This is a genomic window from Brevundimonas sp. Marseille-Q4549 (assembly GCF_976940555.1).
In genome coordinates this window covers 2,890,287-3,112,851 of sequence record NZ_CDRHXG010000001.1, presented here as the reverse complement: position 1 = coordinate 3,112,851, position 222,565 = coordinate 2,890,287, and the positions used below count along the sequence as shown (strand labels likewise).

General features: G+C 67.3%; 218 protein-coding genes, 1 tRNA gene, 1 other RNA gene and 2 pseudogenes (2 of these 222 only partly in view). 127 read left to right on the top strand and 95 right to left on the bottom strand.

The window, feature by feature from the left end; genetic code table 11:
• The 11 genes from ACWPV3_RS15595 to ACWPV3_RS15545 form a co-directional block, all read left to right on the top strand.
• Positions 1-722 carry the 3' portion of an alpha-E domain-containing protein gene (locus ACWPV3_RS15595; RefSeq protein WP_292086916.1) on the top strand. The gene continues 217 nt to the left of window position 1, outside the view, so 722 of the gene's 939 nt are visible here — the last part of the coding sequence; its start codon lies beyond the left edge, outside the window; the stop codon is at positions 720-722.
• A gap of 2 nt (positions 723-724) precedes the next feature.
• Positions 725-1,567, top strand: a complete 843-nt coding sequence (locus ACWPV3_RS15590) for a transglutaminase family protein (RefSeq protein WP_292086917.1) — start codon at positions 725-727, stop codon at positions 1,565-1,567.
• A 61-nt stretch (positions 1,568-1,628) separates the two neighbouring features.
• A complete protein-coding gene (locus ACWPV3_RS15585; RefSeq protein WP_312734251.1) occupies positions 1,629-2,414 on the top strand; it encodes a peptidase in 786 nt (261 codons plus the stop codon).
• 93 nt (positions 2,415-2,507) lie between these two features.
• Complete coding sequence (locus tag ACWPV3_RS15580) at positions 2,508-4,868, top strand: TonB-dependent receptor (RefSeq protein WP_453978424.1); 2,361 nt, start codon at positions 2,508-2,510, stop codon at positions 4,866-4,868.
• A gap of 76 nt (positions 4,869-4,944) precedes the next feature.
• Entirely contained in the window at positions 4,945-5,631 is a 687-nt protein-coding gene (locus ACWPV3_RS15575) for a Fe2+-dependent dioxygenase (RefSeq protein WP_312734249.1), read from the top strand.
• A 73-nt stretch (positions 5,632-5,704) separates the two neighbouring features.
• The gene (locus ACWPV3_RS15570; RefSeq protein ID WP_313452385.1) at positions 5,705-7,711 is read left to right on the top strand and encodes a TonB-dependent receptor; all 2,007 of its coding nucleotides are present in this window, start codon (positions 5,705-5,707) and stop codon (positions 7,709-7,711) included.
• A 52-nt stretch (positions 7,712-7,763) separates the two neighbouring features.
• Entirely contained in the window at positions 7,764-8,468 is a 705-nt protein-coding gene (locus ACWPV3_RS15565; protein ID WP_409516198.1) for a PepSY-associated TM helix domain-containing protein, read from the top strand.
• Positions 8,469-8,479: 11 nt separating this feature from the next.
• Positions 8,480-8,992, top strand: coding sequence for a DUF2271 domain-containing protein (locus tag ACWPV3_RS15560; RefSeq protein WP_313452383.1), 513 nt, complete (start codon positions 8,480-8,482; stop codon positions 8,990-8,992).
• A gap of 11 nt (positions 8,993-9,003) precedes the next feature.
• A complete protein-coding gene (locus ACWPV3_RS15555) occupies positions 9,004-9,804 on the top strand; it encodes a DUF4198 domain-containing protein (protein WP_313452380.1) in 801 nt (266 codons plus the stop codon).
• Positions 9,805-9,813: 9 nt separating this feature from the next.
• Positions 9,814-10,920 (top strand): FAD:protein FMN transferase, encoded by a 1,107-nt coding sequence (locus ACWPV3_RS15550; protein WP_453978423.1) that lies wholly within the window; start codon positions 9,814-9,816, stop codon positions 10,918-10,920.
• Positions 10,917-12,290: a sulfite reductase subunit alpha gene (locus tag ACWPV3_RS15545; RefSeq protein ID WP_453978422.1), complete on the top strand. Its 1,374-nt coding sequence runs from the start codon at positions 10,917-10,919 to the stop codon at positions 12,288-12,290. Before ACWPV3_RS15550 ends, ACWPV3_RS15545 begins: the two co-directional genes overlap by 4 nt.
• A gap of 3 nt (positions 12,291-12,293) precedes the next feature.
• On the opposite strand, the gene ACWPV3_RS15540 is transcribed toward ACWPV3_RS15545, so the two are convergent.
• Complete coding sequence (locus ACWPV3_RS15540) at positions 12,294-12,821, bottom strand: STM3941 family protein (RefSeq protein ID WP_453978421.1); 528 nt, start codon at positions 12,819-12,821, stop codon at positions 12,294-12,296.
• Entirely contained in the window at positions 12,818-14,230 is a 1,413-nt protein-coding gene (locus ACWPV3_RS15535) for a UDP-N-acetylmuramate--L-alanine ligase (protein ID WP_453978420.1), read from the bottom strand. The genes ACWPV3_RS15540 and ACWPV3_RS15535 overlap by 4 nt, the downstream gene beginning before the upstream one ends.
• A 68-nt stretch (positions 14,231-14,298) precedes the next feature.
• Between ACWPV3_RS15535 and ACWPV3_RS15530 the strand changes: the two genes are divergently transcribed.
• The 3 genes from ACWPV3_RS15530 to rpoD all read left to right on the top strand — a co-directional run bounded on the left by ACWPV3_RS15530 (position 14,299) and on the right by rpoD (position 19,278).
• Entirely contained in the window at positions 14,299-15,135 is an 837-nt protein-coding gene (locus ACWPV3_RS15530; protein ID WP_453978419.1) for an LD-carboxypeptidase, read from the top strand.
• A gap of 265 nt (positions 15,136-15,400) precedes the next feature.
• Complete coding sequence (dnaG, locus tag ACWPV3_RS15525; RefSeq protein ID WP_453978418.1) at positions 15,401-17,260, top strand: DNA primase; 1,860 nt, start codon at positions 15,401-15,403, stop codon at positions 17,258-17,260.
• Positions 17,261-17,334: 74 nt separating this feature from the next.
• Positions 17,335-19,278 (top strand): RNA polymerase sigma factor RpoD, encoded by a 1,944-nt coding sequence (gene rpoD / locus ACWPV3_RS15520; RefSeq protein WP_313452372.1) that lies wholly within the window; start codon positions 17,335-17,337, stop codon positions 19,276-19,278.
• A 41-nt stretch (positions 19,279-19,319) separates the two neighbouring features.
• Here rpoD and ACWPV3_RS15515 read toward each other — a convergent pair whose 3' ends face one another.
• Positions 19,320-19,583, bottom strand: a complete 264-nt coding sequence (locus tag ACWPV3_RS15515; RefSeq protein ID WP_453978417.1) for a DUF2798 domain-containing protein — start codon at positions 19,581-19,583, stop codon at positions 19,320-19,322.
• Positions 19,584-19,807: 224 nt separating this feature from the next.
• Here ACWPV3_RS15515 and ACWPV3_RS15510 point away from each other — a divergent pair, with 224 nt between their 5' ends.
• Complete coding sequence (locus ACWPV3_RS15510) at positions 19,808-20,548, top strand: extensin-like domain-containing protein (protein ID WP_453978416.1); 741 nt, start codon at positions 19,808-19,810, stop codon at positions 20,546-20,548.
• Between the two features lie 3 nt (positions 20,549-20,551).
• On the opposite strand, the gene ACWPV3_RS15505 is transcribed toward ACWPV3_RS15510, so the two are convergent.
• Genes ACWPV3_RS15505 through ACWPV3_RS15490 form a run of 4 tightly spaced genes read right to left on the bottom strand, consistent with a single transcriptional unit; the run spans position 20,552 to position 22,311 of the window.
• On the bottom strand, positions 20,552-20,905 hold the full coding sequence (locus ACWPV3_RS15505; protein WP_453978415.1) for a DUF1428 domain-containing protein: 354 nt from the start codon (positions 20,903-20,905) through the stop codon (positions 20,552-20,554).
• 22 nt (positions 20,906-20,927) lie between these two features.
• Positions 20,928-21,410 carry a VOC family protein gene (locus ACWPV3_RS15500; RefSeq protein WP_453978414.1) on the bottom strand — a complete coding sequence of 161 codons (483 nt, stop codon included), beginning with the start codon at positions 21,408-21,410 and terminating at the stop codon, positions 20,928-20,930.
• Positions 21,407-21,868, bottom strand: coding sequence for an SRPBCC family protein (locus tag ACWPV3_RS15495; protein ID WP_453978413.1), 462 nt, complete (start codon positions 21,866-21,868; stop codon positions 21,407-21,409). The genes ACWPV3_RS15500 and ACWPV3_RS15495 overlap by 4 nt, the downstream gene beginning before the upstream one ends.
• A complete protein-coding gene (locus ACWPV3_RS15490; RefSeq protein WP_312734228.1) occupies positions 21,868-22,311 on the bottom strand; it encodes a VOC family protein in 444 nt (147 codons plus the stop codon). Before ACWPV3_RS15490 ends, ACWPV3_RS15495 begins: the two co-directional genes overlap by 1 nt.
• 58 nt (positions 22,312-22,369) lie before the next feature.
• Here ACWPV3_RS15490 and ACWPV3_RS15485 point away from each other — a divergent pair, with 58 nt between their 5' ends.
• The gene (locus tag ACWPV3_RS15485; protein WP_453978412.1) at positions 22,370-23,053 is read left to right on the top strand and encodes a winged helix-turn-helix transcriptional regulator; all 684 of its coding nucleotides are present in this window, start codon (positions 22,370-22,372) and stop codon (positions 23,051-23,053) included.
• A 4-nt stretch (positions 23,054-23,057) separates the two neighbouring features.
• Here the strand turns inward: ACWPV3_RS15485 and ACWPV3_RS15480 are convergent, their stop codons facing one another.
• Positions 23,058-23,267, bottom strand: coding sequence for a flagellar basal body rod C-terminal domain-containing protein (locus ACWPV3_RS15480; protein WP_453978411.1), 210 nt, complete (start codon positions 23,265-23,267; stop codon positions 23,058-23,060).
• A gap of 206 nt (positions 23,268-23,473) precedes the next feature.
• Here ACWPV3_RS15480 and ACWPV3_RS15475 point away from each other — a divergent pair, with 206 nt between their 5' ends.
• The 3 genes from ACWPV3_RS15475 (at position 23,474) to ACWPV3_RS15465 (ending at position 26,707) form a co-directional block, all read left to right on the top strand.
• Complete coding sequence (locus ACWPV3_RS15475) at positions 23,474-25,357, top strand: DEAD/DEAH box helicase (protein WP_453978410.1); 1,884 nt, start codon at positions 23,474-23,476, stop codon at positions 25,355-25,357.
• Between the two features lie 38 nt (positions 25,358-25,395).
• Positions 25,396-25,719: an Mpo1-like protein gene (locus ACWPV3_RS15470; protein WP_453978409.1), complete on the top strand. Its 324-nt coding sequence runs from the start codon at positions 25,396-25,398 to the stop codon at positions 25,717-25,719.
• 88 nt (positions 25,720-25,807) lie between these two features.
• On the top strand, positions 25,808-26,707 hold the full coding sequence (locus ACWPV3_RS15465) for a hypothetical protein (protein ID WP_292088940.1): 900 nt from the start codon (positions 25,808-25,810) through the stop codon (positions 26,705-26,707).
• An 83-nt stretch (positions 26,708-26,790) separates the two neighbouring features.
• On the opposite strand, the gene ACWPV3_RS15460 is transcribed toward ACWPV3_RS15465, so the two are convergent.
• Positions 26,791-27,372 carry a 3D domain-containing protein gene (locus ACWPV3_RS15460; protein WP_292088941.1) on the bottom strand — a complete coding sequence of 194 codons (582 nt, stop codon included), beginning with the start codon at positions 27,370-27,372 and terminating at the stop codon, positions 26,791-26,793.
• Between the two features lie 208 nt (positions 27,373-27,580).
• Positions 27,581-28,597, bottom strand: coding sequence for a tRNA dihydrouridine(20/20a) synthase DusA (gene dusA / locus ACWPV3_RS15455; RefSeq protein WP_453978407.1), 1,017 nt, complete (start codon positions 28,595-28,597; stop codon positions 27,581-27,583).
• Between the two features lie 426 nt (positions 28,598-29,023).
• On the opposite strand from dusA, the gene ACWPV3_RS15450 reads away from it, so the two are divergent.
• The 3 genes from ACWPV3_RS15450 to ACWPV3_RS15440 are packed head-to-tail and all read left to right on the top strand — an operon-like array spanning position 29,024 to position 30,014.
• Complete coding sequence (locus ACWPV3_RS15450; protein ID WP_453978406.1) at positions 29,024-29,566, top strand: hypothetical protein; 543 nt, start codon at positions 29,024-29,026, stop codon at positions 29,564-29,566.
• On the top strand, positions 29,547-29,786 hold the full coding sequence (locus ACWPV3_RS15445) for a hypothetical protein (protein WP_453978405.1): 240 nt from the start codon (positions 29,547-29,549) through the stop codon (positions 29,784-29,786). The genes ACWPV3_RS15450 and ACWPV3_RS15445 overlap by 20 nt, the downstream gene beginning before the upstream one ends.
• A gap of 9 nt (positions 29,787-29,795) precedes the next feature.
• Entirely contained in the window at positions 29,796-30,014 is a 219-nt protein-coding gene (locus ACWPV3_RS15440) for a hypothetical protein (protein WP_453978404.1), read from the top strand.
• A gap of 133 nt (positions 30,015-30,147) precedes the next feature.
• Here ACWPV3_RS15440 and ACWPV3_RS15435 read toward each other — a convergent pair whose 3' ends face one another.
• Positions 30,148-30,519 (bottom strand): MerC domain-containing protein, encoded by a 372-nt coding sequence (locus tag ACWPV3_RS15435; RefSeq protein WP_453978403.1) that lies wholly within the window; start codon positions 30,517-30,519, stop codon positions 30,148-30,150.
• A gap of 354 nt (positions 30,520-30,873) precedes the next feature.
• Between ACWPV3_RS15435 and ACWPV3_RS15430 the strand changes: the two genes are divergently transcribed.
• From ACWPV3_RS15430 to ACWPV3_RS15420, 3 genes are read left to right on the top strand one after another with little or no spacing between them, the layout of a single operon-like run.
• Positions 30,874-32,841 carry a M1 family metallopeptidase gene (locus ACWPV3_RS15430; protein WP_453978402.1) on the top strand — a complete coding sequence of 656 codons (1,968 nt, stop codon included), beginning with the start codon at positions 30,874-30,876 and terminating at the stop codon, positions 32,839-32,841.
• Between the two features lie 16 nt (positions 32,842-32,857).
• Positions 32,858-34,519 (top strand): acid phosphatase, encoded by a 1,662-nt coding sequence (gene acpA, locus ACWPV3_RS15425; protein WP_453978401.1) that lies wholly within the window; start codon positions 32,858-32,860, stop codon positions 34,517-34,519.
• A gap of 15 nt (positions 34,520-34,534) precedes the next feature.
• The gene (locus tag ACWPV3_RS15420; protein WP_453978400.1) at positions 34,535-34,921 is read left to right on the top strand and encodes a hypothetical protein; all 387 of its coding nucleotides are present in this window, start codon (positions 34,535-34,537) and stop codon (positions 34,919-34,921) included.
• On the opposite strand, the gene ACWPV3_RS15415 is transcribed toward ACWPV3_RS15420, so the two are convergent.
• A complete protein-coding gene (locus ACWPV3_RS15415) occupies positions 34,918-35,094 on the bottom strand; it encodes a hypothetical protein (RefSeq protein ID WP_453978399.1) in 177 nt (58 codons plus the stop codon). The genes ACWPV3_RS15420 and ACWPV3_RS15415 overlap by 4 nt on opposite strands.
• Before the next feature lie 97 nt (positions 35,095-35,191).
• On the opposite strand from ACWPV3_RS15415, the gene ACWPV3_RS15410 reads away from it, so the two are divergent.
• Positions 35,192-36,520 carry a S9 family peptidase gene (locus ACWPV3_RS15410; protein WP_453978398.1) on the top strand — a complete coding sequence of 443 codons (1,329 nt, stop codon included), beginning with the start codon at positions 35,192-35,194 and terminating at the stop codon, positions 36,518-36,520.
• A 17-nt stretch (positions 36,521-36,537) separates the two neighbouring features.
• Here the strand turns inward: ACWPV3_RS15410 and ACWPV3_RS15405 are convergent, their stop codons facing one another.
• The 7 genes from ACWPV3_RS15405 to modA form a co-directional block, all read right to left on the bottom strand.
• The gene (locus ACWPV3_RS15405) at positions 36,538-36,840 is read right to left on the bottom strand and encodes a DUF2149 domain-containing protein (RefSeq protein ID WP_453978397.1); all 303 of its coding nucleotides are present in this window, start codon (positions 36,838-36,840) and stop codon (positions 36,538-36,540) included.
• Positions 36,840-37,316: a hypothetical protein gene (locus tag ACWPV3_RS15400; RefSeq protein ID WP_453978396.1), complete on the bottom strand. Its 477-nt coding sequence runs from the start codon at positions 37,314-37,316 to the stop codon at positions 36,840-36,842. The genes ACWPV3_RS15405 and ACWPV3_RS15400 overlap by 1 nt, the downstream gene beginning before the upstream one ends.
• Positions 37,303-41,154, bottom strand: a complete 3,852-nt coding sequence (gene cobN, locus ACWPV3_RS15395; RefSeq protein ID WP_453978395.1) for a cobaltochelatase subunit CobN — start codon at positions 41,152-41,154, stop codon at positions 37,303-37,305. Before cobN ends, ACWPV3_RS15400 begins: the two co-directional genes overlap by 14 nt.
• 4 nt (positions 41,155-41,158) lie before the next feature.
• Complete coding sequence (locus tag ACWPV3_RS15390) at positions 41,159-43,102, bottom strand: TonB-dependent receptor domain-containing protein (RefSeq protein ID WP_453978394.1); 1,944 nt, start codon at positions 43,100-43,102, stop codon at positions 41,159-41,161.
• Between the two features lie 713 nt (positions 43,103-43,815).
• Positions 43,816-44,484 (bottom strand): ATP-binding cassette domain-containing protein, encoded by a 669-nt coding sequence (locus ACWPV3_RS15385; protein WP_453978393.1) that lies wholly within the window; start codon positions 44,482-44,484, stop codon positions 43,816-43,818.
• Positions 44,485-44,508: 24 nt separating this feature from the next.
• Positions 44,509-45,207, bottom strand: a complete 699-nt coding sequence (gene modB / locus ACWPV3_RS15380) for a molybdate ABC transporter permease subunit (protein ID WP_453978392.1) — start codon at positions 45,205-45,207, stop codon at positions 44,509-44,511.
• A gap of 1 nt (position 45,208) precedes the next feature.
• Positions 45,209-45,967, bottom strand: coding sequence for a molybdate ABC transporter substrate-binding protein (modA, locus tag ACWPV3_RS15375; RefSeq protein ID WP_453978391.1), 759 nt, complete (start codon positions 45,965-45,967; stop codon positions 45,209-45,211).
• A gap of 48 nt (positions 45,968-46,015) precedes the next feature.
• Here modA and moaA point away from each other — a divergent pair, with 48 nt between their 5' ends.
• The 9 genes from moaA (at position 46,016) to ACWPV3_RS15330 (ending at position 53,838) form a co-directional block, all read left to right on the top strand.
• A complete protein-coding gene (moaA, locus tag ACWPV3_RS15370) occupies positions 46,016-47,068 on the top strand; it encodes a GTP 3',8-cyclase MoaA (RefSeq protein WP_453978390.1) in 1,053 nt (350 codons plus the stop codon).
• Between the two features lie 3 nt (positions 47,069-47,071).
• A complete protein-coding gene (locus tag ACWPV3_RS15365) occupies positions 47,072-47,326 on the top strand; it encodes a MoaD/ThiS family protein (protein ID WP_453978389.1) in 255 nt (84 codons plus the stop codon).
• Positions 47,327-47,330: 4 nt separating this feature from the next.
• A complete protein-coding gene (locus ACWPV3_RS15360; protein ID WP_453978388.1) occupies positions 47,331-47,789 on the top strand; it encodes a molybdenum cofactor biosynthesis protein MoaE in 459 nt (152 codons plus the stop codon).
• Position 47,790: 1 nt separating this feature from the next.
• Positions 47,791-48,357, top strand: a complete 567-nt coding sequence (moaB, locus tag ACWPV3_RS15355; RefSeq protein WP_453978387.1) for a molybdenum cofactor biosynthesis protein B — start codon at positions 47,791-47,793, stop codon at positions 48,355-48,357.
• Positions 48,357-48,833, top strand: coding sequence for a cyclic pyranopterin monophosphate synthase MoaC (gene moaC / locus ACWPV3_RS15350; protein ID WP_453978386.1), 477 nt, complete (start codon positions 48,357-48,359; stop codon positions 48,831-48,833). The genes moaB and moaC overlap by 1 nt, the downstream gene beginning before the upstream one ends.
• Positions 48,830-50,029, top strand: a complete 1,200-nt coding sequence (locus ACWPV3_RS15345; RefSeq protein WP_453978385.1) for a molybdopterin molybdotransferase MoeA — start codon at positions 48,830-48,832, stop codon at positions 50,027-50,029. Before moaC ends, ACWPV3_RS15345 begins: the two co-directional genes overlap by 4 nt.
• A 19-nt stretch (positions 50,030-50,048) precedes the next feature.
• Positions 50,049-50,846 (top strand): formate dehydrogenase accessory sulfurtransferase FdhD, encoded by a 798-nt coding sequence (fdhD, locus tag ACWPV3_RS15340; protein WP_453978384.1) that lies wholly within the window; start codon positions 50,049-50,051, stop codon positions 50,844-50,846.
• On the top strand, positions 50,843-51,424 hold the full coding sequence (locus ACWPV3_RS15335) for a molybdenum cofactor guanylyltransferase (protein WP_453978383.1): 582 nt from the start codon (positions 50,843-50,845) through the stop codon (positions 51,422-51,424). Before fdhD ends, ACWPV3_RS15335 begins: the two co-directional genes overlap by 4 nt.
• A 104-nt stretch (positions 51,425-51,528) precedes the next feature.
• Positions 51,529-53,838 (top strand): FdhF/YdeP family oxidoreductase, encoded by a 2,310-nt coding sequence (locus ACWPV3_RS15330; RefSeq protein ID WP_453978382.1) that lies wholly within the window; start codon positions 51,529-51,531, stop codon positions 53,836-53,838.
• A 36-nt stretch (positions 53,839-53,874) separates the two neighbouring features.
• Here the strand turns inward: ACWPV3_RS15330 and ACWPV3_RS15325 are convergent, their stop codons facing one another.
• The 21 genes and pseudogenes from ACWPV3_RS15325 to ACWPV3_RS15225 form a co-directional block, all read right to left on the bottom strand.
• Positions 53,875-54,771, bottom strand: coding sequence for a bestrophin family protein (locus tag ACWPV3_RS15325; RefSeq protein ID WP_453978381.1), 897 nt, complete (start codon positions 54,769-54,771; stop codon positions 53,875-53,877).
• Positions 54,772-54,798: 27 nt separating this feature from the next.
• On the bottom strand, positions 54,799-56,106 hold the full coding sequence (locus ACWPV3_RS15320) for an NAD(P)/FAD-dependent oxidoreductase (protein ID WP_453978380.1): 1,308 nt from the start codon (positions 56,104-56,106) through the stop codon (positions 54,799-54,801).
• A complete protein-coding gene (locus ACWPV3_RS15315) occupies positions 56,103-56,651 on the bottom strand; it encodes a DUF488 domain-containing protein (protein ID WP_453978379.1) in 549 nt (182 codons plus the stop codon). The genes ACWPV3_RS15320 and ACWPV3_RS15315 overlap by 4 nt, the downstream gene beginning before the upstream one ends.
• A 3-nt stretch (positions 56,652-56,654) precedes the next feature.
• The gene (locus tag ACWPV3_RS15310; RefSeq protein ID WP_453978378.1) at positions 56,655-56,930 is read right to left on the bottom strand and encodes a DUF2945 domain-containing protein; all 276 of its coding nucleotides are present in this window, start codon (positions 56,928-56,930) and stop codon (positions 56,655-56,657) included.
• Positions 56,931-57,018: 88 nt separating this feature from the next.
• Positions 57,019-57,270, bottom strand: a complete 252-nt coding sequence (locus tag ACWPV3_RS15305) for a DUF2171 domain-containing protein (protein WP_453978377.1) — start codon at positions 57,268-57,270, stop codon at positions 57,019-57,021.
• A gap of 179 nt (positions 57,271-57,449) precedes the next feature.
• Positions 57,450-59,459, bottom strand: a complete 2,010-nt coding sequence (locus ACWPV3_RS15300; RefSeq protein WP_453978376.1) for a sensor histidine kinase — start codon at positions 59,457-59,459, stop codon at positions 57,450-57,452.
• A 1-nt stretch (position 59,460) separates the two neighbouring features.
• Entirely contained in the window at positions 59,461-60,840 is a 1,380-nt protein-coding gene (locus tag ACWPV3_RS15295) for a sigma-54-dependent transcriptional regulator (protein WP_453978375.1), read from the bottom strand.
• Positions 60,841-60,943: 103 nt separating this feature from the next.
• The gene (locus ACWPV3_RS15290; protein WP_453978374.1) at positions 60,944-62,578 is read right to left on the bottom strand and encodes an L-lactate MFS transporter; all 1,635 of its coding nucleotides are present in this window, start codon (positions 62,576-62,578) and stop codon (positions 60,944-60,946) included.
• A 32-nt stretch (positions 62,579-62,610) separates the two neighbouring features.
• Positions 62,611-62,904 (bottom strand): chaperone modulator CbpM, encoded by a 294-nt coding sequence (locus tag ACWPV3_RS15285; RefSeq protein ID WP_453978373.1) that lies wholly within the window; start codon positions 62,902-62,904, stop codon positions 62,611-62,613.
• Positions 62,901-63,302 (bottom strand): DnaJ C-terminal domain-containing protein, encoded by a 402-nt coding sequence (locus tag ACWPV3_RS15280; RefSeq protein ID WP_453978372.1) that lies wholly within the window; start codon positions 63,300-63,302, stop codon positions 62,901-62,903. The genes ACWPV3_RS15285 and ACWPV3_RS15280 overlap by 4 nt, the downstream gene beginning before the upstream one ends.
• Positions 63,303-63,812, bottom strand: a complete 510-nt coding sequence (locus tag ACWPV3_RS15275; protein ID WP_453978371.1) for a DnaJ domain-containing protein — start codon at positions 63,810-63,812, stop codon at positions 63,303-63,305.
• A gap of 51 nt (positions 63,813-63,863) precedes the next feature.
• Entirely contained in the window at positions 63,864-65,753 is a 1,890-nt protein-coding gene (gene dnaK, locus ACWPV3_RS15270) for a molecular chaperone DnaK (RefSeq protein ID WP_453978370.1), read from the bottom strand.
• Positions 65,754-65,953: 200 nt separating this feature from the next.
• On the bottom strand, positions 65,954-66,499 hold the full coding sequence (grpE, locus tag ACWPV3_RS15265; RefSeq protein WP_453978369.1) for a nucleotide exchange factor GrpE: 546 nt from the start codon (positions 66,497-66,499) through the stop codon (positions 65,954-65,956).
• The gene (locus tag ACWPV3_RS15260; protein WP_453978368.1) at positions 66,486-67,589 is read right to left on the bottom strand and encodes a cation diffusion facilitator family transporter; all 1,104 of its coding nucleotides are present in this window, start codon (positions 67,587-67,589) and stop codon (positions 66,486-66,488) included. Before ACWPV3_RS15260 ends, grpE begins: the two co-directional genes overlap by 14 nt.
• A 167-nt stretch (positions 67,590-67,756) precedes the next feature.
• Positions 67,757-68,308, bottom strand: coding sequence for a homogentisate 1,2-dioxygenase (locus tag ACWPV3_RS15255; protein WP_453978367.1), 552 nt, complete (start codon positions 68,306-68,308; stop codon positions 67,757-67,759).
• A 572-nt stretch (positions 68,309-68,880) separates the two neighbouring features.
• A complete protein-coding gene (locus ACWPV3_RS15250) occupies positions 68,881-69,621 on the bottom strand; it encodes a Dyp-type peroxidase (RefSeq protein WP_453978366.1) in 741 nt (246 codons plus the stop codon).
• Positions 69,618-69,734: pseudogene (locus ACWPV3_RS15245) on the bottom strand (hypothetical protein); the annotation flags it as partial. The pseudogene ACWPV3_RS15245 and the gene ACWPV3_RS15250, both read right to left, overlap by 4 nt.
• A 156-nt stretch (positions 69,735-69,890) precedes the next feature.
• The gene (locus ACWPV3_RS15240; protein WP_453978365.1) at positions 69,891-70,514 is read right to left on the bottom strand and encodes a mechanosensitive ion channel domain-containing protein; all 624 of its coding nucleotides are present in this window, start codon (positions 70,512-70,514) and stop codon (positions 69,891-69,893) included.
• 64 nt (positions 70,515-70,578) lie between these two features.
• A pseudogene (locus ACWPV3_RS15235) lies at positions 70,579-70,764 on the bottom strand (IS5/IS1182 family transposase); the annotation flags it as partial.
• 281 nt (positions 70,765-71,045) lie between these two features.
• Positions 71,046-72,371 carry a HipA domain-containing protein gene (locus ACWPV3_RS15230; RefSeq protein WP_453978364.1) on the bottom strand — a complete coding sequence of 442 codons (1,326 nt, stop codon included), beginning with the start codon at positions 72,369-72,371 and terminating at the stop codon, positions 71,046-71,048.
• On the bottom strand, positions 72,368-72,655 hold the full coding sequence (locus ACWPV3_RS15225) for a helix-turn-helix domain-containing protein (RefSeq protein ID WP_453978363.1): 288 nt from the start codon (positions 72,653-72,655) through the stop codon (positions 72,368-72,370). The genes ACWPV3_RS15230 and ACWPV3_RS15225 overlap by 4 nt, the downstream gene beginning before the upstream one ends.
• 648 nt (positions 72,656-73,303) lie before the next feature.
• On the opposite strand from ACWPV3_RS15225, the gene ACWPV3_RS15220 reads away from it, so the two are divergent.
• The 5 genes from ACWPV3_RS15220 to ACWPV3_RS15200 all read left to right on the top strand — a co-directional run bounded on the left by ACWPV3_RS15220 (position 73,304) and on the right by ACWPV3_RS15200 (position 80,001).
• Positions 73,304-73,879, top strand: a complete 576-nt coding sequence (locus ACWPV3_RS15220) for an RNA polymerase sigma factor (RefSeq protein ID WP_292088945.1) — start codon at positions 73,304-73,306, stop codon at positions 73,877-73,879.
• Complete coding sequence (locus ACWPV3_RS15215; RefSeq protein ID WP_453978362.1) at positions 73,876-74,838, top strand: FecR family protein; 963 nt, start codon at positions 73,876-73,878, stop codon at positions 74,836-74,838. Before ACWPV3_RS15220 ends, ACWPV3_RS15215 begins: the two co-directional genes overlap by 4 nt.
• A 144-nt stretch (positions 74,839-74,982) precedes the next feature.
• Positions 74,983-77,976 (top strand): TonB-dependent receptor domain-containing protein, encoded by a 2,994-nt coding sequence (locus tag ACWPV3_RS15210; RefSeq protein ID WP_453978361.1) that lies wholly within the window; start codon positions 74,983-74,985, stop codon positions 77,974-77,976.
• Between the two features lie 104 nt (positions 77,977-78,080).
• Positions 78,081-79,730 (top strand): alkaline phosphatase family protein, encoded by a 1,650-nt coding sequence (locus tag ACWPV3_RS15205; protein WP_453978360.1) that lies wholly within the window; start codon positions 78,081-78,083, stop codon positions 79,728-79,730.
• Positions 79,731-79,821: 91 nt separating this feature from the next.
• Positions 79,822-80,001: a hypothetical protein gene (locus ACWPV3_RS15200; protein WP_453978359.1), complete on the top strand. Its 180-nt coding sequence runs from the start codon at positions 79,822-79,824 to the stop codon at positions 79,999-80,001.
• 4 nt (positions 80,002-80,005) lie between these two features.
• Here the strand turns inward: ACWPV3_RS15200 and ACWPV3_RS15195 are convergent, their stop codons facing one another.
• Positions 80,006-81,283: a dipeptidase gene (locus ACWPV3_RS15195; protein WP_453978358.1), complete on the bottom strand. Its 1,278-nt coding sequence runs from the start codon at positions 81,281-81,283 to the stop codon at positions 80,006-80,008.
• Positions 81,284-81,381: 98 nt separating this feature from the next.
• A complete protein-coding gene (locus ACWPV3_RS15190; protein ID WP_453978543.1) occupies positions 81,382-82,176 on the bottom strand; it encodes a PhoH family protein in 795 nt (264 codons plus the stop codon).
• A 309-nt stretch (positions 82,177-82,485) separates the two neighbouring features.
• On the opposite strand from ACWPV3_RS15190, the gene ACWPV3_RS15185 reads away from it, so the two are divergent.
• The gene (locus tag ACWPV3_RS15185) at positions 82,486-83,013 is read left to right on the top strand and encodes a gamma carbonic anhydrase family protein (protein ID WP_292088952.1); all 528 of its coding nucleotides are present in this window, start codon (positions 82,486-82,488) and stop codon (positions 83,011-83,013) included.
• On the opposite strand, the gene ACWPV3_RS15180 is transcribed toward ACWPV3_RS15185, so the two are convergent.
• The 4 genes from ACWPV3_RS15180 to tipF all read right to left on the bottom strand — a co-directional run bounded on the left by ACWPV3_RS15180 (position 83,008) and on the right by tipF (position 86,961).
• Complete coding sequence (locus ACWPV3_RS15180; RefSeq protein ID WP_453978357.1) at positions 83,008-83,940, bottom strand: bifunctional riboflavin kinase/FAD synthetase; 933 nt, start codon at positions 83,938-83,940, stop codon at positions 83,008-83,010. The two genes, ACWPV3_RS15185 and ACWPV3_RS15180, sit on opposite strands and share 6 nt — an antisense overlap.
• 1 nt (position 83,941) lies before the next feature.
• Positions 83,942-84,403, bottom strand: coding sequence for a MaoC family dehydratase (locus ACWPV3_RS15175; RefSeq protein WP_453978356.1), 462 nt, complete (start codon positions 84,401-84,403; stop codon positions 83,942-83,944).
• Positions 84,404-84,442: 39 nt separating this feature from the next.
• Positions 84,443-85,312 (bottom strand): TIGR01459 family HAD-type hydrolase, encoded by an 870-nt coding sequence (locus tag ACWPV3_RS15170; RefSeq protein WP_453978355.1) that lies wholly within the window; start codon positions 85,310-85,312, stop codon positions 84,443-84,445.
• 374 nt (positions 85,313-85,686) lie between these two features.
• Positions 85,687-86,961: a flagella assembly cyclic-di-GMP phosphodiesterase TipF gene (gene tipF / locus ACWPV3_RS15165; RefSeq protein WP_453978354.1), complete on the bottom strand. Its 1,275-nt coding sequence runs from the start codon at positions 86,959-86,961 to the stop codon at positions 85,687-85,689.
• A gap of 109 nt (positions 86,962-87,070) precedes the next feature.
• On the opposite strand from tipF, the gene ACWPV3_RS15160 reads away from it, so the two are divergent.
• Positions 87,071-87,841, top strand: a complete 771-nt coding sequence (locus tag ACWPV3_RS15160) for an SDR family NAD(P)-dependent oxidoreductase (protein WP_453978352.1) — start codon at positions 87,071-87,073, stop codon at positions 87,839-87,841.
• A complete protein-coding gene (locus ACWPV3_RS15155; RefSeq protein WP_453978351.1) occupies positions 87,831-88,814 on the top strand; it encodes a lysophospholipid acyltransferase family protein in 984 nt (327 codons plus the stop codon). The genes ACWPV3_RS15160 and ACWPV3_RS15155 overlap by 11 nt, the downstream gene beginning before the upstream one ends.
• Here ACWPV3_RS15155 and ACWPV3_RS15150 read toward each other — a convergent pair.
• The 7 genes from ACWPV3_RS15150 to ACWPV3_RS15120 all read right to left on the bottom strand — a co-directional run bounded on the left by ACWPV3_RS15150 (position 88,757) and on the right by ACWPV3_RS15120 (position 93,884).
• The gene (locus tag ACWPV3_RS15150) at positions 88,757-89,266 is read right to left on the bottom strand and encodes a response regulator (RefSeq protein ID WP_292088958.1); all 510 of its coding nucleotides are present in this window, start codon (positions 89,264-89,266) and stop codon (positions 88,757-88,759) included. The genes ACWPV3_RS15155 and ACWPV3_RS15150 overlap by 58 nt on opposite strands.
• A 68-nt stretch (positions 89,267-89,334) precedes the next feature.
• Complete coding sequence (locus ACWPV3_RS15145; RefSeq protein ID WP_453978350.1) at positions 89,335-90,198, bottom strand: M23 family metallopeptidase; 864 nt, start codon at positions 90,196-90,198, stop codon at positions 89,335-89,337.
• Positions 90,195-90,392: a DUF2093 domain-containing protein gene (locus ACWPV3_RS15140; protein ID WP_453978349.1), complete on the bottom strand. Its 198-nt coding sequence runs from the start codon at positions 90,390-90,392 to the stop codon at positions 90,195-90,197. Before ACWPV3_RS15140 ends, ACWPV3_RS15145 begins: the two co-directional genes overlap by 4 nt.
• Positions 90,393-90,459: 67 nt before the next feature.
• A complete protein-coding gene (locus ACWPV3_RS15135; protein WP_453978348.1) occupies positions 90,460-91,716 on the bottom strand; it encodes a cation:proton antiporter domain-containing protein in 1,257 nt (418 codons plus the stop codon).
• Positions 91,717-91,827: 111 nt separating this feature from the next.
• Positions 91,828-92,664 (bottom strand): HpcH/HpaI aldolase/citrate lyase family protein, encoded by an 837-nt coding sequence (locus ACWPV3_RS15130; protein ID WP_453978347.1) that lies wholly within the window; start codon positions 92,662-92,664, stop codon positions 91,828-91,830.
• Positions 92,664-93,341, bottom strand: coding sequence for an SDR family NAD(P)-dependent oxidoreductase (locus ACWPV3_RS15125; RefSeq protein WP_453978346.1), 678 nt, complete (start codon positions 93,339-93,341; stop codon positions 92,664-92,666). The genes ACWPV3_RS15130 and ACWPV3_RS15125 overlap by 1 nt, the downstream gene beginning before the upstream one ends.
• Before the next feature lie 45 nt (positions 93,342-93,386).
• Positions 93,387-93,884 carry a GAF domain-containing protein gene (locus ACWPV3_RS15120; protein WP_453978345.1) on the bottom strand — a complete coding sequence of 166 codons (498 nt, stop codon included), beginning with the start codon at positions 93,882-93,884 and terminating at the stop codon, positions 93,387-93,389.
• 109 nt (positions 93,885-93,993) lie between these two features.
• Between ACWPV3_RS15120 and ACWPV3_RS15115 the strand changes: the two genes are divergently transcribed.
• Positions 93,994-94,167, top strand: coding sequence for a DUF1328 domain-containing protein (locus ACWPV3_RS15115; RefSeq protein ID WP_312734177.1), 174 nt, complete (start codon positions 93,994-93,996; stop codon positions 94,165-94,167).
• Between the two features lie 41 nt (positions 94,168-94,208).
• Here the strand turns inward: ACWPV3_RS15115 and ACWPV3_RS15110 are convergent, their stop codons facing one another.
• Together ACWPV3_RS15110 and ACWPV3_RS15105 are read right to left on the bottom strand one after the other, a co-directional pair.
• Entirely contained in the window at positions 94,209-94,361 is a 153-nt protein-coding gene (locus tag ACWPV3_RS15110; RefSeq protein WP_312734175.1) for a hypothetical protein, read from the bottom strand.
• A gap of 85 nt (positions 94,362-94,446) precedes the next feature.
• Positions 94,447-94,522: transfer RNA gene (locus ACWPV3_RS15105), tRNA-Ile, on the bottom strand.
• Positions 94,523-94,758: 236 nt separating this feature from the next.
• Between ACWPV3_RS15105 and ACWPV3_RS15100 the strand changes: the two genes are divergently transcribed.
• From ACWPV3_RS15100 to ACWPV3_RS15025, 16 genes are all read left to right on the top strand, one after another.
• A complete protein-coding gene (locus ACWPV3_RS15100; protein ID WP_453978344.1) occupies positions 94,759-95,520 on the top strand; it encodes an SIMPL domain-containing protein in 762 nt (253 codons plus the stop codon).
• A gap of 136 nt (positions 95,521-95,656) precedes the next feature.
• Positions 95,657-97,435, top strand: coding sequence for a signal peptide peptidase SppA (gene sppA / locus ACWPV3_RS15095; protein ID WP_313452683.1), 1,779 nt, complete (start codon positions 95,657-95,659; stop codon positions 97,433-97,435).
• A 119-nt stretch (positions 97,436-97,554) separates the two neighbouring features.
• Positions 97,555-97,878, top strand: a complete 324-nt coding sequence (locus ACWPV3_RS15090) for a hypothetical protein (protein ID WP_292088969.1) — start codon at positions 97,555-97,557, stop codon at positions 97,876-97,878.
• A gap of 11 nt (positions 97,879-97,889) precedes the next feature.
• Positions 97,890-98,651: an N-acetylmuramoyl-L-alanine amidase gene (locus ACWPV3_RS15085; RefSeq protein WP_453978343.1), complete on the top strand. Its 762-nt coding sequence runs from the start codon at positions 97,890-97,892 to the stop codon at positions 98,649-98,651.
• A gap of 33 nt (positions 98,652-98,684) precedes the next feature.
• Positions 98,685-99,063: RNase P RNA component class A (gene rnpB, locus ACWPV3_RS15080), an RNA gene on the top strand.
• A gap of 414 nt (positions 99,064-99,477) precedes the next feature.
• Complete coding sequence (locus ACWPV3_RS15075; protein WP_453978342.1) at positions 99,478-99,954, top strand: division/cell wall cluster transcriptional repressor MraZ; 477 nt, start codon at positions 99,478-99,480, stop codon at positions 99,952-99,954.
• On the top strand, positions 99,951-100,919 hold the full coding sequence (rsmH, locus tag ACWPV3_RS15070; protein WP_453978341.1) for a 16S rRNA (cytosine(1402)-N(4))-methyltransferase RsmH: 969 nt from the start codon (positions 99,951-99,953) through the stop codon (positions 100,917-100,919). The genes ACWPV3_RS15075 and rsmH overlap by 4 nt, the downstream gene beginning before the upstream one ends.
• Entirely contained in the window at positions 100,916-101,362 is a 447-nt protein-coding gene (ftsL, locus tag ACWPV3_RS15065; RefSeq protein WP_292088974.1) for a cell division protein FtsL, read from the top strand. Before rsmH ends, ftsL begins: the two co-directional genes overlap by 4 nt.
• The gene (locus tag ACWPV3_RS15060; protein ID WP_453978340.1) at positions 101,359-103,131 is read left to right on the top strand and encodes a peptidoglycan D,D-transpeptidase FtsI family protein; all 1,773 of its coding nucleotides are present in this window, start codon (positions 101,359-101,361) and stop codon (positions 103,129-103,131) included. The genes ftsL and ACWPV3_RS15060 overlap by 4 nt, the downstream gene beginning before the upstream one ends.
• The gene (locus ACWPV3_RS15055) at positions 103,128-104,597 is read left to right on the top strand and encodes a UDP-N-acetylmuramoyl-L-alanyl-D-glutamate--2,6-diaminopimelate ligase (RefSeq protein WP_453978339.1); all 1,470 of its coding nucleotides are present in this window, start codon (positions 103,128-103,130) and stop codon (positions 104,595-104,597) included. Before ACWPV3_RS15060 ends, ACWPV3_RS15055 begins: the two co-directional genes overlap by 4 nt.
• Positions 104,590-106,020 (top strand): UDP-N-acetylmuramoyl-tripeptide--D-alanyl-D-alanine ligase, encoded by a 1,431-nt coding sequence (locus tag ACWPV3_RS15050; RefSeq protein ID WP_453978338.1) that lies wholly within the window; start codon positions 104,590-104,592, stop codon positions 106,018-106,020. Before ACWPV3_RS15055 ends, ACWPV3_RS15050 begins: the two co-directional genes overlap by 8 nt.
• Positions 106,021-106,029: 9 nt before the next feature.
• A complete protein-coding gene (gene mraY, locus ACWPV3_RS15045) occupies positions 106,030-107,139 on the top strand; it encodes a phospho-N-acetylmuramoyl-pentapeptide-transferase (RefSeq protein WP_292088981.1) in 1,110 nt (369 codons plus the stop codon).
• 4 nt (positions 107,140-107,143) lie between these two features.
• Complete coding sequence (murD, locus tag ACWPV3_RS15040) at positions 107,144-108,637, top strand: UDP-N-acetylmuramoyl-L-alanine--D-glutamate ligase (protein ID WP_453978337.1); 1,494 nt, start codon at positions 107,144-107,146, stop codon at positions 108,635-108,637.
• Positions 108,634-109,809, top strand: a complete 1,176-nt coding sequence (gene ftsW, locus ACWPV3_RS15035; protein WP_312734151.1) for a putative lipid II flippase FtsW — start codon at positions 108,634-108,636, stop codon at positions 109,807-109,809. Before murD ends, ftsW begins: the two co-directional genes overlap by 4 nt.
• Before the next feature lie 210 nt (positions 109,810-110,019).
• On the top strand, positions 110,020-111,126 hold the full coding sequence (murG, locus tag ACWPV3_RS15030) for an undecaprenyldiphospho-muramoylpentapeptide beta-N-acetylglucosaminyltransferase (protein ID WP_453978336.1): 1,107 nt from the start codon (positions 110,020-110,022) through the stop codon (positions 111,124-111,126).
• Between the two features lie 15 nt (positions 111,127-111,141).
• Complete coding sequence (locus tag ACWPV3_RS15025) at positions 111,142-112,317, top strand: mechanosensitive ion channel family protein (RefSeq protein WP_453978335.1); 1,176 nt, start codon at positions 111,142-111,144, stop codon at positions 112,315-112,317.
• Here the strand turns inward: ACWPV3_RS15025 and ACWPV3_RS15020 are convergent.
• From ACWPV3_RS15020 to ACWPV3_RS14995, 6 genes are all read right to left on the bottom strand, one after another.
• Positions 112,238-112,561, bottom strand: coding sequence for an endonuclease domain-containing protein (locus ACWPV3_RS15020; protein ID WP_313452666.1), 324 nt, complete (start codon positions 112,559-112,561; stop codon positions 112,238-112,240). The two genes, ACWPV3_RS15025 and ACWPV3_RS15020, sit on opposite strands and share 80 nt — an antisense overlap.
• Positions 112,562-112,694: 133 nt before the next feature.
• Positions 112,695-113,108, bottom strand: coding sequence for a surface-adhesin E family protein (locus ACWPV3_RS15015; RefSeq protein ID WP_313452665.1), 414 nt, complete (start codon positions 113,106-113,108; stop codon positions 112,695-112,697).
• A complete protein-coding gene (smc, locus tag ACWPV3_RS15010) occupies positions 113,105-116,542 on the bottom strand; it encodes a chromosome segregation protein SMC (RefSeq protein ID WP_453978334.1) in 3,438 nt (1,145 codons plus the stop codon). Before smc ends, ACWPV3_RS15015 begins: the two co-directional genes overlap by 4 nt.
• 11 nt (positions 116,543-116,553) lie before the next feature.
• Positions 116,554-117,165, bottom strand: coding sequence for a thioredoxin domain-containing protein (locus ACWPV3_RS15005; RefSeq protein WP_292088991.1), 612 nt, complete (start codon positions 117,163-117,165; stop codon positions 116,554-116,556).
• Between the two features lies 1 nt (position 117,166).
• Positions 117,167-117,808 (bottom strand): DsbA family protein, encoded by a 642-nt coding sequence (locus tag ACWPV3_RS15000; protein WP_453978333.1) that lies wholly within the window; start codon positions 117,806-117,808, stop codon positions 117,167-117,169.
• A 97-nt stretch (positions 117,809-117,905) separates the two neighbouring features.
• Positions 117,906-118,469 (bottom strand): DUF721 domain-containing protein, encoded by a 564-nt coding sequence (locus ACWPV3_RS14995; RefSeq protein ID WP_453978332.1) that lies wholly within the window; start codon positions 118,467-118,469, stop codon positions 117,906-117,908.
• 21 nt (positions 118,470-118,490) lie between these two features.
• Here ACWPV3_RS14995 and mutY point away from each other — a divergent pair, with 21 nt between their 5' ends.
• Positions 118,491-119,540 carry an A/G-specific adenine glycosylase gene (mutY, locus tag ACWPV3_RS14990; RefSeq protein ID WP_453978331.1) on the top strand — a complete coding sequence of 350 codons (1,050 nt, stop codon included), beginning with the start codon at positions 118,491-118,493 and terminating at the stop codon, positions 119,538-119,540.
• Positions 119,541-119,561: 21 nt separating this feature from the next.
• On the opposite strand, the gene ACWPV3_RS14985 is transcribed toward mutY, so the two are convergent.
• The 3 genes from ACWPV3_RS14985 to ACWPV3_RS14975 all read right to left on the bottom strand — a co-directional run bounded on the left by ACWPV3_RS14985 (position 119,562) and on the right by ACWPV3_RS14975 (position 124,183).
• The gene (locus ACWPV3_RS14985; protein WP_453978330.1) at positions 119,562-121,709 is read right to left on the bottom strand and encodes an amylo-alpha-1,6-glucosidase; all 2,148 of its coding nucleotides are present in this window, start codon (positions 121,707-121,709) and stop codon (positions 119,562-119,564) included.
• A gap of 141 nt (positions 121,710-121,850) precedes the next feature.
• Positions 121,851-122,966 carry a glycosyltransferase family 4 protein gene (locus ACWPV3_RS14980; protein ID WP_453978329.1) on the bottom strand — a complete coding sequence of 372 codons (1,116 nt, stop codon included), beginning with the start codon at positions 122,964-122,966 and terminating at the stop codon, positions 121,851-121,853.
• Positions 122,967-123,103: 137 nt separating this feature from the next.
• The gene (locus ACWPV3_RS14975) at positions 123,104-124,183 is read right to left on the bottom strand and encodes a DNA methyltransferase (RefSeq protein WP_453978328.1); all 1,080 of its coding nucleotides are present in this window, start codon (positions 124,181-124,183) and stop codon (positions 123,104-123,106) included.
• Between the two features lie 112 nt (positions 124,184-124,295).
• On the opposite strand from ACWPV3_RS14975, the gene murC reads away from it, so the two are divergent.
• Together murC and ACWPV3_RS14965 are read left to right on the top strand one after the other, a co-directional pair.
• Positions 124,296-125,708: a UDP-N-acetylmuramate--L-alanine ligase gene (gene murC / locus ACWPV3_RS14970; RefSeq protein ID WP_292089000.1), complete on the top strand. Its 1,413-nt coding sequence runs from the start codon at positions 124,296-124,298 to the stop codon at positions 125,706-125,708.
• A complete protein-coding gene (locus ACWPV3_RS14965; RefSeq protein ID WP_292089001.1) occupies positions 125,705-126,139 on the top strand; it encodes a hypothetical protein in 435 nt (144 codons plus the stop codon). The genes murC and ACWPV3_RS14965 overlap by 4 nt, the downstream gene beginning before the upstream one ends.
• Before the next feature lie 18 nt (positions 126,140-126,157).
• Here the strand turns inward: ACWPV3_RS14965 and ACWPV3_RS14960 are convergent, their stop codons facing one another.
• Positions 126,158-126,835: a hypothetical protein gene (locus ACWPV3_RS14960; RefSeq protein WP_453978327.1), complete on the bottom strand. Its 678-nt coding sequence runs from the start codon at positions 126,833-126,835 to the stop codon at positions 126,158-126,160.
• A gap of 89 nt (positions 126,836-126,924) precedes the next feature.
• Between ACWPV3_RS14960 and murB the strand changes: the two genes are divergently transcribed.
• The 6 genes from murB (at position 126,925) to ACWPV3_RS14930 (ending at position 135,691) form a co-directional block, all read left to right on the top strand.
• A complete protein-coding gene (gene murB / locus ACWPV3_RS14955) occupies positions 126,925-127,842 on the top strand; it encodes a UDP-N-acetylmuramate dehydrogenase (RefSeq protein WP_453978326.1) in 918 nt (305 codons plus the stop codon).
• Between the two features lie 60 nt (positions 127,843-127,902).
• A complete protein-coding gene (locus tag ACWPV3_RS14950) occupies positions 127,903-129,174 on the top strand; it encodes a hypothetical protein (RefSeq protein ID WP_453978325.1) in 1,272 nt (423 codons plus the stop codon).
• A gap of 68 nt (positions 129,175-129,242) precedes the next feature.
• Positions 129,243-130,184, top strand: a complete 942-nt coding sequence (locus ACWPV3_RS14945; RefSeq protein ID WP_453978324.1) for a D-alanine--D-alanine ligase — start codon at positions 129,243-129,245, stop codon at positions 130,182-130,184.
• Positions 130,172-131,059, top strand: a complete 888-nt coding sequence (locus ACWPV3_RS14940) for a cell division protein FtsQ/DivIB (RefSeq protein ID WP_292089010.1) — start codon at positions 130,172-130,174, stop codon at positions 131,057-131,059. The genes ACWPV3_RS14945 and ACWPV3_RS14940 overlap by 13 nt, the downstream gene beginning before the upstream one ends.
• Positions 131,060-131,118: 59 nt before the next feature.
• Positions 131,119-132,411 (top strand): cell division protein FtsA, encoded by a 1,293-nt coding sequence (gene ftsA, locus ACWPV3_RS14935; RefSeq protein ID WP_292089016.1) that lies wholly within the window; start codon positions 131,119-131,121, stop codon positions 132,409-132,411.
• A gap of 163 nt (positions 132,412-132,574) precedes the next feature.
• Positions 132,575-135,691 (top strand): TonB-dependent receptor domain-containing protein, encoded by a 3,117-nt coding sequence (locus tag ACWPV3_RS14930; protein ID WP_453978323.1) that lies wholly within the window; start codon positions 132,575-132,577, stop codon positions 135,689-135,691.
• A gap of 411 nt (positions 135,692-136,102) precedes the next feature.
• Here ACWPV3_RS14930 and ACWPV3_RS14925 read toward each other — a convergent pair whose 3' ends face one another.
• Positions 136,103-138,148 (bottom strand): alpha/beta hydrolase family protein, encoded by a 2,046-nt coding sequence (locus tag ACWPV3_RS14925; RefSeq protein ID WP_453978322.1) that lies wholly within the window; start codon positions 138,146-138,148, stop codon positions 136,103-136,105.
• A gap of 296 nt (positions 138,149-138,444) precedes the next feature.
• Between ACWPV3_RS14925 and ftsZ the strand changes: the two genes are divergently transcribed.
• Both ftsZ and lpxC read left to right on the top strand, forming a co-directional pair.
• Positions 138,445-140,028, top strand: coding sequence for a cell division protein FtsZ (ftsZ, locus tag ACWPV3_RS14920; RefSeq protein WP_453978321.1), 1,584 nt, complete (start codon positions 138,445-138,447; stop codon positions 140,026-140,028).
• A 194-nt stretch (positions 140,029-140,222) separates the two neighbouring features.
• Positions 140,223-141,122 (top strand): UDP-3-O-acyl-N-acetylglucosamine deacetylase, encoded by a 900-nt coding sequence (gene lpxC / locus ACWPV3_RS14915; protein ID WP_453978320.1) that lies wholly within the window; start codon positions 140,223-140,225, stop codon positions 141,120-141,122.
• A gap of 23 nt (positions 141,123-141,145) precedes the next feature.
• Here the strand turns inward: lpxC and pgeF are convergent, their stop codons facing one another.
• From pgeF to lgt, 3 genes are read right to left on the bottom strand one after another with little or no spacing between them, the layout of a single operon-like run.
• Complete coding sequence (gene pgeF / locus ACWPV3_RS14910; RefSeq protein WP_453978319.1) at positions 141,146-141,916, bottom strand: peptidoglycan editing factor PgeF; 771 nt, start codon at positions 141,914-141,916, stop codon at positions 141,146-141,148.
• Positions 141,913-143,013 carry a class I SAM-dependent methyltransferase gene (locus ACWPV3_RS14905; protein ID WP_453978318.1) on the bottom strand — a complete coding sequence of 367 codons (1,101 nt, stop codon included), beginning with the start codon at positions 143,011-143,013 and terminating at the stop codon, positions 141,913-141,915. The genes pgeF and ACWPV3_RS14905 overlap by 4 nt, the downstream gene beginning before the upstream one ends.
• The gene (gene lgt / locus ACWPV3_RS14900) at positions 143,010-143,894 is read right to left on the bottom strand and encodes a prolipoprotein diacylglyceryl transferase (RefSeq protein WP_313454323.1); all 885 of its coding nucleotides are present in this window, start codon (positions 143,892-143,894) and stop codon (positions 143,010-143,012) included. The genes ACWPV3_RS14905 and lgt overlap by 4 nt, the downstream gene beginning before the upstream one ends.
• A 174-nt stretch (positions 143,895-144,068) precedes the next feature.
• Between lgt and ACWPV3_RS14895 the strand changes: the two genes are divergently transcribed.
• The 3 genes from ACWPV3_RS14895 (at position 144,069) to ACWPV3_RS14885 (ending at position 145,745) form a co-directional block, all read left to right on the top strand.
• Entirely contained in the window at positions 144,069-144,368 is a 300-nt protein-coding gene (locus ACWPV3_RS14895; protein ID WP_453978317.1) for an accessory factor UbiK family protein, read from the top strand.
• A gap of 76 nt (positions 144,369-144,444) precedes the next feature.
• Positions 144,445-144,948: a type III secretion system chaperone family protein gene (locus ACWPV3_RS14890; protein ID WP_292087411.1), complete on the top strand. Its 504-nt coding sequence runs from the start codon at positions 144,445-144,447 to the stop codon at positions 144,946-144,948.
• Positions 144,948-145,745, top strand: a complete 798-nt coding sequence (locus ACWPV3_RS14885; protein WP_453978316.1) for a pyrroline-5-carboxylate reductase family protein — start codon at positions 144,948-144,950, stop codon at positions 145,743-145,745. Before ACWPV3_RS14890 ends, ACWPV3_RS14885 begins: the two co-directional genes overlap by 1 nt.
• A 7-nt stretch (positions 145,746-145,752) precedes the next feature.
• Here ACWPV3_RS14885 and ACWPV3_RS14880 read toward each other — a convergent pair whose 3' ends face one another.
• From ACWPV3_RS14880 to ACWPV3_RS14870, 3 genes are all read right to left on the bottom strand, one after another.
• On the bottom strand, positions 145,753-146,226 hold the full coding sequence (locus ACWPV3_RS14880) for a hypothetical protein (protein ID WP_453978314.1): 474 nt from the start codon (positions 146,224-146,226) through the stop codon (positions 145,753-145,755).
• A gap of 77 nt (positions 146,227-146,303) precedes the next feature.
• Positions 146,304-147,686 (bottom strand): ATP-binding protein, encoded by a 1,383-nt coding sequence (locus ACWPV3_RS14875; protein ID WP_453978313.1) that lies wholly within the window; start codon positions 147,684-147,686, stop codon positions 146,304-146,306.
• Between the two features lie 16 nt (positions 147,687-147,702).
• Complete coding sequence (locus ACWPV3_RS14870; RefSeq protein ID WP_292087634.1) at positions 147,703-148,434, bottom strand: response regulator; 732 nt, start codon at positions 148,432-148,434, stop codon at positions 147,703-147,705.
• A gap of 88 nt (positions 148,435-148,522) precedes the next feature.
• Here ACWPV3_RS14870 and ACWPV3_RS14865 point away from each other — a divergent pair, with 88 nt between their 5' ends.
• The 3 genes from ACWPV3_RS14865 to ACWPV3_RS14855 all read left to right on the top strand — a co-directional run bounded on the left by ACWPV3_RS14865 (position 148,523) and on the right by ACWPV3_RS14855 (position 151,464).
• Positions 148,523-149,401 carry a branched-chain amino acid aminotransferase gene (locus ACWPV3_RS14865; RefSeq protein WP_453978312.1) on the top strand — a complete coding sequence of 293 codons (879 nt, stop codon included), beginning with the start codon at positions 148,523-148,525 and terminating at the stop codon, positions 149,399-149,401.
• A gap of 130 nt (positions 149,402-149,531) precedes the next feature.
• Entirely contained in the window at positions 149,532-150,806 is a 1,275-nt protein-coding gene (locus ACWPV3_RS14860; RefSeq protein WP_453978311.1) for a NupC/NupG family nucleoside CNT transporter, read from the top strand.
• A 49-nt stretch (positions 150,807-150,855) separates the two neighbouring features.
• Entirely contained in the window at positions 150,856-151,464 is a 609-nt protein-coding gene (locus ACWPV3_RS14855; RefSeq protein ID WP_453978310.1) for a YoaK family protein, read from the top strand.
• Here ACWPV3_RS14855 and ACWPV3_RS14850 read toward each other — a convergent pair.
• The gene (locus ACWPV3_RS14850) at positions 151,448-151,882 is read right to left on the bottom strand and encodes a PaaI family thioesterase (protein ID WP_087119729.1); all 435 of its coding nucleotides are present in this window, start codon (positions 151,880-151,882) and stop codon (positions 151,448-151,450) included. The genes ACWPV3_RS14855 and ACWPV3_RS14850 overlap by 17 nt on opposite strands.
• 47 nt (positions 151,883-151,929) lie before the next feature.
• On the opposite strand from ACWPV3_RS14850, the gene ACWPV3_RS14845 reads away from it, so the two are divergent.
• The 16 genes from ACWPV3_RS14845 to ACWPV3_RS14770 all read left to right on the top strand — a co-directional run bounded on the left by ACWPV3_RS14845 (position 151,930) and on the right by ACWPV3_RS14770 (position 167,133).
• The gene (locus ACWPV3_RS14845; RefSeq protein WP_292181198.1) at positions 151,930-152,235 is read left to right on the top strand and encodes a DUF3253 domain-containing protein; all 306 of its coding nucleotides are present in this window, start codon (positions 151,930-151,932) and stop codon (positions 152,233-152,235) included.
• A complete protein-coding gene (locus ACWPV3_RS14840; RefSeq protein ID WP_453978309.1) occupies positions 152,225-152,863 on the top strand; it encodes a uracil-DNA glycosylase family protein in 639 nt (212 codons plus the stop codon). The genes ACWPV3_RS14845 and ACWPV3_RS14840 overlap by 11 nt, the downstream gene beginning before the upstream one ends.
• Positions 152,864-152,871: 8 nt before the next feature.
• Positions 152,872-153,885, top strand: a complete 1,014-nt coding sequence (locus ACWPV3_RS14835; protein ID WP_453978308.1) for an alpha/beta fold hydrolase — start codon at positions 152,872-152,874, stop codon at positions 153,883-153,885.
• Positions 153,886-153,982: 97 nt separating this feature from the next.
• Positions 153,983-155,074: a Glu/Leu/Phe/Val family dehydrogenase gene (locus tag ACWPV3_RS14830; RefSeq protein ID WP_453978307.1), complete on the top strand. Its 1,092-nt coding sequence runs from the start codon at positions 153,983-153,985 to the stop codon at positions 155,072-155,074.
• A 108-nt stretch (positions 155,075-155,182) separates the two neighbouring features.
• A complete protein-coding gene (fliF, locus tag ACWPV3_RS14825) occupies positions 155,183-156,832 on the top strand; it encodes a flagellar basal-body MS-ring/collar protein FliF (RefSeq protein ID WP_292087430.1) in 1,650 nt (549 codons plus the stop codon).
• On the top strand, positions 156,832-157,866 hold the full coding sequence (gene fliG, locus ACWPV3_RS14820) for a flagellar motor switch protein FliG (protein WP_292087431.1): 1,035 nt from the start codon (positions 156,832-156,834) through the stop codon (positions 157,864-157,866). Before fliF ends, fliG begins: the two co-directional genes overlap by 1 nt.
• Position 157,867: 1 nt before the next feature.
• Complete coding sequence (locus ACWPV3_RS14815; RefSeq protein ID WP_453978305.1) at positions 157,868-158,530, top strand: flagellar assembly protein FlbE; 663 nt, start codon at positions 157,868-157,870, stop codon at positions 158,528-158,530.
• Positions 158,530-158,862 (top strand): flagellar motor switch protein FliN, encoded by a 333-nt coding sequence (gene fliN / locus ACWPV3_RS14810; RefSeq protein WP_292087434.1) that lies wholly within the window; start codon positions 158,530-158,532, stop codon positions 158,860-158,862. Before ACWPV3_RS14815 ends, fliN begins: the two co-directional genes overlap by 1 nt.
• A gap of 74 nt (positions 158,863-158,936) precedes the next feature.
• Entirely contained in the window at positions 158,937-160,355 is a 1,419-nt protein-coding gene (gene flbD, locus ACWPV3_RS14805; protein WP_453978304.1) for a sigma-54-dependent transcriptional regulator FlbD, read from the top strand.
• Between the two features lie 3 nt (positions 160,356-160,358).
• Positions 160,359-161,255: a class A beta-lactamase gene (bla, locus tag ACWPV3_RS14800; RefSeq protein ID WP_453978303.1), complete on the top strand. Its 897-nt coding sequence runs from the start codon at positions 160,359-160,361 to the stop codon at positions 161,253-161,255.
• Positions 161,256-161,265: 10 nt separating this feature from the next.
• Positions 161,266-163,359: a flagellar biosynthesis protein FlhA gene (flhA, locus tag ACWPV3_RS14795; RefSeq protein WP_453978542.1), complete on the top strand. Its 2,094-nt coding sequence runs from the start codon at positions 161,266-161,268 to the stop codon at positions 163,357-163,359.
• A 55-nt stretch (positions 163,360-163,414) separates the two neighbouring features.
• Positions 163,415-164,944: a sensor histidine kinase gene (locus ACWPV3_RS14790; RefSeq protein ID WP_453978302.1), complete on the top strand. Its 1,530-nt coding sequence runs from the start codon at positions 163,415-163,417 to the stop codon at positions 164,942-164,944.
• Positions 164,941-165,366, top strand: a complete 426-nt coding sequence (locus ACWPV3_RS14785) for a response regulator (protein ID WP_292087440.1) — start codon at positions 164,941-164,943, stop codon at positions 165,364-165,366. The genes ACWPV3_RS14790 and ACWPV3_RS14785 overlap by 4 nt, the downstream gene beginning before the upstream one ends.
• Positions 165,363-166,406 carry a sensor histidine kinase gene (locus tag ACWPV3_RS14780; protein WP_453978301.1) on the top strand — a complete coding sequence of 348 codons (1,044 nt, stop codon included), beginning with the start codon at positions 165,363-165,365 and terminating at the stop codon, positions 166,404-166,406. Before ACWPV3_RS14785 ends, ACWPV3_RS14780 begins: the two co-directional genes overlap by 4 nt.
• A gap of 9 nt (positions 166,407-166,415) precedes the next feature.
• Complete coding sequence (locus tag ACWPV3_RS14775; RefSeq protein WP_453978300.1) at positions 166,416-166,859, top strand: NUDIX domain-containing protein; 444 nt, start codon at positions 166,416-166,418, stop codon at positions 166,857-166,859.
• Between the two features lie 94 nt (positions 166,860-166,953).
• Positions 166,954-167,133, top strand: coding sequence for a CsbD family protein (locus ACWPV3_RS14770; RefSeq protein ID WP_292087446.1), 180 nt, complete (start codon positions 166,954-166,956; stop codon positions 167,131-167,133).
• A 56-nt stretch (positions 167,134-167,189) separates the two neighbouring features.
• On the opposite strand, the gene ACWPV3_RS14765 is transcribed toward ACWPV3_RS14770, so the two are convergent.
• Positions 167,190-168,368, bottom strand: a complete 1,179-nt coding sequence (locus tag ACWPV3_RS14765; protein WP_292087448.1) for a vWA domain-containing protein — start codon at positions 168,366-168,368, stop codon at positions 167,190-167,192.
• Entirely contained in the window at positions 168,368-168,922 is a 555-nt protein-coding gene (locus tag ACWPV3_RS14760) for an N-acetyltransferase family protein (RefSeq protein ID WP_453978299.1), read from the bottom strand. Before ACWPV3_RS14760 ends, ACWPV3_RS14765 begins: the two co-directional genes overlap by 1 nt.
• A 206-nt stretch (positions 168,923-169,128) precedes the next feature.
• Between ACWPV3_RS14760 and ACWPV3_RS14755 the strand changes: the two genes are divergently transcribed.
• The 4 genes from ACWPV3_RS14755 to dxs all read left to right on the top strand — a co-directional run bounded on the left by ACWPV3_RS14755 (position 169,129) and on the right by dxs (position 173,027).
• Positions 169,129-169,803, top strand: coding sequence for a histidine phosphatase family protein (locus tag ACWPV3_RS14755; protein WP_453978298.1), 675 nt, complete (start codon positions 169,129-169,131; stop codon positions 169,801-169,803).
• Between the two features lie 48 nt (positions 169,804-169,851).
• Entirely contained in the window at positions 169,852-170,103 is a 252-nt protein-coding gene (locus tag ACWPV3_RS14750) for an exodeoxyribonuclease VII small subunit (protein WP_292087452.1), read from the top strand.
• A gap of 79 nt (positions 170,104-170,182) precedes the next feature.
• The gene (locus tag ACWPV3_RS14745; protein WP_453978541.1) at positions 170,183-171,058 is read left to right on the top strand and encodes a polyprenyl synthetase family protein; all 876 of its coding nucleotides are present in this window, start codon (positions 170,183-170,185) and stop codon (positions 171,056-171,058) included.
• A 55-nt stretch (positions 171,059-171,113) separates the two neighbouring features.
• On the top strand, positions 171,114-173,027 hold the full coding sequence (gene dxs, locus ACWPV3_RS14740; RefSeq protein ID WP_453978540.1) for a 1-deoxy-D-xylulose-5-phosphate synthase: 1,914 nt from the start codon (positions 171,114-171,116) through the stop codon (positions 173,025-173,027).
• Positions 173,028-173,036: 9 nt separating this feature from the next.
• On the opposite strand, the gene ACWPV3_RS14735 is transcribed toward dxs, so the two are convergent.
• Positions 173,037-173,771 carry an NYN domain-containing protein gene (locus ACWPV3_RS14735; RefSeq protein WP_292087453.1) on the bottom strand — a complete coding sequence of 245 codons (735 nt, stop codon included), beginning with the start codon at positions 173,769-173,771 and terminating at the stop codon, positions 173,037-173,039.
• A 39-nt stretch (positions 173,772-173,810) separates the two neighbouring features.
• Positions 173,811-174,740, bottom strand: a complete 930-nt coding sequence (gene gcvA / locus ACWPV3_RS14730) for a transcriptional regulator GcvA (protein WP_292181245.1) — start codon at positions 174,738-174,740, stop codon at positions 173,811-173,813.
• 116 nt (positions 174,741-174,856) lie between these two features.
• Between gcvA and ACWPV3_RS14725 the strand changes: the two genes are divergently transcribed.
• The gene (locus ACWPV3_RS14725) at positions 174,857-175,855 is read left to right on the top strand and encodes a cysteine synthase A (protein WP_292087456.1); all 999 of its coding nucleotides are present in this window, start codon (positions 174,857-174,859) and stop codon (positions 175,853-175,855) included.
• A 3-nt stretch (positions 175,856-175,858) separates the two neighbouring features.
• Here the strand turns inward: ACWPV3_RS14725 and ACWPV3_RS14720 are convergent, their stop codons facing one another.
• The 7 genes from ACWPV3_RS14720 to flgF all read right to left on the bottom strand — a co-directional run bounded on the left by ACWPV3_RS14720 (position 175,859) and on the right by flgF (position 181,726).
• Complete coding sequence (locus ACWPV3_RS14720) at positions 175,859-177,655, bottom strand: DUF885 domain-containing protein (RefSeq protein WP_453978296.1); 1,797 nt, start codon at positions 177,653-177,655, stop codon at positions 175,859-175,861.
• 56 nt (positions 177,656-177,711) lie between these two features.
• Positions 177,712-178,239: a hypothetical protein gene (locus ACWPV3_RS14715; protein WP_453978295.1), complete on the bottom strand. Its 528-nt coding sequence runs from the start codon at positions 178,237-178,239 to the stop codon at positions 177,712-177,714.
• 10 nt (positions 178,240-178,249) lie between these two features.
• Complete coding sequence (locus ACWPV3_RS14710; RefSeq protein ID WP_292087459.1) at positions 178,250-178,696, bottom strand: hypothetical protein; 447 nt, start codon at positions 178,694-178,696, stop codon at positions 178,250-178,252.
• Between the two features lie 103 nt (positions 178,697-178,799).
• The gene (flgH, locus tag ACWPV3_RS14705; protein WP_292181256.1) at positions 178,800-179,531 is read right to left on the bottom strand and encodes a flagellar basal body L-ring protein FlgH; all 732 of its coding nucleotides are present in this window, start codon (positions 179,529-179,531) and stop codon (positions 178,800-178,802) included.
• Between the two features lie 12 nt (positions 179,532-179,543).
• Positions 179,544-180,179, bottom strand: coding sequence for a flagella basal body P-ring formation protein FlgA (locus tag ACWPV3_RS14700; protein WP_453978294.1), 636 nt, complete (start codon positions 180,177-180,179; stop codon positions 179,544-179,546).
• Between the two features lie 3 nt (positions 180,180-180,182).
• A complete protein-coding gene (flgG, locus tag ACWPV3_RS14695) occupies positions 180,183-180,971 on the bottom strand; it encodes a flagellar basal-body rod protein FlgG (RefSeq protein WP_453978293.1) in 789 nt (262 codons plus the stop codon).
• Between the two features lie 14 nt (positions 180,972-180,985).
• Positions 180,986-181,726, bottom strand: coding sequence for a flagellar basal-body rod protein FlgF (flgF, locus tag ACWPV3_RS14690; RefSeq protein WP_292087463.1), 741 nt, complete (start codon positions 181,724-181,726; stop codon positions 180,986-180,988).
• 177 nt (positions 181,727-181,903) lie between these two features.
• Here flgF and ACWPV3_RS14685 point away from each other — a divergent pair, with 177 nt between their 5' ends.
• The 9 genes from ACWPV3_RS14685 to ACWPV3_RS14645 all read left to right on the top strand — a co-directional run bounded on the left by ACWPV3_RS14685 (position 181,904) and on the right by ACWPV3_RS14645 (position 190,448).
• Positions 181,904-182,554 (top strand): flagellar basal body-associated FliL family protein, encoded by a 651-nt coding sequence (locus tag ACWPV3_RS14685; RefSeq protein ID WP_312736644.1) that lies wholly within the window; start codon positions 181,904-181,906, stop codon positions 182,552-182,554.
• Positions 182,555-182,557: 3 nt separating this feature from the next.
• On the top strand, positions 182,558-183,601 hold the full coding sequence (gene fliM, locus ACWPV3_RS14680; protein WP_292181269.1) for a flagellar motor switch protein FliM: 1,044 nt from the start codon (positions 182,558-182,560) through the stop codon (positions 183,599-183,601).
• Positions 183,601-184,197 carry a DUF6468 domain-containing protein gene (locus ACWPV3_RS14675; protein ID WP_312736647.1) on the top strand — a complete coding sequence of 199 codons (597 nt, stop codon included), beginning with the start codon at positions 183,601-183,603 and terminating at the stop codon, positions 184,195-184,197. Before fliM ends, ACWPV3_RS14675 begins: the two co-directional genes overlap by 1 nt.
• A gap of 18 nt (positions 184,198-184,215) precedes the next feature.
• Positions 184,216-185,145: a MotE family protein gene (locus tag ACWPV3_RS14670; RefSeq protein ID WP_292087468.1), complete on the top strand. Its 930-nt coding sequence runs from the start codon at positions 184,216-184,218 to the stop codon at positions 185,143-185,145.
• Between the two features lie 80 nt (positions 185,146-185,225).
• Entirely contained in the window at positions 185,226-185,465 is a 240-nt protein-coding gene (locus ACWPV3_RS14665) for a DUF3297 family protein (protein ID WP_312736650.1), read from the top strand.
• Positions 185,466-185,504: 39 nt separating this feature from the next.
• Positions 185,505-186,983, top strand: a complete 1,479-nt coding sequence (locus ACWPV3_RS14660) for a M20/M25/M40 family metallo-hydrolase (RefSeq protein WP_453978292.1) — start codon at positions 185,505-185,507, stop codon at positions 186,981-186,983.
• A gap of 205 nt (positions 186,984-187,188) precedes the next feature.
• Complete coding sequence (locus ACWPV3_RS14655; RefSeq protein WP_287105629.1) at positions 187,189-188,463, top strand: site-specific integrase; 1,275 nt, start codon at positions 187,189-187,191, stop codon at positions 188,461-188,463.
• 39 nt (positions 188,464-188,502) lie between these two features.
• The gene (locus ACWPV3_RS14650) at positions 188,503-189,597 is read left to right on the top strand and encodes a type IV toxin-antitoxin system AbiEi family antitoxin (RefSeq protein ID WP_287105631.1); all 1,095 of its coding nucleotides are present in this window, start codon (positions 188,503-188,505) and stop codon (positions 189,595-189,597) included.
• A complete protein-coding gene (locus ACWPV3_RS14645; protein WP_287105633.1) occupies positions 189,591-190,448 on the top strand; it encodes a nucleotidyl transferase AbiEii/AbiGii toxin family protein in 858 nt (285 codons plus the stop codon). Before ACWPV3_RS14650 ends, ACWPV3_RS14645 begins: the two co-directional genes overlap by 7 nt.
• Here the strand turns inward: ACWPV3_RS14645 and ACWPV3_RS14640 are convergent.
• From ACWPV3_RS14640 to ACWPV3_RS14630, 3 genes are all read right to left on the bottom strand, one after another.
• On the bottom strand, positions 190,445-190,981 hold the full coding sequence (locus ACWPV3_RS14640) for an SLATT domain-containing protein (RefSeq protein WP_287105635.1): 537 nt from the start codon (positions 190,979-190,981) through the stop codon (positions 190,445-190,447). The genes ACWPV3_RS14645 and ACWPV3_RS14640 overlap by 4 nt on opposite strands.
• Positions 190,978-191,904, bottom strand: coding sequence for an SMODS domain-containing nucleotidyltransferase (locus tag ACWPV3_RS14635; protein WP_453978291.1), 927 nt, complete (start codon positions 191,902-191,904; stop codon positions 190,978-190,980). Before ACWPV3_RS14635 ends, ACWPV3_RS14640 begins: the two co-directional genes overlap by 4 nt.
• A gap of 517 nt (positions 191,905-192,421) precedes the next feature.
• Positions 192,422-193,204 (bottom strand): hypothetical protein, encoded by a 783-nt coding sequence (locus ACWPV3_RS14630; RefSeq protein ID WP_453978290.1) that lies wholly within the window; start codon positions 193,202-193,204, stop codon positions 192,422-192,424.
• 104 nt (positions 193,205-193,308) lie between these two features.
• Between ACWPV3_RS14630 and ACWPV3_RS14625 the strand changes: the two genes are divergently transcribed.
• Positions 193,309-193,602, top strand: a complete 294-nt coding sequence (locus ACWPV3_RS14625; RefSeq protein WP_453978289.1) for a hypothetical protein — start codon at positions 193,309-193,311, stop codon at positions 193,600-193,602.
• Here ACWPV3_RS14625 and ACWPV3_RS14620 read toward each other — a convergent pair.
• A complete protein-coding gene (locus ACWPV3_RS14620; protein ID WP_453978287.1) occupies positions 193,599-193,883 on the bottom strand; it encodes a hypothetical protein in 285 nt (94 codons plus the stop codon). The genes ACWPV3_RS14625 and ACWPV3_RS14620 overlap by 4 nt on opposite strands.
• A 320-nt stretch (positions 193,884-194,203) precedes the next feature.
• On the opposite strand from ACWPV3_RS14620, the gene ACWPV3_RS14615 reads away from it, so the two are divergent.
• From ACWPV3_RS14615 to ACWPV3_RS14605, 3 genes are all read left to right on the top strand, one after another.
• On the top strand, positions 194,204-195,103 hold the full coding sequence (locus ACWPV3_RS14615) for an endonuclease/exonuclease/phosphatase family protein (protein ID WP_453978285.1): 900 nt from the start codon (positions 194,204-194,206) through the stop codon (positions 195,101-195,103).
• Between the two features lie 123 nt (positions 195,104-195,226).
• Complete coding sequence (locus ACWPV3_RS14610) at positions 195,227-198,208, top strand: TrlF family AAA-like ATPase (protein WP_287105642.1); 2,982 nt, start codon at positions 195,227-195,229, stop codon at positions 198,206-198,208.
• Between the two features lie 273 nt (positions 198,209-198,481).
• Positions 198,482-200,545, top strand: a complete 2,064-nt coding sequence (locus ACWPV3_RS14605) for a ParB/RepB/Spo0J family partition protein (RefSeq protein ID WP_453978284.1) — start codon at positions 198,482-198,484, stop codon at positions 200,543-200,545.
• A 240-nt stretch (positions 200,546-200,785) separates the two neighbouring features.
• On the opposite strand, the gene ACWPV3_RS14600 is transcribed toward ACWPV3_RS14605, so the two are convergent.
• Positions 200,786-201,586, bottom strand: coding sequence for a hypothetical protein (locus tag ACWPV3_RS14600; protein ID WP_287105671.1), 801 nt, complete (start codon positions 201,584-201,586; stop codon positions 200,786-200,788).
• A 255-nt stretch (positions 201,587-201,841) separates the two neighbouring features.
• Between ACWPV3_RS14600 and ACWPV3_RS14595 the strand changes: the two genes are divergently transcribed.
• The 6 genes from ACWPV3_RS14595 to ACWPV3_RS14570 all read left to right on the top strand — a co-directional run bounded on the left by ACWPV3_RS14595 (position 201,842) and on the right by ACWPV3_RS14570 (position 206,956).
• Entirely contained in the window at positions 201,842-202,762 is a 921-nt protein-coding gene (locus tag ACWPV3_RS14595) for a hypothetical protein (protein WP_287105670.1), read from the top strand.
• Between the two features lie 40 nt (positions 202,763-202,802).
• Positions 202,803-203,492, top strand: coding sequence for a Shedu anti-phage system protein SduA domain-containing protein (locus ACWPV3_RS14590; RefSeq protein WP_287105669.1), 690 nt, complete (start codon positions 202,803-202,805; stop codon positions 203,490-203,492).
• 93 nt (positions 203,493-203,585) lie between these two features.
• On the top strand, positions 203,586-204,413 hold the full coding sequence (locus tag ACWPV3_RS14585) for a hypothetical protein (protein WP_453978283.1): 828 nt from the start codon (positions 203,586-203,588) through the stop codon (positions 204,411-204,413).
• A gap of 71 nt (positions 204,414-204,484) precedes the next feature.
• Positions 204,485-205,054: a hypothetical protein gene (locus ACWPV3_RS14580; RefSeq protein ID WP_453978282.1), complete on the top strand. Its 570-nt coding sequence runs from the start codon at positions 204,485-204,487 to the stop codon at positions 205,052-205,054.
• A gap of 89 nt (positions 205,055-205,143) precedes the next feature.
• Positions 205,144-206,058: a nucleotidyltransferase domain-containing protein gene (locus ACWPV3_RS14575; RefSeq protein WP_453978281.1), complete on the top strand. Its 915-nt coding sequence runs from the start codon at positions 205,144-205,146 to the stop codon at positions 206,056-206,058.
• A gap of 31 nt (positions 206,059-206,089) precedes the next feature.
• The gene (locus ACWPV3_RS14570; RefSeq protein ID WP_453978280.1) at positions 206,090-206,956 is read left to right on the top strand and encodes a DUF2726 domain-containing protein; all 867 of its coding nucleotides are present in this window, start codon (positions 206,090-206,092) and stop codon (positions 206,954-206,956) included.
• Between the two features lie 15 nt (positions 206,957-206,971).
• Here the strand turns inward: ACWPV3_RS14570 and ACWPV3_RS14565 are convergent, their stop codons facing one another.
• Positions 206,972-208,063 (bottom strand): S1 family peptidase, encoded by a 1,092-nt coding sequence (locus tag ACWPV3_RS14565; RefSeq protein ID WP_453978279.1) that lies wholly within the window; start codon positions 208,061-208,063, stop codon positions 206,972-206,974.
• A gap of 24 nt (positions 208,064-208,087) precedes the next feature.
• Positions 208,088-208,864: an OB-fold nucleic acid binding domain-containing protein gene (locus tag ACWPV3_RS14560; RefSeq protein WP_453978278.1), complete on the bottom strand. Its 777-nt coding sequence runs from the start codon at positions 208,862-208,864 to the stop codon at positions 208,088-208,090.
• A 51-nt stretch (positions 208,865-208,915) separates the two neighbouring features.
• Here ACWPV3_RS14560 and istA point away from each other — a divergent pair, with 51 nt between their 5' ends.
• Both istA and istB read left to right on the top strand, forming a co-directional pair.
• Complete coding sequence (istA, locus tag ACWPV3_RS14555) at positions 208,916-210,427, top strand: IS21 family transposase (protein ID WP_374036561.1); 1,512 nt, start codon at positions 208,916-208,918, stop codon at positions 210,425-210,427.
• Positions 210,414-211,142 carry an IS21-like element helper ATPase IstB gene (gene istB / locus ACWPV3_RS14550; RefSeq protein ID WP_128115569.1) on the top strand — a complete coding sequence of 243 codons (729 nt, stop codon included), beginning with the start codon at positions 210,414-210,416 and terminating at the stop codon, positions 211,140-211,142. Before istA ends, istB begins: the two co-directional genes overlap by 14 nt.
• A gap of 55 nt (positions 211,143-211,197) precedes the next feature.
• On the opposite strand, the gene ACWPV3_RS14545 is transcribed toward istB, so the two are convergent.
• The 3 genes from ACWPV3_RS14545 to ACWPV3_RS14535 all read right to left on the bottom strand — a co-directional run bounded on the left by ACWPV3_RS14545 (position 211,198) and on the right by ACWPV3_RS14535 (position 213,420).
• Complete coding sequence (locus tag ACWPV3_RS14545; protein ID WP_453978277.1) at positions 211,198-211,821, bottom strand: secretin and TonB N-terminal domain-containing protein; 624 nt, start codon at positions 211,819-211,821, stop codon at positions 211,198-211,200.
• Between the two features lie 129 nt (positions 211,822-211,950).
• Positions 211,951-212,922 carry a FecR family protein gene (locus ACWPV3_RS14540; RefSeq protein ID WP_298701039.1) on the bottom strand — a complete coding sequence of 324 codons (972 nt, stop codon included), beginning with the start codon at positions 212,920-212,922 and terminating at the stop codon, positions 211,951-211,953.
• A 9-nt stretch (positions 212,923-212,931) separates the two neighbouring features.
• Positions 212,932-213,420, bottom strand: a complete 489-nt coding sequence (locus ACWPV3_RS14535) for an RNA polymerase sigma factor (protein WP_287106598.1) — start codon at positions 213,418-213,420, stop codon at positions 212,932-212,934.
• A gap of 343 nt (positions 213,421-213,763) precedes the next feature.
• Here ACWPV3_RS14535 and ACWPV3_RS14530 point away from each other — a divergent pair, with 343 nt between their 5' ends.
• Both ACWPV3_RS14530 and ACWPV3_RS14525 read left to right on the top strand, forming a co-directional pair.
• Complete coding sequence (locus tag ACWPV3_RS14530; RefSeq protein WP_293826822.1) at positions 213,764-214,006, top strand: helix-turn-helix domain-containing protein; 243 nt, start codon at positions 213,764-213,766, stop codon at positions 214,004-214,006.
• Positions 214,007-214,252: 246 nt separating this feature from the next.
• A complete protein-coding gene (locus ACWPV3_RS14525) occupies positions 214,253-215,170 on the top strand; it encodes a hypothetical protein (RefSeq protein WP_314430732.1) in 918 nt (305 codons plus the stop codon).
• Between the two features lie 47 nt (positions 215,171-215,217).
• Here ACWPV3_RS14525 and ACWPV3_RS14520 read toward each other — a convergent pair whose 3' ends face one another.
• The gene (locus ACWPV3_RS14520; RefSeq protein WP_298701036.1) at positions 215,218-215,664 is read right to left on the bottom strand and encodes a MerR family transcriptional regulator; all 447 of its coding nucleotides are present in this window, start codon (positions 215,662-215,664) and stop codon (positions 215,218-215,220) included.
• A gap of 53 nt (positions 215,665-215,717) precedes the next feature.
• Here ACWPV3_RS14520 and ACWPV3_RS14515 point away from each other — a divergent pair, with 53 nt between their 5' ends.
• The 6 genes in view from ACWPV3_RS14515 to ACWPV3_RS14490 are tightly spaced (at most 56 nt apart) and all read left to right on the top strand, a layout consistent with a single transcriptional unit that may run on beyond the window.
• Positions 215,718-216,386, top strand: a complete 669-nt coding sequence (locus ACWPV3_RS14515; protein WP_242078205.1) for a cation transporter — start codon at positions 215,718-215,720, stop codon at positions 216,384-216,386.
• A gap of 28 nt (positions 216,387-216,414) precedes the next feature.
• A complete protein-coding gene (locus ACWPV3_RS14510) occupies positions 216,415-216,771 on the top strand; it encodes a hypothetical protein (RefSeq protein ID WP_197019742.1) in 357 nt (118 codons plus the stop codon).
• Positions 216,772-216,827: 56 nt separating this feature from the next.
• Positions 216,828-218,081 carry a TolC family protein gene (locus ACWPV3_RS14505; protein ID WP_035307836.1) on the top strand — a complete coding sequence of 418 codons (1,254 nt, stop codon included), beginning with the start codon at positions 216,828-216,830 and terminating at the stop codon, positions 218,079-218,081.
• Positions 218,081-219,283, top strand: a complete 1,203-nt coding sequence (locus tag ACWPV3_RS14500) for an efflux RND transporter periplasmic adaptor subunit (RefSeq protein WP_035307835.1) — start codon at positions 218,081-218,083, stop codon at positions 219,281-219,283. Before ACWPV3_RS14505 ends, ACWPV3_RS14500 begins: the two co-directional genes overlap by 1 nt.
• Before the next feature lie 8 nt (positions 219,284-219,291).
• Positions 219,292-222,516 carry an efflux RND transporter permease subunit gene (locus ACWPV3_RS14495; protein WP_035307833.1) on the top strand — a complete coding sequence of 1,075 codons (3,225 nt, stop codon included), beginning with the start codon at positions 219,292-219,294 and terminating at the stop codon, positions 222,514-222,516.
• Positions 222,513-222,565: the 5' portion of a cation transporter gene (locus ACWPV3_RS14490; protein ID WP_035307831.1), read on the top strand. Its footprint extends 553 nt past the window's final position; 53 of the gene's 606 nt are visible here — the first part of the coding sequence; the start codon lies at positions 222,513-222,515; its stop codon lies beyond the right edge, outside the window. Before ACWPV3_RS14495 ends, ACWPV3_RS14490 begins: the two co-directional genes overlap by 4 nt.

The window sequence follows — 222,565 nt, the reverse complement described above, 5'->3', positions numbered from 1 at the left end:
AATATCTGGCCTTCGGCTCCGACAATTCGACCTCCATCAAGGCTTGCATTACCAAGGCGCGGACCAACGCCCGCTCGGTCCGCACCGCCCTGACCATCGAACTGTGGGAGGCGATCAACGGCGCCTGGAACGGTCTGAACGAACTGGGCGAGCCGACGCGCCGAGACGACTTCACGGGCTTTCTGGACTTCGTGAAGTCGACGTCCCTGGCGGTCGAGGGCGCCTCGTCCCGGACCATGCTGAGGAACGACGCCTACTGGTTCCTGCGTCTGGGTATGGCGATCGAGCGGGCGGACAACACCGCCCGCCTGCTGGACGTGAAATATCATCTGCTGCTCCCGCCCGGCGAACGGGTCGGAGGTCAACTGGACTATTTCCAGTGGACGACCTTGTTGCGCGAGGTTTCGGCCCTGACCGCCTATCGCTGGGTCTACCGCGAGAGCGTGCGGCCCTGGCTGGTGGCGGACCTGCTGGTGCTGAACCGGCAGATGCCGCGCTCGCTGGCGTCGTGCCAGGGCATGATCGTCAGCTATCTGGAGCGGCTGGCGACCGATTACGGCCGGCGCGGTCCGGCCCAGCGCCTGGCCTCCAACCGCCTGAGCCAGTTCAACGAGGCCAAGATCGAGGACATTTTCCAGTCCGGCCTGCACGAATATATCCAGGCGTTCCTGAGCGAGAACAACGCCTTGGCCGGTGCGATCCACGAACAGTATCTGGTCTGACCATGCGGATAAGGATCGACCATTCCACCCGCTACGCCTACGCCCGACCGGCGCGGTTCATCATCCAGACCCTGCGGCTGACGCCGAAGTCCAGCGAGGGCCAGCAGGTGCGCGAATGGCGCATCGAGACGGACGTGGACGCGCGCCTGCGTCGCAGCGAGGACGCCTTCGGCAACATCGTCCACAGCCTCTATACCGAACGCCCCACCGACGCCCTGACCATCCGCGTGATGGGCGAGGTGACGACCGCTGACACCGGCGGCGTGCTGGGCGGCGCATCCGAACGGCTGTCGCCTCTGGTCTTCCTGCGCGAGACGCCTTTGACCCGGCCCGACGCCGCCATCGCCGACTTCGCCCGCTCGATCGCGGGGGGGCCGCCTCTCAGCCGGATGCACGCGCTGATGGCCGCCCTGAAGGCCGAGGTCGCCTTCGAGGTCGGCGCCACCTCGGCGGCCCACACCGCCGCCGAATCCTTCGCCCAGCGGCGGGGCGTCTGTCAGGATCACGCCCAGATCTTCATCGCGGCCGCCCGTCAACTGGGCGTTCCGGCGCGCTATGTCTCGGGCCACCTCAGCCGCCAGGACGGCCAGCATGACCAGGAGGCCGCCCATGCCTGGGCCGAAGCTTGGGTCGAGGACCTGGGCTGGGTCGGTTTCGATCCCGCCAACGGAATCTGTCCGACCGAACACTATGTCCGCGTCGCCGTGGGCCTGGACGCCCTGGGCGCCACCCCCATCCGGGGAACCAGCTATGGCGGCGGGCAGGAGAGCCTGACGGTCGCGCTTCATGTGCGGCCTGTGCAACAGACGCAGCAGCAACTGCAGTCGCGGGGCTGGTCCGCATAGGCATGACACGCGAATCTGTTAGCGTCGGGCGGTTCGCATCGCGGGGAGCGGATAGAACGAAGTGACCTATTGCGTAGGCATGTTGGTGGACGAAGGGTTGGCGATGATCGCCGACACGCGCACCAATGCGGGCGTGGACAACATCTCGTCCTATCGAAAGCTGCACATCTACAAGTCGCCGGGCGAACGCATCCTGGCCGTGGCGACGGCGGGCAATCTGTCCGTCACCCAGACCGCCCTGACCATGACGGCGGCGGGGGTCAAACTGCCGGATTCGACTGCGCCGGAAACCCTGTACACAGCGCCCACCCTGTTTCGCGCCGCGCAGATCCTGGGCCACGCCATGGCGACGGTGCGAGCCACCATCAACACCCCCGCCTCGCCGACGGCCGACGCCCTGAACGTCAACGCCTCCATGCTGCTGGGCGGTCAGATCGCCGGCGGCAAGATGGGGCTGTATCTGATCTACGGCCAGGGCAACTTCATCGAGTGCGGCCCCGACACCCCATATCTCCAGATCGGGGAGCTGAAGTACGGCAAGCCGATCCTGGACCGCGCCCTGCACAGTTCTACGCCTTTGTCCGAGGCGGTGAAACTGGGTCTGATCTCGTTCGATTCCACCATCCGCTCGAACATCGCGGTCGGCCCGCCGCTGGACCTGATCGTCATGCCGCGCGACCGGATCAGCGGAACGGCGCGGCGGATCGAGGCGGACGATCCCTATTTCCGCGATCTGGGGCGGCGGTGGTCCGAAGCCCTGGCGGCGGCGCACCGCGCCATGCCCGACCCCACCTGGCTGGACGCCGAGGAAACCCAGCCAAGACCGCTGACGGTAGTCGCAAGCTAGGATTGCGATTTATTATCAATTTTGCTTGTGCGACATATTGAAGCTGGTTATTGCGACCGCATCGCAAAATCAGACCAAAAGGTCGCAAAAACTATGTCCGACTCTCGCGCCGCCTCCCTCCGCGCGCTTCTGTTCGCCTCCAGCGCCGCTGGAATGTTGGTCGCGGCCCCCGCCATGGCCGCCGACGCCGCCGACTTGACGGTCGCTGCGGATCAGCAGCAACCCGCCAACCTGGGCACGATCGACGTCAACGGCCACGTCAAGAAGCCAGCGCCGGTCAGCCCCGAATTCGTCGCGCCCCTGGTCGACACGCCGCGCGCCGTGACCGTCATCCCCCAGGCGATCATCGAGCAGACCGCCGCTTCCTCGCTTCAGGACCTTCTGTCCAACTCGCCGGGCATCACCTTCGGCGCGGGGGAGGGCGGCCAGCCGCTGGCCGACCGTCCGTTCATTCGGGGCCAGTCGTCGGGCAACAACGTCTTTCTGGACGGTGTGCGCGACACCGGCGGTCAGCAGCGGGAGGTCTTCAACCTGGAGCAGGTCGAGGTCATCAAGGGGCCGGACGCCGTCTATTCCGGTCGTGGTTCGGGCGGGGGCAGCATCAACCTGGCCTCCAAGTCGCCCAAGCTGAACAGCTTCACCAATGTCGGCGCGGGCGTCGGTACGGACGGCTATCTGCGCGGCACGATCGACAGCAATCTTCCGCTGGGCGAAACCGCCGCCCTGCGCATCAACCTGATGGGCGCCCAGGGCGACGTGCCGGGCCGCGACGCCGTCGACTACGACAAATGGGGCCTGGGCCTCAGCCTGGGCGCCGGCCTGGGCACGCCTTCGTCCATGATCTTCAGCTACTACCATCTGACCAGCGACCAGATGCCGGACTATGGCATCCCGCTGTTCACCAAGATCCAGTCGCGCACGACCGACAGCGGCGTTCTGGACGTGCCCTACAGCAGCTTCTACGGCCTGAAGGCGCGCGACTATCTGACCAATACGGTGGACGCCTTCACCTTCAAGGCCGAGCATCGCCTGAGCGACTTCGCCACGATCCGCAACGTCAGCCGCTATGCCGAGACGCTGAACGACTACATCGTCACGAACCCCGGCGACGGCGGCTATGTCGGTCGGGCGGCCGATGGAACCTATTGGATGAAGCGGGGGACCAAGACCCGTTGGAATCCGGTTTCGACCCTGGCCAATGTCACCGACGTGTACGGCCGGTTCGCCACAGGCTCGGTCAAGCACAGCTACGACGTCGGCCTCGAGCTGACGCGCGAGCGGAATCGCAACGCGACCTATTCCACCTATACGACCTCGGGGGCCGCCTGTCCGACGGGGCTGACGACGGTGGTCGGTTCGCCGCCGACCGCGAACGGCGCCGCAGGCGCAGGCGATTGCACCCCGGTCTACAACCCCAATCCCGACGACGCCTGGACGGGCGTGATCAATCGCGGCCCGGTCAGCTCCAACACGACCGAGACCATCGGTGTCTACGCCAACGACAGCATCAGCCTGACCGAGCGCCTGATCCTGAACCTGGGCGTGCGCTGGGATCAGTATTCCGTCGAAGGCGTGAACGCCGTGCTGGGATCGCCGTCTTCCACCGCCGGCGTCTGGAATGTCGCGGGCTATACGGCCGTGCCGAAACGGACTTGGGAGTTCACCAACTATCAGGTCGGCCTAGTGTACAAGCCGACGGAGAACAGCAGCGTCTATGCCTCCTGGGCGACCTCGTCGACGCCGCCGACCATCGCTGCCGGTGATCAGAACGCCTCGGGCGGGACGGGCACGGTCGATGGAGTCGCCAATGTCGTGCTGGATCCGGAAGACACCGAGAGCTTCGAGATCGGGGCCAAGGCCAATGTGTTCCACGACCGTCTGGCCCTGTCGGCGGCCGCCTTCCAACTGACGCGAAAAAACGCGCTCATCTTGGTGGAGCCGGATCGCTATCGTCAGGAGGGCGAGGTCGAAGTTAAGGGCTTCGAGTTAGGCGTGTCGGGCAATATCACGCCCAACTGGACCGTGTTCGGCGGCTACACCTACATGGACTCCGAACTAACCAAAGCGGCCAAGATTTTCTCGGGAACGCCGCCCGTGGAGGTCGCCAATCCTCTGCAAGGCCTGCCCCTGGCCAATACGCCCAAGAACAGCGCCAGCCTGTTCACCACCTATCGCCTGTTGCCCAAGCTGACGGTCGGAGGCGGCGTCTATTACACCTCCAAGTCCTTCGGCGGGAACCAGGGCGGAGCCGGCGGCGGGAACAACCGCATCTACGCGCCGTCCTGGACGCGCCTGGACCTGTTCGCCGCCTACGACCTGACCGATCGGGCCAGTCTTCAGTTGAACGTGAAGAATGCGACGGACGAGGACTACATCATCCGCACCAACGGCGTTCACCACGCCGACGTGGCGGCCGGGCGTCAGGCCATTCTGGCCCTGAACATGCGCTTCTAAAGGCCCTTATCCCGGCCTACTATTTGGCGGCTCCGTCCTCCCGGCGGGGCCGCCTTTCCTTTCCAGCGAGACCGACGTGCTGCTGCAGATTCCCGAAGTCTTCTCCAAGGCGGAAGTGAAGGCGTTGCGCGAACGGCTGGACGCCGGCCCGTGGGCCGATGGCAACATGACCTCGGGCCACCAGTCCGCGACCGCCAAGCGGAACCAGCAGCTGCCCGAGGACTGCGCCGTCGCGCGCGAGGTTTCGGCCCTGATCGTCCAGGCGCTGAACGCCAATCCCATGTTCGTCGCCGCCGCCCTGCCGCACACGATCTTTCCGCCCCTGTTCAACCGCTATCAGGGCGGGGGCGAGTTCGGCCTGCACGTCGACAACGCCATTCGCCAGTCGCGCGACGGTGGCGGGGTCCGAATCCGCAGCGACCTGTCGGCGACCCTGTTCCTGTCCGAACCCGAGGAGTACGACGGCGGCGAACTGCTGATCGAGGAGATGTATGGGCCGCAGGCGATCAAACTGCCGGCGGGGGACCTGGTTCTTTATCCGTCCAAGAGCCTGCACCGGGTCACGCCCGTGACGCGCGGCGCGCGCGTGTCGTCCTTCATGTGGATGCAGAGCCTGGTGCGCGACGACGCCGACCGTGAAACCCTGTTCCGCCTGGACGTGGCCACCCAGCGTGTCGCCACGGAAAAAGGGCCGAAGGATCAGGCGGTGATCGAACTGACCGGCGTCTATCACAATCTGCTGCGGCGCTGGACCGAGGTGTGACGATAGGGACGCGGGACGGACTTATCGCGACGCGGCTTGAACCTTCGCCGTGCGGGGGGTGATTGAACCATAGATGCCGCAGGATATTCCGCCCCCGACGCCGCCCCAGATCCTGTCCGAAATCGTGGTGACGGCCGCGCGGCTGCCGCCAGCGGCGGCCGACGCCGCCTTCTCCGTCGTGCGCCTCGACCCGCAGGTGCTGGAACGCTCCATGCGGCTGGACGAGGCGTTGCGCACCGTGCCGGCCGTGTCCCTGTTCCGGCGAACCTCCAGTTCGGCGGCCAATCCGACGACGCAGGGGTTGTCGCTCAGGGCCATCGCGCCGTCGGGCGCGGGCCGAGCGCTGGTCACGTTGGACGGCGTGCCCCTGAACGATCCCTTCGGAGGTTGGGTGATCTGGTCCCAGGCGGCGCCGGAAAGCCTGGCGCGGGTCGATATCGTGCGCGGGGCCGGCGCCGGTCCATATGGCGCGGGGGCCTTGACCGGAACTGTCGCCCTCACCGAGCGGGACCGGGGCGGCGTGCTGGACGGTTCGGTGGCCCAGGACGGCGGCGCGCGGCTGGCCGGCTCGGCCTCGGCGCGGCTGGAATCGGTCGGCGTCACCGTCTCGGGCCTTCGTGAGGTCAGCGACGGCTATATCCCGGTGCGCGGGTCTTCCGCCGGGGCGGCCGATACGCGTCTGGACCAGGACAGCCGGGCCGCCGCGTTGCGCGTCGATGCGCCGCTGGGCGGGATCGAAGACGCACGCCTGTCGCTGCGCGCCTCCGCCTGGGAAGAGGAGCGCGGATCGGGTCTGGCCGGCGCTCGCGCCAACGCCAGCGGCCACAGTCTCAGCGCCACGGCCGCGCGGGCGCCTGAAGCCGAAGGCTACGGCTGGCGGCTTCAGGCCTGGCGGATCGACAGCGATCTGGCCAACCGTTCGGTGTCGGTCGCAGCGGATCGATCGACCACCACCCCGGCCAACGATCAGTTCAAGACGCCCGCGACCGGATCGGGGGTGAATCTGGCCCTGCGTCGCCGGGTCGCCGACTGGGCTGGTGGGCGGCTGGAATGGGAGATCGGCGCCGACGCGCGCCTCAATCGCGGCCAGACGCACGAACGTTATTCCTACCTCGGCGGCGCCTTCACCCGCGAACGGCGCGCGGGCGGAGAAACCTCCGTAGTCGGGGCCTATGTCGACGGCTCTTGGAATTCGGGCGGCTGGTTGGTGGCGGGCGGCGCTCGGCTGGATCGCTGGGCCAACGCCGACGGCTTTCGGGTGGAGCGGCTGCTCGCGGGCGGCGCGCCGACGGCCGATGTGGCGTTCCAGGATCGGTCGGGTCGGGTTTTCAGCGGCCGTCTCGCCGCCCGGCGGAGACTGGGCGAGACGCTGTCGGCGCGCGCGGCCGCCTATTCCGGTTTCCGGCCCGCGACCCTGAACGAACTCTATCGCCCGTTTCGCGTCGGCAATGATCAGACCACCGCCAATGCCGAACTGAAGCCCGAGCGACTGTCCGGCGTCGAAGTCGGTCTGGCGTCGGACCGGGAGAACGCCGCCTGGGGCGTCACCGTCTTCGGGAACCGCATCGACGACGCCATCGTCAATGTGACCCTGAGCGAAGGCGCATCGGGCGTCGTCCGCCAGCGCCAGAACGCCGGCGTGATCTCGGCCTGGGGCGTCGAACTGAACGGAACGGCGCGCTTGACGCCCGCTCTGTCGCTGAACGGCGCGCTGGCCTGGACCGAGGCGCAAATCGACGGCGGGAACGCCGCGCCGCAGCTGACGGGCCTGCGTCCGGCCCAGGCGCCGCGATGGGGCGCGACGGCGGGTCTGGATTGGCGCGCGAGCCAGCGACTGACTCTGATCGCGGCCGCCCGCTATGAGTCCGTCCGATTCGACGACGATCTGAACAGCCGCGTGCTGGAGGCCGCCCTTACCCTGGATGGGCGGGCGGAATGGGCCCTGAACGGTCGCACGGTCCTGTGGGCGGCGGTGGAAAACCTCTTCGACGCCGAGGTCCAGACCGCGCGCACCGCCGACGATGTCGTCGGCTATGGCCCGCCACGCCGGTTCGCCCTGGGTCTGCGTCTGAGCTATTAGGCGCGACGTCCCCGCTATTGAAAACCGTTCGCAATGGTGGCACAGCCACCGCGTGACCGAACTCGCCGCACAACGCCAGCCCGATCCGGCGACGCCGCCCACCGGCGCCGAAGCGCCTGCGGTCGTTCGCAAGCCCAAGGCGAACCTGAACGGCGCGCGGTCCTTCTGGCTGAAGCAACTGCACAGCTGGCACTGGATTTCGGCGGCGGTCAGTCTGGTCGGCATGATCCTGTTCGCCGTCACCGGCATCACCCTGAACCACGCGGCCTCCATCCCCGGCAAACCGGTCACGGTCGAACAGACCCGGACCTTGCCAGCCTCGCTGCTGCAGCGGCTGAAGACCTTTCCCGAGGAGACGACCCAGCCGGTTCCCGACGCCGTGGCGCGCTGGGCGTCCGAGGCGTTCAAGGTCGAGATCGCGGGCAAGCCGACCGAGACCACGCCGGAAGAGGTCTATGTCGCCCTGGCCATGCCCGGCGGCGACGGCTGGATCACCATCGACCGTTCGACGGGCGAGACGCTGCATGAAAAGACCACGCGCGGCTGGATCGCCTACCTCAACGATCTGCACAAGGGCCGCAACGCGGGTGTAGTCTGGTTCTGGTTCATCGACGTGTTCGCGGCGGCCTGCGTCATCTTCGCCGTCACGGGTCTGGGTCTGATGGTCCTGCACGCCAAGGGCCGGCCATCGACCTGGCCGCTGGCGGCGCTGGGCCTGCTGATCCCCGTCGTCATCGCCCTGATCTTCATCCATTGACGAGTTTTCCGATGCGCCTTCTCCCCGTCGTCATCACCACGGTCGGTCTCGCTGCGGCGGCCGCGCCCGCCATGGCCGCCGATCTGACCGTGTCGGTCGAGATTCCCCGGCTGAACACCGCCTCCTATCACCGCCCCTATGTCGCCGTGTGGATCGAGAAGCCGGATCAGTCGACCGAGCGGACCCTGGCCGTCTGGTATCAGCAGACCCGCAACAACGAGGGCGACGGCAAGGACTGGCTGAAGGACCTGCGCACCTGGTGGCGCAAGGGCGGCCGGGCCATGGCCCTGCCGGCCGACGGGGTGTCGGGCGCCACACGCGCGCCGGGCCGCCAGACCATCACCGTGCCCGCCGCACGTTTAGCCGGCCTGCAGCCGGGCCAGTACAACATCGTCGTCGAGGCGGCGCGCGAACTGGGCGGCCGCGAGGTCGTGCGCGTGCCCTTCCGCTGGGGTGCGGCCAACACCGGCGCCGGAACCGGCGCATCTGAACTGGGCGCCGTGCGCGTCGCCGTCTCTCGCTGAGGATCAAGACCATGAAGAAGACGATCGCCCTTCTGACGCTCGCCGCCGCCCTGGCGGCGCCGATGGCCGCCCAGGCGCACCGCGCCTGGCTGGCGCCGACCGCCACCACCCTGTCGGGAAACGACGCCTGGGTCGGTTTCGACGCAGGTATGTCGAACCAGGTCTTCAATCCCGATCACGCAGCCATGCGGATGACGGGTCTGACCATCACCGCGCCAGACGGCTCGACCATCCAGCCCGAACACATGATGCAGGGCCAGTACCGCACGACCTTCGACGCCCATCTGACCCAGAACGGCACCTACAAGATCGCCAACGTCATGACCGGCGTCATGGCCAGCTACAAGCTGAACGGCGAGCAGAAGCGCTGGCGAGGCACGGCGGCGGAATACCCCTCGGGCCTGCCGCAGGGCGCGACGGATGTTCAGGCCACCCGCACCGCCACCCGCATCGAGACCTTCGTCACCCTGAACAACCCTACCGACGCGGTGTTCAAGCCGACGGGCGAGGGGCTGGAACTGGTCCCGACCACCCATCCGAACGATCTGGTCGCGGGCGAGGCGGCTACGTTCAAACTGCTGAACAACGGCCAGCCTGCCGCCAACCTGGATGTCACCGTTGCGCGGGGCGGCATCCGCTATCGCGACAATCCCGAGGAGATGACGGTCAAGACCGACGCCCAGGGCGCCTTCACCGTCACCTGGCCCGAGCCCGGCATGTACTGGCTGAATGCGGCGGTCCGCACCGAGGGCCAGGGCGAAACCCCGGGATCCAGCGCCAGCTATGTGGCGGCGGTCGAGGTCCTGCCCTAAGCCGGGGACATGACCGACACGCCTTCCTCGCGCGGTTCGCGCGCCGCCCCGCCCGTCGTCAATCTGGGCGATCCCCTGCCTCTGGCGGATCGCGCCGACAATCGGGTGCTGATCCCTGCCCTTGAGGGCGCGCCGCCGCGCCCGCCCAGCGACGTGATCCGTGCGCTGGGCGGCCAGACCATGGGCACGAGCTGGAACGCGCGCGTCATCGCCCCGCCCGGCGTCGGCGAAGACGACATCCGCGCGGCGATCCAGGCCGAACTGGATGCGGTCGTCGCCCTGTTCAGCCCGTGGGAGCCGACCAGCGAGGTCAGTCGCTTCAACACGGCCCCCGAGGGCGTCTGGGCCGTGTCCCAACCCTTCTGGGATCTCCTGGACGCGACGATGGACCTGGGAGACGAGACGAACGGCGCGGTGGATCCGACCCTGGGCGCACTGGTCGATCTGTGGGGCTTCGGCCCGCCCGGACCGCGCTCGCCCCTTCTGCCCGTGCCGTCGGAACAAGAGATCGAGGCGGCGCTGGCCGTGTCGGGCTGGCGTCGCCTGCGCCTGAACCGCGAGGCGCGCGCCGCCATGCAGATGGGCGGGATGAAGTTGGACTTCTCCGGCATCGCCAAGGGCCATGCGGTGGACCGCGTGTCCGACCGGCTGACGGCGCTGGGCGCGACCTCGCACCTGATCGAGATCGGCGGGGAGTTGAAGGGGCGCGGCGTCAAGCCGGACGCCCAACCCTGGTGGGTGGAGATCGAGCGAGTCGAAGGGGCGGCCTTCCCCCGCACGGTGGCGGCCCTGTTCGACCTGGCCGTGGCGACCAGCGGCGACTATCGCCGCAGCTTCGAGCACGCCGGGCGTCGCTACGCCCACACGATCGACGGATCGACAGGCCGGCCGGTCGCAAACGCCTTGGCCTCGGTGACGGTGCTGCACTTGTCGGCCATGAAGGCCGACGCCTACGCCACCGCCCTGATGGTCATGGGCGGGTTCGAAGGTCCCGACTACGCCGAGGCCCTGGGCTTGGCCGCCCACTTCGTCGAGCGGACGGATCGGGGCCTGGTCGAGCGGGTGACGCCGGCTTTCGCCGCCATGATGGACGATTCAGAGAGCGCCGCCGGTTGAGCACGAGCCCCGAACGCTGGCTCTGGGCCCTCGTCGCGGTCGGGTTGTGGCTGGCCCTGATCGCGCTGGTGGTCTGGCGCGAACGCCGCGCGCGCTCGGCGGCGAAAGCGCGGTCTCAGGCTCTGGCCGGATCGGACGCCGCGCCGGTTCTGGTCGCGTTCGCCAGCCAGACGGGCTTCGCCGAGGAACTGGCCTGGATGACGGCGCGCGCGCTCGCCGCTGATGGGGGCGTCGGCGGCGTCGGCGCGCGGGTTCTGTCCTTCGCCGACCTGGACCTGGCGGCGCTGAAGTCTGCGGATCGGGCCCTGCTGATCGTCTCCACGACGGGGGAGGGCGATCCGCCTGACGCGGCCGCCCGTTTCGTGCGCCGAACCCTGGCGCAGTCCGCCGACCTGACGGGCCTGCGGTTCGGCCTTCTGGCGTTGGGCGACCGCAGCTACGACTATTTCTGCGGTTTCGGCCATGCGGTCGACGGCTGGTTGAGGCGCTCGGGCGCGGAACCGCTGTTCGATCTGGTCGAGGTGGACGACGGCGAGGCCGGCGCCATTCGCCACTGGCAGCATCAGTTGAACCAGATCACCGGCCAGGCCGCAGCCCCAGACTGGACGCCTCCGGCCTATGAGCCCTGGCGGCTGGTGGAACGCACCCTGATCAATCCGGGCAGCCCCGGCGGCGCGGCGTATCATCTGGCGTTCGAAGCCGTGGGCGCGTCGCCCGACTGGTCTGCCGGCGACATCGCCGAGATCGGTCTGCCCGAACGCGACGGACAGCGGCCCGGCGCGCGGGAATATTCGATCGCCTCCCTGCCGGCGGACGGTCGCGCCGAGTTTCTGATCCGGCTGATGCAGGCGCCGGATGGGACGCCGGGCCTGGCCTCGGGCTGGTTGACGCAGGATCTGGCGGTCGGGGATGTGATCGACATGCGGCTGCGCGCCAACCGCAGCTTCCATGGTCCCGATGACGTCGTGCCGATGATCCTGATCGGCAACGGTACGGGGATCGCCGGTCTGCGCGCCCATCTGAAGGCGCGGACGGGAGCGGGGGGCGCCTGGCTGCTGTTCGGCGAACGGACGCAGGCGCACGACGCCTTCTTCGACGCCGAGCTTCAGGGCTGGCTGACGTCAGGGATGCTGAGCCGGCTGGATCGGTGTTTCTCGCGTGATGAAGGCGACGGCCGTTATGTGCAGGACCTAGTTGCGTCGGCGGTGGACGAGTTGCGCGACTGGGTCGGGCGCGGGGCTGCGATCTATGTCTGCGGCAGCCTTGAAGGCATGTCCCAGGGCGTCCACGCCGCTCTGGAAGACGCCTTGGGCGCCGAGACGGTGTTGGCGATGCTTGAGGACGGCCGCTATCGGCGCGACGTCTATTGAACGTTACGACGGTGGGGATGATGAACGGTTTGGCCTGAATTTCTCGATGGCGGCCAATGCGTCTTCTGGCCGGTGGGTCGTGGCGGAGAGGGAGACTGTAAGGTCGAAACCGGTCAAAAGTCTGTCCCCTCCGGACAGAAGACGCGCAAGGCCACGCGGCGGATGACGTCGTCTATCCCTTAGCTTCATGGCGATGTATTTGACGCCGTTGATTTTCCTTGGCGCGATCTCTGTGATTTCGTTCCAGGGTATCGTGTTGTCGGACCACAGACGGACCATCACTCCGGCTGGACCGATGCGAACAAGTTCACGGCGATCGAACAGTTGGCGAATCCAGCGCACTGTCGCCGTTCCAAAAAGCAGCAACCCTCCCCAAGCGACAAAGGGCGTGAGGATGTCGGGGTATCGTCTGGAGGCGGGGGGCGCACCGAACGCACCCGCCAACCAAAGACCCAGGGCGACAAACGCCAGCCCCATCAAGATCAGACAGATGATCCGCCATCGTGACGGATAAGCGACGAAGTCGTTCATGGCTGCGGTGGGCCTTGGTCCAACCGCGACAACAGCTCCGCCGCGAAGGTCGACAGGGTGTCGTCGCGGGCGCCCATGACGACGATCCGGTCGCCAGGGCGGGCGATTTGCAGAAGGCGTTCGCCGCAGTCGGTGCGAGTCGGCAGGGCCTCGGCGTGACGGCCGGCGGCGCGGACGCCCGAGGCGATGTCCTCGGACCCCACGCTGCGGTCGGTGGTGCCGCCGAAATAGACCGGCTCGGGCATCAGCAGGACGTCGTCCTCGCGCATCAGGCCGGCGAAGCCGTCGATGAACTCCGACTTCATCAGCTTCAGCGGGCCGAACCCGTGCGGCTGGAACAGGATCAGCAGCCGACCGTCGAAGGCGTGCAGCGTCTTCAGGGTGGCGGCGATCTTGTCGGGGTTATGGGCGAAGTCGTCGATGACGGTGATGTCGTTCTTCGTCCCGACCGCCTCCAGACGGCGGCGGATTCCGGCGAATCCGGCCAGGGCCTTGATCGCCTCGGCGGTCGGCACGCCCAGGGCCCGCGTCGCGCCCATCGCCGCCAGGGCGTTGGCGACGTTGTGAGCGCCGGGCACGGCCAGGGTCACGTCATGCTCGCTCCAGCCCTCGATCAGGCGAAACCGCATGCCGGCGGGCAGGGGTTGAAGGTCATGGGCGGACAGGTCGGCCTTTTCCTCGCCCAGGCCGAAGGTGATGGCCTTTCCGGCCGGCAAGGTCTGGGCCAGAGCCGCCGTCTCGGGGTTGTCCAGGTTCAGCACCGCCGTCATCGCACGGTTCGTGAAGCCGCCGAACAGGTCACGCAGTTCCTCCATGGATTTGTGATCCAGCGAGATGTTGGACACCACGGCGACAGTGGGATTGTAGCGGGCGATGGAGCCGTCGCTCTCGTCCACCTCGGCCACGAACAGGGCTGGACCGCCGACCACGGCGCTGGCGAAGGGATGGTCGGCGTCGGCGAAATTCTTCATCACTGCCCCGTTCACCACCGTCGGATCGCGGCCGGTCTGGCTCAGGATCCAGGCGATCATGCCGGTGATGGTGGACTTGCCGCTGGTGCCCGCCACGCCGACCGAGGTCGGGGCGGCGTTGAACAGTTCACTCAGCAGTTCGGGCCGGGTCTTGATCGTTGCGCCCACGCGCCGGGCCGCGCCGATGTCCGGCACGGTGTCCTCCACGGCGCCCGTCGCCACCACGATCTGGTCGGCGCGGACGACGCCCGATCCATCCTGCGGATAGAGGGTCACGCCATGGGCGCGCAGCCAGTCGAACTTCTCGGGCGTGCGGCCCTGATCCAGCGCACGGTCGGAGCCTTCGATGGCGTAGCCCTGCGCCTGGACGATCAGGGCCAGGGGCAGCATGCCCGATCCGCCGATGCCGCAGAAGAAATAGGAGGCGTCTTGGTTCATGCCCCCTTAGAACAGGGGATCGGGGCGATCCGCCAGTGGGGATCGCAAAATCGGCGAAGAAGGCGGTCGTGGACGGCAACAGAGTGAAGATCGGCGTCGTCTGCGCCAGTTCGCGCTTCTCCAGGGAGCGCGCAGACGCCATCGAGGCCTGGATGGCCCAGCACCACCCCGACCGCGACGTGGCGGTGGTCTTTCATCCCGCCTGCTTTCTGAAGCACGGCCATTTCGCCGGCGACGACCGCGCCCGCGCCGAAGCCTTCGTGGAGTTCGCCAACGACCCGCGCATCGACGCCGTCTGGTTCGGGCGCGGCGGCTATGGCTCCTGCCGCATCGCCGAAGCGGTCCTGCCCCGACTGAACGCCGTGGCGCGCAAGAAACGGTATCTGGGCTATTCCGACGCCGGCAGCCTGCTGGCGGGAATGTACAGGGCCGGGTTCAAGCATCTGGCCCATGGGCCCATGGCGTCCGACGCGGTGCGTCACGACGCGATGGCCGAGGGGGCGATCGCCTGGCTGGCCACGGGACGCAGCGACTGGCTGGAGCCCTCGCTGGCGACCGATCCGCGGCCCGCCGTCGCCTTCAACCTGACCATATTGAACGAACTGACTGGCACAGTTCTGGAACCCGACCTGTCCGGCCATGTCCTGATGCTGGAAGAGGTTTCGGAGGCCGCCTATCGGATCGACCGGATGATGTTTCACTTGACGGGTCAGGCTTCGATTCGGCGCGTGGCCGGAATTCGCCTTGGGCGTGTGTCGGACGTGACGCCAAACGATCCCGACTTTGGTCAGACGCCGGAGGAAATCGTTCGATACTGGTGCTTGAGATCGGGCATAGAATTCCTGGGCCAGGCCGACATCGGGCACGACGCCGCCAACAAGATCGTTCCCTTCGGTCGCCCCTGACGCGAACTCGGCGCGGCGTAAAAGACACAGTCTCGCCTTGTTCTGGAAATCGCCGGTCGGCGCCCTCTCGACAGAAGGCCGCACCTCCCGCCAGATGCAGGTCCGCGAGGCGTTAGGACTTCGTTAGCCAAGGCGTTGGGGGACGCGGCGGCTTACGCCTTTTGCGATGCGGCGGTTCGTTCGGATATCGGGGGATGCCCGGACGAACCGCCTGATCGTCCCCGAAACATCGACGGAACCGGCCACAGGGCCTAAGGATCCCCGGGTGCGTTTCGACGAGAGATTCATCGATGAACTGAAGGCCCGCCTTCGGCCGTCCGACGTGATCGGGCGGACGGTGAAGCTGAAACGTCAGGGGCGCGAATACGTCGGCCTATCGCCCTTCTCCAAGGAGAAGTCGCCGTCCTTCTTCGTCAACGATGACAAGGGCTTCTTCCACGACTTCTCGTCCGGCAAGCACGGCGACATCATCAGCTTCCTGCAAGAGACGGAGCGGCTGAGCTTTGTCGAGGCCGTGCAGCGGCTGGCGGCCGAGGCGGGGATGCAGCTTCCCGCCGAAGACCCCAGGGAGGCCGAGCGCGAGCAGAAGCGGGCGGGTCTGTCGGACTGGATGGACCTGGCCCAGAAATGGTTCGCCGCCAATCTGCGTCGCACGCCGGGCAAGGCGGCGCGCGAATACCTGGACAAGCGCGGCCTGCCCGAGGATCAGTGGGAGCGGTTCGGCCTGGGCTATGCGCCCAACGACCGCGAGGGGCTGAAACAGGCGCTGGTCCAGCGCGGCGCCCGGCCCGCCGATCTGGTCGAGGCCGGGCTGCTGATCTCGCCCGAAAGCGGCGGTCAGCCCTATGACCGGTTCCGCGACCGGCTGATGTTCCCGATTCTGGACGCGCGCGGCCGGATCGTCAGCTTCGGCGGCCGGGCCATGAACCCCGACGACCGGGCCAAATATCTGAACGGCCCGGAAAGCCCGCTGTTTCACAAGGGCGCGACCCTGTATGGCCTGCCTGAGGCGCGGCGGATTCTGGGCGCGGAATCCAAGAACGACCAGGCCATCATCGTGGTCGAAGGCTATATGGACGTCATCGCCTGTCAGCGTGCGGGCCTGCCGGCCGTGGCGCCGATGGGCACGGCCCTGACCGAGGAGCAGATGGAGCGGCTGTGGCGGATCAGCCATGAGCCGGTGCTGTGTTTCGATGGGGATGCAGCGGGCCTGCGCGCCGCCTATCGGGCCATCGAGCGGGCGCTGCCGCTTTTGAAGGCGGGGCGGTCGTTCCGGTTCTCGCTGCTGGGCGGCGGTCAGGACCCGGACGACATCCTGCGCGACAAGGGGGCGCCGGCCTTGCGGCAAGCCCTGTCCGAAACCCATGGCTTCGCTGAGGTGCTGTTCCGTCGCGAACAGGATGTCGAGCCGCTGGACACGCCCGAGCGGAAGGCGGGTTTCAAGGCGCGTCTGCGGGCGGCGGCCGGTGCCATTCAGGACAAGGATCTGGCCGAACAATATCGGCGCGACCTCTATGAGCGTTTCGACGCCCTGTTTCCCCGCAGCCCGCAACGCGCGCCCTGGACGCCGGGGCAGGGCAGGGGGCGGTTCGGCCCGCCGCCCAAGATGGGCCAGACGGTCGAAGGGGCGCAGGCAATGCAGTCGCTGTTCCGCGCCATAGAGCCGGTGCCCGCCGCCTTGGCCCATGGCGCCATCGACGACCCCGAACGGATGGACGACCATCTGGAGGCGATCAGCAGCCATGGTTTCGGCGACAAGGCCCTGGACGGCCTGGCCCAGGAATTGGTTCGCCTGCGTCTGTCGGGCCAAAGCCTTGACTCCGCCGCCCTGCGACGCCATCTGGCGCAATCGGGTCATGATGCCTTAGTGCGCGAGGTCGAGAAGGCGGCGGCGAAGTCCGGCGCGCCATTCCTGGCCGCAAATGCGCCCCTCGCCGAGGCAAGGGTCCGATGGTCGCAGGCGTTCGACGCTTCAACCCGCGTGGCGGCGTTGGAGGACGCCTTGTCCCAGGCGCGTGGCGTGCCTGGGCAGGATGAGGCTTTCCGCCGGCTGAAGGCCGAGCGGGATGCGCTTCGCCGTGCGATCAAAGCCGGAACGATTTGGGAAGACAGCGCGGGCGCGTAACCTTACGGCTCGCCGGGCATTGTATTTTTCGTCGGGGCGGACTGATCACCCCCTCGGCCGGAGACAGACTGACTATGAACGCACAGACCGAGACGCAGGACGCCGAGGTTTCGACCGACGGGCCCCTGCTCGATCTGACCGACGCCGGCGTCAAGAAATTCATCAAACAGGCCAAGGCGCGCGGCTATGTGACGATGGAGGAGCTGAACAAGGTCCTGCCGTCCGAAGAAGTCACCCCCGACGCCATCGAAGACACCCTGGCCATGTTGTCGGAAATGGGCGTCAACGTCGTCGAGGCCGAGGAGGACGCGCAGGAGCAGCAGTCCACCGACGTCGCCGCCGCCGCCGGGACCGCCGTCGCCGAAACGCCCGCCAAGTCGGCCTATGACCGCACCGACGACCCTGTGCGGATGTATCTGCGCGAAATGGGTTCGGTCGAACTCTTGAGCCGTGAGGGCGAAATCGCCATCGCCAAGCGGATCGAGGCCGGCCGCGACGCCATGATCTCGGGCCTGTGCGAAAGCGCCCTGACGTTCGAGGCCATCATGGTCTGGCGCGACGAACTGGAAAACAATCGCATCCTGCTGCGCGAGGTCATTGACCTTGACGCCACCTATGGCGTGCTGAACCCCTCGTCCCTGCCGGGCGCCGCCCAGCCGGAGGGCGAGGAAGAGGAAGCCGAGGACAAGCCGGCGGCCGAGGACAAGCCTGAATCCGACGACGAGGACGACGACGACTTCGACGACGGCGGCGGCATGTCGATCTCGGCGCTGGAAGCCGAGTTGCGCGACGGCGTGATGGAGGTCCTGAACCTGATCGCCGCCGACTTCGGCGCCTTCCGTCAGTTGCAGGACAAGCTGGTCCAGGCGCGTTTGAAGGGCGAGGCGCTGACCGCCAAGGACGAGAAGGCCTATCAGGCGCTGACGACGGCGATTTCCGACCGTCTGAAGACGATGAAGCTGAACAACAACCGCATCGAGGCGCTGGTCGAGCAACTCTATGCGATTAACAAACGCCTGATCGGTCTGGAAGGCCGCCTGCTGCGTCTGGCCGACAGCTACGGCATCTCGCGTCCCGAGTTCCTCAAGGCCTATTTCGGCGCCGAACTGGACCCGACCTGGACGGATCGGATCAAGGAACAGGGCGTGCGCTGGACCAAGTTCAGCGAGAATGAAGCCAGCCAGATCGCCACCATCCGTTCGGATGTCGCCGCCGTGGCGCTGGAAGCTGGCCTGCCGATCGACGATTATCGCCGCATCGTCCAGACGGTGCAGAAGGGCGAGCGTGAAGCCCGTCAGGCCAAGAAGGAGATGGTCGAGGCCAATCTGCGCCTGGTGATCTCCATCGCCAAGAAATACACCAACCGCGGCCTGCAGTTCCTGGACCTGATCCAGGAGGGCAACATCGGCCTGATGAAGGCGGTCGACAAGTTCGAGTATCGTCGCGGCTACAAGTTCTCGACCTACGCCACCTGGTGGATCAGGCAGGCGATCACGCGCTCCATCGCCGACCAGGCGCGCACCATCCGCATCCCGGTCCACATGATCGAGACGATCAACAAGATCGTTCGCACCTCGCGCCAGATGCTGCACGAAATCGGCCGCGAGCCGACCCCGGAGGAACTGGCTGAAAAGCTGGCCATGCCGCTGGAGAAGGTGCGCAAGGTCCTGAAGATCGCCAAGGAGCCGATCAGCCTCGAGACCCCCATCGGGGACGAGGAAGACAGCCACCTGGGCGACTTTATCGAGGACAAGAACGCCGTCCTGCCGATCGACGCGGCCATTCAGTCGAACCTGCGTGAGACCACGACGCGGGTTCTGGCCTCGCTGACGCCGCGTGAAGAACGCGTCCTGCGGATGCGCTTCGGCATCGGCATGAACACCGACCACACGCTGGAAGAGGTCGGCCAGCAGTTCTCGGTGACGCGCGAACGCATCCGCCAGATCGAGGCCAAGGCGCTGCGCAAGCTGAAACACCCCAGCCGGTCGCGCAAACTACGGTCCTTCCTGGACAGCTAGGACGATAAGGGGCGGCGCCGAAAGGGCCGCCCCTTATTCGTTCAACGGACCGGTTCGACCAGGGCGCCGACGATGCGCCGGACCAGCGGCAGGATCAGCAGCAGGACCGGAAAGGCGATCAGCCAGGACAGCCCCCAGGCCTGCATCCAGGCCGCCGGGAAGGCCGGGACGAAGCCCAGATTGCGCGCGGTGGCGATGGCCGAGACCACGAAGGTCATGAACAGCGACAGGATCAGCGGCATGACCAGCCCGGCGTAACGTGCAGGCAGGCGTCGAAACCGGATGACGGCGGGATGAGGGTGCATTTTGCGTCTCTCTTTAAAATCAGGTCTTCGGCACGGGCATCCACCGGGCGAGCCGGTCCCGGCCGAAGGCCGGGATGGATGCGTTGCCTGACGTGAGACGCTTACGGCCGCCGAGGCGACGCCGATCCTCTAACAAGATTGAGAGTGTTTCGCAACAACCCGCCGCGCGTATCCTCGCTGTCTCGTGATGTGGTCGTGGCGCGAATTCGACTAGCGTCCGGACGATGCTCGTCCCCTTTCGTCGTCTGTTCGTCGCCGCTGCGACCGTTCTGATCCTTAGCGGCTGCGTGCGTCGACCGCCTGAGCCGCTGCGGCCGACGCCCAGCCCCTATCCGTCGCGCAGCGCCGCCCCCCTGGTCGGGGGGCTGGTGGACCGGCCCATCGACGGCGGCACGCAAGGCGCCGTGGTCCGCGAAGGGGCGGACCTGGGGCGGTGTCTGGCGCAGTTGAACGCGGCGCGCGTGACCTTCAACCCCGTACCGGATCGCCACGCCACGTCGGTCTGCGGCCTGAGCGCCGGCGGGGTTCTGGGGCCGGACCTGGGAACGGTGGCGCGGATGGCGCCGGGCGATGTCGAAATGACCTGCCAGACGGCCCTGGCCCTGAGCATCTGGCGGCGTCAGTCGCTGGAGCCGGCGGCGCGCGAGATCCTGGGCTCGGACGTTGTCCAGATCGACCATATGGGCGCGTACGCCTGTCGCAATGTGAACAACGGCGCGGGCTCCAACCGCATCAGCGCCCACGCCCAGGCGGCGGCCCTGGATTTCGCCGGGGTGCGGCTGCGCGACGGGCGACGCATCACCGTGACCAAGGACTGGAACGGCGGCACGGCCGAGGCCCGCTTCCTGCGCCGCATCCGCGACGACGCCTGCCGCATCTTCGGCACGACGCTGAGCCCCGACTACAACGCCGTCCACTACGACCACCTGCATCTGGAGGCGACCGACACGCGCTTCTGTCGGTAGAGGTCAGGCCCTGCCCTCGAACACGGCTTCGAACCCGCCCCACATCATTCGTTTGCCGTCGAAGGGCATGTCCATGTCGGCGAAGGCGGGATCGTTCTCCATCTGGGCCCAGCAGGCGTCGGCGGTCGCGCGGTCGGGCCAGGTGATCCAGGAGAAGACCACCACCTCGCCCGGTTCCAGCTTCACCGCCATGGGGAAGCTGGTCAGCTTGCCGTCGGGCACATCCTGGCCCCAGGTCTCGACCTGGGCCAGGGCGCCGTATTTCTTGAACAGCGGCCAAGCGGCTTCGGCGGACTTGACGTAGCGCGCCTTGTCCTCGGTTTTCACGGGGGTCAAAAAGCCGGTCACATAGGTCATTGGTCGTCTCCTCTTTCAGGGTTCAAAGGTCGGCCACGGCGCGGTCCAGCGCCGCGATATCGATCTTGATCATGCCCATCATGGCCTGCATGGCGGCCTTGGCGCGCGCGGGGTTCGGATCGGTGGTCAGCTCCATCAGGCGACGCGGCGTGATCTGCCACGACAGGCCCCAGCGGTCCTTCAGCCAGCCGCAGGCGTTTTCTCTGCCGCCGTCGGCGAGCAGGGCGTCCCACAGCCGATCCGTCTCGGCCTGATCCTCGGTCATCACCATGAAGGAGACAGCCTCGGTGAAGCGAAAGTTCGGTCCGCCGTTCAGCGCCAGATACTCACGACCCGCCAGCACGAACTGCACCGTCAGCACCGATCCTTCAGGGCCGGAGGGCGTGTCGACCGGCGAGCGGTTGACGGCGGTGATGCGGCTGTCGGGCAGAAGGCTGACATAGAGGGCGGTCGCGGCCTCGGCGTCGCCGTCGAACCACAGGCAGGGTATGATCTTGTCGGTCATGCCGCGTCACCTTCCGCCAACGCCGCCAGTTGATCGGCGACCGCGCCCCAGCCCTGTTCGAAGCCCATGGCCTTGTGGGTTTCGGCGGCTTTTTCGTCCCAGTGCCGGGCGGTGGCGGTGTAGCGGGTTCCGCCGGCCTCGGGTTCGAAGGTGTCGATGCGCACGAAGTTCATTTCGCCGGCCTGCGGAACCCAGCCCTCGGTGAAGGCGCCGGTCGAGACCAGTTTGCGGCCAGGAACCACCTCCAGAAACACGCCGGAATAGGGATGCCGCTCGCCCTCGGGCGAAGCCATTTCGACATTGGCCCGCCCGCCGACGCGCAGGTCCCAGTCCACAACCGGCGTGGTCCAGGGGCGGGGGCAGAACCATTCGCCGGTGCGCTCCGTATAGATCTCCCACACCGTTTCCGGCGAGGCCTTGATCAGGCGGCGGATGCTCAGTTCGCGAATGTCAGCCATCACGACACCATGGCGTCGGCGGCGAAGGCTTCGGGACCGGCGGCGACGGCGGCCGGGTCCATCCACATCGGTTCCCAGATATGGCCGTCCGGGTCGGCATAGCCGCGCCCATACATGAAGCCGTGATCCTGAATCGGGTTTGGGTCCATCAGACCGCCCGCCGCACCCGCGCGTTCGACCACCGAGTCCACAGCCTCTCGGCTGTCGAACGAGATGCACAGCGACATCTGCGCCGAGGCGTGGGCGTCCGGGATCTGGCGGTCGGTGAAGGTGCGCCACTTGTCGTGCGTCAGCAGCATGACGTGGATTACGTCCGACACCACCATGCACGCGGCCGTGTCGTCGCTGAACATCGGGTTTCTGGTCGCGCCGACCGCTTCGTAGAAGGCGATCGATCGGGGCAGATCGACGACCGGCAGGTTGATGAAAATCAGCTGGGCCACGGCGTTTCCTCTCCTTGTTGTTTGCGAAACCTGACTCCGATGATTACGATAGTCAACCATGAAGTTAGAAAAGATAACCGATAGGGCTGGTCGCCGATATCACGACGCCTGTGGCGCCGCGCACGGGCTGGACCTGATCGGCGAGCGCTGGGCCCTGCTGGTGATCCGTGAACTGATGATGGGGCCGCGCCGGTTCGGGGATCTGCGAAAGGATCTGCACGGCATTTCCGCCAACGTGCTGACCCAGCGGCTGGAGGGGCTGGAGGCTTCGGGCATCGTGACCCGCCGCAAGCTCCCGCCGCCCGCCTCGGTCCAGGTCTATGAGCTGACGCCGTGGGGATATGAGATCAAGCCGGTCTTCATGGTGCTGGGCGGCTGGGCGGCGCGCTCGCCTCGCCACGACCCGACCCTGCCGATCAGCGCGGTGTCGATCATGCAGTCGTTCGAGACGATGTTCGATCCGGCCCTGGCCGGGGACGCGGCGATGAGCGTCGGCTTCGTCTTCGGCGACGAACCTTTCGTCGTTCAGATCGAGAAGGGGACGATCACGACCCGCCGCGGCGCCGCGGACGCTGCAGACGTCGTCCTGACGACCCAACCGCCGCTGGTCGCGGCCTGCGTTTACGGCAAGGTTCCGCCCGGCGCCTTCGAGGCCGACGGCCTGATGACACTGACCGGCGACCGGGCCGTATTCGATCGCTTCGTCGGCTTCTTCAACCTGCCGGAGAAGGCGTCGGTCTGAGGCTTCAGGACAGAATGTCCAGCAGCGTGCCGGTCATGTCGTCGGCGGTGCGCAGAACGGCGGCGTTGGCGCTGAAGGCGGTCTTGGCCTGGATCCGTTCCACGGCTTCTTCGGCCAGGTTGTCCAGCGGTGCCGTCGCGGTGCGACGTGCGCTGTTGTCGAACCGGTTCTGCGCGGTCGTCATTCCGGCGGCGGCGATAGAAAGCGCTTGCATGGCGAAGCTCCGGGCGTGGTGGGTTCGATCGCCAGACTGCGTCTTTCGGGTCAACATCGCCTGAAGGAACAGGGTGAACGGCGTTTTCCGCCCCGCTTCAGCCTTTATCCATGTATAGAGCGTCGCCATTCGCCCGGCCTGAGGTCTGTCCTCGGCCGGGCGCGGTCGTTTCGGCGTCCGCCCTTGTCCGTTGTCCCAGGTTTCCCATGCCCTTTCCCGCCGTCCACCCTGCGCTTGATCGCGCCCTGATCAACAAGGGCTATGCCGAACCCACTCCGGTTCAGGCCGCCGTGCTGGAAAGCGAACACGCGGACCGCGACCTGCTGGTCTCGGCCCAGACCGGATCGGGCAAGACGGTGGCGTTCGGTCTGGCCGCCGCCCCGACCCTTTTGGGCGACAAACCGATCTTCGGCCCCGGCGGCGCGCCCCTGTGCCTGGCCATCGCCCCGACCCGCGAACTGGCCATGCAGGTGGCTGCCGAACTGCAATGGCTGTACGCCGACTCGGGCGCCAAGATCGCCACCTGCGTCGGCGGCATGGATGCGCGCCGTGAAGCGCGCGCGCTGGGCTTCGGCGTCCATATCGTCGTCGGCACGCCGGGCCGCCTGAAGGACCACATCGACCGGGGCAATCTGGACCTGTCCGAACTGAAGGTCGCCGTCCTGGACGAGGCGGACGAGATGCTGGACATGGGCTTCCGCGAGGATCTGGAGTTCATTCTGGACCAGGCCCCGGCCGAACGCCGCACCCTGCTGTTCTCGGCGACCATCGCGCGCGACATCGCCACCCTGGCCAAACGCTACCAGAAGGACGCGGTCCGCATCGACGCGACGGACAAGACTCGCCAGCACGCCGACATCGAGTACCGCGCCTATCGTATTGCGCCCAACGAGATCGAACACGCGGTGGTCAACACCCTGCGCTGGTTCGAGGCGCCGCGCGCCATGGTGTTCTGCTCGACACGCGACAGCGTGCGTCACCTGCAGTCGTCGCTGCTGGAACGCGGCTTCTCGACCGTCAGCCTGTCGGGCGAAATGGGCCAGCGCGAGCGGACCGATGCGCTGCAGTCGCTGCGTGACGGCCGCGCCCGCGTCTGCGTCGCCACCGACGTCGCCGCGCGCGGGCTGGATCTGCCGGACCTGGGCCTGGTCATCCATGCCGAACTGCCGATGAACCGTGCGGGCCTGCTGCACCGTTCGGGCCGCACGGGCCGGGCGGGCAAGAAGGGCGTCTCGGTGATGCTCGTTCCGCACTCTCGCCGTCGCAAGGCCGAGCGGCTGATGGACGATGCGGGCGTCGAGGCCATCTGGTCGGGCGCCCCGACCTTTGACGAAATCCGCAAGGCCGACGAAGGTCGCCTGCTGTCGCCCGAATTCTTCGAGGCCGAGGTGTCCGACGAGGACATGATCGTCGCCAAGCGCATGATCGCCGAGCGCACGCCCGACGAGATCGCCGCCGCCCTGGTTCGCCTGCTCCGCAAGGAACAGCCGGCGCCGGAAGAACTGTCTGATCCCGGTTCCGATCGCGGCCCGGCCAAACGCGAACGCACGACGCGCGGCGACGACGGCGTGACGGCGACCCCCTGGCCGGGCGAGCGCCTGGGCGCCGACGAGGTGGTCTGGTTCCGCCTGGACGTGGGCCGTACCAAGAACGCCGACCCCAAATGGCTGATCCCGCTGATCTGCCGCATTGGAGGCATCTCCAAACCCCAGATCGGCGCGATCCGCACCTTCCCCGACGAGACCCGGTTCGAGATCGCCAAGACCCACGAAAAGGCGTTCCGCGAAGCCATCGCCGCCTCCAAGGACGAGGTCCGCATCACTCCGTCCGAAGCCCCCACGCCGGGCTCGATGAAGGCCAGCCGTTTCGCCGGCAAGCCGCGTGAAGACGGCGACCGCCCCTTCAAGAAAACCCCCTTTAAGCGCGCCGAGGGGGGCGAGGGCGACGCTCGCCCGCCGTTCAAGAAGAAGCCCTGGGCGCCGAAGGCCGACGGCGCGAAACCGGCTGGCGACAAGCCTTTCGCCAAGAAGCCCTTCAAGCCCAAGGCGGGCTTCAAGAAGACCGGCTTCAAGAGCAAGCCCAAGGGCTGAGACTTGCCTGATCGCGGCCGGAGGCGCACCCTCCGGCCATGAGCACGCCGTCCGAGCCCCAGGGTCGATACGCCTCGTTCCAGGCCTTCTATCCCTATTACATCCACGAACACTCCAACCGGACCTGCCGGCGCATCCATGTGGTCGGGACCGGATTGGTGATCCTGGCCTTCACCGTCTTTCTGGCGACGCGGAACCCGTGGTGGCTCTTGGCCATGCCGCTGGTCGGCTATGGTTTCGCCTGGGTCGGACATTTCTTTTTCGAGAAGAACCGGCCGGCGACCTTCAAATATCCGTTGTGGAGCCTGATGGGCGATTTTCGACTGTTCTTCGAGACCGTATCGGGCCGCCGCCGGTTCTGACCCCACGGCACGGGAGCGAAAGCTTCACCTTGCGTGGAAATGGCGTATGGTTCGGGGCGCGGCAGGACGCCGCAGCGGGAGGGAGCCCATGAGATCAATCGCCATCGTAACGGCTGCGGCGTTGCTGCTGACGCCGAGTGTCAGTTTCGCGCAGAAGTCGGCGGTCCGGAACGGGCCGGACTTCACCCTGGACCCCAACTATGGCTCGACGCGCCTGTCCAGCGGCTTCACGCCCGATCCCTTCACCAAGTCGATCCGTGCGGGCGGCAGCACCCAGGCGTCGCGCGTCCGTTCGGACTGCGAGGGCGCGGTCAGTTCGGCGCCGGATTTCCAGCTGTTCTACGAGGCCGGCTCGCTGGACCTGACCTTCTCGGTGGCGGCGGCCCAGGACACCACCCTGCTGATCAACACCCCCAGCGGCCGGTGGCTGTGCGACGACGACAGCGGCGGCGATCTGGATCCGAAGATCACGGTCAATTCGCCGGAAAGCGGCCGCTACGACGTGTGGGTCGGCACCTATAACAACAGCATGGTCCAATCGACGCTGTCGATCAGCGAACTGGGCGGCTCCGGCAGTTCGAGCGGAAGCGGCTCGCCGGACATCAATCTGAATGCGAACTACGGCAGCACCAACCTGCGTGCGGGCTTCACGCCCGACCCCTTCACCAAGTCGATCCTGGCCGGCGGTTCCATCCCCGCCGAACGAGCCAAGTCGGGTTGCGAAGGCAATGTCAGCGCCGCGCCGGACTTCCAAGTCTTCTACGACGCCGGAGACGCGGACCTGACCTTCACGGTAGAGGCCGACAGCGACACCACCCTGCTGATCAACACGCCGAACGGCCGCTGGTATTGCGACGACGACAGCGCCGGCAGCCTGAACCCGAAGGTGACGATCACCAATCCGCAGAACGGTCGCTATGACGTCTGGGTCGGCACCTACGGCTCCGACATGGTGCAATCGACGCTGAAGGTCACGGAGATCGACTGATCGGCCGGCCCGCAATGCGGAATTGAAGACGCCGGCGACGGGCCCCGTCGCCGGCGTTCTGCATTTTCGTAAAGACAGGCGGCTCAGCGCGAGGCGTTTTCCCAGGCCGGCGGGCAGCCGTCGAACCGGCCGGCGTCGGCGATAGTCAGGGTGCGCATGTTCAGGCGACGGGCCTGAGCCATCGAACCGCTGCCGTGGCCGGTGTAGAGATCGATCTTCTGGCCCTTGATCGCGCCGCCGGTATCCGAGGCGTACCAGTAGCCGTCGTGGATCGAGCCGTCGGCCAGGCGCATTCCAACCGTTTCGCGGATGAACAGTTTGGTGCGGCGCGGAATGACGCGCGGATCGACCGCGACCGTGCGCATCGCGACAGGACGGCAACCCAGGGAATCGTTGCCCGTCGCGCCGCCGCCGCCAGCATGATAGAGGCGCGCCGACGCGCGCCAATCCGGATCTCCGGCCATCAACTCCTGCTGTTCGGCGCTGAGCGCCGTCTGCAGTTCGTCGGCCGCGTCCGCTGCATCCTCCGAGGAACCGACCGTGGCTGCGGGCGTTTCCACCCTGCCGGCATCCGCCGCGACAGCGACATTGTAAGGGACGGGCCCGCTCGTGATCGAGGACAGGGCGGCCCAGAACATGGCGATGGCAGCGGAAGCGCCGATCATGGATTTGGCTCAGGAGGCGCCGGCTCCCAACGCCGCCGGCGCGCGTCTTTTCGCGTTAACTTATGGCCAGAAAGGGGCGAAACGGCTCCGAACGCGGCGCGTTACCGATTATTTCTTGGTTAATCCATTGAAATAAAGTCATATTTTTTGGTTCGTTGGCAGGCCCCGTTCGGCGAGGTTCCGCCTGGGATCGCGCGTCGAATCGGCCTCAGGCGGCGTCGGCGCGGCGCGCTTCGGCCTCGCGGACGGCCTCGATCGCGCGGTCGACGACTTCCAGCCCCGCGCCGGGGGGCAAGGCCTCGACCGTCAGGATACGGCGGAAGGCTCGCGCGCCTGGCCGGCCATGCATCAGGCCCAGCATGTGCCGCGTCATCGCGGGCAGGGCGATCCCCTCGTCCAGACGGGCCGCCATATAGGGGCGATAGCGGGCGAGGGCGGCGAAGGCGTCCGTATCCGCCGTCGCCTGGCCGAAGATGCGTCGGTCGGCCTGACCCAGCAGCGCCGGTTCGTGATAGGCCGCGCGACCCAGCATGACCCCGTCCAGGCGCACGCCGTCGTGGTCGTCCAGATGGGCCTCGGCCTCGTCCAGCGAGGCGATCCCGCCATTGATCGAGATGTTCAGATGGGGCCGTTCCCGTTTCAGGCGTCGCACAAGGGCGTAGTCCAGTGGGGGCACGTCGCGGTTCTCCTTGGGCGACAGGCCCTTCAGCCAGGCCTTGCGGGCGTGGACGATGAAGACCTCGATCCCCACCGCCGCGCTGGCGTCCACAGTGGCGAACAGGCTGGTTTCCGGGTCCTGGTCGTCCACGCCGATGCGGCATTTTACGGTGGCGGGCACATCCACCGCTTCTCGGATCGCCGCCATGCAGTCGGCCACCAGTTCCGGCTCTCGCATCAGACAGGCGCCGAACCGGCCGGACTGCACCCGGTCGGAGGGGCAGCCCACGTTCAGATTGATCTCGTCATAGCCGAAGGCCGCGCCGATCCGAGCCGCCTCGGCCAGTTGCGCCGGATCCGACCCGCCCAGCTGCAGCGCCACCGGATGCTCGACCGCGTCGAAGCCCAGCAGCCGTTCCCGGTCGCCGTGGATCACCGCCGGCGCCGTCACCATCTCGGTATAGAGCAGCGCCTGGGACGACAGCGCGCGATGGAACGCCCGGCAGTGCCGGTCGGTCCAGTCCATCATCGGGGCCACGGACAGCCTACGATCTTGATTTTTCAACATTATTTCAGTAAGATCAAAAAGTTGGAAGGCGGCGTGTGCACTCGATTTTACGTCGTGTTGCGACATTTTTTCCGGCTTTTCGACATCTCAGTGCACACAGAGCGCACACGAAAATGGCGACGTATTCGAAACTCCGTCAGGATCGTGGCGGGTCCAGGTGCGAAGGAAGGGGCGCTATATAAGCGAGACCTTCATCAAACGCGATGATGCGAGGCGTTGGGCGACCGAAGCCGAGGGGCGGATCGATAGGGGCGAGACCCCGACGCCTTCTCGGGCGGCCAAACTCAAGACGTTCGCCGAACTGATCGACCTGCACATTGCGGACATGAAGTCTGTCGAAAGGCTCCCAGGCGGTCGAAGGCTGCGACCCTGAAAATGCTACGGACCAGACTCGGCAAAAAGAAGATCGCCCAGTTGGATCGGCAGGTGTTCATCGACTTCGGTCGCGAACGTGCGTCCGAGGGCGCCGGGCCGATGACGCTGAGCATCGACATCGGCGCCATCAAGCTGGTCCTATCTCATGCTGTGGCCGTCCATGGCCTGTCGGTTTCGCTGGAGCCGGTCAACATGGCCCGGCTCGCGCTGAAAAGGCTTGGGTTGGTTGGCAGGGGCGTGGAGCGTGACCGTCGCCCGACCGAAGACGAGATCGAGCGCCTCATCACACACTTCGAGGCGAACCCACGGCAGATCATTCCCATGGGATGCATCATCCGCTTCGCGATCGCGACGGCGATGCGCCAGGAAGAGATATTCCGGGTGATCTGGGAGGACTACGTGGCCCGGACGAAAATGCTCACGATCCGCGACCGGAAGGATCCCCGCGAGAAAAGCGGCAACGATCAGCGCATCCCGCTCCTGTCGGTTTCGGGCTTCGACGCCGTCGCCTTGATAGATGGCGACCGCGACCTGGAGACGGGCCGCCTGAGAAGTTCGTTTCGCCGTGAACCATTTGAGCGGCTATCGAGATAACCTGGGAACCGGCATCGACGCTTGGACCACGGGAGACCTCACGGTCGCCTGGCGACCCGAGACGTCCTGGGGTCAGGGGCTGGCTCTCACCGCAGGCATTCTCAATCTGACAGACGAGACGCCGCCCTTCTATGACGCCGTCACCGGGATCGGTTTTGACGCCGGCCAGGCTGATGCGTTCGGTCGCCGGGTTTCGCTCCAGATCACCAAGCGCTGGTGAGGTCGAGCTATGCGTGGTTCTGGCCTTGCCGCTGTCGCGGCGATGCTGGCGTTCGTCACGACGTCGGCCTTCGCCCACCCCTTCACCCTGGACGACTATTTCCGGCTTGAGGCCGTAGGACAGGTCGCCGTCGCGCCCGATGATCGTCGTTTGGTCTTCGAACGTCAGGGCGCCATCGGATCACCGCCTGCGCCGAAGGTCGACCGGGCGAAGCGCGCGCCTTTCTGATCTGCACCGTTTGCGGGTGCGCGGCGGAGACGAGTCTGCCGAGCTACGATCTTGTGTCGGAAGTCGGCTTCAGGATCGAGCGAGTCACGATCGAGATCGGCGGCAGGTGTCGATTCTGCGAGACTGCAGCCGATTAGTGGACATGACTCCGTTTGCGCCAGTTCACGATATGGGCGCCGGCCAGTATCAGGCCGCCCGCGACCGTCATCGGCGTCTCTGCCTCATGTGTCGGAAACTCGGCGGCGGCGAGAAAGAGAGACGCCACACCCAGCGCCCCTGCGGCGATCAGCGACCAATTGCGCCGACCGGCCGCGCCGGGCCGAGTCAGCACATAGGCGGCCAAAGGCCCGGCGAGGATCGCGAAAAGCCAATGCACCCAAGGCGCCTCGGCCCAGGCCCCAGCGAGGGGAAACAGGCTGACCAACAACGGCAACGCCAGGCAATGGATCATGCAAAGTCCCGACAGGCTGACCCCCATCGCATCGCCCGCTCTGTGTATCGCCATCGTCGTACCTCTCTGCTACGCTATGAAATGTTATATAGTAACATGAAATCTCGAAGCTAGCCGCAGATGCAGGAAAATCGATGAGCCGCGCGTTACGGCGTACAGCTGGGTCTGCCTCCACCGCGGCGGCCCATGGCTCCTCAGGGCATCGGCGGTATCGTCGATGTGCGCCTGCGCCGTCCCATCGCCGTCAGCTATCATCGGGTCGCAATGTCGGGCGTGCTCCAGCTTGCGGATAAGGGCGGAAAGGGGTTGTTCTTCGTCATGGATGCGGCTGAAGGTCGCATGCATCCAGCGCATCGAATGAACCGGTCGTCGGACGTTTCGTGCCCCTTTCCATCCTGGAGACAACCCATGCGTCTGATGACCCTTGGCCTTAGCCTTGTTCTTGTCCTGGGCGTCAGTGTCCCCGGCGCTGTCCTGGCCCAGGCGCCGACAGGTTTCCATCCGCTGGAGACCTTCGCGCCGCTGATGCTGCCGGCGCCGGCCAACGCCTATCGTTCGGGTTCGGGGGCGCCGGGGCCCGCCTATTGGCAGAACCGGGCCGACTATTCGATCGAGGCTCGGCTGGATCCCGACAACCGCATCCTGACGGGGCAGGCGGTCATCGACTACACCAACAACAGCCCCGATGTGCTGGACGTCCTTTGGCTGCAACTGGACCAGAACCTGTACCAGACGGATGGGCGGGCGGCGGCGTTCTCAAGCCGACCGCGACGGGGATCGACCGATGGCTACCGAATCGAGCGGGTCGAGGTGCGCCAAGGCGGCGGGGTCTGGACGCCGGTCCGGCCGCTGATCGACGACACGCGGATGCGCGTGACCCTGCCCACGCCCCTGTCGCCCAAGGGCGGCAAGGTCGAGGTGCGGATCGGCTACGCTTATAAGGTTCCGTCCGACGACTTCGGCGGCCGCACCGGCTGGCTGCCCAGCGCCAACGGCGACATCTTCAGCATCGCCCAGTGGTATCCGCGCCTGGCGGTCTATGACGATGTGCGCGGCTGGGACGCGCTGCCGTACCTGGCTAACGAATTCTATCTGGAATACGGCGATTTCGACTATGCCGTGACGGTTCCGGCCGACATGATCGTGGCGGGGTCGGGCGACCTGACCAATGCGCGCGAAGTGCTGAGCGCAGAACAACGGCGTCGGCTGGACGAGGCCCGCAACAGCGACCACACGGTGCTGGTCCGTTCGCCGCAGGACGTCACGGCGGCGCCTGCCGCGAACCGTGGAACCAAGACCTGGCGCTTCCACATGGACCACACGCGCGACGTGGCGTTCAGCGCGTCTCGCGCCTTCGTCTGGGACGCCGCGCGGATCAACCTGCCGAACGGCAAGACCGCCCTGGCGCAGTCGCTCTATCCGGTCGAAAGCGTCGGCCAGGATCGCTGGAGCCGGTCGACCGAATATCTCAAGCATGCGGTCGAGACCTTCTCGGGCTGGTATCCTTATCCTTGGCCGAACGCGATCAATGTCGCTGGCCCGGCGGCGGGCATGGAATACCCGGGCATCGTGTTCGACGGCGTGGAGGACCAGGGCAAGACCCTGTTCTGGATCACCGCTCACGAGATCGGCCACACCTGGTTCCCGATGATCGTCGGCTTCGACGAGCGGCGCGACGCCTGGATGGACGAGGGCTTCAACACCTTCATCGACGTCTATGAATCCGACGCCTTCGAGGGCGGCGTCTATGGTCCCAAGCGCGACGGCGAATATGCGCCGGGGCAGGGGACGCCGGCCGAGCAGATCGCCGCCATCCTGGAAGACGCCGAGGCGCCGGCGATCCTTACACGTGCCGACGCCATCCAGGAAAAGTACCGGCATCCCATCACCTACTTCAAATCCGCCTTCGGGCTGACTCTGCTGCGCGAGGACATCCTGGGGCCGGAGCGGTTTGACCCGGCCTTCCGCAAATTCATTGCCGACTGGGCCTTCCGGCACCCCAAGCCCAGCGACTTCTTCCGCGCGATGGAGAGCGCTGGCGGCGAGGATATGTCCTGGTTCTGGCGCGGCTGGTACCTGAACAACTGGAAGCACGACCTGGCGGTGACGGCGATCACGCCCATCGACGGCGATGCGGCGCGAGGTGCGGACGTGGTGGTCGAGAACCGCGACAAGCTGGTGCTGCCGGCGACGCTGCGGGTCGTCTTCGCCGACGGTTCGCAGGTCGACCGGAGAATTCCGGTCGAGACCTGGCTCCAGCGTGCAAGCCACGCCTTCCGCTTCGAGAGCCGCGGGGCGGTGGTTTCCGCCACGGTCGATCCGGACCGCCGCCTGCCCGACAGCCATCGCGACGACAACAACCGGACCGCCGACTGAGACGGACGAGAGAGACATGAGCCGCAAACCCAACGCCGACGATCCCAGAAGTCCCGACCGCCGTCGTGTGCTCGGCGGCATGGCAGCCGTCGCCGGGGCGGCGGCGGTAAAGGGGGAAAAGGCCGCCGCAGCCTCGCCCACCACCGGCCCCAGGCCCGGCTCAGAAGCGGTCGTCGATGCGCGCCTGCGCGAGGCGATCGACACCGTGGTGGTGATCTATGCGGAGAACCGCAGCTTCAACAATCTGTTCGCCGACTTTCCGGGCCTGGAGCGGCCGCTGTCGTCCGAGCCGCCCGAGCGGCTGCTGCAACGGGACCGGGACGGCCGCATCCTGCCGCGCCTGCCGAAGATCTGGGAGGGCCTGGTTCCCGAGAGCCAGGTGGTCGAGCACCGCACCTGGAAGATCGGCCCCGACGATCTGCCGGAGATGGCCAACGGCCCCTTCGCCCTGGCGACGCCCGAGGGCGATCCGCTGCCCCACGGCGTCGTCACCCGCGATCTGGTACATGCCTTCTATCAGAACCAGTTGCAGATCAACGGCGGGCGCAACGACGGGTTTGTCGCCTGGGGCGATTCCGGCGCCCTGGTCATGGGCCGCTACGCCGACGGGGCGGCGAACCTGCGTCTGTGGTCGATCGCGCGCGAGTTCACCCTGTGCGACAACTTCTTCATGGGGGCCTTCGGCGGTTCCTTCCTGAACCACCAGTATCTCGTGGCGGCGCGACCGCCCTTCTATCCCGATGCGGACCGCGGCCCGGCGAAGGGGCGGATTGCCCAGGTCGAGGGCGACGACCCCGCCGGAATCCGCCTGCGCCAGAGAGCGGATTCGCGCGCCAGCGCCCTCGGTGGGCCGCCGAGGTTCGTGCCGAGTTCGCTCACCCCCGACTTCTGGGCGGTCAACACCCTGATGCCGCCCTATGCCCCGACCTATGAGCTGGACGAGGCGCGGCCAGGCTATTCCGACTGGACCAGCGCCCACACCCTGCCGCCCCAGACCCACGCCACCATCGGCGACCGGCTGTCGGACAAAGGGATCGCCTGGGCCTGGTACGCGGGCGGCTGGGCCGAGGCCCTGGCCGGGCGCGGAACCAACGGCGACTTTCCGACCCGGCCCAACTTTCAGCCGCACCACCAGCCGCTGAACTATTTCGCGCGTTTCGCGCCCGATAAGGCGGATCGAGGCCGGCATCTGAAGGACGGCGGCGTCGGAGACACCGCGCGCACCAACCGATTCCTGGCGGACGCCGAGGCAGGGCGGCTTCCGGTCGTCAGTTTCTACAAGCCCCAGGGCGACCTCAACATGCACGCGGGGTATTCCGACGTGGACGCCGGTGACCGGCATATCGCTCGGGTGCTCGACACCCTGCGCAACAGTCCGCAGTGGGCGCGAATGCTGGTCGTCGTCACTTTCGACGAGAACGGCGGCTGGTGGGACCATGTCGCGCCGCCCAAGGGCGACCGTTGGGGCCCCGGCAGCCGCATCCCGGCGCTGATCGTCTCCCCCCATGCGCGCAGGGGCGCGGTCGATCACACTATCTACGACACGGGCTCCATCGCCCGTTTCCTGATCCGCCGGTTCGGGCTGGAGACCCTGCCGGGCCTTGTCCAGCGAGAACAGGTGATGGTCGCCGCGGGCGGCCCTGCGCCGGGAGACCTGACCGCCGCCCTGGCGATTTAGCCGCTGGGTCCAGCCATGAGCCCAGGCCTGGGCCGCGCCATCGCGTTCCCGCCCAAGATCATCCTTTTCGGCTTCCCGATGTTCCTACCCCTTATCGCCGCCGGTCTCATGGCTACGATTTCCGCCGCGGCCCCGGCGCCCCAGGCGCTTCACCAGTATGGGGGAGTGGCGCTCGACCCGGCGGGTCGGCGCATCGTCTCGGTGGACACCGTTCAGGGAGGGGCGGGCGTCGCCGATGGTCCGGTGGTCGTGGTTCGCGACACGCAGGGCCGGCTGGTGAACCGCATCGATCCCTGCGACTGCCGCTACTTCGGACCGGTCTGGTCGCCGGACGGATCGACGCTCGCCTTTCTGGCCACGGACGGAGACGGTCCGGCCCTCTATGCCGCGCAGGGCGATTAGGCGCGCCTGATCGCCCGGATTTCCGGTCTCGCCTCGACGCCGCGCTGGTCGCCGGACGGGAACCGACTGGCCCTGCTGGTCACGGAAAACCCGACCAAAGCGACCGGCGCCACCCAGGCCGGGGCGCGCCAGGTCGGCGAGATCGCCGGCCTGTCCCAGGACAGCCAGCGCATCGTCGTCGTATCCGTCTCCGGGGGCGACCTGCATAGGGTCTCGCCGGACGGTACCTTCGTCTACGAATACGACTGGACGCCGGACGGGCAGGGGTTCGTGGCGACGGCGGCGGAAGGCAATGGCGACAACAATTGGTGGGTCGCCAAGCTGAGGACCTACGACCTGGAGGGTGGCGAGCGCGTCCTGCTTGCGCCGTCCTATCAGATGAGCTTCCCCCGCGTGTCACCCGACGGAAGGACGGTGGCCTTCATCGGCGGGGTGATGAGCGATTTCGGCTCGGTCGGCGGCGACGTCTATACAGTTCCGATCGATGGCGGGACGCCCGTGAACGTCACACCCGGCTACGTCGGCAGCGTCACCTCGATCGCCTGGCGCGGCGACCGACTGATCGCGGGGATCATTGTGGCAGGCGACACGGGGACGGCGACGATCGACCCCGCCGCGCGCCGTGTGTCGAACGTCCGTGTCGCGCCCCAGTCAATCAACGCCGGCGACGGGGCCGTCGCCCTGGACGCGCGGGGCCGCACCGCAGCCTATGTCAGCCAGACCTTCGAGCGCGCGCCGAGGATCGAGTTCGGCCCCCTCGGCGCTGGCCGAGCCGTCACCCACGACAATGACGCTCTGATCCCCGTCACGACGGCGCGGGACGTGCGTTGGACCAATGAAGGCTACGCGGTGCAGGGTTGGCTGCTGGCGCCGCGCGACGCTGCGGTCGGCGCGCGGCGCCCCATGATCGTCAGCATCCACGGCGGCCCGGCGGCGGCGGTGACGCCGCGTTTTGTCTGGTCGGGCACGATCCGCGACCTGCTGGAGGCCGGCTACTATGTGTTCCAGCCCAATCCGCGCGGCAGCTATGGTCAGGGCGCGGCGTTCGCCCAGGCCAATCACAAGGATTTCGGCGGCGGCGACCTTCGCGATATCCTGGCGGGTGTCGATGCAGTCGAGCAGGTTGCGCCGATCGACGACGAAAGGCTGGGCGTCTATGGGCACAGCTACGGCGGATTCATGACGATGTGGACCGTCACCCATTCCCAGCGCTTCAAGGCCGCAGTCGCCGGCGCCGGGATCGCCAACTGGTCCAGCTATTACGGCCAGAACGGCATCGACAAGTGGATGGTCCCCTTCTTCGGCGCGACCTTCTACGACGACCCGGAAGTCTATGATCGCCAGTCGCCCATCCGCAGCATCAAGGCCGCGCGCACTCCGACCTTCATCTATGTGGGGGAGCGCGACCTGGAGACGCCTGCGCCGCAGTCGATCGAATTCTGGCACGGCCTCGTCGCCCAGGGCGTGCCCACATCACTGGTGATCTACCAGGATGAGGGCCACAGCATCCGTCAGCCCGAGCATGCCTCGGACCTGACACGCCGCATCGTCGACTGGTTCGGTCGGTACCTGAAGGCTCCAACCGGCGACGGTGTTTGACCGTGTTGGAATGACGCCTATTCAGGCACGTAGATCAGATTGCCGTTGGGCAAACGGTAGGCGGATCCGGCTTTCTCACCCTGGCCTTCTCCGATCTGGCCCTGGGATTCGTAGCGGGTCAGATCCTGGCCGTCCTTCACCGTGATCCGCATATTTGCGTCGCCCGGGTTCTCGATCACGACCACGTTGCGGGCGTTGAAGGGGTTCAACGGATTCTGAACCAGCACCACCAGCAGCACGGCGATGATGACCACGAACAGGTCCACCAGATTGACGACCGAGGTGATGGGATCGTCGTCATCGTCTTCGAGGAAACGCATCAGCGATCCTCCCGAGCGCGTTCGATGGCCCGCAGATCCTGCAGCAGCCAGCGCCGACGCACCGTCAGCACGTAGTGGGCGATGCTGGCCGCGATCAGCGCCAGGGTGACGCCGGAGAACGCCACCACCATGTTCTGCCCCACGCCGGAAGCGTCGCCCCGGCCTAGCGAGAGCAGGGCCGGACCCATCGGAATCATGGTGGCGACCAGGCCCAGCATGGGCGCGCTGCGCGACACGATGCGCATCCCCTCCAGGTCCTTCAGGATCATCAACTCCAGGTCGTCGCTGGTCGCCGCCGTCTGGGCCTGGCGGCGCGACAGCGACGAGCGCCAGCCGGGACGGCGGCGCTGCACGCCCTCGATCAGGAAGGCCCCCAGGGCGAATACGGCATAAAGCAGCGCGGCAAGGATCAGGACCAGGGCCGGGATCAGAAACAGGCTGGAGACCTGATAGAGGCCGGCTTCAAACTGGGGCATGGGCGAACTTTCGGCGGGTGATGAGGCGGCTGGCGCCGCCTGCGAGGAATGCAAGGAGAAGGATCAGGGCGCCCCAGGGGGCCGGCGACGGCGAGGCGGCTTGCGGCGAAATCCTCTCCAGAACCTGACCGCGAATTGGGCTGGACGCTGGGTCGGCTGTCGCTTTCGGGTCAACCGCGTCGGATGCCTGTCTGGATGCGGCCTGGGTCGGCTGCGGTCTCGACGCGCCCTGGCCGAAACCAACGGCGGCGGTGCGCGGAGCCGTGGCGTCGATCTGGGCCAGACGGGCATCCAGTTCACGGCGCGTCTGGTCGTCAGGCGCCCAGAAGCCCTTGCGGACGGCGTCCTTCAGCCGGTTCAACACCTGACGCTCCGCCGACGGATTGCTCGCTTCGAACCATTCCCGCACGCCCAGGCCGCGTTCGTCGCGGACATAGACGTCGTGCAGGGCCTGCCATTGATCCGCCCGAACCATGCCAGGCGCCGTCGCCTGCCAGCCGAACAGATTGTCGGCAAGGTCGACCACGGCCAAGGTTCCGGCGTAGCCTTCGGCCTGCATCGCCTGGATCCAACTGCGGTTCAGATAGCGGCTGCGCATTTCGGCGGCCAGGAAGTCGCGGGCGGCGACGGTCTTGGGCGCACCCGCCCGCGCGTCGGTGATGTAAAGCGACGGCGTTGCGCCGCCTGCCCGGCGGATCGCAAGCGACAGGCCGCCCAGATATTCGAAAGGATGGTCGGTCGACAGAACGCCGTGCAGGTTGCTGGAGCGTGACAGGGCGGCGGCCTGAACCCCCGCCAGTTGGGCGGCGAAGACGTCGGCCCCCTCGACCTTTGCGCCCCACCGGCCTGCGCCATAGACATAGCCGAGCCGATCCAGGAAGGGGTCGGCCAGGGCGGCCGGGTCGTCCCAGCCCGCCGTATCGCGCACCGCATCGGGCAGGCCGCTGCCATAATCACCGGGGGCGTTGCTGAAGATGCGGGCCCGGCCGAGCGCGGTCGCCTCCTCGGCCCTGACCCCCTCGGCCATCAGACGCCGGGCGGCGGCGCGACTGTTCTCCGCGACCGGATCGTTCGGCTCGTCCAGGGCGACGATGCGATCGACCGCATCGGCCAGAAGCCGCAGGAAGCCGTCGAATTGATCGCGATAGACGCCGGTCGCATGGACCACGACGTCGATGCGCCGCCGTCCCAGTTCCGCCGCCGGGACGATGTCCAGAGCGACGACCCGCCCACCGTCGTCCCAGCGTGGTCGAAGGCCCAGCGCCTGAAGGATTTCGCCTTCGGGCAGGCCCAGGGTGCGGATGGTTTCGGACGACCACAGGGTGATCGCCAGCTTGGTCAGGGGCCGCCCGTCGTGTTCGGCGGCATAGGCGGCGGCGAGACTTTTCAAGGCCCCGGCGGCGGCGGCATGGGCGGCCGGTGCGGGCATCTTGTCCGGCTCGAAGGCGTAGAGGTTGCGCCCGCCGACGGCGTCGGGATTGCGGATGGGATCGCCGCCTTCGCCCGGCCGAACGAACCGACCCGCCAAAGCCTGAAGCAGCCCCTCCGTCTCGCCGGTCTCGGCCAGACGGTGATCCAGCAGGCGCGCGCGCGTCAGTTGCTCGCGCAGCGTAGGTTCGGCCATCTCGATCGGCATGTCATCACGCAGATACGATTTCAGGACGGTGAAGGCGCGGCTGGACCGCAGACCGGCCTCGTCCTCGGCCATTGTCTCGGTCTCGTCCTCGCCCAGGGCGTCGAAGAAGGGGCGTCCCAACTGCTGCAGCACCGTCGTCAGACGATGGTCCGGCGAGGCTGGACGGCCGAAAGTATGCAGTCCCATCGGCGTCGGCGCTCCGCCCACCTGATGCAGATAGTCGTGAAGCTCGCCGAGGAAGACCGGCAGGTCCGCGCGCGCCCTGGCCGGGGTCCACCCCATGTCCGCATCAATGTGCCGTCGGGCCGCAAGGCTCAGAATCTGATCGCCGACAGCGTCGCGCACAGGCCCCTCGTCGACCTGAAGATACTGGTGGATCAGGTCGTGCAGGGTCTTCAACTCGTCATTCAGTCCGGCAGGCGAAAAGGGCGGCGTCTGGTGGCTGACGGTCACCGCGCGTCCCCGGCGCTTGGCCTGGGTGGCCTCGCCGACATTGTCCTGGATGTAGGGATAGATCACCGGCAGGTCGCCCAAGGCCAGGAAGGCGTCGTCCGTGACCGACAGACCGCGATCTTTGCCCGGCAGGAACTCCTGCGTGCCGTGGGTTCCCAGATGGATCAGGGCGTTCGCCTGGCTGAACTCGCGCACCCATAGATAGGCCGCAAGATAGAGGTGGTCCGGCGGTACGGCGGTGTCGTGATAGGCTTCGCCGACCCGCGCTGCGCGCGGCGGCTGCGGCAGGATCGTCAGGGCTCCGTCACAAAAGGCTGGGATCAGGAAAGCGGGAGCGCCGTCCACGTCACGCACAGCCCAATGCCGCGCCGGGTCGCCCCAGCGCGCCAGGATCGGGTCGCGGCTGGCCGCCGGCAGGGCGTCTAGCCAGGCACGGTAGCGGGCGACCGGCAGAGTCACGGTCAGGCCCTGTGACGGCAGGTCGTCCAGGGCCTCATGTCTGTAGAAGACGCCCAGCATGGCGCGCGCCGCCGCTATCCAGCGCGTTTCGGGCAAGGGCGGAACGGCATAGCCGACGGCGTTCAGATCCGTGCTTAGCGCCTCCAGGCTGCGCGGCACATTGAGGTTCGATGCCGAGATGTTGGCCTCTCCGCCAGGATGGTTCCAGAACATCAGAGCCAGCCGCTTGTCGGCGTTCGGGGTGCGGCGCAGGGCGACCTGGCGTGCAGCGCGGGCGGCGACGGCCTCGATCTGTTCGGGGATCGGAAGCAGGGCTCCGTGATCGACGGCCGAGATGATCATCGGGTCGCTCATGCCCCAGGTTTCGGCGGGCGCCAGAAGGGCGGCGGCTGAACGGCTGTTCAGGCCCGCCGAAGCCGCACGCCAGGCATCCGCGTCGCCTTCGCGATAGGAGAAGGTCATGACGGCGGGCACGTCCAGTTCGATCAGTTGATCGCGGATGACGCCGCCTGCGACGATATGCTGGGTGTTGATCACCAGGTCCGGCTTCAGAGGCTGAACGGCGTCGATCAGGCTACGGGCCTGACGCTGGTCGAACCACACGGCCACGCCCTCGATGCCGCGCGCATCCAGAGCGGCGATCAGGGCGTCGACCACGTCCGTATCATCGTCCGCTATTGTCGAACTGCTGATCAGGATGGCGGCGCGGGGCCGGTCAGGCCGGGTCGCCAGCCAGGCTTTGAAAGCGTCGGGCGCATAGGCCTGCGCGGCCGGATGATAATAGCCCACCGTGCCCAACGGGGCAGGCGGCGGAGCATCAGTCAGGTCGCTGCCGGTCTTCCATTGCTTCAGATAGGCGAACAGGGCGGTGAAATTCCGCCGCCCGCCGGATGCGTAATAGGCCGCGATCCGGCGACCGGTCTCGGGTGACAGGCCGCCAAACGCCGGCGGGCCTCCCCCGATCCGCACCCAAGGCCGGTCCTGAGCGCGCAACGCCTCGCCGACGCGCGCCTCCACCGCCTCCACGTCCGCAGGGCGCGGCGTATCCAGGAGGATCAGATCCGCATCGCCCCAGATCGCGACCTCCGGGAGCGTCGATAGAGTCGAGCCGCGAACCGTCACACCCTCGGGCGCGGCGAACGCGGCCAGCCGCTCATATTTTGAGGGCAGGACAAAGTCGCTGCCGATCACCTGAATCCGCACAGTCGGCGCGGGTTGCGCGGTCGCGACCTCGGCGACGGCCAACACCCAGAAGGCCGCCAGCAGCAACGTCTGAAGAACCCGTTTCAATGGCTTAGAAGCCTGCCGTGAAGCTGAGGTAATAGAAGCGTCCTGGCTCCGCGAATGAGAAATAAGACGATTCATCAGCCAACCGCACGTCCCCCAGGTTCTGCACCCCGGCCCGGACCCAGAGGTTCTGCTCCAGCCGCAGCCCGGCCTCCAGCGACACAAGGGTGTAATCTGGCACAGCGTACTGCACCGAATTCGACAGCATCAGCTGTTCACCCACATATTCGCCGCGCAATTGCACGAAGCGGCGGTCGTCGGGCTCCCAGCGCAAGGTCGCATGGCCGCTGTGGCGGGGACGTTCGGACAGCGGCTGGTTGGTGGTGCGGTTCTCGCTGTCCAGATAGGTGTAGTCGCCGCGCAGGCTGAACCCGGCGGGAAGGCGGGTCTCGCCTCCCAGTTCCAGACCGGTGATCCGGGCCTCATTGATGTTCTGATACAGGCGCACTTCGCGTCCGCGAACGCCGCAGAAGGCGGTGCAGCGCGTCTCGATCAGGTTCTCGATGTCGTTGGCGAATCCGCCCAGACGCACCGCCCAGCCATCGCGGCGATATTCGGCCGACGCCTCGTAGGAGGTGCCGATCTCGGGCTTCAAATCGGGATTGCCATAGACGGTGAACCGGCCGCCGGCGGCCACCGTCACGAACTCGGGCGACAGCTGCTTCAGGCTGGGCGACTTGAAGCCCCGACCGCCGCCACCCTTGAGGGTCAGCCCCTCGACCGGCGTCCAGACGGCGTAGAGACGCGGACTGGTCTGCCAGCCGTACTGGTCGTGATGATCGACGCGCGCTCCCCCGGTCAGAGACAGGCTCGGCGTCAACGTCCACTCATCTTGGACGAAGACGGCGTAGCGTTCGCTGGTCAGGACGCCGGACACAGCCGCCGCCGCATCCTGCAACTCCTCGCGCCGCCATTCGCCGCCAAGACTGAAACGATGGCCCGCGACAGGGTCCACCGTGACACGTCCGTCGATGATGTCTTCCTGCATGCCGACCGGACGTGACGCCGTCTGGCCGTTGGTGACGGTGTTGGTCCGGTCGAGGGTAGAGCGATAGGCGCGCACTGCGGTTTCGCCCCAGTTCCACTGGCCCGTGTGGGAAATAGCGTACTGACGCCGGTCCACCGCATCGGCGTAACGGTAATAGACCGGCCTGGCCGCCGTGGTCGCCGTATTGCGATAACGTTCGTCGCGCCCCCCCAGAACGGTGAAGTCGATCCGCTGCGCCACATCTGGGGTCCAACTGAGCGTGGCCGATCCGGATAGGGCTTCGCGGGCCTCCAGGTCTGACAGACGCGCATTGTCGGCCTGAGGCGTGTCGCCTCGCGCCTTGGATTCCGCGTACAGGCTCAGGCCCAGACGATCTTTGACCAACGGCCCCCCGGCGTAGGCGCCAAGCTGATACGTCTCGCCTCCGCGTCCATCCTCGCGCAATCCCCCCATGGCGCGGACGCTGCCACGCCAGGCATCGGTCGCGCTGCGTGTAATGACATTGACGACGCCACCCAGCGCTTCGGATCCATAAAGCGACGACATCGGGCCGCGCACGATTTCAACCCGATCCATCGCCTCGACCGGGACCCAGTTCAGCTCGAAATCGGCGTGGGCAATGGCGCTGGCTGAACCGTTCACGCGGCGTCCGTCGACCAGAAACAGCGTATGCTCGCTTGGCATGCCGCGAATGGAAACCCCGCGCCGCGTCAAGCCGGCGCCGTTGATCGTCACGCCTGGCACGTCACGCAATACGTCGGTCAGATCCTGAACGGGCCGACGCGACAGCGCTTGCTGATCGACGACGGTGATGCTGGCGGGCGCCGTCTGCAACGGGCGCGAGGTCGCCGTCGCCGTCACCACCACTTCCGGCAGGGATTGGGGCAGATCATCTGCGCCCCAAGCAAGAGCGGCGGGGGAAGCGAGAGCGATGGCGAGCACCGCCCGTGAAGCGGAACGCATTAAAAGCGACATGACGATGAATCCCCGAAAGAGACAAACGTAATGTTATCATGTATCGTTTTGGTCAAGCCGCTTTTTGGCTCAGAATCCATTTGGGGCCATAGGCAACAAGTCGCCGATCACGTTGATGAATCCCGGTGACGCAGCCAGCCCGTCACCCTGACTCGGGCCGGAAAACTCCAGCTCCGAGTGCTCCAGAGAATGGGAGCGGATCATCGGGCATCCCGCATGTCCTCATGATGAGATATCACTAGCGGGACGCACCGTCCGAATACGACCTGCGTGCCACCCTCTACAACCGATGGGCCCCGTGTGGCGTCCGGCGCAGAATATCGAGAAAGCCGCTGTCCAAAGGACGATCTCTGAGGAACTCAGTCTGGACAGCACCCATGCGAAGGCCCATCGCTCGGCCTAGACCTCGAAGCGGGTGTGCAGGACCAGGCGATCGGCACGTCACGCGGCGGGACCGACCTCGAAAATCCATTTCCTGTCAGATAGTTGTGATCGACCTGTCGCCCTCAACCTGATGCTGAGAACATCTCCACCATCTACATAGAGATTTTCTTGCTCGCCGCCGCCGCACCCACCCAGCGCCGCGTATACCGTCTCCTGAGCCTAACCAGGCGCTGGGCCGCCGGTCACACGCTAGTGGGGGTCTTGCTGCTCGTTCGCCATGTCGCGGAGAGGACATCTTCGCCCACGCCAGTTTTCACTTACCTGGCCGCAGGAACGTCGGATTCGGAGCCTTGCCCATCTTGCATCAAACCATAATCCATCTCAACCACAGTTTGGGCGATCTCGCCGACATCGCGCGGGTCATGGGATACCAAAATCATGGGCAAGCCCGCCTCGTCGCGCAACCTCAGCAGATAGGGGATGAGAGCGCCGCGGCGGCGCGCATCCAGCCCCGCGAACGGTTCGTCCAGGAGGAGAAGCGCTGGTCTTGCGGACAGAGCGCGAGCGATGCTGACCCGCCGCATCTCCCCGCCCGATAGTGTGGCGGGCCGACGCTCGGCCAGGTTCTGGAGGTCCAAGAGGGCCAGGATCGGCTCGACCGGGACTGGGGCGGCGGCGTAGCGGCGGCCGAAGGCGATGTTCTGGGCCACCGACAGGTGCGGGAACAGCCGACCGTCCTGGAAGACATAGCCGATGCGGCGCCGATAGGCCGGCGGGTTCAGTCCCGTATCGGTCTCGACGATGCGGCGGCCGCCGACGGTCAGGTCCAGCCGCTCCGCCGCGATCAGGCCGGCGATTACGTTCAGAACCGTGGTCTTGCCCGCGCCGGACGGGCCGGTCAGGGCCAAGACCTGGCGGTCGGTGGCGAAGTCGGCCTCGACGACGAAGTCGCCGTGCCGCGCCTTGAGACGACAGGCCAGGCTCACGGGACGCGACTCACAGAGGGCGGCTCACAGAACATGGGCCCGGTGGTTCAGGCTGCGGTTGAACCGCTCGACCACGAACAGGGCGATCACGGCGACGACGACGGACAGCAGGGCCAGGCGCACGGCGGCGACGTCGCCCTGAGCGCGCTGCAGCGCCAGATAGATGGCCATCGGCAGGGTCTGGGTCTCGCCGGGGATGGAGCCGGCGAAGGTGACGGTGGCCCCGAACTCGCCGAACGCGCGGGCGAAGCCCAGAAAGCCGCCGGCCAGCAGGCCCGGCGCGGCCAGCGGCAGGGTCACGCGCCGGAAGACCTCGATCGGCGAGGCGCCCAGGGTCGCCGCCGCCTGCTCCAGGCCCCGGTCGATGGCTTCGATCGACAGGCGGATGGAGCGCACCACCAGCGGCAGGGCCATGACGGCGGCGGCCAGGGCCGCGCCGGTCCAGTGGAAGGCCAGGGTGACGCCGAACGTCTGCTGCAAGGCGCGGCCGACGACGCCTTGGGCGCCGAAGATCAGCAACAGCGCCAGGCCCGTCACCACCGGCGGCAGGATCAGGGGCAGGTTCACCGCCGCCTCGACCAGCCACAACCCGCGCCACCGGCCGCGCGCCAGCAGATAGGCCAGAGCCGCCCCGGCCGGCAGGGTCAGGACCAGCGAGGCGGCGGCGACGCGCAGCGACAGCCACAGGGCTTCGGCTTCAAAGGCGGTGAGCGGCGCGAACACTTCAGGACAGCGCCGTGAAACCCCAGGTCCGGAACACGGCCTGCGCCTTCGCCCCGGACAGATAGGCCAGAAACTGGGCCGCGCCGGCCTGGGCGCCGGTGACGACCGCGGCGGGATAGCGGATCGACGGCTGCTGGTCGGCGGGCGGTTCGACGACGACGCGGACCTGGTCCGCCTTGACCGCGTCGCTCCGATAGACGACGCCCAGGTCGGCCTCGCCCCGGGCGACGAAGGTGCGCACCGCCCGCACGTCGGCGGCGGTCGCCAGATGGGATTGCAGCCCGTCCCAGGCCCCGCGCGCCCGAAGCCAGTCACGGGCGTAGGCCCCGGCGGGCACGCTGTCGGGATCGCCGATGACCAGCTTGCGGCCGCCCTGGGCGACCCAGGCGATCGGATCGCCCGTGATCGTCGTGTCCGGGCGGCCGATCACGACCAGGGCGTTGCCCACCAGGTCGCGCCGCGTGCTCGGCTGGATACGGCCCGCCTGAGCCAGCCGAGCCATCCATTTCTGATCGGCCAGCAGCACGACATCGGCGGGGGCGCCCGCCTCGATCTGGCGCGCCAGGGCGCCGCTGGCGGCGAAGGACGGCCGGATCTCGCGGCCGGTCTCGGCTCTGTAGTCGGTGGCGATCTCGGTCAGGGCATCGGTCAGGGAGGCGGCCGCGAACAGGGTCAGAGGCGCGTCGGAACGCGGGGCGCGGGGCGCGCAGGCCGCCAGCGCCCCGCCGAGCGCGCCGAAAAGAAGAAGGCGCCGGTCCATTGAAGAAATGTCTAGGCTCCCCGCCCGTGATTGAAGTATTCGACGACCATGACCGTTGTATTCTCCGCTGACAAGTCGGTCGGCCTGTCCAGGGTCGGTTCGGCGGCTGGCCTGGTCGATCCGTTCGGGCGCAGGATCGACTATCTGCGCGTGTCCGTCACGGATCGGTGCGACCTGCGCTGCGTCTATTGCATGAGCGAGCGGCAGACCTTCCTGCCGCGCTCCGAGCTGCTGACGATCGAGGAACTGGACCGGCTGTGCTCGACCTTCGTGCGCCTGGGGACGCGGCGGCTGCGCCTGTCGGGCGGCGAGCCCCTGCTGCGGCGCGGCTTCATGGACCTGGTGCAGAGCCTGTCGCGGCACCTGAAGTCCGGCGCGCTGGACGAGATCACCCTGACGACCAACGGCACCCAGCTGGCGCGTTTCGCCCCGGCGCTGGCGAACTACGGCGTGCGGCGGATCAACGTCTCGATCGACAGCCTGGACCCCGCCGCCTATCGGCGCATCACGCGCGGCGGCGACCTGGGGCAGGTGCTGGACGGCCTGAAGGCCGCGCGCGAGGCGGGCCTGCGGGTCAAGATCAACATCGTCGCCCTGAAGGACGACAACGCCGACGACCTGGCCGACATGATCGAATGGATCCACGGTCAGGACATGGACGCGGTCCTGATCGAGACCATGCCGCTGGGCGAGATCGAGGCCGACCGCACCGACCAGTTCCTGTCGCTGGAGACCATGCGCCGGCGACTGGCCGAACGCTGGACCCTGACCCCGACGCCCCACCGCACCGGCGGTCCGGCCCGCTATGTCCGGGTGGAGGAGACGGGCGGCCTGTTGGGCTTCATCACGCCGCTGAGCCACAATTTCTGTGAGGCCTGCAATCGGGTGCGCGTCACCTGCGCGGGGACCCTGTTCCTGTGTCTGGGCCAGGAGGATCAGGCGGACCTGCGCGCCGCGCTGCGCGCCTCGCCCGACGACGCAGGGCTGGAGGCGGCGATCCGCGAAGCCCTGCTGCGCAAGCCCAAGGGCCACGATTTCGACATTGCGCGGCGCGGCGCCGCCCCGGCCGTGGCCCGGCCCATGTCCGTGACGGGGGGCTGAGCCATGGCGCGCGTGACCCTGTTCGGCGCTTTTCAGGACCTGGCCGGCTGGCGCGAAGTCGAGACGCCGGCCGCGACGCTGGAGGCGCTCATCCAGGCGCTGGAGGCCGACAATCCGCGTCTCGAAGGGCGGTTGGCGCACCCCAGCACCCTGGTCATCGTCGACGAGGCCCTGGTTCCGGCGGGACGCAGGAACGGCGCCCAGCCGCTGGCCGCGGACGCCGCCGTCGCCTTCGGCCCTCCGGTCAGCGGCGGCTAGGCCCATGGCGCGCCTGGACCTTCAACCGCTGGACGCCGCCGCGCTGCTGGCCGAGTTCAGCCGGGGACGCACGACGACCGGCGCCGTGGTCAGCTTCAGCGGCCTGGCGCGCGACCGCACGGACGGGCTGGACGTGCGGCGTCTGACCCTGGACGCCTTTCCCGGCTTCACCGAAAAGGTCATGGCCGAGATGGAGGCCGAGACCCGCGCGCGCTTCGACGTGCAGGATGTTCTGGCGATCCATCGCTGGGGGCCGATCGAGACCGGCGAGGTCATTGTCTTCGTCGCCGTGGCGGCCGAGCACCGCCGCGCGGCCTTCCTGGCCGCCGACTATCTGATGGACCAGCTGAAGACCCGAGCCCCGCTCTGGAAGAAGGAAGACGGGCCGGACGGCTCGCGCTGGATCGCGCCGCGACCCCAGGATTATCAAGACGCTGAGCGCTGGACCGCTCCGAAAGGCTGACATGACCGAAACCCTCGCCGAGACCCCCTTGCCCGCACCCGGCGGTCGGCTGATCGACGCGCCGTTGAAGCCGGTGCGCATCGCTGTCTTGACCGTGTCCGACACGCGCGACGCCGAATCCGACACCTCGGGCCAGATCCTTGAGGAACGCATTGTGGAGGCGGGTCACGCCTGCGCCGGCCGCGCCCTGGTGCGCGACGACGTGGAGGCCATCCGCGGCCAGGTGCGCGCATGGATCGCCTCGGGCCAGGTGGACGCGGTCATCACCACCGGCGGCACCGGCCTGACCGGCCGGGACGTGACGCCCGAGGCGCTGGAGCCCCTGTTCGACAAGCGGATCGACGGCTTTTCGGTCATCTTCCACACCGTCAGTTACCAGACCATCGGCCTGTCCACCCTGCAGTCGCGGGCGACGGCGGGCCTGATCGACGGGGTCTTCGTCTTCTGCCTGCCCGGTTCCAACGGCGCGGTGCGGGACGGCTGGGACAAGGTGATCCGCTGGCAGTTGGACAGCCGCCATCGCCCCTGCAACATGGTCGAGCTGATGCCCCGCCTGAAGGAGGTGTGATGAGCGCCCTGACGCACGTGGACGCCGACGGCCGGGCGCGGATGGTCGACGTCTCGGCCAAACCCGCGACCGTGCGCGAGGCGCGCGCCGCCGGCCGCATCCTGATGGCGCCCGAGACCCTGGCGCTGGCCCTGTCGGGCGGGGCGGCCAAGGGCGACGTGCGCGCCGTCGCCGAGATCGCCGGGGTGATGGGCGCGAAAAACACCGCCAGCCTGATCCCCATGTGCCATCCGTTGATGCTGTCCAGCGTCAAGGTGGCGGTGACGGCGGCGGACGACGGCGCGGGGCTGGAGGCGACGGCGACGGTCCGCACCTCGGGCCAGACGGGCGTGGAGATGGAGGCCCTGACGGCCGTGACCACCGCCCTGCTGACCCTCTACGACATGCTGAAGGCCGTGGATCGCGGCATGACCATCGAGAACGTGCGCCTGCTGGCCAAGTCCGGCGGCGCCTCGGGCGATTGGAGCCGCGCATGAGCCTGCCGACCGTCGAGGAGGCGCTGGCGACGATGCTGGGGGCCGTGTCGCCCCTGGGCGGCGAGGCCGTCTCCGTGTGGGAGGCCGACGGCCGCTGGCTGGCCCAGGCGGTCCTGGCCCTGCGCGACCAACCGCCCTTTTCCGCCTCGGCCATGGACGGGTGGGCGGTGCGCCAGGCCGACGCCGTGACCGGCGCCGAACTGCGGATCGTGGGCGAGAGCGCGGCGGGCCGGGGCCTGACCGAAGCCGTCGGTCCCGGCCAAGCCGCCCGCATCTTCACCGGCGCGCCCCTGCCGCCAGGTGCTGAGCGGGTGGTGGTGCAGGAGGACGCCGAACGGCGCGGCGACATCGTGGTCGTCACCGGATCGCCCAGCGCCTCGCGCCACGTCCGGGCGCGAGCTTGCGACTTCGCCGACGGCCAGCGCCTGTTGGAGAACCACGTCCGGCTGAACCCCTGGCGCGTGGCCCTGGCGGCGGCGGCCGGATGCGATCGACTGCTGTGCGGCGCGCGGCCGCGCGTGGCCCTGCTGGCCACCGGCGACGAACTGGTCGAGCCGGGCCAGCCGGTCGGGGATCATCAGATCTACAACTCCGGAACCCCGGCGCTGGCGGCCTTCGTCGGCCGTCACGGCGGCCTGCCCGTCGTCCTGCCCGCGACTGAGGACAGTATCGAGGCCATCGCGGCGCGCATGGGCGGCGACGGCTTCGACATTCTGGTGACGGTGGGCGGCGCGTCCGTGGGCGACCACGACCTGGTCAAGCCCGCCGCCCTGACCCTGGGCGCGGAAATCCTGGTGGACAAGGTCGCCATGCGGCCGGGCAAGCCCGTCTGGTTCGCGCGCCTGCCCGACGGTCGGCCGATCTTGGGCCTGCCGGGCAATCCCGCCTCGGGTCTGGTGTGCGCCGAACTGTTCCTGGGACCGCTGCTCGCCGTGCTTCAGGGCGGAAAGGCCGACAGCCGGTTCGAGACCGCGATCCTGGCCCAGCCCCTGGCCGCCAACGGTCCGCGCGACCACTACATCCGCGCCGCCGTGGAGGCGGGGGACGACGGTGCGCGCCGGGTGCGGCCCTTCGCCGATCAGGACTCCTCGCTGGTGACGGTCATGGCGGCGGCCAACGCCCTGATCCGACGCCCGCCCTTCGCCCCCGCCGTCGAGGCCGGAGCGGTCGTGGCGGTGTTCGGCCCCACCCTCTGACCGCAAGGAAAGGGCCGACATGACCGACTGGGCCGCAGCCTTTCCTCGCATCCGCTGGCGCCGCGACGGCGTCGAGGACGGCATGCGGGTCCTGGCCGAGGAGAGCGCGGTCGCCATCGTCCACGACGCCTCGACCACCGCTGTCCTGATGGCGACGCCGCGCGACCTGGAAGATCTGGCGGTGGGCTTCAGCCTGACCGAAGGCATCGTTGACGACCTGGATCAGATCCGCGCGACCGAGGTGGTCGAGACGACGCTGGGGTTCGAGGCGCGGGTCTGGCTGGCGCCTGACCGGTCGGTCCAGTTGACGGCGCGGCGGCGGCGCATGGCGGGGCCGACCGGCTGCGGGCTGTGCGGCGTCGACAGCCTGACCGAGGCCCTGCACGCGCCACGTCGGGTGGACGCCACCCTGTCCGTCGCGCCCGAAGCCCTGCTGGAAGCCATGACCCGCCTGCCTCAGGCGCAAGCCCTGGGGCGCGAGACGCGGGCCGCCCACGCCGCCGCCTTCTGGACCCCCGAAGCGGGCTTGGTCGCCGCGCGCGAGGACGTGGGGCGGCACAATGCGCTGGACAAGCTGGTCGGGACGCTGGCGCGACAGAACCAGGCCGGAAGCGCGGGCGTGGTGCTGCTGACCAGCCGGGTGTCGGTCGAAATGGTGCAGAAGACGGCGGCCCTGGGCGCGTCGATCCTGTGCGCGGTGTCCGCGCCCACGGCCCTGGCCGTCCGCACGGCCCAGGCGGCGGGCCTCACCCTGGTCGCCGTGGCGCGCGAGGACGGGTTCGAGGTCTTCACTCATCCGCATCGGGTGTCGGGATGATCGTCGCGGGCCTGCTGCTGGCGGGGGGCCGTTCGACGCGGTTCGGGACCGACAAGTCGGTGTTCCCGCTGGCCGACGGCCTGATGATGGACCGACCGCTGCGGGCGTTGCGCGCCGTCTGCGCCATGACGGCGGTGTCGGCGCGGCCGGACGGAGGAGCGGCGGCCCACGCGGCCGACCTGGGGCTGACCTGTCTGCATGATCGACCCGGCGATCCAGAAGGACCGCTGGCCGGGCTGAGAGCCGGGATGGACTGGGCGCAGACGCAAGGCGCCGCCTGGCTGGCGACCGCGCCTTGCGACGGTCCGACCATCGACGCGGCGCGCATCCGGGGCCTGGTCGCGGCGGTCGCGGCCGGCGCCCCCGCCGCCGTCGCCCGGTCGTCCTTCGGCCTGGAGCCCCTGCTCGCCGTCTGGCCCGTGGACGAGGGGTTGCGGCGCGTGGCGGCGGCCCTGGACGCGGGCGCGCATCCGCCCGTGCGGCGCCTGCTGGACCACCTGGGCGCGCGGGCCGTCGACGGCTACGACGGCGTCAATGTGAATTCGCGAGCCGATCTTCCAGACAATTTGTCCGGCTGATCAGACAAATTGTCTAACGCTCAGAAACGACTTCTTGTGGAGGCGCGGCGGCGAACGTGTTTTACTTCGATCCTTGAAACGAAGATTTTCGGAGACGCCCCGGTATGGCCGACGACATCCCCCGGTATCGCCCCTATCATCACCCCGCCGGCGGCTGGGGGGCGGCGGCGGCGACCGCCAAGGTGCTGATGGAGCAGAGCGTCATCACCAAGGGTTCGCGCGCCCTGCTGTCGATGAACCAGCCGGGCGGCTTCAAATGCCCCAGCTGCGCCTTCCCCGACGCCGACTGCAAGAAGACGCTGGAGTTCTGCGAGAACGGGGCCAAGGCCCTGGCGCACGAGGCGACCAAGTTCCGCGTCATGCGCGACTTCTTCGCCGAGCACACCGTGACCGAGCTGATGGAGCAGTCGGACTACTGGCTGGAGATGCGGGGCCGCCTGACCGAGCCCATGCGCTACGACGCCGCGACCGACCACTACGTCCCCATCAGCTGGGACGACGCCTTCCGCATGATCGGCGATCATCTCCAGGGGCTGGACGACCCCAACCAGGCCGAGTTCTACACCTCGGGCCGAACGCCCAACGAGGCCGCCTTTCTCTATTCCGTCTTCGTGCGCCAGTTCGGGACCAACAATTTTCCCGACTGTTCCAACATGTGTCACGAGCCGACCAGCCGAGGCCTGCAGCCCGCCATCGGCGTGGGCAAGGGCACGGTGGTGCTGGAGGATTTCGAACACGCCGAGGCGATCTTCGTCATCGGTCAGAACACGGGCACCAACTCGCCCCGGATGATGACCAACCTGGTCGAGGCGCGAAAGCGCGGCGTGCCTATCGTCGCCGTCAATCCAATGCCCGAACGCGCCCTGATTAAGTTCGCCGAGCCGCAGGACGTGGTGCAGATGGCGACCTTCGGCTCGACCGACATCACCAGCGAGTTCGTCCACATCAAGATCGGCGGCGACCTGGCCTTCCTGAAGGGGATCATGAAGGTGATCTTCGAACGCGAGGCGGCGGGCGAAAAGATCATCGACCGCGCCTTCATCGAAACGCACACCGTCGGCCTGGAGCCGATGCAGGCCGAGGTCGAAAGCCTGACCTGGGCCGACATCGTCGAAGCCTCGGGTCTGGAAGAGCGCCAGATCCGTCGATGCGCGGAAATCTACATCCGCTCGAACGCCACCATGATCTGCTACGGCATGGGCATCACCCAGCACCAGCAGGGCTCGCGTCTGGTGCAACAGATCGCCAATCTGCTGTTCCTGAAAGGCAATTTCGGAAAGCCGGGCGCCGGCATCTCGCCCATCCGCGGCCACTCCAACGTCCAGGGCGACCGGACCGTCGGCATCGACGAGAAACCGACCCAGGCCTATCTGGACCAGTTGCGCGACGTCTTCGGCTTCGAGCCGCCGCGCGAGCACGGCCACCATGCGGTCGAGACCGTCGAGGCGATGCTGCGCGGCGAGGTCAAGGTCTTCATCGGCATGGGCGGCAACTTCATCCGTGCCATGTCCGACACGCCCCGCGCCTACGAGGCCATGCGCACCGTCGGGCTGTCGGTCGGCATCGCCACCAAGCTGAACCGGGGCCATCTGGTGCACGGCAAGGAGGCGCTGATCCTGCCGGTCGTGGCGCGTTCGGAATGGATCAAGACGGCGGCGGGCGAGCAGTTCGTGACGATCGAGGACTCCATGTCCAACGTCACCGCCTCGCGCGGCGTGCTGGAGCCCGCCACCCCCGCCCTGATGCCGGAGGTCGAGATCGTCTGCCGCATGGCGCGAGCGACCCTGCCCGACAGCCAGATCCCGTGGGAGAGCTATATCGAGGACTACAACCTGATCCGCGACAAGATCGGCGAGGTCTATCCGGCCATCTACGCCGACTTCCGCAACCGGATCACCGTGGACAAGGGCTTCCACCTGGACGTCCCACCGCGTCGGCTGGTGTGGAACACGCCGAACGGCAAGGCCAACTTCCTGATGCTGCCGGGGCTGGCGGCCAACGATCCAGTGACCGATCCCGACATGCTGCGTCTGGCGACGGTGCGGTCGCACGACCAGTTCAACACCACCATCTACAGCTATAACGACCGTTATCGCGGGGTCTACAATGACCGGATGGTGGTGTTCATGAACGCCGAGGACCTGGCCGCGCGGGGCCTGACGTCGGGCGATTCGATCGGGTTGGAGACGATCTCGCCAGACGGCGTGCCGCGCCGGATCGACGGCCTGACCGTGCTAGACTATCCGATGTCGCGCGGGTCCATCGCCGGCTATTATCCGGAGCTGAATCCCTTGCTGCCGCTGGACTACTACGACCGCATAAGCGGCACGCCGGCGGCCAAGTCGATCCCCGTGCGCGTCGTACCCAGCGCCGTGCCGGCCAGGCCGATGGAGATCGCGGCCGAGGCCCGTTAGAACGCGATCCATCCCGTGGGCGCGCGCCGTGCGCCCTTAAAGGATCACCGTATTGACCGGCACCAGGGCGGGCGGCAGCTCCGTTTCGCCCAGCGCGGCCAAGGCCTCGCGCTCGACCGTGCGGGTCAGGGCGTTCAGCGGCAGGGCGTTGGGCTGGACGCCGAACGGATCCTCCAACTGGTGGCCCAGCGCGTCCAGGCCGAAGAAGGTGTAGGCCACCAGCAGCACCGGCAGCAGGGTCCACCAGTCCAGCGACCCAGCCAGGGCGAACGGCAGGGTCAGGCAAAAGATCAAAGCCGTCCGGTGCAACAGCAGAGAATAGGTGAAGGGCACGGGCGTCGCGGCGATCCGTTCGCATCCGCCCTGGACGTGGGCCAGGGCGACCAGCTGCTGCTCGACGACCGAATAGTGCAACGGCGCCAGCCGTCCGTCCCGCATCAGCGCCAGGCAGCGGCGACCGATCCCGTCCAGCACGGCGTTGGTCGGATTGGGGCCGTCCGCCGCCGGCCCGATGTCGGCCCAGCGCCGGATCGCCGCCGCCTCGTCCTCGCCTCTCAGCCGCGCGGCCAGGCCGGCGGTGAAGCCGCACAGGCCGTGCAGCAGGAAGCGGCGGTCCGCGATGTCCAGGTCCGACGTCTGTCGGATCAGCGACCGACCGCTGATAACCAGTTCGCCCCACAGCTTGCGCCCGTCCCACCACCGCTCGTAGCAGGCGCTGTTGCGAAAGCTCATGAAGACCGACAGGGCGATGCCGATCAGGGTGAAGGGTATGGCGCTGATCCGCGCGAAGACGCCCGGCTGGTGTTCCGCCGCCAGGATGGCGACGACGCTGACTACGAAGATGGCCGCCAGCCGGCCGGCGATGCGCGGCAGGATCGAGCCGTTCACCGTCAGCAGGATGTCCTTGAGGCGGGGCTGAGACCTGACGATCAACGGACAAATCTCCTGATCCGGGACGGGTTAGGGACGCGGCTCATCTAACGCTCCTTCGCCCCTTTCGGCGAGGGGCGGCGGCGGAACCGTGATCAGGCGTGCGCCGCGCTGGCCCGTGAAGTAGGTCCACAGCCAGCTAAGGGCCACGAACAGGCGGTGGCGCAGGCCGATCAGGAAATAGATGTGAACGATGCTCCACAGCCACCAGGCCAGCCGGCCCGTCAGCCGTATCCAGCCGAAATCCACGATGGCCGCCCGCTTTCCGATCGTCGCCAAGCTGCCGACATCCTTGTAGACGAAGGGTGGCGGCGGCCGTCGTCCCCTGATCCGCGCCAGGATCGCTTCGGCGACGTAGGTTCCCTCCTGTTTGGCGGCCGGAGCGACACCGGGAACCGGCCTGTCGCCGGGGCCGACGACATGGGCCGTGTCGCCGACGACGAAGACCTCCGGATGGCCCGGCGCGGTCAGGTCGGGCTGAACCTTGACGCGGCCCGCCCGATCCCTTGGCACCTTCAGCCAGTCGGCGGCGGGCGAGGCCGCGACGCCGGCGGCCCACAGGATGGTCGCGGTCGGCAGGAAATCCTCGCCGATCTCGACACCCCCCGCCCCGCATCCGGTCACGGCGCGGTCCAGCCAAACCTCCACGCCCAGCCGCTCCAGCGCCTTGCGGGCGTAGGCGGACAGATCGTCCTTGAACCCGGGCAGGATGCGCGACCCCGCCTCGATCAGCACGACCCGCGCCCGGCGCGTATCGATCCGCCTGAAATCGCCCGGCAGGGTCTGATGCGCCAGCTCCGCTATGGTGCCGGCCAGTTCGACCCCGGTCGGTCCGCCGCCGATCACGACGAAGGTTAGACAGGCGGCCCGCTCGGCCATGTCGGACGTGCGTTCGGCGCGCTCGAAGGCGGACAGGATGCGTCGACGAATGGCGGAACCGTCCTCGACCGTCTTCAGACCGGGGGCGAACGCCTCCCAGTCGTCATGGCCGAAATAGGCGTGCCGCGCGCCGGTGGCCAGAACGAGAAAGTCGTAGCCGATCGTTTCGCCGTCCTTTAGCCGAACCGTGCGGGCGTCCGTCTCCACGCCCACGACCTCGCCCAGCAGGGTGACGACGGTCTTGTACTTGCTGACCAGCGACCGGATCGCCCAGGCCACCTCCGACGGCGACAGCGACGCCGTGGCCACCTGATAGAGCAGGGGCTGGAACAGGTGATGGTTGCGCCGGTCGATCAGGGTGATCCGGACGTTCGCCTCGGCCAGCCGCTTGGCGGTCTCCAGACCGCCGAAACCGCCGCCGACGATGACGACATGAGGGACGGTCGGGCCTGCGGTCATGTCTGCGTTTCCGGCTGGGGATAGAGGATGCGTCCGTCCGGCTGCACCTGGGCGTCGGGGGTCAGCCGCGCCTCGACCGTCTGACCCGGACCCATGATGTGGAAGACCTCGCGTCCCGCGGCGATCAGATAGTCGGCGACGATGCGGCGGTGACACCGCCACCACACGGCCTCGGCGCACATGATCGCGCATGTTCTCGCCTCGCCGAGGCGCAGCAGCTCTCGCAACCCCTCGTGAAAGGCCGGCGTCAGGGCGTAGTCGGCGTAGCGGCGAAAGCTGGCGTTGCGCCAGGCGTCGTTCAGATGGGCGTCCGTCGTCTCGGACCGGCCGCGCAGACCGCCCAGCGCCGGGATTCGCTCATAGGCGACGGCGTCGGCGACCAGGGCCGACGGCAGGACCTCGGCGTTGAACTGCGGATTGGTCCGGGAGCGCGGAAAGGCGCGCACATCGACCAACACCTCGACCGCGTTCGCCGTCAGCAGGCGCGCGAAGGCCTCGAACGTCCGGTTCGAATGGCCGATCGCGAAGAACGGACGACCGCCCACGACTCAGCCGTACAGAAGGTCGAGCGCGGAGCCCTTGTGGGCCGCCACATGGTTGGTCTTGTCGCTCTTGATCTCGTACTGGGGCGCGTCCGACGAGGCGTGGTGCGTATGGACCTTGTAGTCGACGTCGCGCGTGTGGACGGCGATGATCCGACCCGACACGCGCCCGGCCTCCGAATTCCAGGCGACGTGATCGCCGATCTTGAAGCTGCGGCTTATGGCGAGACTCCTTTTCCCGCGGTCGCGGCCCCAGGGGATGGACGCCGGTTTCGATTTCAAACGCCCGTCACCCTCGGGCTAGTCCCGAGGGTGACGATCCAGGGTCGGAACCCAAGTCCATGTCCCGGAAGCCGGGGCCGGCGCCGGACTACAGTTCGACCGGACGGCCGGACTTTTCTTCCTCCAGGGTCACGGCGATGTCGGCGTTGGCGGACAGCCGCACCTTGTCGCCTTCGACCCCGGCGACGAAGCCAGTCTCGATATAGTGGTGGTGGTCGGTATGGACGCCCGAATTATCGCTCTTGGTCAGCTTGATGCGGTCGCCTTCGACGCGGTCCACCGTACCGACATGGACGCCGTCGGCGCCGATCACTTCCATGCCTTCCTTGATCTCGCTCATCGTCGCTTCTCCAGTTTTGAGGACACGGTGTGGAGTTCTCCAGGACGGCAAAGGTTGCGCACGTCGCGGACCTGAAGTTTGTCCTGTCGACGACAGTATTGCGCGCCGCCGCGCGGGTCGGTCAACGGACAAGGTGTCCATTTCCGGGACAGGATGTCCTGGAAAAACCGCGGGAAATCTCACTCGCTTTGGGGAAACCACAGGGTGAAGACCGCCCCGCCGTCCGGCCCGTTGCTTGCCGAGATCACGCCTTCCTGACGCGCCATCAGCATCTGGCTGATGGACAGGCCCAGGCCCGTGCCGCCGCTGAGACGCGTCGTGAAGAAGGGATCGAATATCCGCTCCAGCACCTCCGGTGTGATCCCCGGTCCGTTGTCGATCACCTCAAGCGTGACGCCGGGACGTCCGATCAGATCGCTGTCGCGGGTCTTCAGGATCAGCCGCCCGCCGCCCGGCATGGCGTGGACGGCGTTGATGATCACATTGATCAGGATCTGCTGGACCTCGGCCTTGTCGACCCGCATCCGGCGCGTCGCTCGCTCATCCCGCGCGACGGCGACGCCGCCCTTGGCCAGGGCGTGATGCACCAGCGGCAGGGTCTCTGCGATCAGTTCGTCCGGCGTCGCCAGGTCGTCGCGGACGTGCGGCTCGTTGGCGTGGGCGAACTGCAGGATGTTGTTCACGATCCGGGAAATGCGCCGGATCTGATCGTCCAGAAGCTGGAACTCCTCGCGCATCTCGTCGGCGCGGGGGCCGAGGGCGTCGCGAATCAGCTCGACATTGCCCTGGATCACCGCGACGGGATTGTTGATCTCGTGGGCGACCCCGGCCGCCATCTCCCCCAGCGCCGCCAGCTTGGCGGACATGACCAGTTGTTCGGTGGCGGCCTCCAGACGGGCCATGGCCTGCCGGACCTCCCGCGTGCGGGCGTCGACGCGCCGGTTCAGGCGTTCGTTCCATCGCCGAAGCTCGGCGTCGCGCTCCTGCACCTGGTCGAGCAGGCGGTCGAAATGGGTCACGACCGCGCCGATCTCGTCCTGGCCGCCCAGGGCGCCGATCCGGGCCGAGGCGTCGCCCGCCTCGATGCGGTCGATGGTCCGCACCATCCGCTCCAGCGGCCTGAAGATTCCCCGCGCCCAGAACAGGAAGAGCGGCACGGTCGCCAGCACCGCCAGCAGGAAGGCCCCGACGATCAGCCACAGAGCCTCGCGCCGCGCCGCGACGAACGGATGTTCCTGAAAGCCGACGTACAGCATGCCGACGCGCCGCCCCTGGCTGTCGGTCAGGGCCTCGTAGGCCGAGATGTACCAGTCGTCCACCACCAGGGCGCGGCCCAGCCAGACGTCCCCGCGGTCCAGCACGGCGTCGCGCACCTGGGGCGAGGCGCGCGTTCCGACGGCGCGATCCTGGTCGAACAGACGCACGTTCGTGCTGATCCGCACGTCGTCGAGAAACAGGGTCGCCGTCCCCTTGTCGGCGCCGAGCAGGCCGCCGCCGTGATAGACGAGGCTGTTGATCCGGTCGACGAAGGCCAGGTTCCGGTTCAGCAGCACGCCGCCGACCAGCACGCCCGTGCGACCGCCCGGCAGGGCGATGGCGCGGGCGGATTGCAGAACCAGGCCGCGGTCGACCTCGCCGCCGCCGGCCGCCGCCCGGCCGCTGGGATCGACGATCCCGATCCGCGCCCGCTCGGCCAGACCCGGCGCCAGGGCTCGCAGTTCCGCCGGTTCGAACACCTCCAGATCCGTCCGGGCCTGGCCGGCCAGGGCGGCGCGGACGCTGGGTCGGTCGCGGCGGACGGCGGCGGGATCGACCTGGGGGTCGCCGCCGAAGACGGTGCCGTCGTCTGTGATCACGAACAGGAAGTCGAGCCCCTGCGACCGCGCGGCGGACTCCAGATAGAGGCCCAGCGCCCCCGGCTCGCGGCGGGTCCGGTCGACGGCGGCGTCCAGGCCGGCCGAGGCGGCGACGGCGTCGATCCGGCGCAGCTGGCTCTGCTCCAGCCGATCCAGATACTGTTCGGCGATGACCAGGTCGTTGCGGACCTTGGCGGTCGTCAGGGCGTCGAACTTCTCGGACCATCGATAGAAACAGACGCCGAGCACCAGGGGCAGGATGATCAGCGCCGGCGTCAGGGCGATCGCCAGAAGGCGGTATCTTACCGAACGGTCCCAGAAGGGTGTCGCCATGTCAGATACGCCAGCTCTGGCATTTCCGGTCGATGGTCTTGCGCGAGATGCCCAGGCGGCTGGCCGCTTCCTCCCGGTTGCCGCCGGTCTTGTGCAGCACGGCCAGGATGTGGCGGCGTTCGACATCGGCCAGGGCGTCGCCCACGGGCTCGACCGCCTCTCCACCGGCCGGGGGCGCGATCCGGGCGGGGAAGGCGCCCAGGATCACCGTACGCTCGATCAGGTTGCGCAGCTCGCGGACGTTGCCCGGCCAGTCGTAGTCCGTCAGCAGCCGCCGCGCCCGGTCGTCGATCGGAACGGGCGGAATGGCCAACGCCTGGGACAACTCCTGCATGAAGCGTTCGGCGATCCGGAGCACGTCGTCGCCGCGCTCCCTCAGCGGCGGCAGGCGGATCTGCAGCACGTCGATGCGGAAATAGAGGTCGGCGCGGAACAGGCCCGCCTCGACCTTCCCGGGCAGATCCGCGTCGGCGGCGAAGATGAAACGGGCGTCGAACGGCGTCTCGCGCTCGGCGCCGACGGGCCGCACGCGACGGTCCTCCAGCACCCGCAGCAGCTTGGACTGGAGCGCCAGCGGCAGGTCCCCGATATTGTCCAGGAAAACGGTCCCGCCCTGCGCGTGCAGGAACAGCCCCTCGCGGCCGCCGACGGCGCCGCCCAGGGCGCCTTCGACATGGCCGAACAGTTCGCTCTCGATCGTGTCGGGCGAGATGGCGGCGCAGTTGATCGGCACGAACAGCTTGTCGGACCGGGGCGACAGGGCGTGCAACGACCGCGCCGCGACCTCCTTGCCGGTTCCGGACTCTCCGGTCAGCAGGACGGAGGTGGGCAGGGGCGCGACGCGCGCGATGGCGTCCCGCACCTCCTGGATTGCCCTGGATTCGCCGATCAGCCGGTCGTGCCGGGCGATGCGGTTCAGCGGCAGACCCAACGCATGGCGCAGGACGCTGTTCTCGCGTTGCAGGGACGACCGGTCCAGGCAGCGCGTGACGGCGTTCAGCAACTGGTTGGACCGGAACGGCTTCAGCACGAAGTCCGCCGCGCCGGCGCGGATGGCGCCGATGGCCGTGTCCAGATCCGCATAGGCCGTCATCAGGATGACGTCGGCGAACAGGCCGGCGGCCCTCTGTTCCGTCAGCCAGTCGATGCCGTTGCGGCCCGGCATGACGTTGTCGAGGATGACGACGTCGAACGGCCGGCTTTCCAGCTTTTCCGACGCCTCGGCCGTGTCGGCGGCGACGTCGACGAAGCGGCATCGCGGCGCCAGCATCTTGACCAGGAAGTTCCGCATTCCCGGTTCGTCGTCGACGATCAGGACGCTCGCCTGGGCCAACTTTCCGTCGAAGGTCGCGGAAGGAACGGTCTCGACGTCGACGGTCATGGGCTTCCTACTCTTCGCACCAGGTCACGGTAAGGCGGCGCGGGGGTACGAGTCGAGCCGCCGCGAGAGGGGGGCTTCGCGGCGGCTCGACGGCACGCGGCCTCTACAACAGGGCCGCGGCCTTCTGCAGGGCGATGAACAGGCCCGTGAGGAAGGGCAGCCCCACCGCCGTCCAGGCCAGAACGCCACGCAGACCGAACCGGCCGCGCGCCGCCAGTTCGGCGTTGGCGGCGACCCGATCCTCGTGTTGCAGGGCGCGTTCGGCCGCCAGTTCCGCCTCGGTCATCCAGTGCTTCTCGGCCACGGGGCGGACCAGGGCGTTGCAGATCAGGCCGCAGAACAGCAGCGCCGCCATCAGATACAGCGTCCGGTCATAGACCAGGTTGGCGGCGACGCCGTGATCCAGCTGGACCTGCCGCAGGGTGGCGATCAGGGCTGGGCCGACGATGCCGGCGGCGGACCAGGCGGTGATCAGGGCGCCGTGGATGGCGCCGACCATCTGGGTGCCGAAGATGTCTGCCAGATAGGCGGGCACGGTGGCGAAGCCGCCGCCGTACATCGACAGGATCAGGCACACGGTGGCCACGAACAGGAACGGCAGGCCCAGGTGTCCCCATGTGGGCAGGATGCAGTACAGGGCGACGCCCAGGACGAAGAAGACATAGTAGGTCGTCTTGCGCCCGAGCTTGTCCGAGACCGAGGCCCAGAAGATGCGCCCCAGGCTGTTGAACAGGCTGATCAGCCCGACCAGGCCCGCGGCCGAGGCGGCGACGGCGGCCTTCTGGCCGGCTGACAGTTCGACGGTCTGACCGAGGCCCAGCAGCTTGGCGCCGAACACGTCCTGGAACATGGGGCTGGCCATCGAGATGACGGCGATGCCAGCCGTCACGTTCAGGAACAGCACGCCCCAGATGCACCAGAACTGCGGGGTGCGCCAGGCGCGGCGCAGATGCACGTGGTTCTGGGTGACGAGGGCGTTGGTCTGTTTGGTCGGCGGCGTCCAGCCCGCCGGCTTCCAGCCGCTCGGCGCCACGCGAAAGCCCATCGCGCCCGCCGCCATGACCGCCAGATAGACGACGCCCAGGGTCGCCAGGGTCGCCGAGACGCCGGGCTGTCCATCGGTCGCGTAGCGGTTCATCAGCCACACGGCCAGGGGCGCGCCGACCATGGCGCCGCCGCCGTAGCCCATGATGGCCAGGCCGGTCGCCATGCCGCGTCGGTCGGGGAACCATTTGATCAGGGTCGAGACCGGGGTGATGTAGCCGATCCCCTGTCCAACGCCGCAAAGGACGGCGACCAGATACAGCAGCCAGAGCTGATGCAGGGCCACGGCCCCGCCGGCCAGGATCAGACCGCCGCCCCAGCAGACGGCCGCGACCATGCCCGCCTTGCGCGGCCCCGCATGCTCCAGCCAGCCGCCCCAGATCGCGGCCGATATGCCCAGGACGGCGATGAAGACCTCGAACAGGTGCGTCACCGACGGGACGGTCCAGTTGCAGCTTGTGGTGAACAGCTCGCCCCAGAAACCGATGTCGGCGCACCGGCCGGGATCGGCGTCGGCGATCAGGCCGCTCATCGGCAGCCAGAAGACCGAGAAGCCGTAGGCCATGCCGATGCAAAGATGGATCGCCAGCGCCGCCGGCGGCACGAGCCAGCGGTTGAACGCCGGTCCCGCGATCGTGTTTTCTCGGTCCAGCAGACCCGGCCGTCGCGCGGCCGCTCCTGTCGACTGCCCCATGTCTTCTCCTCCCATGTCGTTTGACGCCCCCGTCATCGGGGGTCTTGGTTCGATGTGTCTTGCGTCGCCGCGCGCGCTTCGGCCAGCAGACGGCGCACGCCGTAAAGCTGATCCAACAGATGCAGGATGATGTGGACGCCCTCGTCGTTGGCGCCGAAGTCGTCCTTCATCTCCCGGATCAAGTGGACCCGGGCCACGTCCGTCTCGCTGAACCGCGGCCCCGAGGCGGTCGGCTCCGGGATCAGCCATTCGTATTCGACCCAGAGTTCCAGCGTCTCGGTCGGAAGGTCGGCGGCCCGCAGGAACGCCTGTCGGGTCATCCTCATGACGACGCCTCCTCGCGGGGGTTGAAGTCGGCGCCGCGTTTCCAGCCGGCGACGAAGGCCTCCAGTTCCGGGTCCGGAGACCGCGGCAGGACGATCTTCAGCCTGACGAACTGGTCGCCCCGGCCGCCGCCGCGCTTGGGCGCGCCCTTGCCCTTCAGCCGCAGCGTCGTGCCCGTATTCGACCCCTTGGGCACGGTCAGATTGACCGCCCCGTCAGGCGTCGGCACGCGGATGCGGCCGCCCTGGACGGCCTCGGTCAGGGAGATCGGCGTCTCGACGGTGATGTCGTCGCCGTCGCGGTCGAAACGCGGATCGGGCGCGACCTCCACCTCGATCAGGGCGTCGCCGGGGCCGCCGGTTCCCGCGCCGGGCGCGCCCTTGCCCTTCAGGCGCAGCACCTAGCCGTCCGTCAATCCCGGCGGAATCCGCACATCCAGCACCCCGCCGTCGGGCAGGGTCAGTCGTTTTTCCGCCCCGGCGATCGATTCGACGAAGGCGATCGTCAGCCGATAATGCAGGTCCTGCCCGCGCCGGTTGGGGCGCGCCCGCTGTCCGCGCTGGCCCCGCTGGAAGAACTCCGCGAACGGGTCGTCCTCGTCCATGAAGTCATAGCCGGCGTGGCTGGAATAGGCCCGGCCGCGATCCGAATCCGCATGGTCGCGGTAATAGCCGCGCGGGGGCCGTTCGGCGCCGGATTCATCGATCTCGCCGTTGTCGAACCGCTTGCGCTTGGCCTCGTCGCCCAACAGGTCGTAGGCGCCCGAGACCTCCTTGAAGCGGTCCTCGGCCGTCTTGTCGCCGGGATTGAGGTCGGGGTGAAGCTTCTTGGCCAGCTTGCGATAGGCGCTCTGAATCTCGGCCGCCGTCGCCGTCTTGGAGACGCCCAGGACCTCGTAGGGATTCCTCAAATATCAGCTCCGAAACCAGGGGAACGGGTCAGCGGCGGGGCGGGCGCCGCGTCAGTTCGGCTTGTCGTCGTCCACCTCGGTGAACTCGGCGTCGACGACGCCGTCGTCGGCGGGCTCTGCCGAGGCCGCCCCGCCCTGGGCGGCCTCGGCGGCGGCCTGAGCCAGCGCCATCGACGCCTGCTGCACGGCGTTCAGGCGGGCGGTTATCGCGTCGGCGTCCTCGCCCTTGACCGCCTCGCGCAGGTCGGCGACGGCGGTGTCCAGCGCCTGGCGATCGGCCTCGGCCAGCTTGCCGCCGTGCTCCGCCGTGGCCTTCTCGGCGGCGTGAAGCGCCGATTCCCCGGCGTTGCGAGCCTCGGCCAGGGCCTTGCGCTTCTTGTCCTCGGCGGCGTGGGCCTCGGCGTCCTTGACCATCTGTTCGATGTCGGCGTCGGACAGGCCGCCGGACGCCTGGATCTTGACCGTCTGCTCCTTGCCGGTGCCCTTGTCCTTGGCCGAGACGTTGACGATGCCGTTGGCGTCGATGTCGAACGTCACCTCGATCTGGGGCAGGCCGCGCGGCGCGGGCGGGATGCCCGTCAGGTCGAACTGGGCTAGCAGCTTGTTGTCGGCCGCCATCTCGCGCTCGCCCTGGAAGACCCGGATCGTCACGGCCGACTGGTTGTCGTCGGCGGTCGAGAAGGTTTCGCTGCGACGGGCGGGAACGGTGGTGTTGCGCTCGATCAGACGGGTGAAGACCCCGCCCAGCGTCTCGATGCCCAGCGACAGGGGCGTGACGTCCAGCAGCAGCACGTCCTTGACGTCGCCCTGCAGAACGCCGGCCTGGATGGCGGCGCCGATCGCCACCACCTCGTCCGGATTGACGCCCTTGTGCGGTTCGCGGCCGAAGATTTCCTTCACCGTCTCCTGGATCTTGGGCATGCGGGTCATGCCGCCAACCAGAACCACCTCGTTGATCTCGGACGCGGTCAGCCCGGCGTCCTTCAGGGCGTTCAGGCACGGCTCGACCGTGCGCTGGATCAGGTCGTCTACCAGGGATTCGAACTTGGCGCGGGTGATCTTGACCTGAAGATGCTTGGGTCCGGAGGCGTCGGCCGTGACGAACGGCAGGTTCACCTCGGTGTGTGTGGCGGTGGACAGTTCGATCTTGGCCTTCTCCGCCGCCTCCTTCAGCCGTTGCAGCGCCAGCTTGTCCTGGCGCAGGTCGATGCCCTGCTCCTTCTTGAACTCGTCGGCCAGGTAGTTGACCAGGCGCATGTCGAAGTCTTCGCCGCCCAGGAAGGTGTCGCCGTTGGTCGACTTCACCTCGAACACGCCGTCGCCGATGTCCAGAATGGAGACGTCGAACGTCCCGCCACCCAGGTCGTAGACGGCGATCTTGGCCTGTTTGTTCTTCTCCAGACCATAGGCCAGGGCCGCCGCCGTCGGTTCGTTGATGATGCGCAGCACCTCGAGGCCCGCAATCTTGCCCGCGTCCTTGGTCGCCTGGCGCTGGGCGTCGTTGAAATAGGCGGGCACGGTGATGACGGCCTGGGTGACGGGCTCGCCCAGATTGGCCTCGGCCGTTTCCTTCATCTTCTGCAGGATGACCGCCGAAATCTGCGACGGCGAATAGTCCTTGCCTTCGGCCTCGACCCAGGCGTCGCCGTTGCCGGCCTTGACGATCTTGTAGGGGACCAAGGCCTTGTCCTTTTCGACGGTCGGATCGTCATAGCGCCGGCCGATCAGACGCTTGACCGCGAAGATGGTGTTGGTCGGATTGGTGACGGATTGGCGTCGCGCGGGCTGGCCCACCAGACGTTCGCCGTTACTGGTGAAGGCGACGATCGAGGGCGTGGTGCGCGCGCCCTCCGCATTCTCGATGATGCGGGCGTCCTTGCCGTCCATCACGGCGACGCAGGAGTTGGTCGTACCCAGGTCGATACCGATAACTTTGGCCATCATGATCCTCCGTCGTTCGAGCTTTGTTTTCTTGGGGAGAGCCTCTTTATGTCATCAAAGCAACAGATGGCGCGGTGTCACAAGCGAAAATTGGATCGTCGATCCGTATTCGTCGCCACCGGACAATATGTCTGAAATCAAGGACAAAATGTCCGGTCTCCATTCCGAATCGAATACTTCAGATCATCGCGATCCTTTATTCATTTCGGCCTGTTTCTGGCCACCCCGACCTTCGCGGCCCGCAAGGCGCGCGCGCCGATCGCATAGCCGGGCTCGACCACCGTGGCGACCGCGCCGTCCGGAACGCTTGCGTCCTCGACCTCGAACAGCGCCTCGTGGAAATTGGGATCGAACGGCTGACCTTGCGGCTCCAACTTCCTGACGCCGTGGCGTTCCAGCACGCGCTGCAACTCCTTTTCCGTCAGCGCCACGCCGTGCAACAGCTGATCGGCCGCACCCTCGGTCGCGCGCGAGGCGCTGCCGACCGCCCGTTCCAGATTGTCCGCGACATTGACGACGTCGCCGGCGAAGCGCGCCACGGCGTACTGGCGCGCCTCCTCCAGATCGCGGGCCGCGCGGCGTCTCAGGTTTTCGGCGTCGGCCAGGGCGCGCAGAAGCCGGTCCTTGATCTCCGCGTTCTCGGCCTCCAGCCGGGCGATGCGCGCCCGATCGTCCTCGCCCGCGCCGGCGGGGCCGTCCTCTCGGTCGGCGTCGGTCGAGGCGCCGTCGTGCTCATCGGTCGTCATCAGGGTCTCCAATCTGAACTCGGTCCTTTGGGGATTTGCGAAACCACCGTCGCCGGCCGACGGACGGCGCGCCGAACCGGCTGCGTTTCGCGGCCTCGAAGCCGGCGTGGCTCTGGGGCTTGATGAACAGGGCGACGACCTCCGGATGCGATTGCCGGACGCGCCGTTCGACAGCGGCCACGACGGTCTCGATCTCGGCGGCGCGCAGGGCGGGATCGAACTGGACGCTGAGCGCGACGATGGCCTGGTCGGGCGACAACTGGGCCGTCAGGGCGCTGTCGGCGTGCCGCACCCCCGCCTGCGACGCGGCGATCCGGCAGACCTCACGGGTCAGGGCCGGCGCGGCGCGTTCGCCGATCAGCAGGCTCTTGCTCTCCGCCGCCAGCAGGATCGCCGTGACCGCCAGGACGACGCCGATCAGGATGGAGGCCACGCCGTCCAGCACCGGCATGTCCAGCGCCTGGGCGCCGAAGATCCCCAGGGCGGCGATGACGATCCCGATCAGGGCGGCGCTGTCCTCGAACAGGATCATGAAGCCCGGCGGGTCCTTGCTCTGGCGGAACGCCCGCCAATAGCTGAGCGAGCCCTTGGTCTTGCGGAAGGCGCGCAAGGCCACGGTCCAGGACGCGCCCTCGAACAGGAAGGCCAGCGCCAGGACCACATAGCTGACCGAGGCGCGCTCGACCGGCTCGGGCGACAGCACGTGCAGGACGCCCTGGTACAGCGACACGCCCGCCCCCAGGGCGAACAGCATCAGGGCGACGATGAAGCTCCAGAAATAGATTTCGCGCCCGTAGCCGAAGGGATGAACCAGGTCGGGACGTCGGGCCGCGCGGTGAAAGCCGTAGAGCAGCAGGCCCTCGTTGCCGCAGTCCACCAGCGAATGCACCGCCTCGCTGAACATGGCCGCGCTGCCGGTGACGAGGGCCGCGATCAGCTTGGTTACGGCGACCGCGACATTACCGACCAGGGCGGCGTGGACGACCAGCTTGCGATCCCCGCGCGGATGCGACGGCAGTTCGGCGCTCGGCGTCTCCGCGCTGGCGCCGGCGGCCGGCAGGGCGGACGACGGGGCCTCGGCCGCCGTCATCGTCCGCCCTCGGGGCGCGGAAAGGTCAGAACTCGGGCCGCGCAGAACCGCATGGCGCATCCAGACTGAAAACGTCGCAGGCGAGCGCGAGCCTAGTCGCCGCACTCCGCGACTTCCACGGTCATCTTGATCCGCCCTCCAGACAAAATGTCCGGGAAACGCGGGGCTCAGTCGGCGCGCGTGACCATCAGCGGCAGGACGGCGTCGTCCGCCCCCGCGATCTCCAGCACATAGCGGCCCGGCGTCAGGGCGAAGGTCACGGTCTTCCTCAGGCCGGAGCAGGCCGGGCCCGGTCCGAAGCGCACAGCCTTCAACGCGGCGCCGTCGCGCACCACCTCGATCCACGCCCTTTCGCCCAGCGAGACCTGATAGTCGCCGGCGGTCTCGACGGGGATGACGAACAGGCCGCCGCGACTGTCGGCTTCGCCGGCGCGGGTCGGCGGGACGGGAAAGACCACTTCGCTCGCGTGCGGCAGGCCTGCGTCCACCCCGACGCCGATCGTCAGTTCCGCCTCCGACAGGCCGCCGACATCGGACGCTGCGACCAGGCTGGATCGGTTCGCCCACGCCGCCAAGATGGATGGCAGGGCAACGTTCTCGGTCGCAGTGCATGTCGGCTGAGGATGCGGATCCTGATGATGCGCGGCGTCTTGAGCCAACGCCGCCACAGGCGACAAGACCAGGGCCGACGCCACGAGAACGCACCAAGTTTTCGACACGACTTCTCTCCGATCCAACGCTTTGCCCGACCCTAACGCTGGACCGCCTTCGTCGAAAGACCCGATCGCGCGCAAGAAGAGCCGGTCCCGACGATCCATCAGGTCACGACTACTTCGCGAACCGGCTCAGGCTTTTCAGCGCCTCATGAGCTTTTTCGGCGGGCGAACCGGATCCGTGGCGAACTGCTCGATTCTCTCGCGCCCGCCGGGCTCCCCCGCCAGCCAGGCCTCAAGCCGTTCCGCTTTACTCCGGAATTCGGGGTGAACTTTTGAAGATGCGATCGGCCAATCGCTCGACAGCGAACCGGTCCACCGCAGGCTGGCTTTCCCAGCAGGCCTGAACACAGGTCGCGACAAGATCGAACCGGTCGGCGGCTATGACGTGGTCGAACCAGTTCACGAAACGCCCGTTCGACAGTTCAGGATCGTCCGAATTCCTCGAGCAGTGCTACGCTTCCCATCCGCATAGCCATCTTCGCATGCACTTCCACCGACATCACAAGGATGGAAATTGCTTGGGAGAGCAGGCAATTCTCGAGATGGCGACTGGGAGCGTGTGCCCTTATGACGATTCAGTCGGTTGCGAGCGCTCCGAGTGTGGAGCGCGAGGGAGCAAAAAAGGTGGCTCCCGTCTTGGGTGTAGAGAAGTCCAGCAGCCGATCGTAAGCACCGACCGGTTCGCCCACGAACATACGTTGGAGCATCTTGTCGATCACCCAAAGGCGTCGGGAATAACCGATGAAGTAGGTGCCGAACTCGCCATGGCCCGCGCGGCCGAACGGCATGTTGTCGCGCAGGATGTCGTGCTCGACCCCCTCGGCGTCGACGATGGTCGCCAGCGTCTTGTGAGACTTGCGCGACGCCGCGTCGTCGTCCAGTTCGATATTGTCGATCTTGGTGCGGCCGATGATCTCTTCCTGCAAGGCGGTGGAGACCCGGCCCCAGCCCGCCATGTCGTGCAGGTATTTCTGGACCACGACATAGCTTCCGCCGCGAAAATCCGGGTCCTCGTCGCCGATCAGGGTCGAGGCGGCGATGTCGGGGCCGTCGGGGTTCGCCGTGCCGTCGACGAAGCCCAAGAGGTCGCGCGCGTCGAAATAGCGAAAGCCGTTCACCTCATCGACCAGGGACACCGAGGCGCCCAACGTGTGAAGCAGGATGCGCTCGTACTCGAAGCAGATGTCGGGGCGTTCGGCCCGGATGTGGAACAGGAGGTCGCCGGGCGTTGATGGGGCGTGATGCGGATCGCCGGTGATGGGCGCGCAAACGGTTTCAGTTGACTCGGACGGCGACCGGGGCTGAGCCGATCCCATAGGTCGCTGCCGATGCCGACGATGCAGGACAGACGCGCGGAAAGGTCGCGAAACCCGACCCCTCGAGGCCGCCCAGCGTTGAGCGGACTTTGGCCAAGGCCTCGTCGCCACATTCCACCTTCAAGATCAGGAAGATCGCCGCTTGCGATAACGGCGCCCCGACGCTCTGCGCGGCGACGGGCGCCCTTTCCCAACTGTTTCCGGCCACCCTCAACTCCTATCGACGGCGCGAACACGCGCCAGAAAATCTCTTCATGCAGATCGCTCGGTCAAGGCTCAGGCGTCGCCAGACTCTTCTCAGGCGCCTCTTGACGCGAAGAAGAAGGATGAATTGTTTCCGACGCCGGGCGCGGCAAGCGGATCATGGTCTGCTGGGCCATCGCGCCGTTCGCGACGACAACATCGCGACCGTCATCCGTTTCCAAGACGGTGAAACCAAGCGAGATTTCTTTGACAACGCCGGTTTCGAATTGGCTATCTGTCGGTGCCGTAACCTGGAGGCGATCACCTCTCCTGAAGGGTTTGTAGAGAACCAGGCTGATCCCGGAGATCAAATTACCCAACGTGGTCTGCGCGGCGAAGCCAATGATCACAGACATGAGGCTGACCCCGGCGAGAAGCGCCGTGCTGAGGCGATTGAGAGCTGGCACGAGATGAGCGTAGAGCGTCGCCAACACCAGCCAAAGCGCAAGAGTGAGCAGTCGGCTAAGAAACGAGAGGGTGATCGCGTCGATACGTTCGGAATGCTCGCGGAGGAGCAGTTGCTTCAGACCCTGGCGTATCGCCCAAGAGAGGATGACGCCGAGTACGAAAAGCCCGCAGCCAACGGCCATGGCGCCCAAAGGGCGTGTGGGATTCAGCAACTCAGCGTAATGTGCGAAATAATCCAGCATCGCATTTCCTTCCCTCGTGACTCGCACCGCGATCATTGCGTCTAACAGAGTTTAGGCTCAGGGCTCATAGCCAGAAGAGCGCGGCTACGGCGAGGACTATGGCGACCAGGAAGACGCACCGGCAACGATTATCACGGGCGGCGAGGTGCCGTCGGTTCTTGGGCCGCCCAAACATGACTTCAATTCTGTTGCGTCGTTTATAGCGACGCTTGTCGCAGCGAATGAGGTCGATCTGGGATTTGCGTCCGGGATGCAAGGTCTGGTGTCTTCATCGGCGCTCGGAACACGATCCAGCTCACCGCCCAAGCGCTCAACCTCAAAGTCCGCGCCACATCCTGCATATCGCGCTCTGGGCTTGAACTGCTTCGGCGCCCGGCGACGCAGTCGCAGTCCATGGAGGACCGAGTCGAAAGCCTGAGCTTCCATCCTGTGCCCGCCAGAATGTGGTCGAGGTCTGTATGAACGGCGCGGCCGCCCAAGAGTATGCGGTTGGTCGGTCGCTGCTCGGCATCGCTTGAGATTGTTTGAAGGTTAGGCCTGTGGCCGGACGCACAGGCGGCCGCCGATCCGCAAGGCGTTCTCTTCGATGAGGGCTGCGGCCTCTTCGACATAACCCGGCGTGCACCCCGGGAGAGCGGTCACAGCTTGGGTTACAGCTACTCGATTTGCGACCATTCCATCGACGAGTTGCTGGACCCGGGCCCTGACATCGGCCGGACGGTAATTGGACTCTCGGGCGATGGCGTCCCAATGGCGGGCGCCCACGTCGCCGGGTTTGCGCTTCTTGCCGTCGAGATTCTGCGCGAAATATTGCACCACATCGGGCCATGGCAGGACGGATGAGACGTCGTAGAGCGGCGCCAGACGAGGGCCGGCTCCGATTGGGAGCAGCAGCGAATAGTTCTTCGCGTGCGCGTCGGTGTTGGCGACGAGGATGTTGAAGATGAGCTGATCCAGAAGGGACAAGGCGTCGCCTGGCGAAAGATGGCCACTGGTCCCCAACAGAGTCTTCAGATCCGGGCCCTTGAGCGTACCGCGCTCGTATTTCCGCCCTGGGGGCACGCCGTTCGCCTGTGCGAAGTCCTCCTGATGGACCCTCAGGATGTTTCCGTTTTGGCTGATGCGCCGATCATATCGCAAGACGCAGATCGCCTTACGGCCGCCGGCCGGAAGAATGGTGACCTCTGCTGTGTTGATGCCGATGGCCTGGGCGAGGCGGAGGCAATAGGTCTCATTTTCCACGATGCCGGGCAGGATGGGATTGTCGGGCTTCAGGATGATCGTCGAGGGCGCTCCGTTGCGAGGAATGGCGAGGATGTCGCCGTCCTGCGGTAACCGCAAAACAGCGACACCACTCCTGTCCAGAACCGCCAGAGCGGATTTTTCCTGTCCGCCTGCGAGGGATGCCCGCACGCCGTCTTCACCGGCAAGAAAGGGACGACTTTTGAGGTCTTCGAAGTGGCGTTCGAGCGCGGTTTGGGGATCCTCAATGCCGTAGAATTCCGTCAGAGGCGTATAGGTCCAATCGGACGTCCAGGACGGTTCGCCGAACGAAAGCGCTCCGGCTGTGTCGCCGCCGATCTCCTTCAACAGAGCCAATGTGTCAGCGTGGTCCAGTCCGTATACACGGGTGAGGACCTTGAGTTGGCGTTCCTCCGGCAAGAGGTTGGCGAGCCAGGGCGAGATGGCTTCGGAGGCAAAAGGGCCATTGTACAGAGGCAAGGTCACGGACAGGGGGAACGCGCTTTGGGTCGCCCGCCATCGGTCGGTGTAGTCAAATCCGAGCGTGCCATCCTCCCCGACAGTAACGCCGCCGACAAGCAGTCCGCCAAACCAGACAGGTACGGATTGAGTCATGTGTAGTCGGTGAGGTCATAGCCCTGAGCGCCAAGGTCATCATGCGTTCCCCCCTCCGCAGGTGGCTCATCAAGGAAATCACGCGCCTGGATGCGCAGTGCTGCGGCGATCCGATAAAGGCTTGTAATGCGGAGATCGCGTTTCCCGGTTTCGATCCGGGAGAGGGCGGGTGCGCTGATACCGCTCAGGCGAGCGAGCTCATGGAGATTGATACCGCTGGCCTCGCGCGCCTTACGTATACGGCCCCCTATGAGGACGAGCGCGCTATGTTCCATATCCGGCATGATAGTGCTCCTTACCGCATTCGGTAAAATAAGCCCTCGAGCCTCCACAGGCAATATGATTTTATCTAAAACGGTAAAAAGGCGGCGTTCGGCTGTGCGAAGCCGACAAATTACCCTAAACGATAAATTCCAGGTCTAATTTTTCGAAGCCTCAGTGCCTCTGCAAACAACCGAAGCCAGACCTTCGCGCCTTGGCGAGCAGAGTGCGGTTTGGTCCTAAAGGAACCCAAACCGCCGACTAATTCGATCTTATCGTAGTGGGGTTGGGCGTTGCTGAGCGGGAAATCGGGCGGGCGGATTTCTTAGAGAAGGTCCGGCGAAATTCGGCGGCATTTGCGGTCGCAACGGAGCATAATCGGGCAAACGAAAGCGAAAGAAAACGCGAACATTCGTGTGCAATTATTGCACACGGTCCCTCATAATGGTCTGATTTAAATCAGAAATATGTCCGGTCCATCATCGGGGCGATGGACAGTCTGCGGGCGGTGTTGATCAAAAAGTTTCCTGGGCTTTGGACGAGCGAGGGCCTTCTACGCTGGTCTTCGGTCTTTTTCGACAGCTCTCGCGATCAGGGGGTGTAGAGGGTTTGGCCGCGTCGATTGTCTGACTGGGCGCGCCGCTTTCCACGCGGTATTCAATCGGGCGCGCATGACCGACGACACCGAACTGAAGGCCTGGTTCTTTCGAGAGGTATTTCCTCTCGAAGCCGGACTGACGCGCTATATCCGGCGCAACTGGCGCAGCGAGGCCGACGTGCCCGACATCCGCCAGGACGTCTATGCCCGGGTCTATGCCGCCGCGCGCATTCAGCCGCCTTCCAATCCGCGCGCCTTCCTGTTCGCCACGGCGCGCAACCATATGATCAACCTGGCGAAGCGGGCCAAGATCGTGTCGTTCGACCTGGTCGCCGATCTGGAGGCGTCCTTGCCGGATCCGTCGGTGATCGACGTCGAGGCGCATCTGACCGCGCGCGAGGAGTTGAGGCGCGTGCAGGCCGGCCTGGATGGTCTGCCGGCGCGCTGCCGACAGGTCGTCACCCTGCGCCGCATCGAAGGCCTGACGACCCGAGAGGTGGCCGAGCGGATGAACATCAGCGTCAGCACTGTGGAGCAACAAATGGTCCACGGGATGCGCGCGCTGGCGGATTTCCTCGCCGGCGGGAGCGGCCGAGTGCGCCGCGTGCCGGTGCGGTCGCGCGCCGTCATGAGCGAGCCCGGGTCATGAGGCGTTCCGACCGTATCGAAGAGGCCGCGGGCCTCTGGCTTGTTCGACGTTCAGAGGGTTTGAGCCCCGAGCAGCACCTCGCGCTCGAAGCATGGCTGGACGAGGCCGACGAGCACCGGATGGCCTTCTGGCGTCTGGAGCACGCCTGGGAGAAGGCGGAACGGCTGACGGCGCTTCGCGCGCCCGGAACCTTGCAGGCCGCACTGACGCCGGTGCACCCGCGCGTCACGATGAACCGTCGGTGGTTCCGGGGTGCGGCGGTCGCGGCGACCTTGGCGATCGCCCTTCTGGGCGCCGCCTCGACCTTGTGGCCGCGCCCGGCCGCCTATCACACGGAGCGGGGCGAGCGCCGCCTGGTGTCGCTCAGCGACGGGTCGCGCGTCGAATTGAACACCAGCACACGCCTGCGCGCCGCCCTGTCGACGAAGGAGCGCGAGGCCTGGCTCGATCAGGGGGAAGCCTATTTCGACGTCGCGCACGATGCGACGCGTCCCTTCGTGGTCCATCTGGGAGAGCGTCAGGTCCGGGTGCTCGGCACCCGTTTCACGCTGCGACGGGAAGGCGACGAGGTCCGTGTGGTCGTCGCCGAGGGCCGGGTCGAGGTGGCCGATGCTCACTCCAGACCGAAGGCCAGGCCGGTGGTGTTGCGCCCGGGCGGCGTCGTCACCGCTGAACGGGGCGCCATGTTGCAGACCCAGACCTCGATGGACCAGGTCGAGAACGAACTGGCGTGGCGACGCGGCATGGTGGTGTTCGACCAGATGTCGCTGGGCGAGGCCGCCCAGGAGTTCAATCGGTACAACAAGATTCAGCTGGAAATCCCGGATGCCCAAACGGCGGGCATTCGCATCGGGGGATCGTTTGAAGCCGACAATTCCGAGGCCTTCGTCAGGCTTCTTCACTCTGCCTATGGGCTGAAGGTGGAGCGGCGCGGCGACCGCATAAGAATTTCCGAATGAGCATGTAGGGGGTTTGGCCCCGCGCCTTGTCTCAGGTCTCTAGGGGCCCATTTCGGGTGACAGGGGGACAGTATGGGTAAAAGTGCGTTTCTGAAGCGCGTTCTTATGGGCGGCGCTTGCGCTCTGGTGTTGGCGGGGACGGCGATGGCGCAAGCGCGCAGCTTCGACGTTCCAGCAGGCGACCTGAAGGCGGGGCTGGACGCCTTTTCGCGTCAGGCCGGGGTGCAGCTGGTCTATCGGATCGAGGACGTCAGAGGCTTGCGCACCGTCGGTGTCCGCGCCAACGCCGAGCCTGAAGAGGTGTTGAGCCGCCTGTTGGCCGGCACTCGCCTCAGCGTGCGCCGCGACTCCTCCGGCGCTCTGGCGATCGTGCGTGAGGCCGCCTTTCCCGACTCCGAGGCCGCCAGCGTCGAGGAAGTCGTCGTCACCGGCTCGCGCCTGAAGAACGTCTTCGATGCGGCGACGCCCGTTGTCAGCATGGATCGGACCGAACTGCTCGAACAGGGCTACATGGATCTGGCGGAGGCCCTGACTGACATTCCGGGCGTCGAGGAAGCGGTGTCCCTGTCAAACAGTCAGACCGCGACCCAGGCCAACGGCCTGTCCACCATCAGCCTGCGGAACCTGGGCGAGAACCGCACACTGACGCTGATCGACGGACATCGCACCGTATCCAACGCGGGCAACAAGAACGCGGTCAGCCTCAGTTCCATCCCCGAATTCTTTGTCGACAGGGTCGAGGTCACGACCGGCGGCGGCTCGGCCGTCTACGGCTCCGACGCCATCGCCGGTGTCGTCAACATCATCACCGAACGTCGGCTGGAAGGCGTGCGGGCACGCATCGTCGGCGGCACGACCGGCGACGGCGGCGGCGATTCCATCGAATATTCGGTCGGCGCGGGCGGCCGCTTCATGGACGACCGGCTGTATCTGATGGCGGGCGCCACCTACGATCGACAGTTCCGGCTGGCGGCGACCGACCGTGATCGCGCGCTGGAATCCATCCTGTATCAGCCGGCGACAAACACGGTCGTCACCCCCGACCTATCGAGCAACAGCGCCGGCGGGCGCTTCGTCAGCGGCCGCTGGTTCTATGACGAGAGCGGGCTGAAGCCGAATTTCGTGACCGCGATCAACGGCTATGAGACGCGCAACAACGGCACTCTGATCACCCCCCGCGACAATCTGAACGGCGCGGTCAAGTTCGAGTACAACCTCACCGCCAATGTGAAGGCGTGGGGACAGGCGCTCTATTCCAACGTCACGACCGACTCGGTGCGTGAGGCGACGACCTTCAGCAACAGCACGACCTTCGGCGTGAACGATGAGTTCACTGTCGGGCGGATGTCGCGCACCCTCAATCCCTTCGCCCCGACCGAGATCAAGTCGGCGGCGTCCAGCTCGGGCATCGACTTTCGCCGTCGCGTGGTCGAGGTCGGGCCGAACCTGATCCACAACGAGCGCGAGACCCTGCGTAGCTGGGTCGGGCTGGAAGGCAGTCTGGCGAACGACTGGGACTGGAAGCTGACCTACGGCCACGGCGAGTTCAACGGCGAGCAGATCCGCGGCAACACACTGAACCTGCAACGTGTGCAATGGGCGCTGGATTCCGAACAGGTCGCCGGCGTGGTCCAGTGCCGCAACGCCGCCGCGCGCGCCGACGGCTGCGTGCCGCTGAACATCTTCGGCGTGGGTTCGATCACGCCAGAGATGGCCGACTATATTCGCGCCAACACCTTCTATCGCCAGAACAACCGCCAGGACACGATCGAGGGCTATGTCTCCGGGCCGCTGTTCCAGCTTCCGGCCGGTGCGGTGGAAGCGGCCTTCGGCTTCGAGAGCCGACGCGATCACACCGAGACCCACACCGATCCCCGCATCCAAAACGGCGTGGCCAGTTCGTCCTTCCTCCCCGAGTTCGAGGGGACCATCAAGGCGAACGAGGTGTTCACCGAGATCTCGGCGCCGATCCTGAGCGACGCGCCGCTGGCGCACCGTCTGGTGCTGAACGGCGCCGTCCGGGTCGCGGACTATAATCTGGAGTCGGTCGGCACGACCGTCAGCTGGCGGGCAGGCGTCCAGTGGTCGCCGGTTCCCGATCTGCGCATCCGCAGCGAATACGCCCGCGCCCAGCGCGCGCCGGACACGACGGAGCTTTATTCGCCGCCGCGCGACGACGCGGACACCGTCGTGGACGTGTGTAGCGGCGTCACGGCGACGACGCCGGGCATCGTCGCCCAGAACTGTCGCGCCGACAGCCGCATCGCCGCCGGCATGGCGGCCTCGGGCGGGGTCTTCCGTCAGCTCTCGACTTCGGTCAAGGCGCCGAACACGGGCAATCCGGACCTCTTCGAGGAGACCGCCGACACCCTGACTGTCGGCGCCGTCTATCGCCCGGCCTTCCTGCCGGGCTTCGAGGCCAGCCTCGACTATTACGATATCCGCATCAGCGACGTGATCTCGTCTCTCACCAACGCCGCCCTGCTGTTGGGCTGTTATTCGGATCCGAACGGCACGAACAACGTCTTCTGTCAGACCATCACCCGCGACGACAGCGGGCAGTTGGTCCGTATCCTGAACCAGGAGCAGAACCTCAACGAAACGCGCGCGCGGGGCGTGGATGTCGCCGCCTCCTATCGGTTCGATCTGGAGCAGTGGCGAGTGCCGGGCCGGTTCAAGGCCAGCCTGAACTACAGCCGTCGCCTGGAGCTGAGCACCGAATACAACGGCATCTCCAGCGTCGAGACGATCGACGAGGTCGGCGCGGTCGGCACGGCCAAGAACGAGGCCAAGTTTGGCCTGAACTGGTCCGACGACAACTGGAGCGTCCGCTGGTCGGCGCGCTACGTCGGCAGCGTTGTGGACAGCCTGGAGCGTGAGAAGCAGGCGATCGCCATGGGCTGGGCCGATCCGCTCTATCTGTATCTGGACGACTACTGGCGTCACGATCTCAGCGTCAGCTTCACGCCGGATCGCCGCAATCCCAAGCTGAAGGTCTTTGGAACCATCCGGAACATCTTCAACGACTACGGCCCGTTCCTGCCGGACGGCACCGACAGCGGGAATCAGTACAACTACAACTCGACCTACGGCGTCGTCGGCCGCGCCTTCACCCTGGGGCTTCAGGTCGAGTTCTGACGGAGTTGAAGGAGAGGCGCCCCGACGGGGCGCCTCTCGGCCGCCCGCCCGCGCGCCGTCCTGATTCCCCGCGCGCCTCCATATGTTCGAATCGAGGTTTCTCCATGCGGATAAAGTCCCTGATCGCCTTTGCAGCCCTGTTCGGCGCCCTGTCCGGCCCGGCTGTCGCTCAGGAAGCGTCGCCGCCCCGACTGGTTGTCGTGGTGGTCGTCGACCAGTTCAGCGCCAATCTGTTCAACCAGTACCGGAGCCGCTGGACGGGCGGCCTGCGTCGCCTGGCTGAAGAGGGACTGGTGTCGATCAACGGCTATCAGACCCATGGATTGACCGAGACCTGCCCCGGCCATTCGACCGTCCTGACCGGCGCCCATCCAGCCCAGACCGGCATTCCATCCAACGACTGGGTCGATCCCGCGACGGGCAAGGAGGTCTATTGTCTGGCCGCGCCTCGCAACACCCTGGCGCACGGGCGGGTCACGGACAACGGACCGGTCGGCCCTGACAACATCCGCGCCGAAAGCCTGGGCGACTGGATGAAGGCGCAGAAGCCGGGCGACCGGGTGTTCGCCGTGTCGGGCAAGGATCGCGGGGCCATCAATCTGGCCGGCCATCGCCCGGACGGCGTGTTCTGGTTCACCGACGACTTCGGTCTGACCACCTATGTCGAGCCCGGTCAAAGCGCCGAGGCCCGGTTGGCGCCGGTGGCGGCGTTCAATCAGGCGTTCCGCATCCGCCAGCAGGCCCGAACCTCATCCTGGTGGACCGGCGCCGAGACGGATTGCCGGGCGCTGTCGGGCGACTGGACGATCAACGGCCAGACCTTCCGCTCGAGGGTCCCGCCCGCCAGGGATGCATTCGACAACTCGCCTGCGCTGGACGAGGAGACGCTGGCGGCGGCGACCTATCTGATCGACACCCAACATCTGGGTCAGGGACGGGGAACCGATCTTTTGGGGGTCAGTCTGTCCACCACGGACCGTGTGGGTCACGCCTACGGGACGCAGGGGCCGGAGATGTGCGAGCAAATGCACCGGCTGGACCGGGCCTTGGGGACGTTCCTGGATCGTGTCGCGCAGATTCCGGGCGGCGCGCTTGTCGTCCTGACGGCGGATCACGGCGGCTCGGACTTCGTGGAGCGGATCGCCGCGCGCGGCTATCCCCATGCCCACAGGATCGACAATGCGCCGTTGTCGGCCGTGAACGATCGGCTGCGCGATCAATTCCATCTGGCCGACTCGCCGCTGCATTCCGCCTCCAGCGGCCTGATCGTCGCCGACAAGGACGACAAGGCCCTGCCCGCGCCGCTGCGCGATCAGGTCATTGACGCCGCGCTTCCGCTTCTGCGCGCCTTGCCCGACATCGTCTTCGTGGAGGCGCGCGACCGGCTGCTTCAGGACCCGATGCCCGACACGCGCAATCCGGAGATGTTGACGGTGCGCGAACGGATGCGGCTGTCGGCGGTGGCGGAACGGTCGGCCGACATCATCATGATCCGCGCCCAGAACGTCACGGGCGGCGGACGGGTCGGCGGCAACATCGCCGGACACGGAACGCCCTGGGATTACGACCGCAGGGTTCCGATCGTCTTCTGGACGCCCGGCGCCCAGGCGCAGGAACGCTTCCTGCCGATCCGCACCATAGACATCGCCCCCACGCTGGCTGCGGTGCTGGGACTGTCCACACCGTCGCTCGAGGGCCGCGCCATTCCGCTCTGGCCGGAAGCCGATGCGGCTCCTCCTGAGTCCGGTCGGTAAGGAACACTTCCCGCATCCGTGATCGGGGAAAGCGAACCCTTCATGGCGAGAGGCGTTGAAGGGGTGTCTGCGATCCGAAACGGAGGTTGCCGTGCGCCTTCCCGATCCCGCCCTCGACCTTGTCCGCCCTTCCCATCCGCGCGATCAGGGGCTGGTGCGGGACCTCAGCCGGCCCATGCGACCGCACGACCGGACGACCTTTCCGCGCGAACCCGAACACCGTGGACGGCGGATGCTGACCGAACAGCGCGACAGCATCCTCTCGGCCTGAAGGCCTACTTCAGCGACGCGGCGTAGTCCTCGGCCTGTTTCAGCAGGCGCAGGGCGTTGCCGGACCAGATGGCGGCGAGGTCATCCTCGGAATAGCCCTCGGCCAGCAGTCGTTCGGTGACGCGCGGCAAGGCCGAGACGTCGTTCATGCCGCTGACGCCGCCGCCGCCGTCCCAATCGGCGCCGACGCCGACATGGCGCGGACCGGCGACGGCCAGGGCGTGCAGCAGATGGGCGATGAAGTCCTCGAAATCCGCCTGGGCGGGCGGATGCTGCTGGTTCAGGGCGCGCATGCGGGTCTGATAGGCGGCGTTCTGCTCGGGCGTGCGAGCGGGGGCCGGGCCGAACTCCTGGCGGAGGGCGGCCAGGGCGGCGGTGCGCTCAGGCGTCTCGGGCAGGGCCTTCAGATAGGCGCCGAGGGCATTGATCTGGATGACGCCGCCCGAGGCCGCCAGGCGGCGCAGTCGCGCGTCGTCGATGTTGCGCGGATGGTCGTAGACGTCGCGCGGGCCCGAGTGGGACAGGATGATCGGCGTCGCGGAATAGGCGATCAACTGGTCGAACACGTCGTCGGAGGCATGGGAGGCGTCGATCACCATGCCCAGGCGATTGGCCTGGGCCGCCATGCGCCGCCCGGCGGGACTGAGGCCATGCCAGCGCGGACCGGCCGGATCGGTCGCCGAATCCGCCAGTTCGTTATTGGCGAAATGGACCAGGCTGATCATCCGCAGACCCTGATCGTAGAAGGCCTGGACCTGATCCGGACGGCCGGTCAGGGGATAGGCGTTCTCCATGGAGATGAAGACCACCCGCCGGCCCGAGGCGGCGATGGGCGCGGCGTCGGCGGCGCGAAGGGCCAGGCCGAACTTGTCCGGATGGTCGGTCGCCAGGGCGCGGATGGCGGCGATGCGCGCCTGGGCCACCGCGAGGGAGGCGGCGTTCGCCTCTGGCGTCAGCGGGCCTTGTGAGGAATAGACGGCCCACCAGCCGCCATCCAGCCCGCCCTCGACCATGCGGGGATAGTCGACCTGGGATCCGTCCTCGGTCGCACTGTGGCGATCCAGGATGTTCCAGCCCGGCTTGACCAGATTGGCGGGGGTGTCGAGGTGGGTGTCCAGCACCAGGAGGCGCTCATGCAAGGCGCGAGCGGCGGCCTCGGGCGCCGTTTGGGGCTGGGCCGAGGTCTGGGCCAGGGTCGGGGCCGGGCCGGCGATCACGAACGCGCCGGCGATCAGGGCGGCGAGGGCGGCGGTGGAACGAGGCGGGCGGCCGAACGGGATCATCGCGCTTGTCCTTGGGCGGAAACGAAAAGAGGACCGTCAGTAGGCCCGACGGTCCTCCTCGCCACAAGGCGAAATCACCACGCGGCGGCGAAGTCGCGCTACAGCACGCCGATCATCGAGGCGACCAGCGGGTGACGCACGATGTCCTGTTCGGCCAGGCGCACCACGGCGATGTCGTCGACCGCTTCCAGCCGCGCCGAGATGTCGGCCAGGCCGGAGATGCCGGGCAGCAGGTCCGACTGCTGCGGATCGCCTGTCACCACCATGGTGGAGTGCCAACCCAGGCGCGTCAGCAGCATCTTCAGCTGGACGTAGGTGCAGTTCTGCGCCTCGTCCACGACGATGAAGGCGTTGTTCAGGGTGCGCCCGCGCATGTAGCCGATCGGCGCGATCTCGATCAGGCCTTCGGCCATCAGGGCCTTGACCCGCTTCATCGACAGCCGGTCCGACAGGGCGTCGTACAGGGGGCGCAGATAGGGGGCCAGCTTGTCTTCCATGTCGCCGGGCAGGAAGCCGATGGATTCGCCGGCCTCGACCGCCGGACGGCTCAGGACGATGCGCCCCACCTTGCCCGCCTCCAGCGCCTCGACCGCCTTGGCCACGGCCAGATAGGTCTTGCCCGTGCCTGCCGGCCCCAGCGCCATGATCAGGTTGTGATGGTCCATGGCCTCCATCAACTCGGCCTGACCGTCAGACTTGGGCTTCAGCGTCTTCAGATAGCCCTGGTCGCGATCGTCGTTCGACGGATAGGGCGACCAGCCCGCGCGACCGCCGCCGTTCGCGGCGTGCAGCCGGCGAACTTTCGACTCCTCCATGAAATCACGCGAATCCAGGATTCCGTTTTCACGCGTTTGACGCTTGGTTGCAGCACGCTTGGTCATGGACGCCTCCAGGGCATGAAAAAAGGCGGACCCGAACGGGTTCCGCCTTGTGTGGTCTTGGGGAGGAAAGGGTCGCGGCCTGCGCCATGGCCGCCCGGATCGACAGCAGGGCCGTCCGCAACGGGATGCGCCCGCCGCCGAACAACCGAACCAGGATCCCAACGCCCCAAGCGACAGCCCCGACAATTGACCGGATCGCACTTGATCCGGTTTCGGATTCGAGGCCGAAATGGCGACCCGCGAATCGCATCAACAGAATGATGCTAACGTGGTTAGCGTTCCGTTAAAGCCATTATTTTCCAAAGATTAGGCGGTGTCCGGATGACACTTTACACCTTGGGCGACAGCAAACCCCAGCTTCCGCCGGAGGGCGAATACTGGGTGGCGCCGAATGCATCGGTGATAGGGAATGTGATTCTCCACACCAACGCCAGCGTCTGGTTCGGTGCCGTGCTGCGCGGCGACAACGATCCGATCACAGTGGGGCCGGACAGCAACATTCAGGACGGCAGCGTCCTGCATACCGACCTGGGGTCGCCTCTGCTGATCGGGCGCGGCGTGACGGTGGGTCATCAGGTGATGCTGCACGGCTGCGAGATCGGGGACTACAGCCTGATCGGCATCGGCTCGGTGATCCTGAACGGGGTCAAGATCGGACGGAATTGCCTGATCGGCGCCAACACCCTGATCCCCGAGGGCAAGGTCATCCCCGACAACAGTCTGGTCATGGGGCAGCCGGGCCGGGTGGTGCGCGAACGCGATCCAGCCCAGATCGCCGTGCTGCAGATGTCGGCCGAACATTATGTGCAGAACTGGAAGCGGTTCGCTGCCGAGCTTCGGCCCCTATGACCGTTTGAGAACCGCCCGCGCCGCCGCCGCGTCGGCGGCGATTTGGGTCTTCAGCGCGTCCAGACCGTCGAACGTCTCCTCGCCGCGCAGCCAGCCGATCAACTGCGTGTCCAGCGTCCGGCCATAAAGATCCTCGTCGAAGTCGAACAGCCAGACCTCCAGCAGCGGGGTCTCCAGCGCATACATCGGCCGAACGCCCAGGCTGGCGACGCCGTCGATCACCCGACCGTCGGGCAGGCGGGTGCGGGTGGCATAGACGCCATAGGCCGGGCGCATATAGTCGCCCATCTCGATATTGGCGGTCGGCACGCCGATGGTGCGCCCGCGCTTGTCACCGTGGATCACCGTGCCGCGAATGGCGAAGGGGCGGCCCAGAATGGCGGCGGCGCGGGTCATGTCGCCGGCCTTCAACGCCTCGCGCACGGCGCTGGACGACAGCTTCAGCCCATCCGCGTCGTCCAGCCGGTCGACGACCGACACGGTGAAACCCAGCCGCTCGCCATAGGCGCGCAAGGCTTCGGGCGAGCCGGAGCGTCCCTTGCCGAAGGTGAAGTCGAAGCCGACCGCCGCGTGCCGAACGCCCAGGCCGTCGGCCAGTACGCGTTCGGCGAAGGCGGCGTCGGTCATGCCGGCCATCTCGGCGTCGAACGGCAGCAGATACAGGATATCGACGCCCAGGGGGGCCAGAGCCTCGCCCATCTGGTCGGCCGTCATCAGGCGAAAGGGCGCGGCGTCCTTCTGGAACCAGCGGCGGGGATGGGGATCGAAACTGACCACGCCCAGCGGCGCGCCCAGCCGTTCGGCGGCCTCGCGCGCGCTGGCGATGACGGCCCGATGGCCCCGGTGGACGCCGTCGAAGGCGCCGACCGCGACCGCCGCGCCCTTCAGCGCGTCCGGCAGTTCGCGCCAGTCGCCGACGACCTGCACGTCAGCGGGCCGAGGGCTTGCGCCGGCGAGGCACGCGGACCACCGCCACGCCGTCCATGATCATTGTCTCGCCCACGAAGCCTTCGCAGCTCAGCTTGACCCGCGCGCTCTCGGCCTCGACCTCGATCACCGTGATCAGGATGCGCACGACGTCGTCGATCCGCACCGGCTGATGGAAGGCCAGGGTCTGGGAGATGTAGATGGAGCCGGCGCCCGGCAGGATGGTCCCCACCACCGCCGACCCGAACGAGGCGCTCAGCAGGCCGTGGGCGATCCGCCCGCGATAGGCGGTCTTGGCGGCGAAGGCTTCGTCCAGATGCACGGGATTGAAGTCGTCGGACGCCTCGGCGAACAGGCGGATGCGATCCTCCGTCGCCACGACGATTTTCTCGGCCGCCATGCCGACGTGAAGTTCGTCCAGGATGTAACCACCGGACGGATGCTGCTGAACCAAATCGACCATGATCGAGGCTTTAGCCGCCGTGCGACAAAATGGCGAGCCTTACCAGTTCAGTTCCAGCGCTGCGTATCGGGCGTAGGTCGTTTCCGCCTTCAGCAGTTCGGCGGCGCGGGCGGGATCCAGGGCGCCGTCTTCGCCCTTGGCCTGGTCGCCGTGGATGCCCTGGGCGATGAACAGGCAGTCCAGCCCTTGCGCGTTTGCGCCCATCACGTCGGTTACGACGCCGTCGCCGATGCACAGGACGCGCGAGCGATCGACGGGTCGGCCCAGCAGCGTCTCCGCCTCCTTGATCGCCAGATCATAGATGGGCGAATAGGGTTTGCCCGCCATGACCACGCGGCCGCCCTGGGAGGCATACAGATCGGCCAGCGCCCCGCCGCAATAGATCAACTGGTCGCCGCGTTGCACCACCCGGTCCGGGTTGGCGCAGATCAGTTCGATGTCGCGCGCGGCCCCGACGGCGAACCGTTCGCGATAGTCTTCGGGCGTCTCGGTGGTGTCGTCCACCGGGCCGGTGACGGAGATGAAGGCGGCGTCCTCGGCGCTGGCGGCGCGCTCCAGCCCCAGTCCGGCGTAAAGGGGGGCGTCGCGTTCGGGACCCACGATCCAGGCCGGGCCGGGCGCCCGCTTGGCCAGTTCGGCGCGCGTGGCGTCGCCCGAGGTGACGAAAGCCTTCCACGCCGTGCGCGGCACCCCCAGCCCATCCAGTTGGGCCACGACGTCCGAGGCCGGGCGCGGCGAGTTGGAAATCAGCACCACATGCCCGCCCCGGGCATTGAACCGCGTCAGGGCCTCGCACGGGCCGGGCCAGCTTTCGCGGCCGTTATGGATCACGCCCCACACGTCGCAGAGCAGGACGTCATAGTCGCCGGCGACGGCGCCGAGATGAGGCAGGGCGTGGGGAAGGGTCATGGGGCTGGTCCTTAGCTCTTCTCGTCTTGCCGGAGAAGGCATGGCGGCCACTCGTTAGTTACACGGACCGATCTGGCGACCGTCGGTGAAACTCAATCGAATCTCCGGGTCTACCCAGGCTTCGACGCCATCGCCGCGATAGTAATCTTCAGCGATCCATCCGCGCACGAACTGTAGTCGGATAGGTTTCAATGTGGAGCTGCTAAACTCAAGCACCTTGCCGCCGCCGAATGTTCTCAGCCTAAGATCGACAGCCTCATCAGACAGGCATTCAAGAGTGTGCGTTCGGTCTGACTCCAAGAATGTCGGCTCCGAACTGCAAGCGGACAGCAGCACGCACACGAAAAGCGAACCGGCAATCCGAAAGACCATGACTAACTGTAACGCCGACGCTGCTCGGCGCTGCGCAGGGTGGAGCGCAGGAAGTCGGCCGGAGGGTCGGTTTCGGCCAGCACCTGTTCCTTGATGGCGCGGGGTTCGCCGAACAGGTGGCCCTGGCCCATGCCGACGTCCAGTTCGAGAATGTCGACGACCTGGCGTTCGTTCTCGACCTTTTCGGCGATGACCTCGACACCGTAGCGGCGGGTCAGAGCGGCGAAGTCGGCGGCCTGGATGTCGGGCATGGAGCGCAGGGGCGCGCCGCCGTCCAGGTCCAGCAGTTGTTCGATCATCAGGTCGGCGGCGACCTTGATGAACTTGACGTCGGACCTCTGCAGATCGGCGAAGTCCAGGTCCAGCGTCTGCACCTTGTCCAGCGAGAAGCGGAAGCCCAGGTCGGCCAGCTTGGCCATGTTGCGCGCCTCGACCGCCCCGCGCGCATCGAAGGTCGCCTGGCCCAGTTCGAAGATCAGCGCCTGGTTCAGGTCGCGGTTCTCGGACAGGAAGTCCAGGAACTGCGGGAAGAAGGTCTCGTCGCCCAACGAGGTCAGGGCCACGTTGCAGAAGACGCCGACCTTGCGATCCTGACGCGCCAGCCGCCGCACGATCTGGGCGCAGCGGAACAGCAGCAGGTTGTCGATGGCCGGCACCAGCCCCTCGCCCTCGGCCAGCGACAGATATTCCGCCGGCATCATCACCCGGTCGGTGGCGTCGCGCAGGCGGGTGAAGCTCTCGTAGAAGATGGTCCGGCGCTGCGGCAGGGAGACGACCGGCTGCAGATACAGGTCCACGCGCCCTTCGCTCAGCGCCTCGTGGATGGTGCGCAGAAGGACGTTGGACTGGGCCTGACGACGGCCCTCGAAGGTTTCGGCGCCGATGTGGGGCGCGGCCGCCAGCCGTTCGTCGATGCTCTCGCTTATCTGCTGGACCAGGGATTCCAGCATCCGCACCTCGCCGGTCAGGGCATCGGTGTCGGACAGGACGCCGCTCTCGATGGCGTGGGCCAGTTCGGTCAGGGCGCCCTGGGTCGATTCCATCGCATCGGCCAGCAGGCGGTGCGCCTCGCGGACCTGGGCGATCTCCTTCTTCAGGGCGCGGCGCTCGGCGATGCCCGTGACGATGCCGTGGAAGGCGCCCAGCAGGCCCAGCGCGCCCAGGGTTCCGGCCACGCCCGCGCCGATCCCCAGCCCCGCGCGCCACAGGAAGGCGCCCACGGTCATGCCGAGGAACAGATAGGCGAAATACAGAAAGCCCGTTGTTACGTTGCGCATCGGCTGGCGGTCGGCCACTCCCGGATGGAATCGCCCGAGTATCAGGCTATCAATATCATTCGGCTAGAGCGGGGCGATAAATATCCCCGCAGAAACATACGGGAACGCCATGGAACTGTTCGATCTGACCGGCAAGGTCGCCATCATCACCGGCTCGTCGCGCGGAATCGGCAAGGCCATCGCCGAACGGCTGGCCGAACACGGCGCCAAGGTCGTCATTTCCTCGCGCAAGGCCGGGCCGTGCGAAGAGGTCGCCGCCGAGATCAACGGCAAATACGGAGCGGGCCGCGCCATTGCGGTTCCCGCCAACATCGCCTCGAAGGAAGACCTGCAGCGGTTGGTCGATAAGACCAACGCCGCCTTCGGCCAGATCGACATCCTGGTCTGCAACGCCGCGACCAATCCCTACGCCGGGCCGATGGCGGGCATCGCCGACGATCAGTTCGAGAAGATTCTGCAGAATAACGTCATCTCGAACCACTGGCTGATCCAGATGGTCGCGCCGCAGATGGTGGAGCGCAAGGACGGGGCGATCCTGGTGATCTCGTCCATCGGCGGGCTTCGTGGCAACGCCCTGATCGGCGCCTATAACATCTCCAAGGCGGCGGACATGCAGCTGGTGCGGAACCTGGCCGTGGAATGGGGGCCGTCGAACGTGCGGGTCAACTGCATCGCGCCGGGCTTGGTTCAGACCGACTTCGCCAAATATCTTTGGGAGAACCCCGAGCTGCTGAAGACGGTGACGGAGCCCGCGCCGCTGAAAAGGATCGGCCAGCCGGATGAAATCGCGGGCACGGCGGTCTATCTGTGCAGCCCTGCCTCGGCCTATGTGACCGGACAGACCCTTGTGGTGGACGGTGGATTGACGATTGCCTGGTGAAGACGCGCGCTCAACCAGCCCGAAGGGCGGTAGCGCAAAAGACTGGAAGCAAGATCTGATCTGGCGTCTGGAGGCCTTGGGCTTCCAGGCGCTGTTCGGATTTCTGCGGCTGTTGGGCGTGGAGCGGGCGTCGGGGCTGGGCGGCTGGCTGCTGCGCACCCTGGGGCCGCTGACCGGCACGCAAAAGACCGTGATCCGCAATTTGCGCATCGCCTTTCCCGACCTGACGCCGGATCGCCGCGACGCCCTGGCCCGCGAACAGTGGGATCGTACCGGGCGCACCTTCGCCGAACTGGCGGTGATGGACCGGCTGACGCCCGAGGGCGGCCGGGTCGAGGTGGTGGGGCTGGAACGGCTGCACGCCCTGCGCGACAGCGGCAAGCCGGCAGTGCTGATCTCGGGCCATCTGGCCAATTTCGAGGTGATGGCGGCGGTCATCATGGCCGCGGGCGTCCCGTGCCAAGTGACCTATCGCGCGGCCAACAACCCTTACGTCGACGCCCTGATCCGCAAGAGCCGCGAACGGTACGGCATCCGCCTTTTCGCGCCCAAGGGCGACGGCACGCGCGAGCTGATGGCGGGGATGAAGCGCGGCGATTCCATCGCCCTCCTGGTCGATCAGAAATACAACCAGGGGCCGGAGGTTCAGTTCTTCGGCCAGCCCGTCAACGCCTCGCCGGGCGCGGCGCGGCTGGCGCTGAAGTTCGACACGGTGATGCTGCCCCTGTCGGTGGTGCGCCTGCCGGGCGTGCGGTTCCGTGTGACCGTCCACGCGCCGATCAAGGTTCCCGGCACCGGCGACAGGGCGGCCGACATCCTGGCTGGGGTCCAGGCGGCCAACACCTTCGTCGAGGATCGCGTGCGCGAGGTTCCAGAGGACTGGTTCTGGGTCCACAAGCGGTGGCCCGACCGTGTTTACGCGGCGCTGGACGACCGCCTGGCGTCCGATGCGCGCCGAAACGGCCCCTCATAGCCCTCCAGGTCTCGGCGGCGGCGCGATGGCCCGAAATAGGTCTCGGTCTTCACAAAGGGGCGCGGTTTGAAGATGGCGGCGTTGATGCGGTCCAGCACCGCCTTGGCGCTGATCGGCTTGGCCACGAACTCCGTCACGCCGGCGTCGCGGGCCTCGCACACGCGGCTGGGCTCGGAGTGGCTCGTCATCATGATGATCGGCAGATAGGTGTTCGGACTGTTGGGCCCGGTTCTGACCAGTCGCGTGAACGCGACGCCGTCCATCGGAAACATGTTGAAGTCGATGATGGCCAGATCGACGGGGTGTCGGCGGAGAATTTCGTAGCCTGCCGTTCCGTCGGGGGCTTCATGGACGGTGCGCACGCCTGCCGAATGCAGGACGGCGACGGCGATGGCGCGCATGTGCTGACTGTCGTCCACCAGCAGAATGTTGAGGGACTGTAGCGACGACATCGGCATCCGCAGCGAAATGACGGCTCAGCGTAAGGGATGCTACGTAGAGCGACAAGCGCAACCTTCCGTCAGGCCCGCGCCTGGGGCGATCGGGCGCCCACCATCAGCGACGGGTCCATGTTGCGGTCGCGCCACTTCATCCGCCAGCACAGATGCGGGCCGGTGGCGCGTCCGCTCATCCCGACCCGCCCCAGGGCTTCTCCACGCCGGACGCGCTGGCCCAGTTCCACGTCCAGTCGCGACTGGTGCAGATAGCAGGTGATCAGGCCCTGTCCGTGGTCGATCAGGGTCAGACCGCCCTCGAAATGCATGTCGGGCCGGACGAAGGCCACCCGCCCGTCGGCCGGCGCGCGGATCACGGTCCCGGTCGGGGCCGCCAGATCGACGCCATAGTGGGGCCGCGCGGGCGTTCCGTTCAGCACCCGCTGCGCCCCCCAGGCGCTGGAGATGCGATAGGTCTCCAGCGGCCAGACGAAGCCGTCGCGGAAATCGTCGGTCTCGGCCCGGCTGGTGAAGCCCTCGGCCTTCAGGGCGACCTCCTGCTGGATGCGGGCCAGAAGCGCGGGGTCGCTGGGCTCCACCGTCGCGGGCGGAAGGCCGTCGATGCGGGTGGAGGGAAAGGCGTAGGGTGCGATGTCCAGCGCCTGGCGGGCGGAGCCGGCGTCGGTCCTGACCTCGATCTCGGTGCGGGGTCCCGCGTCGCGGTCGAACCCGACCACGAACAGGCCGGTGGGAGAGGCGGCGGTCAGGGCCTCGCCGTCCACCAGGACCAGGGCGCCGGGCGTGGTCCGCCCGAAGGCGTAGCCGCCCTGGCGCCAGGCGCCGTTCATCACCAGGGGCGGGATCTGCCGCTCGGGAACGGCGCGCGCGGCGGCGGGAATGCAAAGAGCCGCGCCCAGGCCGCCGATCATCGCGCGGCGGGACGGAATCATCCGCCCGACTTCAGGCGCTGCGCGTACTCGGCCGGGCTGGCGTAGGGTTCCTGGCGGGTGACGCTCCAGTACCGCAGGGTCTCCAGCGGGATGGGACGGTCCGTCACTGCACAGCGGACGAAACGGCCCGGCTTCAGGACGGCGAATTCTCCGTCTCCATAATGCAGGGTCGCGGCGTCGGGCTCGAGCGTCATGCCCGCCACCTTAATCCTCTGCGCCGGGCGGGCCAAGGCCGCCCCTGCGGCGTCCCCTGGCGAGGGGTCAATGACCGGCGGCGGACTGGGCCGCCGCTTCGGCCGCCTGCTCTTTGGCTTCGGCGCGGGCGATGCGGGCCGGATCGGGCGCGGCGCCCATCCGGTCGATCAGCTTGAACACGAAGGGGTGCAGCGTAATCGAGATCAGGGCGGCGGCCAGGATCAGGTCGTGGGTTTCCTGGCTCATGGCGCCCAGGGTCATGCCCAGGGCGGCCAGGATGAAGCTGAATTCCCCGATCTGGGCCAGGCTGGCGGCGACGGTCAGGCTGGTCTTGCGATCCAGCTTGAACACCGTGGTGATGACCAGGGCGGCCAGGGTCTTGCCGACCACGACGATGCCGATGACGCCCGCCACCGCCAGCGGCGCCTTCACCAGGATCGACGGATCGAACAACATCCCCACCGAGACGAAGAACAGCACGGCGAAGGCGTCGCGCAGCGGCAACGACCGCTCGGCCGCATTGTGGCCCAGGGGCGTGCCGTTCAGCACCAGCCCGGCCAGGAAGGCGCCCAGGGCGAAGGAGTGGAACAGATAATAGGCCACCCAGGCGATGCCCAATGCGATGGACAGGACGCCCAGGGTGAACAGTTCGCGCGACTTGGTGTGGGCGATCCGCACCAGCAGCCAGGGCAGGGCCTTGCCGCCGACATACAGCATGACAAGGACGAACGCCGCGACCTTCAGCAGGGTCCAGCCGATGTTCAGCGCCAGGGCGCCGCCGTCGATCGTCTGGCCCGCCGGCATGATGATCATCGGCAGCATCACCAGGGCGATGACGATCACCAGGTCCTCGACGATCAGCCAGCCGACGGCGATGCGGCCGATCTCGCCCTTGTTCTGCCGACGCTCTTCCAGCGCCCGCATCAGCACGACGGTGGAGGCGACCGACAGGGCGAAGCCCATCAGCAGGCCCTCGACGTCGCTCATGCCCAGGGCGAACCGCCCCAGCGCCCAGCCCATGACGGTGGCCGAGGCGATCTGCACCAGGGCGCCGGGAATGGCGACCTTGCGCACCTGCATCAGATCCTTGGGCGAGAAGTGCAGCCCGACCCCGAACATCAGCAGGATGACGCCGATCTCGGCCAGTTGCGGCGCCAGTTCGGTGTCGGCGACGAAGCCGGCGGTATGCGGCCCCACGATCACGCCGGCGACCAGATAGCCGACGAGGGGAGACAGTTTCAGCCGATTGGCCAACATGCCGAGCACGAAGGCGAGGACGAAGCCCCCGACCAGGGTGAGAATCAGGCTGTCGGCATGCGGCATCAGGGCTCCTGTCGTGGGCTGTAAATCGTCTGGCGGTAGGCCTTGCAGTTGGTGCGGCGATTTGGAATGCGCAAGGCGGCGCGGTGTCGCAAGGGGGACGAAACTGCGGCCTCAGGCGGCGTTCGCGCGCGCCAGCAGGGCGCGGGCCTGATCCAGATGCAGTCGTTCGACCATGGCGCCGTCGACCTGTATGGCGCCCAGCCCCTGGGCGCCGTCCGCCGCGAAGGCCGCCACGACCGCGCGCGCCTGGGCGATTTCGGTTTCGGACGGCGAAAAGGCCCGGTTGGTCGCGGCGATCTGGGAGGGGTGGATCAGGCTCTTGCCGTCGTAGCCGTAAAGCCGCCCCTGCGCCGCCTCGGCCGCCAGACCCTCGGCGTCGTCGATCCTGTTGAACACGCCGTCCAGGGCCAAAAGACCATGCGCGCGGGCCACGGCGACGACCATCGCCAGCCATGGCTTGAACGGTTCGCGGTCCGCCGAAGCCCCCGTCCCCAGGGCCTTGGCCAGATCATTGACCCCCAGCATCAGCCCGTCCAGGGCGCCCCCGGCGGCGGCGATCTCGGTCAGGTTCAACAGGGCGCGCGGCGTCTCGATCATGGCCCACAGTCGGGCGTCGCGGGGCAGGGCGGCCGACAGGGCGTGGACGGCTTCCGGCGTCTCCACCTTGGGGGCGACGATCAGATCGGCTCCCGCCTCGGCCAGAGCGGCGGCGTCGTCGCTCCCCCAGGGCGTGCCCAGGGCGTTGATCCGCACGCCCACTTGCGGTGTGAAGCCGCCCTGACGAAGGGCCGCGACGGCGGCGGCCCGCGCCTCGATCTTGCGGTCCGGGGCGACGGCGTCTTCCAGGTCCAGAACGGCCACGTCGCAATCCAGAGTGCGGGCCTTCTCGATCGCGCGGGGGTTCGAGGCGGGCAGATAGAGGACGCTGCGGACGCGATCGGCGCGCATCACAGCCGACCCGTCACGGGCGTCAGGGCGCCCGTCATCGCCCGGCTTTCGGGCGAGGCCAGGAACAGGATGACCTGGGCCAGGTCGTCCGGCGCGACCCAGGTCGCCGGATCGGCGTCGGGCATGTCCTTGCGGTTGGCGGGGGTGTCGATGATCGACGGCAGGACGGCGTTGACCGTGACCGAGGTGGATTTCAGCTCCTCCGCCAGGCTCTGGGTCAGGGCGTGCACCCCCGCCTTGGCGGCCCCATAGGCGCCCATGCCGGCGCCGGCCTTCAGGGCGGCGGCCGAACCGACGTTGACGATCCGTCCCTCGGGCGAGGCCTTCAGCGCAGGCAGGGCGGCGCGGCTGGCGTTCAGCGCCGTGGTCACGTTCAGGGCGTGCATCCGGTCCCAGGCCGGGGCGGCGTCGTCCAGCGTCTGCCAGACGAAGCCGCCGGCGATGTTCAACAGGGCGTCCAGCCGCCCGAAGCGCGCGATCACCGCATCCACCGCCTTCTGCGCCTGATCGGCGTCGGTCAGATCCACGCCCCCGACCTCCAACACCCCTTCCGGGACCGCGTGACCCTGGGCGTGATCGATGACCGCGACCTTCAGCCCGGCTTGCATCGCGGCGTCCAGCACAGCCTTGCCCAAGACCCCGTGCCCGCCCGTGATGGCGACGACCCGTTCCGACATGTCATCCTCCGTTTGTCCGGCTTAAAGCGCGCCAGAAGCCGCGTCTCAACCCCGGCCGAAGACCTTGGCCATCAGCCGCTCCAGCGCGACCTGATCATCGGCGTCGAAAGCCGCCTTTTCCGTCGCATCGACGTCGAACACGGCGATCAGTTGGCCCTCTCCGTCCAGCACGGGCACGACGATCTCGCTGGCCGAGCGGCTGTCGCAGGCGATGTGGCCCGGGAAGGCGTGAACATCCTCCACGATCTGGGTCCGGCGCGTCGCGGCGGCGGTTCCGCACACCCCGCGCCCGAAGGCGATGCGCAGGCAGCCCAGCGTCCCCTGATAGGGGCCGACCACCAGTTCGTCCGCCCTGTCCGGCGCGACCACATAGAAGCCGGTCCAGAAGAAATGATCGAAGGCGTCCGCGAGCATGGAGGCGACTGTCGCCATCCGCGCCGTCAGATTGGGTTCGCCGTCCAGCACCGCCAGAATCTCCGCCTCGACCTCGGCGTAACGGGCGGCCTTGTCGGCAGGGCGGTCGATGCGGGCGACATAGGCCATGGGAACTCCTTCGTTCGGCGCCGCTCATATAGGCTGACCGGATCGATGAGGGGAGCCCCGCCGGAACGTCGGCCGATTTGCGTCGTTCTGCCTTCCAAAGGAGACGACAATGTTGAAATGGGCTTTGATCTTCGCCGTGGTCGCCGTCATCGCGGGCCTCCTCGGCTTCACGGGCATTGCGGGCGCTGCGGCCGGCATCGCCAAATTCCTGGCTGTCCTGGCGCTGATCGTGTTCGCGGTCTTCCTGGCCTTGGGCTTCACCGTGGCCAAGAAAGTCACCTGAGGCGAAAATGAAAACGGCGGCCTTCGGGCCGCCGTGGTCTTTCAGGGGACGATGCCGGTCTGCGGTCCCACGCCGTCGCCTTCGGCCTCGTCATCAGGCAGGACGCCGTCGCGCTTGGCGCGGTCTTCCAGATCCTCCGCCTCGTCCTGGACGTGCTTGATCTCTTCCGGCGAGGGGGTGTGGGTGTCGGTCATCGTGTTCTCCATGATCGTTCCGGAAAACCACCGACCGGCCGGGCCGTTCCGATTCAGATGAAGGTTTTGATCGAATGGAGGGGAGTGGTAGGCCCGGAGGGACTCGAACCCCCAACCAGACCGTTATGAGCGGTCGGCTCTAACCATTGAGCTACAGGCCCCCAGCGCCTTGGCCGGCGGAGGCCACCGCCTAGCAGGGGCGGGGCGGGCTTGCCAAGCGCCACATGCCAAGCGCCACATGAGCGCCGCGCGGCTTTCGGCGAATTCACGAAGATGAACGGAAACCGGCGCGGGACGGCGGCGTTCATTCAGGCTCGAAAGGCCAAGGTTGCGGCCATGGATCGGCGAACACGCCGCTCAGGACGATTACGGAGATTTCCCCACCATGAACCGATTGATGAAAACCGCTTCGCTGAAGGGCCTGGCGCTGGGCGGGGCCATGACCGCCGCCGTCGCCCTGGCCGCCGTCGCCACCCCCTCCGCCGCCCAGACGGCGGCTCAGCCCGGAACCGTCCAGATCATGCAGACCGCGCCCGCCCTGAACCTGTCGGCCTATGGCGAGGTCAAGGTGGCGCCGGACATGGCGACCATCACCTTCGGCGTGCAGACCGAGGCGCCGACCGCCGCCGCCGCCATGCGCGACAACGCCGCGCGCATGACCCAGGTCATGCAGGCCCTGCGCCGTGCGGGCGTCGCCGAACGCGACATCCAGACCTCTGGCCTGAACCTGCAGGCCCAGTACGACTATCAAGAGAACCAACCGCCCAAGCTGCGCGGCTATCAGGCGACGAACCGGGTGTCGGCGCGGATCAACGATCTGAGCAAGGTCGGCACGACCGCCGACGCGGTGGTGGCCGCCGGGGTCAATCAGATCGACGGAATCAGTTTTGGTCTCAAGGATCCTTCGACCGCCGAGAACCAGGCCCGGGAACTGGCCGTTCGCGCCCTGCAGGCCAAGGCGCAGCTGTACGCCCGCGCCCTGGGCGTCCAACTGGGCGGCGTGCGCAGCCTGAGCGAGGGCGGCGGCTATACGCCCCCGTCGCCGCCGATGCCGGTGGCCATGTTCGCCCGCGCCCAGATGGCGGATTCGACTCCCGTCTCGGCTGGCGAGATGTCGGTGCGGATCGATGTGAACGGCGTCTACGACATCGTCCGCTGATCACCCGATCAGACCTTGGGAAGGCCCGTCGGAAACGGCGGGCCTTTTCGTATCCGGACGCGCCCTTTGACCGGCGACGATCCGCGCCTATGCTGAGGTCTGGCCATTTCCGGCCTTTGCGAGCGCGCCTTCTCCCATGAAGCAATTCTTCCTGACGGTCCTGGGTGTCTTCACCGGGCTGATCCTGTTCCTTGTCGTCATTCCCGTGGTGTTGGTGACGGTCGCCGTCGCCGGATCGTCCAAGCCGACCCTGCCGACGGCCTCGGTGCTGGAGCTGGACCTGCGCGAAGGGATCAGCGACCAGCCCTCGACCAACCCCTTCTCGGCCTTCGGCGGGTCCAGCCTGTCGGTGACGGAGGTGGTGGACGGCCTCGCTCAGGCGGGCGCCGATCCCAGCGTCAAGGCCCTGCTGATCCGTCTGCCGGAAAGCGGCATGACCCCCGCGACCGCCGACGAACTGCGTCAGGCCGTGCTGCGCTTCCGCGCCACGGACAAGCCGGTGATCGCCCACAGCCAGGGTTTCGCGCCATCGGGCGCGGTGATGTCGACCTATATGGTGGGCGCCGCCGCTTCGGAGCTGTGGATGCAGAACACCGCCGGCTTCCAGGCCACGGGCTTCTCGGCCGACAGCCTGTTCCTGGGCCGCGCCTTCCAGAAATACGGCGTCAAGCCGGAGTTCGAGCAGCGTTACGAATACAAGAACGCCGTCAACGAATATACGCAGAGCGACTACACCGGCCCGCACCGCGAGGCGATGACCGCCTGGATGACGGCGCTCTATGACAACGCCCTGGGCTATGTCGCCAAGGACCGCAAGACGACGCTGGAGGCCCTGCGCACGACCATAGAGGCCGGGCCCTACACCGCCGAACAGGCGCTGGCGAACAAGCTGATCGACAAGGTCGGCCAGGTCGAGGAGGCCGAGGCCGCCGTGAAGACCCGCGCGGGCAAGGGCGCCGAAATCGTCGAGTTCGACAAATACGTCTCGGAAAAGGGCGCCCGCACCGGCTCGGGCCGAAACGCCATCGCCATCGTCGGCGGGGAAGGGGCCATCGTCACCGGGCGTGGCGGGAACGGCGGCTTCGGCGGCGGCTCCAGCATCCATTCCGACGACACGGCCGAGGCCATCTACGACGCCATCGCCGATAAGTCGGTGAAGGCCATCGTCTTCCGCGTCTCTTCGCCCGGCGGCTCTCCCGAAGCGTCCGAGCAGATACTGGCGGCGGTCAAGGCGGCGCGGGCGGCAGGCAAGCCGGTCGTGGTGTCCATGGGCGCCTACGCCGCCTCGGGCGGTTACTGGATCAGCTCCCAGGCCGACTGGATCGTGGCCCAGCCCTCGACCCTGACGGGCTCCATCGGGGTGTTCGGCGGCAAGTTCGTGCTGGCCGACGCCCTCGGTCGGTTCGGCGTGGACATGCGCGAACTGTCGGTCGGCGGACAATACGCCGACGCCTTCTCGCCTACCCAGTCCTTCACACCGGCGCAGCGCGCGGCCTTCGCGGGGCAGATGGACCGTATCTACGACGACTTCGTCACCCGGGTCTCGATCGGCCGCAAACTGCCGGCGGAGCGGGTGCGTGAAATCGCCAAGGGCCGCGTCTGGACCGGCTCTCAGGCCCTGCCCCTGGGCCTCGTCGACCAGTTGGGCGGCCTGACCGAGGCGGTGGCCAAGGCCAAGGAACTGGCGAAGATTCCGGCCAACGAGTCCGTGCGCTTCCGCCATTTCCCCAAGCCCAAGTCGACCTGGGAGGCCATCTCGGAGATGTTCGGCGTCCAGACCGAGGCGGCCAAGGCCCTGGTCATGCTGGGCGGCGTCATGGCCGATCCGCAGGCCCAGACGATCATGCGCCGCATCGACAGCGACCGGATGCGCAGCCAGGGCGCCGTCGTTCTGGCCGACCAGCCGACGTTCTGATCCGCCGCCGCGCCGATCCGCCGCACGCAGCCGTGACGGGGGCCGCCATTGACCAGGCGGCCCGATGGACCGACATTGGGACTTCGGCGTTTCCCGCAAACGCCAGCCAAGGATGATCCATGTTCCAGTCTGAACGTCTCGCCGCCGTCGGTCTTGCCTCGCGTCGCCGTCCCAACGGTCTCGTGGCCTCGGTGATGTGGCTGGGCGGTCTGGTCGCCACCGTCGCGGCCATGGCCGTCGGCGCGGTCCTGGCGGTCTTCACCGCCGCCGCCGTCGCGGTGATCGCCCTGTTCGCCGGGGTGCTGGTCTTCCTGGTCGGCCTGGTGATGCGCGCCCGCCGCAACCTGACGCCGCGCCGTCGCGCCGGCGACGGAGACGTGATCGAGGCGCGCAAGGTGGACGGCGCCTGGGTCGCCTACGGCTGGGAGCGCGACGGCCGCTGAGACCTGTCTCCATGGTCGATCTGATCGCGGCGCCCTCGCCCAACTTCAATGAACGCCGGGCGCCGCCCGACATGCTGGTGCTGCACTATACCGGCATGGAGAGCGGAGAGGCGGCTCTGGCGCGCCTGCGCGATCCGGCGGCCCAGGTCTCGGCCCACTATCTGGTCGAGGAGGACGGGCGCGTCTTTCAACTGGTTCCCGAGGAACGCCGGGCCTGGCACGCCGGTCGCGGCGTCTGGCAGGGGCAGGACGACTGCAACGGCGCCTCGGTCGGGATCGAGATCGTCAATCCGGGCCACGCGTTCGGCTATCGCGCCTTTCCCGACGCTCAGGTCGCGGCCGTCATCGCCCTGATCGGCGATATTCGCAGCCGTTGGACCATCCCCGACAGCCGCATCATCGCCCACTCCGATCTGGCGCCGGACCGCAAGGAAGACCCCGGCGAACTGTTCCCCTGGAAGCGTCTGGCCGAGGCCGGCCACGGCCTGTGGTTCGAACCGGCGCCCGAGCGGATCAAGGCGCTTGGCGGTCTGCTGCAAAAGGGCGACGAGGGGCTTGGCCCCATGGTGCTGCGCGCCGGCCTGCACCGGTTGGGCTACGGGCTGAAGCCCGGCGGCGACTATGACGCCGAGACCGAAACCACCGTCCGCGCCTTCCAGCGCCATTGGCGACCGTCGCGCATCGACGGCGTCGCTGACGGCGAAACCCGCGCCCGCCTGGTCGGCCTGTTGCAGTTGGCCAGCGCCGAGAGCGTGACGGGCGTGCTGGATTGACCTTGCCGCCCCCATCGCGCATCTAGCGCCTCGTCAGACGGCCGGGCGGTCGCGGCGGACTTCGCGTCCGTCGAGGAAAGTCCGGGCTCCACGGTGAAAAGGCGGCGGATAACTTCCGCCCGGGGCGACCCGAGGGATAGCGCCACAGAAAGCAAACCTCCGGCCTTGCGAGGCCGGGAAGGGTGAAAGGGTGGGGTAAGAGCCCACCGCGGACCTGGCGACAGGGACGGCATGGCAAGCCCCGCCTGGAGCAAGACCAAATAGGGACATCGCGCGGGTCCGCCCGCAGGGGTTCACCGCCCCGGATGTCCGGGTAGGTCGCGAGAACCGGTCAGCAATGGCCGGTCCAGAGGAATGATCGTCGCCGCCTCTCGGGGCGGAACAGAACCCGGCTTACAGGCCGTCTGGCATATTCTTTTTGTGGGCCTATCGGCCTTCGGCCTACTTGAGGCCTGTTGGGTGGGCTGCGACGGGCGTTGCGGCGGCCTTGATCCGCGTCGGCCCCGATCCGCGTTCGGATTATCCCCGCATTTCAGCGTTCTGGCGGGGCTCCCGCAGGTTTGCGGCCGTTAACCTATTGTCTGGTCAACGAAGGTTAGAACGCCTCACAGCCTGTGAATACTTGGTCTGTTCTGTGTATGTTCTGACCTTCTGGTCGTGTTCAGGCCGCCACACGTCAAAACATGGTTAAAACTTGGCTTCGATCCCATTGAGGCCCATTTCATCCCATGTTATCCCAGGATCATGATTTGGGGCTGATAAGGCGTGCGCGGCGGGCGTTCGTCAGGCATCTAGGGGCGGGCCGAAGGGTCCGATTGGGCAGGGCGTGTTTCTCTCGACCTACGAGAAGCAGCTGGACGGCAAGCGCCGTCTCCTGATCCCCAACGATTTCCGCACGGCCGAAAACGGCGCCGCCGGCGGCGTGTTCATCTTTCCCTCCATCGAGGCCGACTGCCTGGAAGCGGGCGGCGACCGTCTGTTCGCTGTCTATGCCGAGATGATCGAATCCCTGCCGTTCGGCTCCGAAGAGCGTTCGGCGCTGGAGTGGCAGGTGATGGGCGAGCAGGTGCGCCTGTCTTATGACGCGGGCGGCCGGATCACCTTGCCGGAAGCCCTGTGCGCCGAGGCGGGTCTAGACGACACCGTCGTCATCGTCGGCCTGAACGACCGTTTCCAGATCTGGTCGCGCGAGAAGTGGGCGGCCCGCCGCGCCGAACAGCGCGCCCTGGCCAAGGCGGGCATGGCCCAGATCGGCGCCTTGAAGCTGCAGGCCCAGATGAAGCTGGCGGGAGGCGGGTCGTGACCGAAGCGCCCCACGCCCCCGTCCTGCTGGCCGAGGTGATCGAGGCCCTGTCGCCCGCGCCCGGCGACGTGATGATCGACGCCACCTTCGGCGCTGGCGGCTATACCCGCGCCATCCTGAAGACCGGCGCCCAGGTCGTCGCCCTGGATCGCGACCCGACGGTCCAGCCGCACGCCGACGCCGTGGCGAACGATTTTCCGGGGCGGTTCCAGCTGATCCGCACCCCCTTCTCGGGTCTGGCCCAGGCCTTCGCCGACAGCGGAAAGGCCCGGCTGGACGGCGCCGTCTTCGACATCGGCGTCTCGTCCATGCAGCTGGATCAGGCCGAGCGCGGCTTCTCCTTCATGCGCGACGGGCCGCTGGACATGCGGATGTCGGACGAGGGCGCGACCGCCGCCGACATCGTCAACACCTGGGATCACGGGCCGCTGGCCCACATCTTCAAACTGTATGGCGAGGAGCGTCAGTCGGGCCGCGTGGCCACCGCCATCCTGCGTCGTCGCGCCGAACAGCCCTTCACCCGCACGCTGGATCTGGCCGATGTGGTCGAAAAGGCCCTGGGCGGCCGTCGCGGCGCGCCGATCCATCCGGCGACGCGGGTGTTCCAGGCCCTGCGCATCGCGGTCAACGACGAACTGGGCGAGCTGGAGCGCGGGCTGGAGGCGGCCGAGGCGACCCTGGCCCCCGGCGGGCGTCTGGCCGTCGTCACCTTCCATTCGCTGGAAGACCGCATCGTCAAGGCCTTCCTGACCGAACGCACGGGCAACAGCCCCGCCGGCTCGCGCCACGCCCCTATCGCCGTCGATCCGCGCAAGCCCAGCTTCACCCTTCAGTTCAAGGGCGCGCGCGAGGCGGGCGACCAGGAACGTTCGACCAATCCCCGCGCCCGCTCGGCCAAGCTGCGGGCCGCCGTCCGCACCGACGCCCCCGCCTGGGGCCGGATCGACGGGAGGGCGGCGGCATGACCACGGCGCCCTTCTTCGCCTATTCCCGCTCCCTGCTGCAGCGCCTGTTCGACTGGAAGATCCGCGGCGTGCGCTGGGTCGAGATCATCGGCGTCGGCCTGGTCGCGGTGATGATCGTCTCGGTCTATGCGGCCAAGGCGGCGGCGGCGCGCGAAAGCAGCCGCATCGCCCAGCTGGAGCAGGAGATCAGCGCCAACAATCAGCGTGTCCGACTGTTGCGGGCCGAGGTCGCCCGGCTGGAGCAGCCCGCGCGGCTGGAAAGCCTGTCGCGTCAGGCGGGCCTGTCGCCCACCGACGTGCATCGCCAGGCCGAGGCGGACAAGCTGGCCCAGCTGAAGTCCGGCGCGGCCAAGCCGGCCGCCGCCGCGCCCGCCGCCCCTTCGCCCGCCGTCAATCCCGCTGTCGACGACGATGTCGCCGCCATGCCGGAGGCGCCGCGATGAGCGTTCAGGATCATCGCTATCACCGGCCCGCGCCGGGCGTTGACCTTCAGGGCCGGCTGTCCCCCTTCTGGCGCTGGCTGTCCGAACTGGTCTGGCGGCTGGAGCACGGCTTCGAGCGCGCCCGCGCCGACGCTCGCCCGGAAGAAGACACGCGCGTCCGTATCTTCCTGATCCTGATCGTCTTTTCCTGCGTCTTCGCGGGGCTGGCGATCGGCGCCTCCTACAAGGCCCTGTTCGCCCATACCGGCGGCCGCTGGTCCGGCGCCAATCCGAACGCCCTGGTGCGGGGCGACCTGACCGACCGCAACGGCGAACTGCTGGCCACCAACATCGTCCATTACGGCCTCTATATCGATCCGTCCGAGATCTGGGATCGCGACCTGGCCTTCGGCCAGCTTCGCCGCGCCCTGCCGCGCATCCAGCCCGCGCGCCTGCGCAAGGTGTTGAGCGGCGATCGTCGCCTGATCGTGTTGAACGGCCTGACCCCGCAGGAGAAGGCGGCGGTGCATGCCCTGGCCCTGGGCGGCGTCACCTTCGAGCCCGAGGATCGCCGCGCCTATCCGCTGGGAACCTCGGCCGAGCATCTGATCGGCGACGCCGACACGGGCGGGCAGGGGGTTTCCGGCGCCGAACTGGCCTTCAACAACGAAATCCGCGCCGCCGGCGAACGCGGCGAAAGCTTCCCCCTGTCGATCGACCTGCGGATCCAGGGCGTGCTGGAGAATGAACTGGCCGCAGCCGCCGTCAAGGCTCAGGCCAAGGGGGCGGTCGGCATCGTCACCGACGTCCAGACGGGCGAGGTCCTGGGCATGGCCAGCTGGCCGACCTTCAATCCCGCCGACCGCGGCGCGGCGCCCGAGGGCGCGACCTTGAACCGGGCTGTCGCCGCCCACTATGAAATGGGGTCGGTGTTCAAGAGCTTCACCGTCGCCGCCGGTCTGGACACGGGTCAGGCCGACATGAACACCCTGTTCGACGCCTCCCAGGCCTTCCAGATCGGCGACCGCAAGATCAAGGACTTCCACGCCCAGAACCGGGTCATGACCTTGGAAGAGGTCTATCTGCACTCCTCCAACATCGGCACGTCGCAACTGGCGTTGCAGATGGGGCCGAACACCATGCGCGACTATTTCCGTCGCCTGGGCCTGCTGAACGCCTCGACCGTGGAACTGAAGGAATCGGCCCGGCCGGTCGCTCCGCGTCGCTGGGACAACTCGACCCTGGCGTCCCTGTCCTTCGGCTACGGCATCATGGTGACGCCGGCCCAGGTGATCCAGGCCATGGGCGCCCTGACCAACGGCGGGCGGATGGTGCCTCTGACCCTGCGCAAGGGCGGGCTGCGCGGCGCCCAGACGCCCCAGGTCGTGACCGAGGAAACCTCGCGCACCATGCTGGACCTGATGCGTCGCAACGTCGTCAACGGCTCGGGCGGTTTCGCCGATGCGCCGGGCCTGCGGGTGGGCGGCAAGACCGGCTCGGCCAACAAGCTGGTGAACGGCCATTACGACCCCAGCCACGCCGTCGGCTCCTTCGCGGCGGTCTTCCCGGTCGACGGGCCCGTCACGGCCAAACGCTACGCCATCCTGATCGTGATGGACGAGCCGGGCGCCTATCCCAAGACCGGCGCCTATGTCGCCGCGCCCGCCGTGCGCAACATCGCCGACCGGATCGCCGGCTTCCTGGGCGTGCAGCGCCAGGGCGACCGCTGGCGCACGGCCACGGGCGAAAAGATCCCCCAGGCCGGCGCCCCGGCGGGAGGCGCACATTGAGCGCGCTTCACCTGTCCGACCTGCTGCGCCGCGACGTGTCCTCCGACCCGGTGATCACCGGCGTCACGGCCGACAGCCGCAAGGTCGCGCCCGGCGCCCTGTTCGTGGCCCTGCCGGGATCGGCCGCCGACGGCCGCGCCTTCATCCCCCAGGCCCTGGCGCAGGGGGCGGCCGCCGTTCTGGCCCCCGCCGACACGCCTGAAAGCGCCGCCCCGGTCCTGGTCACGTCCGGCGACGTGCGCCGCGCCTACGCCATCGCCGCGCGCAGCTTCTACGGCGCCCAGCCCAAGACCTGCGTGGCCGTGACCGGCACCAACGGCAAGACCTCGGTCGCCGCCTTCTGCCGCCAGATATGGGCCACGCTGGGCCACAAGTCCGCCAGCATGGGCACCCTGGGCGTGGTGGGCCAGAAGGGCGACCGGACCTACGCCCTGACCGGTCCCGGCCTGACCAGCCCCGACGCCGCCGAGGCCGCCCGTCTGATGGCCGAACTGGCGCGCAAGGACGTGACGCACGTCGCGGTGGAGGCCTCGTCGCACGGCATCGACCAGCGGCGTCTGGACGGGGTGGCGTTGAAGGCGGCCGCCTTCACCAACCTGACCCAGGACCATCTCGATTACCACGGCACGATGCAGGACTATCGCGCCGCCAAGCTGCGCCTGTTCGAGACCCTTTTGCCGCGTGGCCGCACCGCCGTGCTGAACGCCGATTCCGACGCCTATTCCGCCTTCGCCTCGGCCTCCATCATGGCCGGTCTGGGCGTGTTCGGCGTGGGTCAGCGCGGGCGCGACCTGATGCTGATCGGTCGGCAGGCGACGCCCGAGGGTCAGCGCCTGACCATCGATGTGCAGGGCGAGGTGCGCGACATTCTGCTGCCCCTGGCCGGCGCCTTCCAGGCGTCGAACGCCCTGGTGGCGGCGGGCCTGTGTATCACCGCCGGCGATCCGGCCGATGCGGTGATCGGCGCCCTGGAGGCCCTGACGGGTGCGCAAGGGCGGCTGCAACGCATCGGCGCGGAGACCGGCCAGGAGCGGAGCAGGGGCGAGGTCTATGTCGACTACGCCCACACGCCCGACGGGCTGGAGACGGTGCTGGCCGCCCTTCGTCCTCACGCCACGGGTCGGCTGATCGTGGTCTTCGGCGCCGGCGGAGACCGTGACCGGGGCAAGCGGCCCCTGATGGGCGCCATCGCCGGAAGGTTAGCCGATGTCGCCATCGTCACGGACGACAACCCCCGTTCCGAAGACCCCGCCGTCATCCGCGCCGAGGTCAGGGCCGGCTGCCCCGACGCGCTGGAGATCGGCGACCGCCGCGCCGCCATCGAGGCCGCCGTCGAAATGATGCGCGACGGAGATGTGGTCGTCGTCGCCGGAAAAGGGCATGAACAGGGACAGATCGTCGGCGGGACGACTCATCCCTTCGACGACGCCGCTGTCGCGTCCGAGGCCCTGTCCGTTCATGCCTGAATCCACCGCCCGCCCGCTCTGGACGGCCGCCGAAGTCGCCGCCGCCACGGGCGGCGCCCTGCACGGGGCCGACGTCGCCATTTCCGGCGTCACCTACGACAGCCGCGAGATCGGGCCGGGCGACCTGTTCCTGGCGCTGAAAGGCGCGCGCGACGGGCATGATTTCGCCGCCGGCGCCTTTGCGTCGGGCGCCGCCGCCGCCCTGGTCGAACGCCCGGTCGAAGGCGGACCCTACGTCGTCGTCCCCGATACCCTGCACGGGCTGGAGGCGCTGGGCGTGGCGGCCCGCGACCGCGCCCCCCATGTGAAGCGCGGCGCCGTCACCGGCAGCGTCGGCAAGACCAGCGTCACCCAGGCGATCAAGGCGGGCCTCGACCTCGCCGGTCCCGCCCATGCCTCGGTCAAGAGCTACAATAACCATATCGGCGTGCCCCTGACCCTGGCCCGGATGCCGGTCCAGACCCGGCGCGCCGTGTTCGAGATCGGCATGAACGCGCCGGGCGAGATCGCGCCCCTCTCCAAACTGGTCGCGCCCCACACCGCCTGCGTCACCACCGTCGGTCCCGTCCACATCGAGGCCTTCGTCGACGGCGAGACGGGCGTGGCGCGCGAGAAGGCCGCGATCTTCCAGGGTCTGGTCCCCGGCGGAACCGCCGTCTTGAATGGCGACATCGCCCTGGCGCCGCTGCTGTGCGACGCGGCGGGGCGGCTGGGCGCACGACGCGTGACTTTCGGCACGGATATCGGCCATGACGCCCGCCTTCTTGATTTCCGGCCCGACGCCGAAGGCGCGACCGTGGTGGCCGAACTGTTCGGCCGGCCCCTGGAGTATCGCCTGGCTCAGTCAGGCGCACACTGGGGCCTGAACAGTCTGTGCGTCCTGCTGATGCTCGACGCGCTGGACGTGCCGCTGGAGACAGGGCTCCAGGCCCTGGCCGACTTCCAGCCGCTGGCCGGGCGGGGCCAGACGCGCCAGGTCGCCCTGGCCGACGGCGCCTTCACCCTGATCGACGAAAGCTACAACGCCAATCCCCTGTCGATGACCGCCGGCTTCAAGAGCCTGGGCGCCCGCGCCGTTTCGGGCCGCCGTGTCGTGGTCCTGACCGACATGCTGGAACTGGGCGACCAGAGCCGCAGCCTGCACGAAGGTTTGGCCGGCCCCATCGACGCGGCCGGTCTGGACCTGGTTCACGCCGCCGGCCCCGAAATGCGCTGGCTTTACGACGCCTTGCCGACCTCGCGGCGCGGCCTGTGGCGCGCCACCGCCGCCGAACTGGCCGCCGAGGCGGCGCTGCTGGTCGCGCCCGGCGACGTGGTCATGGTCAAGGGCTCCAACGGCTCCAGCGCCTCGCTGGTCGCCAAGGCGCTGGCCGGCCTGAACAGCGCCCAAGGCGCCCCCTCAAGCAGCGACGCGTCGCGGTAGGGAAAAAAGATGTTCTACCTTCTGTACCTCTATTACGCCGACGTCGCGCACCAGTATCCGCTGCTGAACCTGATCCAGTATCAGACGGTCCGCACGGCCCTGGCCCTGGCGACGGCGGCCATCGTGGCCGTGGCCATGGGCAGCCGTTTCATCAACTGGATTCGCGCCAAACAGGGCCGGGGTCAGCCGATCCGCGACGACGGCCCCGTCAGCCACCTGTCCAAGGTCGGCACCCCCACCATGGGCGGGCTGATGATCCTGGCGGGCATCGGCGTCGCCGTCTTCCTGTGGGCGGACCTGACCAATCCCTATATCTGGATCGTCTCGGGCGTGACGGCGGCCTTCGGCGTGCTGGGCTTCATCGACGACTACGCCAAGGTGACGAAACAGACCTCGGCCGGCCTGACGTCCAAACAGAAGCTGTTGGCCCAGACCGTCGTCGCCGTGATCGCCGGTGTTCTGACGGTGCTGTGGATGACCCGTTCGCCGACCTCGCCGGGGCTGGAGACGTCTATCGCCTTCCCCTTCTTCAAGGCGGTCCTGCTGAACATCGGCTGGTTCTATGTGGCCTTCGCGGCCTTCACCATCGTCGGCTTCTCCAATGCGGTGAACCTGACCGACGGGCTGGACGGCCTGGCCACCGTGCCGGTGATGATGGCGGCGGGCGCCTTCGGGGTGATCTCCTACCTTTGCGGCAACTTCGTCTTCGCCCAGTATCTTCAGGTTCACCATGTACCCGGCGCGGGCGAACTGGCCATCTTCTGCGCCGCCATGATCGGCGGCGGCGCGGGTTTCCTCTGGTACAACGCCCCGCCGGCCAAGATCTTCATGGGCGACACCGGCTCCCTGGCCCTGGGCGGGGCCCTGGGCGCCATCGCCGTCACCACCAAGCACGAGCTGGTGCTGGGCATCGTCGGCGGTCTGTTCGTGATGGAGGCCGCCTCGGTCATGATCCAGGTCGGCTATTACAAATTGACCAAGAAGCGCATCTTCCTGATGGCGCCGGTTCACCACCATTTCGAGAAGATGGGCTGGCCGGAATCCACTGTCGTCATCCGCTTCTGGATCATCGCCGGCGCCCTGGCCCTGCTGGGCCTGTCCACGCTGAAGCTGCGCTGATCCGATGATCCCCGTTCCTGGCTTCGAGGGCAGGCGGGTGGCGGTCTTCGGCCTGGGACGGTCGGGGATCACGGCCGCGCGCGCCCTCCAGGCCGGCGGCGCCATCCCCATCCTGTGGGACGACGGGGTCTCAGGCCGGATGCAGGCCGAGGCGGAAGGCTTTCAGGTCCAGGATCTGACCGCCGCCGACTGGTCCGGCTTTGCCGCCCTGGTCCTGTCGCCCGGCGCGCCCCTGACCCATCCGAAACCTCACTGGACGGTCCAGCGCGCGCGTCAGGCGGGCGTGCCGGTGATCGGCGACGTCGAACTGTTCGCCCGCGCCCTGGCCGCCCGGCCCCAGGACCAGCGGCCTCGCGTGGTCGCCATAACCGGCACCAACGGCAAGTCCACCACCACCGCCCTGATCGGCTGGGTGCTGAAGTCGGCCGGCCTGACGGTCCACGTCGGCGGCAATATCGGCGTCGGCGTCCTGGCCCTGCCCGAACCGACGCCCGACGCCGTCTATGTGATCGAGGTCTCCAGCTACCAACTCGACCTGACCACGACCTTCGCCCCCGATGTCGCCATCCTGACCAACATCAGCCCCGACCATCTGGACCGCCATGGCGGCATGGAGGGCTATGTCGCGGCCAAGCGCCGGATCTTCGCCCATCAAGCGCCCGACGCGGTGGCGCTGATCGGCGTGGACGAGACCTGGGGGCAGGGGCTGGCGTCGCAACTGTCCCAGCGGGTGATCGCGGTCTCTTCTTCCGCTCATCCCCGCGAAGGCGGGGACCCAGTGCTTTCGTCAGGACAGGATGCGAGGGATCGGCAGCTTGCGGCATCTCCACCGCTGGAACGCCCACAGAACTGGCTCCCCGCCTTCGCGGGGATGAGCGGAGTGGAGGCTGTGCCCGGAGCGATCTGGTCGCAAGGCGCGATCCTCGCCGACCTGACCCCCGCCCGTTCGCTGGCCGGACGGCACAACGCCCAGAACGCCGCCTTCGCCTATGCCGCCGCCCGCGCGCTGGGCGTCTCCCACGCCGCCGCCGTCAAGGGGCTCCTGACCTTCCCCGGCCTGGCCCACCGGATGGAGACGGTGGGGCGGGTCGGCGCCGTGCGCTTCGTCAACGATTCCAAGGCCACCAACGCCGACGCCGCGCGTCAGGCCTTGGCCGCCTACCCGTCCGTCTTCTGGATCGCCGGTGGCGTGCCCAAGGCGGGCGGCATCGACGATCTGGCCGATCTGTTCCCGCGCGTGACCAGGGCCTATCTGATCGGACAGGCGGCCGACGCCTTCGCCGCGACCCTGGGCGACAGTCCCCACGTCATCTCTCGGACTCTGGACGCCGCCGTCGCCGCCGCAGCGGCCGACGCTGCCGCCGCCGGGGGCGAGCAGATCGTCCTCCTGTCCCCCGCCTGCGCCAGTTTCGATCAGTTCGCCGATTTCGAGGCGCGGGGCGAGGCCTTCCGCGCCGCCGTCCTGGCCCTCGGCGCCGTCCCGGAAACCGCGTCATGAGCGCCCACTACACCCCCGCCTTCTCCCGCAACGACCAGAGCCTGATCGCGCGCTGGTTCTGGACCGTGGATCGCGGCCTCCTGGGCGCGGCCCTGGCCCTGATGGGTCTGGGCGTCTCGCTAAGTTTCGCCTCCAGCCCGGCGGCCATCCTGGCCGATGAATCCATCACCGACCCCTTCCACTATTCGTGGCGGATGATCGTCTTCGCCGGCGTCGGTCTGACGATCATGCTGACCACCTCCCTGATGTCGCCGCGCGGGGTGCGGCGCATCGCCGTTCTGGCCCTGCTCAGCGCCATCGTCGTCATGGCGGCCCTGCCCTTCATCGGCGACACGGTGAAGGGCGCCGCGCGCTGGGTGAACCTGGGGCCGTTCAGCCTGCAGCCGTCCGAGTTCGCCAAGCCCGGCCTGATCGTCTTCGCCGCCTGGATGTTCGCCGAGGCGCAGAAGGGCCAGGGGGTGCCCGGCGTCACCATCGCCTTCGGCTTCTACGCCCTGACCGTCTGTCTGCTGCTGATCCAGCCGGACATCGGCCAGACCTTGCTGATCACCACCACCTTCATGGCCGTCTTCTTTATGGCCGGGGTGCCGTTCAAATGGATGGCGGTTCTGGCCAGCCTGGGCATGGCGGGGCTGGTGTCGCTCTATTTCGTCTTCGGCCATATGCGCGACCGTCTCAGCCGCTTCTTCTCGCCCGAGACCACAGACACCCACCAGATCGACAGCGCATCCGAGGCCATCCGCGCCGGCGGCCTGTTGGGGCGCGGGGTGGGCGAGGGGGTGATGAAGCGTCACGTGCCCGACCTGCACACCGACTTCATCTACTCCGTCGGCGCCGAGGAGTTCGGCCTGGTCCTCAGCCTGATCATGATCGGCCTCTACGCCTTCATCGTCGTGCGCGGGATGCGCCGGGCCATGAAGCTGACCGACCCGTTCGAACAGACGGCGGCGGCGGGCCTGTTCATGCTGATCGGGCTTCAGGCCTGCATCAATGTGGCGGTGAACCTGAACCTGATCCCGACCAAGGGCATGACCCTGCCCTTCATCAGCTATGGCGGCTCGTCCATGCTGGCCATGTGTTTGACCATGGGGTTCGCCCTGGCCCTGACGCGGCGGCGCCCCGGCGCCTATGAGCCCGGCGCCAACCTGGGAACGGGGCGGCGCGTATTCTGACGGCCGAAGCCTCGTCGAAACAAGGGTTTGAAGGCGGCGATCCGCGATCTTCCTATCGCCGCCCCGAACCGTGCGATGCTGGCGGCGGGAACTTCCAGTCAGGCGGTTCGGACTATCTGGACTCTCCGGACTCTCTTTTTTCCGTCCGCCGTCCCGCCGTCGGACAAACCGGACTATTCAGACTCACTTTGTTTTCGGAGCGCCCGCCTCATGTCCAAGCTCTGCGTCGTCGCCGCTGGTGGAACCGGCGGCCACATGTTCCCGGCCGAGGCGCTGGCGCGTGAGTTGGCGTCGCGCGGCTGGCGCGTGGTTCTGGCGACAGACCATCGTGGCGAACAGTACGCCCATGCCTTTCCCGCCGAGGAGCGACTGGCCCTGGACGCCGCGACCGGCTCCGGCCCCGTCGGCCTGATCAAGGCCGGCGTCGCCATTCTCAAGGGGGTGATGCAGGCGCGTGGGGCCTTCGACCGATTGGCCGCCGATGTGGTGGTGGGCTTCGGCGGCTATCCGTCCGCCCCGGCCCTGGTCGCGGCCCTCACCGCAGGCCGCCCGACCGTGATCCACGAGCAGAACGCGGTGCTGGGTCGCACCAACCGTATTCTGGCGCCCTATGTGAACCAGGTCGCCTCGTCCTTCCCCACGCTGGAGCGGGCGCCGGCCAAGGTGCAGGGGCGGTCCCACGTCGTCGGCTCCCCCGTCCGCGCCGACATCCGCGCCCTGTTCGACCGCCCCTATGTCGCGCCACAGAACGACAGCCCGATCCATGTCCTGGTGACGGGCGGCAGCCAGGGCGCCCGTATCCTGTCGGAAACCACGCCCCGCGCCCTGGCGGCCCTTCCCGAAACCCTGCGGCGCCGCCTGCGCGTGCAACAGCAGTCCCGGCCCGAGACGCTGGAGGCTGCGCGTCAGATCTATCTCGAGGCGGGCATCCAGGCCGAGGTCGCCCCCTTCTTCCGCGACATGGCCGAACGGCTGCGCCAGGCGCATCTGGTCATCGGCCGCTCGGGCGCCTCTACCTGCGCGGAATTGGCCGTCGCGGCCCTGCCGTCCGTATTGATCCCGTTGAAGATCGCCACTGACGACCACCAGCGGCTGAACGCCAAGGCCCTGACCGACGCCGGCGCCGGCGAAGTGATCCTCGAGGACGACCTGACCGTCGACCGCCTGGCCTCGATCCTGATCGCCGTCCTGTCCGATCCTGCGCGCCTGTCGGCCATGTCCGCCGCCGCCCGCAGCGTCGCCATTCCCGACGCCGCCCAGCGCCTGGCCGACCTGGTCGAGGCGACGGCGGGAAAGGCTCAACCGCAAAGGCCCTGAGGCGTTTAGGAGATCATGCCTCCTGAAATCATCGCTCTGACCCGCCAAATCCGCGCCCTGTGGCATCGGTTCGACTGGCTGCCCGAATGGGCCGTGATCTGCCTGGTGCTGTTGGTCTTCGTGGGCGGTGGCTGGCTGACGCACAAGATCGTCTTCGCCATCCTGCGCCGCATGGTCAGGACGAAGGACGTCTTCTGGCGCGGGGTGGTCGAGCGGGCCCGGATCAAACTGCGGGTCTTGATCATCATCATGGGCGTGGGGCTGGGCGTGACCGTGTCGCCGATGCATCCCGAACCCTCGGCCGAAGTGCGGTCGGTGCTGCTGTTCCTGTTCATCCTGACGCTGGGCTGGCTGGCGTCGGGGGTGCTGGACATGTGGTCGGTCATGCACCTGAAGCGGTACAATATCGCCGTTGAGGACAACCTCCTGGCCAGGAAACACCTGACCCAGACCCGCATCCTGCAGCGGGTGGCCAAGGTGATCCTGTTCATCGTCACCGTCGGCCTGGCCCTGATGACCATTTCGGGCTTCCGCCAGTGGGGCGTCAGCCTTCTGGCCTCGGCCGGGGTCGTCGGCATCATCGCGGGCCTGGCGCTCCAGCCCATCCTGACCAATATGGTCGCCGGCATCCAGATCGCCCTGACCCAGCCGATCCGCATCGACGACGCCGTCATCGTCGAGAATGAGTGGGGCAATGTGGAGGAGATCACCTCGACCTATGTGGTGGTCAAGCTGTGGGACTGGCGCCGGATGGTGCTGCCCCTGTCCTACTTCATCACCAAGCCCTTCCAGAACTGGACGCGCGAGAACGCCCGCCTGATCGGCGTGGCCTTCTTCTACGTCGACTACGAGGCGCCGATCGACCGGCTGCGCACCGCCTTCGAGGGCATCGTCAGGGCGTCGAAACACTGGGACGGCGACGTCCAGGTGATGCAGGTCACGGACATCACCGATCGGGTGCTTCAGGTCCGCTGCCTGGCCAGCGCCCGTTCCGGCGGTGTGGCCTTCGACCTGCGCTGCGAAATCCGCGAAAAGCTGATGGCCTTCATGCGCGACGAATGCCGCGAAGCCCTCCCGCGAGACCGGGTGGAATGGCCGCAGGGCGAGCCTGCTAGTCTACCTCCCCGTCCCGGGGAGGGTGGGCGCGAAGCGGCCGGGTGGGGGCGGCCGCCGTCAACTCCCCCAGAATGAAGTCCACCACGTCCGGCAGACGATCACGAACATCCGAGGCCTCTATCCGCAGGGTCTTCAATCCGAACTGGGCCAAGGCGGCGTCCCGTCGCCGATCCCAGTCGCCACGTCCCTCGTGCGAACCGCCATCGACTTCCACCGCCAAGCCTCGTCCCAGACAAACGAAGTCGAGGTAGTAGCCAAGCAGAGGGTGTTGGCGGCGGAAATGAAAGCCCTGCTTTCGCAGGTCGCGTAAGCCAGCCACAGCCGCGCCTCTGGCGGGCTCATGGCCTTCCGAATCGCTCTGGCCTTTGCGATTTTCGCCATTCTGGGCCGCCCCCACCCGGTCTCGCTGCGCTCGACCACCCTCCCCTGAAGGGGAGGGAGATGGCAAGCAGTCAGTCCGCCAGAGCCGCCTGTCCTCGCCTGATCGCCTGATCCAGTGTCAGGGTCTCGGCGGGCCGGTCGGTCGCGCAGGCGATGGCCAGCAGCTCCGCCGCGTCTCCGCCCGGCGCGGCGTCATGGGCCGGGGCCTTGTCAGGAGTGGCGGGGCCCTCGGTTCGGTCGGCGCGCAGGGAGGCGAAGTCCAGCCGATCCGCCGTCCTGGCCCGACAGTCGAACGCCCACCGCGACCAGCCGCCGACATAGACCACGTCCCCGACCTTGAAGCCGGTCTCCGTCACCTGCAGCTCCCGCATCCGGGCCATGTCGCCGTCACGTTCGATGGAGGCCACGTCGGCGTATATGGCGAACCGGCCCACGCCGGTCGGGACCAGGGCGGGGTCGCTCAGGGCCAGCAGCAGGGCGATCATGCGACCAGGGTCTCCGCCTGATTAAGGTCCACGCTGACCAGCTGGCTCATGCCGCGTTCGGGCATGGTGACGCCGTAAAGGCGGTCCATCCGGCTCATGGTCACGGGGTTGTGGGTGATGACGATGAAGCGGGTGTCGGTGCGGCTGCGCATCTCATGCAGCATCCGGCAGAAGCGGTCGACGTTGGCGTCGTCCAGCGGGGCGTCCACCTCGTCCAGCACGCAGACGGGCGCCGGGTTCGCCAGGAAGACGCCAAAGATCAGGGCCGCCGCCGTCAGGGCCTGTTCGCCGCCCGACATCAGGCTCATGACCGACAACCGCTTGCCGGGCGGACAGGCGTAGATCTCAAGCCCCGCCTCCAGCGGATCGTCCGACTCAACCAGCTTCAGCTCCGCCTGCCCCCCGCCGAACAGGGCCTCGAACAGGGTCTTGAAGTTGGTGTTGATGACGTCGAAGGCGGCGACCAGCCGCTCGCGCCCTTCGGCGTTCAGCTCGTCGATGCCGTCGCGCAGCTTGGCGATCGCCTGGGTCAGGTCGATGCGCTCGGACTTCATGCTGTTCAGCCGTTCGCCGTATTCGACCGCCTCGTCCTCGGCGCGCAGGTTGACGGCGCCCAGGGCCTCGCGCTCGCGCTCCAGGCCGAACAGCAGGCTTTCGGCCCCGGCGGCGTCGGGCGGGCGGGCGATGGCGTCGTCGGTCAGCTTCTGGCCCAACTCCAGCGGCGACATCTGCGCCGTCTCGCGCAGGGTGGCCTCGGCCTCGGTCAGTTTCTCGGCGGCGGCCTCCGAGCGGGCGGCCAGACCGGCGCGGGCCTCGCGGGCCTGAGCGGCGGCGGCGTCGGCGGCGCGGCTGGCGCGGTCGGCGTCCCCCGCCGCCGTGTCGGCCGTGACCATGGCGTCGGACGCGGCCTGTTTGCGCTGTTCGGCGGCGCTCAGCGTGTCCAGCAGCTTGCCGCGTTGTTCGGCGAAGCCCTGGGGCGCGACCTCGGCCTGTTTCAGCAGGGCGGCGGTCTTGTCGGCGTCCTTGGCCAGGGCGGCGATGCGGGCGGTGCTGTCCTTTGACCGGCTGACCCAGCCGTCGCGGGCGCGGGTCAGCCCGCCCAGCCGTTGTTCGCGCCCCTGACGGTCGCGGGCCTCGGCGTCGCGGTCGGAGCGGGCGGTCTGGGCGGCGGCGCGGGCCTTGTCGGCGGCGGCGCGAGCGGCGGTCAGCTCCTCGCGCAGACCGGCGACGGTCTCGGACGGGGCGTCGGCGGTCAGGGCGGCGTCCAGCGCGGCCTTGGCCTCGGCCACCTCGGCCTCCAGCCGGATCACGGTGTCGTCCAGCGCCTGGGCGCGGGCCTCGCGGCGGGCCTGTTCGCGGGCCAGGTTTTCGACGCGGTCACGGGCGGCGGTTGCGGCCTTGTCGGCGGCGAAGGGTTTGAGGCGGGCGGCCTTCACTTCGTCCTCGGCGGCGCGGAAGGCTTCGGTGGCGGACTTCTGGACCGCCTGCGCCTGATCCAGCGCGGGCTTGCCCTTGTCGATCTCGGCCTCCAGCTCGGCCAGCCGCGTGCGCTGGGCCAGACGGACGGCGGCCGGGCGGGGCGCCTCGGCGCGGCTGACGAAGCCGTCCCAGCGATAGAGATCGCCCTCGGTCGTCACCAGCCGGGCGCCGGTGGGCAGGGTCTGCGCCAGCCGGGCCGCGTCGGCCTTCGCCGCCACACCGCATAGGGAGAGGCGGGCGGTCAGTTGATCCGGCGCCTGCACATAGGCCGACAGGGGCGTGACGCCGTCGGGCCATGTCGGAACCGGCGCCTCAGCCCCGCCCCAATAGGCGGCGGCGCGGGCGTCCAGCGCCGCGTCCAGATCGTCGCCCAGTGCGGCGGCGAGAGCGGCCTCATACCCCTTGTCGGCGCGCACCTTGTCCAACGCGGGCGGGTGGTCGCGCTTGCCCGTGACCAGCAGCTGGGCCAGACCCCGCGCCTCAGTCTGGAGCCGCCCCAGCCGGTCCTCGGCGGTGCGGGCGGCGGTGCGGGCCTCCTGCTCGGCGCGGGCCAGTTCGCCGCGTCGGGCCTCGGCGGCCTCGACGGCTTCGCGGGCGGCGGCCAGATCGGCCTGGGCGGTGTCCAGCGCCTGACGGGCGGTTTCCAGCTCGGGCGTTTCCAGCGGGCCGAGCGCCTCGCGCTCGCGGCGAGCCTGATCGAACTGGCCGACGACGCGCGCCAGCCGGGCCTCGGCGTCGCGCTTTCGGGCCGTCTCGGCGGCGGCGCGGGCCTCCACGGCGGCCAGCGTCCCGGCCAGACGTTCCACCTCGGCGTCGGCGGCCTTGCGCGCGTCCTCGGCGGCCAGCAGCGCCTTGTCCAGTTCGGGGCCGCGTTCGGGGGCGGCGGCGATCTCGGCCTTCAGCCGGGTCAGTTCGTGGTCCAGCCGCTCCAGCTCGCGGCGGGCGTCGGCGGCCATGCCCTCCTCGCGCGCGGCGTCGGCGGCGATGCGGGCGGCCTCGGCCTTCAGCCGGTCCACCTCGGCCCGCGCCGCCTGTTCGGCCATGTCCAGCCGGTCCCGCTCCAGACTGGCGCGGTGCAGCAGGGCGGAGGCGACGGCGTCCTCTTCCCGCGCGGGCTTCAACGCCTCCTGGGCGGCGAGGGCGGCGGTCTGGGCGGCGGCGGCGGCGGTCGTGGTTTCGGCGACGGCGGCGTCGGCCGCGCGCAGTTCGGCGGCGGCGGCCTCTGCGGCTAAACGCGCATCGTTCCAGCGGACGAACAGCAGGGCGGCCTGCAGGGCGCGGATCTCGGCGGAGATCTTCTTGTACTTCTCGGCCTGACGGGCCTCGCGCTTCAGCCGGTTCAGCGCCGTCTCCAGCTCGCGGCCGATGTCGTCCAGCCGATCCAGATTGGCCTCGGCCGCCTTCAGCCGCAACTCGGCCTCATGGCGGCGGGTGTGCAGGCCCGCGACTCCGCCCGCCTCTTCCAGAATGCGACGGCGGTTCTGGGGCTTGGCGGCGATCAGTTCGGAAATCTGGCCCTGACGCACCAGGGCGGGGGAGTTGGCGCCGGTCGAGGCGTCGGCGAACAGCAGCTGGACGTCGCGGGCTCGCACCTCCTTGCCGTTGATACGATAGGTCGAACCCTGGCCCCGGTCGATGCGGCGCGACACCTCCAGCACGGGGCTGTCGGTGAAGGGCTGGGGCGCGCGGCGTTGCGCGTTGTCGATGGTCAGCTGGACTTCGGCGTGGCTGCGCGGGGGGCGACCGGCGGCGCCGGCGAAGATCACGTCGTCCATGCCCTGGCCGCGCATGGCCTTGGCCGAGTTGGCGCCCATGACCCAGCGCAGGCTTTCAAGGACGTTGGACTTGCCGCAGCCGTTGGGGCCGACGATGCCGGTCAGGCCGGATTCAATATGCACTTCCGCCGGGTCGACGAACGACTTGAAGCCGACGAGCCGGAGGCGCTGAAACTGCATCGTCTAGCGCGTCAACGCCGCCGCAGCAGCGGATCGACAGCGTCCGACAGGCCTTCCAGCGAATGATCGGTGAGGCGCCGTCCGTTCACGAACAGAGTGGGCGTGCCCTCGACCTCGGCCGCCGCCGCGCCGTCGATCTGGGCCTGAAGCGTGGCTTGGGTGGCCGGGGCCTGCAGACAGGCGCCGATCTGGTCGCGGGTCTTGCCGCTGGCGGCGACCGCAGCATCGAACCAGGGCCGAGTCCCGGTCGTCGACAGCGTCGCCTGATGGGTCATGAAAGCCTCGGCCACGTCGAAAAAGCGGCCAGGCGCGGCGCAAAGGGCCACGCCGGCGGCGGCCTCCGCCAGATTCGCCGGGGACGTCGGCAGGTTGCGATAGACCAGCCGCACCTTGCCCGTATCGATGTACTTGGCCTTGAACGCCGGCAGGACCTGGGTGTGGAAGTCGGCGCAGTGCGGGCAGGTGAAGCTGGCGTATTCCACCACCGTCACCGGCGCATCGACCCGACCCAGGATATTGTCCTGGGCCGTGACGGGCGGCAGGACGGCCGCCGCCGCCGGGCCAGCCACGACGGTCGCCAGCGCGGCTGCGAACGACAGGACCAGGACAGCGCGACGCTTCATCTTACTTGGCCAGGGCCGCGTCGATGGCGGCCGACAGGTCGGCCAGGCTGGCGCCCTCGCCGCCCGGCGACACCACCTGGACGTCGTTGACGTAGAAGGCCGGGGTGCCGGTCACGCCTTGGCTGCGGGCGAACTGGACGCGCTTCTCCATGGCGGCGACGGCGTCCTTGTCGGTGACGCATTTGTTGAACTGGTCCTCCGAAAGGCCGGCGGCCTGGGCGGTGCGCAGCAGCCAGTCGCGCGGGGTGGAGGTGATCATTTCTTGCTGGGTGGCCATCAGCTGGTGAACCACGTCGAAATACTTGTCCGGCCCGGCGCAACGCGCGACCAGGAAGCCGGCGGTGGCGGCGTCGACCGGCGGGGTCGGCAGTTCGCGGAAGACGTAGCGGACCTTGTTGGTGTCCACATATTTGGCCTTGAAGGCCGGCCACGTGTTCTTCTGCCAAAGGGCGCAGTGGGGGCAGGTGACGGAGGCGTATTCATAGACCGTGACCTTGGCGCCTTCGGGCGCGCCCTGGGCCATGTCGCCCTCGGCGGCGGTCTTGGCGCCGTTGCACGCGGCCAAGGCCATGGCGGCCATGGCGGCGCCGGTGATGGCCGCGCGGCGGCTCATGCGGGCGAAGCGGGATTCATTCGAGGCCATGGGACGTCCTTGGTCGGAGTTTCACCGGATGATCGCGTGATTCCTGCCGAACCGCGCAATGCCTAGAGTAGTCGAGAACAGGTGCGGCGAAGATTTGTCAATCGTCGCCGTCGCCGCGCATCGAGGCGCGCGTCAGGGCGGCGCGGCCCAGGCGGGCGAGGGCCACCTGGAGTTCGGCGGGCGCCGAGGCGACGGAGGCGGCCAGATCGGCCTCGGCCGCCGCGGACAGAGGCGGCGGCGCCGGGGCGCGGCGCGGCCGGGCGGCGGCCTCGGGCAGGGGTTTGACGGGCCCCTGTGCGATCCGCAGCCGGTCCACCGAACCGGCGCCCAGGAACAGATTGACGCGGGCCAGTATGTCCTCGGACTGATGCTGGACCAGAAGGGCGGCGGCGCCGGCGACGCGCAGCTCCAGCACGCCGGGCTGGCCGCCCTTGCCCTTGGTCAGTTTCTGCGGGCGGGTGACACGGGCCAGGCGGTCGCCCACGATTTCACGCCAGCGCGGCTCCAGCGCGCCGGCGCCGCGCCCGAACTGTTCGTCCAGCTTCTTGATCAGCGGCGTCAGGGCCTTGCCCGCACGCGGCGCCGGGCTCGGCGCGGGGCGGGTGCGGCGGCGCGACAGGATTTCGCGAACCTCGGCGTCTGTGGGCAGCGGGCGGCGCATGGGCCTATATAGCCCCAACCCATGCCCGACGTCTCTCCCGACATTTCAAGGATTCGGTCCCGGCTGCTGGCCTGGTACGACGCCCATGCGCGGAGCCTGCCGTGGCGAGCGGGTCCGGGCGCGGCGCGGACCGAGCCCTTTCGCATCTGGCTGTCGGAAGTGATGCTGCAGCAGACCACGACGCCGCACGCCACCCCCTATTTCAACGCCTTCACCCAGCGGTGGCCGACCGTGTCGGACCTGGCCGCCGCCCCGGACGCCGAGGTGATGGCCGCCTGGGCGGGGCTGGGCTACTACGCCCGCGCCCGCAACCTGCTGGCCTGCGCGCGGGCGGTGGCGGGCGATCATGGCGGCGTGTTTCCCGATACGGAGGCGGGGCTTCTGGCCCTGCCGGGGGTGGGCGCCTATACGGCGGCGGCGGTGGCGGCCATCGCCTTCGACCGCGCGGCCAATGTGGTGGACGGCAATGTCGAGCGGGTCATGGCGCGGCTGTTCGCCGTCGAGACGCCCGTTCCCCAGGCGCGGCCGGAGCTGAGGCGGCTGGCGGGTCTGTTCGTCACCGACCACCGGCCTGGGGATTGGGCCCAGGCCCTGATGGACCTGGGGGCGACCGTATGCCGGCCCAGGTCGCCGCTGTGCGGCCAGTGTCCCGTGGCCGAAGACTGCGCCGGTCGGGCCGGGGGCAGCCCCGAACGCTATCCGATCAAGACGAAGAAGGCGGATCGGCCGCAGCGACGCGGCTTCGCCTGGGTGCTGTTCGACGGGCAGGGGCGGGTCGCCGTCGAGACACGACCGGACAAGGGCCTGCTGGGCGGGATGCTGGGCCTGCCGACCAGCGACTGGACGACGGGCGACCCCTCCGACGCGCCGCCCCTTGCGGCCGACTGGCGCGAAGCCGGGACGGTGGAGCACGTCTTCACACACTTTGGCCTGACCCTGACGGTGAGGACGGCGACGGGGGGCGCGCCGGACGGCCGGCGCTGGATGGAGATCGAGGCTGCGCGGGCGGCCCTCCCGACAGTGTTCGCTAAGGCGCTGGATCGAGGCGTGTCTGGAATGTTATTGATTTGACGAAATAATCCTAGACGCGCGTCAGCGCAGGGTGCGGATAGCCAGCCGCCCCTGCTTGCGCTTCGGCACCGCCACTGCGCGGCCGTCGACATGCTGGATGTCGATATCGACCGAGGCGTCGCCGACCCGAAGGCCCTGAATCTTGAGTGTCTGCAACCCGGTGGGCAGGACCGGATCGGTCAGGTCGATGGTTCCCGTCCAGGCGTCGATCGACAACCCCAGCGCGGCCTGCAGCATCAGGAAGACCGAACCCGCCGCCCAGGCCTGGGGCAGGCAGGCGACCGGATAGGCGATGGGCGGTTCGCCCGCCACGCGGGGAAAGCCGCAGAACAGTTCGGGCAGACGCAGGTGGAAGTGGGCGGCGGCGGCGTAGATTTCGGCCAGGATTTCCGCGACAGCGTCGCGCTCTCCATAGGCGGCCATGCCGGCGGCGGCCATGGCGGTGTCGTGCGGCCAGACCGAGCCGTTATGATAGCTCATGGGATTGAAGCGGGTCTGGCCCAGCTCCAGGGTGCGGATGCCCCAGCCGGTGCGGAACTCGGCGCCGAGCAGACGACGCGTGACCAGGCGGGCGCGCTCGGGCGAGGGCAGGCCGGTGAACAGCAGATGGCCGGCGTTGGAGGCGATGGCCCCGCACTGGCGGCCGTCGCCATCCAGGGCGACGGCGTAGAAGCCCTGATCCTCCATCCAGAACAAATCCTCGACCAGCGCGCGCACCTGTTCGGCGCGCATCCGCCATTCGGGCGCGCGACCGTCGTGCAGGCGTTCACCCAGGTCAGCCAGCGCCTTCCAGGCGGCGAAGGCGTAGCCCTGAACCTCCAGCAGCGCGACCGGCCCCTTGGGGAAGCGGCCTTCGGAATCGAAGATGGAGTCCTCGGAATCCTTCCAGCCCTGGTTGGACAGGCCGGTGTCCGCCCCCCGCTGATAGTCGATCAGGCCGTCGCCGTTGCTGTCGCCATAGTCGCGCATCCATCTGGCCGCCGCGATCAGATTGGGCCAGAGCGTGCGGATCAGGTCCAGGTCGCCGGTGCGGCGGGCGTAGGCGCCAGCCAGGGCCACGAACAGGCAGGTGGTGTCGACGCCGCCGTAATAGAGGCCGAAGGGCACCTCGTGCAGGGCGCTCATCTCGCCGCCGCGCGTCTCGTGCATGATCTTGCCGGGTTGGCTGTCCTGGAAGCGCGAGGTCTCGGTCGCCTGCCGCGCGGCCAGATAGGTCAGGACGCCCTTGGCGAGGGACGGGTCAAGCCACAGCATCTGCCAGGCCGAGATCAGGCCGTCGCGCCCGAACGGCGTGGAGAACCAGGGCGTCCCAGCGTAGGGGTAGGGGCCGGTCGGCAGGTCGGTGGTCAGAAGCGCCATGTCGGCCCGCGACTGGTCCAACCAGTCGTTGAAGCGGGGGCTGCGCGGCCCACGCACGGTGGCCCCCCGGCGACGCTTGGCCCGCATGGCCAGGCGCGCCTGGATGGCGTTCAATCGCCAGCGGTCGGCGTCCGGCGGTTCGCAGGCGTCCAGGCCGCATTCGATATAGAGATCGACCGACTTGCCCTTCGGCAGGCTGAACATGAACTCGGCGCGCTGGCCGGTCAGTCGGGCGGGCGGTTCGGAGAAGGCCAGGCAACTGCGGCGATCGACATCGTCCAGGCCGGTGTAGCGGAACTGCACCCGCCGGCCGTCCGTGGAGGGGGCGTGCAGGGTTCCCCGTTTCGGGCGAGGCGTGCCGCGTACCTGGAAGATGTCTGCGAAGTCGGCGCCGAATTCGAAGGCCAGGGGCAGGAGGATGTCCTCTACCCCGTGATTGACCATCTGCACCCGCTCGAACATCCGATTGCGCCACAGGAAGCGTCGGCGTTCCAGATGCAGCACCCCGGCCGGGGCCGAGCGCCCGCCCATCGGCGGCAGGGGACGGTTGGTCGTATGGCAGGAGAAGAAGACGTTGTCCTGGCTGACGCCCGACGACAGCTTTGACGGCCGCGCCAGACCCGCCGTCATGACGAAGCGCGACAGATAGCGGGTGTCGTCGGTGAACAGACCGTCGGCGCCGCCCTTCATGTCGCCCCAGCCGTCTGCCACCAGAAAGGCGTCGCCTTCCTTGAGGGCGTTCAACTGCTCCAGACCCGAGGTCTCGACGGTTTCGCCGGCGGTCAGCTGCGTCGAATAGGCGTCGTCCATACGGTTCTGTCCCCGTCGTTCAGCGATAGGGCCGAACGTGTCACCCGAATGCGGCGCCGAGCGGCCGCTTTGGTGTCTAATGAGGAACGACGGCTACGGTTCAGCCGCGCCCGCCGAATTCTTGCCCGGTGGAGTCGGCGTTCAGGCGCCCAGGGCGAAGCTGCGCGCTTCGTCCAGGGGGCGTATAGGCGTGACGCGGTCGGGCAGGGGGCTTTCGGCGAACGGGCGGCGGACCAAGAGGTCGCCATAGACGTCCAGATAGCCCCGGGCCATGGCGGTGGCCGAGAAGCGAAGCTCGAACCGGTCGCGGATCACGGAACGGTCCAGAAGTCCCGCGCGACCGGCGGCGGCGACGGCCTGCTCCAGCGTATCGACCAGAAAGCCGGTGGCGCCGTCTTCGATCACCTCTGGCGTCGAGCCGCAGCGGAAGGCGACGACTGGCGTGCCGCAGGCCATGGCCTCGATCATCACCAGCCCGAAGGGCTCGGGCCAGTCGATGGGGAACAGCAGGGCCTCGGCGCCGCCCAGGAAGGCGGACTTCTGGTGATCGCCGATCTCTCCGATGAATTCGATCAACGGATTGCCCTCGATCATCGGGCGAATGGTCTCTTCCCAATAAATCTTGTCGGCGGCGTCGACCTTGGCGGCGATCTTCAGCGGCTTGCCCAGTTTGGTGGCGATCTCGATGGCGCGGTCGGGCCGCTTCTCGGGCGAGATGCGGCCGAGGAAGGCGAGGTAGCCCTGCGACCTGGGCGAGAAGACGTACTGGTCGCCCGGCATGCCGTGATGGACGGTGGCCTTCCAGTTGGCGAAGGGCAGGGGCGTGCGCTGGTCGTCGGAGATGGAGACCAGACCGAACTCGGTCCAGCGGGCGTAGACCTGGGGCAGGTCCTTCATGTCCAGCCGGCCGTGCAGGGTGGTGATGGTCTTGTCCGCCCAGCGCCGGAACATGGGGAAGTGGATCATGTCGGTGTGGAAATGGATCACGTCGAACTCGTCGGCGCGATCCAGCACCTCGCCCAGCATGGTCAGATGGGCGGCGAGGTCGGACTTCAGCGGCGCGGGGTCCAGGCGGATGGCCTGATCGCGCACGGGCGCCAAACGCGCCTTGGTCTGGGCGTCGGCGCTGGCGAACAGGGTCACGTCATGGCCAAGATCGACCAGGGCGTCGGTCAGATGGGCGACGACACGCTCTGTCCCGCCATACAGTTTGGGGGGGACGGCCTCGTAAAGCGGTGTGACCTGGGCGATTTTCATGGGATGGCGCTCCGATCCCGGGGGAGGATCAGAGGCCTTAATGGCCGCCCCGCGTCGAGGTTCCGCGACCCTTGAATTTTGTCTTAGGTTTCGGTCGCTTAAGGCAAGGCTGAGCCGGTTTTAATGTACGATTTCGCTCACTGCATCCCGGCGCGGATTTCGGCGCGCAAGGCGTCGATGGACTTCAGCCCCTGGTCGGTCTTGAAGCGCCAGTAGGTCCAGCCGTTGCAGGCCGGCGCATTCTCCAACAGGGCGCCCAGTTTGTGGATCGAGCCGGTCAGGGAGCCGTGGACCAGGGAGCCGTCGGCGCGCACGCGGGCCTCGCGCTCGCCCTTGGGGCAATACAGGCGGTCGCCAGGCTGCAGCAGGCCGGCCTCGACCAGGGCGCCGAACGGCACCTTGGGCTCGGCGCGCTTGGAGCCGGTGACGATCAGGTCTTCGGCGCTGGCGGGGATGACCGAGGCGATGCGGGTCGCGGCGACATCGGCATAGGTCTCGTCACGCTCGATGCCGATGTAATGCCGGCCCAGACGCTTGGCGGCCGCGCCCGTGGTGCCGGTGCCGAAGAAGGGGTCCAGGATCACGTCGCCGGGGCGGGTCGCCGACAGCAGGACGCGGTGCAGCAGGGCTTCGGGCTTCTGGGTCGGATGGGCCTTCTTGCCGTCGGCGTCCTTGATCCGCTCCTCGCCCGTGCACAGGGCGAGGGTCCAGTCCGAGCGCATCTGGGTGTCTTCGTTGAAGGCCTTCAGCGCATCGTAGTTGAAGGTGTAGCGCTTCTGATCCCGCGACTTGGCGGCCCAGATCAGGGTTTCATGGGCGTTGGTGAACCGGGTGCCCTTGAAGTTCGGCATCGGGTTGGACTTGCGCCAGATGATGTCGTTCAGCACCCAGAAGCCCAGATCCTGGATCGCCGACCCCAGGCGGAAGACGTTGTGATAGGAGCCGATCACCCAGATGGAACCCTCGGGCTTCAGCACGCGGCGGCATTCCGCCAGCCAGGCGCGGGTGAAGGCGTCGTATTCGGCGAAGCTGGCGAACTTGTCCCAGTCGTCGTCGACCGCATCGACCTTGGAGTTGTCCGGACGCAACAGGTCGCCGCCCAGCTGCAGATTATAGGGGGGGTCGGCGAAGACCATGTCGACCGAGGCGTCGGGCAGGCTTTTCAGCACTTCGATGCAATCGCCACGGTGAATGACGTCGGTCTTAAGCTCGGACATGGAACGCGGCCCCGCAACAGTTAGACCGCAATGGTGAATCCTTGTGGTTAAGGTGGACTAAACGGCGGCGAAGGGTGATGCAAAAACCATCGCGTCTGTGTATTCGGCTGGGATGATCGCACGCCTTCGCCCCGTTCCGTTCGACCTCGGTCCCGTCCATTTCGTCGGCATAGGCGGCATCGGCATGAGCGGCATCGCCGAGATCATGCTGAAGATCGGCTATTCGGTGCAGGGGTCGGACGCCAAGGCCAGCGCCAACACCGAACGGCTGGAGCAGCTGGGCGCTAAAATCTTCATCGGCCACGACGCCGCCCATGTGGGCGAGGGTGTGTCGGCCGTGGTCTATTCGACGGCGGTGAAGGCCGAAAACCCCGAGATGAAGGCGGCCCGCGAGCGCCGCATCCCGCTGGTGCGCCGGGCCGAGATGCTGGCCGAGCTGATGCGGCTGCAATTCTCGATCGCCGTCGGCGGCACCCACGGCAAGACGACGACGACGTCGATGGTGGCGGCCTTGCTGGACGCGGCGGGTCTGGACCCCACAGTGGTCAACGGCGGCATCATCAACGCCTATGGCACCAACGCCAAGGTCGGGGACGGCGACTGGATCGTGGTCGAGGCGGACGAGTCGGACGGCAGCTTCCTGCGCCTGAAATCGACCGTGGCCATCGTGACCAACATCGACCCGGAACATCTGGATCACTACGGCGACTTCGACGCGGTGCGTAAGGCGTTCGTGGACTTCGTGGAGAACATCCCCTTCTACGGTTTCGCCGCCGTCTGTCTGGATCACCCCGAGGTGCAGAAGCTGGTCGCCTCCATCGATAACCGGCGGCTCGTGACCTATGGGACCAATCCGCAGGCCATGGTGCGGGCCGACAACTGCCAGATGGGGCCGGACGGCGCCCGGTTCGATGTCGTGATCCAGAACGGCGACACGCACCGGATCGAAAACCTGCACCTGCCCATGGCCGGCTGGCACAATGTGTCGAACGCCCTGGCCGCCATCGCCGTGGCGCGCGAGCTGGACGTGTCGGACGAGGCGATCCGCACGGGTCTTGCCGGGTTTGGCGGGGTCAAGCGCCGCTTCACCACCACGGGCGTCGTGAACGGGGTGCGGATCGTGGACGATTATGGCCACCACCCGGTCGAGATCGCCGCCGTGCTGAAGGCCGCGCGTCAGGTGACGGAGGGGCGGGTGATCGCCGTGGTCCAGCCGCACCGTTACACCCGGCTGCGCGACCTGATGGACGAGTTCTCGACCAGCTTCTCGGACGCCGACAGCGTGATCGTCGCCGACGTCTATCCGGCCGGCGAACAGCCGATCGAGGGGGTGGACAAGCACGCCCTGGCCGACGGCGTGCGCCGTTACGGCCACCGTCAGGTCCAGGCGCTGGAGAACGCCGCCGTCCTGCCACGGCTGATCAAGGATGAGGCGAAATCCGGCGACGTCGTCGTGCTGTTGGGCGCCGGCGACATCACCAGCTGGGCCTATGCCTTGCCCGCGCAGCTGGAGACGCTGGCGTGAGCGAAGACCTGTCGCTCAAGGTCGAAGCCGCTTTCAACGGGGTCCATCGCGCCGAAGAGGACAGGCTTCTGATCCAGGCTCAAGGCTCGGAACATCTGATGTTCGAGTATCTGAGGGTGCTTCATCCTGGCTTGATCGAATACCGGGGCGGGCTGTTCATCGAGGAACAGTTCGATCAAGCCGTTGTCGACGACATCCTGAAGCACTCGGAGGACGCCGAGCCGATCATCGCGGCACAGGCCTATATGAATGCGTTTCATCTGGGGCAGGCGGACGACGCGGTTTTCGATCCGGTTCTCGCGCGGGCCATCGCCGAGAGCATCGCCTACAACTGGGGCAATTGGGTGCGCGATCGTTTCGGCAGAGACATCGTCTCCACCATCGACATCGGCGAACTTTCCGGCGCCGTATGGTTCAGAGCGGCGCCCTAGACCGGGCTAACCCGCCTTTCAGGCCAGGAACTGCAGGATCATGTGGCCGGCCAGGAAGGCCGTGAAGCCTGCCATGACGAAGGCCGTCGCGAAGGAGAACAGCCATTCCTGCTTGACCTGAAGCCGCAGGACTTCGGCCTCGTCCGCAAGACCCGCCGCCATCCGGCGCCGATCCCGTTCCAGCAGAGGGGCGATGATCGCGAAGCTGGCGGCCATCGGCAGGAAGATGACGACCAGTTGCGCCAGGCTGGTGAAGGAGGCGCGGCCCGCGCTGAACCGGGCGAGAAAGGCGTTCAGGGCCTCCTGATGGCCGAGCGGCGCATAGGCCGTGATCAGCGACACGACGCCGACGACATAGACCAGTGCGTAGAGGCAGCGCTGGCCCGTCGTCTTGACGGTGCGAGGCGGCGGGGCGGTCTGTTCCGATCCGAACGCCGGGGGCTGGCCAACCGGAAAGGCGCCCTGCGCCGTCCGCCGCCGGACATGCCAGAACCAGCGGTAAAGGGCGGTATGGAAGATCGGCAGGCCGATCAGGGCCAAAAGGACCACCAGAATCAGGTTCAGCGCGGCCTCCGCCGACATGGCGACCGGCGTATGGGTGTTGACGACGAAGACGAGGCCGATCCAGCCCAGCAGGATGACGGCGGTTACGCCTATGCTGAGCGCGATGATCGCCAGTGCGCGAAGAAGCGTCATGCATCCTCTGTAGGCTAGGACGGCAGCGTCGGGCCAGCCCATGTCGCGCGCCTCTTTGATTTCCCGGCCGGCGCGGCTATCGACGCGGTATGAGTTCCTGGAAAGACGATCTCCCCTCCGTGCGCGGCAAGTTGCTGCTGAACGAGCCCTTGGCGCCTTACACATGGTTTCGGGTGGGCGGGGCGGCGGACGCCTTGTTCATTCCGGCGGACGCCGACGATCTGGCCGCCTTCCTGAAGGCGCTGGACCCGGCCGCGCCGGTGACGGTTCTGGGCGTCGGATCGAACGTCATCGTCCGTGACGGCGGAGTCGAGGGGGTGGTGATCCGTCTGGCCGGGCGCGCCTGGGGGCAGATCATGACCGACGGCCTGACCATTACGGCGGGCGCCGGGGCGCTGGACGCCATGGTGGCGCGCGCGGCGGCCAAGGCGGGGATCGCGGGGCTGGAGTTCTATGCCGGCATTCCCGGCGCGGTCGGGGGCGCCCTGACCATGAACGCGGGCTGTTACGGCGCGGAGACCAAGGATGTTCTGGTCTCGGCTTGGGGCCTGACGCGGGCGGGCGAGCGGGTGGATTATGCGTTGGCCGACTTCGGCTACACCTATCGCCATTCCCAGGCGCCCGCCGACATCATCTGGGTCGAGGCGACCTATCGCGGCACGTCCGACGCGCCCGAGGCCGTCGCCGCCCGCATCGCCGAGATCACCAGCCGCCGCGAGACGACCCAGCCGATCCGCGAGAAGACCGGCGGCTCCACCTTCAAGAACCCGCCCGGCCATTCGTCGTGGAAGCTGGTGGACGAGGCGGGCTGGCGCGGCCGGCTGCACGTCGTGACCGGCGGCGGCGCCATGTTCAGCGAACTGCATTCCAACTTCATGATCAATCCCGGCGAGGCCACCGCCGCCGACATCGAGGGACTGGGCGAAACCGTCCGCGCCGATGTCCTGCAAAAGACAGGCGTTCAACTGGACTGGGAGATCAAGCGAATCGGGCGCGCTCTGTCATAAATCCGAGGTTGCGGGCGAGGACGCCCCATCCTAGAGCCGGATTCTTGGGGGAGAATCCAAATGAAGCGTATCGCAATCGCCGCCGGCCTGCTGGTCATGGCCGCAGAGCCTGTCCAGGCCCAGATCGTCACGCGCGCCGCCGCGCCGGGCGTCGAGCGGATCGACCTGACGCGATCCAGCGCCGGATACACCTATTTCAACCGCGCGGGCGCCGATCTGGCGCAGCATGACGCGGCGCTGCGGGCCTGTCTGGTCGAGGGCGAGCGGATGCGCCAACCCGACGACAATGGCGCGGCGGGCGCGGCGGCGGCCGGCGGCCTGCTGGGCGCGCTGGTGGTCGGCATGATCCAGGGCGCGGTCAACGGCATGCAGGAGCGGCGCGGCGTCGCCGCCAATCTGGAAAACTGCATGGTCGTGAACGGCTGGCGCGTGGTGCGGCTGGACGAGGCCGAGGGCAAGACGCTGGACGCGATGGAGCCGGCGGCCCTGCACGACGCCCTGGCCGACCGCGTCGGCGCCGCCGCGCCCCAAGGCCAGATTGTGCGCGTGTACGACAATGACGCGGTGCGCGGCGATACGGTGGTGATCGGGCGAGCCGGCGATCTGGACAAGGTGTCGTTGAGCGCCCAGGCCCTGCCGCCGTCCGACGCCGCGCCCGCGTCGTCGCGCAAAGGCCCCCAGGCGCCGCGCACCGCCCGTCCGCCCCGCGCCCTGAAGCCGGAAGAGGTGGCGATCAAGCCCGGCGACGCCCTGGTGACGGTGCGTCTGACCGGCATGGCCGAGCAGGGCGGACGCACCCTGATCTTCACTCGCCAGGGCCCGGCGCCGGACATCCAGCCGTGGGAGAATGACGGCCGGCCGGCCCTGTTCGCCGTCGCCCTGCCGACGCGCGGCGCGGCCCGGGGCGACCGCACCCGCGCCGTCACCCAGACCTTTTCCGTCCCGCCCGGACGGTGGCGGCTGAGCGCGGTCAACATGGGGCCGTACATCACCCACTTCTGCCTGGGCGCCTCCGGCTTCGAGGCGCGGGACGGGGAGGCGGTCTATGCCGGGGCGTTCGACCTGTCGGGCGAGCAGATGCGCCCGGACATGACGCTGCGCGATGATCTGGTGGCGCCCACGTCCCCGGCCGCCGTCGCCGAGGTGCGCCACCGTGCGGCCGACTGGACCTATGGCGACCGCCAGCCGTGCGAAGGCGCCTATCTCTATGCGCTGGACCTGCGGCCGGCGGTTCAGGACAACCCGCCGTTCATCGTGATCACGCCGGTCGCTTCCGCCCAGCCTGCGACGGTCGAGGCGGCGCCGGCGACGCCGTCTTCAACACTTCAATGACCTGATGAGGGTTTGGTTGACGGGCTGTTAACGACCTGCGCGGCATCCAGACGGTTCTGGAGCCGCCCATGACCCGCCCCTTCTCCTCTCTTCATGTCGCCGTCCTGATGGGCGGTCTTTCCGCCGAGCGCGAGGTGTCGCTGTCGTCGGGGCAACAGTGCGCCCAGGCGTTGGAGCGTCAGGGCGTGCGCGTCAGCCGCGTGGACGCCGGGCGCGACCTGGCCAATGTGTTGTCGGGCCTGATCAAGCCCGATGTGGTGCTGAACTGTCTGCACGGCGCCTGGGGCGAGGACGGCTGCGTCCAGGGCGTGCTGGAGACGCTGAAGATTCCCTACACCCACTCCGGCGTGCTGGCTTCGGCCCTGGCGATGGACAAGGACAAGTCCAAGGCCGTGCTGCGGGCCGCAGGCGTCAAGACGCCGGGCGGCGGTCTGTACGACCGCCACGAGGTCGCCAGCCGTCACGTCATCGAACCGCCCTATGTGATCAAGCCGAACGCCGAAGGCTCTTCGGTCGGCGTTTTTCTGGTGCCCCAGGGCGCCAACGGCCCGCAGACCGCCGTCGGCGCTGCAGACTGGACCTATGGCGAGCAGGTGATGGTTGAGCCCTATATCGCGGGCAAGGAGCTGTGCGTCACCGTGATCGGCGAGGCGGCCGGGCCGCGCGCCCTGACCGTGACCGACATCACCCCGACCAAGGGCTTCTACGACTACGAGGCCAAATATGCGCCGGGCGGCTCGGTCCACGTTCTGCCAGCCGTCCTGCCGCCTCATGTCTTCGAAACGGCCCTGCGTCAGGCCGAATTGGCCCATGCGGCGATGGGGTGCCGGGGGGTGTCCCGATCCGACTTCCGTTATGACGATGTTAAGGACGATCTGGTCCTGTTGGAGGTCAACACCCAGCCCGGCATGACGCCGACTTCGCTCGCGCCCGAGCAGGCCGCCTACGCCGGAATGAGTTACGATGATCTGGTTCGGTGGATGGTGGAGGACGCCTCATGCCCGCGGTAGTTCGCGGCGGTCGGCGACAGGGCAATCAGGCTCCACAACGCGGTCCGGCGCCTAGCGGCGGGCGCTCGCGCGGGGGGGGCGCGCCACGCAACGCCTCGCCCATTCCTGGAAAGATGGCCGCCATCGGCCGCATCGACATTTCGCCCCGTTCGGCCCTGATCGCCCTGGGCGCAGGCGCGCTTCTGGTCGTGGGCGTCCTGGCTACCGGCGCGCGCGCCGAGCGGATCGGCGCGTCCGTCTCCCAGAGCGTCGGCAAGATGACCGCCGGCATGGGGCTGAGGCTGAACCGAGTCCATATTGCCGGCGCCTCGGCCGAGGCCGAGCCGTCTATCCGACAGGCGCTGGGCGTCTATGCCGGTCAGCCGATCACCAGTCTGGATCTGGACGCCATCCGCGACCGGGTTCAGGGCGTGGGCTGGATCAAGGAGGCGCGGGTGGTGCGCCTGCTGCCCGACACCCTGGTCGTCGAAGTCAAGGAACATGACCGCCTGGCCGTCTGGCAGGTCGCGGGTCAGATCAAGGTCATCGACGCGCGCGGTCAGGTCATCGCGGGCGCCGATGCGCGCCGGTATCCCAATCTGCCGCTGGTGGTGGGCAAGGGCGCCGATGCGGCGGCCGGCGACATCCTGCCGCTTCTGAACCAGCGACCACGCCTGATGGGCCGGATCGACGCCCTGGTGCGGGTCGACGAACGCCGCTGGGACCTGCGTCTGAAGGACGGCAGCCTGATCCAGTTGCCGGCGGTGGACCAGGAGGCGGCGCTGATCCGTCTGGACGCCCTTGATCAACGCGAGCGGCTGCTGGACCTGGGCTTCGCCCGCGTGGACTTGAGAACCCCCGACGAGGTCGCCGTGCGACCGGCCGGCGAAGCCTGAGGAATGTGGCTGAGATGACGACGAAGCAGCGCGGGGCGGCGAACGATCAAGGGCGGGTGATGGACCCCCGCGCCGGGCGCGCCCCCGTGGTCGCTGCTCTCGATCTCGGCCAGTCCAAGGTGTCCTGCTTCATCATGAAGCCCGACGGCGTGCGTCATGCCGACCGCACCATCCGCGTCGCGGGCGCCAGCCACGTCCAGTCCAAGGGCGTCAAGGGCGGGGCCATCATCAATATGGACGAGGCCGCCCAGGCCATCGGCCACGCCGTCGAACGCGCTGAACGCGCGGCCCAAAGCCCGGTCTCCGGCGTCGTCGTCACCACCGCCATCGGCCAGATGGCCAGCCACCGGGTCCAGGCCCGCGTTTCTCTGGGCGCCAATCCGGTCGGGGACGCCGATCTGGCGCGCGCCATCGGCATGGCCCTGGCCCAGATCCGCCTGCCCAACCGTCGCCCGATCCATGTCCTGCCCATAGCCTGGTCGGTGGACGGGGCGCGGGGCGTCCACGATCCGCGCGCGATGCGCGGCGGCTCTCTGGGGCTGGACCTGTTGGTCGTCTCCATGGCCGAGAACGTGTTCACGACCCTTAGCCACTGCCTGGAGCTGGCGCACCTCGACCTGCAAGGCGTCGCCGCCGCGCCCGTCGTCTCCTCGCTGGCCGCGCTGGAAGAGGACGAGATGGACCTGGGCGCCGTCTGCATCGACATGGGCGGCGGTTCGACCAGCGCCGCCGTCTGGGGCGGGCGCTCGCTGCTGCATATCGAAAGCCTGAATGTCGGCGGTGACCACGTCACCTCCGACATCGCGCGTGGCCTGTCGACATCCAAGGCCGGCGCCGAACGTCTGAAGACCCTGCACGGCTCGGCCATGGCCAGCGCCAACGAAGACCGTGAAATGCTGGAGGCCCCGCCGCGCGGCGAGGACGCCTCCGCCGGCCCGGTCATCGTCCCGCGCGCCATGCTGAAGACCGTGATCGCCCCGCGCGTCGAGGAAACCCTGGAACTGCTCCGCGACCGTCTGAAGGCCGCAGGCGTCGGACTGGAGCCCGGCGCAGGCATGGTCCTGACCGGCGGCGCCAGCCAGCTGAACGGCGTACGCGAACTGGCCGTGCGCGTCTTCGACCGCCCCGTCCGCCTGGGCAAGCCGCAACGGGCGCCTCATTTGGCCGACGCCGCATCCGGCCCCGCCTTCTGCGCCACCGCCGGCGTCCTCCTGCGCGCCGCCTACGGCCCGCGTGAAGCCGTATCGGCCAGGAAACTGATGGCGCGGCAGATCACCGCAGCGGATGCACCCCGTGTGCATCGTGGCAATGTGGTGGGACGTGTGGCGGGGTGGCTGCGGGACAATCTGTAAACCACCTTTCCAAACGGACATAAGGTGTGTCTAGATTGTGACGGTTCGTTGTCGGATGTAGCCAAGCTGTGTCGTTTTGGCTTGCGGCCCGGACGCCGAACGGCCTAGAAGCGGCCCCAGTACGTCACAATTCTGGTGACGCTCATGTGGGGAATTCACGATAGTGAACATTATCACCAAGGAACGGTTGCTGAACTCGACCATCGTCGCGGGTCTCGCCGCGGGTATGGTCGCGGTTGCTCCCAGCGCATACGCCCAATCGAACAACAATACGCAGGCGCCGAAGTCGTCCGAGCAGGCGACGCAGGTTGAAGAAGTCGTGGTCGTCGGTTCGCGTCTACGCCGCGACAACTACAATTCGCCGTCTCCGGTTCAGGTCGTGACGCGTGACGAAGCCACTCTGGCTGGCTTCAACTCCACGACTGAAGTGCTTCAGGGCACGGCCGTCACGGGCGGCACTTCGCAGATCAACAACGCTTACGGCGGCTATGTCACCAACGGCGGTCCGGGCGCCAACACCCTGTCGCTGCGCGGCCTGGGCGCCACCCGCACCCTGGTTCTGCTGAACGGCCGCCGCGTTGCGCCCGCCGGTTCGCGCGGCTCGGTCGGTTCGACCGACCTGAACGTCCTGCCGACCGCGATGATCGAGCGGATCGAAGTCCTGAAGGACGGCGCGTCCTCGGTCTATGGTTCCGACGCCGTCGCCGGCGTGGTGAACATCATCACCCGCAACAACATCGACGGCATCACCGTCGAGGGGCAGTATAACGCGCCTACCGACGCCAACGGCGCCGGTGATTCGTCGCGCTTCTCGATCGTCGCCGGCGCGACGGGCGACCGCTGGCACCTGGCGGGTTCGGCCGAACGCTTCACGCGTGAGGAAGTGACCCTGGCGGATCGCGAGTTCACGCAGTGCAACATCGACGGCATGCTGAACGGGACGGACTTCATCGACCCGCGGACGGGCCGGTCCAAGTGCTATCCGATCACGGACACGGGTTCGAACGGCGTCACGATCAACACGATCGGCACGGGCAACACCCAGACCTTCATCTACAACAACCCGGCTTATTTCCGCGGCGCTGGCAGCCCGGACAGCTTCTATTACGCCAACCGCTGGCGCCCGAATTCGGCCGCGACCACCGGTCTGGTCGGATGGGAAGCGGTCGGCGGCTTCCAACTGAACCAAGCCGGTACAGCTCTTGTCGCCACGAACCTCAACATTCGTGACACGTTCGAACCGCGCAAGCTGAACACCTCGCTGATCTCGCCGGTCGAAATCAGCACGCTGTATCTGGAAGGGTCGTATGACCTGAAGGCGCTCGGCAACGCCGAAGTCTACGGCGAACTGCTGATCAACCGTCGTGAGTCGGAACAAACCGGCTACCGTCAGCTGTCCTTGGACTACTACAAGGGTAACTTGCTGATCCCGCAGAATCTGGGCTTCTCGACGTTGTCGGCCAACCAGGGTCTGAGTCCCACGACTGGGCCGTTCGCAAACGCCAACGTCGGCGTGCGCGCCTTCATCGGTTTCGGAAACGATCACTCGAAGCAGACGGTCGACTTCGCCAAGGAACTGGTCGGCATCCGCGGCGACTTCTTAATGCCGGGTTGGCGCTATGACGCCTACGCCAGCTATACGCGCTCGAAGTCCGAGTATACGTCGGAGCAGTTCCTCATCGATCTGATGCAGAACTCGCTGGACGTCGTTGTCGCGCCTACGGGTACGCCGGCAGCCCTGACGCGTTCCGGCGTGCTGTCCACGGGCGCGACGGGCACCGTAACCTGCCGTATCAATACGACGAACCCGACGGCGGGTTGTATTCCGGCTCCGTTCCTGACCTCCCAGACGGTTGGCGGCGTGCTGCCTGAAAACTGGGTGAACTATGTGTTCCGTCCCGTCACCGGTACGACCGAGTACATCGAGAAGGTCGTCAGCGTCGGCATCGACGGTCCGCTGTTCACCCTGCCGGCCGGCCAGGTCTCGGCCTTCCTGGGCGCCGAATGGCGTGATGCGTCGATCGACGACACGCCCAGCTACGACATGCAGACCGCCAACCTGCTGAACTACTCGACCTCGACGCCCACCCGCGGCTCGGAGTCGGTTTGGGAAGTTTTCGGCGAAGTCGAAGTGCCGCTTCTGGCCAACATGCCGCTGGCGCAGTCGCTGACCCTGAACGCTTCGGCGCGCTACACCTCGTATGAGAACGCCGGTTCGGACACGACCTACAAGGCGGGTCTGGTCTATACGCCGGTCAGCTGGCTGACGTTCCGCGGCACCTACGGCACCTCGTACCGCGCTCCGGCGTTGTTCGAGCAGTTCCTGGGCGCCACCTCGGGCTTCATCGCCAATACGACCGACCCCTGCCACAACCTGACGGCCACCTCGAACCCGAACCGGATCGCGAACTGCACCTCGCAGGGCCTGGGTCTGTCTTCGGGCTTCACCCAGAACCAGAGCGTTCGTGTGTTCACCCTGGGTGGCGCGGCGAACAATCTGGAACCGGAAACCTCGGACAACCTGACCGTCGGCTTCGTCTTCCAGCCGAACCTGCCTTCGGGTTGGGGTAATCTGTCGTTCGCTACCGACTATTACGAGATCAAGATCGAAAACTCGATCACTCGTCTGAGTGGCGCGACGATCCTCAGCGACTGCTTCAACTCGCCGACCGCGGACTTCAACGCCAAGGCCGGAAATTGCGCCTTCATCACGCGTGCGTCCAACAACAACGCGCTTACGGTTGAAAGCAGCTACATCAACATCGCTACGGACTCGGTGAAGGGCCTGGACTACACCCTGCGTTATCGCAAGGATGTCGGTCCCGGCAGCGTGCTGGCCAACCTCGGTGTGACGCAAGTGACCGAGAACTACAGCCAGACCTTGCCGACCGATCCCATCCGGGATCAGACCGGCCGGATCAACGTTCCTGAGTTCTCCGGCTATGCCGATCTGACCTATGCCTGGGATCAATGGCGCGTTCGTTACGGCGTCGAGTACATCCAGGCGACGGAAGACTACTCGTACTACCAGCGGAACTTCTCTCAGGATCTGGCCGCTCTCGGCTACGATTTCGAAGTGCCGGACTACTGGCTGCATAACGTGTCGGTGCAGTACCGCACCGACGATTGGTCGGCGACCGCCGGTGTTCGCAACCTCTTCAACGAGGAGCCGCCGGTCATCTCGTCGGGTCTTTACAACCGGGTCGGCAACGCTCCGCTGTATTCGGGCTACGACATGGTCGGCCGGACCGTCTTCATCAACCTGTCGAAGTCGTTCTAAGAACGCGCTTCACAGAGAAGACAAGAAAGAGGCGGCGAACTTCGGTTCGCCGCCTTTTTTATGGAGGGCCCCTTAGAAGACAGTTGTTCGGTTGACTATCATCCCGGTGCAGCTGGCCTGACTTCGGCCGCAGTTCGCTGACCTTGGCGGGCGTGGAGCACTTCGGGGCTAGAAATCCAACGCGAAGAACCGCTCCTTCCACGCGACGGCTGAGGTCAACGTCCAGCGATCATGCGGTGAAGGGGGAGGCGACGATGTCTGAGGGCGCCGTGAACGCGCCGCGTTCCCAGCTTCCGCTTGACGAGTTCTTTCCTAATAGCGGCTGGATATCGCTGCGGCGCCGTACATAATCGCAAAAGAAAAGCCGCCTCCGACATGGGAGGCGGCTCCAAGGCCACGGAAATGACGGCCCTATAGGCCGTGACCTCCGCATCCGGACTTCAGATAGTCGTCAATATAACCGAGCTGTTGCGCCATGATCGCGCGGGTCCAAGCTGGCCCGTGGGCGTAATCGTTAATCAGGTGATACTGGATGTCCTGCCCGCTTGTTTGTGCGCGACTGACGAACAGATCGGAGTGATCGCGGGTGACAGTCTGGTCCCGATCCCCTGTAAACACCATCATCGGTATCTTGACTTCGTTTGCTCGAGTGATGGGATTAAGGCCGCTGACGGTGTCGCGCTGCGCCTCTCGAGTGTAGGGGTTCTGGAACATGCTGGAACGGATGCGCGTGAGATCCGACACGCCCGCACCAGCAATGGCGCACTTGTAAATCCCTTCCGGACGGATGCCGGCGACCATGGCTGCGTAGCCTCCATACGAGAAGCCGAACATGGCGATGCGATCCCGTTGAGCCACCCCCTGCTGGACCAGCCACAAGGCCCCGTCGTCCTTGTCGTCCTGCATCTTCTGGCCCCACTCGTTGTCGCCGGCCATCCAGAGGCGTTTGCCCCAGCCGTCGGAGCCGCGGTATTGGGGTTGCAATACAGCGTAGCCACGCGACGTCAGCATGGCGCGCCAGGACGAATAGTCCCAGGTCATTTCGTCACGGGCCCAGGGTCCGCCATGCGGCATGATGACCGTGGGATAGGGGCCGGGGCCAAAAACGTCAGCCGGCGGTTTGCTGAGGAAGGCGGGAATATCCAGGCCGTCCCGCGCCTTATAATAGACGAGTTCCGTCTTGCCGATCGACGCGGGGTTGATCTGGGGATAGGGCTGTCCCAGAGGCGTCAGCTGACCATTGCGGAAGATGGAATAGGTTCCGGGATCGTTCGATGCGCCGGCCCAAACCACCACGGTGCTCCAATCCTGCGACGCCGCTCGGACCTCCATGTAGCGATCGGTGGCGTAGGAGATGGTGCGCGTTGCGCCGGTGGCGGGATCTGTGACCTGCAGCGGGTGTTTTTCGATGTGCAGCGCCTGCTCTAGCCCCGAAGTCAGGGCCTCATATCCAGAAGCGATCGGGTATTCGGTTTCGCGAGGGCCGTTGTATTCGAACGAACGGACTTCGCCGAAATGAGGGCCGCGAACGCGATTGATGCTCATGCCTGAGGCTTCGAACAGAGGGTGTTCGAACACCACCTCGCCCAGCCGGCGCGCCGCCACATCGTATTCGAAGATCGCCGCCTTGTCCCGGTCTCGGTTCGAAATCACATAGGCGATATTCGGATCGGTGCTGAAGCCAGCGACCGCGAAGACTTCCCGATTCTTGGCGTGACTCCGGAAGTGTTCATCCCAGCCACCGGAGGCGTTGCGGAATTGGGTGGCGATATAAATCCCGTCAGCATCCCGGTCGGCGATGCTGCGCATACGAAGTTCACCGTTGAGGTCTGTCGAGTAGCCGATGACACGTTCGTTGGCGCGCTGAATGCGCTCGGCGCGATTGGTCCGTACATTCAGTCGCAAGACGTCGCTGCCGATCTGGATCAGGATGTTGTCCGGATCGTTCGGCAGTGAATCCAGAACGGACGGACTCTGGGTTTTCAGGAATTCGGCCTCGCCGTCCGACCGTGGGCGGAAAGAATTGATGGGATCACGCCAGTTGCGGCCTTCGAGATCTGTCAGCAGGAATTTGCTGAGGAAGGTCTTTATGTTGCCGGCGCCGGACACATCATAGGGCTGCCACATCGTCACGCCGAGAACGTCGTTCTTGACGAAGCTAACCCCCCGGACCTTCATTTGTGACGCGCCGATGGTTGTAGGCGTTCGGTCCAGATGCTCGGCGTCCCAGACCAGGATCACTTGAGCCTCGCCGCGGGCTTGAAGCGCGGCGATATGTTTGCCGTCCGGCGAGACGGTGAAACTGGACATGCGCGGAAATGCGGCGAAGTCCTGGATGGTCGGCGCGGCGACGGCCGCTGCGCCCGCAGGTGCGGCGGCGATGTCAAGCGCCAGGGCGGGCGATGCACCCACGCAGGCGATGGCCGCGAACAAGGCGGCGGTTGAGACAAGACGCATTTTGGTAGCAGCTCCCCTGAACCGATTTTCCAAATGTAGTCGGCTCTTCAATTGGGGGCACTCAACCAAACGCCACGAGCGTCCGCAATGGAGCACGGGAAGGGAAAGGTGCAAAAGTCACTGAATTCCACGGCCAAGCTACTGAAAAGCGGCTTTCAATCGCCCCGACTCACATTATCGCCGTAACCTTCTCTTAACCCTCGTGGGCGCAATCCTTAACGCGCTCATAACCAAAGCGATTCGGCGGGGCGGTCGGTTGGTTTGAAGGGGCGGGTCAGCAGGTCGGAAACACGAATATGTCGCTCTCATTGGTCAAGCCGCAGCACACGGAACTGAAACCCCGGATCGTCGTGTTCGGCGTCGGTGGGGCGGGCGGCAACGCCGTCAACAACATGATCGACGCTGGGTTGGAGGGCGTGGAGTTCGTCGTGGCCAACACCGACGCGCAACACCTGTCGTTCGCCAAGACCGATCGCCGCATCCAGCTGGGCGAAACGATCACCCAGGGCCTGGGCGCCGGCGCCCACCCCGAGGTGGGCATGAACGCCGCCGAGGAATCCGCCGACGAGATCCATCAGCACCTGGAAGGCGCCCACATGGTGTTCATCACCTGCGGCATGGGCGGCGGCACCGGCACGGGCGCGGCGCCCGTCATCGCCAAATGCGCGCGTGATCGCGGCATCCTGACCGTTGGCGTCGTGACCAAGCCCTTCACCTTCGAAGGCCGTCACCGGATGCGCCTGGCTGACGCGGGCGTCGCCGAGCTGCAACGCTATGTCGACACACTGATCGTCATTCCGAACCAGAACCTCTTCCGCGTCGCCAACGAACGCACCACCTTCGCCGACGCCTTCGGCATGGCCGACCAGGTGCTGCACTCGGGCGTGCGTTCGATCACCGACCTGATGATTCTGCCGGGCCTGATCAACCTCGACTTCGCCGACGTCCGCGCCGTGATGTCCGAAATGGGCAAGGCGATGATGGGCACGGGCGAGGCCTCGGGCGACGACCGCGCCCTGCTGGCGGCCCAGAACGCCATCGCCAATCCGCTGCTGGACGAGACCAGTCTGAAGGGCGCCAAGGCCGTGCTGGTCAACATCACCGGCGGCCTGGACATGACCCTGCTGGAAGTCGACGAGGCCGCCAACGCCATTTCGGCCGAGGTGGACGGCGACGCCAACATCATCTTCGGCGCCGCGTTCGATCCGGCGCTGGAAGGCAAGATCCGCGTCTCGGTCGTCGCCACCGGCATGGACGAGGGCGAGGCGCGTCGTATCGAGCCGATCGCGCCTGCGGCCACCCTGCCGGGCCACGACGCCCGCCGATCGGCCGGCGGGATGTACGGCGCCTCTTCCACCCGCACGCCCGAGCCGACGCGCGAAACCTATCGCGAGCCGGTTCGCGCCGAACGCGCGCCCGAGCCCCGGCCGGAGCCCCGCATCGAGCCGGCGCCGGTCGTTCCGACCTTTCAGGCCCGCGAGCCGGAACCGCGCCCCGAGCCGGTGATCCGCGTCGCCGAACCCCAACCCCAGGCCCGCAATCTGGAGCCGATCATCGATCCGTGGGTGGAAGAGTACGAGACCCGCGCGCCCGCCGCTTCGGCCCAGCCGGCGCGCGCCGAGTCGCAGGACGACCTCTACGCCAACCGCGCGCCCCAGCCGGCGGTCGACGACTATGACGACCGGGATCACCGCCGCAGCGGCTGGAGCCTGTTCGGTCGTGGCAAACGCGCCCAGCCGCAGCCCGAGCCGGGCTATGGCGCCCGTCCGGCCCCGCAGATGCGCTCATCGGCCCAGGCGGCCCCTCAGCCGCAACAGGAGGCGGGACAGGCCGACGACGACCTGGAAATCCCGTCCTTTCTTCGGCGCCTCGCGAACTGATCGCACCAAGTCCTGAGATCGCGCCCCGGAGTTTCGGCTCCGGGGCGTCTTCAATTGCAGGGCCGAGGCCTGTTCCGGAACGAAACAATCCGAAACCCGACTTTCATTTCGCACTTGCGGGCGGGTCGCTAAATCCAACGCAAGGCGCAATCCGCTCGAAAGAGGCGGACGCGCGCAAAGCAGAGAGTTTGAGTTTGCCGGTCAGGAACGACCATCACGAACGCACCATCGTCGCCCCCGCGATCATCGCCGGGGTGGGGGTGCACACCGGCCGCCGCGTGCGGCTGGCGGTCCGCCCTGCGCCGGTGGGCAGCGGAATCGTGTTCGTGCGCACCGATGTGACCGACCGGGACAACCGCATTCCGGTCTCGGGCGAGGCGGTGGTGGACGCGCGCCTGAACACCATGATCGCCAACGCCGCCGACGTGCGCCTGTCGACCATAGAACATCTGATGTCGGCCTTTGCGGCCCTGGGCGTGTCGAACGCCGTGGTCGAGGTGGACGGGCCGGAACTGCCGATCCTGGACGGGTCGGCGCGCGACTTCGTCAAGCTGCTGGACCGCGCCGGTTTCCGCCCTCAATCGACGCCGCAACGCTATATCGAAATCCTGGAGCCGGTCCATGTGGTCGAGGGCGACAAGCACGCCGCCCTGATGCCGTGCGACCGCTACGAGATGCGGATGGAGATCGACTTCCCATCGGCCGCCATCGGCAATCAGGTCATCGACTTCACGGTGGACGAGGCGACCTTCCGCACGGACATCATGGCCGCTCGCACCTTCGGTTTCGCCCATGAGGTCGAGGCGCTGCGTCAGGCCGGTCTGGCGCGCGGCGGGTCGCTGGAGAACGCCGTGGTGATCGACGGCGACGACATCCTGAACCCCGGCGGCCTGCGCATGGAACGCGAGTTCGTGCGGCACAAGGCGCTGGACGCCATCGGCGACCTGTATGTGCTGGGCGCGCCGCTGCTGGGCCGATACGAAGGCTACAAGGCCGGCCACGCCCTGAACAACAAGCTGGTGCGCCAGCTGCTGGCCACGCCCAGCGCCTGGCGCGAAGTCACCCGCGTGCCGGAACTGGCCCAGGCGGGCTGACCCAAGCGGACTGACTTTGGCTGTCAGGCCGAGATCACGCTGATCAATCGACCGAAGTCCGGCTCGGCGCGTTGGAAGGCGCGGCGGTTGGAGAAGAAGCGCGTCTCGTCCGCGCAGGTGTCGTGGCCGGTCCAGACGGCCTGGCCCACGCCGGCCTGTTGCAGCCGCCACAGGACAAATCCCGGCAGGTCGAACAGGCGCTTGTCGTCCGCGGCGCCCGGTTTGAAGAAGCGGTCGCTGCCGGGATCGTGGTGGGTGAAGCGGTCCTGGAAATCGACGCCGACCTCGTAGCTGGCCTGGGCGATGCAGGGACCGACGACGGCCAGGAGACGACGCGGATCCGCGCCCAGGGCCTCCATCGCCGTGACGGCCGAGTGGACGACGCCGCCCAGGGCGCCTTTCCAGCCGGCGTGAACGGCGGCGACAGCCCGGGTCTCGGGATCGGCCAACAGCACGGGCGCGCAGTCGGCGGTCAGGACGGAACACAGAAGACCGGGCTCGACCGAGACGACGGCGTCGCCCTCGGGTCGGTCGCCGCGCCAGGGGCCATCGGCGACGCGGGCGACGGCGGAATGGATCTGATAGCAGCCGTTCAGGTGATCGGCGTCTGCGCCGAAATGGGCGGCGACGCGTCGGCGGTTCTCGGCCACGGCGGCCGGGTCGTCCTTGGAGCCGACGCCGGCGTTCAGCCCGGCGTAGATTCCGGTCGAGACGCCGCGCGCGCGGGTGAAGAAGCCGTGGTCGAAGCCGGCGGCGGTCAGCAGCGGATGGGTGATGGGGTCGAGATCGCTCACAGGTCCCACCCGGGCACGATAAGAGAGCGAGGCGAGAAGATCGCGGCGGCCTTGAACAGGGTTCCCATCTGGTCCTCGGCGGTCAGGCGGTTCAGTTGGCGGTCGATGACGGCGGCGGCCTGGGGCTGGCCCGACTTCAACCGACCCTCCTTCAAGGCGTGAGCGCGCGCTTCGATCCCTAGCCGGCGCAGGAAGTCGCCCTGAGGCAGGCAGCCGGTGACGTCGGCGCCCGCGCGGATGGCTGCCTCCAGCACCAGGGGGAAGTCAGCCCACTGGGTCAGGTCGGCCTGGCCCGGCGCGTCCAGCGGATCGACCTTCTGGTGCCGGTGCAAGGCCTGGAGGGTGTCGCCCGCCTCGGGCCGCGCGCGGCCATAGTCGATCAGCAGGGCGGCGCCCGAGGCGGCCTTGACCAAGGCGCCCAGGTCGCGGCCGAAGATCGCCTGCTGCTCGGAAATCTCGAACACCTGACCGGGTTCGATGGGAAAGGCGGGCTTTTCGAAACCGCCGGAGATGGCGGTCAGGCCGAAGATCAGGCTGTTGTCGTCGGTGACGCCCACACGCCGCTCGGCCCAGCCGCCCTCGGTGCGGACGAACTGGCGCGCGGGCAGGCAGTCCAGCACCTCGTTGGCGATCAGGATGACGGGGGCGTCGATCTCGATCCGCGTCAGATCGCGGACCCAGCGGGGCGACAGGTCGGCGTCGGCCAGGGCCCTGGCCTGCAGATCGCGTAAAGGTCCGCTGGGTTCGATCAGGATCAGGTCGCAGGCTTCGAGGAAGCCGGGGACCAGGCGTGCGGCCCTGAGCGCGTCGCTCATCAGGGTTCCGTCGCCGGGGCCGACCTCGACCAGACGGAACCGTTCGGGCGCGCCCAGCCGGTTCCAGGTCTCGACCGCCCACAGGCCGATCAGTTCGCCGAACATCTGGCTGACCAGGGGGGCGGTGATGAAGTCGCCGCCTTCGCCCAGCGAAGGGCGGGAGGCGTAGTAGCCGTCCTTGGGATCGTGCAGGCAGCGAGTGACGTAGTCCGCCACCGTCATCGGCCCGGTCAGGGCGATCTCGCGCGCCAGGCGGGCCTTCAGCGTCTCCTGGCCGCTCATGCCTGCGAGGCGGGGCCTGCGGCGGGCGGCCGGTTCCAGGCGCGCCAGATCAGCCAGGCGCCGACCAGGATCATCGGGATCGACAGCATCATCCCCATGGTCAGGCCCAGGGGGAAGTTCGGCATGCCGAAGTCGGGTTCGCGCACATTCTCCAGCAGGGCGCGGCAGACGCCGTAACCGACCAGGAACAGGCCGGTGACATAGCCCGGCTTCTTCAGCAGATCGCCCTTCCAGATCGCCAGCGACAGCAGCGAGAACAGCACCACGCCTTCCAGCCCCGCCTCGTAGAGTTGGCTGGGGTGACGCGGCGCCTCTCCGGCGGGGCAGAAGCCGTACATCTGCTGGATGCGGGCGTTGCAGAAGCGGATGGCCCAGGGAACGGTCGTCTCGCGGCCCCACAGCTCGCCGTTGATGAAGTTGGCCAGTCGGCCGAACATCAGGCCGATCGGCACGACCGGCGCGACCAGGTCGCCCAGCCGCAGCATGTCGATCTTCTTGGCGCGGGCGTAGAGGATGATCGCCAGGGCCACGCCGATGAAGCCGCCGTGGAAGCTCATGCCGCCGGTCCACAGCTGGAACAGCTCGAACCGCTCGCCCAGGCTCTGGCCGGTGAACAACTGGGCGTACATGACCGGCTTGTAGAACAGGGCGTAGCCCAATCGGCCGCCGAGGATGATGCCCAGCACGATCCACAGAACCAGATCGTCCAACTGCGTCGTCGTCAACGGCGGCTTGCCCGGCGCCCACAGGCGTCCGGTCTTGATCAGGCGTGCGGCGTACCACCAGCCCAGGACGATGCCCGCCACATAGGCCAGGGCGTACCAGCGGATCGGAAGCGGTCCGAGGTGGATCAGGACCGGATCGAATTCGGGAAAGGGCAAGGGGCGTTCCTGTTCAGACCTGTCTCTTGACTGCGGTCTAGCAAGGGTCGGGGCGTTCGTCGCCTGGGAAGACGCATCACGACGCCTTGATGGCGCCCCCGAAGCAGCGGAAAGAAAGGTTTCGTTCACTCTATTCGGTGAACCTTCGTTAACCCTGATCGGTGGGAGCCCGCCATGCAGACCCGCAATCCCCTCCTGGACGAGTTCGCCAAACTGACCACGGGCGCGATGGGCCTGGCTCAGGCCGCGGGCGAAGAGGCCAAGACCGCCTGGCGCGCCCAGACCGACCGGATCGTCGCCGAGATGGACCTGGTCCGCCGCGACGAATTCGATGTGCTGAAGGACGAGATCGCCGCCCTGCGCGCCGAGATCGCGGCGCTGAAAGCGGGCGCGGCGCCCGCCAGGAAGGCGTCGGACAAGCCTCTGAAGGGAACGTCCACAGATGGAACTCAACCCGGGGACGCAGCCGGTTGAGCCGAATCTGCGAACAGGCTTACCGTTCCGTTAACGGCCGCGACTCGCGCGACCGCAGTTCGAATCGAGACCATTGATGGATATCGCCCGGCCCGAAGAAACGGACGTGCCCTTCGACCCGCTGGAGGTCGTGGAGCATGTTCTCACGGCCGAGAATCTGCCGTTCGACCGCACCGACGACGGCGACCTGGCCTTCGCCCTGGCCGGCGACTGGAAGGACTATGAGCTGTGGTTCGCCTGGCGGCCCGAAGGGGATTGTTTGCAGTTGTGCTGCGCCCTGGATCTGAAGGTGGCCAAGAGCCGCAAGACAGCCGCCTATGAGCTGGTCGGCCTGATCAACCAGCGCACCTGGATGGGGCATTTCGAGGTCTGGGCCGAGGACGGCGAGATCGTCTTCCGTCACTCCCTGGCCCTGCCCATGGGCGAACGCCCGACCCTGGCGCAGGCGGCGTCGATGATCGATGCGGCCATCGAGGCGGCGGATCGCTACTATCCCGCCTTCGACTTCATGGTCCGGGGCAACAAGAAGCCGCAGGAGGCGATAGACGCCTGCCTGTTCGAAACGGTCGGCACCGCCTGATGCCGGTCGATGGGCCGGTCGTCCTGGTCGGTTGCGGTCGGCTGGGCTCGGCCATTCTGGAGGGGTGGCTGCTGACCGGAACGGTCGCGCCGCCCGACCTTATGATCCTGAGCCCGTCCGAGAAGCCGGCCGCCGAAGCGGCGCGGGCGCAGGGTGCGCAAATCAATCCGCCGCTGGAGGCGCTGACGACGGCGCGGGCGCTGGTCGTGGCGGTCAAGCCGGCCCTGTGGCGACAGGCAATGGCGCCGCTGACGCCGTTCCTGAACGATCAGGCCGTGATCGTTTCGGTCATGGCCGGGGTGACGGCCCCCGCGCTGGCCGAAGGGCTGGGCGGCTGGCCCATAGCGCGGGTGATGCCGACGACCGGCGTGGCGCGCGGCAAGGGCGTGGCCTCGATCTGGGCGGCCGACCCTGCGGCGCGCGCCCTGGGACGCGCCCTGTTCGAATCGATGGCCGAGACGGTCGATCTGCCGGATGAGGCCCTGATGGACGCGGCCACCGCCGTCGCCGGTTCTGGCGCGGCCTATGTCTACGCCTTCACCCAGGCTCTGGCGGAGGCGGGGGTGAAGGCCGGTCTGGACGCAGCCACGGCCGAGACGCTGGCGCGCGCGACGCTGAAATCCGCCGCAGACGCCATGGGCGACGAGGCGCTGGACGCCCTGATCGGCCGTATCGCCTCGCCCGGCGGATCGACCCGCGCAGGCTTGGAGGCGATGCAGCGCGACGGACGCCTGACAGCCATGCTGGACGACACGGTCGCGGCGGCCGTGCGCCGCAACCGCGAAATGGGCGGCTGACGCCTTTCTAGAAGCGGCGCTGTTCGATCTGATTACCCAGGCGTTCGAAGGCGCGCTGGGCGTCCTGCCAGGTCGCGAAGCCCCAGACATCGACGATGTTCGGCGTGAAGTAGGAGAACCTCACCGGCAAGGTCCGGCCGTCGGCGGTGACGATCCGGCCTTCAACCGCCGCACCGCCCACCGAGACGCTGCGGATCGGATCCAGGCCGGGCGTGTCGCGCACCTGCTGGAAGGTAGGGCGATTGGGCTTCAGGTCGGTCAGCACCAGATCGGCTGTGGCGCCGGGATAGCCCCGCTCCAACGCCTGGGCCACCTGCGCCTGAAGGTCGGAAATCTGCTGGTCGACATCGCGGTCGCCCAGTTTCTTGACCTCGCGGGTCAGGTCCGGACCGACGGTCACATTGACGACCGGCTGCGCCTGGGCGGTCGCCGCGACGGCCAGCGTCACGGCCAAAGGCGCGAGAAAAGCGAGTTTACGCATCGAAATCATCTCCAAGCCCTGTCGGATCGAAGATGATCCTCCATCGCTTCTTCCGAAAGAGGCGCGAGCATGAATTTTCAGCCAGGCTTGGGCTCGGAAGGCGGCGGCGCGGTGACGGGCGCGGGCAGGCGGATCATGGCCTTGAGTCCACCCATGTCGCTGCGGTCCAGAACCAGGTCGCCGCCGTTACCGCGCGCCACGTCGCGCGCGATGGCCAGGCCCAGGCCGACGCCCTTGCGGTTCTGGTTGCGCGAGGCGTCCAGGCGAGAAAAGGGGCGGAAGGCCTCTTCATACATATCCTCGGGGATTCCGGGGCCGTCGTCCTCGACCGCAATTTCCAGACCGCCGGACGCCAAGGCGCGGGCGGAAAGGCGCACGCGCTCGCCGTGGGCGGCGGCGTTGCCCGCCAGGTTCACCAGGGCGCGCTTGAAGGCCAGGGGGCGCAGGGAGACGGTGAGGCCGGCGGGGGCCATCACCTCGACCTCGGCGCCGGCGCGTCTGGCGTCCTCGCCCGCCGCCTGCAGCAAATCGGGAATGGAGACGGGCTGGGGCGGTTCGCCTGCCTCGCCGCGGGCGAAGTCCAGATACTCGTCGATCATATGCTCCATCTCGTCCAGGTCGCCCCGCATGGCGTCCTGGCGCTTGAACGGCGGCGCCAGGGCCAGTTCCAGACGAAGCCGGGTCAGGGGCGTGCGCAGGTCGTGGCTGACGGAGGCCAGAAGGGCGGTGCGCTGGTCGATGTGGCGCTGGATTCGGTCGCGCATGGCCAGAAAGGCGGTCGCCGCCGCCCGTACCTCGCGCGCGCCGTGCGGCTTGAAGCGCGGCACGGTCTCGCCCCGGCCGAAGGCCTCGGCCGCAGCGGCCAGTCGTTCGATGGCGCGCACCTGGTTGCGGATGAACAGGATCGCCACCCCCATCAACAGGACAGTGGCGATGGTCAGCCACAGGACGAAGATGTGCGCCTGGGTCGCGACGGCCCGCTCACGCGGGGCGATGATGCGCAAGACTCCCTGCGGCTCCTGCACCTGGATATCGACGTAGGCCGGGTAGCGGGTGGTGTCGAACCAGTAGGGACGGTCCAGTCGGGCGTCCAGGGCGTGGTCCAGGACCCGGTCGACCACGCCGATGGGGCCGCGCCGGGTCTCGGTCGGCAAGGTGCGGCCGTCCTGAAGCGCGATGGACAGGGACATGGACCGTTCGGCCCGATCGGCGATCCGCGTCAGATTGGCCGGGGAGGGGTCGTCCTCGTAGGACTGGACCGCCCAGGCGATGTCGCCGGCCAGTCCCTCGGACAGGCGGGCGGTCACGGTCTGCCAGTGGGCGTCGAAGAAGACCCAGGTCACGGCCACCTGCATGACCAGGACCGGCAGGACGATGATCAGCAACGAGCGGCCCCAGAGCGAGGTCGGCAGGCGCCGCTTCAGAAAGCGCGGCCACAGATAGGCGGGCAGCAGCCGCATCGCTCTCGTCGCCGGCTCAGTCGGGGGCCAGCATATAGCCCACGCCTCGCACGGTCTGCAGATAGCGCGGGTTCTTGGGGTCGGCCTCCAGCTTGCGGCGCAGGCGCGTGACCTGGACGTCCACGGCGCGGCCGGTGATGTCGGCGGTGTCGGGCGACAGGCTCATGCGCTCGACCGGGGCGTGGGCGTGCAGGGCCAGGGTCTTCAGCAGCTGCGCCTCGGCCTCGGTCAGGCGCTGGGGGGCGCCGTCGCGGGTCAGCTCCAGCCGTTCCATGTCGAAGACGGCGCTTCCCAGCTTGATCTCGCGCGGGCCGATGGGCTTGCCGCCCGTGCGGCGCAGGATGGCCTCGATCCGCAGCACCAGTTCGCGCGGTTCGAAGGGTTTGGACATATAGTCGTCCGCGCCTCGCGCCAGGCCCTCGATCCGATCCTCGGCGTCGCCCTTGGCGGTCAGCAGAAGAACCGGGGTCTTGGAGGTTTCGGCCTTGCTGCGGACCCAGGTGGTCAGGTCGAAACCGCTTTCGCCGGGCATCATGACGTCCAGCACGACCAGGTCGAACTCGATCAGCTCCATCATCCGCTTGGCGGCGGCGGCGTGGGCGGCCCCGGTGACGCGATAACCCTCCCGCGCCAGGAACTCCTTCAGCAGTTCGCGGATGCGGTCGTCGTCGTCGACGATCAGCAGATGGCGGCCCACGCCGGGTCCGGCGATGGGGCCCGAGCGGCCATGCGGGCGCGATTCCGTCATACTCATGCGACGTTCTCCGCGTTCAAGGCGTTGACCTGAACGATTCGGGCGGCTCTAACACCGGCAGTTCCGCGGGAGACGTGTTTCAATGGCCTTCGTTCCTTTCGACGATCGTGACGGCTGGATCTGGTTTGATGGCGAATTCGTGCCCTGGCGGGAAGCAAAAACGCACGTTCTGACCCATGGCCTCCACTATGGCTCGTCGGTGTTCGAGGGTGAGCGTATGTACGGCGGCGAAATCTTCAAGCTGACGCCGCATTCGGAGCGCCTGAAGCGGTCCGCAAACCTGCTCGATTTCGAAATACCCTACAGCGTCGCCGAAATCGACGCCTTCTGTAACGAAACCTGCGCCAAGAACGGTCTGGTCGACTGCTATGTCCGTCCCGTCGCCTATCTGGGGCCGGAACAGACCAGCGTTTCGGCGCTGAACAACAAGGTCCATCTGGCCATCGCCGTGTGGGACTGGCCCAGCTATTTCGACCCGGAGGTCAAGGCGCGCGGCCTGCGTCTGGAATGGTCCAAGTGGCGTCGGCCCGATCCGGCGACGGCCCCGACGACTGCCAAGGCGGCGGGCCTGTACATGATCTGCACCATGTCCAAGAACGCGGCCGAGCGACGCGGTTTCGCCGACGCCCTGATGCTGGACTGGCGCGGCTATGTCGCCGAGGCGACCGGCGCCAACGTCTTCTTCGTCAAGGAAGGCGTAATCCACACGCCCAGGGTCGAGCACATCCTGGACGGTATCACCCGCCAGACGGTGATCGAGATCGCTCGCGAAAAAGGCATCGAGGTCGTGGTGCGTGACATGAAGCCGGAAGAGCTGTCGGATTTCACCGAATGTTTCCTGACCGGCACGGCCGTCGAGGTGACGCCGGTGGCCGAGGTGGGCGAATATCGCTTCACCCCCGGCGCCCTGTCGCTGGACCTGATGGACCATTACGGCAGGCTGGTGCGCCGCCAACTGTAAGGTCGGGCGCGGAAATCGACGAAAGGGGCGGTCCGCACGGGCCGCCTCTTTTCGTTTTGCTTGCCAGCCGCGTCACTTTGTCCTTGAAGCGAGATCGGAGACCGGCGCGGGCCGGCGAGGGACCGTTTTCATGTTCAGCCTTCTGAACCTCCAGAGCCTTTTGGGTCTGGTCGTCGTCATCGTCGCCTGCTGGGCGATCTCGGAGAACCGGCGCGCCTTTCCCTGGCGGCTGACCATCGGCGCCATCGCGGTGCAGGCGGCGCTGGTGCTGGCGCTGTTCGCCATTCCGGGGTCGCAGGCGGTGCTGGCGGCGGTGACGGGTGCGGTTGACGGTCTGGCGGTCGCGACGACCGAGGGCACCAAGTTCGTGTTCGGCTATCTGGCGGGCGGGGACCAGCCCTATGCGGTGCAGAATCAGGGCGCCCTGTTCACCTTCGCCTTTCAGGTGCTGCCGCTGATCCTGGTGATCTCGGCCCTGTCGGCCCTGCTGTGGCACTGGAAGATCCTGAAGTGGATCACCCTGGGCTTCGGCTTCCTGTTCCAGAAGACGATGGGTTTGGGCGGCGCCTCGGCCCTGGCGGTCGCGGCCAACATCTTTCTGGGCATGATCGAAAGCCCGATCGTGATCCGCGCCTATCTGGACAAGCTGACCCGGTCGGAAATCTTCCTGATGATGGTGGTCGGCCTGGCCACCGTCGCCGGTTCGACCATGGTGGCCTACGCCACCATCCTGGCGCCGGTCCTGCCCAATGCGGCGGGCCACGTCCTGGTCGCCTCCATCGTCTCGGCGCCGGCCGGGGTGCTGCTGGCCCGGATCATCATTCCCGAAAAGGAAGGCCTGGGCGGCGCGGTCGCCGACTATGACTCGGCGCTGAAATACGACAGCGCCATCGACGCCATCGTGAAGGGCACGTCGGACGGTCTGATGGTCGTCCTGAACATCTCGGCGGTGCTGATCGTGTTCGTGGCCCTGGTGGCCCTGGTCAACGTCATGCTGGGCGGCTTCGTCGTTTTCGACGCGCCCCTGACGGTCGAGCGCATCCTGGGCTGGATCTTCGCCCCCGTCGCCTGGTTGATCGGGGTGGAATGGAAGGACGCCGACGTCGCCGGCTGGCTGCTGGGCGTCAAGCTGACCCTGACCGAGTTCGTCGCCTTCATCGACCTGGGCAAGGTTCCTGCCGCCGAGATGACCGAGCGGACGCGGATGCTGATGACCTATGCGTTGTGCGGCTTCGCCAACATCGGCTCGGTGGGCATCACGGTGACGGGCCTGTCGGTCCTGATGCCAGAGCGCCGAGAAGAGGTTCTGGGCATGGTGTGGAAGGGGCTGTTCGCCGGTTTCCTCGCCACCCTGATGACCGCCTCCATCGTCGGCGCCATGCCCGCCGTCGTCTTCGGTCGCTGAGCAGGGCGGCCCGACACCGGTGCGCGCCCTGGCCCCGCTGGATCGCGGAATGGCGCTGCTGCTGGCGGGTCTGGCCGGCTATGTCGACAGCCTGGGCTTCTTGCAGTTGGGCGGGGTGTTTGTCTCGTTCATGAGCGGCAATTCCACGCGCCTGGCCGCCAGTCTGGCGTCGGGGCATTGGCTGGCGGCGGGGCGGCTGATGGCCATTCTGGCGGTCTTCGTCCTGGGCTCCTTCCTGGGGGCGCTGATCGCGGGCGGGGAGGGGGCGCGGTCGCGCAGCCGTGTTCTGCTGTTCGAAGGACTGCTGCTGGCCTGTGCGGCCCTGGCGGCGGGGTTCGGCCTGACGCCCCTGGCCATACTGCTGATGGTCACGGCCATGGGGGCCGAGAATTCCGTCTTCCTGAGAAACGGCGAGGTGGGCGTCAGCCTGACCTATATGACCGGCACCCTTGTCAAGCTGGGCCAGGCGCTGGCGGCCCGCGCGACGGCGCGCGACCGCACGGCCTATCGCCCCTATCTGGCCCTGTGGGCCGGGTTGACGGCCGGCGCCGTGCTGGGCGCCCTGACCTATGGGGTGCTGGGACTGGCGGCCTTGTGGCCCGCCGCCATCCTGGCCCTGAGCCTGTCGCTGGTCGCGCGGTTCAGCCGCGCGGCGTGAACTTTCGGATGACGCCCGAGAAGGTCATCAGCAGCCGTTCGCCGGTGTTGATCTGGCCCCGCACGAAGATCAGGCTCTTGCCCGCCTTCGTCACCTGGCCCGTGGCCTCGATCAGTTCGCCGACATAGCCGCCGTCGATGAAGGTCGAGTCCAGTTGCACGGTGACGCCCGAGGCGCCCTCCATCTCCTGATAGGCGATCTGGAACATGGCGATGTCGGCGAAGGTCATCAGACAGCCGCCGTGCATCCGGCCGCCGGCGTTCATGTGCTTCTGCTCGGCGCGGAAGGCGCAACGCATGTGCCCGTCCGGGTCCGGCCGGCCGTAGAAGGGGCCGACCACGGTGTCGAAGGTGTCGTGCAGATCATAGGTCTGCCACCCGGCGAACTCGCCTTCGGTGATGGTGATTTTCTTCGGCATGCAGACTCGGCCTTACTTCTGGGCGTGCGGTGCAGCATATAGACGCAATGAGCGATCCGATCGAAACCGCAATCCTGAATAAAATTGCCTCCCTGGAGCCGGGCAAGAGCATAGAGCCCGCCGAGGTGGCCAAGGAACTGCAGCCCGAACAATGGCAGCGCATGCTGCCAAAGGTTCGCGCCATCGCGCTGCACCTGATGCGACAGGGCAAGCTGACCATCACCAAGAAGGGCAAGCCGGTCGATCCGGACAACTTCCGCGGCGTGACGCGCCTGCGTCAGGCGACGCCGGAAGAGGCGGCCCTGGCTCTTAGCCGCCGTCCGCCGGTGGTCAGTGAGGACGATGACGACTGACCTCGAAGAGGTTCTGGGCGACATCCGGGCCTGCCGCGCCTGCGCAGGCGCGCTGCCGCACACGCCGCGTCCGGTGGTGCGGGTCTTTCCCGAGACGCGGCTCCTGATCTGCGGCCAGGCGCCGGGGCGACGTGTGCACGAAAGCGGCCTGCCGTTCACCGATCCGTCGGGCGACCGACTGCGCGACTGGATGGGCGTGGACTACGAAACCTTCTACGCCGACCGCCGCATCGGAGTGGCGGCGCAGGCCTTCTGCTATCCGGGGACGGCGCCCCAAGGGGGAGACTATCCGCCGCCGCCGGGTTGCGCCGAGCTTTGGCGACCCCAGTTGATGGCGGCCTTGCCGGAGATGGAACTGACGCTGCTGGTCGGGGGCTATGCCCAGGCCTGGGCGCTGGGCGAGCGGGTGAAACGCAACATGACCGAGACGGTGCGGGCGTGGCGCGATTATGCGCCCGGTCTGCTGGTTCTGCCGCATCCGTCCTGGCGCAACACGGCCTGGCTGAGAATGAACCCCTGGTTCGAGGTGGAGGTCGTGCCCTATCTGCGGGAACGGGTTCGGGCCATCCTGGATTATCCGCAAGAAAACGGTCCCCCATCCGGAACGGCAGGGTCGGGGCAGGCATGAGGCGTGGCGTGTTCAGACGGATCGGATCACTGGCGGGCCTTTTGGCTCTTTCGGCCTGCGCCACGCCCCATATCCAGCCCGCCTTGAACCCGCCGCCGGGCTTCGTCGGCCCGCATGTCGAGGCGCGCGCCCTGATCATGTCGGACGGGGCCAGCCTGCCGCTGATGCGCTGGGCGCCGCAAGGGCAGGAGCCGTGGGCCGTCATCGTCGCCCTGCACGGCATGAACGACCATGCCTCCAGCTTCCGTCTGGCCGGACCCTGGTGGGCCGAGCAGGGGATCGAGACCTGGGCCTATGACCAGCGCGGCTTCGGCAAGGCGCCGGGACGGGGCGTCTGGGCCGGACAGAAGCGTATGACCGACGACCTGCGCGAGGCGGTGGCGATGGCTCGCGCCCGTCATCCGCACGCCGTGATCGCGGTGGTGGGTGAAAGCATGGGCGGCTCGGTTGCGGCGGCCGCCTTCGGCTCGGACGATCCGCCGGCTGCGGATCGGGTGGTCCTGCTGTCGCCCGGCGTCTGGGGCTGGTCGGCGCAGGGGCCGCTGAACACTGCGGCCATCAATCTGGCGGCGCGGCTGGCGGGCGGGGTGGCGCTGGAGCCACCCGATTTCATCACCCGCGACATCCACGCCTCGTCCAACACGCTGGAACTGGTGCGCAACACCCGCGATCCGCTCAGCATCCTGGCGACCCGGTTCGACACCATCTACGGCCTGGTCGACCTGATGCAGACGGCATCGACCAGCCTGGGCCGCATCCGGGGCGACGCGCTTCTGATGTACGGCGCCCAAGACGAGATCGTGAAGCGCGGTGAAATGCGCGCGGCGCTGCAGGCCGCCCAGCGGCAGGGCGGCACGCTGCAGACCGCCTGGTATCCGGACAACTGGCACCTGCTGGACCGCGATCTGGACGCCCAGATCGTCTATCGCGACGTGACCGCCTGGCTGCGCGACCCCCGTGCGGCGCTGCCTTCCGGCGCGCCGCCGGTCCTGCCGGAACTGATCGCGGCCGGTCGCAAGTAGAGTCCGATCGGCGGCCGCCCTCTACGCCCACGCTTGATCGGCGGTGGCGTCGGGCCTATCAGCGACCCAAAATAATATTGCCTAGGGAGCGCATGTCATGAGTGGAACGCTGTTCGATTCGCCGTCTTTCTCGAATCATGAAGGCGTCCACGCCTTCTTCGATGAAAAAACCGGCCTCAAGGCCATTGTCGCGGTCCATTCCACCGCGCGAGGTCCAGCCGTGGGCGGGACGCGGATGTGGAACTATGGTTCTGCGGCCGAGGCGCTGGAGGATGTGCTGCGCCTGTCCAAGGGCATGAGCTACAAGAACGCCGTCGCGGATCTGGAAATGGGCGGCGGAAAGTCGGTGATCATCGGCGACAGCCGCACGCAGAAGACGCCCGAGCTGTTCCGCGCCTTCGGTCGCGCCGTCGATACGCTGGGCGGGATTTACTACGCCGCCGAGGACGTGGGCGTGTCGGTCGCCGACATCGCCGAGGCGCGCAAGGAGACGACGCGCGTCCTGGGCCTTAAGGACGGGCCGGAAGCCTCGGGCGATCCCAGCCCTGTGACGGCAGAGGGCGTCTATCGCGCGACCTTGGCGGTGGCGCGGCGGCTGTGGAAGCAGGACGACCTGACCGGCCTGACCGTCGCCATGCAGGGTGTCGGCCACGTCGGCGGCTATCTGGCCGACAAGCTGGCGGCTGCGGGCGCCAGGCTGGTGATGACTGACGTCAACGCCGTCACCCTGGCCGAGGTCGCCGCCCGCACCGGCGCCGAGATCGTGGCCCCGGACGCCATCTATGACGTCAAGGCCGACATCTATGCGCCCTGCGCCCTGGGTGCGACGCTGAACCCGCAAACCCTGGACCGGATCACAGCCAGGGCTGTGGTCGGCGCCGCCAACAACCAGCTGGCCACGCCCGAGATCGGGCGCATCCTGTTCGAACGCGGCGTGCTGTATGCGCCTGACTATGTCGTCAACGGCGGCGGGATCATCAATGTGGCGGCCGAGATGAACGCCCGTCAGACCAAGGGCGCCTTTGATCCCGCTTGGGTCGAGGCGAAGCTGTCGCGCCTGATCGAGACCTTCGAGGAAATCCTGGACCGTTCGGCCGTCGAAAACCGCCCGACCCACGAAATCGCCGACGCCATCGCCGAGGCCCGCATCGCGGCGGCCGGGGAACAGAAACGCAAGGCGGCCGCCTAGAGGGGCGTCCGTCGGCCCGCGCGGGCGGCTCGCCGTCGTCTCTTAACGGCCCGTTTACCATCCAGGCGGCATTTTCTGCCTAGCGGGGCGTGAGTGTCTTCCGCGAGTATGGGGCGGGAACGCGTGGGCGGCTTTACGGCGGCGTTGCAGAAGTTCGGGATCGGTCGGCTGGCCGCTGTCCTCGGCGTCGCCGCGGGCGTGGCCGCCGTGCTGGTCGCCGTCATGCTGCGGATGGGCCAGGCGCCCGACGCCCTGCTCTATTCCAACCTGGATTTGCGGGAAGCCGGCGAGATCACCGCCGCCCTCGACCAGGCCGGCATCAAGTACAAGTCACAGGGCGACGGTTCGACCATCATGGTCAACCGCGACGAGGTCGGCACGGCGCGGATCCTGGTCGCCGGCAAGGGCCTGGTGACGTCCGGTTCGGTCGGGTACGAGCTGTTCGACAACCAGTCGGTGCTGGGGCAGACCGAATTCCAGCAGCAGTTGAACGAACAGCGCGCCCTTCAGGGCGAGCTGGCGCGCACCATCATGTCGATGCGCGGCATCACCGCCGCCCGTGTCCACATCACCATGCCGCGCCGCGAGATGTTCACCTCGGCCGCGGGCGAACCGACCGCAGCCGTCCTGGTGGGGCTGGGCGGGCGCGACCTGACGGGCGATCAGGTGCGGGCGATCCGCAATCTGGTGGCCTCTTCCGTGCCGAACCTGAAGCCGGACCGCGTCACCGTGGCGGACCAGAACAACCGCACCTTGGCGGCGGGTGGCGAGGACGGCTTCACCTCCGCCTCGGCCGAAGAAGCCAAGGGCAACACCGAGGCCCAGCTTCAGGCGCGCATCAAGGATATCGTTGAAGGCGTCGTCGGCGTGGGCGCCGCGCGCGTCCAGGTGACGGCCGACATCGACCACAGCCGCTCCACCACCCAGGAGCAGAAGTTCGATCCGGACGGCCAGGTCGTGCGTTCGACCACCACTAACGGTTCGCAATCCAGCGATACTACGGCCCAGCCCGACGGCGGCGTCACCGCGACCAACAACATTCCTGGCGGCGCGGCGCCGGACGCGACCCAGGCCGGCTCTCGAAGCGCCGAAAACGCCGAGACGACGAACTACGAAATCTCGAACACCACCACCACGACCACCAAGGAGCCGGGCGAGGTCAAGAAGCTGGCGGTCGCGGTCGCGGTCGACGGCAAATGGACGCCGGCCAAGGACGGCAAGGGCGAAGCGACCTACGCCCCGCGCTCGGCCGAGGAGATCGCCCAGATCAAGTCTCTGGTCGCCGCCGCCGCCGGCATCGACGAGACGCGCGGCGACAAGATCGAGGTGATCAACGTCCGCTTCAACCGGGACGCCGGCGTCGCCGGCGGCCTGGACGGCGCTTCGTCGATGTTCGACTTCTCCAAGGACGACATCATGCGCGGGGTCGAGCTGCTGGTCCTGCTGATCACCGGCGTCCTGCTGATCTTCTTCGTCCTGCGTCCGTTGTTGAAGACGGCGACGGGCGGGACGAACCTGCCTGCGCTCGCCGGCGCCGACGGGGTGCCGGTCACGCCCCTGACCACGACGATCATCGGGCCGGACGGACAGCCGCAGCTGGTCCAGCTGCCGCCGCCCAGCGAGATGGAGCAGAAGATCGACATCGCCCGTATCGAGGGCCAGGTGAAGGCGTCTTCGGTCAAGAAGGTCGCCGACTTCGTTCAGTCCCATCCCGATGAGGCCACCGGCATCCTGCGGTCCTGGGTGGCCGAAGGCTGATGGCGAAGCTGGTCAACAAGAAGCAGGCGATCGAGGATCCGAACAAGCTGACGGGGCCCGAGAAGGCGGCCGTCATCCTGCTGGCGCTGGGCGAGGAGCACACCGCCCTGTGGGAGCGCCTGGACGACGAGGAGGTCAAGGAAATCTCCCAGGCCATGGCGACCCTGGGCAATGTTACGGCCGATGCGGTCGAGGCTCTGATGATCGAGTTCGTGTCGGGCCTGGCGGGTTCCGGCTCGGTGATGGGCAGCTATGAACAGACGCAGAAGCTGCTCAGCGCCTTCCTGCCCAAGGAGCGGGTCGACGGTCTGATGGAGGAAATCCGCGGTCCGGCCGGTCGCACCATGTGGGACAAGCTGGGCAATGTGAACGAGGCCGTCCTCGCCAACTATCTGAAGAACGAATATCCCCAGACCGTCGCCGTCATCCTGTCCAAGGTGCGTTCGGACCACGCCGCCCGCGTGCTGACCAGCCTGCCGGAGGATTTCGCCCTGGAGTGCGTGCAGCGGATGCTGCGCATGGAGCCGGTGCAGCGCGAGATTCTGGACAAGATCGAAGCCACGCTGCGTACCGAATTCATGTCGAACCTGGCGCGCACGTCCAAGCGCGACAGCCACGAGATGATGGCCGACATCTTCAACAGCTTCGACCGCCAGACCGAGGCGCGTTTCATCGGCGCCCTGGAAGAGCGGAACCGCGAATCCGCCGAACGCATCCGCGCCCTGATGTTCGTGTTCGAGGACCTGTCCAAGCTGGATCCGGGCGGGGTGCAGACCCTGCTGCGCGCGGTGGACAAGGATTCCTTGGGCCTGGCCATGAAGGGCGCCTCCGAGGGTCTGCGCGAGATGTTCTTTTCCAACATGTCCGAGCGCGCCTCCAAGATCATGCGCGAGGACATGGAATCGATGGGGCCGGTGCGCCTGAAGGACGTCGACGCCGCCCAGATGGCCATGGTCCAGGTCGCCAAGGATCTGGCCGCGCGCGGCGAGATCATGCTGGCCGGCCAGGGCGCCGACGACGAACTGATCTACTGACATGAGCCCTACCTCCAACATCGGACGCCCCTTCGTCTTCGACACCGAGTTCGATGCCGACGGGACCGTGGTGCGGCCAGGCGCCTGGGCGCCGGCCAAACGGTCCTATCAGCCCGCCGAGGTCGAGGCCCTGGTCGCCCAGGCGCGGTTGGAAGCGCGCCAGCAGGCCCTGTCGGAGGTCGCGCACCTGCAGGCCATGGCGCTGACCAACATCGCCCAGTCCGTCGCCACGGCCATGCCGCTGCTGCGCAACGCCGCACAGACGCACCGCGAACAGTCCGCCGACCTGTCGCTGGCCGCTGCGCGCGCCATCGCCGGCGCCGCGCTTGACCGTTTCCCTCACGCGCCGCTCCGGGCCGCGCTTGAGGTGTTGGCTCAGGAGATCGACGCTTCGCCGCGTCTGGTGGTGCGGGCGAGCGGCCTGGACGACGAAAGGCGAGCGGCCATTGAGCAGGCCTGCGCCGAAAGCGGTTTCACCGGCGCGGTGGCCTTCCGCGACGAGCCGGGCATGGCTCTGGCGGCCTTCCAGCTGGAGTGGGCCGACGGGCGCGCCGATCATGATCCCCAGGCCTCGGCCGAGCGGGTGGCCGAAGCCTTGAGCGCCGCCCTGGCCGCCGAGGCGGGCCACGCCGAAACCCTTTCCGCCGACAGGAGTGATGTCTGATGGACGCCGACGACCTGGCTCTCGAAGAGTTTTCCGAGTCCGCCGGCCTCGCGCCGTTGGAAGAGGCGGGCGAGAAGACCGCCGCCGATCTGGCCACGGTCTTCGACGTGCCGGTCAACATCTCGGCCGTGCTGGGCAAGTCGCACATGTCGGTGGCTCAGTTGCTGAAGCTGAACAAGGGGTCGGTGCTGGAGCTGGATCGCAAGGTCGGCGAAGCCATCGACATCTTCGTCAACAACCGTCTGATCGCACGCGGCGAGGTCGTCGTCGTCGAGGATCGGCTGGGCGTGACCATGACGGAAATCATCAAGGGCGAGGACGGCGGCGCTTAAGCGATTTCGAAGAAATCGCGTCCTGCCGGAAGGCGGGGCGAGGCGTCCGACAGAGAGATTAGAGGAGAAGAACGATGCGTCTTCTGGTGGTAGGCAGGCTGAGCGGGCAACTGGCGTCGGCGGTGAAGATGGCCATGGCGCACGGCGCCAAGGTCAATCATGTCGAACGTGCGGATCAGGCCACCGAACAGCTGCGGCGAGGGCAGGGCGCGGACCTGTTGATGGTCGACTATCAGCTGGACATCGCCGCCCTGATCGCCGCCAACGAGGCCGAGCGGATCACCATCCCGGTGGTGGCCTTCGGCGTCGACGCCGATGCGCGCGAGGCCGCCGCCGCCATCAAGGCCGGCGCCAAGGAGTTCATTCCCCTTCCGCCGGACGCCGAACTGATCGCCGCCGTGCTGTCGGCCGTCGCCGACGACGAGAAGCCGATGATCTCGGCTGACCCGGCCATGAAGGCGGTGCTGCAACTGGCCGATCAGGTCGCGCGGTCGGAAGCCTCCATCCTGATCACCGGCGAAAGCGGCGTCGGCAAGGAGGTGATGGCGCGTTATCTGCACGAACATTCGCGCCGGTCGGAAAAGCCCTTCATCAGCGTCAACTGCGCCGCCATTCCCGACAATCTGCTGGAATCCGAGCTGTTCGGGCACGAGAAGGGCGCCTTCACCGGGGCGGTGGCCCGCCGGATCGGCAAGTTCGAGGAGGCCGACGGCGGCACCCTGCTGCTGGACGAAATTTCGGAGATGGACGCCCGGCTTCAGGCCAAGCTGCTGCGCGCCATTCAGGAACGCGTCATCGACCGGGTCGGCGGCTCCAAGCCCGTGCCGGTCAATATCCGCATCATCGCCACCTCCAACCGTGACCTGTCCAAGGCCGTGGCGGAGGGCACGTTCCGCGAAGATCTGCTGTACCGGCTGAACGTGGTGAACCTGCGCCTGCCCAGCTTGCGCGAACGGCCCGGCGACATCGGCGTGCTGGCCGATCACTTCATCAAGAAATACGCCGCCGCCAACGGCGTGCCGGTGCGCCCGATGTCGGCCGCCGCGCGTCAGGCCGTCGCCGCCCACCGCTGGCCCGGCAATGTGCGCGAGCTTGAAAACGCGATGCACCGGGCGGTGCTGCTGGCGGTCGGACCCGAGATCGACGCGGACGCCATCCGCCTGCCGGACGGCCAGCCCCTGTTGGGCGGCAGTTCCGGCGCCGCGCCGCAGCCGGCCGGCTATGAGGCCGCCTATGGCGGCGGCGTCGCCGCTCGCGCGGCCCAGGCCGCCGACGCCGTGACCCGCAGCTTCGTCGGCCAGACCGTGGCGGCGATGGAGAAGACGCTGATCCTGGACACCCTGAGCCACTGCCTGGGCAACCGGACCCATGCGGCCAATATCCTGGGCATCTCCATCCGCACCCTGCGCAACAAGCTGAACGAATACGCCGACGAGGGCACGGCCATCCCGGCGCCCCAGAGCGGTGTTTCCGCCGCGGGCTACGCGGCCTGAAGTATGGTTCGGGGCTTTGATCGCAGGACGGTGATCGGCGGCGTGGGCGCGCTGGCGCTCGTCGGCTGCTATCCGAAGCGCGAGAAGCCCCAGGCCGAGGACGATCAGCCCGATTTTCTGCTGGCGGACCTGGAGGCGCGCCACGGCGGACGACTGGGGGTGGCGGCGCTCGACGTCGGCAGCCAGCGCCGGGTGTCCTGGCGGGGCCAGGAGCGGTTTCCGTTCTGCTCGACCTTCAAGGCCTTTCTCGCTGTCGCTGTCCTGGAGCGGGTGCAGCGGGGCGAGGAACAGCTGGATCGCGCCGTGCCGGTGGTTCGGGCCGACATGATCCCCCATGCGCCGGTGACAGAAAAGGCCGTCGGCCGAACCCTGACCATTCGGGAACTGATGCAGGCCGCCGTGGAGGTCAGCGACAATCCGGCCGCCAACATCCTGATCCGTGAAATGGGCGGAATCGCCGTATGGCGTGCGTGGTGGCCGACGTTCGGCGACACCACCACCCTGATCTCGCGCCTGGAGCCGGACCTGAACACCGCCCTGCCTGACGACCCGCGCGACACCTGTCTGCCGGATCAGACCCTGGCCAATATTCGCGAGCTGGCCTTCAGCGACCGGCTGACGCCCGAACACGACCAGATGATCCAGGGCTGGCTGACGGCCTCGCCGACCGGCCCCAACCGTATCAAGGCCGGCGCGCCGCAGGGCTGGACCGTGGCCCACAAGACCGGCACCGGCGTGAACGGGACCGCCAACGACATAGGCGTGGCCTTTCCCGTATCGGGATCGCCCGTGGTTCTGGCGACCTATTTCACCGGCGCGACACAGGCCAGCGACGACCAGCGCGACGCCGTGATCGCCGAGGCGACCCGTCGCGTCTTCAAGGCGCTGGGCCGTGACTGATACGCCCATCATGATGAAGGACGGCATGGCGCGCCCGACCGGGCGCGACGTCCTGAGCTGGGTCAACCGCGGCGAAGTGCTGATGGCGGTCGGCGTGATCGGCGTGATCATGCTGTTGATCCTGCCGGTTCCGAAGATGCTGCTGGACCTGCTGCTGGCGATCTCGCTGGTCTCGTCCGTGCTGATCCTGATGACGGCCGTCATGATGAAGCGGCCGCTGGACTTCGCCATCTTCCCGACGGTGCTGCTGGTCTCGACCCTGTTCCGGCTGGGCCTGAACCTGGCCTCCACACGCTTGATCCTGACCCATGGGCAGGAGGGGCACGATGCGGCCGGTCAGGTGATCAACGCCTTCGGCCAGCTGATGATGGGAGGCAATTTCATCATCGGGGTGATCATCTTCGCCATCATCCTGGTGGTGAACTTCGTGGTCATCACCAAGGGTTCGACCCGGATCGCCGAGGTCTCGGCCCGCTTCACCCTAGACTCCATGCCCGGCAAACAGATGGCCATCGACGCCGACCTGTCGTCCGGCCTGATCAACGAGGAACAGGCCAAGCTGCGCCGCAAGGAGTTGGAGCAGGAATCGACCTTCTTCGGGGCCATGGACGGCGCCTCGAAATTCGTGCGGGGCGATGCGGTCGCCGGCCTGATCATCACCTTCATCAATGTGATCGGCGGCATTCTGATTGGCACCCTGCAGCACAAGATGGCGCTGCCGGATGCGGCCAACACCTATGTGCAACTGACCATCGGCGACGGCCTGGTCACGCAGGTGCCGGCCATCATCATCTCCATCGCCGCCGGCTTTCTGGTGTCGAAGGCCGGTGTGGAGGGCACGGCGGACAAGGCCCTGGTCAGGCAGCTGGCCACCAACCCCGTGTCGCTGGGCGTGGTGTCGGGGGCCGCGGGCCTGATCGGCCTGATCCCCGGCATGCCGCTGATCCCGTTCGCGGCTCTGGCGATGGGGTCGGGCTTCATGGCCTGGAAGCTGGGCCGGGATCGGCTGAAGCCCCAGCCGACAGAGGCGGAGTTGGCCGCTGCGTCCGCCCAGCCCAAGGAGGATGTTGAAGAGCCCATCGCCAATGTCCTGACCATCGACGAGGTCAAGATCGAACTGGGCTATTCGCTGCTGAGCCTGATCAACGATCTGGAGGGGCGGCGACTGACCGACCAGATCCGCGCCCTGCGCCGGTCGCTGGCCCAGGAATACGGCTTCGTCATTCCCCAGGTCCGCATACTGGACAATATGCGCCTGCCGACCCAGGGCTACGCCATCCGCATCAAGGAGATGGAGAGCGGCGCGGGCGAGGTGCGGCTGGGCCATCTGATGGCGATGGACCCGTCGGGTCGCCAGGTCGAACTGCCCGGCGAACACATGCGCGAGCCCGCCTTCGGCCTGCCCGCCACCTGGATCGAGGAGAACCTGCGCGAGGAGGCGACCTTCCGGGGCTACACCCTGGTCGATCCGTCGACCGTCCTGACCACGCACCTGACGGAGATCCTGAAGGAGAACATGGCGGACCTGCTGTCCTATGGCGAGGTGCAGAAGCTGCTGAAGGACCTGGGGGCCGAAGAGAAGAAGCTGGTCGAGGAACTGATTCCCAGCGTTGTGACGGTCACGACCCTGCAACGCGTGCTGCAGGCTCTGCTGCGCGAGAAGGTGTCGATCCGCGACTTGCCGGCGATCCTGGAGGCTCTGGCCGAGGCCGCGCCGCACAGCTCCAGCGTCACCACTCTCGTCGAACATGTGCGGGCGCGACTGGCGCGCCAGCTGTGCTGGCAGCATCAGGGGGCGGACGGCGCCCTTCCGATCGTGACCCTGTCGCCGGAATGGGAAGCGGCGTTCGCCGAGAGCCTTGTCGGCGCGGGCGAGGACAAGCAACTGGCCATGGCGCCCTCGCGCCTGCAGGACTTCATCCGCGCCGTCCGCGACACGTTCGAACGCATCGCCATGACGGGCGAGAACCCGGTCCTGCTGACCAGTCCCCTGATCCGCCCCTATGTCCGCTCCATCATCGAGCGGTTCCGCGGTCAGACCGTCGTGATGAGCCAGAACGAGGTCCATCCCAAGGCCAAGCTGCGCACACTGGGCCAAGTCTGAGGCCGCGCGTGCCTTTGTAGTTTGACGCGCGGGCGGGCGCAGCTAAAGCTCGGTCATGATGATGCTCGCTTCGCAAACCTCCTGGTTCCGCTTTCGCGATTTCGCGCGGACGCCGTCGCTGGGGCGGTCCGTCGCGGCCATGCTGGTGGTGGCCTTCGCCGCGTTGATCCTGGTCAATGTGACCACCTTCGTGATGATGCAGCGCACGGCGGGGGTGAACCGCACCATCGAACACGCCCAGCAGATGCGGCGCGCCTCGCGGACAGTGCTGATCGCCATGCTGGACGCGGAGACGGCGCAGCGCGGCTATTTGCTGACGGGGCGTAGCGACTTTCTGCAACCGTTTCTGGACGCCGAAGAAAAGATGAAACCGGCGGTGGCCTTTCTGGACGAGGGAGCCGCGCGCGACCCGACCCTGAAGGCGCCGATCGAACGGATCCACACCCTGGCCGATCAGAAGTGGACCGAGATGGAGGCCACGCTGAATCTGGCGCGCCAGGGACGGATCGGCCAGGCCATCCAGTCCGTGCGATCCGGCGAAGGCAAGCGCTACATGGATGAGCTACGCACGGCGATCGACGATTTCGACGCCATCAAGTCCGCCCGCATCGCCAGTCGCACGCACCGGATGGAGGCCTTCGGCGCCCTGACCTTCACCATGAACGCGATCACGGGGGTCCTATTGCTGGTGCTGGCGTTGCTGTCGGGCTGGATGGTGCGCCGCTATGTCAACGAGGTGCAGTCGGCGCGCGAGGAGGTTCATGCGCTGAACGTAGGGTTGGAGGCCACGGTGCAGGAGCGCACCGGCGACCTGATGCGGGCCAACGAGGAAATCCAGCGTTTCGCCTATATCGTCAGCCATGATCTGCGGGCGCCCCTGGTCAACGTCATGGGCTACACCTCGGAGCTGGAGCAGGCCGGCAAGGTGGTCGACAAGGCTATCGTCGCGGCCGAAAAGACGCGACCCGTCGATCCCGAGGTCGTCATGGCCGTGCGCGAGGACATGCCCGAGGCCATCGGCTTCATCCGCGCCTCCACGGCCAAGATGGACCGGCTGATCAACGCCATCCTGAAGTTGTCGCGCGAAGGTCGGCGCAACCTTTCGCCCGAGACGCTGGACATGACGGCCATGACACAGGCTATCGCCGACAGCGTCCACCACCAGACCGAGGCGTCGGGCGCGCGCATCGAGGTCCAGGTTCTGCCCGAGATCGAAAGCGACCGTCTGTCGATGGAGCAGGTGCTGGGCAATCTGATCGACAACGCCGTCAAATATCTGGACGCCGACCGTCCGGGCCGCATCGTGGTTTCAGGCGAGGAGGTCGCGGGCGGCTGGGCCGTCTATCGCATCGCCGACAACGGTCGTGGCATCGCGCCGCGCGACCACGAACGAATCTTCGAGTTGTTCCGGCGCTCCGGGAAACAGGACCGGACCGGCGAGGGGCTGGGGCTGGCATTCGTGCGCAACAGCGTCCGGCGCCTGGGCGGTACGATCGATGTCGAGTCCGAACTCGGCAAGGGCTCGACTTTCGTGCTTAAATTCCCCAAACGACTGATCCTTCCGGAAACTGGAGCTTCCCTGTGACGCAACCCGTCAAAATCATCATGGTCGAGGACGATCATGGCCATGCGAAGCTGATCGAGAAGAATATTCGCCGCGCCAACATCAACAACGAGATCAAGCATTTCGACGAGGGCACCGCGGCTCTGGACTATCTGTTCAGCGAAGAAATCCTTGCCAACGGGCCGCTGCTGATCCTCCTGGACCTGAATCTGCCGGACATGTCGGGTACGGATATTCTGGAAAAGGTGAAGGGCAACGAGCGCCTGCGCCGCGCGCCGGTCGTGGTTCTGACCACCACCGACGACAAGGTCGAGATTCAACGTTGCTATGACCTGGGTTGCAACGTCTACATCACCAAGCCGGTGGACTATGAGTCCTTCGCCGGGGCGATCCGTCAGTTGGGCCTGTTCCTGTCCGTCATTCAGGCGCCCGACATCCAGTGATTGAATCCTCGGGGGCTATTCGTCTGCTCTATATCGACGACGATCGGGGATTGGCCCGTCTGGTCGAGAAGGAGTTGGGCCGTAACGGCTATGTCGTGACCACCGCCCCGGACGGCGATGTGGGGCTGGAGCTGTTGCGCCAGGGGGGCTACGACATCTGCGCCCTGGATCACTACATGCCGTCGCGCGACGGACTGGACGTCCTGCCCGAGATCATGGCCCTGCCCGAGCCGCCGCCCGTGGTTTATGTAACCGGGGCGCAGGACGGACGCATCGCCGTGGCGGCCTTGCGCGCCGGCGCCGCCGACTATGTGATCAAGGACGTGTCCGAGGATTTCACCGCCCTGCTGCGCTCGGCGTTGGAGGATGCGCTGACCCGCCGTCGGCTGCAGCGTGAGAACGAGGCCGCCCACGAACAGATCCGTCTGGCCCGCGACCGCGCCGAGGCCATGCTGCGCGAGGTGAACCACCGCGTCGGCAATTCGCTGCAACTGGTGTCCAGCTTCATGTCCCTCCAGATGCGCCACATCGCCGACAACGCCGCCAAGGAGGCGCTGCGCGAATCCCAGGCGCGGATCGAGGCGGTGGCCCATGTGCACCGGCGTCTCTACACCTCGGGCGACGTCAGCCAGGTGGCGATGGACGATTATCTGGCCGGTCTGATGGACGAACTGTCCAAGTCAATCGGGCCGGACACCGGAGGAACCCCGCGACTGGTTCTGGACGCCGCGCCCATGTCGGTGTCGACCGACCAGGCCGTGTCGCTGGGCGTGATCGTCACCGAACTGGTCACGAACGCGGTCAAATACGCCTATGCGCCGGGGCAGGGGGGCGAGATCCGTATCGCCCTGCGGCGGTCGGAGGACGGACGGGCGATCCTGACGGTTGAGGATGACGGTCCCGGCTTGGGTGACGGCGCCCCCAAGGGTACGGGCCTGGGGTCCAAGATCATCTCGGCCATGGCGTCGGGCCTGCGGTCTTCGGTCAATTTCGATCCGGGCCACAAGGGCGTGCGCGCCCAGATGGCCTTCGACCTTTAAGCCATTCCCATGCTGCAGTTCGGCGTTCGCAATCCCATTTTCGACTATCGCCGCCGGGCCACGGCCTTCGGCGTCGCCGAGCGCGACGGCCTGATCGCCTGCGTTCGGGTGGAGCGGCCGGGCGGCGCCTATTTCGACCTGCCGGGCGGCGGCGTCGATGGCGAGGAGAGCGAGGTCCAGGCCCTGGTGCGCGAGTTCGTCGAGGAGACGGGCCTGGATATCGCGCCGCTGAACCGTATCGCGGAAGCCAGCCAGTTCTTCCGTCGCTCGACGGATGAGCCGGTGAACAACGTCGGCGGCTTCTGGACCGCGACGATCTTGGCCGAACATCCTGAAGCCAAGCTGGAAGATGATCATACGCTGGTCTGGCTGGACCCGACCTTCGCCATCTCGCGGCTGCGCCACGATTCGCACGCCTGGGCGGTGGCGGTCTGCCTGCGGCGTCCCCGCTGAATCCAAGCTGAGCCTTACGGAACGGGGTCTTTGCGCACCCGTTCTTCTCCCGACAGGTCGGACCCTTCGGTCCGCCGCAGACAGGAGAACGACCATGGCTGATCACGACCGCATCGAAGGCGCCGCCAAGAACATCGGCGGAAAGATCAAGGAAGTCGCCGGCAAGGTGACGGGCGACACAAAGCTTCAGGCCGAAGGCAAGGCCGAACAGCTGGAAGGCAAGGTTCAGAACGCGATCGGCGGCGCCAAGGACAGCCTGCGCGACAAGCATTAATCGCTCTTGGTGATCGGATGAAGGCGCCGCCTGCCATCGCGGGCGGCGCTTTTCGTTCAGCGCGTCAGGGCCCGCATGGCGCTGTCCAATCCCTCCAGCGTCAGCGGATACATGCGGTGATCCATGATCTCGTTCAGCAGGCCGACCGAGGCGGTATAGCTCCAGTAACGTTCGGCGACGGGGTTCAGCCAGACCGACTTTTCCCACTGCTGGCGGGCGCGCTTCATCCAGACGGCCCCGGCTTCCTCGTTCCAGTGCTCGACCGAGCCGCCGGGCATGGTGACCTCATAAGGGGACATGGTCGCATCCCCGACGAAGATCGCGCGCCAGTCGCCGGGATATTTGTTCAGCACCTCCCACGTCGGGGTGCGCTCGGCGTGGCGGCGGCGGTTGTCCTTCCAGACTCCTTCATAGAGGCAGTTGTGGAAGTAGAAGAATTCCAGGTTCTTGAACTCGGTCCGCGCCGCCGAGAACAGCTCCTCGACCAGTTTGATATGGCCGTCCATTGAGCCGCCGACGTCCAGGAACAGCAGCACCTTGATCGTGTTGCGCCGTTCGGGCCGCATCTGGATGTCCAGCCAACCCTGACGCGCCGTGCCGTCGATGGTGCCGTCGATGTCCAGTTCGTCCGCCGCCCCCTGACGCGCGAAACGGCGCAGGCGGCGCAACGCCACCTTGATGTTGCGGGTGCCCAGTTCGACGGTGTCGTCCAGATTCCTGAACTCGCGCTTCTCCCACACCTTGACCGCGCGGCCGTGCTTGCCCGGTCCGCCGATCCGCACGCCCTCGGGGTTATAGCCGCCGTGACCAAACGGGCTGGTCCCGCCCGTGCCGATCCATTTGGAGCCGCCCGAATGCCGTTCCTTCTGCTCTTCCAGACGCTGTTTCAGCGTCTCCATCAGCTTGTCGAACCCGCCCAGCGCCTCGATCTGGGCCTTTTCCTCGTCGGACAGATATTTCTCGTTCAGCAGCCGCAGCCAGTCCTCGGGGATGTCGGCGGTCAGGTCCTCGCCCGCGCCAACCGTCTCGACGCCCTTGAACACCGTGCCAAACACCTGGTCGAAGCGATCGTAGTGTTTCTCGTCCTTGACCAGAACAGCGCGCGACAGGTGGTAGAAGGCCTCCACGTCGTGATCCGCCACGTCGCGGTCCATCGCCTGCATTAGATGCAACCATTCCTTCATCGACACCGGAACCTTGGCGTCGCGCAGGGCGGTGAAGAAGGGCAGGAGCATCAGGATTTCCCCCCGGGCTGGCGTTTCGTCTCGCGCCGCAGGATGAACTCGCGGTCCATCCAGGCCCCAACGGGATAATCGTACTCGCCGGCTTTCTCGAACCCATGGGCCGCATAGAGCCGCCGAGCCTTTTCGTTGCCGCTCCAGACGCCGATCCACAGGGGGCCGTCGCTGCGGGCCTGCATCCAGTCCAGCGACAGCGCCAGCAGTTTCGTGCCCAGGCCCAGCCCCTGCGCAGCCTTGGCGACATAGAGGCGGCGCAGTTCCATATGACTGGGGCGCGCCTCCGGGTGCGGCAGGGTGCAGGGGCCGACATTGGCGAAGGCCAGCAACTCCCCGTCGCGGTCCGCCACCCACAGGGCGCAGTCGGGATCGACGATGCGCTTCAGCGACGTCTCGGGGGCGAAACTGGCGTTCAGGAAGGCCTCCAGATCAGCAGCCGGATAGGGAATGCCGAAGCCGGTCACGAAGGTGTCGACAAAGGTCTGGCGCCCCAGGACGCCCAGGGAGTCGGCGTCGTCGGGGCGGGCCAGGCGGATCACGGCGTCGGTCATGTCACGATCCTTAGCGCCCCGTGGCGGCCGAGGCGAGCGGGGGCGATCTCGACCCTGCAAAGGCCCCGTGATCAGGCGAGGTTGTGTCGGCGCGCGAGGCCGTTTACGACCTTGAGGATTGGATCGCGTCGGCGGTCGACACCAGTTTGCGTCGGGGAGGACAGAGGACCGTCAAGCCTTGGATTTTCAAGGTCCGTCCGCGCGTCATGTCGATCTCCGCCCCGCTTCCGCCCCTGTCCGCCGCCCTGTCGCCCGAGTCGCCGCAGCCTGAAACCGCGCCGACCGGCGCAGCCGCCGCCCGCGTGGGACGCCCCGGCGCCATCATCCTGACTCGTCACGGCGAACCGGCCCTGTCGCGCAAATGCCTGATCACGGCGCGCCAGTACGGCGACTGGTGGGCCAAGTACGAGATCGGCGGCCTGCTGGCCGGCCAGACCCCGCCCGCAGCCCTGGTGGCGGCGGCGCAAGGTGCGGGGGTCATCTACGCCTCGACCCGGCCGCGCGCCCAGGAAACCGCCGCTGCGGTCGCCGCCGGGCGCGAGGTGATGTCGGACGTTCTGTTCATCGAGGCGCCCCTGCCGCCGCCGCCATTTCCCGACTGGTTCAAGCTGTCGCCCAAATGGTGGGGCGTGGTGTCGCGCTTCTGGTGGCATGCGTTCGACCATCACGGCGGTCAGGAAACCCGCGCCGAGGCCGAACGCCGGGCGGAAGAGGCGGCGCAGAAGCTGATCGCGCGCGCCGAGGCGGGGCAGGACGTTCTGGTCTTCGCCCACGGCTATTTCAACCACATGGTCGGCGGCCGGCTGAAGGCCGACGGCTGGAAACTGGTCCAGAACCAGGGCTTCAAATACTGGTCGCAGCGTCGCTACGAGAAGCGATAGCCGCTTCTGGCGTTGAAGCGCGCGGCGACGCCCTCTAGGGTCCGCGCCATGACCGACGCCGCCCCCGCCATTCCCGCCGATCTCAGTTTCGAAGACGCCCTGCAGCGGCTGGAGACCATCGTGTCCCGCCTGGAATCCGGTCAGGCCCCGCTGGAGGAATCCATCGCCCTGTACGAAGAGGGGGCGCGGCTGAAGGCGCATTGCGAGGCGCGGCTGAAGGCCGCCCAACTGCGTGTCGAAAAGATCGTCGTCGGCCCCGACGGCCAGGCCAGGGGCGTCGAGGCGGCGTCGTTCGAATGACCCTTCATCGTCTCGTGGCGGCGAACGGCGGTCGGTCGTCTTGACCCGCGTCATCGCCGCCAACTCGCCTGAACAGGCGGTGATCGACCGCGTGGGAGAGGTCGCGGATCTGGTCACGGTCGCGCTGGACGAACTGCTGCCGCGCGCCGAGGGGCCGGAATCGCGTCTGACCGAGGCCATGCGCTATGCGGCCCTGGGGCCGGGCAAGCGGCTGCGTCCGTTCTTTGCGCTGGAGGCCGCGCGGCTGTTCGACATCGACGAACGGTCGGTGCTGCGGGCCGCCTGCGCCCTGGAATGCGTCCACGCCTACAGCCTGGTCCACGACGACCTGCCGTGCATGGACGATGACGACGTGCGGCGGGGGCGCCCGACCGTCCACCGCGCCTATGACGAGGCGACGGCGGTGCTGGCCGGCGATGCGCTGCAGACCGCCGCCTTCGACATCATCCTGCACGAGGACACGCACGAGGACGCGGCCGTGCGCTGCGAACTGGCGGCGCGGCTGTCGCTGGCGTCGGGCGCGCGGGGCATGGCGGGCGGCCAGATGATCGACCTTCTGGGCGTGCGCGACGACCTGGGCGGGGTGGCGCGGATGCAGCGGCTGAAGACCGGCGCCCTGTTCGCCTATGCGTTTGAAATCCCGCTGATCGTCGCCGACGCCTCGGCCCTGCATCGCCACGCCCTGATCAGCTTCGCCCACGACGTCGGCCTGGCCTATCAGATCGTCGACGACATTCTGGATGCGGAAGGTTCCGCCGAAGAAATGGGCAAGGCGGCGGGCGGCAAGGACGCGGCCTTGGGCAAGACAAACTTCGTCACCCTGCTGGGTCTGGAAGAGGCGCGGCACCGGGTCGCCCATCTGGCCGATCAGGCCCGCTCGCATCTGGAGCCGTTTGGCCAGGACGCCGAAATCCTCAAGGCCAGCGTGGACTTTGTGCTAAGGCGCCGGTCCTGATAGGAAACCTGACCCGTTTCGACGGGTTGAGACAAGAAGACCTTCAAGGTTCCGCCTGATGCCCGACACCCCCCTGCTCGACACCGTCAAGATTCCCGCCGACATGCGGGGCTTCGACATCGCCCAGCTGAAACAGCTGGCCGAAGAGGTGCGGGCCGAGACCATCGACGCGGTGTCCGTCACCGGCGGGCATCTGGGCGCGGGGCTGGGCGTGGTCGAACTGACCACGGCGCTGCACCATGTGTTCGAGACGCCCAGGGACATCTTGATCTGGGACGTCGGGCACCAGTGCTATCCGCACAAGATCCTGACCGGGCGGCGCGATCGAATCCGCACCCTGCGCCAGGGCGGCGGCCTTTCCGGTTTCACCAAGCGCAGCGAGAGCGAATACGATCCGTTCGGCGCCGCCCACGCCTCGACCTCGATCAGCGCCGCCCTGGGCTTCGCCGCCGCGCGCGACCAGAAGGGCGAGAAGAACCGGGTCGTGGCCGTGATCGGCGACGGCTCCATGTCGGCGGGCATGGCCTATGAGGCGATGAACAACGCCGCCGAGGCCACCAATGGTCAGCTGATGGTCATTCTGAACGACAACGACATGTCCATCGCCCCGCCGGTCGGCGGGATGAGCGCCTATCTGGCCGGGCTGGTGTCCGGCGGCGCCTATCAGAACGTGCGTCGACTGGGGAAGACCGTGGCCCAGCATCTGCCGCGTCCGTTCCGCAAGGCGGCCAAGAAGGCCGAGGAATATGCGCGCGGCATGGTGACGGGCGGCACCTTCTTCGAGGAGTTGGGCTTCTATTATGTCGGGCCGATCGACGGGCACGACATGGACAATCTGGTGCCGATTCTGAAAAAGGCGGCGGCCATCGAGGACCGGCCCGTGCTGGTTCACGTCGTGACGCAGAAGGGCAAGGGCTACGCCCCCGCCGAATCCAGCGCCGACAAACTCCATGCGGTGGTCAAGTTCGACGTGGTGTCGGGCAAACAGGCCAAGGCCGTGTCGAACGCCCCCAGCTACACCAAGGTGTTCGGGACCGAGCTGATCAAACACGCCAAGATCGATCCGACCGTGGTGGCCATAACCGCCGCCATGCCTTCGGGCACCGGGTTGGACCTGTTCGGCCAGGCCTTCCCCGAGCGGACCTTCGACGTGGGCATCGCTGAACAGCACGCCGTGACCTTTGCGGCCGGTCTGGCGGCGGACGGGATGAAGCCGGTCTGCGCCGTCTATTCGACCTTCCTGCAACGCGGTTATGACCAGGTGGTCCATGATGTGGCCATCCAGTCCTTGCCGGTGCGGTTCGCGATGGACCGGGCAGGGCTGGTCGGGGCTGACGGCGCGACCCACGCCGGATCGTTCGACATCGGCTTCATGGGCGCGCTGCCGGGCATGGTGCTGATGGCGGCTTCGGACGAAGCCGAACTGGCGGCGATGATCTCGACGTCCCTGGCCATCGACGATCGCCCCAGCGCCTTCCGCTATCCGCGCGGCGACGGGGTAGGTGTGGACATCCCCGAACTGGCCGCGCCGCTGGAGATCGGCAAGGGCCGGATCGTGCGCGAGGGAACCTCGGTCGCCATCCTGTCGCTGGGCACACGCCTGCAGGAATCGCTGAAGGCGGCGGACCTGCTGGCGGCCAGGGGCGTGTCGGCGACCGTGGCGGACGCCCGTTTCGCCAAGCCGCTGGACGCCGATCTGATCCTGCGTCTGGCGCGCGAGCACGAGGCCCTGATCATGGTGGAGGAGGGCGCCATGGGCGGCTTCGGCGCCTTCGTGCTGCAGCTTCTGGCGGAAAAGGGCGCGCTGGATCGCGGCCTGAAGGTCCGCACCCTGAACCTGCCGGACATCTTCCAGGATCAGGATTCGCCTGTCGCCATGTACGCCAAGGCCGGACTGAACGCCGAACACATCGCCGCCGCCTCCCTGACGGCCCTGGGCGTCGAGGCGACGCGAGCCGCACGCGCCTGACGAGCGCCTTCAGGCCCGGTCGCGTATCCGCATTCCGCCTGGTCCCTTGCTGTCGACCTCGAACCGGCCCGTGGCGCGGATCAGGTCGGACAGTTTGGCGTAGCCATAGGTGCGCTGGTCGAAATCGGGATAGGCGTTACGCAGCCGATTGCCGATGGCCCCGGCGGAGACCCAGCCGTCGCCGTCCTCGTCCATGTCGGCGATGACCGAGGCGATCAGGCGCGTCGCCTCGGTCGGCTTGCGCTTGGCCGGCGCGGGCTCGGCGGCGGTCTTCTTGCCGGCGTCGCCGTCCGGCTCGGCCTGGGTGGTCAGGTTCTCGGTATAGATGAAGCGGGTGCAGGCCTGGCGGAAACTTTCGGGCGTCTTCTGTTCGCCGAAGCCATAGACGTCCACGCCCTCCTCGCGGATGCGCGCGGCCAGACGGGTGAAGTCGGAATCGGACGACACCAGGCAGAAACCGTCGAACCGCCCCGAATGCAGCAGGTCCATGGCGTCGATCACCAGGGCGATGTCGCCCGAATTCTTGCCCTTGGTGTTGGCGAAATTCTGCTGAGGCTGGATGGCCCACCGCGCAAGAACCTTGGTCCAGCCGGCGATCTGGGCGCTGGAAAAGTCGCCATAGACCCGCCGCGCCGAAGCCTCGCCCAGGGTCGCGATTTCCGTGAACAGAGCCTCCGCGATACGGGCCGAGGCGTTTTCCGCGTCGATCAGAACGGCGAGGCGCGCCGGCTTTCCATTGGCCATGAGGTGGGGATCCTTGCGTTGGCGGGGGAAGAGAACAGCCTACAGTTGGCCCATGGTGTTGTCGTGGTCGACGGCCTGTTTCTTAAGCCAGGCGACGAAGGCGGTGGCGCTGGGCGACGGCGGCCGGTCGCGCGGCTGGACCACGAAATAGGCGAAGCCCACCGCTTCGGACCCGTCGGCGAAGGGCGCGACCAGTCGGCCGGCGTTCAGATCGGCCTGGGCCAGGGTGCGCTTGGCCAGGGCGACGCCGCGTCCGGCCATCGCCGCCTCGATCAACAGACCGGACTGGTTGAACCGCGAACCGCGACGGGGATCGGGATGGCGCACCCCGCGCGCCTTCAGCCACATGGCCCAGTCCGGGCGGCTGGGGTCGCCGTCGTTGGACATGTCGTGCAGCAGCGTATGGCGCGCCAGGTCGGCCGGCGAACGTAGGGGAGGCTCACCATTCATGAGGGCGGGCGCGCAGACCGGCAAGACCGTCTCAGTCATCAGCCGCTGGACCATCAGGCCTGGATAGTCGCCGGGGCCGTAACGGACGGCCAGATCGACCTTTCCTTCCGACAGATCGGCCGGCTCCATGTCGGCGGAAATCCACAGCTCGATCTCGGGATGGGCCGCGTGGAAGTCGTCCATGCGCGGCATCAGCCATTTGGAAGCGAAGCTGGGCGCCACGCTGATCGACACCTGGCGGCGGCGCGGCGGCTCCCGCAACAGGGCCGAGGCGTCCATCAGCCGCTCGAACCCCTCGCGCAGCAGGGGGACCGAAGACCGGCCCAGGTCGGTCAGCTGCAGGCCGCGCGCCTCGCGCACGAACAGGGCGCCGCCCACCGTCTCCTCCAGCAGGCGGATCTGTTGGCTGACGGCGCCGGGCGTGACCGACAGTTCGTCGGCGGCGCGCGAGAAGTTCAAATGCCGGGCCGCGGACTCGAAGGCGCGCAGGGCGTTCAGGGGAAGCAGGGGACGGGCCATAGGCTTTAGAAATCCTATCGACGCGGCGATGGCAATGCGCTTGACGGCGCCCATGGACAAGCGGGGGCGGCGGCGTCACTTAGGCGACGCCTAATTTCTCGCCAGAAAGCACCGCCTTGTCCGCTACGCCGTCCGTCATCGACCTGATCGGGAACACGCCCCTGGTGCGGCTGAACCGCCTGTCTGACCAGACGGGGTGCGAGATCCTGGGCAAGGCCGAGTTCATGAACCCCGGCGGCTCGATCAAGGACCGGGCGGCCCTGTCCATCGTGCGCGCCGCGCGAACCTCGGGCGCGTTGAAGCCCGGCGGAACGGTGGTGGAAGGCACAGCGGGCAACACCGGGATCGGACTGGCCCTGGTCGGGGCGGCGCTGGGCCACCCGGTCGTCATCGTCATGCCTCGCACCCAGTCCGAAGAGAAGAAGGCCGCCATCCGCTCGCTGGGCGCGCGCCTGGTCGAGGTGGACGCCGCCCCCTTCTCCAGTCCCAACCATTTCGTCCACTATTCCAGCCGTCTGGCCGCCGAGTTGAACGACAGCGAAGCGGCCGGCGCGATCTGGGCCAATCAGTTCGACAACACCGCCAATCGCGACGCCCACTATCATGGCACCGGGCCGGAAATCTGGGCCCAGACGGGCGGCCGGATCGACGCCTTCGTCTCGGCCGTGGGGTCGGGGGGCACCCTGGCCGGCGTCTCGGCCTATCTGCGGGAACGCAAGCCCGAGGTGACGACAGCCCTGGCCGATCCGGCGGGCGCGGCCCTGTTCAACTGGTACACGGAAGGCCGGATGGCGGGCGAGGGGTCGTCCATCACCGAGGGGATCGGCGTGGCGCGCATCACCGGCAATCTGGAAGGCTTCCGGCCTGATCGCGCCTATCGAATCGAGGATGCGGAGTTTCTGCCGATCCTATTCGACCTGGTGCAGCACGAAGGATTGTCGCTGGGCGGCTCGGCGGGGGTCAATATCGCCGGGGCCGTGCGGCTGGCGCGCGACATCGGGCCGGGCAAGACCATCGTGACCTGCCTGTGCGATCCGGGCTCGCGCTATGCGTCCAAGCTGTTCAACCCCGAATTCCTGCGGTCGAAGGGCCTGCCGGTTCCGGGGTGGATCTGACCGCTACTTCGCCTTCTCCTCCGCGATCCAGGCGTCCATCCGGCGGTCCAGCAGGTCCAACGGCAGGGGGCCTTCGGTCAGCAGGGCGTCGTGGAAGGTGCGGACGTTGAACTTCGGTCCCAGTTCGCGTTCGGCCCGTTGGCGGATTTCGCGCAGCCGGATTTCCCCGATCTTGTAGGCCGTCGCCTGGCCGGGCCAGCCGATGTAGCGTTGCAGTTCGGTCTCGATATTGTGCGGGGCCAGGGCGGAGTTGTCGCGGAAACAGGCGCGCGCCTGCTCTTCGGACCAGCCCAACCAGTGCAGGCCGGTGTCTGCCACCAGGCGACAGGCGCGCCACATCTCATAGGACAGGCGGCCGAACCGTTCGTAAGGCGTACGATAGAAGCCCATTTCCTCGCCCAGGAACTCCGAATACAGGCCCCAACCTTCGGTGAAGGCGGTGACGTTGGCCTGACGTCGGAAATAGGGCTGGTCCGCCGCCTCCTGCTGCAGGGCGATCTGGACGTGGTGGCCGGGCACCGCCTCGTGCAGGGTCAGAGCCGGCAGCTCGTACAGCGGCCGTTGGTCCAGCTTGGACGTGTTGACGATGTAGTGGGCCGCCACGCCGTTCTGCATCGAGCCGGGATTGTAGCGGCCGGTGGTGTAGTTGGCCTCGATCTGCGGCGGGACCGGCTCCACATCGTAGGGCAGGCGGGGCAGGGTGGCGAAAAGGGGCGGCAGGCCGCCGTCGGCCCGCTTGGCCATTTCCGACGCCTTCTCCAGCAGTTCTTCGCGGCTATGGGCGTAGAATTGCTGATCGGTGCGCAGGAAGTTCAGGAAGCCCGCGAAATCGCCGGTCCAGCCGGCGGCGCGCATCTCGATCTCCATGCGGGCGCGGATGCGGGCGACCTCGTCCAGGCCGATCTGGTGAATCTGGTCCGGCGTCAGGTCGGTGGTGGTGTGGCCGCGCACCAGATAGGCGTACATGGCCTTGCCGCCGGGCCGATCGCCCAGGCCCGGCTCGACCGGCGCCTTGGGCAGATAGTCGGTTTCCAGGAAGGCCAGCCAGGCGCGCCGCGCCGGCACGATGACCGAGGTGACGGCCTCGGCGCCCTGGGCCTGCAAACGGGCCTTTTCGGCGGCGGGCACGCTGGCGGGCAGGGTGGCGAAGGGCTTCATCAGGGGCTCGGCGTCGGACGTCGTCGCCACGTCGTTGCGAGCCAGTTGGATGGCGCTTTCGGTTACGGACCGGGCCTGGAGCATGCCGGTCTGAAGGCCGCGCCGTGCGTTCTCGGTCGTCTGGGCGTACAGGGTTCCGAAACCTCGGATGCGCTGGATGTAGGCCTCGGCTTCGGCGATCGAGTTCAGCCGCGTCGAGCCGCCGATGTAGATCGCCCAGGTTCCCGGCCCGCCTTCGCTGTCGAAGGCCAGTCGTCCGGTGTCGTAGTCCAGCCCCTCCAGGCTGCGGTTCAGGGTGTAGAGCAGGAAGTCGCGGTTGATCGTGCCGGCGTGGGAAAGACTTGCCGGGTCTATGGCGTTCAGCCTGGAGACGAAGGCTTTCAGCGGCGCGCGCTGGGCCAACTCGAACGATCGGCTGAGGTCCGGCGTCCGCGCCATGGCCGCGACGTCGCCCTCGCTGGCGGCGGTGAACGGGTCGGTCGCCTTCAGATAGGTCTCATAATCCGCGATCAGGCCGTTCAGCGCCGTATCGGCCGGGGCGACGGCGGCGGACGGCGGCGGGCTCTGCGTCTGGGCCATGACAACGACGGGCGCGGCGCCCGACAACAGGGCGGCCGCGACGGCCAGGTGCGAAATCTTCATGGAAGCCCCTTCCGAACAGTTCGCGCAGGCAACGCGACAGGGAAGGGTGCGTCAAGTCATCCGCACGCGGCGAAGAACCGCTCGACGTTGGCTTGAGATCCCGGCTGGGCCGCCAGGGGCTCGCGGTTGTCGCCCTGCCACAGGGCCAGCCATCCCAGGCGACGGAACCGCTGGAACACGGGGTCTTTGGCTTGGGCGTCGGCGGTCACATACTGTCCCTCGTGGATGCCAGCGGGCTCCGATCGGGCCGGATAGCGTTCGTCGTCGCCGCCGGATTCGATGTGCAGGACGCGCGCGGGCTTGTCGAAAACGGCCGCCAGCTCCAGCTTGCCCGTGCCGCCCTGACAGATCAGCTGCAGCTTCAGGTCGTCGCTGTCGGGTTGCCCATAGGCCAGGGTGATTTCTTGCCCGTCCTGATCCAGCAGCCAGTCGTAGCCGGGCGTGGGGGCCGCCCCCCCGGTAGAGGCGGCCTGGGGCGACAGCGTCGCCACGCCGCCGCCGCTGGCGCAGGCCGACAGGGCCGCGGCCAGCGCGGCCAGGCTCGACAGCGACAGGGTCGAACGGGGCGAAGACGGCAGGCGCATGATCGATTCCTTATCCCGAGCAACGGTCGGCGAACCGACGCAGCTTGGCAAGGTGAGACCGCTCGACGGTGACGAGGTTCTGGCTCTCGCCGACCGCCACGGTCATGCGGCCGCCGACCACGAAGGCGGCGAAGACGGGGTGATCGACGGGCAGGGTCGTCTCCAGCTTGTCGCCGCGCCCCGCTCGCGCTTCGGCCGTGGCGGTCGCTGAGCCTGCGGTGATCCGCGCAAAGCCCGAAACGGGGTCGGAACCATAGACCGCGACAGTCACCACGCCCGATCCGGGCTGGCATTGCAGGGTGGCCTTCAGGTCGGGGCTGTCGGGCCTTTCGTTGGCCAGGACCATGGGGCCCGATCCCTCATACAATGTCCATGTCCAACCGGCGGAGGCGGGATTGGGACCCGGAGCGGAGGATTGCAGCGCCAGGGCCAGCAGGGCCGGGAGGAAGACACCCATGCGTCGGTTCCGCAGACGACGCGAAACGCCGCGCCGCGCCGAATGTCGTCGGGCGCGGCGCGAACTGCAATAGGCGACGGCGGTCGCCGGGCGCCGTTCGGCGTCAGAAGGGGCTGAACCGCTCCACCAGGCTCTGCGCGGCCGGGGCCGACTGGATGCGGCTGATGTCGCCACGACCGCCGTAGGAGATGCGCGCCTCGGCGATCTGGGTGTGGTTGATGGCGTTGGCCGAGGAGATGTCCTCGGGCCGCACGATGCCGGCGACAGTCAGTTCGCGCACCTCGCGGTTGGTGCGGACCTCCTGGCGGCCCTGGATCACCAGATTGCCGTTGGCCAAGACGTCCGTGACGACGGCGGCGATGGTCAGCGAGACCTTCTCGGCGCGGTTGACCGAGCCGGTGCCGGCGGATTTGGAGCCGCCCTCCAGGCCGATCATGTTGGAGGGGTCGAAGTCGCCGGGCAGGACCCGGCCCAGGCTGCTTTCCAGACCGAACAGGTGCGACACGCCGCCCGACGCCTGGTTGGAGCGCGACCGCTGGGTGGAGTTCTGGGTCTGGGCGCGATCGTCGATGTCGATCTTGACGGTCAGGATGTCTCCGACGTGGCGGGCGCGCTGGTCGCCGAAGAAGGTGCGGGCGCCCACACGCCACAGGCTGTTGGCGCTGGCGGGCGTGGCCTCGCGCGTCGCCGGCGCCGGCAGATAGGCCTGCTGCGTCGGCACCAGGGCGGCGGGATAGCCGATCGGCGCCAGCTCCGGGCCGCGAACGGCCTCGATGGCGGTGGAGCAGGCGGCCAGCGGGGCGAGGGCGGCGAGGATCAGGACGGTCTTACGCATGACTGGATTTCCCTAGCGGGCGGCGAACTGTTGGGGGTTGGCGCGAGCCTGGTCGGCGGCGGGGCCGGCGACGGCCTGTCCCGGTCCGGTGGCGACCGCGTCGATAAGGCGGTTGGACGAGACGTTCATGATCGCCAGCGGCTCTCCGGCCGCGGCGTTGCGCATGGCCTTGCCCATGACGCTCAGGTTCACGCCGCCCACCTGATAGGTCACGCGGACCATGTCGTTGCGGGCGATGACCTGCTGGCCGGCGCCGGCCGGACGATAGGCGGCGCGAATCTGGGGAGCGGCGGCTTCCAGACTGGCGGCGGTCGCGGGCGTCTGGTCTTCGGTCTGAACGGGCGCCAGGGCGCGGCGAACGACTACGCGGCGCAGGCCGTTGGGATTGCTCCACTCCAGCCCGGCCTGGCTGGCCAAGGCCTGAAGCTGCCCGGCTTCCAGCACCACGGATGGGCCGACGCGTTCGGCCACCGCAACGTTCGCGGCGGCCCCGGCGCCCTCGAACAAATCACCCAGGGTGATGCGTCCGTCGTCGTCGACGGGGTTGGCGCGCAGCACGACCGGCGCGGCCAGGGCAGGGGCGGCGACGGCGACCAGGATCGCGCTCAGCGCGGCGTTCAGGGCGACGATGCGGCGAAGACGGGCCATGATCTAGCTCTTGATCTGCGAGGTGACCGACAGCATCTGGTCGGCCGTGCTGATGACCTTGGAGTTCATCTCATAGGCGCGCTGGGCGACGATCAGGTCGCTGATCTCGGTGACGGCGTCGACGTTCGAGGCCTCGGTGTAGGCCTGCATGATCTGACCGAAGCCGACGTCTCCGGGCGTGCCGACGATGGCCGGACCGGACGCGGCGGTCTCCAGCAGCAGATTGTCCCCGATGGCTTCCAGGCCGGCCTCGTTGAAGAAGTTGGCCAGTTCGATCTGGCCCACGGTGGTCGGGGCGGCTTGGCCCGCTTGCGTCACCTGAACCAGGCCCGATTTCGAGATCGAGACCTTGGTCGTGTCCTGGGGAATGGTGATGGCCGGTTCCAGCAGATAGCCGTCGTCAGTGACCATCTGGCCCTCCGGATTGACCTGCAGATTTCCCGCGCGGGTATAGCCGATCTCGCCCGAGGGCAGGGTGATCTGGAAATAGCCCCGGCCGTCGATGGCCATGTCGTAGGGGTTGCCGGTCGCCTGGGGCGTGCCCTGTTCGGTCATGCGATAGACCGCGCCCGCCTTGACGCCCGCGCCGATCTGGATGCCGGTCGGAACGACGGTGCCCGAACTGGACGACTGCGCGCCCATGCGCTCGACGTTCTGATACAGCAGGTCCTGGAACTCGGCGCGCTGCTTCTTGAAGCCCACCGTGTTCATGTTGGCGATGTTGTTGGAGATGACCTCCACGTTCAGCTGCTGGGCGGCCATGCCCGAGGCGGCGGTGCGAAGTGCGCGCATCTTCTTAGGCTCCCTTACGCGGCCTTGCCGAGGCGCTCGACGGCGCGACGGCTGAGGTCGTTGGTGTTTTCGATCATCCGCGTGACGCTCTCGTAGGCGCGGCTGATCTCGATCAGATTGGTGATTTCGATCAGGGGATTGACGTTGGAGGACTCCAGCGAACCCTGGTGAATCTGGGCGTCCGCCGCCTCGATCGGCTTGGTGTTGGAACGGTTGCGGTACAGGCCGTCGCCGCCCTTCTCCAGGGCGCCCAGCGCCTCGAACCGCACGACCGACAGGCGGCCCGTGACCTGGCCCTGCTGGGTGATGGTGCCGTCGGCGCCGACCGTAGGCGGGCCGCGTTCGGTGTCCAGGACGATCTCGGCGCCGTCGGCCAGCACGGCCTGGCCCTGTTTTGTGGTCAGCCGTCCTTCCGGATCGGTGGTGAAGGCGCCGTCGCGGGTGTAGGCCTCGCCGTTCGTTCCATCGCGGACGGTGAAGAAGGCGCCTTCGCCGGCGATGGCGAAGTCCAGGGTACGGCCGGTCTGGGCCATCGATCCCTGGCGGAAGTCGCGGCCCACGCCGTTGTCCAGAACGAAGCTGGCGGAGGGACGGATGGCGTCGTTGCGGGCGCGCTGACCCACTTCGGCGCTGACCATCAGCTGCTCGACCTTGAAGCCGGTCGTGTCGGCGTTGGCGACGTTGTTGGCCACGATGTCCAGCTCGCGGCGCAAGGTCATCTGACGCGACAGTCCGATATAGGCGGCGTTTTCCACGAGAGGCGTGCTCCTTCGTCCATCGTCTCGCAACGGCCGTGCCAACAGGGTTAATTCAGGCGGAGAGCGGCTTTGAGCGGTAGCGACCCGGTCGGAGCCGGCAAATCCTGCCCATTGTAAACGCCGCGTTAACCAAACCCGGTCGATCTTCCCCATGAGATTCTCCGGGGCGCGCGCATGTTCAAGTTCGGCAAGAAGAAGGGCGACGCGAGCGCGGACGCGGCCCTGCCCGCCGTTCAGGAGGGTGAAGCCGCAGAGGGCGAGACCGCCGCGCCCAAGAAAAAGAAACTGCCGCTGCTGTTCATCATCGCGCCGGTCGCGCTTCTGGTGCTGGGCGGCGGCGGCGCGGCCGCCTTCTTCATGATGCAGCCCAAGCCGGCCGAGGCGCACGGCGCGGACGGCGACAAGGCCGCCGAGGGCGAGCACGGCAAGCCGGAAAAGAAGGAGGAGAAGAAGGGCGGTCACGGCGGCGGGGGCGGCGAGGCCGATCCGGCGCTTGGCAAGATCGCGGACGGACCGGACGGCGTGACCTTCTACACCCTGCCGGACATGGTGATGAACATCCAGTCGGCGGACGGCCGGCCCACTTTCCTGAAGCTGAAGCTGACGCTGGAGATGCACGACGCCTCGGTGGCGACCCATCTTCAGGAGGAGATGCCGCGTCTGCAGGACATGTTCACCGGCTTCGTGCGCGAACTGCGCCCCGAGGACCTCAGCGGTTCGGCCGGCACCTATCAGCTGCGGGCGGAAATCCTGCGTCGCGTCAATCTGATCGCCGCACCGGGCAAGGTCGACGCCGTGCTGATCGAAGAAATGCTGGTGCAGTAACCGATGACCGACGCGGCGCAACTCGATCCGTTCGGCGGTCTGGGCGATCCCAGCGACAGCCTGTCCGAACGCGTCCTGAACCAGGACGAGATCGACAGCCTGCTGGGCTTCGACCTGGGCGATGACGACGGGTCCGAAAAATCAGGCATCCGCGCCATCATCAACTCGGCGCTGGTGTCCTACGAACGCCTGCCGATGCTGGAGATCGTGTTCGACCGCCTGGTGCGGTTGATGACGACGAGCCTTCGCAACTTCACCTCCGACAACGTCGAGGTGTCGCTGGACAACATCTCCTCGATCCGGTTCGGCGACTATCTGAACTCCATCCCCCTGCCGGCCATCCTGGCGGTGTTCCGGGCCGAGGAACTGGACAATTACGGCCTGCTGACGGTCGATTCCAACCTGATCTATTCGATCGTGGACGTGCTGCTGGGCGGACGTCGGGGGACCGCCGCCCTGCGGATCGAGGGCCGGCCCTACACCACCATCGAGCGCGTGCTGGTGCAGCGGATGGTCGAGGTGGTGCTGAACGACGCCCGTCAGGCGTTCGAGCCGCTGACGCCGGTGCATTTCAATCTGGACCGGCTGGAGACCAACCCCCGCTTCGCCGCCATCGCGCGTCCGGCCAATGCGGCCATCCTGATCAAGCTGCGGATCGACATGGAGGATCGCGGCGGCCGGATCGAGCTGCTGCTGCCCTATGCGACGCTGGAGCCGATCCGCAAGATGCTGCTGCAGCAGTTCATGGGCGAGAAGTTCGGCCGCGACAACATCTGGGAAGGCCACCTGGCCACCGAGATCTGGACCACCGAGACCGAGGTGCGCGCCGTCCTGGACGAGCAGCAGATGCCGCTGTCGAATGTGCTGAACCTCAAGGTCGGCGACACCCTGATGCTGAACGCCACGCCGGATTCGGAGGTGTCGATCCGCGCGGGCTCCATTCCCCTGACCACCGGCCGCATGGGCCGAAAGGGCCAACACATCGCTGTCCGCGTCGAAGGTCCGGTCAATCCGGAAGTCGCCACTCGCCTGAAAGGACCCCGCTGATGGCCGGAATGATCATGGATGCGGTGCTGATGCTGCTGCTCGTCGCCGCGGTGGGCTATGGCGTCAAGCTGGAGCGCAAGCTGGCGGCCCTGCGCGCCGGGCAACTGGCCTTCGCCCAGGCGGTCGGCGAGCTGAACGCCGCCGCCGGCCGGGCGGAGAACGCCCTGGCCACCCTCAGGGCGTCGGGCCAGGAGACGGACCTGCTGCACGACCGGATCATCAAGGCGCGCGAGGTCAAGGCGCAGCTTGAAACCTTGATCGCCCGCGCGCCGGTCCAGGCCGGGCGGACCGAAGAGGCCGCGCCTCGCCTGGAGGTCGTGCGCCAGCCGGCCGTTGTCGCCGCTCCTGTCTCTCCAGCCCCGATCTCCCCAGCCCTGCCCGAAGACGACGAACGTGCACGGCGCATGGCCGCCTTGGCCGAGCGCATACAGGGCATGGCCGGGCCGGCGACGACCCAGCGTGCGGCGCCGGCCGGTCGCGAGAACGTCGCGGCCATCGTCCAGGCGCTGACAGCGGGGCGTTCCGCTAACCATGCCGCCAAACAAAGCCTCAACGCCGCGCGTCGTAATCTCGACGACGATCTGTTCGCCGCCTGAGTTCGGAACCCCTAGTCCATGGCCCGCATCCCCCGCCTTCTGCCCTTGATCGCCGTCGCCATTGGCGGGGTCGTCGCCGTGCGCGCCATCGGCGTGGCGCCCGGCCTGTTCGACGGCGCCAAGGCCTGGGCCGAGGATGCGACCGCCGCAGCCGCCGTGGGCGGCGCGCCCAAGCCCGCCCTGCCGACCGCCTGCGCCCTGACGCCGGAACAGTTGGCCCAGCAGGCGGGCATTTCGCCGGCCGAACTGAAGATCATCCAGTCCCTGTCGCAGCGCCGCAGCCAGTTGGACGCGCGCGATCAGGACTTCGCCACCACCCTTCCTCTGATGGTCGCCGCCGAGCAGAAGCTGGACGCCAAGGTCCAGGCGCTGGAGGCGCTGAAGGCCGAGATGAAGCAGATGCTGGGTCAGGTCGACGAGCGCGAGAAGGCCGAGATCGATCGTCTGGTCCAGGTCTATTCCGCCATGAGGCCGAAGGAGGCCGCACCCGTCATGGCCACGCTGGAAGACCGGGTGCGCCTGCCCGTCGCCGCGGCCATGCGCCCGCGCACCCTGGCCGCCATCATGGCCCAGATGACGCCGGCCCAGGCCCGAGAACTGACTGAAAAACTGGCGGCCCGCTTCCAGGCCCAGCAGATGGCCGCCCGCGCCGCCGCCGCCGAGGCCGCGACCCCGCCGCCGACGCCTGCGCCGGCCCAGAACGCCGCCCCGACAGCCGCCCCTGCCGCGACGCCCGCCGCCAACGCCGCGCCCAACGCGACGCCGACGGCGACCCCGGCCGCGCGTCCGGCTCAGCCCCGCTCGGCCCAGGCCCGTCCGGCCTCGCGCCCGGCCGCCCGTCCGCCGGCGCGTCGCCCGGCTGCTGCGGCGACGCCCGCTCCGACCACGCCCCAGCCGTATCAGCCCTCGGGCGCGGCCAACGCCCAGCCTCGTCAGACGGTGCAATAACCCAGGCGGCGGTTTCGGTTGGCAGGCGCGGCGCGTCCGGCTATCACCGCGCCTTTCAACGACCCGAGCGTACCGCAACCATGTCCGACACGCCTCCCGACCGCCTCTCGGTGGATCCGTCCAGCCCGTATCACGATGCGGACGTGCTGCAGCGCGGCGTCGGCATCCGCTTCAAGGGCGAGGAAAAGACCAACGTCGAGGAATATTGCGTGTCCGAGGGCTGGGTGCGTCTGGCCCTGGGCAATCGCGTAGACCGCAAGGGCAAGGCTCTGACCGTCAAGCTGCAAGGTCCGGTCGAACCCTATTTCCAGCACGGCTGAATCGGGAATAGGGTCCGGCTCCCTGTTTCGGAGCCCGCCATGTCCCTTCGCCTGCCGACCGCCAGCACCCTGACCAGCAGATTTCTGGCTCCCGGCGTTCTGGCCCTGACCGTGGCGATGACCGCCCCCTTGGCCCAGGCGCAGGACGCCGCCACCATCCAGCGCGCGAGCGACATCCGCGATGCCGCCCTGCGCTCCAACATCGCCCTGGACTACGTCACCCAGCTGACGACCCGTTTCGGCGCTCGTCCCGCCGGTTCGGCCGCCGAACAGCAGGCCGCAGCCTGGGCCGCCGACTATCTGCGCGCCCAGGGGTTCCAGAACATCCGCATCGAGGAATTCCCGCTGATCGGCTGGGAGCGAGGCGAAAGCACGGCCGCCATCGTCGGCGACCATCCGCAAGCCCTTGTCGCCGCCGCCCTGGGCCATTCGCCCGCCACGCCGCGCGGCGGGGTGGAGGCGGACGTGGTTCGCTTCACGACGCTGGAAGATCTTCAAGCCGCGCCCGAGGCGGCCGTGCGCGGCAAGATCGTCTATATCGATCTGGGGCAGATGCGACCCATGCAGGACGGTTCCGGCTATGGCCCCCAGACACGGGTGCGCGGGGCCGGGCCGGGTGTGGCTGCGGCCAAGGGGGCTGCGGCCTTCGTCATGCGCTCGGTCGGGTCGGACATGGATCGGATGCCCCACACCGGCACCACCCGCTACGTCGACGGCAAGCCGACCATCCCCGCCTTCGCCCTGGCCGCGCCCGACGCCGACCAGGTCAGCCGTCTGGTCGCTATGGGCCAGCCGGTGCGGATGCGCCTGACCTCGACCGCCCGGACCTATGAGACCCACAGCCAGAACGTGATCGGCGACCTGCCCGGCGCCAGCCGCCCGGACGAGATCATCGTCCTGGGTTCGCACATGGACAGCTGGGACCTGGGCACGGGCGCCATCGACGACGGGGCGGGCGGCGCCATAACGGTGGCGGCGGCCAGGGCCATCGCCGACAGCGGCCGTCGCCCGGCCCGCACCATCCGCGTCATCTTCTACGGCTCCGAAGAGGTGGCCCAGCCGACGCCGCAGACCGGCAACGGGGGCGGCGTCTACGCCCGGGCGCAAGGCGCGGCCCTGGACAAGCACATCGTCGCCGGAGAAAGCGATTTCGGCGCCGACCGCGTCTACGCCCTGCGTCTGCCGGCCGGGGCGCAAGGCTCGGATTTTCAGAAGGCGGCCAACCGCGTCCTCTATCCGATCGGCGTCCTGGCCTCCCAGCAGGTGGAAACCGAGGGCGGCGTGGACGTCGGACCGATGGGACCGCTGGGCGTGCCCTTCTTCGGCCTGGCCCAGGACGGGACCCGCTATTTCGACCTGCACCACACGGCCAACGACACCCTGGACAAGATCGACCCGGCCCAACTGAGCCAGAACGTCGCTGCCTGGGCCGGTCTGATCTGGCTGATCGCCGATTCCGACGTCGACTTCCGCGCCATGAAGCCCGCCGCCGCGCCAGCGGCGCCCTCGGCCCGCTGAGGCGCTTGGCCCTTCGGATCGGTTCTGGCTATACAGCCGGGCCGGTTCGCGGGCATGGCGAAACTGGTAGACGCAGCAGACTTAAAACCCACTACCGTAGATTTACGTATCTAAATCAATCGGTTAGAGCGGGTAGACACTTACACACGACTTACACATTTGCCGCGAGCGGCAAGGAGGTCATGTGTCGGAGTCTCACTCGCTCATGGAGGGCAAGCTCCACGTCTATCGTCGCGAGAACAGCCCATACTGGCAGTGCGCGACCTATCTGAGCGGCCGCAACTACCGTCAGTCGACGAAGGAGACGAACGTCGCCATCGCGCGCGAGTTTGCGCGCGATTGGTACCTCGATCGCCTCGCTGAAGATCGCCTCCGCAAGTCCGGGAAGCTCCCGTCGATGCCGGAGATGCCTGTCGTCGTCCCGGAGCGTGTGACGCCGAAGCGGCCGGGAGAGAAGACCTTCCGTGAGGCGGCCGCCGTCTTCGAAAGGGAGTTCGAAGCGATGACGTTGGGTGAGCGGAACGCTCACTACGTCGCTGGGAAGGGGCGGGTGATCCGTCTCTACCTCAACCCGTTCTTCGGCGATTTGCCGATCACCGAAGTCTCCGCCGGCCGGATCCAGGATTACCGGCTTCACCGCGTCACGCCACCTGACGAGCCGCAGCGTGTGCGGTTTGTCTCGGAGGGGCAAGAACGGATCGGAAAAGCGACGATCTGGAAGCGGCCGAGCCGGCAGACGCTCCATAACGAGATGGTCTGTCTTCGGCAGATCCTGAAAACGGCGAACCGGAAAGGGTGGATTTCCGCCCTTCCGGACATGAGCAACCCGTACCGGGCATCAGGCAAGGTGAGCCACAGGGCTTGGTTCTCACCTGAAGAGTACAAGCGCCTCTACGAAGCGACGCGCGAGCGCGCGAAGAACCCGAAAAAGGAGCGCTGGCGCGAGGAGTGCGAGCAGTTCCACGATTTCGTGCTGTTCATGGTCAACACCGGGCTTCGTCCCGACGAGGCGCAGCGCCTCGAGTTCAGAGACGTCTCGATCGTTGAGGATGAGGCGACCGGTGAGCGCATCCTCGAGATCGAGGTGCGGGGCAAGCGTGGGGTGGGGTACTGCAAGAGCATGCCCGGTGCCGTCCGTCCGTTCGAACGGGTGCTCAAGCGCAAGAACGGCCAGCCGACCGATCTCGTCTTCGGTCTGGTGCAGCGCGAACTGTTGAACGCCATCCTGGACGAACTCGGTCTGAAGAAGGACCGGGATGGAAGGTCTCGTACCTCCTACAGCCTGCGGCACACCTACATCTCCATGCGGCTCATGGAGGGCGCCGACATTTATCAGGTCGCCAAGAATTGCCGGACCAGCGTGGAGATGATCGAGAAATACTACGCCTCGCACATCAAGAACGTGCTCGACGCCTCGGCCATCAATGTCCGAAAGCCCAAGCCGGCGAAGCGAAAAACAGTGGATGCGAATGATGCCTGATCGAGGCGATCAGCCAGCGAACTTGATTATTTCAGTGAAATGGTCTATTTCAACGTAATGATGAAAACCGAACTTTCAGTGAAAGAGACTGAACGCGCTCTCGCCGGGGAACTGCGGGACGTACTCGCCGTCGTCCCGACCGTAGAGGTACGGTCTCTCGATATCGAGAGACCGGGCGACGCCCCGCGCGTCGATATCATCGCCGATGTCTCGATCGCTTCCAGAAGCTTCACGATATTGATGGAGGTGAAGAGTTCCGGACAGCCGCGCGTGATCCGCAGCGCCGTCGATCAGGCGCTTCAAGCTGCCGCGAACCTTGGAATGAAGTCCATCGTGCTCGTCGGGGCCCCCTATATGGCGGATTCCGCCCGACGCCTGTGTGACGAGGCCGGCGTGGGCTGGCTCGATCTCGCGGGCAACGTTCGCATCGTCGGCCCGGGCCTCTATATCGACCGGCAGACGGCCGAGAAGCCCAAAGCAGTCGCGCGCGAGCTGAAGTCGCCGTTCGCACCGAAATCAGCGCGCGTTCTCCGTTGTCTCCTTCAGACGCCCGGTCGGGCCTGGAAGGTGACGGACCTCGCCGAAGCCGCGCAAGTGAGCCTGGGCCAGGTCAGCAACGTGCGGCGCGCGCTGATCGACCGTGAATGGGCCTCAGCCGATTCCGAGGGCCTGCAGCTGACCGATCGCGAAGGTCTCCTGCGCGGCTGGCGAGAGGCCTATGAGGCGCCCGTTGGAGAGCGGCGGCGCTACTATACGACCCTGCACGGGAAGCGGCTGGATGTGGCGCTGCGAGACGCCCTGCGTGAGGCTCAGTCCTCAGGCCGGGCCGCGGCGATGTCCTTCACGGCCGCCGATTGGTGGGCGCCTTACGCACGCGTGCCGATGACCTACCTCATCGCCGAACCCAGCGCCCTGCCGGCCTTGGTCGATCATCTGCAGCTCAAGCCCGCCGAAAGCGGGGCCAATGTCGAGATCCTGATCCCCGACGAGGCCGAGCTGTTCGACGATCTGCGTCAGCCGGCTCCAGACCTCTGGACGACCAGCCCGCTGCAGACCTTCCTTGATCTCGGGACCGGCGGCGAACGCGGGCAGGAGGCGGCAGACCATCTGCTCGCCAGCGTGTCCCAGTGGTGAAGCCGGAACCGCAGAGCGCGGCGGACTATCCCGCGCGCAGCACCGCCGCCGTCCGCCAGACCCTCGTCGAGATCGGCCAGATCCTCGGCAGCTATGAAGGCAAGTTCGCCGTAGTCGGCGGCGCTGTGCCGTGGCTGTTGCTCGAGCAGGACGACATGATCCACGTCGGGACGTTCGACATCGATCTCGCACTCGACCCGGTCGCGCTCGCGGATACCGAATACGCAGACCTGGTTCACGCGCTTCAGGCTCATGGCTACGAGCGCGGCCCCGAGGATCGGGCATTCCAGCTGACGCGGGAAGTTCCTGCCGAAGATGATGGTCCCCCGACCAAGGTTGTCGTCGATTTCCTGATGCCGCGGGACGCGGAGGTGCCGAAGCGGGAGCGGCCGCTCGTGGAGGACTTCGCCGTCCAGAAGGCGGACGGGGCCGATCTGGCGATCGACTTCCAGGCTTTGGTCGAGATTGAGGACCGGATGCCGGGACGGTCGGGGACCAATCGCGTAAAGATCGCGGTGGCCTCGATCCCGGCGCTTCTCGGCATGAAAGGCCATGCCCTCGTCGGCCGCTTCAAGCGCAAGGACGCCTACGACATCTACTACTGCGTCCGGAACTACCCAGGCGGGCCCGAAGCCCTGGCCGAAGCCTGTCGGCCTCTGTTGGACCGGGCCAGCGCCCTCCAGGGCTACGAGAAGATCGCCAGCAAGTTCCGGGAGGTCGACGACCATGGACCTACCTGCGTCCGCGAGTTCGTAGAGGCCAGTGCGGCGCTTGGTGATCGAACCCCGGAACAGTGGCAGACCGACGCGTTCGGACAGGTGAGGGCCTTCCTCGATGCCCTCCGTCTCTAGCCGCCTGCGAGCGCCAGTTCCTCGGGCGTGTACTCCGCCGATCCGCTCTGGATCGACTTGAACGCCTTCTTGTGAGCCGCGGACGGGATCGGCAGCGACTCGGACTGCAAGGCCCCGATCTTCTCCGTCAGCTCGGACAGGCGCGACCGTAGCGCCACGACGTCCATCATGCCGATGTCGATCTGGACGAACTGCCGAAGAGCGCGCCGAAGCACGCCATAGGAGACGCCGCTGCGGTGGTGCTGTGACGCCCGTTCGGAAGGGTTGAGAAAGGTCATCAGGGCTGTGATGGCGGCGCCGACAAGCGCAAGCGAACCGCCGATGGCAGGGTCCATATCCGCCAGAATGGTGGCGCCGGCGGTAGCGCCGATGAGCGCGGCGGGAATGCCGAGCGAGTAGGTGCGGCCGCGCCAGGCGCTGGCAGCCTCGAAATGACCCTTCTCCGAATAGAGGGCATCCACGGCCAGCCGGCGGGCCTCCGCCAGAATGGCGTCGCGAGGGTCGATTTCAGCCGGGCTGACAGTGTCGGTCATGACAAGCTTCCAATCGCGGAGCCGAACAGCGAGCGCCATTCCGCGCCCGCACGCCGATCGGCGTTTACCGCCTCATATTGGCAGGCGCGCTGGGCGGTGGCCAAGGCCGTTCGCGTTCGCGAGGCCCAGGCGTCGCCGATCGACACCCACTCGCCGGTTCCGGGCATCTGGACCGACCCGCCGACATACCGGAGCATGAACTCGAAGAAGTCGCGGACCATCCAGTCCTCATAGCCTGCGGTCGCGTGCTGCCAGGTTTCGAGGAAGGCCACGGCCAGGCGCTCGAGCATGAACGACTTGATCGGCGCATGGGCGTGACGCTGCCACTGCTTGGCCATCCGGATCAGTCGGCGTGTGGCGCCGAAGGTGGCGCGATCCGACGCTTCAAGCACCGAGAGCTCAGCCCACGGATCGGTCGTGCGATACGAACCGCCACCATTCGCATCGGCGATCAGATATTGGCCGGTGTCGAGGCGGAAGGCCGGGATGACCTCGACGGGCATGGTCGCGAAGGGCACGACCACGACCTGGCCATCTCCACGGATCGCCGTTTGAGGGTAGGTCTGCGACAGCGCCGAGCGAACTTCCTGCAGCAGTTGGGACTGGCGGTTGCCGGCGCGGGCCTCGTAGCGATGGAAGATATCGACAGGCATGCAGAACAGGACGTCGATGTCGCGCGGCGGGGCCACTCTCAGCGTTTTGGCCCAGGACCCGATCAACAGGCTGTTCTGCGTCGCCTCGCCATGGCCGTAGTACCAGCGGTTCAGGGCTGCCCGAACGCCCATCTGCTTGCGTGTACCGTCGACCGCCTGTTGCTCGGTGATCCCGAGCCTCTGCATGAAGGCCGAGAAGCGCTGCCCAACGAACATCCACCCGGGCGGGGGCACTGGCGGCGCGGGCGACAGCGGAACGAGGAAGCTCAAGGGTGGACCAGGGAACGGTGGCGAAGCGTCGGCATATCGCCGATATAGGGAGCGCATCGGCCTATGCGAGGGCCGCGCACGGAAGGCACGTACACGACCAGGTACACGTCGCAGCCTCCCGGTCGTTGAAGAGTGCCGGCCACCTTGGCGCGCAGGCGCGAACACAGGTATAGAGCCCGCTCGGCTGGCGGGCGTGGCGAAACTGGTAGACGCAACGGACTTAAGCTGAGGATTGAGTGCGCCGGGGGAAATCTCGGACGTAGAACCGCTCAAAGTCGGGGAACCCTGTCAGATGGCGATCCCGAGCCAAGCCCGTCTCCGGACGGGAAGGTGTAGAGACTAGACGGGCGGCGTCTAAGGCCTGCGGGCTATGACGAAGGGATAGTCCAGACCACGAACGTCAGGCCTCCCGGGGCAGGGCGGCGGCGAAAGTCGAAGTGGTACGAAAATCCGTCGGGCATTGCCCATGCCGGTTCGACCCCGGCCGCCCGCACCACCGAAACTCGAGGATCCCGCTTCAGCCGGCCTCGGCGGCGGGAGCGACCCTCGCCTGGAGGTCGGCCAGGATGTGCTCGGCGACCTCGATCACGGTCGCGAAGTCACAGATCATTTGCCCGTGGAAACGAACAGGTCGCGCGCCTTCGCCGAAGGAATGCATCATTACCGGCTCGAAAACGCCGAGCCGCCGTTGGGCGGCGATGACCTCAGGCCAGCGGGCCCAGTCCCAACCCGGGCCGCCGACCTGCGCTTCCAGCCTCGCGAACTCCGCTGCGGCCGCGTCGTCGAGTTGTTTGGGCGGGATGTAGAGCGGGATGCGGTGGGCCAGGGCATGGCGATACTCTTCCAGATAGCCAAACCACTGATCCGTGCCCGCCAGATAGGCTTGGCTTCGCGCCGACAGGCTGCCTCTCAGGTCCGCGTTGTCGGGCGTCAGACCGATCCGGCTGCGGTGAAGCGGACGTCCATTAGGGCCGCGCACGTCGGCTTCCAGACACCAGAGCCAGGCCAAGTTGTCCATGACGCCGAAAATGTTGATGACGAAGGCTTGGAGGAAGGCTGTGGCGTCCCAGATCGCCTCGCGGGCCGGCTCTGCCTCCTGCGGCGGCAGCGTTTCGAAGACCCGCCGAAGTCCATGCTTCAGGTCGGAAAGGCGTCGGCAGACGCCGTGGGTCATCATTTCTCTGGCCTGCGGAACCTGAAGCTGGAGACGGAACAGCGAGCTGGTCAGGGTGCCCTCCCGCTCCAACCAGTCTTCACACCGGTCCTGCATCTCGGCGACGTCGTCATCGGAATAGGCCATGAAGCCATTCTAATGACGGAACCCGTTGAGCCCCTAGCGCGGAGTTGGGGACACATACGCAGCGTCATGGAAGGCGCGGGCCGACCCTCACTAGAGCAGCGGTCATGACCCACGATGAACTTGACCGCACTCTCGACCGTATGTTCTCAGCGGCGGCGTCACCCGACGATCAGCCGGGTGTCGTCACTGTTCAAACGGACGAATGGTTGGGAGTCCTGTCCACGGTACGGGCGACCTGCGCGTCCCTTCAGGACGGCCTGCGCTATCGGGAAATCCAGGTGGAGGTCTCGTCGCAGTTCGAGACCCGGGTGCTGTCACGGACCGAGGCCGGGGGGCGGGGCGAACCTTATCGCGAACTGCGCGACCGGACCGCAGATGACGTACGCGCTCCGGCCTAGTGAATGGAGACGGGCGGTCCGTCTGACGGGCAACCGGTCATGACCAAACTTGCGACCATTGCGTCGATCTCAACCAGAAGCGCGGTCAGATCCTGACCGTCGAACCGCGTCCGGGCCGCCTCGCGCCACGCGCTCCGCAGCACATCGCGGGCGTCCTCGGGCGCGAGATCCTCAAGATAGATGAGGCCCCGTCCAGCCAATAGCCTCCGTGCGACGACGCCGGCCTGTTCGGCGAGATCGCTGTAGATCTCCGTCTCCTCGGCGGTCAGCTCTCCGGCCATGGCGATCCTCGCGGGACAAGAATGGGGGACGGGCCTGGAACTTCTGCGAAGAAGCCCGGGGTTTCAGGACCGCCCGCCGCCGACGTCACGGACGTCCCCCGGCTCCCAGTCGGTCCTTATCTTGCCGGAACCCGTCACGATCAGCCTACAGCCGTCGGCCGACGACGCAATCGGCCTCCGAGGGGAAGCGAGACAGGTCGCGGGAATCGACCTGATGCGATACGCGGAGGCGCCGGAGCGCGACCGACCTCGTGCCCGACCGCGGTCCCGCGCCGACCCGCCGTCGGCCGGGCCGCACCCTCCACCTTGAGGAGCTGACGATGAAACCCCTGATCGCGCTTACGCTGTCGGCCGTCCTTCTGTCGGGATGCGTCGGCGTGACGCCGACCCGCGAGGCCGACAGCCTCAAGATCGCCAGCTGGAACATGGAGCATCTGGCAGAGCGGGACGGGGAGGGCTGCAGCCCGCGCACCGAGGCCGACTATGCCCGTCTTCGCGATCATGCCGCGGCCCTGAACGCCGATGTGATCGCCTTTCAGGAGGTGCAGAACAAGGCTGCCGCCGAGCGGGTCTTCGATCCGGCTCTGTACGACGTGGTGATGTCCGGCCGTCCGACCAGCACGCGCAGCGGCGAATGCCGCGGGCGACCGGGCTTGTTCATCCAGAACCAGGCCGTCGGCTTCGCCATCCGCAAGGGCGTGCTCTGGACCCGCAACGCCGACCTGAATGCCCTGGCGCTCGGAAACCCCGATTTGCGCTGGGGCGTCGATGTGACCGTGTCGCACGGACGTCCGGTCCGATTGCTGGCGGTGCATCTGAAGTCCGGCTGTAACTCCGGCCGCGAACCGACGGACCCGGACTGCCCGGTGCTGTTCGATCAACTCCCGGTGCTGGAGGGGTGGACGGAAGCACGGGCCCGGGACGGGGAGGCCTTCGTGGTCCTCGGAGACTGGAACCGGCGATTGGCCAGCCGTGGCGACGCCTTCCTCGCCGATCTGAACGATGGCGATCCCGAGGGCTCGGTGTTGACCCTGACCTCCGGCGACCAGGCGGCGGGCTGCAAGGCGCGCTATCGCGAATACATCGACTTCATCGCCACGGGCGCCGCCGCGACCGCACGGCTCGAGTCGGGGTCGTTCGAGGAGTATGTCTACGGCGGGAGTGCCGAGGCCGATCACCCGTCGGACCACTGTCCGATCTCGGTGCGGATCAGGGGCTGACCGCAGCGACTTCTGATCGATGCGATAGGCCGTCCCGCGACCGGTTGTGGCCGACTGCGGATCTCAACTTGCGCCTGTTCTCCAGACACGCATTACACTGAGGAAAACGCAGTGGGAGGCGAAATGCTGGGTCGAGGATCGGAATGGCGTCGGTGGGAGCCGCATATCCACGCGCCGGGGACCGTGCTCAACAATCAGTTCAGCGGGACGAACGCCTGGAATGACTACCTGACCGCCCTGGAGGCGGCCACGCCCCAGATCGAAGCCATCGCCGTTACGGACTACTACGTAACCGACACCTATGAAGAAGTGCTCCGCAGGCGTCGGGAGGAGGGACGCTTGCCGAACGTCCAGCTTGTCTTCCCGAACATCGAGTTGCGTCTGCACGTCGCGGCAAAGAGCGGCTTCGTCAACATGCATCTGCTCGTCAGTCCTGAGGACGACGACCACGTCGCACGGATCCAGCGCTTCTTGGCTCGGTTGGAGTTCAGGGCTTTCGATGATCGGTTCGACTGCACCCGCTCGGAACTCATCAGACTGGGCCGTCGAGACAAAGGCGCTCAGCTGGAGGAACGCGCGGCGCTGGAGCACGGCGCCACGCAGTTCAAGGTCAGCTTTGACCAGCTCCGCACCGTCTGGGACGAAGACGCCTGGGCGCGGGCCAATGTTCTTATCGCCGTCGCCGGCGGTTCTGGGGACGGCACCGCAGGGGTCCGCGAAGCCGCTGATCAGGTGACACGCCAGGAGATCGAGCGTTTCGCCCACGTCATCTTCGCCAGCAGCGACGCACAGCGCGACTTCTGGCTCGGCCGGAAGGCGCTGAACGAAGACCAGCTAAGGTCACGCTACAACGGCTTGAAGCCATGCCTGCACGGGAGCGACGCCCATAAGGCAGACGATGTAGGGGCGCCGTTCGGCAATCGCTTCTCCTGGATAAAGGGCGGGCTTGAGTTTGACGCGCTGCGCCAGGCCTGCATTGATCCAGGTGGGCGGGCTCACGTCGGGGCTGAACCGCCCACTGCCGCGACGCCCTCTCAGATCATCTCATCGGTACGGACGATTGGTGCGAACTGGGTCGTCACTCCCGAGATCCAGCTTAACCCTGGGCTGGTTGCCATCATTGGCGCGCGAGGCTCCGGCAAGACAGCCCTGGCCGATATGATCGCAGCCGGATGTGATGCCGTTCCTGCTGGCGTTTGGCAGGATCAGAAAGGGGTGAGCGCCTCCTTTCTGGCCCGAGCGAGGCCATTGATCGGGGAAGAAGCCATCAGCGTCAGTTGGGCGGGCGGTGACAGCGCAACCCGCCATCTCGACGGACGAGATGCGGATGATCCCCTCAATTATCCGCGGGCTCGTTATCTGTCCCAGCAGTTCGTCGAGGAGCTCTGCTCGGCGAACGGAATGACTGACGCTCTTCTACGCGAAATCGAACGGGTGATCTTCGAAGCCCATCCCTATGCCAGTCGGGAAGGCGCCGTCGACTTTGCCGAACTGCGTGAGGGCAGGACCCGGCTCCACAGCCTCGCGCGAGCGAGGGAGGTCGAAGCCATCGCCGCCATGTCCGAGCGGATCGGCCTCGAGCATGAGAAGGACAAGCTCAAGGGCGCCCATGAGGCGCTGATCCTCCAGAAAACAAACCTCATCCAGGCCTACTCGACGGACCGCGCCAAACTGGTCGCCAAGGACAGCGAAGCCAAGGTCGCGCGTCACACCGAACTCTTCGGGGCAGCCGAAGCGCTAAGAACGAGGAACCGCCAGTTGGTCGCCCAGCGTCAAGCGTTCATGGCGCTGCAGTCCGAGGTCGGCGCCATGCGCGCCACAGGCGCCCCCGAAGCGCTCCGCGCCATGATGGCGCGGCACCGCGACGGCTTCATGAACGAAGAGCAGTGGGCCGCCTTCCTTCTCGACTACAAGGGCAAGGTTGATGACAACCTCGTCGGTTACGTGGGCTGGGTGGATGGAGAGATCGCCAAACTTCGCGGCGCGCCGCCACCGCCGCAGCAGGATGCGACCGTAGCGTTGATCGCGGACGACGCAGACCTCACCTCATTGCCTCTGCTCGTCATCGAAGCGGAAATGACCCGCCTCGAGAGCCTGATCAGCGCTGATCGAGATATCCAGCGACGTTACGGCGATCTCACCCAGAAGATCACGATCGAGACCGCGGCCCTGGAGTCGGCCAAGGCGCGGCTCACAGAGGCGCAGGGCGCTGCTGACCGGATAAAAACGCTGAACCTCGAGCGCGACGCCGCGTACGAACGCGCGTTCGCAGCATTGGTCGCGGAGCAGACTGTGCTGGAGGACCTGTATCGCCCGCTGATGGACCGGCTTGCGACCTCTCCCGGAACCCTGAAGAAGCTTACCTTCTCAGTGTCGCGGGTGGCCGATGTCGACCGTTGGGCAAGCGCGGCGGAAGAGGGGCTTCTCGACCTTCGGAAGCAAGGCCCTTTCCGGGGGCGGGGCGCTTTGATCGACGCCGCCCGGACCCAACTCGGACCGACTTGGGAGACCGGAAGCGCCCAGGATGTGGTTGCCGCAATGAGCGCTTTCCGCGACGCCTATCAGAAGGATCTGCTCCAGCATTCGCCGGTCCCGAGCGACGATCCCGTCGAGATGCGTGCATGGCTCAAGCGCTTTGCCCTCTGGCTGTTCAGCACCGATCACTTCGAAATCCGTTACGGCATCGCCTACGACGGCATCGACATCCGTAAACTGTCTCCGGGCACGCGCGGTATCGTGTTGCTGCTGCTTTATCTTGCGCTCGACGAAGGGGATGACCGCCCCCTGATCATCGATCAGCCCGAGGAGAACCTCGATCCCAAGTCAGTGTTCGAAGAACTCGTCGGACTGTTCATCGCCGCGAAGCACAAGCGGCAGGTCATCTTGGTCACGCACAACGCGAACCTGGTCATCAACACGGACGCTGATCAGATCATCGTCGCGGACTCGGGGCCGCACCCGGCCGGAAGCCTCCCTCCGATCACCTACACGAGCGGCGGTCTCGAGAACCAGACTATCCGGAAGATGGTCTGCGATATCCTCGAGGGGGGCGAGTTCGCCTTCAAGGAACGAGCCCGCCGCCTCCGGGTCAGGCTTCGAAGGTAGAGGCATCGGGGGCTCTCACGGTTGGAGGAGCGGCTAAGGGCTCCGCCCTCGCGCGGGCCAGGGTGAAGCGGCTTCGCCGCCGGATCGGCCGGTCTCCCCGACCTTCCGCGCCCGCCACGGGCGCGACGCCTGCGATCGATGCGAGGCTTGTGCAGGCCGGGCGATCCCCCTCCGGCCGATCCGCCCTGGCCCTTGCTACCCCGGTCTCGCCGACGGGCAGGGTTTCAGGCGCGCGTTTCGCGTGCCTGCAACCCTTGCCCAAAGGAGGCAGACATGACTGCTCAATCCACCCAAGCCCGTACCCGTGCGGCGGCTGGCGCCGCCGCGACGGGAGCGGATCAGGAGCCGATTCACGGCGCGGAGATCGTGGTTCCGCTGAACCGGTTGAAGGCGTCCCCGAAGAACGCCCGGAAAGTCCCACACAGCGCGGCTACCATCGAGGCTTTCGCCGCCTCCATCAAGGTCAAGGGGGTGTTGCAGCCTCCCGTGGTCGAGATCGAGCGCGGCGAGGACGGGACCGCCAGCGGCAACTACCTCGTGACCATCGGGGAGGGGCGGCGTCAGGGACTGCGGCTGCTGGCCAAGCGCAAGCAGATCAAGCGGACCCACCCCGTGAAGGTGGTCGTCGATACCGAGAACGACGCGCACGAAATCAGCCTCGACGAAAACACCACCCGCGAGGCCATGCACCCCGCCGACCAGTTCGAGGCCTTCAATCGGCTGGCGGACGAGAAGGGCTATGGCGCCGAGGAGATCGGCGCCCGGTTCGGGGTGAGCGCGACCGTGGTGCGTCAACGGCTGCGGCTCGGCGCGGCGGCGCCCGAGCTGATGGCGGCCTATCGAGGCGGGGCGCTGGCCTTGGATCAGTTGATGGCCTTCTGCGTCAGCGGCGATCAGGACCGGCAGCGTCAGGTGTTCGAGCAGTTGGGCGAATACCGTCCCGTCCACGCCATTCGACGGGCCATGACCGAGGCCAAGGTCAGGGCGGACGACCGCCGCGCCGTCTTCGTCGGCGTCGAGGCGTATGAGGCCGAGGGCGGGTCGGTGCTGCGCGACCTGTTCACCGAGGACGGCGGCGGCTGGCTGGAGGACCCGGCCCTGCTGGACCGGATGGTGGGCGACAAGCTCACCGCTCTGGCCGACGAGGCGCGCCAGCGCGAGAACTGGAAATGGGCCGAGGCCGCGTCCGACTACGTCGCCGTCAACGCCCTGGGCCGGGTCTATCCGGTCGAGGTCGTCCGCTCCGAGGCCGATGCGGCGCAGATCGCCGCCCTGTCCGAGGAATATGATGTCCTCGTGTCCGAGGCTGGGCCGGAAGGGCTGACGCCCGAAGCCGACGCCCGGCTGGAAGAGATCGACAAGGCTCTCCAAGCCTTCGGCCCGGACTTCGACTACCCCGCCGAGGTCAAGGCGCGGGCCGGGGTTATGGTTCTGCTGGGCCATGACGGGTTGGGCCGGTTCGAGCGGGGTCTGGTCAAGGCGGAGGACGCGGTCAGCGACCGGGCGCCCGATCCGGACGCCCCGGAAAGCTGGTCCGAGCCGGAGACGCAGGACGGCGAGACGGCGCCGCCCGCGACGGAAGCCGAGGCCGACGAGGGACTTGCGCCCCTGTCGGAACGGCTGGTGATCGACCTCACCGCCCATCGGACCATGGGGCTGCGCGATGCGGTTCAGGCCGATGAAAGCGTCGCCCTGACGGTGGTGGTTCATGCGCTGGCCCTGCAGGTCTTCTACCCGGCGTGGGGGACGTGGACGCCCCTGCAACTGCGGCTGAGCGTGACCGGCCTGGAGCGGCTGGCGCCGGGCGTCAGCGACAGCCCCGCCGGGCGGCGCGTGGCCGACCGGCTGGAGGCGTGGGGCGCCCGTCTGCCGGAAGAGGCGCGAGACCTCTGGGCCGTGCTGATGATCCTGCCGCCCTCGGACCTGCTGGACCTGATGGCCTGTTGCGCGGGAGTCGGCCTCTACGCCGTGCGTGACCCTCACGACCGCAAGCCGGACGCCTTGGCCCATGCCGAGACGCTGGCGACCGCCACTGGTCTGGACATGACCGGGACGTGGACGGCCACCGCCGCCAGCTACTTCTCGCGCGTCTCCAAGGCGCGAGTGCTGGAAGCGGTGACCGATGCGACCACGCCTGAGGAAGCCGGGCGGATCGCCGGGTTCAAGAAGGGCGACATGGCCGATGCCGCCGAGCGGCTGGTCGAGGGCAAGGGCTGGCTTCCGTCCGTGCTGCGCACCGTTTCCGATGCGGCGGAACCGGGCGCCCCGGAGCCGGAAGGCGAGGCGACCGAGCCGCCCGCCGCCGATGACGACGCCTATCGGTTCGCCGCCGAATAGGGGCCGTCCGGACCGAAAACTCGCCGCGCGCCCTTTGGGGCGCGCGGCTTTTTGTCTCTGCTCAGGACGCCCATGCGGGGTGTCGCGCTTCGGCATAACGCTGTAAGCCCAGTGGTCGGGGGGACGGACCGATGGACCGGAACTCGGGCGACCCTTTCCGAACCGAACGGCTCCGGGTCGGGTCGCCCACGTCCCCGGTCGAAACGCCGTCGCATCAGCGTCAGGGCATCGCGGCGACCACTAGGCTGCCCTGATCTGTGGCCACAGCGAACCGTACTTCCGCGCCTCCTGTTTGCGGCGCCGATCCTGCGCCCGAGCGCCGTTCGGCCGACAGGCGATGTCGAGCTCAAGCAAGTGCGACTGCGACATGTTGAAGGTGACGTTAGGCCACTCGTTCCCTTCACGGTCATGGGCCGTTCGGTATCGGAAACCGAGATGGACGGCCGCCACGATCAGAGGGCCATTCGCGACATAGTCAGGGCCCAGAGGCGCGCCGTCGGGAAAGGTGCAGGCGAAGTTTTCCGCGATGTGCTTCAGGCGATAGCTGTCGGTATCAGGGCGGATGGTTTTCGTCGCTGGCACCGAGGCCAGCATGGCGAGCGCGCGCAGGACGTGATCGGCGACGGCGATGTCTTTCAGCTCCTCCCGATACGCCTGCACCCGGTCAAAGTGCTCGTAGGGCGTCTCCCAGCGACCATCGCTTCGGCGTTCGGGCCGCCCGAAACCCCATCCCCACTTATGAAGACGATCATCACGGTCCATGGCCGTGAGCGTGATTGCATGCGCTGCGGCGCGCAGCAGCATCGACGCCGGTGCATCGAAGCCGCGTTCGGTGAGGTAGCGCCCGAAGGGCTCAGGATCGATCCGCCGGGAACCGGACGCGTCGATGCGAGCGCGCAACTCGGCGTTGGAGTGAAACCCCAGCCCACGCGCCAGCGCTTCGACGCGATGCGAGGATTTGATTTCGGAAGCGGTCTGTCGAAGTCCGGCCTTTAGGCGCTCGAGGGTGACAGGGTTCAGAGTGATGTCGAGTTCGACCATGGCGTTTGCCTCTGTGGTGCGCAGGTCGCCGATTACGCTGCGGCACACGAGGAAAACGTGGGGCCGAGGAAGGGATTGCAAGCCACGAGACGTTTGACCCGGCGACAGGTCACAGGCGCCTAACCCGGCGATCAGAATGCCGCGAGTCGCACAATGCGCAAGGAGTAGAGGGCGCGCGATAGACGTGCCGTCTGGATCATCTACCGGCAAGCGTCAGTCCGTGGCGAAACGCCGACGCGCGACTATGTTCGTCCAATGACCAGCGCCGATCCGAAACCCAAAAAGAAGAAGACGCCACGCTACCAGAAGCGGTTGGTGCTGTTTCTCGATTTCCTCGGGTTCAAGGAACACGTCGAACGCTCTGCGCGCGAACCAGCGCATCTGGCCCGTCTGGTCGCTGCAATGGACATCGTCGGAGGCATCGGCGCCTCTCACAAGGGCGTTCTGAAAAGCCAGAAGGTCACCCAGTTCTCGGACAGCATCGTCGTCTCATACAAGGTGTCGGAGCCGTCAGCTGTGTTCCTGCTCCTGAACGAAATCGCCTTCGGCGTCCTCGATCTTGCTGAACGGGGCTTCCTGGTTCGTGGCGGTGTGACGGTCGGCAAACTCTACCATTCCAAGCGCCACGTCGTCGGCCCTGCAATGAACGAAGCCTATCGGCTGGAGTCGAAGGTCGCGAAGCATCCTCGGGTTCTTATCGATCCCAAGGTCCTCGAGGTCGCGCGCGCCGCGCGCCGTTCAGAGCATTCCCCGGATGACGAGGCCGGCTACGTCTCCGACTTCATGACGAGAGACACCGACGGTCACTATTTCTTCGACTACATCTCATGGAGATCCGTCGTCGCGATCACCGGCGGCGATAACGATCTTTACGCCGACTACCTCGGCTGCCTCAGCATCCTGATCCGCGACGGCCTGCGCCACGACGACGCCAGCGTGCAGGAAAAGTTTCTCTGGCTGCGGCGGCGGTACAAGGCCGCGATCGCGGAGATCAAAGCGATCCCTGCGGACCACCCATACAGGGCCGAGAACAGCGCCATGTGCGAGGTCATAGCCGGCCTGCCGATCTTCAAGATCGACACCAAGCTTGCGAAGGCCGCCGTGAGAGCTGCGGCGAAGGCTAGGACGGCGGCGAAACCGGCGTCCCAAACCCGTCGTCGTGCGCGCGCTGTCTGAGACATTCCCTTTCATTCAAGGGTTGCGTTAGGCTTGTCACATGAAGCTGACGCAGATGGATGAAGCCTACTGGATTGAGCGCCGAGCCGAGGCTGAACGCGAGTTTCCAGGCTCGTCCTTCGGTATGCGTCCGGACCTGACGGCCGAGGTGGTGGATCGCTTTGAGCACGCGCTTCACGCCGGATCGGAAGAGGCGATCCAGGTGTGCCTGACCGAGAACCCCTATCTGGTGCAGTACGCCATCCGTGAGTCCGGCCATCACGGCACCTGGGTGTATCCCAAACAGATGATCCGGCCGAAAGCGGCCACGGGCGAGCCCGGTCTCATACCCGACTTTCTCGCCGTGACCCGGTCGTCACTGGGCGACCATTGGTGGGTTGTTGAGCTCAAGCGGTTCGATACCCAGTTCGCGGATGCCCAGGGTGGCGGCATGAGCCCCTCCGGCCATAAGGCGGTAAGTCAGGCGGCAGGCTATCTTTCCCACTTCCGGGAATACATTGACGCCATACGGAGCCACGCTCGCATTCCGCGCCTCACCCAACCGGCCGGAGCGCTGATCCTGATCGGCGACTCCCGAGCCGAAAGCGCGGCCCAACGAACGGTGCGCTCCAACTTCGTGCGGACTTCGGCCAACATTGATGTGGCGAGTTATCGCCGCATCGTCGTCAACGCACGGGTGGACGTCGGCTTTACTCCTAACTCGAGGCCTTTCAGTCTCGAGCCCACTTGATAGCGTTGGCCCGGCGACGAATGGGCAAAGAGGGGCGAAACCGAGCTCAGACACCATACTCAACGTCCGGAAGGACACCCACGGAGTCCGAAGTTGATCTTCACCGAACTCGACTATGGCGAGGTGCGTAGCGAGAGGCGGGAGCTGGATCTCGTTATCGAGGCGGCCGGAGAGCGGTTCCAGGTGCCGGTGCGCTTCGTCGAAGGCGAGCTCAATCTGGGCCCCATCGACGGTTTCACCCTCAGCTACGGGGCGACACTCAGTTTGACCAAGTTGGGACCGGCTGCGTTCCGCACTCTCGGCCCGACCACGATTAACCGAGGCTTCCGTCTCGCCAACGTCGGCGGCGTCTACATCCTGACCAGAGGCGATCTGCATCTGTGCCTCGAACTGGAAGCCGTTCCCTCTGTCGATCCCGCCCGGGGCGGCGAACTGGTTTCATGGTATCGCCTGTTCCGGAGCGCAGAGGGGGAGGACGCTCTGGTTGCCCTCACCAAGCGGCCGGACAGCGCGCTGGTCGATGCTATCGATGAAGCCCTGGCGGCACTCGAACTGGTCACGCCTTACGACGAAGAGGAGGTCGCCGGCCACAACGGGCCGCCGGAGCCTGAAGCTCTTTCCACCGAGGACTACGAGGCTGTCAGGGAGACACTCGTCACCTTGCGCGCCCGAGCGGTCAAGGACGACCTAGGGGCTGACGAACTTCCCGCTGCGATCGCGACCCTCGACAACTGCGTGCGCAAGATCACCAGCTGGGCCCGCAAACGGCTCGCGATGGTGGAGGAGGGATTTTATCGCGGGGTCGGGACTGCAGTAGGGACCGGCCTGGTCGGTCTGGCGTTCTGGGTCGCGGCGGGCGGAAAGATCGGAACCGTGAGCGCTCTGTTGGCGACCTACGCAGGCCATCTTCTCGGCAAGTAGCCGGTCTCAGCGGCTTGCGATGCGTCTGCGCCTCGCTATGCCCCCAGTTCAGCCGAACGGAGGGGAGATTCGTGGGCGCGATTTCGGAGAGAACCAAACACAAGGCACAAATCTATGATGTCGCCTTGAACGCCTTCTTCAAGGCGCGCGACCTGGACGCGGCAAGCCTCGATGCGTCCAGGACGGATATCGGCTGGGATATCGCCGAAGCCATGGTCTCGGCAGCGATCAGCGGCGTAACCTACAAGAGCCGCAATCCCGAAACTTTAGCCGATGCCGCCATGCTTTTGCGCGGGCTCGCGGATCAAGTGGAGGAGAACGGCCTCGCGGACCTTGAGTGGGGCTATCGTGGCGGCATGCTATCTCGCCACGCGTGGCGGCCCGACATTCGCGCGACCGAGGGGCTCGCCGAACTCGATCGGCGAACCGAAGCGGTGATTGAAGGGATGATGGGGCCCAGCCGGTCGCTGTCGGTTCCAGACAAACGCGCGATCGTCTGCCTGTCGTTCGTGCGCATGGCGCTGGCGCAGGTGCGGGATTTGATCGATCAGGAACCACAGAGCGCCGACGCGATCCGCGCCATGGCGACTGGGGTCTTGGAGGGGCAGCTCGAAGACGTGAAGGCGGCCGTCCCGAGGTAGATGCGATCCGGGGCGAGCAGACGCTGAATGATGTGCGGAAGATTCAATCACGCCTTGCTTGCGGTGGTGCCATCGGGGAGACTCGCCGAGTGAAGAAGACGCTCGATCATCTGCCGCTGCCAAAGCAGTCTGAGCTGCGCCACGTCGTCGAGGTGATCCGGGCCTCGTTCGAGGACGCGATCTCGACGCGTCGGGCCGAGCGGCTCAAGCACGGCAAGATTCTCAAGATCATCCTCTACGGATCGTATGCACGAGGCGATTGGGTCCACGATCCGGTCGGCCGTTACTTTTCGGACTTCGACCTCCTCGTCATCGTCGATCACCAGGACCTGACAGACGGCGAGTTCTGGTACGATGCCAACAACCGGACCATGCCGGGCGAGGGAGAGATCCGCACGCCCGTCAGCATCATCGTTCACAGCTTGGACGATGTGAACGAACAGCTGGATCGCGGGCGTTACTTCTTCGCCGACATCCTGCGCGACGGCACCGTGCTCTACGACACGCCCGGAGCCAGACTGCATAAGCCGGCGAGCATTAAGGCAAAAGCCGCGTTGGCAGAGGCCGAGGAGTTCTTCGCCGAGTGGATGTCGAGCTCAGCGGGCTTCACTCGTGGCGCCAACTTCTTCAGGGGGGAAGGAGCGGACCCGAAACTCGCCGCGTTCAACTTCCATCAAGCAACAGAGCACCTCTACCACTGCGTCTTGTTGGTGGTAACGCTCTACAGCGGCAAGGCTCACAACCTCGCCTTTCTGCGCAAGAAGTCCGAGGCAATCGACGCCCGTTTGGCGGACGCTTGGCCGCGAGAGACCAAGTTCGAGCGCCGATGTTTTGAGCTGTTGCGGGAAGCCTACGTCAAGGCGCGCTACTCCAAGCACTACAAGATCAGCGACGACGAACTCGCTTGGTTAGCGGAGCGGGTCGAGGTGCTGCGCGCGCTGGCAACTACGGTATGCCGAGAGCGGCTGGCCCAGATGCGCGAAGAGGCTGAGGGCGAGGTCTGACTAGCGTCAGGCGTCGTTTGACTAGACCGAAATGACAACCCTGCGCTTGGTCAATCGGTACGAGGAGATCGCGCACGGCGAGATCAAGGGCAGTGCCGACCGATGGAGCCTGTCGGTCTATCCGAAAGTTCGCGTAGCTGATGTCATCTCGCTGGATGGCGTGGGAGCGGTTGGCGAACTGAAACGCTTCGGCCTTCAGGCTCACTTCGATTTCGTGGTCTGTAAGGAGACCTGGACGCCAATCTACGCCGTTGAGTTCGACGGCGATTTCCACTCGACCGACGTGCAAGCTGCGCGCGACGCCAAGAAGGACGAACTCTGCAAGCGAGCAGACTTTCCAATTCTTCGGATCAACAGTCGCTATCTCACAAATGACTTCGGGAAGATGACGCTGCTGGCGTGGATCATGGATGTCCGCGAGATTCAGGAGGAATTTTATCGAATTCAGGAGAGAGGCGGGATCGCGGCCGACGAGCCCTTCGATCCCTTCTGGCTGATGAGCACGACACCCGGTGAAGACCGGTTTCCGTATATGCTCGCTGGTGCCGCACGCGAGAGATTACGCCGAATGAGCGCGGCGGGGCGCATTCTCGACCCATGTTCCTCAGGCTTCATCGGATATGACGCCGACGAGGTGATACGAGGGATGCACTATATCCGGGTGTCAGCGACCGAAGGCGTATTCGTGAAATCGGCGATGCGGCCCCAGTTCTTCCCGATACTGTTCAGCGATCTCCTCGACGAAATTCTCAGTTTTCAATTGGAAGCCGAGGTTCGACGTTGGTTGGCGGGAGAGGTTTCATCCACGCCGCTAGTCGACGTCCAGGCCGAGTTCCGACGCCTCTCGAAAAGCCTGAAACTCGGTCAGGCACACAGCTATGGTCACGGCCCGGCCTAACTGCGGCGGGGGTGGTCATCCACCTGAGATGAAGTCATCGGTCCCGACCTTCCAGGAGCCTTTGAGCTTCTCGAAACCAGGGCCGGCTTGGGCAAGGATTGCGTCTGCTTCGTCCTCGCTGGGTGTTACGCCCGCAAGTGACCAGGGCGCGAACCGCCTGACCCCCCAGCCCATACGATGACAGGTATTGTCCGGGGCCAGCGTGGGGACCCAATCCGTCATCTGCGGAAGCGCCTCGAACCAAGTGGCCCAAGCGGTGCCGATCGTGTCTCCTTCGGCGGGCTCCAGGCCTCGGCTGACGAGCCCGATCACCTCGCCGTCCATGTTGAAGACGGGGCCACCACTCATCCCAGACGGCCAGTTGGCGCCCACCTCGAAAACCGGCGTCGGATTGGCTCGATCACGGCCACGCGGGTGAAGGTCTTTCACGATGCCGTAGCCAGCGAACATCCCCTCGGCGACGCGGGTCTTCGCCCGCTCGGCGTCACCATGGAAGGTGTCGATCTGCGGATATCCGACAGCAACCACGACATCTCCGATGCGCGGTCCCGGCTCGCGGATGCGGATCGGCAGATTTGCGATCAGTGTCTTCGGTGGTCGTTCGGCGGAGCGCAGCACCGCCAGGTCCAGCGGCTTTCGTGCGACGCCGCCGCCCGTGAAGGCCATAGGATCCTCGACCTCGATGCCGGGTGTGTAGGTCTGGGCAATCCGCGCCAGAGCCTCTTGGGGAATGCCGATGGTGCCGAAGATGAGGCCGATCCCCAACATGGCGATCAGCGTTTGGTCCCCGTTGAACTCGTAGACCTGATCAGACTGTGCGCCCGCCTTGGGACGACCTGTCCTCATGAAGTCGACGACATGGTCGGCAGTCAGAAACGTGCCCCACGGGTCCGCGGCGAACGACGTCCCCATACCGTGCAGCCGTCCCTGCTCGTCGACCGCGAACATTGGCAGGATCGCCCGCCTGATGCCGAACGGGTCCTGAACGAGGAACTGTTCGATGCCTTCCCCAGTTCGGGGCTCAAGACGGCGTTGACGCTCGCCCGCCGCGCGCGCCTCGCAAGTCTGGATCGGAACCGCCGAGAAGGTGATGGTGGTCTCAGGCATCGCGCATCCTCCGTCCGAAGGACCTTAGCGGAAATCCCGCGCTCGCACCTTGATCGCCTCAAGCGACAGGTCGGGGATGTAGATGTCGCGGACCTTGGGAGACCGGGCGTCGGGAGCACTGCCACGATAGACCTCGTCGCCTCGACCGTGGGGTAGGGGAAAGGCGTCGCGTCGACCGAGTGAGGCCAGCAAGTTCGACCCGTCGTGCAGGCGGGTCGCCACGATGTGGACGACGTCGCCCTCGCGCTGGACCTTGCCGGCCACGACAAGAAGGCTGGCGCCGAGCACGATCCGGCGCTGCTGCTCGTAGAGGCTCGGCCAGATCACCAGATTGGCCACGCCTGTTTCGTCCTCGATGGTGATGAACATCACCCCCTTGGCCGAGCCGGGCTTTTGCCTGACGAGCACCAGGCCGGCGACCCTGGCCAGTCGCCGATCGCGCATGGCCGAGGCGTCGGCGCAGGTCATGACATGGTGCGACTGCAGAGTGTCACGCAGGAAGGCCACAGGATGATCGCGCAGGGTCAGACCGACGTGGCTGTAGTCTTCCACGACCTCCTGACCCTCTGGCATGGCCGGCAGGCTCAGGGTCGGTTCGGAGACCTCGGGTGTGGTCGCGCCGTCGTCCTGGACAACGGCGAACAACGGCAGGGGATCGTCGCGAAGCGCCTTGATCGCCCATAGGGCCTCGCGCCGTTGCAGCCCAAGACCCGGAAGGAAGGCGTCCGCCTCTGCGTGTGGATCGGCGTGGAAAAGGGACCCCGTTAGCGGTGTGATCGGCGTCGAATAAGGACCCCTCATTCCTGAGGTCTAACGGTGGCGGCTTGGCGGATGTCAGGCGGCGAGTTCGGGATGTTGGTGTTGGAGACGGTGTTGAGGATCCGGCGCGAGTTTGCGTCCGGCAAGGCGATCAAAGCGATCGCGCGTGACCTTCGATTGTCGCGCAAGGTGGTTCGCAAGGCGATCCGGGAGCCGGATGCGGAGTTCGCCTATCGGCGGGCGGTGCAGCCGTTGCCAAGGCTGGGGCCGTTCCAGGCCAGGCTCGATGAACTGCTGGAAGAGGACGAGGCGCGGCCGCGGCGCGAGAAGCTGCGGATGACGCGGGTCCATGACCTACTGGTGCGCGAGGGGTTCGACGGGTCGTATGACGCGGTCCGGCGCTACGCGGCGGGGTGGCGGCTGAAGCGACGCCGGGGCGTGGCGGATGCACCGTCGTTCATCCCGCTGATGTTCAGGCCGGGCGAAGCCTACCAGTTCGACTGGAGCCACGAGGACGTGGAGATCGCGGGCAAGCCGATGCGGGTGAAGGTGGCGCACATGCGACTGTGCGCGTCACGCGCGATCTATGTTCGGGCCTACCCGCGCGAGACCCAGGAGATGCTGTTCGACGCGCATGCGCGGGCGTTCGCCTTCTTCGGCGGGGTGCCGACGCGCGGGATCTACGACAACATGAAGACGGCGGTGACGACTGTGTTCACGGGCAAGGACCGGCTGTTCAACCGGCGCTTCCTGGTCATGGCGAGCCACTACATGGTGGAGCCGACGGCTTGCTCGCCGGCGGCGGGCTGGGAGAAGGGCCAGGTCGAGCACCAGGTCCAGACGGCGCGGGGACGGTTCTTCCAGCCGCGCCTGCGCTTCACCAGCCTGGAGGAGTTGAACGGCTGGCTGGAGGCCGAATGCCGTCGCTGGGGCGAGCTGCGCCAGCATCCCGAGCAGAAGGAGCTGACGGTCGCCCAGGCCCTGGCCGCCGAGCGCCCGGCGCTGCAGCCCATGCTGGGCCCGTTCGACGGCTTCCACGAGAGCGAGCACGCGGTGACCGGGACCTGCCTGATCAGCTTCGACCGCAACCGCTACTCGGTGATGGCTAGAGCGGGACGCCGTACGGTGCAGGTCCGCGCCTATGCCGACCGGATCGTCGTGCGTTGCGAGGGTGAGGTCGTCGCCGACCATCGCCGGTTCTTCGGTCGAGACCGCACCCTGTATGACCCATGGCATTACCTGCCGGTGCTGGCGACCAAGCCCGGCGCCCTGCGCAATGGCGCGCCGTTCCAGGACTGGGAGCTACCGCCCGCCCTGGCGCGCCTGAGGCGCAAGCTGGGTGCGGGTGACGAAGCCGATCGCCGGTTCGTGCGGGTTCTGGCGGCTGTGCTGGAAGACGGCCTGGAGCCGGTCGAGGCCGCCGCGCGCGAGGCGCTCGCTGCCGGGACCGTGAGCGACGACGTCATCCTCAACATCCTGGCGCGCCGACGCGAACCGCCCCGGCCGCTGAGCATCGTCACGTCGGATGACCTTGCCCTGCGGCATCCGCCTCAGGCGGACTGCGACCGCTACGACAGTCTGCGAGGCCTGCATGCAGCGGCATGAGATGATGGCGGCCCTGACCGGCCTGGGCCTCAAGGGCATGGCCGGCGCCTTCGACGAGGCGGTCACCACCGGCCTGCAGCGCAAGCGCACGACCATGGAGATCCTCGCCGACCTGCTCCGCGCCGAGACGACCCACCGGCATGCGGCTTCCATCCGGTACCGGATGGCGGCAGCCAAGCTGCCGGCCGTGAAGGACCTGGACGCCTTCGTGTTCGACGACACGCCGATCAACGAGGGGCTGGTGCGCTCGCTGCACAGCGGCGCCTTCCTGGCGAACCGGCGCAACATCGTGCTGGTCGGCGGGACAGGCACGGGCAAGACCCACCTGGCCACCGCCATCATCACCAACGTCGTGCGCGCCGGGGCGCGTGGCCGCTACTTCAACACCGTCGACCTGGTGAACCGCCTCGAGGAGGAGACCCGCCTGGGCAAGGCCGGTGCGCTGGCTGCTCACCTCTGCCGCCTCGACGTCGTGGTCCTCGACGAGCTCGGCTACCTGCCGTTCGCACGCTCCGGCGGCCAGTTGCTGTTCCACCTGATCAGCAAGCTCTACGAACGGACCTCGGTGATCGTCACGACCAACCTCGCCTTCGGCGAATGGCCGACCGTGTTCGGCGATCCCAAGATGACGACGGCCCTGCTCGACCGCATCACCCACCACTGCGACATCGTCGAGACCGGCAACGACAGCTGGCGCTTCAAGCACCGCAGCTGACCCCACCAAAAGAACGCCAAGCGAGGGTTGAGCCTCCGGTCGGGCTACGCCCTCCCTACGCCCCAACCCTCGCAAGCGGTGCGCTCGTGACGTCCATCACGAACCCCAAAAGGGGGTCCCTATTGCACGCCGATAGGGGGTCCCTTTTAGACGCCGATTGACACGTCGCAGAGCCGACATTGCGCCCGGAGCGGTCGGCTCCAGTGTTGGTCGAGCCTTCATGGGCGGCGCCAGTGAAGTTCTGCGGCATGGCCGCCAGGGTTTCGGCGACGGTTCCGCGCCCCTGTCGATCGACGTCCGCCTGGGTGACGATCGTCACGGGGGAGGTGCTGTCTGCGCCCCTGAGGTAGGTTCCGGTGACCACGACCTCCTCCAGTTCGGTCGTTTGGTCGTTTTCGGCGCGGACCGACGGATCGACCAATACGAAGACCGTGGGGCGGCTCTGTCGATAGGTTAGCCCGCTGTCCCGGAGCATCAGCTGCAGCGCCGCCTCCGGCGTGTAGTCGCCGCTGACGGCCGGAGACTGGCGACCCGCGACGAGGGCGCTTGGATACAGGATTTGCAGACCGCTCTGGCGACCGAAGGCGGGCAGGGTGCGCTCCAGAGGACCGGCGGCGATGTCGAAGCGCCGGACGCTGTCCGACGACTGTGCGATCACCGGCGTAGCGACTGCCAGCATCAGCGCGGCGAGCGCGGTTGAAGTGTATCCGTGGCCCATGGTTTCCCCCGTTAGTTACCCGCGAACTTGCGGGGCGGGGAGGAGACGTTGGGTCGCGGGGTTTCCCCTAAGTCCGGGGGCAGATTATTTTCAGGCGCCGCCGGCCAGTACGATGCGACCCTCGGCGCTTCGCGTCGCCCTGAGGGGATAGAGGTCCGTGAGCGCGGCGACAAAGCCGTCGATGTCGCCCGCATTGAAGACCCCGCTGACCCGTATTTCGGAGATGCGGGGATCTCGGAGTTCGATCGGCTCGCGGCTGTATCGGTTGACCTCCGCCACGGCGACCGAGATGGGCGTGTTCTCGAACGTCAGTCGTCCGACGGTCCAGCTCGTCGCGGCAGGAACATTGGCCGCGATCACGCGCGGCCGGTCCGCCGATGTCGTAACCTGCTGGCCAGGCTTGAGGGACCATTGCGCGGACCGCGCCTCCTCCTGTCGAACGGCGACGCGGCCCTCGACCAGGATGACCCGCGCGCCTTCGCCCGACCGGCGCACATCGAACCGGGTGCCCAAGGCGGTGACCCGGGTGTCGCCCGCCGCCACGACGAACGGGCGTGACGGATCGTCTTCGACATCAAACATCGCCTGGCCGGAGGTCAGGGTGACCGAGCGGTTGTCCCGCGTGTAACGGACTGAAACGACAGAGTTGGTGTCCAGAACGATCCTTGAGCCGTCGTCCAGCTGCACGGTCCTCTGCTCCCCGATCGCCGTTGCATAGGACACCGGGCGTTGCTGAAGCCAGGCGATGCTGACGACACAGATCGCCAGAGCCGCTGCGCCCGCAACGCCAAGGGGAACCAGCAGGCCGGACGGTCTCCGTCTGCGGCCTTGGGCGGCCCGGACCGCTTCAGTGGTCAAAGCGGCCATCTCCGGGTTGCCGGCAAGAGCGCCCGCCGCGTCCCACATGGCCTCGACTTTCTGGAAGGCGCGCGCATTGTCCGGATGACGGCGCCAGACGCTGAAGCCGCGCACGTCCGCTGTCGTGACCTTGCGCTGATTGAGCCGAGCGAACCACTCGACGGCTTCCTTGCGCCTGATGTCGGCCTCCGCCTCGATCGTCATCCGTCTTGCCTAAAGGTCCAGCCGAGACGTGCAGTAGTCGAGCGCCCGGGCCATTCGCCACTCCACGGTCTTTACGCTGATGTCGAGCATCCGGGCGATCTCAGGATAGGTCATACCGCCAAAGCGGTTGAGAACGAAGACATCTCGATAGAGCGCCGGCATCGCACGGATGATCTCGGTCAAAACGGTCGCATCGAATTGCGACGCGGCTTCGCTGTCAGGCGGGGGCGCTGTCTCACGGAAGCGCTGCTGCCGAGCGTCGCGTCTCCTCTCGTCGCTCAACAGATTGAGAGCGATGCGCAGCAGGAAGGCTTTGGGATGCCGGATGTTGGACAGAACGTAGGGCGCGGCCCGGATGTAGGTCTCCTGAACGACGTCCGCAGCCGCATCAGCGCCGATGCGCCCGCGCAGACGCCGGCCCAGCCATGGGGCGTACTGACGGTACAGACGGCCCAGACCGTCCTGCCCCTCCGCTCCCAGCTGCTCCGTGTCTGTCACCACGCCTCTCCGACTTCTTCACGGGAAGTCCGGAATCCGGGCGAGACCGCGCACAGGGTCTCGCACGCGTCAGCGCACGCCTCCACAGGCGTCGGCAACCGACATCCACGCAGCGCGCAGGGTCGTCGATGATCTGATGTCGCACAGGGGATTCCAGGCCCCACCAACGCGGACGTCGGCACCGGAAGCATGAATCAAAGGCGCGGCGGGCGCAAGCCGCGCAACCGACGAGAGCCGATGAGGGGCTTCCGCAAGAAAATGGCGGGAAGCCCGCAATTTACTGTCGTTGCCGGAGACGGCGATTCCCGCGCAACGTGAATCTCGTTCAGTTGAGGAGTTGTCCATGGATTGCGCGTCACCGGCCCAGCCCCGCGAGATCCCCGCGCTCAGCCCACGCGAATCCGAGTGTCTCCTGTGGGTCAGCCGGGGCAAGAGCTCTGCCGACATCGGCCAGATCGTCGGCCTCTCGCCGCGAACAGTCGATAGCTACCTGGAAAAGACCTGCGCAAAGCTAAGGGTAAGAACCCGGATCGAAGCGGTCGCCGTGGCGGTTCGCGCAGGCCTCATCGACCCAGACGACGAATAAGGGCGAGAAAAGGGGGCGGGCCTGGAACTTCTGTACGGAAGCCGGGTGTTTCAGCGCTGATCGCCGCCGACGCCTTCGCGTCCCCTGGCTCTCGATCAACGCCTATCCGTTCCGGAACCCGCCGCCATACAGTCTAGGGTCAGCTCCCCGGTCGAGTCGATCCTCTCGCGCGAGCGGCATGCGGTCAGGTCTGGCGGATTGAAGCTGCTAGACTGTGCGGAGCGACTGCGAGCGACAGGTGACCTGATGTCCTACCCTTCTTTCACGAGCGCAGAGGCGACGGTTGATCGCTTTCTGGAGATCCTGTCGGAACACGGCGTGGATCTGGCGGGCGCGTCGCAGGATGAGGCGCTGCAGATGACGAACGTCATCGAGATGTGGCGAAATCCTGCTCTGAGGCCGCTGGATCCGCGGCCTGTACTGCGCGCGGCGATGGGTTTCGTCGATCTCGCCGGCAAAGTGGTGAGAGTCGCCGGACACAAGGATTTCGGGGAGCTGATCCCCCATCTGAAGATGCTGGCGAAGACGACCGTGCTGCAGAATGCCGCCAGCCAGGTGACCGATGACGCCGGCAACAAGGTCATCGAGCTCTATGTCGCCGCCCTGGCCATGACGTTTGCTGACGAGGTGAAGCTGGATCACCCCTCGTCCTCGAAGGGCGACAATCCGGACGTTATGTTGACCTTCCGCTCCAGGCGTTGGGCTCTGGCCCTGAAGACCCTGCACAGCCGAAGCGCCCGAACGATTTACGACAACATCAAGAAGGCCTCCGATCAGATCGAGGCGTGCGAGGCGGACCATGGGCTGGTGGTCCTGAACGTAAAGAACCTGCTCGACTACGATGCCCTGTGGCCCGCGCCTGCGACGGCATTTCCCGAAGCAGCGGTCATCTCCGACTATTTCCGGCAGGTCGAGGGCATCATCGCGCCGCTCGCCGAGATTACGAACGAGGACTGGCTCGCCGCGCTTGGGCCGGATCGAAAAGCGGCGTTGCCGGTGATGTTCATTGGCCAAGCGGCCGCGTTCGCTCAACCGACGTACGGCGGCGGGCCTCATCCCATGGCGATCAAAGGCATGGTGTCGCACATGGTCCCGGCCGGCGACCCTGTGGGGGCGATGAGATTGGCGAAGGCGCTCAACGATGCCGCCCAGCAGTTCACCTGACCGGGACAACCACGACCGTCTGAAATGGTGGAGGCCGAGCGTCGCACCTATGCGTGAGGACCGTCGCATTGCGCATGGTTTCCGAGCGCCTCGATCACCCGGCAATCGGAGATCCGCCCACCCGAACAACTCGCCGCCTGAATCCGGGCGAGCTCGGCGTGGAGCGTCTGAAGCCCGGCGATGCGAGTCTCAACCGCCGCAAGCTGGCGCTCGGCGATCCGGTTGACCTCCGTGCAGGGGCGGTCGGGTTCGTCGGACAGCGCCAGCAGGGCGCGGATGTCGTCGATCTCGAAACCCAGCTGTCGCGCGTGACGAATAAAAGCGAGCCGCCGCGTCGCCGCGCCGTCGTAGAGGCGCCGATCGCTTGCCGTGCGGGGCGCTTCCTTCATCAGGCCAATCTGCTCGTAGAACCGGATCGTCGGAACCTTCACGCCGGTCTCGGCTGAGAGGCGACCGATCGTCCGGAGCGGGGGAGGGGATGGGTCTCTGGCCATTCGCGAAATATAGGGCTTGATCCTCTAGTGGCTAGAGGATGCATGAAGGTCGCATGACGACGCCCGCCCCGACAGAATCCTGCGCCCCGTCACGAGGCTGCTGCGGCCATCAGGTCCGGTTCGACGGGGCCTCGCCCGCCTATCGGCGTGTGCTGGTGGCCGTCATCGCCCTTAATTTGGGTGGGTTCTTCGCGGTCGCCGCCGGTGGTCTCATGCAGGGCTCGGCGGCTCTCGCCGCCAACGCCATGGACTTCCTTGCCGACAGCGCCACCTACGCTATCAGCCTCTGGGCCATTGGCAAGTCCGTGCAGGTGCGGTCCGGCGCTGCAGTCTTCAAAAGCGCAAGCCTCCTCGTCATGGCCGTGAGCATTCTCGGCTACGCCGTCTGGAGAGCGGTCACGGGGCAGCCGCCCGAAGGCGTCGTCATCACCGGTCTGGGACTGGTCGGCTTCGCCGCGAATCTAATCGCCGCCCTGCTGCTCGTGCGTTTCCGTGACGGTGACGCCAACGTGCGCTCCGTCTGGCTTTGCACACGGAACGATCTGATCCACAGCCTGGGCGTCGCCGCGGCCGGCGGGCTGGTCTGGCTGACTGGATCCCGGTGGCCGGACTTGCTGGCGGGCCTTCTGCTGGGCGGCGTCTTCCTCCAGTCCGCCATTTCGATCTTGGTGCAGGCTAGGGCGGAGAGCCGCGCAGCCCACGCCGCTGCTCGGACTTTGTAACGCATTGCCTGACTTCGAGAACTAAAGTATGCAGCGCGCGATGACCTGGTCGATGACGACATGGGCGAAGCTGATCGTGGCGATGACTCTTGTCTTCGCCGCCTTCTTCTTTGCGCCCGCCGTCGACGCCGCGACCTGTCTGCCGGAACCGCCTGCGGCTCACGCGGTCGTCGATCATGATCAAAGCGAGGGCGACCACAGCGGCAAGAGCGGCGGTCACGGGATCTGCTCGCACGGCCACTGCCACCACACCTCAACGGCGCGCGGTCCTGCCGTGGACGCCTTTGCTCCGTCGTTCGGCGAGCCTCCTCTGCAAAGCGGCCGACAGGATGACTTCCGGGCGTCCATCACGCCTGACGGCCTGAAGCGTCCTCCCAGAGTCTGACCGAAGACCTGCGCCTTAGCGCGCCTCTTCGTCCTCAGAAACTCTGGAAATGAATCATGTCTCCCACATCTCGCAGGCGGCCGCGTTACGCGGTCGGCTGCGCCCTCGCTGCGATCGCGGCGACCCTGGCCAGTCCCGTATGGGCTGACCCAGCTCCGACCTATGCCCAACTCCTCGCTCAACTCGGGAATGCGCCTGCGACCCTTGAGGCGGGCGCCAACTACGACGCAGCGGAAGCCCGTGTCCGTCAGGCACGGGTGCGTCCCAACCCTGTCCTCGGCTTCGATGTCGAGAACGCCTATGGCTCAGGCCCCTATTCGGGTCTGAACAACGCGGACATGACCCTGGCGATCAGTCAGGATCTCGAGCTGTGGGGACGTCGTTCGACGCGCATCGCCGCCGCTCGCGCCGAGGCCGGCGCAGTGGGCCTTCAACGAGACCTTGCGGTCATCGACGCCGCAGGCCGCCTGGCCCTGATCTATGCCGAAGCGGAGGCCGCGCAGAGGCGAGCCACGCTCGCGGAAGAAACCCTCACGCTGACCGTCGCGGATGCCCGCGCGGCCCTGACCCTCGTGGAGGAAGGTCGCGAACCTCTCCTCCGCGGCATTCAGGGGGAGGCCGAGGCTGCCTCGGCGCGCGCGACGCGGGATGAAGCTGTCGCGGAACGCGACGCGGCCTATGCCCGTCTCACGGCTGTCGCCATGATCCCGGTTCCGGTCACGCAGATCGAAGACAGCCTTCTCGACGAGGCGCCGACGACGATCGGATCCGTGATCGAGGATGCGCCGACGGTCCGCGTCGCCGAAGCCCAACGGTCCGCCGCCGAACGACGCATCGATGTTCAACGGGTTCAGGCCCGCCCCGACATCAACGCCAGTATCGGCATCCGCCGCTTCGAGGCGGAAGATGCGACGGCGCTGACTTTCGGCGTCAGCATGCCGCTGCCGTTGTTCGACCGGAACCGGGGAAACATCGAAGCGGCGCAAGCCGAGTTTCGCGCTGCCGACGCCCGGCTGATGAGTGCGCGGCAGGAAGCCCAGGCGGACCGCGCTGCCGCGGTCGCTCGCCTTTCGGCCTCGGTCAGTCGCGTCAACGCTGCTGACGGCGGCGTCACCGCCGCAGAGGAAGCCTATCGCCTGTCCCGCATCGGCTTTGAGTCCGGCCGCATTTCCCAGGTCGAACTGCGGGTGACCCGCACCGCCCTCGTCAACGCCCGGTCTGCAGCGGTCGACGCGCGTCTCGCGCGCGTCCGAGCCGAGATCGATCTCGCGCGCCTTGATGGCCGCGCCCCCTTCGAAGGAGCCCAGTGATGCGCAAGCGCACATCGAACAAGACCCTGCTGATCGGCGGCGTCGCCGCCCTGGTCATTCTCGGAGGCGGCGGCCTCTGGTTGGCCACCCGGTCCTCCGAACCCGCCGCGCCGGCTGCCGCCGAAGGCGAAGCCGGCCATGCCGAGGAAGAGGGGGGACACGCCGAGGGGGAGGCCGCCGGGGCAGAGACCGAAGGTCGGATTGAACTCACCACAGCAGAGATCCAGGCAGCGGGCATCACGGTCGTCGGCGTCGGCGGCGGAGGAGGAGGGGAGACCCGGCTCGCCGGCCGCGTAGAGCCGATGGTCGATTCTCGCGCTGCCGTGGGCGCTGCCGTCGGAGGTCGCGTCGAGCGCGTTCTCGTCGCGCCGGGTCAGTCGGTCCGCGCCGGTCAGCCGCTTGTGAGCCTTGTCAGCGGCGAGGCGGCGACCTTCCGCGCGGACGCCGACGCGGCCGGGGCATCCGCTGAAGCGGCGCGCCAGGCCTATGAGCGAAATCGCAGTCTGGCGGATCAGGGCATCGTCGCGCGGCAGGAGGTCGAAGCGTCACGCGCCCAGTTCCTGAGCGCCGAGGCGGCGACCCGCGCCGCTCGCGCCCGCTCGGCGGCCGCTGGCTCTCCGAACGCTTCGGGCAGGCTCAGCGTGACCAGTCCGATCTCGGGCGTGGTCAGCAGCGTCCAGGTCGGTCCGGGCGGGTTCGTCGCCCAGGGCGGCGTGGTGGCGGAAGTCAGCAATCCTGCTCGTGTCGAGATGGTCTTCAACGCACCGCCTGCCCTTGCGGCCAATGTGCGTGCCGGTGCGCCAATGCGCGTGACCGGGCCGAACGGCGAGTTCGACGCCGTCGTCACCGGCGTCGCCGCCGACGCCGGTCTCAGCGAAAGCGGCGCGACCGTGATCCGGGCCCGACCCTCTGGCGCGTCTCTGCCGCCAGCCGGTTCGGCCGTCACTGGCGCCATCGTGACCGGCGAGGCGACTGGCGGGATGACCGTGCCCACCGAGGCGGTCCAGACCGTCGATGGAAACACCGTGGTCTTCGTGCAGGTCGAGGGCGGCTTCCAAGCCGTGCAAGTGCTCGCAGGCCGCCAGGCCGCGGGCCGCACCGAGATCCTGCGCGGGCTCACCGGATCTGAACGCGTGGCGTCCGCCAACGCCTTCCTGCTCAAGGCCGAAATGGCCAAGGGCGAAGCCGAGCACGGGCACTAGGGGGCGTCATGTTCAAAGCACTTATCGAAGCCTCGGTCCGCTTCCGATGGTTCGTGGTCCTGGCGACGGCGATCGTCGCCGCCTTCGGCCTCTACAACCTGACGCAGCTACCCATCGACGCCGTGCCGGACATCACCAACCGGCAGGTTCAGATCAACACCATCGCGCCAGCGCTCGCGCCCGAGCAGATGGAACGTCAGGTCACCTATCCGCTCGAAACCGCGATGGCGGGTATTCCTGGCATCCAGACCACGCGGTCGCTGAGCCGAAACGGCTTCAGCCAGGTCACGGTCATCTTCTCCGACAACACGGACATCTACTTCGCCCGCCAGCAGGTGGCCGAACGGATGGCCCAGGCGCGCGAACGGTTGCCCGAAGGCGTGGAGCCGGCGCTTGCGCCCATCACCACGGGACTGGGCGAGGTGCTGATGTGGACGGTCGACTTCAAGCCGTTCAACAGCGCCAACCTCGCCAAACCGGGTGAGCCCGGCTGGCAGGCGGGCGGCGCCTATCTGACGCCCGAAGGCGAACTCCTGACCACGCCCCAGGCCCGCGCAACCTATCTCCGCACGGTTCAGGACTGGATCATCGCCCCGCGCATGCGGACCGCGAAGGGACTGGCCGGCGTTGATGTGAACGGCGGCTATGTGAAGGAGTATGCGGTCCGACCCGACGCCGCGCGTCTGGCGGGTTACGGTCTGAGCCTGAACGATCTCGTCGTCGCGCTGGAACGGGCTAACACCCAGGCTGGCGCTGGCTATGTCCAGCGGTCCGGCGAAGCCTTGACCGTGCGGACCGACGCCTTGGCGCAGACCATCCCGGATCTCGCCCAGGCCCCCGTCGTCAACCGCAACGGACTGGTCGTCCGGGTCGCCGACGTCGCCACCGTCGAGATTGGCCAGGCGCCGCGTCTCGGCGGCGCCAGCCGCGACGGCCACGAGGCCGTGGTTGGTACGGCGCTGATGCTGGCCGGCGGCAACAGCCGGACGGTGGCCCAAGCCGCAGCCGAACGTCTCGAGGAGGTTTCCGCGAGCCTGCCGCCGAGCGTTGTCGCCGAACCGGTCCTGAACCGCAGCTCGCTGGTCAACAAGACCATCTCAACCGTCGCCAAGAACCTGATCGAAGGCGCTCTGCTGGTGATCGTGGTGCTGTTCCTGCTGCTCGGCAACATCCGTGCGGCCTCGATCACCGCCCTGATGATCCCGATCAGCTTCCTGTTCGCGGTCATCGGCATGAACCGCTTTGGCATCAGCGGAAACCTGATGAGCCTCGGCGCGCTGGACTTCGGCCTTCTGGTCGACGGCGCGGTCGTGGTGGTCGAGAATACCCTGCTGATGCTCAGCCAGCGGCGGGCCGAAGCCGGTCGAATGCTGACACGCCGGGAGCGGCTCGAGGTTGCTGGAGCCGCGGCGCGTCAGATGGTCAAACCGGCTGCTTTTGGCCAGCTGATCATCCTCCTGGTCTTCACGCCGCTGCTGATGCTTGAGGGCGTGGAGGGCAAGACCTTCATCCCCATGGGCGCAACGGTGATGCTGGCCCTCGTCGGCGCCTTCATCTTCTCCTTCACCTTCGTGCCGGCGATGACGGCCCTGCTGGTCCGGGATCCGAAGAAGGTCGAGGTCGATGAGCACGGCCACGCCCACGAGCACGAGACCTTCATCCTCCGATACGCGCGGCGCTGGATCGAACCGGCGATCCGCGCCGCCGTCGACCGGCCCAAAGTCGTCCTGGCGTCCGCGCTCGGCGCCCTCGTCATTGGCGGCATCGCCTTCAGTTCTTTGGGGCGGGAGTTCATTCCGACCCTGGATGAAGGCGATATCGCCATGCAGGCGTTGCGCGTGCCGTCCGCCTCGCTGGAACAATCGCTGGCGATGCAGATGGCCCTCGAACGCGTCATCAAGGCCCAGCCCGAGGTGAAGACTGTCTTCGCCCGGACCGGGACGGCGGAGGCGGCGGTGGACCCGATGCCGCCGAACATTTCGGACGCGGTCATCGTCCTGAAAGACCGCAAGGAGTGGCCCGATCCGAACCTTCCGAAAGAGGAGCTGATCGAACGGTTCGAAGAGCTCGCCGCCGGACAACTCGGCAACAGCTTCGAGTTCAGCCAGCCCATCGAGCTGCGCTTCAACGAGCTGATCTCGGGGGTTCGGACCGACCTCGCCGTGATGGTCTATGGCGACGACTTCACCCAGCTGCAGGCCACTGCGGACCGGGTCGCCGCCGCCCTTCGTGCAACGCCCGGATCGGCCGACGTTCGCGTCGAGCAGGCGTCGGGTCTGCCCACCCTGACCGTCAGCGTGGATCGTTTCGCGGCCGCCAACTACGGCTTGTCGGCCGCCGATGTCTCCGAGGCGGTTTCGGCCGCGGTCGGCGGCGCCGAGGCCGGGCAAATCTTCGAAGGCGATCGTCGCTTCAGCGTCGTCGTCCGTCTCGCGGATGATGCACGGAATGATCCGGCGGCCCTTGCGGCTCTGCCGGTAACGACCGCCACAGGCGTGACCGTGCCGCTCTCCTCCGTCGCCCGGATTCAGGTCGCGGAAGGACAGAACCAGATCAGCCGCAATGACGGCAGCCGGCGGATGGTGGTGCAGGCCAACGTTCGCGGGCGCGACCTGGGCGGCTTCGTCACCGAGGCCCAGGCCAAGGTGGAGGCCGACGTCGATCTTCCGACCGGCTACTCCCTGACCTGGGGTGGCCAGTTCGAGAACCTGAAGCGGGCCGAACAGCGTCTGGGGCTGGTCATTCCGATCGTCTTCATCCTGATCGGGGTCTTGCTTTTCATGGCTCTGGGATCCTTCGCCGAGGCGGGCCTGGTGTTCGCGTGCGTTCCGTTGGCTCTGGTCGGCGGCGCCCTGGCGCTTGTCCTCAGGGGGATGCCGTTCTCGGTTTCCGCAGCGGTCGGCTTCATCGCCGTGTCCGGCGTCGCGACCTTGAACGGTCTCGTGCTGATGCAGGCCATTCGGGAGCGTCTCACGGGCGGAGCGGCGCCGCGTCTTGCCGCCATCGAAGGCGCGACAAGCCGGCTTCGCGCCGTCCTGACGACGGCTCTCGTCGCCATCGTCGGGTTTATCCCGATGGCATTCGCTCACGGCGCCGGCGCCGAAGTGCAGAAGCCGCTGGCCACCGTGGTCATCGGAGGCCTGCTCACGGCCACCGCGCTGACGCTCCTTGTCCTTCCGACCTTCGCGGCCAAGGCCGTGAAACACCGGAAGGCGGAAGGGATCGAGGAATGAGCGGGGCCCACGAAACAGAGCAGGTCCAGCGCCGCACCCTCCTGGTGGT

What these genes read in the sequence shown, in the direction of transcription:
- ACWPV3_RS15590 (WP_292086917.1), top strand. Translation starts at nt 725, where the DNA reads ATGCGGATAAGGATCGACCATTCCACCCGCTACGCCTACGCCCGACCG.
- ACWPV3_RS15580 (WP_453978424.1), top strand. Translation starts at nt 2,508, where the DNA reads ATGTCCGACTCTCGCGCCGCCTCCCTCCGCGCGCTTCTGTTCGCCTCC.
- ACWPV3_RS15570 (WP_313452385.1), top strand. Translation starts at nt 5,705, where the DNA reads ATGCCGCAGGATATTCCGCCCCCGACGCCGCCCCAGATCCTGTCCGAA.
- ACWPV3_RS15560 (WP_313452383.1), top strand. Translation starts at nt 8,480, where the DNA reads ATGCGCCTTCTCCCCGTCGTCATCACCACGGTCGGTCTCGCTGCGGCG.
- ACWPV3_RS15555 (WP_313452380.1), top strand. Translation starts at nt 9,004, where the DNA reads ATGAAGAAGACGATCGCCCTTCTGACGCTCGCCGCCGCCCTGGCGGCG.
- ACWPV3_RS15550 (WP_453978423.1), top strand. Translation starts at nt 9,814, where the DNA reads ATGACCGACACGCCTTCCTCGCGCGGTTCGCGCGCCGCCCCGCCCGTC.
- ACWPV3_RS15540 (WP_453978421.1), bottom strand. Translation starts at nt 12,821, where the DNA reads ATGAACGACTTCGTCGCTTATCCGTCACGATGGCGGATCATCTGTCTG.
- ACWPV3_RS15535 (WP_453978420.1), bottom strand. Translation starts at nt 14,230, where the DNA reads ATGAACCAAGACGCCTCCTATTTCTTCTGCGGCATCGGCGGATCGGGC.
- rpoD (WP_313452372.1), top strand. Translation starts at nt 17,335, where the DNA reads ATGAACGCACAGACCGAGACGCAGGACGCCGAGGTTTCGACCGACGGG.
- ACWPV3_RS15515 (WP_453978417.1), bottom strand. Translation starts at nt 19,583, where the DNA reads ATGCACCCTCATCCCGCCGTCATCCGGTTTCGACGCCTGCCTGCACGT.
- ACWPV3_RS15510 (WP_453978416.1), top strand. Translation starts at nt 19,808, where the DNA reads ATGCTCGTCCCCTTTCGTCGTCTGTTCGTCGCCGCTGCGACCGTTCTG.
- ACWPV3_RS15505 (WP_453978415.1), bottom strand. Translation starts at nt 20,905, where the DNA reads ATGACCTATGTGACCGGCTTTTTGACCCCCGTGAAAACCGAGGACAAG.
- ACWPV3_RS15500 (WP_453978414.1), bottom strand. Translation starts at nt 21,410, where the DNA reads ATGACCGACAAGATCATACCCTGCCTGTGGTTCGACGGCGACGCCGAG.
- ACWPV3_RS15495 (WP_453978413.1), bottom strand. Translation starts at nt 21,868, where the DNA reads ATGGCTGACATTCGCGAACTGAGCATCCGCCGCCTGATCAAGGCCTCG.
- ACWPV3_RS15485 (WP_453978412.1), top strand. Translation starts at nt 22,370, where the DNA reads ATGAAGTTAGAAAAGATAACCGATAGGGCTGGTCGCCGATATCACGAC.
- ACWPV3_RS15480 (WP_453978411.1), bottom strand. Translation starts at nt 23,267, where the DNA reads ATGCAAGCGCTTTCTATCGCCGCCGCCGGAATGACGACCGCGCAGAAC.
- ACWPV3_RS15475 (WP_453978410.1), top strand. Translation starts at nt 23,474, where the DNA reads ATGCCCTTTCCCGCCGTCCACCCTGCGCTTGATCGCGCCCTGATCAAC.
- ACWPV3_RS15470 (WP_453978409.1), top strand. Translation starts at nt 25,396, where the DNA reads ATGAGCACGCCGTCCGAGCCCCAGGGTCGATACGCCTCGTTCCAGGCC.
- ACWPV3_RS15465 (WP_292088940.1), top strand. Translation starts at nt 25,808, where the DNA reads ATGAGATCAATCGCCATCGTAACGGCTGCGGCGTTGCTGCTGACGCCG.
- ACWPV3_RS15460 (WP_292088941.1), bottom strand. Translation starts at nt 27,372, where the DNA reads ATGATCGGCGCTTCCGCTGCCATCGCCATGTTCTGGGCCGCCCTGTCC.
- dusA (WP_453978407.1), bottom strand. Translation starts at nt 28,597, where the DNA reads ATGTTGAAAAATCAAGATCGTAGGCTGTCCGTGGCCCCGATGATGGAC.
- ACWPV3_RS15440 (WP_453978404.1), top strand. Translation starts at nt 29,796, where the DNA reads ATGCGTGGTTCTGGCCTTGCCGCTGTCGCGGCGATGCTGGCGTTCGTC.
- ACWPV3_RS15435 (WP_453978403.1), bottom strand. Translation starts at nt 30,519, where the DNA reads ATGGCGATACACAGAGCGGGCGATGCGATGGGGGTCAGCCTGTCGGGA.
- ACWPV3_RS15430 (WP_453978402.1), top strand. Translation starts at nt 30,874, where the DNA reads ATGCGTCTGATGACCCTTGGCCTTAGCCTTGTTCTTGTCCTGGGCGTC.
- acpA (WP_453978401.1), top strand. Translation starts at nt 32,858, where the DNA reads ATGAGCCGCAAACCCAACGCCGACGATCCCAGAAGTCCCGACCGCCGT.
- ACWPV3_RS15420 (WP_453978400.1), top strand. Translation starts at nt 34,535, where the DNA reads ATGAGCCCAGGCCTGGGCCGCGCCATCGCGTTCCCGCCCAAGATCATC.
- ACWPV3_RS15415 (WP_453978399.1), bottom strand. Translation starts at nt 35,094, where the DNA reads ATGCGCTGGCTGTCCTGGGACAGGCCGGCGATCTCGCCGACCTGGCGC.
- ACWPV3_RS15405 (WP_453978397.1), bottom strand. Translation starts at nt 36,840, where the DNA reads ATGCGTTTCCTCGAAGACGATGACGACGATCCCATCACCTCGGTCGTC.
- ACWPV3_RS15400 (WP_453978396.1), bottom strand. Translation starts at nt 37,316, where the DNA reads ATGCCCCAGTTTGAAGCCGGCCTCTATCAGGTCTCCAGCCTGTTTCTG.
- ACWPV3_RS15390 (WP_453978394.1), bottom strand. Translation starts at nt 43,102, where the DNA reads ATGCGTTCCGCTTCACGGGCGGTGCTCGCCATCGCTCTCGCTTCCCCC.
- modA (WP_453978391.1), bottom strand. Translation starts at nt 45,967, where the DNA reads ATGGACCGGCGCCTTCTTCTTTTCGGCGCGCTCGGCGGGGCGCTGGCG.
- moaA (WP_453978390.1), top strand. Translation starts at nt 46,016, where the DNA reads ATGACCGTTGTATTCTCCGCTGACAAGTCGGTCGGCCTGTCCAGGGTC.
- ACWPV3_RS15365 (WP_453978389.1), top strand. Translation starts at nt 47,072, where the DNA reads ATGGCGCGCGTGACCCTGTTCGGCGCTTTTCAGGACCTGGCCGGCTGG.
- ACWPV3_RS15360 (WP_453978388.1), top strand. Translation starts at nt 47,331, where the DNA reads ATGGCGCGCCTGGACCTTCAACCGCTGGACGCCGCCGCGCTGCTGGCC.
- moaB (WP_453978387.1), top strand. Translation starts at nt 47,791, where the DNA reads ATGACCGAAACCCTCGCCGAGACCCCCTTGCCCGCACCCGGCGGTCGG.
- moaC (WP_453978386.1), top strand. Translation starts at nt 48,357, where the DNA reads ATGAGCGCCCTGACGCACGTGGACGCCGACGGCCGGGCGCGGATGGTC.
- ACWPV3_RS15345 (WP_453978385.1), top strand. Translation starts at nt 48,830, where the DNA reads ATGAGCCTGCCGACCGTCGAGGAGGCGCTGGCGACGATGCTGGGGGCC.
- fdhD (WP_453978384.1), top strand. Translation starts at nt 50,049, where the DNA reads ATGACCGACTGGGCCGCAGCCTTTCCTCGCATCCGCTGGCGCCGCGAC.
- ACWPV3_RS15335 (WP_453978383.1), top strand. Translation starts at nt 50,843, where the DNA reads ATGATCGTCGCGGGCCTGCTGCTGGCGGGGGGCCGTTCGACGCGGTTC.
- ACWPV3_RS15330 (WP_453978382.1), top strand. Translation starts at nt 51,529, where the DNA reads ATGGCCGACGACATCCCCCGGTATCGCCCCTATCATCACCCCGCCGGC.
- ACWPV3_RS15320 (WP_453978380.1), bottom strand. Translation starts at nt 56,106, where the DNA reads ATGACCGCAGGCCCGACCGTCCCTCATGTCGTCATCGTCGGCGGCGGT.
- ACWPV3_RS15305 (WP_453978377.1), bottom strand. Translation starts at nt 57,270, where the DNA reads ATGAGCGAGATCAAGGAAGGCATGGAAGTGATCGGCGCCGACGGCGTC.
- ACWPV3_RS15300 (WP_453978376.1), bottom strand. Translation starts at nt 59,459, where the DNA reads ATGGCGACACCCTTCTGGGACCGTTCGGTAAGATACCGCCTTCTGGCG.
- ACWPV3_RS15295 (WP_453978375.1), bottom strand. Translation starts at nt 60,840, where the DNA reads ATGACCGTCGACGTCGAGACCGTTCCTTCCGCGACCTTCGACGGAAAG.
- ACWPV3_RS15290 (WP_453978374.1), bottom strand. Translation starts at nt 62,578, where the DNA reads ATGGGGCAGTCGACAGGAGCGGCCGCGCGACGGCCGGGTCTGCTGGAC.
- ACWPV3_RS15285 (WP_453978373.1), bottom strand. Translation starts at nt 62,904, where the DNA reads ATGAGGATGACCCGACAGGCGTTCCTGCGGGCCGCCGACCTTCCGACC.
- dnaK (WP_453978370.1), bottom strand. Translation starts at nt 65,753, where the DNA reads ATGGCCAAAGTTATCGGTATCGACCTGGGTACGACCAACTCCTGCGTC.
- grpE (WP_453978369.1), bottom strand. Translation starts at nt 66,499, where the DNA reads ATGACGACCGATGAGCACGACGGCGCCTCGACCGACGCCGACCGAGAG.
- ACWPV3_RS15260 (WP_453978368.1), bottom strand. Translation starts at nt 67,589, where the DNA reads ATGACGGCGGCCGAGGCCCCGTCGTCCGCCCTGCCGGCCGCCGGCGCC.
- ACWPV3_RS15250 (WP_453978366.1), bottom strand. Translation starts at nt 69,621, where the DNA reads ATGGGATCGGCTCAGCCCCGGTCGCCGTCCGAGTCAACTGAAACCGTT.
- ACWPV3_RS15240 (WP_453978365.1), bottom strand. Translation starts at nt 70,514, where the DNA reads ATGCTGGATTATTTCGCACATTACGCTGAGTTGCTGAATCCCACACGC.
- ACWPV3_RS15230 (WP_453978364.1), bottom strand. Translation starts at nt 72,371, where the DNA reads ATGACTCAATCCGTACCTGTCTGGTTTGGCGGACTGCTTGTCGGCGGC.
- ACWPV3_RS15225 (WP_453978363.1), bottom strand. Translation starts at nt 72,655, where the DNA reads ATGCCGGATATGGAACATAGCGCGCTCGTCCTCATAGGGGGCCGTATA.
- ACWPV3_RS15220 (WP_292088945.1), top strand. Translation starts at nt 73,304, where the DNA reads ATGACCGACGACACCGAACTGAAGGCCTGGTTCTTTCGAGAGGTATTT.
- ACWPV3_RS15215 (WP_453978362.1), top strand. Translation starts at nt 73,876, where the DNA reads ATGAGGCGTTCCGACCGTATCGAAGAGGCCGCGGGCCTCTGGCTTGTT.
- ACWPV3_RS15210 (WP_453978361.1), top strand. Translation starts at nt 74,983, where the DNA reads ATGGCGCAAGCGCGCAGCTTCGACGTTCCAGCAGGCGACCTGAAGGCG.
- ACWPV3_RS15205 (WP_453978360.1), top strand. Translation starts at nt 78,081, where the DNA reads ATGCGGATAAAGTCCCTGATCGCCTTTGCAGCCCTGTTCGGCGCCCTG.
- ACWPV3_RS15195 (WP_453978358.1), bottom strand. Translation starts at nt 81,283, where the DNA reads ATGATCCCGTTCGGCCGCCCGCCTCGTTCCACCGCCGCCCTCGCCGCC.
- ACWPV3_RS15185 (WP_292088952.1), top strand. Translation starts at nt 82,486, where the DNA reads ATGACACTTTACACCTTGGGCGACAGCAAACCCCAGCTTCCGCCGGAG.
- ACWPV3_RS15175 (WP_453978356.1), bottom strand. Translation starts at nt 84,403, where the DNA reads ATGGTCGATTTGGTTCAGCAGCATCCGTCCGGTGGTTACATCCTGGAC.
- ACWPV3_RS15170 (WP_453978355.1), bottom strand. Translation starts at nt 85,312, where the DNA reads ATGACCCTTCCCCACGCCCTGCCTCATCTCGGCGCCGTCGCCGGCGAC.
- tipF (WP_453978354.1), bottom strand. Translation starts at nt 86,961, where the DNA reads ATGCGCAACGTAACAACGGGCTTTCTGTATTTCGCCTATCTGTTCCTC.
- ACWPV3_RS15160 (WP_453978352.1), top strand. Translation starts at nt 87,071, where the DNA reads ATGGAACTGTTCGATCTGACCGGCAAGGTCGCCATCATCACCGGCTCG.
- ACWPV3_RS15150 (WP_292088958.1), bottom strand. Translation starts at nt 89,266, where the DNA reads ATGTCGTCGCTACAGTCCCTCAACATTCTGCTGGTGGACGACAGTCAG.
- ACWPV3_RS15145 (WP_453978350.1), bottom strand. Translation starts at nt 90,198, where the DNA reads ATGATTCCGTCCCGCCGCGCGATGATCGGCGGCCTGGGCGCGGCTCTT.
- ACWPV3_RS15140 (WP_453978349.1), bottom strand. Translation starts at nt 90,392, where the DNA reads ATGACGCTCGAGCCCGACGCCGCGACCCTGCATTATGGAGACGGAGAA.
- ACWPV3_RS15135 (WP_453978348.1), bottom strand. Translation starts at nt 91,716, where the DNA reads ATGCCGCATGCCGACAGCCTGATTCTCACCCTGGTCGGGGGCTTCGTC.
- ACWPV3_RS15130 (WP_453978347.1), bottom strand. Translation starts at nt 92,664, where the DNA reads ATGCGCGCCGATCGCGTCCGCAGCGTCCTCTATCTGCCCGCCTCGAAC.
- ACWPV3_RS15125 (WP_453978346.1), bottom strand. Translation starts at nt 93,341, where the DNA reads ATGTCGGAACGGGTCGTCGCCATCACGGGCGGGCACGGGGTCTTGGGC.
- ACWPV3_RS15120 (WP_453978345.1), bottom strand. Translation starts at nt 93,884, where the DNA reads ATGGCCTATGTCGCCCGCATCGACCGCCCTGCCGACAAGGCCGCCCGT.
- ACWPV3_RS15115 (WP_312734177.1), top strand. Translation starts at nt 93,994, where the DNA reads ATGTTGAAATGGGCTTTGATCTTCGCCGTGGTCGCCGTCATCGCGGGC.
- ACWPV3_RS15110 (WP_312734175.1), bottom strand. Translation starts at nt 94,361, where the DNA reads ATGACCGACACCCACACCCCCTCGCCGGAAGAGATCAAGCACGTCCAG.
- ACWPV3_RS15100 (WP_453978344.1), top strand. Translation starts at nt 94,759, where the DNA reads ATGAAAACCGCTTCGCTGAAGGGCCTGGCGCTGGGCGGGGCCATGACC.
- sppA (WP_313452683.1), top strand. Translation starts at nt 95,657, where the DNA reads ATGAAGCAATTCTTCCTGACGGTCCTGGGTGTCTTCACCGGGCTGATC.
- ACWPV3_RS15090 (WP_292088969.1), top strand. Translation starts at nt 97,555, where the DNA reads ATGTTCCAGTCTGAACGTCTCGCCGCCGTCGGTCTTGCCTCGCGTCGC.
- ACWPV3_RS15085 (WP_453978343.1), top strand. Translation starts at nt 97,890, where the DNA reads ATGGTCGATCTGATCGCGGCGCCCTCGCCCAACTTCAATGAACGCCGG.
- ftsL (WP_292088974.1), top strand. Translation starts at nt 100,916, where the DNA reads ATGACCACGGCGCCCTTCTTCGCCTATTCCCGCTCCCTGCTGCAGCGC.
- ACWPV3_RS15060 (WP_453978340.1), top strand. Translation starts at nt 101,359, where the DNA reads ATGAGCGTTCAGGATCATCGCTATCACCGGCCCGCGCCGGGCGTTGAC.
- ACWPV3_RS15050 (WP_453978338.1), top strand. Translation starts at nt 104,590, where the DNA reads ATGCCTGAATCCACCGCCCGCCCGCTCTGGACGGCCGCCGAAGTCGCC.
- mraY (WP_292088981.1), top strand. Translation starts at nt 106,030, where the DNA reads ATGTTCTACCTTCTGTACCTCTATTACGCCGACGTCGCGCACCAGTAT.
- murD (WP_453978337.1), top strand. Translation starts at nt 107,144, where the DNA reads ATGATCCCCGTTCCTGGCTTCGAGGGCAGGCGGGTGGCGGTCTTCGGC.
- ftsW (WP_312734151.1), top strand. Translation starts at nt 108,634, where the DNA reads ATGAGCGCCCACTACACCCCCGCCTTCTCCCGCAACGACCAGAGCCTG.
- murG (WP_453978336.1), top strand. Translation starts at nt 110,020, where the DNA reads ATGTCCAAGCTCTGCGTCGTCGCCGCTGGTGGAACCGGCGGCCACATG.
- ACWPV3_RS15025 (WP_453978335.1), top strand. Translation starts at nt 111,142, where the DNA reads ATGCCTCCTGAAATCATCGCTCTGACCCGCCAAATCCGCGCCCTGTGG.
- ACWPV3_RS15015 (WP_313452665.1), bottom strand. Translation starts at nt 113,108, where the DNA reads ATGATCGCCCTGCTGCTGGCCCTGAGCGACCCCGCCCTGGTCCCGACC.
- smc (WP_453978334.1), bottom strand. Translation starts at nt 116,542, where the DNA reads ATGCAGTTTCAGCGCCTCCGGCTCGTCGGCTTCAAGTCGTTCGTCGAC.
- ACWPV3_RS15005 (WP_292088991.1), bottom strand. Translation starts at nt 117,165, where the DNA reads ATGAAGCGTCGCGCTGTCCTGGTCCTGTCGTTCGCAGCCGCGCTGGCG.
- ACWPV3_RS15000 (WP_453978333.1), bottom strand. Translation starts at nt 117,808, where the DNA reads ATGGCCTCGAATGAATCCCGCTTCGCCCGCATGAGCCGCCGCGCGGCC.
- ACWPV3_RS14995 (WP_453978332.1), bottom strand. Translation starts at nt 118,469, where the DNA reads ATGCGCCGCCCGCTGCCCACAGACGCCGAGGTTCGCGAAATCCTGTCG.
- mutY (WP_453978331.1), top strand. Translation starts at nt 118,491, where the DNA reads ATGCCCGACGTCTCTCCCGACATTTCAAGGATTCGGTCCCGGCTGCTG.
- ACWPV3_RS14985 (WP_453978330.1), bottom strand. Translation starts at nt 121,709, where the DNA reads ATGGACGACGCCTATTCGACGCAGCTGACCGCCGGCGAAACCGTCGAG.
- ACWPV3_RS14980 (WP_453978329.1), bottom strand. Translation starts at nt 122,966, where the DNA reads ATGAAAATCGCCCAGGTCACACCGCTTTACGAGGCCGTCCCCCCCAAA.
- ACWPV3_RS14975 (WP_453978328.1), bottom strand. Translation starts at nt 124,183, where the DNA reads ATGTCCGAGCTTAAGACCGACGTCATTCACCGTGGCGATTGCATCGAA.
- murC (WP_292089000.1), top strand. Translation starts at nt 124,296, where the DNA reads ATGATCGCACGCCTTCGCCCCGTTCCGTTCGACCTCGGTCCCGTCCAT.
- ACWPV3_RS14960 (WP_453978327.1), bottom strand. Translation starts at nt 126,835, where the DNA reads ATGACGCTTCTTCGCGCACTGGCGATCATCGCGCTCAGCATAGGCGTA.
- murB (WP_453978326.1), top strand. Translation starts at nt 126,925, where the DNA reads ATGAGTTCCTGGAAAGACGATCTCCCCTCCGTGCGCGGCAAGTTGCTG.
- ACWPV3_RS14950 (WP_453978325.1), top strand. Translation starts at nt 127,903, where the DNA reads ATGAAGCGTATCGCAATCGCCGCCGGCCTGCTGGTCATGGCCGCAGAG.
- ACWPV3_RS14945 (WP_453978324.1), top strand. Translation starts at nt 129,243, where the DNA reads ATGACCCGCCCCTTCTCCTCTCTTCATGTCGCCGTCCTGATGGGCGGT.
- ACWPV3_RS14940 (WP_292089010.1), top strand. Translation starts at nt 130,172, where the DNA reads ATGCCCGCGGTAGTTCGCGGCGGTCGGCGACAGGGCAATCAGGCTCCA.
- ftsA (WP_292089016.1), top strand. Translation starts at nt 131,119, where the DNA reads ATGGACCCCCGCGCCGGGCGCGCCCCCGTGGTCGCTGCTCTCGATCTC.
- ACWPV3_RS14925 (WP_453978322.1), bottom strand. Translation starts at nt 138,148, where the DNA reads ATGCGTCTTGTCTCAACCGCCGCCTTGTTCGCGGCCATCGCCTGCGTG.
- ftsZ (WP_453978321.1), top strand. Translation starts at nt 138,445, where the DNA reads ATGTCGCTCTCATTGGTCAAGCCGCAGCACACGGAACTGAAACCCCGG.
- ACWPV3_RS14905 (WP_453978318.1), bottom strand. Translation starts at nt 143,013, where the DNA reads ATGAGCGGCCAGGAGACGCTGAAGGCCCGCCTGGCGCGCGAGATCGCC.
- ACWPV3_RS14895 (WP_453978317.1), top strand. Translation starts at nt 144,069, where the DNA reads ATGCAGACCCGCAATCCCCTCCTGGACGAGTTCGCCAAACTGACCACG.
- ACWPV3_RS14890 (WP_292087411.1), top strand. Translation starts at nt 144,445, where the DNA reads ATGGATATCGCCCGGCCCGAAGAAACGGACGTGCCCTTCGACCCGCTG.
- ACWPV3_RS14885 (WP_453978316.1), top strand. Translation starts at nt 144,948, where the DNA reads ATGCCGGTCGATGGGCCGGTCGTCCTGGTCGGTTGCGGTCGGCTGGGC.
- ACWPV3_RS14880 (WP_453978314.1), bottom strand. Translation starts at nt 146,226, where the DNA reads ATGCGTAAACTCGCTTTTCTCGCGCCTTTGGCCGTGACGCTGGCCGTC.
- ACWPV3_RS14875 (WP_453978313.1), bottom strand. Translation starts at nt 147,686, where the DNA reads ATGCGGCTGCTGCCCGCCTATCTGTGGCCGCGCTTTCTGAAGCGGCGC.
- ACWPV3_RS14870 (WP_292087634.1), bottom strand. Translation starts at nt 148,434, where the DNA reads ATGACGGAATCGCGCCCGCATGGCCGCTCGGGCCCCATCGCCGGACCC.
- ACWPV3_RS14865 (WP_453978312.1), top strand. Translation starts at nt 148,523, where the DNA reads ATGGCCTTCGTTCCTTTCGACGATCGTGACGGCTGGATCTGGTTTGAT.
- ACWPV3_RS14860 (WP_453978311.1), top strand. Translation starts at nt 149,532, where the DNA reads ATGTTCAGCCTTCTGAACCTCCAGAGCCTTTTGGGTCTGGTCGTCGTC.
- ACWPV3_RS14855 (WP_453978310.1), top strand. Translation starts at nt 150,856, where the DNA reads ATGGCGCTGCTGCTGGCGGGTCTGGCCGGCTATGTCGACAGCCTGGGC.
- ACWPV3_RS14850 (WP_087119729.1), bottom strand. Translation starts at nt 151,882, where the DNA reads ATGCCGAAGAAAATCACCATCACCGAAGGCGAGTTCGCCGGGTGGCAG.
- ACWPV3_RS14845 (WP_292181198.1), top strand. Translation starts at nt 151,930, where the DNA reads ATGAGCGATCCGATCGAAACCGCAATCCTGAATAAAATTGCCTCCCTG.
- ACWPV3_RS14840 (WP_453978309.1), top strand. Translation starts at nt 152,225, where the DNA reads ATGACGACTGACCTCGAAGAGGTTCTGGGCGACATCCGGGCCTGCCGC.
- ACWPV3_RS14830 (WP_453978307.1), top strand. Translation starts at nt 153,983, where the DNA reads ATGAGTGGAACGCTGTTCGATTCGCCGTCTTTCTCGAATCATGAAGGC.
- fliF (WP_292087430.1), top strand. Translation starts at nt 155,183, where the DNA reads ATGGGGCGGGAACGCGTGGGCGGCTTTACGGCGGCGTTGCAGAAGTTC.
- fliG (WP_292087431.1), top strand. Translation starts at nt 156,832, where the DNA reads ATGGCGAAGCTGGTCAACAAGAAGCAGGCGATCGAGGATCCGAACAAG.
- ACWPV3_RS14815 (WP_453978305.1), top strand. Translation starts at nt 157,868, where the DNA reads ATGAGCCCTACCTCCAACATCGGACGCCCCTTCGTCTTCGACACCGAG.
- fliN (WP_292087434.1), top strand. Translation starts at nt 158,530, where the DNA reads ATGGACGCCGACGACCTGGCTCTCGAAGAGTTTTCCGAGTCCGCCGGC.
- flbD (WP_453978304.1), top strand. Translation starts at nt 158,937, where the DNA reads ATGCGTCTTCTGGTGGTAGGCAGGCTGAGCGGGCAACTGGCGTCGGCG.
- bla (WP_453978303.1), top strand. Translation starts at nt 160,359, where the DNA reads ATGGTTCGGGGCTTTGATCGCAGGACGGTGATCGGCGGCGTGGGCGCG.
- flhA (WP_453978542.1), top strand. Translation starts at nt 161,266, where the DNA reads ATGATGAAGGACGGCATGGCGCGCCCGACCGGGCGCGACGTCCTGAGC.
- ACWPV3_RS14790 (WP_453978302.1), top strand. Translation starts at nt 163,415, where the DNA reads ATGATGATGCTCGCTTCGCAAACCTCCTGGTTCCGCTTTCGCGATTTC.
- ACWPV3_RS14775 (WP_453978300.1), top strand. Translation starts at nt 166,416, where the DNA reads ATGCTGCAGTTCGGCGTTCGCAATCCCATTTTCGACTATCGCCGCCGG.
- ACWPV3_RS14770 (WP_292087446.1), top strand. Translation starts at nt 166,954, where the DNA reads ATGGCTGATCACGACCGCATCGAAGGCGCCGCCAAGAACATCGGCGGA.
- ACWPV3_RS14765 (WP_292087448.1), bottom strand. Translation starts at nt 168,368, where the DNA reads ATGCTCCTGCCCTTCTTCACCGCCCTGCGCGACGCCAAGGTTCCGGTG.
- ACWPV3_RS14760 (WP_453978299.1), bottom strand. Translation starts at nt 168,922, where the DNA reads ATGACCGACGCCGTGATCCGCCTGGCCCGCCCCGACGACGCCGACTCC.
- ACWPV3_RS14755 (WP_453978298.1), top strand. Translation starts at nt 169,129, where the DNA reads ATGTCGATCTCCGCCCCGCTTCCGCCCCTGTCCGCCGCCCTGTCGCCC.
- ACWPV3_RS14750 (WP_292087452.1), top strand. Translation starts at nt 169,852, where the DNA reads ATGACCGACGCCGCCCCCGCCATTCCCGCCGATCTCAGTTTCGAAGAC.
- ACWPV3_RS14735 (WP_292087453.1), bottom strand. Translation starts at nt 173,771, where the DNA reads ATGGCCAATGGAAAGCCGGCGCGCCTCGCCGTTCTGATCGACGCGGAA.
- gcvA (WP_292181245.1), bottom strand. Translation starts at nt 174,740, where the DNA reads ATGGCCCGTCCCCTGCTTCCCCTGAACGCCCTGCGCGCCTTCGAGTCC.
- ACWPV3_RS14720 (WP_453978296.1), bottom strand. Translation starts at nt 177,655, where the DNA reads ATGAAGATTTCGCACCTGGCCGTCGCGGCCGCCCTGTTGTCGGGCGCC.
- ACWPV3_RS14715 (WP_453978295.1), bottom strand. Translation starts at nt 178,239, where the DNA reads ATGCGCCTGCCGTCTTCGCCCCGTTCGACCCTGTCGCTGTCGAGCCTG.
- ACWPV3_RS14710 (WP_292087459.1), bottom strand. Translation starts at nt 178,696, where the DNA reads ATGGGTGTCTTCCTCCCGGCCCTGCTGGCCCTGGCGCTGCAATCCTCC.
- flgH (WP_292181256.1), bottom strand. Translation starts at nt 179,531, where the DNA reads ATGCGTAAGACCGTCCTGATCCTCGCCGCCCTCGCCCCGCTGGCCGCC.
- ACWPV3_RS14700 (WP_453978294.1), bottom strand. Translation starts at nt 180,179, where the DNA reads ATGGCCCGTCTTCGCCGCATCGTCGCCCTGAACGCCGCGCTGAGCGCG.
- flgG (WP_453978293.1), bottom strand. Translation starts at nt 180,971, where the DNA reads ATGCGCGCACTTCGCACCGCCGCCTCGGGCATGGCCGCCCAGCAGCTG.
- ACWPV3_RS14685 (WP_312736644.1), top strand. Translation starts at nt 181,904, where the DNA reads ATGTTCAAGTTCGGCAAGAAGAAGGGCGACGCGAGCGCGGACGCGGCC.
- fliM (WP_292181269.1), top strand. Translation starts at nt 182,558, where the DNA reads ATGACCGACGCGGCGCAACTCGATCCGTTCGGCGGTCTGGGCGATCCC.
- ACWPV3_RS14675 (WP_312736647.1), top strand. Translation starts at nt 183,601, where the DNA reads ATGGCCGGAATGATCATGGATGCGGTGCTGATGCTGCTGCTCGTCGCC.
- ACWPV3_RS14670 (WP_292087468.1), top strand. Translation starts at nt 184,216, where the DNA reads ATGGCCCGCATCCCCCGCCTTCTGCCCTTGATCGCCGTCGCCATTGGC.
- ACWPV3_RS14665 (WP_312736650.1), top strand. Translation starts at nt 185,226, where the DNA reads ATGTCCGACACGCCTCCCGACCGCCTCTCGGTGGATCCGTCCAGCCCG.
- ACWPV3_RS14660 (WP_453978292.1), top strand. Translation starts at nt 185,505, where the DNA reads ATGTCCCTTCGCCTGCCGACCGCCAGCACCCTGACCAGCAGATTTCTG.
- ACWPV3_RS14655 (WP_287105629.1), top strand. Translation starts at nt 187,189, where the DNA reads ATGGAGGGCAAGCTCCACGTCTATCGTCGCGAGAACAGCCCATACTGG.
- ACWPV3_RS14650 (WP_287105631.1), top strand. Translation starts at nt 188,503, where the DNA reads ATGGTCTATTTCAACGTAATGATGAAAACCGAACTTTCAGTGAAAGAG.
- ACWPV3_RS14640 (WP_287105635.1), bottom strand. Translation starts at nt 190,981, where the DNA reads ATGACCGACACTGTCAGCCCGGCTGAAATCGACCCTCGCGACGCCATT.
- ACWPV3_RS14630 (WP_453978290.1), bottom strand. Translation starts at nt 193,204, where the DNA reads ATGGCCTATTCCGATGACGACGTCGCCGAGATGCAGGACCGGTGTGAA.
- ACWPV3_RS14625 (WP_453978289.1), top strand. Translation starts at nt 193,309, where the DNA reads ATGACCCACGATGAACTTGACCGCACTCTCGACCGTATGTTCTCAGCG.
- ACWPV3_RS14620 (WP_453978287.1), bottom strand. Translation starts at nt 193,883, where the DNA reads ATGGCCGGAGAGCTGACCGCCGAGGAGACGGAGATCTACAGCGATCTC.
- ACWPV3_RS14615 (WP_453978285.1), top strand. Translation starts at nt 194,204, where the DNA reads ATGAAACCCCTGATCGCGCTTACGCTGTCGGCCGTCCTTCTGTCGGGA.
- ACWPV3_RS14610 (WP_287105642.1), top strand. Translation starts at nt 195,227, where the DNA reads ATGCTGGGTCGAGGATCGGAATGGCGTCGGTGGGAGCCGCATATCCAC.
- ACWPV3_RS14605 (WP_453978284.1), top strand. Translation starts at nt 198,482, where the DNA reads ATGACTGCTCAATCCACCCAAGCCCGTACCCGTGCGGCGGCTGGCGCC.
- ACWPV3_RS14600 (WP_287105671.1), bottom strand. Translation starts at nt 201,586, where the DNA reads ATGGTCGAACTCGACATCACTCTGAACCCTGTCACCCTCGAGCGCCTA.
- ACWPV3_RS14595 (WP_287105670.1), top strand. Translation starts at nt 201,842, where the DNA reads ATGACCAGCGCCGATCCGAAACCCAAAAAGAAGAAGACGCCACGCTAC.
- ACWPV3_RS14590 (WP_287105669.1), top strand. Translation starts at nt 202,803, where the DNA reads ATGAAGCTGACGCAGATGGATGAAGCCTACTGGATTGAGCGCCGAGCC.
- ACWPV3_RS14570 (WP_453978280.1), top strand. Translation starts at nt 206,090, where the DNA reads ATGACAACCCTGCGCTTGGTCAATCGGTACGAGGAGATCGCGCACGGC.
- ACWPV3_RS14565 (WP_453978279.1), bottom strand. Translation starts at nt 208,063, where the DNA reads ATGCCTGAGACCACCATCACCTTCTCGGCGGTTCCGATCCAGACTTGC.
- ACWPV3_RS14560 (WP_453978278.1), bottom strand. Translation starts at nt 208,864, where the DNA reads ATGAGGGGTCCTTATTCGACGCCGATCACACCGCTAACGGGGTCCCTT.
- istA (WP_374036561.1), top strand. Translation starts at nt 208,916, where the DNA reads ATGTTGGTGTTGGAGACGGTGTTGAGGATCCGGCGCGAGTTTGCGTCC.
- istB (WP_128115569.1), top strand. Translation starts at nt 210,414, where the DNA reads ATGCAGCGGCATGAGATGATGGCGGCCCTGACCGGCCTGGGCCTCAAG.
- ACWPV3_RS14545 (WP_453978277.1), bottom strand. Translation starts at nt 211,821, where the DNA reads ATGCTGGCAGTCGCTACGCCGGTGATCGCACAGTCGTCGGACAGCGTC.
- ACWPV3_RS14540 (WP_298701039.1), bottom strand. Translation starts at nt 212,922, where the DNA reads ATGACGATCGAGGCGGAGGCCGACATCAGGCGCAAGGAAGCCGTCGAG.
- ACWPV3_RS14530 (WP_293826822.1), top strand. Translation starts at nt 213,764, where the DNA reads ATGGATTGCGCGTCACCGGCCCAGCCCCGCGAGATCCCCGCGCTCAGC.
- ACWPV3_RS14525 (WP_314430732.1), top strand. Translation starts at nt 214,253, where the DNA reads ATGTCCTACCCTTCTTTCACGAGCGCAGAGGCGACGGTTGATCGCTTT.
- ACWPV3_RS14520 (WP_298701036.1), bottom strand. Translation starts at nt 215,664, where the DNA reads ATGGCCAGAGACCCATCCCCTCCCCCGCTCCGGACGATCGGTCGCCTC.
- ACWPV3_RS14515 (WP_242078205.1), top strand. Translation starts at nt 215,718, where the DNA reads ATGACGACGCCCGCCCCGACAGAATCCTGCGCCCCGTCACGAGGCTGC.
- ACWPV3_RS14510 (WP_197019742.1), top strand. Translation starts at nt 216,415, where the DNA reads ATGCAGCGCGCGATGACCTGGTCGATGACGACATGGGCGAAGCTGATC.
- ACWPV3_RS14505 (WP_035307836.1), top strand. Translation starts at nt 216,828, where the DNA reads ATGTCTCCCACATCTCGCAGGCGGCCGCGTTACGCGGTCGGCTGCGCC.
- ACWPV3_RS14500 (WP_035307835.1), top strand. Translation starts at nt 218,081, where the DNA reads ATGCGCAAGCGCACATCGAACAAGACCCTGCTGATCGGCGGCGTCGCC.
- ACWPV3_RS14495 (WP_035307833.1), top strand. Translation starts at nt 219,292, where the DNA reads ATGTTCAAAGCACTTATCGAAGCCTCGGTCCGCTTCCGATGGTTCGTG.